Source organism: Thioalkalivibrio sp. ALE14, assembly GCF_000376845.1.
Lineage (GTDB): Bacteria > Pseudomonadota > Gammaproteobacteria > Ectothiorhodospirales > Ectothiorhodospiraceae > Thioalkalivibrio.
This window is the reverse complement of sequence record NZ_AQXY01000030.1, coordinates 168236-360554: the sequence shown is the minus strand read 5'-3', so window position 1 is coordinate 360554 and position 192319 is coordinate 168236. Positions and strand designations below refer to the sequence as shown.

167 protein-coding genes, 2 tRNA genes, 5 pseudogenes and 1 riboswitch (1 of these 175 only partly in view) are annotated in these 192319 nt (G+C 65.6%); of the genes and pseudogenes, 65 read left to right on the top strand and 109 right to left on the bottom strand.

Going from position 1 to position 192319, the window contains the following annotated elements; all coding sequences use genetic code 11:
• Positions 1-55 precede the first annotated feature (55 nt).
• Complete coding sequence (locus F572_RS0112800) at positions 56-1024, top strand: sensor domain-containing diguanylate cyclase (RefSeq protein ID WP_018158504.1); 969 nt, start codon at positions 56-58, stop codon at positions 1022-1024.
• Positions 1025-1054: 30 nt separating this feature from the next.
• Here the strand turns inward: F572_RS0112800 and F572_RS15955 are convergent.
• The 5 genes and pseudogenes from F572_RS15955 to F572_RS15950 form a co-directional block, all read right to left on the bottom strand.
• Positions 1055-1168, bottom strand: a pseudogene (locus F572_RS15955) (transposase); the annotation flags it as partial.
• A 197-nt stretch (positions 1169-1365) separates the two neighbouring features.
• Positions 1366-1707, bottom strand: a complete 342-nt coding sequence (locus F572_RS15460) for a hypothetical protein (protein WP_081611965.1) — start codon at positions 1705-1707, stop codon at positions 1366-1368.
• A gap of 136 nt (positions 1708-1843) precedes the next feature.
• Complete coding sequence (locus F572_RS15710) at positions 1844-2578, bottom strand: hypothetical protein (RefSeq protein WP_155984572.1); 735 nt, start codon at positions 2576-2578, stop codon at positions 1844-1846.
• On the bottom strand, positions 2569-3231 hold the full coding sequence (locus F572_RS15455) for a hypothetical protein (protein ID WP_081611963.1): 663 nt from the start codon (positions 3229-3231) through the stop codon (positions 2569-2571). The genes F572_RS15710 and F572_RS15455 overlap by 10 nt, the downstream gene beginning before the upstream one ends.
• 152 nt (positions 3232-3383) lie before the next feature.
• A pseudogene (locus tag F572_RS15950) lies at positions 3384-3630 on the bottom strand (hypothetical protein).
• Positions 3631-3866: 236 nt separating this feature from the next.
• On the opposite strand from F572_RS15950, the gene F572_RS0112790 reads away from it, so the two are divergent.
• Positions 3867-4103, top strand: a complete 237-nt coding sequence (locus tag F572_RS0112790; RefSeq protein ID WP_018158502.1) for a type II toxin-antitoxin system HicB family antitoxin — start codon at positions 3867-3869, stop codon at positions 4101-4103.
• Between the two features lie 15 nt (positions 4104-4118).
• On the opposite strand, the gene F572_RS0112785 is transcribed toward F572_RS0112790, so the two are convergent.
• From F572_RS0112785 to F572_RS0112775, 3 genes are read right to left on the bottom strand one after another with little or no spacing between them, the layout of a single operon-like run.
• Positions 4119-4514 carry a hypothetical protein gene (locus F572_RS0112785; protein WP_018158501.1) on the bottom strand — a complete coding sequence of 132 codons (396 nt, stop codon included), beginning with the start codon at positions 4512-4514 and terminating at the stop codon, positions 4119-4121.
• The gene (locus F572_RS0112780; RefSeq protein WP_018158500.1) at positions 4511-5107 is read right to left on the bottom strand and encodes a cyclin-dependent kinase inhibitor 3 family protein; all 597 of its coding nucleotides are present in this window, start codon (positions 5105-5107) and stop codon (positions 4511-4513) included. The genes F572_RS0112785 and F572_RS0112780 overlap by 4 nt, the downstream gene beginning before the upstream one ends.
• The gene (locus tag F572_RS0112775; protein WP_018158499.1) at positions 5104-6078 is read right to left on the bottom strand and encodes an ADP-ribosylglycohydrolase family protein; all 975 of its coding nucleotides are present in this window, start codon (positions 6076-6078) and stop codon (positions 5104-5106) included. The genes F572_RS0112780 and F572_RS0112775 overlap by 4 nt, the downstream gene beginning before the upstream one ends.
• A 307-nt stretch (positions 6079-6385) precedes the next feature.
• Here F572_RS0112775 and F572_RS15815 point away from each other — a divergent pair, with 307 nt between their 5' ends.
• The 3 genes from F572_RS15815 (at position 6386) to F572_RS0112760 (ending at position 8357) form a co-directional block, all read left to right on the top strand.
• Positions 6386-6559: a hypothetical protein gene (locus F572_RS15815; protein WP_018158498.1), complete on the top strand. Its 174-nt coding sequence runs from the start codon at positions 6386-6388 to the stop codon at positions 6557-6559.
• A gap of 77 nt (positions 6560-6636) precedes the next feature.
• Positions 6637-7632 (top strand): hypothetical protein, encoded by a 996-nt coding sequence (locus tag F572_RS0112765; protein WP_018158497.1) that lies wholly within the window; start codon positions 6637-6639, stop codon positions 7630-7632.
• Complete coding sequence (locus F572_RS0112760; protein ID WP_018158496.1) at positions 7629-8357, top strand: DUF3320 domain-containing protein; 729 nt, start codon at positions 7629-7631, stop codon at positions 8355-8357. Before F572_RS0112765 ends, F572_RS0112760 begins: the two co-directional genes overlap by 4 nt.
• Positions 8358-8623: 266 nt before the next feature.
• Here the strand turns inward: F572_RS0112760 and F572_RS0112755 are convergent, their stop codons facing one another.
• Entirely contained in the window at positions 8624-8878 is a 255-nt protein-coding gene (locus F572_RS0112755) for a type II toxin-antitoxin system RelE/ParE family toxin (RefSeq protein ID WP_018158495.1), read from the bottom strand.
• Between the two features lie 26 nt (positions 8879-8904).
• A complete protein-coding gene (locus tag F572_RS0112750) occupies positions 8905-9177 on the bottom strand; it encodes a CopG family ribbon-helix-helix protein (protein WP_019564015.1) in 273 nt (90 codons plus the stop codon).
• 182 nt (positions 9178-9359) lie between these two features.
• Between F572_RS0112750 and F572_RS0112745 the strand changes: the two genes are divergently transcribed.
• Together F572_RS0112745 and F572_RS0112740 are read left to right on the top strand one after the other, a co-directional pair.
• Positions 9360-9674, top strand: coding sequence for a helix-turn-helix transcriptional regulator (locus tag F572_RS0112745; protein WP_018158493.1), 315 nt, complete (start codon positions 9360-9362; stop codon positions 9672-9674).
• Between the two features lie 3 nt (positions 9675-9677).
• A complete protein-coding gene (locus F572_RS0112740; RefSeq protein ID WP_231410895.1) occupies positions 9678-10934 on the top strand; it encodes a type II toxin-antitoxin system HipA family toxin in 1257 nt (418 codons plus the stop codon).
• A gap of 226 nt (positions 10935-11160) precedes the next feature.
• On the opposite strand, the gene F572_RS0112735 is transcribed toward F572_RS0112740, so the two are convergent.
• From F572_RS0112735 to F572_RS0112725, 3 genes are all read right to left on the bottom strand, one after another.
• Complete coding sequence (locus F572_RS0112735) at positions 11161-11493, bottom strand: MbcA/ParS/Xre antitoxin family protein (RefSeq protein WP_026181397.1); 333 nt, start codon at positions 11491-11493, stop codon at positions 11161-11163.
• Between the two features lie 90 nt (positions 11494-11583).
• Positions 11584-11793, bottom strand: a complete 210-nt coding sequence (locus F572_RS0112730) for an MbcA/ParS/Xre antitoxin family protein (protein ID WP_018158490.1) — start codon at positions 11791-11793, stop codon at positions 11584-11586.
• 74 nt (positions 11794-11867) lie between these two features.
• On the bottom strand, positions 11868-12518 hold the full coding sequence (locus F572_RS0112725) for an SOS response-associated peptidase (RefSeq protein ID WP_018158489.1): 651 nt from the start codon (positions 12516-12518) through the stop codon (positions 11868-11870).
• Between the two features lie 273 nt (positions 12519-12791).
• On the opposite strand from F572_RS0112725, the gene F572_RS0112720 reads away from it, so the two are divergent.
• The 4 genes from F572_RS0112720 (at position 12792) to F572_RS0112705 (ending at position 23564) form a co-directional block, all read left to right on the top strand.
• Positions 12792-13457, top strand: coding sequence for a metallophosphoesterase (locus F572_RS0112720; protein WP_018158488.1), 666 nt, complete (start codon positions 12792-12794; stop codon positions 13455-13457).
• A gap of 1085 nt (positions 13458-14542) precedes the next feature.
• Positions 14543-16804, top strand: a complete 2262-nt coding sequence (locus tag F572_RS0112715; protein ID WP_231410894.1) for a site-specific integrase — start codon at positions 14543-14545, stop codon at positions 16802-16804.
• Positions 16801-20022 carry a hypothetical protein gene (locus F572_RS0112710; protein WP_018158486.1) on the top strand — a complete coding sequence of 1074 codons (3222 nt, stop codon included), beginning with the start codon at positions 16801-16803 and terminating at the stop codon, positions 20020-20022. The genes F572_RS0112715 and F572_RS0112710 overlap by 4 nt, the downstream gene beginning before the upstream one ends.
• Positions 20023-20156: 134 nt before the next feature.
• Positions 20157-23564, top strand: a complete 3408-nt coding sequence (locus F572_RS0112705; RefSeq protein WP_018158485.1) for a TM0106 family RecB-like putative nuclease — start codon at positions 20157-20159, stop codon at positions 23562-23564.
• A 112-nt stretch (positions 23565-23676) separates the two neighbouring features.
• On the opposite strand, the gene F572_RS0112700 is transcribed toward F572_RS0112705, so the two are convergent.
• The 8 genes from F572_RS0112700 to F572_RS0112665 all read right to left on the bottom strand — a co-directional run bounded on the left by F572_RS0112700 (position 23677) and on the right by F572_RS0112665 (position 44914).
• Complete coding sequence (locus tag F572_RS0112700; protein ID WP_018158484.1) at positions 23677-25743, bottom strand: UvrD-helicase domain-containing protein; 2067 nt, start codon at positions 25741-25743, stop codon at positions 23677-23679.
• On the bottom strand, positions 25743-32375 hold the full coding sequence (locus F572_RS0112695) for a DEAD/DEAH box helicase (protein ID WP_018158483.1): 6633 nt from the start codon (positions 32373-32375) through the stop codon (positions 25743-25745). The genes F572_RS0112700 and F572_RS0112695 overlap by 1 nt, the downstream gene beginning before the upstream one ends.
• A 36-nt stretch (positions 32376-32411) precedes the next feature.
• Complete coding sequence (locus F572_RS0112690; RefSeq protein WP_018158482.1) at positions 32412-34310, bottom strand: DUF262 domain-containing protein; 1899 nt, start codon at positions 34308-34310, stop codon at positions 32412-32414.
• Position 34311: 1 nt separating this feature from the next.
• Complete coding sequence (locus tag F572_RS0112685) at positions 34312-39285, bottom strand: hypothetical protein (RefSeq protein WP_018158481.1); 4974 nt, start codon at positions 39283-39285, stop codon at positions 34312-34314.
• A complete protein-coding gene (locus F572_RS0112680; protein ID WP_155984571.1) occupies positions 39285-42236 on the bottom strand; it encodes a DEAD/DEAH box helicase in 2952 nt (983 codons plus the stop codon). The genes F572_RS0112685 and F572_RS0112680 overlap by 1 nt, the downstream gene beginning before the upstream one ends.
• A gap of 380 nt (positions 42237-42616) precedes the next feature.
• Positions 42617-43498, bottom strand: a complete 882-nt coding sequence (locus tag F572_RS0112675; RefSeq protein WP_018158479.1) for an HD domain-containing protein — start codon at positions 43496-43498, stop codon at positions 42617-42619.
• Entirely contained in the window at positions 43495-44688 is a 1194-nt protein-coding gene (locus F572_RS0112670) for an Arm DNA-binding domain-containing protein (RefSeq protein WP_026181396.1), read from the bottom strand. The genes F572_RS0112675 and F572_RS0112670 overlap by 4 nt, the downstream gene beginning before the upstream one ends.
• Positions 44681-44914, bottom strand: coding sequence for a hypothetical protein (locus F572_RS0112665; protein WP_018158477.1), 234 nt, complete (start codon positions 44912-44914; stop codon positions 44681-44683). Before F572_RS0112665 ends, F572_RS0112670 begins: the two co-directional genes overlap by 8 nt.
• A gap of 124 nt (positions 44915-45038) precedes the next feature.
• Here F572_RS0112665 and F572_RS0112660 point away from each other — a divergent pair, with 124 nt between their 5' ends.
• Positions 45039-45296, top strand: a complete 258-nt coding sequence (locus F572_RS0112660; RefSeq protein WP_026181395.1) for a helix-turn-helix transcriptional regulator — start codon at positions 45039-45041, stop codon at positions 45294-45296.
• Positions 45297-45421: 125 nt separating this feature from the next.
• Here F572_RS0112660 and F572_RS0112655 read toward each other — a convergent pair.
• From F572_RS0112655 to F572_RS14815, 3 genes and pseudogenes are all read right to left on the bottom strand, one after another.
• A tRNA-Met gene (locus F572_RS0112655) sits at positions 45422-45498 on the bottom strand.
• A 65-nt stretch (positions 45499-45563) separates the two neighbouring features.
• The gene (locus tag F572_RS0112650) at positions 45564-45869 is read right to left on the bottom strand and encodes a ferredoxin (protein ID WP_017942839.1); all 306 of its coding nucleotides are present in this window, start codon (positions 45867-45869) and stop codon (positions 45564-45566) included.
• 82 nt (positions 45870-45951) lie between these two features.
• Positions 45952-46697: pseudogene (locus F572_RS14815) on the bottom strand (YdiY family protein).
• A 103-nt stretch (positions 46698-46800) separates the two neighbouring features.
• On the opposite strand from F572_RS14815, the gene F572_RS0112640 reads away from it, so the two are divergent.
• Positions 46801-47994, top strand: a complete 1194-nt coding sequence (locus F572_RS0112640; protein WP_231291129.1) for a (Fe-S)-binding protein — start codon at positions 46801-46803, stop codon at positions 47992-47994.
• 62 nt (positions 47995-48056) lie between these two features.
• On the top strand, positions 48057-48698 hold the full coding sequence (gene coq7, locus F572_RS0112635; protein ID WP_017942842.1) for a 2-polyprenyl-3-methyl-6-methoxy-1,4-benzoquinone monooxygenase: 642 nt from the start codon (positions 48057-48059) through the stop codon (positions 48696-48698).
• A gap of 57 nt (positions 48699-48755) precedes the next feature.
• On the opposite strand, the gene speD is transcribed toward coq7, so the two are convergent.
• On the bottom strand, positions 48756-49565 hold the full coding sequence (gene speD / locus F572_RS0112630; protein ID WP_017942843.1) for an adenosylmethionine decarboxylase: 810 nt from the start codon (positions 49563-49565) through the stop codon (positions 48756-48758).
• A 90-nt stretch (positions 49566-49655) separates the two neighbouring features.
• Positions 49656-50084 carry an OsmC family protein gene (locus F572_RS0112625; protein ID WP_017942844.1) on the bottom strand — a complete coding sequence of 143 codons (429 nt, stop codon included), beginning with the start codon at positions 50082-50084 and terminating at the stop codon, positions 49656-49658.
• Between the two features lie 235 nt (positions 50085-50319).
• Here F572_RS0112625 and crp point away from each other — a divergent pair, with 235 nt between their 5' ends.
• On the top strand, positions 50320-50967 hold the full coding sequence (crp, locus tag F572_RS0112620; protein WP_026143139.1) for a cAMP-activated global transcriptional regulator CRP: 648 nt from the start codon (positions 50320-50322) through the stop codon (positions 50965-50967).
• 83 nt (positions 50968-51050) lie between these two features.
• On the opposite strand, the gene trpC is transcribed toward crp, so the two are convergent.
• The 13 genes from trpC to purE form a co-directional block, all read right to left on the bottom strand.
• Positions 51051-51866 carry an indole-3-glycerol phosphate synthase TrpC gene (gene trpC / locus F572_RS0112615; RefSeq protein ID WP_017942846.1) on the bottom strand — a complete coding sequence of 272 codons (816 nt, stop codon included), beginning with the start codon at positions 51864-51866 and terminating at the stop codon, positions 51051-51053.
• Positions 51863-52897, bottom strand: a complete 1035-nt coding sequence (gene trpD / locus F572_RS0112610; RefSeq protein ID WP_017942847.1) for an anthranilate phosphoribosyltransferase — start codon at positions 52895-52897, stop codon at positions 51863-51865. Before trpD ends, trpC begins: the two co-directional genes overlap by 4 nt.
• A gap of 30 nt (positions 52898-52927) precedes the next feature.
• Complete coding sequence (locus tag F572_RS0112605; protein ID WP_017942848.1) at positions 52928-54106, bottom strand: multidrug effflux MFS transporter; 1179 nt, start codon at positions 54104-54106, stop codon at positions 52928-52930.
• 32 nt (positions 54107-54138) lie between these two features.
• The gene (locus tag F572_RS0112600) at positions 54139-54732 is read right to left on the bottom strand and encodes an aminodeoxychorismate/anthranilate synthase component II (protein ID WP_017942849.1); all 594 of its coding nucleotides are present in this window, start codon (positions 54730-54732) and stop codon (positions 54139-54141) included.
• Between the two features lie 142 nt (positions 54733-54874).
• The gene (locus tag F572_RS0112595) at positions 54875-55675 is read right to left on the bottom strand and encodes a triacylglycerol lipase (protein ID WP_017942850.1); all 801 of its coding nucleotides are present in this window, start codon (positions 55673-55675) and stop codon (positions 54875-54877) included.
• 10 nt (positions 55676-55685) lie between these two features.
• Positions 55686-57173, bottom strand: coding sequence for an anthranilate synthase component I (trpE, locus tag F572_RS0112590; RefSeq protein WP_017942851.1), 1488 nt, complete (start codon positions 57171-57173; stop codon positions 55686-55688).
• Between the two features lie 102 nt (positions 57174-57275).
• Entirely contained in the window at positions 57276-57959 is a 684-nt protein-coding gene (locus tag F572_RS0112585) for a phosphoglycolate phosphatase (RefSeq protein WP_017942852.1), read from the bottom strand.
• Positions 57960-57982: 23 nt separating this feature from the next.
• Complete coding sequence (gene rpe, locus F572_RS0112580) at positions 57983-58672, bottom strand: ribulose-phosphate 3-epimerase (protein ID WP_017942853.1); 690 nt, start codon at positions 58670-58672, stop codon at positions 57983-57985.
• A 188-nt stretch (positions 58673-58860) separates the two neighbouring features.
• Entirely contained in the window at positions 58861-59184 is a 324-nt protein-coding gene (locus F572_RS0112575) for a c-type cytochrome (RefSeq protein ID WP_017942854.1), read from the bottom strand.
• A 145-nt stretch (positions 59185-59329) separates the two neighbouring features.
• Positions 59330-59995: an energy-coupling factor ABC transporter permease gene (locus tag F572_RS0112570; RefSeq protein WP_017942855.1), complete on the bottom strand. Its 666-nt coding sequence runs from the start codon at positions 59993-59995 to the stop codon at positions 59330-59332.
• A gap of 2 nt (positions 59996-59997) precedes the next feature.
• Entirely contained in the window at positions 59998-60615 is a 618-nt protein-coding gene (locus F572_RS0112565; RefSeq protein WP_017942856.1) for a class I SAM-dependent methyltransferase, read from the bottom strand.
• Positions 60612-61781: a 5-(carboxyamino)imidazole ribonucleotide synthase gene (locus tag F572_RS0112560; protein ID WP_017942857.1), complete on the bottom strand. Its 1170-nt coding sequence runs from the start codon at positions 61779-61781 to the stop codon at positions 60612-60614. The genes F572_RS0112565 and F572_RS0112560 overlap by 4 nt, the downstream gene beginning before the upstream one ends.
• A complete protein-coding gene (purE, locus tag F572_RS0112555) occupies positions 61778-62293 on the bottom strand; it encodes a 5-(carboxyamino)imidazole ribonucleotide mutase (protein WP_026143140.1) in 516 nt (171 codons plus the stop codon). Before purE ends, F572_RS0112560 begins: the two co-directional genes overlap by 4 nt.
• Positions 62294-62570: 277 nt before the next feature.
• On the opposite strand from purE, the gene F572_RS0112550 reads away from it, so the two are divergent.
• Positions 62571-63467 (top strand): phosphoribosylaminoimidazolesuccinocarboxamide synthase, encoded by an 897-nt coding sequence (locus tag F572_RS0112550; RefSeq protein ID WP_017942859.1) that lies wholly within the window; start codon positions 62571-62573, stop codon positions 63465-63467.
• Entirely contained in the window at positions 63464-64183 is a 720-nt protein-coding gene (gene bioD / locus F572_RS0112545; protein WP_017942860.1) for a dethiobiotin synthase, read from the top strand. Before F572_RS0112550 ends, bioD begins: the two co-directional genes overlap by 4 nt.
• On the opposite strand, the gene F572_RS0112540 is transcribed toward bioD, so the two are convergent.
• The 6 genes from F572_RS0112540 to tkt all read right to left on the bottom strand — a co-directional run bounded on the left by F572_RS0112540 (position 64123) and on the right by tkt (position 71958).
• On the bottom strand, positions 64123-64911 hold the full coding sequence (locus tag F572_RS0112540) for a lipid-binding SYLF domain-containing protein (RefSeq protein ID WP_017942861.1): 789 nt from the start codon (positions 64909-64911) through the stop codon (positions 64123-64125). The genes bioD and F572_RS0112540 overlap by 61 nt on opposite strands.
• A 91-nt stretch (positions 64912-65002) precedes the next feature.
• Positions 65003-66067: a class II fructose-bisphosphate aldolase gene (gene fba, locus F572_RS0112535; protein WP_017942862.1), complete on the bottom strand. Its 1065-nt coding sequence runs from the start codon at positions 66065-66067 to the stop codon at positions 65003-65005.
• Between the two features lie 76 nt (positions 66068-66143).
• Positions 66144-67574 carry a pyruvate kinase gene (pyk, locus tag F572_RS0112530; RefSeq protein WP_017942863.1) on the bottom strand — a complete coding sequence of 477 codons (1431 nt, stop codon included), beginning with the start codon at positions 67572-67574 and terminating at the stop codon, positions 66144-66146.
• 37 nt (positions 67575-67611) lie between these two features.
• Positions 67612-68790, bottom strand: a complete 1179-nt coding sequence (locus F572_RS0112525; RefSeq protein WP_017942864.1) for a phosphoglycerate kinase — start codon at positions 68788-68790, stop codon at positions 67612-67614.
• 127 nt (positions 68791-68917) lie between these two features.
• Complete coding sequence (gap, locus tag F572_RS0112520) at positions 68918-69916, bottom strand: type I glyceraldehyde-3-phosphate dehydrogenase (protein WP_017942865.1); 999 nt, start codon at positions 69914-69916, stop codon at positions 68918-68920.
• Positions 69917-69957: 41 nt separating this feature from the next.
• Positions 69958-71958 carry a transketolase gene (gene tkt, locus F572_RS0112515; protein WP_017942866.1) on the bottom strand — a complete coding sequence of 667 codons (2001 nt, stop codon included), beginning with the start codon at positions 71956-71958 and terminating at the stop codon, positions 69958-69960.
• Positions 71959-72362: 404 nt separating this feature from the next.
• Between tkt and metK the strand changes: the two genes are divergently transcribed.
• The 4 genes from metK (at position 72363) to F572_RS0112495 (ending at position 76784) form a co-directional block, all read left to right on the top strand.
• Positions 72363-73535 carry a methionine adenosyltransferase gene (gene metK / locus F572_RS0112510; RefSeq protein ID WP_017942867.1) on the top strand — a complete coding sequence of 391 codons (1173 nt, stop codon included), beginning with the start codon at positions 72363-72365 and terminating at the stop codon, positions 73533-73535.
• A gap of 33 nt (positions 73536-73568) precedes the next feature.
• Positions 73569-73650, top strand: a riboswitch (S-adenosyl-L-homocysteine riboswitch).
• A 19-nt stretch (positions 73651-73669) separates the two neighbouring features.
• Positions 73670-75082, top strand: coding sequence for an adenosylhomocysteinase (gene ahcY, locus F572_RS0112505; RefSeq protein ID WP_024327607.1), 1413 nt, complete (start codon positions 73670-73672; stop codon positions 75080-75082).
• 95 nt (positions 75083-75177) lie between these two features.
• Positions 75178-76032 (top strand): methylenetetrahydrofolate reductase [NAD(P)H], encoded by an 855-nt coding sequence (metF, locus tag F572_RS0112500; RefSeq protein ID WP_017942869.1) that lies wholly within the window; start codon positions 75178-75180, stop codon positions 76030-76032.
• Positions 76033-76037: 5 nt separating this feature from the next.
• Positions 76038-76784 (top strand): 16S rRNA (uracil(1498)-N(3))-methyltransferase, encoded by a 747-nt coding sequence (locus F572_RS0112495; RefSeq protein ID WP_017942870.1) that lies wholly within the window; start codon positions 76038-76040, stop codon positions 76782-76784.
• 64 nt (positions 76785-76848) lie between these two features.
• Here the strand turns inward: F572_RS0112495 and F572_RS0112490 are convergent, their stop codons facing one another.
• From F572_RS0112490 to pilG, 7 genes and pseudogenes are all read right to left on the bottom strand, one after another.
• Positions 76849-77340, bottom strand: coding sequence for a hypothetical protein (locus F572_RS0112490; RefSeq protein WP_017942871.1), 492 nt, complete (start codon positions 77338-77340; stop codon positions 76849-76851).
• A pseudogene (locus F572_RS0112485) lies at positions 77337-81239 on the bottom strand (Hpt domain-containing protein); the annotation flags it as partial. The gene F572_RS0112490 and the pseudogene F572_RS0112485, both read right to left, overlap by 4 nt.
• 218 nt (positions 81240-81457) lie before the next feature.
• Positions 81458-83126 (bottom strand): annotated as a pseudogene (locus F572_RS16080) (hybrid sensor histidine kinase/response regulator); the annotation flags it as partial.
• A 15-nt stretch (positions 83127-83141) separates the two neighbouring features.
• Positions 83142-85232: a methyl-accepting chemotaxis protein gene (locus F572_RS0112480; RefSeq protein WP_026143141.1), complete on the bottom strand. Its 2091-nt coding sequence runs from the start codon at positions 85230-85232 to the stop codon at positions 83142-83144.
• A gap of 36 nt (positions 85233-85268) precedes the next feature.
• Positions 85269-85850, bottom strand: coding sequence for a chemotaxis protein CheW (locus F572_RS0112475; protein WP_017942874.1), 582 nt, complete (start codon positions 85848-85850; stop codon positions 85269-85271).
• Positions 85847-86212 (bottom strand): PleD family two-component system response regulator, encoded by a 366-nt coding sequence (locus F572_RS0112470; RefSeq protein WP_017942875.1) that lies wholly within the window; start codon positions 86210-86212, stop codon positions 85847-85849. The genes F572_RS0112475 and F572_RS0112470 overlap by 4 nt, the downstream gene beginning before the upstream one ends.
• Before the next feature lie 37 nt (positions 86213-86249).
• On the bottom strand, positions 86250-86666 hold the full coding sequence (pilG, locus tag F572_RS0112465; protein ID WP_017942876.1) for a twitching motility response regulator PilG: 417 nt from the start codon (positions 86664-86666) through the stop codon (positions 86250-86252).
• A gap of 144 nt (positions 86667-86810) precedes the next feature.
• Between pilG and gshB the strand changes: the two genes are divergently transcribed.
• The 11 genes from gshB (at position 86811) to F572_RS0112410 (ending at position 95562) form a co-directional block, all read left to right on the top strand.
• The gene (gene gshB / locus F572_RS0112460) at positions 86811-87800 is read left to right on the top strand and encodes a glutathione synthase (protein ID WP_017942877.1); all 990 of its coding nucleotides are present in this window, start codon (positions 86811-86813) and stop codon (positions 87798-87800) included.
• 5 nt (positions 87801-87805) lie between these two features.
• Positions 87806-88843: an FAD:protein FMN transferase gene (locus F572_RS0112455; protein WP_017942878.1), complete on the top strand. Its 1038-nt coding sequence runs from the start codon at positions 87806-87808 to the stop codon at positions 88841-88843.
• Positions 88840-89214 carry a NusG domain II-containing protein gene (locus F572_RS0112450; protein ID WP_017942879.1) on the top strand — a complete coding sequence of 125 codons (375 nt, stop codon included), beginning with the start codon at positions 88840-88842 and terminating at the stop codon, positions 89212-89214. The genes F572_RS0112455 and F572_RS0112450 overlap by 4 nt, the downstream gene beginning before the upstream one ends.
• A gap of 1 nt (position 89215) precedes the next feature.
• Positions 89216-89773: a Gx transporter family protein gene (locus tag F572_RS0112445; RefSeq protein WP_017942880.1), complete on the top strand. Its 558-nt coding sequence runs from the start codon at positions 89216-89218 to the stop codon at positions 89771-89773.
• A gap of 66 nt (positions 89774-89839) precedes the next feature.
• Positions 89840-90781 (top strand): energy transducer TonB, encoded by a 942-nt coding sequence (locus tag F572_RS0112440; RefSeq protein WP_017942881.1) that lies wholly within the window; start codon positions 89840-89842, stop codon positions 90779-90781.
• Positions 90782-90843: 62 nt separating this feature from the next.
• The gene (locus F572_RS0112435; RefSeq protein WP_017942882.1) at positions 90844-91422 is read left to right on the top strand and encodes a YqgE/AlgH family protein; all 579 of its coding nucleotides are present in this window, start codon (positions 90844-90846) and stop codon (positions 91420-91422) included.
• Positions 91423-91424: 2 nt separating this feature from the next.
• Positions 91425-91820, top strand: coding sequence for a Holliday junction resolvase RuvX (ruvX, locus tag F572_RS0112430; protein WP_026143143.1), 396 nt, complete (start codon positions 91425-91427; stop codon positions 91818-91820).
• Entirely contained in the window at positions 91817-92335 is a 519-nt protein-coding gene (pyrR, locus tag F572_RS0112425; RefSeq protein ID WP_017942884.1) for a bifunctional pyr operon transcriptional regulator/uracil phosphoribosyltransferase PyrR, read from the top strand. The genes ruvX and pyrR overlap by 4 nt, the downstream gene beginning before the upstream one ends.
• A 19-nt stretch (positions 92336-92354) precedes the next feature.
• Positions 92355-93368 (top strand): aspartate carbamoyltransferase catalytic subunit, encoded by a 1014-nt coding sequence (locus tag F572_RS0112420; RefSeq protein ID WP_017942885.1) that lies wholly within the window; start codon positions 92355-92357, stop codon positions 93366-93368.
• Positions 93365-94657, top strand: coding sequence for a dihydroorotase (locus F572_RS0112415; RefSeq protein ID WP_017942886.1), 1293 nt, complete (start codon positions 93365-93367; stop codon positions 94655-94657). Before F572_RS0112420 ends, F572_RS0112415 begins: the two co-directional genes overlap by 4 nt.
• Positions 94654-95562, top strand: a complete 909-nt coding sequence (locus F572_RS0112410; protein ID WP_017942887.1) for a dihydroorotate dehydrogenase electron transfer subunit — start codon at positions 94654-94656, stop codon at positions 95560-95562. Before F572_RS0112415 ends, F572_RS0112410 begins: the two co-directional genes overlap by 4 nt.
• Before the next feature lie 65 nt (positions 95563-95627).
• Here the strand turns inward: F572_RS0112410 and F572_RS0112405 are convergent, their stop codons facing one another.
• The 3 genes from F572_RS0112405 to F572_RS0112395 are packed head-to-tail and all read right to left on the bottom strand — an operon-like array spanning position 95628 to position 99031.
• Positions 95628-96746 carry a PilT/PilU family type 4a pilus ATPase gene (locus F572_RS0112405; RefSeq protein ID WP_017942888.1) on the bottom strand — a complete coding sequence of 373 codons (1119 nt, stop codon included), beginning with the start codon at positions 96744-96746 and terminating at the stop codon, positions 95628-95630.
• A gap of 24 nt (positions 96747-96770) precedes the next feature.
• Positions 96771-97943 (bottom strand): PilT/PilU family type 4a pilus ATPase, encoded by a 1173-nt coding sequence (locus tag F572_RS0112400; RefSeq protein WP_017942889.1) that lies wholly within the window; start codon positions 97941-97943, stop codon positions 96771-96773.
• Between the two features lie 53 nt (positions 97944-97996).
• Positions 97997-99031, bottom strand: coding sequence for a type IV pilus twitching motility protein PilT (locus tag F572_RS0112395; protein WP_017942890.1), 1035 nt, complete (start codon positions 99029-99031; stop codon positions 97997-97999).
• 141 nt (positions 99032-99172) lie between these two features.
• On the opposite strand from F572_RS0112395, the gene F572_RS0112390 reads away from it, so the two are divergent.
• Both F572_RS0112390 and proC read left to right on the top strand, forming a co-directional pair.
• A complete protein-coding gene (locus tag F572_RS0112390) occupies positions 99173-99874 on the top strand; it encodes a YggS family pyridoxal phosphate-dependent enzyme (RefSeq protein WP_017942891.1) in 702 nt (233 codons plus the stop codon).
• 9 nt (positions 99875-99883) lie between these two features.
• Positions 99884-100702, top strand: a complete 819-nt coding sequence (proC, locus tag F572_RS0112385; protein WP_017942892.1) for a pyrroline-5-carboxylate reductase — start codon at positions 99884-99886, stop codon at positions 100700-100702.
• 281 nt (positions 100703-100983) lie between these two features.
• Here proC and F572_RS0112380 read toward each other — a convergent pair whose 3' ends face one another.
• Positions 100984-101892, bottom strand: a complete 909-nt coding sequence (locus F572_RS0112380; RefSeq protein WP_017942893.1) for a fructosamine kinase family protein — start codon at positions 101890-101892, stop codon at positions 100984-100986.
• A gap of 68 nt (positions 101893-101960) precedes the next feature.
• Here F572_RS0112380 and F572_RS0112375 point away from each other — a divergent pair, with 68 nt between their 5' ends.
• Complete coding sequence (locus F572_RS0112375) at positions 101961-102344, top strand: group III truncated hemoglobin (protein ID WP_017942894.1); 384 nt, start codon at positions 101961-101963, stop codon at positions 102342-102344.
• Between the two features lie 286 nt (positions 102345-102630).
• On the opposite strand, the gene F572_RS0112370 is transcribed toward F572_RS0112375, so the two are convergent.
• The 14 genes from F572_RS0112370 to F572_RS0112305 form a co-directional block, all read right to left on the bottom strand.
• Positions 102631-104697, bottom strand: a complete 2067-nt coding sequence (locus F572_RS0112370; protein ID WP_017942895.1) for a transglycosylase SLT domain-containing protein — start codon at positions 104695-104697, stop codon at positions 102631-102633.
• 116 nt (positions 104698-104813) lie between these two features.
• Positions 104814-105353, bottom strand: a complete 540-nt coding sequence (locus tag F572_RS0112365; protein ID WP_017942896.1) for a pseudouridine synthase — start codon at positions 105351-105353, stop codon at positions 104814-104816.
• A 10-nt stretch (positions 105354-105363) separates the two neighbouring features.
• Positions 105364-106023, bottom strand: coding sequence for a DUF1007 family protein (locus F572_RS0112360; protein ID WP_026143145.1), 660 nt, complete (start codon positions 106021-106023; stop codon positions 105364-105366).
• The gene (locus F572_RS0112355) at positions 106020-106976 is read right to left on the bottom strand and encodes a 5'-3' exonuclease H3TH domain-containing protein (protein WP_026143146.1); all 957 of its coding nucleotides are present in this window, start codon (positions 106974-106976) and stop codon (positions 106020-106022) included. Before F572_RS0112355 ends, F572_RS0112360 begins: the two co-directional genes overlap by 4 nt.
• Positions 106960-107883, bottom strand: coding sequence for a malate dehydrogenase (gene mdh, locus F572_RS0112350; RefSeq protein ID WP_017942899.1), 924 nt, complete (start codon positions 107881-107883; stop codon positions 106960-106962). Before mdh ends, F572_RS0112355 begins: the two co-directional genes overlap by 17 nt.
• Before the next feature lie 30 nt (positions 107884-107913).
• Positions 107914-109134: a malic enzyme-like NAD(P)-binding protein gene (locus F572_RS0112345; RefSeq protein WP_017942900.1), complete on the bottom strand. Its 1221-nt coding sequence runs from the start codon at positions 109132-109134 to the stop codon at positions 107914-107916.
• A gap of 84 nt (positions 109135-109218) precedes the next feature.
• Positions 109219-110085 (bottom strand): M48 family metallopeptidase, encoded by an 867-nt coding sequence (locus F572_RS0112340; protein ID WP_017942901.1) that lies wholly within the window; start codon positions 110083-110085, stop codon positions 109219-109221.
• Positions 110086-110098: 13 nt separating this feature from the next.
• The gene (locus F572_RS0112335) at positions 110099-110929 is read right to left on the bottom strand and encodes a hypothetical protein (protein ID WP_017942902.1); all 831 of its coding nucleotides are present in this window, start codon (positions 110927-110929) and stop codon (positions 110099-110101) included.
• A 49-nt stretch (positions 110930-110978) separates the two neighbouring features.
• Positions 110979-111185, bottom strand: a complete 207-nt coding sequence (gene rpmE / locus F572_RS0112330) for a 50S ribosomal protein L31 (protein WP_017942903.1) — start codon at positions 111183-111185, stop codon at positions 110979-110981.
• A 369-nt stretch (positions 111186-111554) separates the two neighbouring features.
• Complete coding sequence (locus tag F572_RS0112325) at positions 111555-112436, bottom strand: NAD(P)-dependent oxidoreductase (protein WP_081602053.1); 882 nt, start codon at positions 112434-112436, stop codon at positions 111555-111557.
• Between the two features lie 9 nt (positions 112437-112445).
• A complete protein-coding gene (locus tag F572_RS0112320; protein WP_017942905.1) occupies positions 112446-114068 on the bottom strand; it encodes a BCCT family transporter in 1623 nt (540 codons plus the stop codon).
• Positions 114069-114247: 179 nt separating this feature from the next.
• Positions 114248-114859 carry a 16S rRNA (guanine(966)-N(2))-methyltransferase RsmD gene (rsmD, locus tag F572_RS0112315; protein ID WP_017942906.1) on the bottom strand — a complete coding sequence of 204 codons (612 nt, stop codon included), beginning with the start codon at positions 114857-114859 and terminating at the stop codon, positions 114248-114250.
• Positions 114846-116150, bottom strand: a complete 1305-nt coding sequence (locus tag F572_RS0112310) for a pitrilysin family protein (RefSeq protein ID WP_017942907.1) — start codon at positions 116148-116150, stop codon at positions 114846-114848. Before F572_RS0112310 ends, rsmD begins: the two co-directional genes overlap by 14 nt.
• Positions 116151-116164: 14 nt before the next feature.
• Entirely contained in the window at positions 116165-117574 is a 1410-nt protein-coding gene (locus F572_RS0112305) for a pitrilysin family protein (protein WP_026143147.1), read from the bottom strand.
• A gap of 55 nt (positions 117575-117629) precedes the next feature.
• Here F572_RS0112305 and ftsY point away from each other — a divergent pair, with 55 nt between their 5' ends.
• The 4 genes from ftsY (at position 117630) to rpoH (ending at position 121220) form a co-directional block, all read left to right on the top strand.
• The gene (gene ftsY, locus F572_RS0112300) at positions 117630-118637 is read left to right on the top strand and encodes a signal recognition particle-docking protein FtsY (RefSeq protein ID WP_017942909.1); all 1008 of its coding nucleotides are present in this window, start codon (positions 117630-117632) and stop codon (positions 118635-118637) included.
• 10 nt (positions 118638-118647) lie between these two features.
• The gene (ftsE, locus tag F572_RS0112295) at positions 118648-119325 is read left to right on the top strand and encodes a cell division ATP-binding protein FtsE (protein WP_017942910.1); all 678 of its coding nucleotides are present in this window, start codon (positions 118648-118650) and stop codon (positions 119323-119325) included.
• Positions 119322-120251, top strand: a complete 930-nt coding sequence (locus F572_RS0112290; RefSeq protein ID WP_017942911.1) for an ABC transporter permease — start codon at positions 119322-119324, stop codon at positions 120249-120251. The genes ftsE and F572_RS0112290 overlap by 4 nt, the downstream gene beginning before the upstream one ends.
• A 102-nt stretch (positions 120252-120353) precedes the next feature.
• The gene (rpoH, locus tag F572_RS0112285; protein ID WP_017942912.1) at positions 120354-121220 is read left to right on the top strand and encodes an RNA polymerase sigma factor RpoH; all 867 of its coding nucleotides are present in this window, start codon (positions 120354-120356) and stop codon (positions 121218-121220) included.
• A gap of 299 nt (positions 121221-121519) precedes the next feature.
• On the opposite strand, the gene ccoS is transcribed toward rpoH, so the two are convergent.
• The 10 genes from ccoS to F572_RS0112230 form a co-directional block, all read right to left on the bottom strand.
• Positions 121520-121741, bottom strand: coding sequence for a cbb3-type cytochrome oxidase assembly protein CcoS (gene ccoS / locus F572_RS0112275; RefSeq protein ID WP_017942914.1), 222 nt, complete (start codon positions 121739-121741; stop codon positions 121520-121522).
• Positions 121742-121771: 30 nt separating this feature from the next.
• Positions 121772-124318 carry a heavy metal translocating P-type ATPase gene (locus F572_RS0112270; RefSeq protein ID WP_018158473.1) on the bottom strand — a complete coding sequence of 849 codons (2547 nt, stop codon included), beginning with the start codon at positions 124316-124318 and terminating at the stop codon, positions 121772-121774.
• A 17-nt stretch (positions 124319-124335) separates the two neighbouring features.
• The gene (locus F572_RS0112265) at positions 124336-125169 is read right to left on the bottom strand and encodes a FixH family protein (protein WP_017942917.1); all 834 of its coding nucleotides are present in this window, start codon (positions 125167-125169) and stop codon (positions 124336-124338) included.
• Positions 125170-125283: 114 nt separating this feature from the next.
• A complete protein-coding gene (ccoG, locus tag F572_RS0112260; protein WP_017942918.1) occupies positions 125284-126684 on the bottom strand; it encodes a cytochrome c oxidase accessory protein CcoG in 1401 nt (466 codons plus the stop codon).
• Between the two features lie 184 nt (positions 126685-126868).
• Positions 126869-127798 carry a cytochrome-c oxidase, cbb3-type subunit III gene (gene ccoP / locus F572_RS0112255; RefSeq protein WP_017942919.1) on the bottom strand — a complete coding sequence of 310 codons (930 nt, stop codon included), beginning with the start codon at positions 127796-127798 and terminating at the stop codon, positions 126869-126871.
• On the bottom strand, positions 127795-128013 hold the full coding sequence (locus tag F572_RS0112250; RefSeq protein ID WP_017942920.1) for a cbb3-type cytochrome c oxidase subunit 3: 219 nt from the start codon (positions 128011-128013) through the stop codon (positions 127795-127797). Before F572_RS0112250 ends, ccoP begins: the two co-directional genes overlap by 4 nt.
• 18 nt (positions 128014-128031) lie before the next feature.
• Positions 128032-128766: a cytochrome-c oxidase, cbb3-type subunit II gene (gene ccoO, locus F572_RS0112245; RefSeq protein ID WP_017942921.1), complete on the bottom strand. Its 735-nt coding sequence runs from the start codon at positions 128764-128766 to the stop codon at positions 128032-128034.
• A 19-nt stretch (positions 128767-128785) separates the two neighbouring features.
• Positions 128786-130270 (bottom strand): cytochrome-c oxidase, cbb3-type subunit I, encoded by a 1485-nt coding sequence (gene ccoN, locus F572_RS0112240; protein ID WP_038034345.1) that lies wholly within the window; start codon positions 130268-130270, stop codon positions 128786-128788.
• Between the two features lie 205 nt (positions 130271-130475).
• Complete coding sequence (bioC, locus tag F572_RS0112235) at positions 130476-131348, bottom strand: malonyl-ACP O-methyltransferase BioC (RefSeq protein WP_017942923.1); 873 nt, start codon at positions 131346-131348, stop codon at positions 130476-130478.
• Complete coding sequence (locus F572_RS0112230; protein WP_026143148.1) at positions 131345-132169, bottom strand: alpha/beta fold hydrolase; 825 nt, start codon at positions 132167-132169, stop codon at positions 131345-131347. The genes bioC and F572_RS0112230 overlap by 4 nt, the downstream gene beginning before the upstream one ends.
• A 47-nt stretch (positions 132170-132216) precedes the next feature.
• On the opposite strand from F572_RS0112230, the gene plsY reads away from it, so the two are divergent.
• A complete protein-coding gene (plsY, locus tag F572_RS0112225; protein ID WP_017942925.1) occupies positions 132217-132834 on the top strand; it encodes a glycerol-3-phosphate 1-O-acyltransferase PlsY in 618 nt (205 codons plus the stop codon).
• Positions 132835-132881: 47 nt separating this feature from the next.
• Here plsY and tsaD read toward each other — a convergent pair whose 3' ends face one another.
• Entirely contained in the window at positions 132882-133904 is a 1023-nt protein-coding gene (tsaD, locus tag F572_RS0112220; RefSeq protein WP_017942926.1) for a tRNA (adenosine(37)-N6)-threonylcarbamoyltransferase complex transferase subunit TsaD, read from the bottom strand.
• 76 nt (positions 133905-133980) lie between these two features.
• The gene (locus F572_RS0112215) at positions 133981-135189 is read right to left on the bottom strand and encodes a class I SAM-dependent methyltransferase (protein WP_017942927.1); all 1209 of its coding nucleotides are present in this window, start codon (positions 135187-135189) and stop codon (positions 133981-133983) included.
• Between the two features lie 82 nt (positions 135190-135271).
• Between F572_RS0112215 and F572_RS0112210 the strand changes: the two genes are divergently transcribed.
• The 3 genes from F572_RS0112210 (at position 135272) to F572_RS0112200 (ending at position 137885) form a co-directional block, all read left to right on the top strand.
• Positions 135272-135994 (top strand): pteridine reductase, encoded by a 723-nt coding sequence (locus F572_RS0112210; protein WP_017942928.1) that lies wholly within the window; start codon positions 135272-135274, stop codon positions 135992-135994.
• Between the two features lie 64 nt (positions 135995-136058).
• Entirely contained in the window at positions 136059-136319 is a 261-nt protein-coding gene (locus tag F572_RS0112205; protein ID WP_017942929.1) for an accessory factor UbiK family protein, read from the top strand.
• A 60-nt stretch (positions 136320-136379) separates the two neighbouring features.
• On the top strand, positions 136380-137885 hold the full coding sequence (locus F572_RS0112200) for a YifB family Mg chelatase-like AAA ATPase (RefSeq protein WP_017942930.1): 1506 nt from the start codon (positions 136380-136382) through the stop codon (positions 137883-137885).
• Positions 137886-137952: 67 nt separating this feature from the next.
• Here the strand turns inward: F572_RS0112200 and F572_RS0112195 are convergent, their stop codons facing one another.
• Entirely contained in the window at positions 137953-138813 is an 861-nt protein-coding gene (locus tag F572_RS0112195) for a c-type cytochrome (RefSeq protein WP_018158472.1), read from the bottom strand.
• 184 nt (positions 138814-138997) lie between these two features.
• Here F572_RS0112195 and F572_RS0112190 point away from each other — a divergent pair.
• Positions 138998-139074: transfer RNA gene (locus F572_RS0112190), tRNA-Arg, on the top strand.
• Positions 139075-139310: 236 nt separating this feature from the next.
• Here the strand turns inward: F572_RS0112190 and rfaH are convergent.
• Complete coding sequence (gene rfaH / locus F572_RS0112185) at positions 139311-139817, bottom strand: transcription/translation regulatory transformer protein RfaH (RefSeq protein ID WP_017942932.1); 507 nt, start codon at positions 139815-139817, stop codon at positions 139311-139313.
• Between the two features lie 214 nt (positions 139818-140031).
• On the opposite strand from rfaH, the gene F572_RS16020 reads away from it, so the two are divergent.
• A complete protein-coding gene (locus F572_RS16020; protein WP_017942933.1) occupies positions 140032-140166 on the top strand; it encodes a hypothetical protein in 135 nt (44 codons plus the stop codon).
• Between the two features lie 140 nt (positions 140167-140306).
• Here F572_RS16020 and F572_RS0112175 read toward each other — a convergent pair whose 3' ends face one another.
• From F572_RS0112175 to F572_RS0112165, 3 genes are all read right to left on the bottom strand, one after another.
• A complete protein-coding gene (locus F572_RS0112175) occupies positions 140307-141356 on the bottom strand; it encodes a DmsC/YnfH family molybdoenzyme membrane anchor subunit (protein WP_017942934.1) in 1050 nt (349 codons plus the stop codon).
• A gap of 25 nt (positions 141357-141381) precedes the next feature.
• Positions 141382-142077, bottom strand: a complete 696-nt coding sequence (locus tag F572_RS0112170) for a 4Fe-4S dicluster domain-containing protein (RefSeq protein ID WP_026143149.1) — start codon at positions 142075-142077, stop codon at positions 141382-141384.
• Between the two features lie 67 nt (positions 142078-142144).
• On the bottom strand, positions 142145-145051 hold the full coding sequence (locus F572_RS0112165; protein ID WP_017942936.1) for a molybdopterin oxidoreductase family protein: 2907 nt from the start codon (positions 145049-145051) through the stop codon (positions 142145-142147).
• Positions 145052-145278: 227 nt separating this feature from the next.
• On the opposite strand from F572_RS0112165, the gene moaA reads away from it, so the two are divergent.
• Positions 145279-146283, top strand: a complete 1005-nt coding sequence (gene moaA / locus F572_RS0112160) for a GTP 3',8-cyclase MoaA (RefSeq protein WP_026143150.1) — start codon at positions 145279-145281, stop codon at positions 146281-146283.
• Between the two features lie 477 nt (positions 146284-146760).
• On the opposite strand, the gene F572_RS0112155 is transcribed toward moaA, so the two are convergent.
• Positions 146761-147249 carry a universal stress protein gene (locus tag F572_RS0112155; protein WP_017942938.1) on the bottom strand — a complete coding sequence of 163 codons (489 nt, stop codon included), beginning with the start codon at positions 147247-147249 and terminating at the stop codon, positions 146761-146763.
• A gap of 309 nt (positions 147250-147558) precedes the next feature.
• Between F572_RS0112155 and F572_RS0112150 the strand changes: the two genes are divergently transcribed.
• Both F572_RS0112150 and F572_RS0112145 read left to right on the top strand, forming a co-directional pair.
• Positions 147559-149064 carry a SulP family inorganic anion transporter gene (locus tag F572_RS0112150; RefSeq protein ID WP_017942939.1) on the top strand — a complete coding sequence of 502 codons (1506 nt, stop codon included), beginning with the start codon at positions 147559-147561 and terminating at the stop codon, positions 149062-149064.
• A 264-nt stretch (positions 149065-149328) separates the two neighbouring features.
• Entirely contained in the window at positions 149329-150057 is a 729-nt protein-coding gene (locus F572_RS0112145) for a rhomboid family intramembrane serine protease (RefSeq protein WP_017942940.1), read from the top strand.
• Positions 150058-150330: 273 nt separating this feature from the next.
• On the opposite strand, the gene F572_RS0112140 is transcribed toward F572_RS0112145, so the two are convergent.
• Entirely contained in the window at positions 150331-152409 is a 2079-nt protein-coding gene (locus F572_RS0112140) for a TonB-dependent receptor domain-containing protein (protein WP_155983931.1), read from the bottom strand.
• 67 nt (positions 152410-152476) lie between these two features.
• Positions 152477-153922, bottom strand: a complete 1446-nt coding sequence (locus F572_RS0112135) for a hypothetical protein (protein ID WP_017942942.1) — start codon at positions 153920-153922, stop codon at positions 152477-152479.
• A gap of 210 nt (positions 153923-154132) precedes the next feature.
• Between F572_RS0112135 and F572_RS0112130 the strand changes: the two genes are divergently transcribed.
• The gene (locus F572_RS0112130) at positions 154133-155152 is read left to right on the top strand and encodes a porin (RefSeq protein WP_017942943.1); all 1020 of its coding nucleotides are present in this window, start codon (positions 154133-154135) and stop codon (positions 155150-155152) included.
• Positions 155153-155439: 287 nt separating this feature from the next.
• On the opposite strand, the gene F572_RS15810 is transcribed toward F572_RS0112130, so the two are convergent.
• From F572_RS15810 to F572_RS0112100, 6 genes are all read right to left on the bottom strand, one after another.
• Complete coding sequence (locus F572_RS15810) at positions 155440-155604, bottom strand: hypothetical protein (RefSeq protein WP_017942944.1); 165 nt, start codon at positions 155602-155604, stop codon at positions 155440-155442.
• Between the two features lie 93 nt (positions 155605-155697).
• Positions 155698-156210, bottom strand: coding sequence for a peptidylprolyl isomerase (locus F572_RS0112120; protein ID WP_017942945.1), 513 nt, complete (start codon positions 156208-156210; stop codon positions 155698-155700).
• Positions 156211-156226: 16 nt separating this feature from the next.
• Positions 156227-156577 (bottom strand): hypothetical protein, encoded by a 351-nt coding sequence (locus F572_RS0112115; protein ID WP_017942946.1) that lies wholly within the window; start codon positions 156575-156577, stop codon positions 156227-156229.
• 155 nt (positions 156578-156732) lie between these two features.
• On the bottom strand, positions 156733-158634 hold the full coding sequence (aprA, locus tag F572_RS0112110) for an adenylyl-sulfate reductase subunit alpha (protein ID WP_017942947.1): 1902 nt from the start codon (positions 158632-158634) through the stop codon (positions 156733-156735).
• Positions 158634-159113 carry an adenylyl-sulfate reductase subunit beta gene (gene aprB / locus F572_RS0112105; RefSeq protein WP_038034341.1) on the bottom strand — a complete coding sequence of 160 codons (480 nt, stop codon included), beginning with the start codon at positions 159111-159113 and terminating at the stop codon, positions 158634-158636. Before aprB ends, aprA begins: the two co-directional genes overlap by 1 nt.
• Positions 159114-159151: 38 nt before the next feature.
• On the bottom strand, positions 159152-159928 hold the full coding sequence (locus F572_RS0112100; RefSeq protein WP_017942949.1) for a hypothetical protein: 777 nt from the start codon (positions 159926-159928) through the stop codon (positions 159152-159154).
• Positions 159929-160491: 563 nt separating this feature from the next.
• Between F572_RS0112100 and sat the strand changes: the two genes are divergently transcribed.
• On the top strand, positions 160492-161682 hold the full coding sequence (gene sat / locus F572_RS0112095; protein ID WP_017942950.1) for a sulfate adenylyltransferase: 1191 nt from the start codon (positions 160492-160494) through the stop codon (positions 161680-161682).
• Between the two features lie 99 nt (positions 161683-161781).
• Here the strand turns inward: sat and F572_RS0112090 are convergent, their stop codons facing one another.
• Positions 161782-162384 carry a CBS domain-containing protein gene (locus tag F572_RS0112090; RefSeq protein ID WP_017942951.1) on the bottom strand — a complete coding sequence of 201 codons (603 nt, stop codon included), beginning with the start codon at positions 162382-162384 and terminating at the stop codon, positions 161782-161784.
• Positions 162385-162487: 103 nt separating this feature from the next.
• Complete coding sequence (locus F572_RS0112085) at positions 162488-163015, bottom strand: metallophosphoesterase family protein (protein WP_017942952.1); 528 nt, start codon at positions 163013-163015, stop codon at positions 162488-162490.
• A gap of 227 nt (positions 163016-163242) precedes the next feature.
• On the opposite strand from F572_RS0112085, the gene F572_RS0112080 reads away from it, so the two are divergent.
• The 3 genes from F572_RS0112080 to F572_RS0112070 are packed head-to-tail and all read left to right on the top strand — an operon-like array spanning position 163243 to position 167839.
• On the top strand, positions 163243-166107 hold the full coding sequence (locus F572_RS0112080) for a molybdopterin oxidoreductase family protein (protein WP_017942953.1): 2865 nt from the start codon (positions 163243-163245) through the stop codon (positions 166105-166107).
• On the top strand, positions 166104-166835 hold the full coding sequence (locus F572_RS0112075; protein ID WP_017942954.1) for a 4Fe-4S dicluster domain-containing protein: 732 nt from the start codon (positions 166104-166106) through the stop codon (positions 166833-166835). The genes F572_RS0112080 and F572_RS0112075 overlap by 4 nt, the downstream gene beginning before the upstream one ends.
• Before the next feature lie 17 nt (positions 166836-166852).
• The gene (locus tag F572_RS0112070; protein WP_017942955.1) at positions 166853-167839 is read left to right on the top strand and encodes a DmsC/YnfH family molybdoenzyme membrane anchor subunit; all 987 of its coding nucleotides are present in this window, start codon (positions 166853-166855) and stop codon (positions 167837-167839) included.
• Positions 167840-167910: 71 nt separating this feature from the next.
• Here F572_RS0112070 and F572_RS0112065 read toward each other — a convergent pair whose 3' ends face one another.
• A complete protein-coding gene (locus tag F572_RS0112065) occupies positions 167911-169077 on the bottom strand; it encodes a hypothetical protein (protein WP_017942956.1) in 1167 nt (388 codons plus the stop codon).
• Positions 169078-169227: 150 nt separating this feature from the next.
• Here F572_RS0112065 and adk point away from each other — a divergent pair, with 150 nt between their 5' ends.
• Positions 169228-169884 carry an adenylate kinase gene (adk, locus tag F572_RS0112060; RefSeq protein WP_017942957.1) on the top strand — a complete coding sequence of 219 codons (657 nt, stop codon included), beginning with the start codon at positions 169228-169230 and terminating at the stop codon, positions 169882-169884.
• 126 nt (positions 169885-170010) lie between these two features.
• Here the strand turns inward: adk and F572_RS0112055 are convergent, their stop codons facing one another.
• The 3 genes from F572_RS0112055 to F572_RS0112045 all read right to left on the bottom strand — a co-directional run bounded on the left by F572_RS0112055 (position 170011) and on the right by F572_RS0112045 (position 172912).
• Positions 170011-171219 carry a 6-phosphofructokinase gene (locus F572_RS0112055; RefSeq protein WP_017942958.1) on the bottom strand — a complete coding sequence of 403 codons (1209 nt, stop codon included), beginning with the start codon at positions 171217-171219 and terminating at the stop codon, positions 170011-170013.
• A 239-nt stretch (positions 171220-171458) separates the two neighbouring features.
• Positions 171459-172331 carry a dienelactone hydrolase family protein gene (locus F572_RS0112050; protein WP_017942959.1) on the bottom strand — a complete coding sequence of 291 codons (873 nt, stop codon included), beginning with the start codon at positions 172329-172331 and terminating at the stop codon, positions 171459-171461.
• Between the two features lie 116 nt (positions 172332-172447).
• On the bottom strand, positions 172448-172912 hold the full coding sequence (locus F572_RS0112045) for a tRNA (cytidine(34)-2'-O)-methyltransferase (protein WP_017942960.1): 465 nt from the start codon (positions 172910-172912) through the stop codon (positions 172448-172450).
• Here F572_RS0112045 and F572_RS0112040 point away from each other — a divergent pair.
• Complete coding sequence (locus F572_RS0112040; protein WP_017942961.1) at positions 172911-173903, top strand: dihydroorotate dehydrogenase; 993 nt, start codon at positions 172911-172913, stop codon at positions 173901-173903. The genes F572_RS0112045 and F572_RS0112040 overlap by 2 nt on opposite strands.
• 257 nt (positions 173904-174160) lie before the next feature.
• Here F572_RS0112040 and ntrC read toward each other — a convergent pair whose 3' ends face one another.
• The 6 genes from ntrC to F572_RS0112010 all read right to left on the bottom strand — a co-directional run bounded on the left by ntrC (position 174161) and on the right by F572_RS0112010 (position 179622).
• A complete protein-coding gene (ntrC, locus tag F572_RS0112035; RefSeq protein WP_017942962.1) occupies positions 174161-175597 on the bottom strand; it encodes a nitrogen regulation protein NR(I) in 1437 nt (478 codons plus the stop codon).
• Positions 175597-176694, bottom strand: a complete 1098-nt coding sequence (glnL, locus tag F572_RS0112030; protein WP_017942963.1) for a nitrogen regulation protein NR(II) — start codon at positions 176692-176694, stop codon at positions 175597-175599. The genes ntrC and glnL overlap by 1 nt, the downstream gene beginning before the upstream one ends.
• Before the next feature lie 183 nt (positions 176695-176877).
• Positions 176878-177534: a DUF4124 domain-containing protein gene (locus F572_RS0112025; RefSeq protein ID WP_017942964.1), complete on the bottom strand. Its 657-nt coding sequence runs from the start codon at positions 177532-177534 to the stop codon at positions 176878-176880.
• A gap of 113 nt (positions 177535-177647) precedes the next feature.
• The gene (locus F572_RS0112020) at positions 177648-178502 is read right to left on the bottom strand and encodes a hypothetical protein (protein WP_017942965.1); all 855 of its coding nucleotides are present in this window, start codon (positions 178500-178502) and stop codon (positions 177648-177650) included.
• Entirely contained in the window at positions 178502-178894 is a 393-nt protein-coding gene (locus F572_RS0112015) for a DUF2782 domain-containing protein (RefSeq protein ID WP_017942966.1), read from the bottom strand. Before F572_RS0112015 ends, F572_RS0112020 begins: the two co-directional genes overlap by 1 nt.
• A 2-nt stretch (positions 178895-178896) precedes the next feature.
• On the bottom strand, positions 178897-179622 hold the full coding sequence (locus F572_RS0112010) for a TIGR00730 family Rossman fold protein (protein ID WP_017942967.1): 726 nt from the start codon (positions 179620-179622) through the stop codon (positions 178897-178899).
• Positions 179623-179741: 119 nt separating this feature from the next.
• Here F572_RS0112010 and polA point away from each other — a divergent pair, with 119 nt between their 5' ends.
• From polA to F572_RS0111995, 3 genes are read left to right on the top strand one after another with little or no spacing between them, the layout of a single operon-like run.
• The gene (gene polA / locus F572_RS0112005) at positions 179742-182444 is read left to right on the top strand and encodes a DNA polymerase I (protein ID WP_017942968.1); all 2703 of its coding nucleotides are present in this window, start codon (positions 179742-179744) and stop codon (positions 182442-182444) included.
• The gene (locus F572_RS0112000; RefSeq protein ID WP_017942969.1) at positions 182445-182963 is read left to right on the top strand and encodes a hypothetical protein; all 519 of its coding nucleotides are present in this window, start codon (positions 182445-182447) and stop codon (positions 182961-182963) included.
• Positions 182964-182974: 11 nt separating this feature from the next.
• Positions 182975-183622: an SCO family protein gene (locus F572_RS0111995; protein ID WP_017942970.1), complete on the top strand. Its 648-nt coding sequence runs from the start codon at positions 182975-182977 to the stop codon at positions 183620-183622.
• Between the two features lie 254 nt (positions 183623-183876).
• On the opposite strand, the gene yihA is transcribed toward F572_RS0111995, so the two are convergent.
• Positions 183877-184506 (bottom strand): ribosome biogenesis GTP-binding protein YihA/YsxC, encoded by a 630-nt coding sequence (gene yihA / locus F572_RS0111990; RefSeq protein ID WP_017942971.1) that lies wholly within the window; start codon positions 184504-184506, stop codon positions 183877-183879.
• 173 nt (positions 184507-184679) lie between these two features.
• Here yihA and F572_RS0111985 point away from each other — a divergent pair, with 173 nt between their 5' ends.
• From F572_RS0111985 to F572_RS0111955, 7 genes are all read left to right on the top strand, one after another.
• Positions 184680-185303, top strand: coding sequence for a cytochrome c (locus tag F572_RS0111985; protein WP_017942972.1), 624 nt, complete (start codon positions 184680-184682; stop codon positions 185301-185303).
• 263 nt (positions 185304-185566) lie between these two features.
• Complete coding sequence (locus F572_RS0111980; RefSeq protein WP_017942973.1) at positions 185567-187633, top strand: cytochrome c biogenesis protein ResB; 2067 nt, start codon at positions 185567-185569, stop codon at positions 187631-187633.
• A 26-nt stretch (positions 187634-187659) separates the two neighbouring features.
• Positions 187660-188832 carry a c-type cytochrome biogenesis protein CcsB gene (ccsB, locus tag F572_RS0111975; protein WP_017942974.1) on the top strand — a complete coding sequence of 391 codons (1173 nt, stop codon included), beginning with the start codon at positions 187660-187662 and terminating at the stop codon, positions 188830-188832.
• Complete coding sequence (locus F572_RS0111970; RefSeq protein ID WP_017942975.1) at positions 188833-189465, top strand: thiol:disulfide interchange protein DsbA/DsbL; 633 nt, start codon at positions 188833-188835, stop codon at positions 189463-189465. It abuts the gene before it with no gap.
• A gap of 27 nt (positions 189466-189492) precedes the next feature.
• A complete protein-coding gene (locus F572_RS0111965; RefSeq protein WP_017942976.1) occupies positions 189493-191133 on the top strand; it encodes an acetolactate synthase large subunit in 1641 nt (546 codons plus the stop codon).
• Between the two features lie 37 nt (positions 191134-191170).
• Positions 191171-192052: an endonuclease/exonuclease/phosphatase family protein gene (locus tag F572_RS0111960; protein ID WP_017942977.1), complete on the top strand. Its 882-nt coding sequence runs from the start codon at positions 191171-191173 to the stop codon at positions 192050-192052.
• A 90-nt stretch (positions 192053-192142) separates the two neighbouring features.
• Positions 192143-192319, top strand: partial view of a GGDEF domain-containing protein gene (locus F572_RS0111955; protein ID WP_017942978.1) — the start only. The gene runs 1110 nt beyond the window's last position; only the first 177 of its 1287 coding nucleotides appear in the window; the start codon lies at positions 192143-192145; its stop codon lies off the right edge, out of view.

Genomic DNA, 192319 nt, shown 5'->3' with positions numbered 1-192319 from the left:
GACCCAAAACCGCCAACACGTAGCAGCACGGATTAGAGAGGCCAAGGGACGCCACATGGATGACATCCAAGAGTCGACACAAGCTGGCACCATTGCCGCCCTGAAGGCGGAAAGGGATCAACTCCTCACGCTGCTGAAAGCCCTCCCCGACATTTCCTTCGTGCTGGACGCGGAAGGGCGGTACGTGAAGGTCATCGGCGGGGCCAATGAGGCCATGTATGCGAGCGGCAAGTCGCTGGAGGGCTATACGCTCGCGGATGCCCTTCCGCCCGCGGTCGCCGAGGCATGCTTGACCCACGTGCAGCAAGCCCTGCGCACCGGAGAGATGCAAACGCTGGAGTATCAACTATGCGTTGCCGATGTGACGCTGCTTCCTCCGTCCGTCCGGGACAACGATCACCACCAGGCCGAGCAGTGGTTTGAGGGGCGCGCCTTGCCGCTGCCCAGCTACGATCACCCGAAGCCGGTGGTCCTCTGGGTCGCCGTCAACGTCACGCCGCGCAAGCAACTCGAACAGTACTGGCGCGAGGCGGCCTACACGGACCCCCTTACCGGCATCGCCAACCGGCGGGCCCTCTTCGAGCAGGCCGAGCATGAAATCGAACGGGCTAACCGGCACCACCGCCCGCTTTCGCTGCTCGTACTCGACATCGATCACTTCAAGACGATCAACACCCGGTACGGTCACGCCCTAGGGGATGAGGCCTTGCGTCAATTCACACAGGGCTGTCTGAATCTGCTTCGCGATACCGATCTCATGGGACGAATCGGGGGCGAGGAATTCGTGATTCTCCTGCCCGAAACCGACCAGATGGGCGCCGAGCAGCTCGGTGCCCGCGTCGTCGAGGTGATACCGACCCTCGACGTGCCGGGAATGCATCCCGAGGACAGGATGACCGTATCGATCGGCGCCGCCACACTCGTAGAAGACGAGGGGTTCGAAGGCCTTCTGCAACGTGCCGACGACGCTCTCTCCACGGCCAAAACGGGCGGAAGAAACCGGCTAAGAATGGGTTACACATAGCCCGTAGCGCCGCCGCACCTGGTACCGCTAGTGCCGAAAAAGGCTGCGCTCCCGGGCACACTTCAACAGGAACTCCTGCATATGGAAGCGATGCGTGACATGCCACACATGCCCCGGCAAGTGATCGCGATTGGCTCGCGGCATGGCTTCCGTCCCTGGAATGGGCATTCGGCGACTGAAATTGCTGATTTAAGCCCGTATTTGGGTCTTAATCCAGCAATTCTTTTCGTCTTTTCAGTGCGTTAGCCTGATCCGGCCCCGCTATAGCTATTAGGCACCCTCTTCGGGTGCCTCAATATGCTTCGACCCCAAAGCCGCCTGGCCGTCAGGCCTTTTGGCCGTCAGGCCTTTTCCAGTTCTCCACTAAACGACCAACGATCAGGCCTCTCTATCCACTTCCCAGCGACACGACAGACCGTTCCGGCGTCCGAAACCTCCACTTCGTCAAGCAGAAGTGAGAATTCCGTCCGATCATCTTCCGGAGGAAAGCCCTCATACCTTGCGACTGCAACCGCCGAGAACCCCCCTCCAGAGAGCTTGGCTGCCGTACCATCCGCACGAAATTCACCGAACTCATCATACCCCTTCAACTCAAACGCAATTTCCGAAGGCCGTACGATTAGCTCCTTAAACTCAAGGTCGAATTCGGAATTTTCAACGTCGACGTGACCAGAAAATCTCATGCTACCCCACCCTCTTTTCAGCAATCCTCATAAAACTCCGAAACTCACTAATGTAGATAACAATACCCCCCCCAATAACCATCAAGCTTCAGAGTCGCCAAATCGGTTACGACTGCGCGAGCCCCCTCGCCTTATCTCACTGCGCACACAGCGGTCTCGGAAAAAACGCATATAGAAAATATTCGTAGCCAGTACACTTGTTAAAGATTTCAGACAAATCAAATTCCTCAACGCCACCTATGGACCCCTCGAGATTAGAAAGAGCATCGCCAAGCCGGGCCCAACTAGCCGCCCGCTTCCCATCGGGAATACGAGCAGGTGAGTCTTTTTTATCCAAATCGAAGTGATGCCCCCACCAGCTAGCCACTGCATCGTCGCAGGTCAAAGCCACAACTAGACCATAATTTCTATCGAGTTTCTCGAAGACACCTGCCCCGTGGTTGTTTTCTTCAATAAAACTAAACTCGTTTATTCGATGGATGTCTCGTATGAGTGAATCCGCCGTACTGGTATCGTGCAAGCGCTTGGCCTCCACGAGGAGCATACCCTCCAGATTTTCGTTGCACCCCCAAGTGACGACCAGATCCAATCGACGATGCGTCGCCGTAGGGCCTCCTTGGTCCTTCCCACATAAAAGCGGCGTGGACGGAACCTCTGTGTAAGCCTGGAAGGAAAAGCGGGAGTTTTCCGGGTGTCTATCAATGTCCTCGCAGATTGATCTTTTCTGGAGAACGCGAATCAGTGCCGCAACAGCGTTGCTCTCGCCTATCCCATTACCCCCGAATGCCGGCCAATACCAGCTCAGATCCTCCCACAACTGCTGCGCCGCAGCTTTCGCCAATTCATCCGCCGGCTGCCCCATCACTTCCATACTAGCTCCCCCTCTACAGTGTGAACGCCAAAAAAACACACCCTCATCCGTTCTCCGGTGGCAACCGACAGTGGTGCTGCCAGAACCAGATCGGATCCTTCAGAGAGGTATCGGGTTACCGACTGCGCAACCAAATCCACTGATACCGGGGTCACAGAGGCGTCGACCGGAAGCACTACCAGAGCCGACCATGCCGGACCATCACCGCTCACCCGTTCGGCGATGTCCTTTTGCATCACATGCACGTCACGCAGCTCCCTGGGTATCGAGTATTCCGCCAAAACGCCAATTCCACCGTTCTTCGGAAGAACTGAGTACACGTCGGCGACATCGACACCGATCATCCCCGGTGTAACCGCGCGCTGGAGAAGTCGTGCGACCTCCGAGGAATGGCTGTGCGGGAACCGAATGCGCTTGGCGCGCGGCTCATGCCCGCCAACATGAATCTCGGCAATGGAACCACCAAGACCTTCACGATCGTCCTCCAGTCGGAGACTCAAGGCGGCGGGTCCACATCGCGCTAAACCTCGCTCGCTTGCCGAGGTAGCGGGATGGCTCTCAAGAACAGCGAATGGGCCGCTTCCCGGTTGCTGGACCCATAGCGTCCAACCGCCATTGCCATGTTCTACAACGCGGCTCTCGAAATCTTCCACTTCATCCCCCTTGAATCCAATTCTAACCGCCCAGAAGTCATGCGAGAACAGGCTGCTCGGTTCATAGGCGCCCGCTCGCGCAGGAGCGCTACCCCCACTGCGAGATCAGGCATCGCTCGTGGATCCAGGCATCTGCCACCTGCCCACCCCAATCAGTCGATCTGGCGCAGGATTCGACCATCCGTTCCCCGAATATACGTAGGTGCCGAGCCCGGTCCCTCTTCGACCGCCCCCCAGGAACCGCCTGTCGGGGGCACGAATGCACGTCGGCCCGAACCGCTTCCGGTCGACGTATCCCGTAATCCGGCCATCCGGTTCACGGATCAGGGGCTGGCCCACGCGGTGGCTATTGCCCGAGGGGAGCGTCGGAGTCGTGCAGCCTGCAAGCAAGGCCAGCACAAGCGGGCAATACCCCGGTCTAGGCGCTTCGTCTTCATTGGCCTCTTGCTACGGCTGAATGCCTTCCCAGCATCTCACCCCAGTGCGTCGTTTTCTGTCGCCCAGGTTTCGTATCGTGTCGTATCGGGTGGAACGGAATTCCCCCCCCGGACCCGCGACCGCCCTTCAAAATCGGCTTCGTGGGTCACTGGAAAGACCGCCTTATCGACGGTTGACGCAAGACCAAGAGCATCGCCATGAACGCACAGCATTACCCTGTCCGCATCGAGCGCGACGCCGCTGGACGGTACCTCGCCACCTGCCGTGACGTACCGGAGGCGCTCACCGACGGCGCTGAACGTGATGAAGCCAAGACCGAGATGGCCGATACGCTGATGGTCGCGCTGGAGGGCTATCGGCTTGATGGGCGCCGGCTGCCCCCGGCTTCGCGCCCGGAACCGGGCGAAGTGCTGATCCGCGTGAAGGCGGATTGATTGCCCGAGCCCGGCCTAGTCGCGGATGGCCGTGATGACTCCGTCGTCGACCCATACGTACGCCGCGCCCTGTCCCTGCCGATACTCCCATCGCTCTTCGGCCCCGCGAACGGTCGTTAGCCGCCGCACCCTGCGTGGCGTACCACAAAGTTCGGCGAGGTCCGACGCCTTGTCCCCGGGCTCAAAGGATCGGGAGGGACGAAAGCAGGCGGCAAAGCGCTGCTGCTCGGCACGCCGTTGTTCTCGCTCGTCCTGATTCGGAAAGTCGCGGCGCTTGGCGTCACCGGTACAGGGGGCATCGGCGTACTCGACCCCCTGCGGCGTTTCGCACTTGAAGTAGCCGTCGGCGGGTGCGGGTGAGCTGGCCACCCACAGTGCGCACCCGAGCCAAACCACCCACGCACGGCTCATCCACCAAGCTCCCCTGGGAGTGTCTCGTCGATCCTGCTCGCGTACTGCCCCACCGCTACCCGCTCAAGATAGCGCTCCTGCGCATGGGACTCGATGGCACCCGGTCGCGCCTGGCGGACCTGTTCGATGGCAGCCACGGTCGGCATGCCCCGATCAATCAGGAGCCGGGCTGCCACGGTGCCGGCCCGGCCCAGACCGCCTTTGCAATGCACCACCACGCGTCCACCCACATACAGCGAGCGGTGGATTTCCGGCGCCAGGGCCTGCCACCGATCATCCCACCCCGCATCGGGAGCGGCCATGTCGGGGATGGGAAGGTGGTACCAGGTCAGCCCGGCGTCACTGACGCAATCGCCCAATCCCGGAACACTCAACTCGACCAATTCATCGATTGTGGTGAGGGTCACCACGGCGGCCGCACCCCAGGTCTTTATCCGCGTCACATCGGCCTGAAGATCCCGGGCCCAGGGGCCGGTCATCGCCTGCATTTGTTGCTTGCCGGGGCAGAAGGTGACGCCGATGACGCCACCCTCCGCAAGCGGGATCTCGGCAATTTGCAGCGGATGGCTAGCACTGGTCCGTTGGGTGGTCATTCAGTGCCCTCCGTAGATCGGGCATCGCTCACCCCCGCAGGGGCCGCATCCGCGAGCTGTAACAATGCATCTCCGAGTCCGGCCAGACGATCGTGCTGGCTGAGCCGGGCGCGCCACTCCTCGGGGATGCCCGCCTCCCCGTAGAAGACCCCGGCCAACTGGCCGAAGATCGCGGCGGTGGTGTCGGCGTCATCGCCCAGGTTGGCCGCCATCAGGGCCCCTTCCCGGAAATCGCGGCTTCGGTCAAAGGCCCATAGAGCGGCCTCCAGACTGTCGGCCACATAGCCCGTGCCGCGGATGCGGGGTGGATCGTGTTGCCGGAAGGATCCCTGCGCAATGGCCTCGATCCGCGGTGCCAGCGTGTCCTGCGCCTCGAATCCGGGCAGCTCGCGCCACGGACACTCCAGTATCTCCGTCCGGCTTGCCCCATCGAGCGCGGCCAGGAGATAGGCCGTCCACAACCGACAGGCATCCAGACACTCCCGTGCGCCATGCGTCGTTTTCGAACTGGCTTGCGCCCCCACATGCGCCTGGACCGGCGTACGCCAATAAGCCAGGGGTATCGGAACCAGGCGCATCAGGGAACCATTGCCGGCTGATTGCGGATCGTCCGACCCACTCATCGGATCACCAGAATCCTCATAGCGACGCAGTGCGGAGCACACGGTGTTGCCGATATCGAAGCAGCTTCCCGTACTGCTTGCGTATCCCTCCCGCCACCATCGAACGTACCGGTCCATCTGGTCGTGTGCATCTAACCCCTGACAGTGAACCAGGCTCTCGGCCAGGCAGATCGCCATTGAGGTATCGTCCGTCCATTGCCCCGGCTGCAGACCAAACGGTCCACCTCCGACCATATCGGTAATGGGTGTGAAACTGCCGGGACGCTGGAACTCCAGGGTGGTTCCCAATGCGTCGCCGCATGCCAGTCCCAGCATGGCGCCCCGGTAGCGGTCTTCGAGTGTTGGCATGCCCCGCCTTCTTCTTGTTGGCCTGATGAAACCCGGACGATACGCTCACGTGATTGCGGCCGGTCAACGGCGTCTTCGCTTCGTTGATAGCACACGCAGGCGTCATCCCCTGACGCGTCACCGTGCACTCGACCCTGTCAGTATCGTGGTCCGGCCACCGGACATCACTGCAGCGCAATCCGGCGTCCCATGACCCTCAAGGTCAAAGGCGCCCCCAATCGCCACATCCAACGACCGGCCGTTAGCATGCATGCCATGGGGTGAAGAACGTCCCCAAATACGAAACGCCACCGCCACGAATCAAAGCATGGAGCGCAACATGGACGATGAAGAGCAGGAGCGGGACAAGGAGCTGGAAGAGCAGGAACGCCAGCAGCGCCTGGAGAATATGCAGCGGCGCAGCGACGGCCAGATGGGCGTCGGGTTCGATGTGCTGTATGAACCGAACCAAGACGCAGGCGAAAAGAAGGACGGCGAGTGAAATCCGGATGCACGACTGAGCGCTTGAGGTATGCAAGCCTGCATGGTTTCCAGACCCCGAGCTGACGGGAGCCGACCATGACGATGCTCAAGGTTGGGGAAAAGGACCGCGATGGCCGGCAGAAGCGGATCGAGCACACCGGGCGCTATCTTCGGGCAAGTCGTACCGGCGGGCTGTCGCTGCGCGCGCAGACGCGGGCCGCCGGCATCAACCTGACCGGCAACACCAACCACGGCGTACGGGTGTCCACCCGCCTGGCGAAAAACACCCAGGTCGCCTTCCAGAACGGTCGCTTCATCCTGCGCGGACGCTATGGCTCGGATGCGGCCAAGTTCAACCTGTCGAAATCGGGCGTCACCGTCTCCACCAAAACCCCGATCGGCTCGTTCAACTGGATCCGGCCGGGGCGCTCGTCGGCCAAGATCGCAGGGGTACAACTGCGCGGGCATAATGCGGCCGCTATCCAGGGGATCTTCGCACTCTTCGCCAGCTTCTACTGGCTGTTCGGTGGGATACTGCGACTCTTCGCGGGGCTTATCGGCGGGATCGGACGACTCGCCACCGCGGCCCAGACCCGACGGCACCTTGCGGAGGAGGAAGCGGCCCGCCCTCAGTTTCAGTTGGACACGGTCCGGGCACTCGGCGAGCAGGCTCTGGCCGAGCACGGGGTGGACCCTTCGACCTGGTCCGGCCGGGATCAGCTTGCGGCCCTCGCCTTTGCGTTCCTGGCCCTCGGCCGCGGGGCGGCAACGTTGCCACAGCGCTCTACCGAAAATAGCTCGGCCCCAGCGGCTGAGGCGGCCTTGTTCGAGGACATGCAGACCGCCGCCGAGCACTGGCGCATCTGGGCGGGACCCCTGCCGCCCGAAGACATCGAACCGGCCATGGGGATCGTGACGATCCTCGCCCTGAGCCTCGCGCAGACGGCCGATTCGGAGTGGCGCGGCGAGGTCCTGCTGGCCCTGGATGACGCCTGCCTGCGCGATGGGCCCAAGACCCTGCTGCAGGAAGCGATGATCGACCTCACCGCCGAGTCCATGGGCGTGGAACTGGTCCTGGAGGGCGAGCGATGAGCGAGCCAGAACATGGCGCCCTGGATGCCCTGGTCCGAGTGCACCAGCATTTCATCCAGACCCCAGGCCCGAATGAGACCTGCGCGGCGTGGCGTTCGTATTGTCGTGACCGTGGTTGTGAGTGGGTGACGACGTGGGACACGCAGCCCTACCGGGAAACCGAGACGATTGATCTTGCTCTATCGGAGCACGACCGGTTCGACGACATCCCCCAGGAGGCACTCGACCGGGCTCTGTTGCAGATCGTCGACACCGAAGGGCCGGTTCACCTCGTCATCCTCACCCGGCGACTGCTGGAGGCGGCAGGGTTTTCCCGGGCCGGCTCGCGAATCCAGGCGCGCATCCATGAGCGTCGCGCGGCCCTGGGTGCGCAGGGCTTGATCCGCCTGAAGGGTGAATTCTCTGGCCGTGACGAACAGTTCGCGGTGCCTTGCCTGCGGGACTGGAGCAATCTCCCGGATGCACTGCGTCAGCTCGACCACGTCCCTGATACCGAACTGACGCTATCGCTGGTTCGCACGGTGGCTGAAGCCGGCACACTCGCCCGCGATACGGCCATGAACGACGCCCTCCACCGGATGGGCTTCATCCGCCTGACGGACAACGCGCGGGACCGGCTTCAGGCACCGCTGGAACGGGCACTTCAGGAAGGATTGCTGGTTCAGGGAAAAGAGGGGTTGGAGCCCGGCCGAAAAGCCTTTGAGAGGCCTCGACCAACTCCCTGATCAAGGTGCTGTGCGGGGCAGAGGAAGATGTTCGTAACGATGGGTTGCCACCGCGCTCCGGCCGGGTGCTGGAGGCGGTGCTGTACCGCGGCGCGCTACCACGCGGGGATGTGGCTGGATTGCTGGATCTCAGCGAGCGCCAGGCGCGTCGCATCACGTCGGCTCTGCTGTCGCAGGGGGTGGTGGAATCTCCCAGCTCCCGAGCGCGTTCGCAGGCCGCCCCGTACACGCCGCGCGGCGCAAGCTGTTAGAGTTCAGGGTCCACATCAGTAGCCCGCCTCTTTCTGGTGTCGGAAGGCCAGGACATACACCACGTCGTCGGCCGGGTCGTGACGGTAGAGGGCTACAAATCCGGAGTCGCCGAAGGCAATCAACAGCTCGCGCAGGTCGGGTATTTCAGGGTCCGGCCGGCCAATATCGGGTGCCGTTTCCAGCAGCAGGAATTGCCGCTCGATCGCCTGGCCCGCGCGCCTGGCGGCATCCGGGGCTTTGGTGGCAAGAAAGCCCCGGCATCGTTCCAATCCTTCTGCTGCGCCTGCGGTGACGATTACTCGTGGCACTCGGGCACGGCCTTTTCATCATCAGTGCCCCAGGTGTTCAACCAGGCGCGCGCTTCCTGTCCGGTCAGGTGCTGGCCGGTTTCCCGATAGGCCGACCAGGACGCCAGGGCTTCCTGCCTGAAGCTCTCGCGGGCTTCCTCGCGCTCGACGTATTGCCGGATGGCTTCGAGCATGATCCAGTGAGGCGTGCGTCGGCGTTGACCGGCAAGGTGCTGGACGCGACCTTTCAACGTGTCATCAATCTTCAGTGACGTTGCCATAGCGGGCCTCTTATTACTAAGTAATACCTTGTAATATTCTATCCCTTCTTCCCCTCTGCATCCACCCCCGATCGTTCGAGCCCGCCAAAGATATCCAGAGACGCCCGAGGCTATAATGCGTATTAACTTTTACCTAATTTCCATTTAATGCGCCTTATTCTCCCCATTACCGGAATGCACACATGAAGTTTCGCCCCCTCCCGCCCCTCGAGAACGCAATGAAAAGAGCGGGCGAAAACATCGAGATTGCTCGCAAGCGGCGGCAATGGACGGAAGCGATGATGGCGGAACGCATTGGGGTAAGTCGGAAAACGTATGCAAAGATCGAATCCGGCGATCCGTCCGTAAGCTGGGGTGCGGTCGCATTCGCCCTCTTTGTGCTGGGGATGACCGAACAAATCGAAAACCTTGGCGCGCCCGAGAAAGATCCCACCGGACTCCGGCTCAGCGAAGATCGGCTCCCTAAACGGGTCCGCAGGCCGCGCAGGCGAGATTGAGTCATGACGGAACATGCGCGCGGAACCGAAGTCTGGGTCAATCGCATGGGTACAGACACCCGCGCTGGCACACTGCGGTCTTCATTCCAACGCGGAGCAATTCGGACGAGCTTTGAATACCGCGCCGTTTGGCTGCACTCACCGCTTGCGTTTGCCATTGATCCATCGCTACCGATGCGTGAAGGGCCTCAATACCCAAGTGATGGACATTCGCTCTTTCCAGCCTTTGCCGATGCGGCCCCCAACCGATGGGGGCGGCATCTGATTGCGCGCGCAGAGTGGTACGCAGCCGCCCAGGAACATCGGCCCCCTCGCCCACTGTTCGACATCGATTACATCCTCGGCCTCACCGACCGGTATCGCATGGGCGCGCTGCGCTTTCGAGACCTCCGGGACGATCAGGCAGGAACGCCATTCCTTTCGCCATCTGATGAAAAAACACCTTCAGTAACCCGGATGCATGAAATCCAGGCAGCGGCCCAGCGCATGGAGTCCGGCACGGAAACCGCGCGGGATGTACAGATCCTGCTGGGTCCCGGCGCCTCGTTAGGCGGGGCGCGCCCCAAGGCCGTGGTGGCCGATGAGTTCGGCTCGGAATGGATCGCCAAGTTCGAGCGCGATCAGGATCCGCGGCCGGTACCGCGATGGGAAGCATTGACCCTGCGGCTGGCTCACGACGCGGGCATCGTGACGCCCCGTTTCCAGTCCATCGCGGTCGATGGCCGCAGCGTCTTCCTTGCTCGCCGCTTCGACCGAACGGAGGACGGCAATGGACGCGTTCCGTACGCAAGCGCGATGACGCTTTGCCGCAAGCGCGACGGGGATGACGCCAGCTACCTGGAGATCGCGGGAGCCATCCTGCAGCATGGCGGTAGCCCCCGGGAGGACCTGCGGCAACTATGGCGCCGCATGGTGTTCGGTGTCCTTGTCCGAAACACGGACGACCACCTCCGCAACCACGGATTCCTGTGGGATCCCGCCGCTGGGTGGCGCCTCTCGCCCGCATTCGATATCAACCCGACGCCGATCAAGGAAGGGGCAGCCGTGCATGCGCTGGCGCTCGATGATCGCGGAGATCGCACCGGCTCGCTGGATCTGGTCATGGGCGTCCACGACTACTTTGGTCTCTCGTCGCAGGAAGCCCAAACCATCATCCAGGAGGTGACCCGGGCGGTCTCGCAATGGCCACGACGGGCCCGGGACTTTGGTTTGACCGCGGCCGATTGTCGCCACATGGAGGGCACTCTTCCCGCCCACTAGGCCGCGATTCCTCCACGTTCACTCGCCTCAGGTAATCCAGTCGTTCATCGGCCCCGCTCCGCAGAGATTCAGTCTTTACGCGCCGGGCGCAGCCAATCCAGACGACACGGGCGTTGACGGGCCAGGGGCCCGCCCTCCCTACCATTCGACCGATTGAAAATACGTCGAACGCGCCTAGGGTCCCGCGGCCCCAACACGCCTTTGCAGCGTCATTGCGGCGAAACCGTCAGGCGACGGCGCGACCCAGATAGCCCCTGATGCGCAACAGGCCCTGCAAGCCCTCCGCGCTGACGACTTCGGCCGGTGTTCGACCATCGAACGCACGGTTGTGCGCCTTCATCCAGCGATAGGCGTTCTCCCGATCGTGCGGGAACAACAGGCGCAGGTCCTTGTGCATGCCCAGGATATGGCCGGCGCGGTCCAGCACCTCGGGATCATCGGCCAGCGGCGCCCCTTTGCGATACGAAACGAGCCGTTTCGCGTCTTCCCGCCCGAGACCCAGCATCGCGAGCGATTCGTGGGTTTCAAGGCCCCAGTTCTCGAAGGCCTGCATCACCATCCGCGCCAAGGCCCTGCGCTCGTCGACCGAGACCGATGGGGATGCTGCTTCCATCATGGATCCTTGCCCCTCTCTGTTTGCGTTCGTCCGCTACGAGAATACGCCGTGCTCGATGCGGTGCAGGACGGTCTCGACCCTATCGGCCCCTTCGTCAGTTTTCAGCAGATCGATGGGCGCAGCTTCGAGCACACGATTCCGCGTCTGCATCCATCGGTCTGCTTTTTCGGGATCCTCAAAGATCACCGCCGCCTTCTCGCGCATACGGGTGATGCGCACTTCCACTTCGCTCGGGTCGGCCATCGCTGCCATCCTTCCTGCGTGCCTATTTCAGGCTTGGTCATAAAGGTAGCAGTTTCCCGCGGCCTGATGCCCCTTCAGGCGATCGTTTCGATCAAACCGGGGTCGTCCTCGGTTGGGCGATTCACGCGAGTCGAAACGGGGTGATAGACCAAGGCGTCCGGGTTCAGACGGACGGTCCCGGCTCGGATCGCCTCCCGCTCCGTCCGTTCGGGATCGAGCCAGTCCCAGCGACACTCGGCATCCAGTACCAGCGGCTTGCGATCATGAATGTGCGCCAGACGCTCCGACGCGGGTTCGGTGATGATCGCGCAGCAGGCGCCGCCATCGGCCGTGGGTTCCCAGATGCCCGCCATCATCAGGATGTCCTGCGGCGCGTCCTCAGCCAGGGAGATGTAGTACGGCTGCTTGCCGTCATCGGTCTTGCGCCACTCGTACCAGCCATCGGCCAGCACAATGCATCGGCGATGGGCGAATGCGGACCGGAAGTACGGACTGGCGGCGACCTTTTCGGCCCGGGCATTAATCGGGCGAGGGCCGTCCTCCACTCGTTTCGGCCGAAAGCCCCAAAACATCGGCTGGAAGGCGGCCCGCTCCTCCTCGCCGGCGCGGAACGCTTCCAGGTCGGTGCCGGGCGCGACATTGTACCGAGGCGCATCGAAAACCTCGTCGACCGGCACGTGGAAGTACCGCATCGCCAGATCGCTGGTGGCGCTGTAGCGTGTCATCCGTCCGCACATGGCTACCCGTCCCGCCTGGAAATCTCTGCACGCACCCCGAGCAGCCGTTGCGCGCTCGGACAATACCCAGATCACATCAGCATTGTCGGTACGCTTCCCGGATGGTCACCGGAGGTGTAGCCGAGAGACTACCGCACCGAATCATTGACCCGTACGCACTCCTGGCCCATGTTCCGGACTCTAGACTGAACCACTGCGGCGATCCGGAATGAGGGCTCCCGGAAAACCGTTGACGAGCAACCCACACACGCCCCGACCGCCATGAAAATCGTATTCGTCGGGGATCCGCATGGTCGGGTCCCCAACATCATCGCCGAGATCGAAAAGCACCACACCGATGCGCATGCCGTGTGCATGGTAGGCGACTTCGACCTCCAGGCGCCGCTCGACGGCTACATCAAGCACCTGGCGATCCCCGTGCTGTATATCCCCGGCAACCACGACTATGACAGCGTCGAGTACCACGACCGCCTGCTGACGTCGCGGATCGCCACCAACATCGACGGCCAGGTCATCCAGATCGCAGGGCTGACCATCGCCGGTCTCGGCGGTCACTTCGTCGGTCGCGTCTGGCGGCCGCCGGACCCACCCCGGCACCCTTCGAAGGCGAGCTACGCGGCAGGCCTAAACACGGTCCGGAAATCCGGAACGCCGCCGAACTGGCGCAACGACATGCCCCTGCGCTCCGCGGCGGCGATCTGGCCGGAAGATCTCGAGCGCCTCGCCGGGCAAACGGCCGACGTGCTGGTTACTCACGAGGCCCCCACCACCCACCACCACGGCTTTGCCGAGCTGGACCGGTTGGCGCAGCAGATGGGCGTTCGCTTGATCGTCCACGGCCACCACCACGAGCACTACAGCAAGGCCCTCGGAGACATCCGCGTGATCGGCCTCGGTGCCGCCCGGATCCACGGCGAAGTTTTGTAGGCCCACCCCCTCATCGCCCGCCCAACCCACACCCAAGACCCGTCGATGGGACGGCCGTGAAAACTCAATATCACATTCGGAAAAACAAGCGGGCCCGGGCGCTACAGAAAAATCCATCGACGCCCAAAAAGGCCCCATATGAAATTAATATATCACTTATGCAATGCTTTTATTATCAGATATTTATAGACCCTCGATCGCGGTATTTTGACCGATATTGAAATTTACACAGAAAAGCATTGACGGCCCGTTAAAATCATGATCAGGTTAGGAGGGAGGGGAGCAAAACACAGGGGAAACCGACAAAATGCCGAAAGGACGATGGGAAGGTATAAAATTAAGGTCCGCAGTTTTGCGCGACATCGTACCGCTACACACTTCGTACCAAAATCAGCCGTATGCAATTCCCGATGATGCATTCACCGATGCAGCAATTCGTGCACTAATTAACTCGCATCCTATCCCCGTGGTTCGAGATGGCGAGGAGACCTGCGCGCTCGTCGGAGGCCGCATACTCATAGAGGCTCAAACACGGCTCGCACCGCAGACACGCATACCAGTCATCGACTACACCAGCTGCGCGGTAGATGCCGCCGAGGAGGCCCGTTGGGGCCACGCCGTGCTCGCCTCTCTCCTGACCGCACCTCACCCCGACGTCTTGCCGGCACAGATCGAATCCCTTCGCGCTGCGATCCCCACAGACCTGGCCGAAAAATGGATGCCGAGTATGCGATCGGCGCGAGCCCTCTCACGTCTGACGGGCATCCACCGGAGCAGGCTGCGGGTCCGGGAAGAATCCGCGCAGCCACTCCCCGCGCAGTCGGAGACCCCGTTGGATCGCATCCGTCGCAGGGCGCTGGGCCATGAGTGAGCAGCCGGTGCCCGGACAACCCGCGGGTGGGGTCGACCCGCGGATGGATCCACGATTCCAGGAGCGCCTCGACTGTATCCTTCGCCGCCCCCGATCGACCGAAGGGTCGCTCCCATATGTGGTTCGCGAGTGGCTCGCATGTACGGAGTGGCTAACTGGTTGCACTGGGGGGCACACACGAATGGCCACAATGCTCCGTGCGGCAGGTGATCAGATGCTGCCGGAAGTGGGGCGAATCGACTCACTGCCTCCCATCTCAGAGCGGGAAGCAAAGCGGCAGATCCATGGCGAAATGGGCGAAACACCCATCTACGGTATGCTGCTGCACCTTGCCGTAGCGGCTCCGACCGTGGCCCATCAGATTCGCCCGCTCGCATCACAGATCCTCCTCGCATATGCCACGCTTATCTACCACGATGGCGGACGGCGCATCGCCCTCTGCACCGAACATCGAGCGGGCAAGCCACCAGTCCCCAGCGCACCGGAGGCCTGCCGCCTTGTGCGACAACTCGCAGTCGGCAAACACCCCGAAATACTCGCCCACCTACCCGACAAGCAGGCCCATCTCTCCTACGCCTTCGATCACCTTAAGGCCGTACTGCCGGAGGGGGTTGATGAGTCAAGATACGCGTCGCAGGCGAGCGACATACGCGTCATGATCCGCGACGCCAGGAAACGCAGTAGTCGCAGGAACCGGAAGAGCTCCCAGCACCGGGCGCCTACACCCAGCACGACACCGCCGGACCTTGAAGGCGCAAGTGAGGCGGGGCTACGGGAACACCAAAGGCGGCAGCCGGCCGTCGAAGGCACCCGAGTCCTATCGATTGGCCCGCTCTCTCTCGACCAGGAAAATGAGTACCAGCACATCGGCCTGACCACCGCCGAGGTCCGCCCCAAAAGGGTGACCATGCGCTCCAGCATCATGCGCGGCGAGCACCCGGGCGACAGCCTGTCGATGCGGACCCGACGCCAGCAGGGCGTGGTGCGGGACCGGGCAAGGGCCAACCAGCGACTGCCGATCCACCGCAGCCTGCCACGTCAAGACGAAGTCCGAGCCCTGGTCACGGACCTCATGCCCTGGCTGCAAGGCACGGCGCCCGCATGCCGAGCAATCGAAGCCGAAGCGGCAGGCCTGCTGGCTCTAATGCTCGCCACCGGCGGAACCCTGGAGGAACTCCACAGGCTTCCAGTAGTGGAGGAGGCATCGTCGTTACCCGATGACCAGCGCCGCGCCATCCTGACCCGCGACGGCATCCAAATCTGGGTGCGGGTCCCCGCGCCCGAAATGGACCCCGCGCTGTACAGCGCGGTATCAGACCTCCTGGAGCCGACCGAAACGGGGCTCCTGCTCCCCCTCCCGGAACCGATCCTGACCCTTCTGCGGAGTGTCCGAAGAGCCTCCGGGACCCTGCATACGTCGAGCATGTTCGCCTCGGAGCTCAACGAACTGAAGCAGGCGGCCACAGCACAGTTGGCAAAGGTCAATGACCAGCACCACAGCCAACTGCGACTCGCGCGCATCCCGTCCGTGCTGCCACAGGTCATCGCGGATCAATGCGGCAACTGGTCCTACGCCTGGATCCTGTCGGGCGACGGGGACCCGCATGCGCACACTCCGCTCGTGTACCAGACGACCCCGAAATCCCGCCTGGTCTCTGCCTATCGTGATGCGATCCATCACATCTTCGGCACGCCCGGCCACGACGGCGTAGCGAACCATGCCCCCGTCTCCTCGGACGAGCGCTATTTCGGCAGTGCGCTCCAGCCGAAGCCCAAGGTATGGGAGGGCATCGCCCGGGAACTGCGCCAGATGACCCCCGAGACCCCATCCGCCCTGGCTAGTCGCGAAGAACATGTCAGGCATCACAATGCGTATACCCTCTACACGGCGTTGCTGGTCCTGGTCGGCACGGGGCTGAGAGTCGTACGCGATCCGATCGAGAGTGTGCTCGACATCGACTGGGATAACGCTCTGCTGTACGTGGTGGACAAGGAGGCGCGGGCAAGCGGAAACCAGCGGATCGTCCCCTTGGCCCCGACCGTTCTGGGACAACTCAAGGCCTATGGACGCCACCTGCTGGCACTCGCGTCCCGGTGGGACCATCGCCAGCCCGAACCGGCTGCCGAACTGCGGGCCGCCGCATTCGGCAACGACGAGTCGATCCCTTTCCTAGTTTTCCTGTCGAAGGATATGTCCGTCGAACCCGTTCGGCCCGGAACACTCTCGCCTCGTCTGAGCAACCTGTTCCCCGCCCCCGTAAACCTTGGCCGCCATCATATCCGCACGCATCTGACCGAGACGGGCTGCCCGGGCGAATGGATCGACGCCCTCCTCGGCCACGAGCCGATTGGTATGGAAGGCTACGGCCCCTATTCGGCTATGAGCATCAATGATCTGCGCGGCGCTGCCACCGATTGGATCGAGCCGATGCTGCAGCAACTAGGCTGGGCCAAGATGGAAGGAGTGCCCACATGACACTCCACCCCGTATGGACCCGTCCGGCGCCGCCCGCCTCCGAAAAATCTATCGGGCGCGAGGCCCGTGCGCGTCAGCGCGCACTCGAAGCCAGCGCGTCCCTCCGCCGGTTATTGCACATAGTGCGTCGCGAATCACCGGACATTGCCAAGGGGACACCGCCTCCCGACGGGCAAAAGGCCATCGAACACATCGCCCAATGCATCCGGGATGAGGCTAGGTCGGCGGTCGACTGGCGCAACCAGCACAATTTCTTCGCGGTCAGCATTGATCGCGGGAACCGCCAGGGTCTGTGGTCACTCACCGCACCCAACCTTTTTCTGGATTTACCTCGAGACCGTCTGCTGCGCGATGAGGAGCATTTCCGACGGGGTACGTGTTTCGTAACCATCCGCAAAGAGTTTGCATCCGCACTCGACGAGCTACACAAGCACGAAAAACGCTGGCATGAAGAGGGCACCACGACCCTCGCCACCCGACGCGCGGAACTGGTGTTGGCCAGCGCAGTGCTCTTTGGAGGCTTCTGTAACGCGCGGTACCTCGGCTTCCTGCCACATGCCCTGCGATCGAGCTCAATACAGCAGTGCGGTGAGCAACTGTGGATGGACATCCGCATTCCGAAGGCGGACGCGCCACGGCTGAATCTGGTAGGCGAGGACGAAGCTCTCCACCGGTGGTGCATCGACGATCTTACGGCCGCTCTGGTTGCGAATTATCTGCGACACCACCCAGCTGAGCCATTTCCCGTGCCATCCGGGAAGAACGCTGGCCAGCGAGCGAAGGAGGTCGTGAGCACGATCCGCGGGCTCATGACCGATCTGGGAATATCGACCCCGCCGGATCTGACGCCCGGCCAGTGGTGTCAGGGAGCCTGGGCCGCTCTGGAACGAGAACCCGACGCTTCCGTTCCTGCCTATCTCGCGGAATACGCGCTGGGGCGCATGCCCAGCTGCTCCCTGCCCCCAGACCGCTGGGTGGCGTTGCTGAATCAGCGGGTTTCGCGCAATACAAAGCTGAGCACTCAGCCGCCCAAGGCAGTCCCCGATGCGGTTTCGTTGCCCTATCCCATCAGGCCAGGCGGCACGCCCGACAAGGACACCAGTCGCGTCGCCCGGCGCCTGTTGAAGGCTTTCGATGACAAGCACTCGAAAAAACTTTCACGGACCGACTGCGTGCGCCGACTGGAAGATCTGATGAGCACCCAGGCCCTCGGCCATCATGTCGTCGCGGACCTACTGGCCCACTGGGCCATCGTGCTCCTGTCGTATGGATCCTCATGGCACCGAAAGCCGCTGGCACCCAGCACCGTCTACGGCAGCTATCTGGCGCCAGTCGCACGGCCCCTGATCAGCCTGCTGGCTAGCGCGGAAATCGACGATCTTCGGGACATGAACACCGACGATTTCGGAGAGCTGTATTCGGACGTGCTGCACCAGACCCGCTGGAAGGACAAGGATCTCCCGGCCTCTGCACTGGAGGAGTTCCACACATACCTTTGTGCCCAGCATGGGGTAGCACCACTCGAAACCACCCTGACCGGAACCAGTCGAGGGACCCCCCGCGTTCGCGCCCTCATTATTACGGAGTCGGAATACCAGGCCACGCGAAAGGCCATCCAGGCGCAGTACAAGAGCCACCCCACCCGAAAGGAAACGCTCGAGATGGCTTTGTTCCTCGGCTTTCGCGCCGGACTTCGCCCGGCCGAGTGCATGAAGCTGCGTCTCAGTGAAATCCTGGTGGGAGCATCCGACACCGTCATAACCGTCAGGACGAACCGCTACGGCACGAACAAGAGTCGACCGTCACTGCGTCGGATCGACCTGGCCGCACTGTGCCCGGACGATGAATTCCACTGGTTTTCCAGCCGTGTGGCACAACTGCAAGCCTTGTTCGGAAAAGTCCCCAGGGCCCTGCTGATGAGCGAGAGCCCGGATAGAGATCTGCGCATCGACGGCAATCTACTGCAGACACAGTTGCAGCCGATCCTTCGGCAGGTCACGAACAACCCCGACGTGGTCATGTACTCGCTACGCCACGCCGCCCTGAGCCGTTGGCACCTGCGCGCGGAGATACCCGAGCGCGATCACGAAATCCACGACCTGAAAGCCCAACGCCCCGTCGACACGACCTTCGTTTCCCGGCTCACCGGAGGGCGGCCGGACTCCGTGAAGAGGCTGCACGCGATCGGCGCCATCGCCGGGCACGTCTCACCGGAAATGACCCTCACCACCTATCTGCATGGCATGGATTTGGTGCTGTACGAGAAGGTCCGCCAGACGCTGCCTCGAATGCAGGCCACCGTCTGCGCGCAGCTGCTCGGGCAGTCGTATGAATCCACGAAACGCTTTCTGAAGGATCAGCGCCAACCCGATCCGGCTTCCGCCGCCAGCCTGCGTCCAAGAATCGTCAAGGCCCTCCCAACGACGAAACACGCCCCGCCTGTCGTTCAACCAGCGACGGCCCCCATTACCGTCAATGTCCCCAACCATGCGCCCGCCCCAATGGCCGCGCACGACCTTATCCGGATTCTGAAGGATCACGATGACGGCTACCCCCTGCCACTCATTGCCAAGCGCTCGGGATTCGGGGACCGCCGCTGCCAGGCCATCATTGATGCCGCCCAAGCAATCGCTTCAATCAAGTCGAAGAAGGGCCAACCGCGGTTCGTCACCAAAGTCCGGAAGCTCGGATTCCGCGGACCCGGGGTGCCGCTCACCCCGGCCCCACTGGAAAGCGACGCAGACTCGCGACTTGCAAACCGCATGATCGAACGCATGAGAGGCCTGCTTTCGCCAGCAGGCCCCCAAGGCGACATCGGCCCCACTATTGAGCACTGCCTCACCCACGTCGAAGCGAAGAACTCCGGAGTTCGGTTTTACACACCCCAGAAAGCCAAGCCGTTTGTGGAGCTTCTCCGCCACTTGGCCGACGACCCCGGGATGATTGTCGGTACACACGTGTATGCCGAGAAGAGCCGGATTGACGAGGAGACGCAGTTGAAACGATGGAGGGATCGACTCGGCATTTCCGTTCAAAGCAACCCTCATACCACGCTCAAGAGCAAAGACCGCCGGTACGGAAAGCTGACCGTTACCCTGCTCCTACCAACATCGAATGGCCGCCGCATGTCGGCGCATGCATACAAGTACGTTCTGCATCTCGCAGCAATCGCACTGATGAGTGCGAATCGGATCCAGCCTCCCCCAGTGAAGGACTGACAGTCCGGTCGGATGGGCGCGGAGTAGCGGGGGATACGACACAGAAGGAAACACTCCCACGGTGGCTCACAATATGAGCCACCCCTGTTGCTACCATCACCTGCAAACGCACCGATCGTGGAAAGGAATCCTGCATGCAAGTGAATGAGGGCAAAATCACACTCAGTGCCACGGATCTCGTCGCGCATGCCGCGTGTGATCACCTGACCGTGCTCGACTGGCAGCAGCAGACCGGCCAGCGAGCCAAGCCGGACTATTACGATCCCCTGGCCGAAATCCTTCGCGAGCGCGGCTTCCGACACGAAAGCGCGTTCATCCAGGCGCTGACCGACCACGGTTTGTCAGTTGTTCCCATTGATGGGGTCGGCATCACGGACGAGGTGGTACAGACAACACGCGAGGCGATGGAGGCCGGTGCCGAAGTAATCGTCCAGGCCGCATTGCGCGATGGTGTCTGGAGCGGACGGGCCGACGTCCTGCTTCGAGTCGACATTCCAAGCGCCCTCGGGGACTACAGCTACCGGATCGTGGACACGAAACTCTCGCGGGAAACCAAGGGGGCCACGATCCTTCAACTCTGCCTCTACGCCGACCTCCTCGCCTCCATGCAGGGCACCGAACCCGATCAGGTTGGAGTGGTCGTGCCCTGGAGTGGGTATGAGCCGCAGTGGTTTCGTGTTGCCGACTACGGTGCGTACTACCGACGCGTGAAACGTGCGGCCGAGCAGGCGGCGGGCACAGCGGATGAAGCCTGCACCTACCCGGATCCCAAACCCCACTGCGACATGTGCCGCTGGCAGCGCGAATGCGACGACCGCCGGCGCGCGGACGACCATCTGTCGCTGGTCGCCGGCATCACGAAGGGGCAAATCAACGAATGGCGCAAGCAGGGCGTCGACACGGTCGAAGCGCTCGCACAGGTCCCTGTGCCGCTCGGATTCCGTCCCGAGCGCGGTTCCGTGCAGGCTCTTGAGAAAACACGCCATCAGGCGGCTATCCAGCTCAAGTCACGCCAAAGCGGTTTACCCGAATACGAGTTGCTTGAGCCCGAGCCAGGCTTCGGCCTGACAGCCCTTCCGAAGCCCTCGAAGGGCGACATCTTCTTCGACATCGAGAGCGACGCCTTCGTCGGCGAGCACGGACTGGAGTATCTGTTCGGCTACGCCTACCAGGACGAACAAGGTGCATGGCACTACCAATCCCACTGGGCCCTTGACCGCGAGGAAGAGAAGGCCGCCTTCGAGGCCTTCATCGACTTCGTGACCGAGCGGAAGAATACCTACCCGGACCTGCACGTCTACCACTTCGCGCCCTACGAACCCGCGGCTCTCAAGCGTCTGATGGGCCGTTACGCGACGCGGGTGCTGGAACTCGACAACCTGCTCAGGGATGAGGTGTTCGTCGACCTGCTCAGCGTCACCCGGCATGCCCTGCGCGCAGGCGTCGAGAGTTACTCGATCAAAAAGCTCGAACCGTTCTTCGATTTCGAGCGCCAGGTGGCGATGCCCGAAGCCAACTCTGCCCTGACGCGCCTGTCATTCGCGCTGGAGCTGGACGACCTGGGCGCGATTGATGACGACACCCGGAAGACCGTCCAGCAGTACAACGCGGACGACTGCTTCGCCACCGCTGGCCTGCGGGACTGGTTGGAGAGGCTTCGGCAGGACCTGATCCATTCGGGTAAGGACGTGCCGCGGCCGGAGCCGCCTGAGCCCCGCGAACGCGAGGACCAGAGCGAGGCCGAGCGGCATATTCAGGAGTTGATCGCCCAGCTTACGCACGACGTCCCGGCGGATCCGGCCGAGCGGACGCCGGAGCAGCAAGCCCGATGGATCCTCGCGCACTCGCTCGAATGGCATCGCCGGGAGGACAAGGCCAATTGGTGGGAGTATTTCCGACTTTGCGATCTGTCCGCGGACGAACTGATCCATGAGAAATCCGCGATCGGGGACATGACGTTCATGGAAACGGTCGGGCGTTCGAAGACCGGCATCCCGCTCGATCAGTATGCGTTTGAGTCGCAGGATACCGATCTGCGCGCTGGCGATACTCTGAAAACGCTCGGCGGCGCGAAGATCGGTAAAGCGGCTGAAGTGGACACTTCCCACCAGACCATCACCATCCAGAAGATGAGAGATACGGCGGGCGAACATCCGACATGCGTGTTCAAGTTCGACCGCGTAGACACCAAGGTCCTCTCGGACTCCGTTCTCGCCCTCGGCGAATATGTCGCAGCGCATGGGATAGAGGGCGCCGGACCATACCAGAGCGCCCGCGCGTTGCTCCTTCGCGAGCCGCCGGACAACGGCGGCCAAGAGCTCCGACACCCGAATGAAACGCCCCTCGACGCCGCGCTACGGATCGCACCCGCAATGGATGGCGGCGTGCTGCCCATCCAGGGGCCGCCGGGGACGGGCAAGAGCTACACCGGTGCCCGGATGATCTGTGAGCGCGTGCGTCACGGCCGAAAGGTCGGGGTCACAGCCAACAGTCACAAGGTGATTCGCAACCTCCTCGACAGCGTCGCCGAGGCGGCGGAAGAAATGGGCGTCGAACTGCAGATGGGCCAGAAGCCGGACAAGGGAGACAAGGACGAACCGCATCACATCCGTTACTTCGACAAAGCCGATAAACTCCTGGATGCATTGAGCTCGGGAGACGTCCAGGTCGCCGGTGGGACGCAGTTTTTCTGGGCGAACCCCGCTGCCCGAGACGCGGTGGATACGCTCGTGATCGACGAGGCCGGACAGCTTTCCCTGGCCAACGCACTCGCCGTTGGTTATGCCGCCCCCAATATGGTCATGCTCGGAGACCCCCAACAGCTTGAGCAACCCAGCCAGGGCTCGCATCCCGATGGTGTCGACGTGTCCGCCCTTGAACACCTTCTCGGTGAAGAAGCGACCATCCCTTCCCATCGAGGCCTGTTCTTGGACAAAACCTGGCGCCTACACCCGGACATCTGTGCGTTCAACTCTGAGCTTTTCTACGACGGCAAACTGAACGCCGTCGATGGCTGCTCCCAACAGGCCATCCATTCGGACGCGACCATCAAGGGCAGCGGCCTTCGGTATCTGCCTATCGAACATTCCGGCAATACCAGCGCGGCAACCGAGGAGGCCAAGGCCATCGCCCAACTCTTCGATCAGCTCATGTGCTCACATACTTCGTGGACCAACCGCAAGGGCTCGCAGGCGGAGCTCACCCTGGATGACATCCTGATCATCGCGCCCTACAACGCCCAGGTCTTCGAGATCCAGAAACGACTTCCTGAGGGCGCACGCGTCGGGACCGTGGACAAGTTCCAGGGGCAGGAAGCACCGGTGGTGATCTACTCCCTCACGACATCCAGCCACCTGGATGCCCCACGCGGCATGGACTTCCTCTACAGCGCCAACCGGCTTAACGTTGCGGTGTCGCGAGCCAAGGCCCTCGCAATCCTCGTCGGGGCCCCAGCCATCTTCGAAGCCGAATGCCGAACGCCACATCAGATGCAGCTGGCCAACGCTTTCTGCTTTTATCAAGAGGTCAGCTCAACGCTCTAAGTCGCCAGGACGGGGCTTCACTAGCCTTTCGAACGGCCTCACAACAGACGCTTGTGCCCTGTCCATTCGAGGCGGGGAGGCGATGATAGCGGGCCTAATGCCTTACATAGCGTTAGCTTCCTTGACGGACCACAACCAGAAGCTGCTGCTGGGCACGGCTTGCCGCCACATAGTCCTCAAATCGCTCCGTTAGGCCCTTCTCATTGCCCCCCTGGTCCAGTATCGCTACCGCCTTGAACTCCAGGCCCTTGATCCTCTTCTTTGTGCCGAAGCGCACTCCGCTCTCCTCCTGTCCAGGGTCAGGCTGGCGTGCTTTGAGCTCGACCGTAGCAAAGCCATGCGAGCGCAAGGAACTGATTACCTTTGAGTTGGGCGGAGTCAAGCAGATCTCATGAGTCTTGAATCCATTGCTCTCGGTTAGTCCCTTAACCCACGAGACCACAGCACTGGCTACCTCATCATCGTCTTTACAACTGACGACCTGAGGCTTTGGACCATGAAAAATGGACCGATCCCCAAGGGTCACTGCCCGTTCGCCATCAAGATCATCTACGTCTAACCCTTCGAGCGCCGCGTGGGCCCAGTCACGAATCTCCTCGCTGGTACGGTAGTTGATCTTCAGGCGACGCGACCGACCCCGCACCTCGATGCCAGCCCGACCAAGCGGGACAGGGACCGGGTTATAGATACGCTGGTGGCCATCGCCAACCACACAGAGTGGGTTGTCTAGGCCCTCAGCGATGGGGCTTATGCTGGCGACCAACCGTAGCGCTTCCAAACTGAAGTCTTGGATCTCGTCGACCAATACATGGCGATAGCGTGGAAATTCGCCACGCTCCACCACCTCTCGAGCTTGGTGAATCAATCCATCGAAGGTCAGCAGGTTACGGCCGGAGAGCTGACGGCGTAATTCGACGAACACCTTCCACAAAGCTTTGCGCTGCTTCCGGCGAAGTGGTTTGCGTCCCGAGCGAACGACCGTGAGGTACTCTTCCTCCGTAGTAATACCCATCGGGTCGATAATCTGCTCAAATTCGTCGCGCAGGAACTCTTCCGAGAAATCCAGCTCGGTGGCCACAGGCATGGCCAAAACCTTCAGCCAGATAGACTGCAGGTCCTCCTTCTCTGCGATCTTTCCCTGCCACTGCGCGCGTGCACAAATCGTTCTCGCAAGCTGATGCAGGTTGGTCACCTCGATGCGATCGACCACGCCTGGGGCTAATTTCTTCATCAGCCCCATGATGGTGACTGATAGGTTAGTCGTGAACGTCGTGATCAGAACCTTTTCTTCATCGCTGCAGCGCTGAGCCAGCCAAGCAGCGCGGTGCATTAGCGCGACAGTTTTGCCGGTACCGGCAGCACCGAATATCTTCATCGGCCCTCGGGTATGCCACTCCACCAGCTTGCGCTGGTAGGGGTGTAGAAAAACCCGCCACTCCTCTATGTCCTCGCTAAGTATCTCGCGCAGGTGTTCTTCACCCTGCACAAGCACCAGATCCAGGTTGGTGATCTCGGCCAAATAGCTGAAGTCGCCGGGGCCCGTTGGCTTCTCGATCTCATCGAGCGCCCCCAACATCTCGTTGATCGCCTCCTCGAGAGGCATGCCCGATGCGACGCCGTAGAGGACCTGCTCCGCCTCCGGTGGCAGATACCCTGCCAAACGCTCGAAGTCATCATCGTTACGCACGGCTCGGACTGCGGGGATAAGCGCATCGGGCACGCCGGCTTGAAAGAGCTCATCGTCACTCAGATCCTGAAGGACATATTCGGGAACGCTCTCTTCGGTATCCCAACGTTCTTCTTCCGCCTCACCATTCTGGGACGTCTCCAGCGAGCGCTCGGCCTCCTCGACATCGAACACCTGCAGGGTGCCCAACGCCAAATGGGCTTCGAAACGCTTATTCAGACACCACTGATAAGCCTCATCATGGTGATCGATGTGCATCAGAAGGAAGGTGTCGCCCTTTTCCGGAGCAATCACGATGGCGCGATAATCGAGGCCAACGCGGGCACTGCGCACCTTGCTGTCCTTAGCCGCATTGATGGATTCCAAGTGGATGCTGGCCTGGGTGCTGTCCTCCTCGAATTTTTGGGTCAGCTCGACCACCTTCTTCTGCACCTTGGCCGGCAACTTGCCAAAGTTCTTCAACACGTCGCGGTGCAGCATCATCTTCGCCATCAATCGTCTCCTGAATTGCGTTTCGGCAGCTGCTCGACGCACCACGACTCGCCACGGGTCTGCATATCAGTGTCGGTAATTACTTTCCAGCCGGCTTGGTGCCATTTGGCGGAAAAGCTCGCCTGATCCCCGACCAATATTGCTACCGGCGGCGAGGCAGTCGGCCAGGCAAGCTCAGCAAAGGGCTCATCCCCCAGATCGTCGCTATAGTGTTCCACCTCAGGAAACTCGCATTCCCGGGCAGCCATCTGCCTTACCAGTTTCTCAAGCGACGAAAGCGTCTCCTCGACGATCTCCTGCCATCGGTCGTCCAGGCTCACCTCGGGCATCAACGAAGGCTCCGGAATCACTCCGCTCTCGAACTCGGAGGTGGTGTAAACCAGCATCCGCTCCAAAAATTGGAAGAGATTCGTCAGGGCGTGGAATCGCCGCCAGCGAAGCCGGAAGGTCTCCACCGCGCTGCGCTCCTGCTCGCTGTCATCTAGCCGCAGCTCGATCGTGAGGTTGGTGTAATCATTGAGCAACAATTCCTGCCCAAGCCCATACACCATCAGGTCCTCGGTCAGCGCAAGATTTTGACCGATCCAGGCCCAGTCCCCTCTATCTTCTCGGCCCAGCGGTGGGGTGGAATACCCTGCACGCCACATGCTCAGGACTCCGTTGAACTGACTGGCCTCCTGTCCAATACCGCTGCTGGCCAGGCGCATTAGCGCAAAGCCCCCTACCACTTGGCCGAAACGCTGCCACCCCTCGGCATGAGGCGAAACGAGGAACCCCTTGAATTGAGTGAAAGCATCACCAGCCACCGTACTCACCTGAGGAAAGGAAGCCCCCATCTTGTTGCGCCACTTGACCAGCACGTCATCCGTCATCCAGCTAGAGAGAAAGCGAAAACGGTCGCCCGCCGACTGATCCAGGTCATCCCAGCTCAATGACCAGACCCAGTAACGCTGGCTATCAAGAATGGCTCGCCGTTTGAGAAAGTCGTCGGCAAGACGCGACTCGGCCTCATGCGGCTTTACATGGAATTCGAACCCGTCCAGAAAAATGGCAATTGGTCGACATACATCGTCGTCAGCTCGAAGAAGGAAGTCGGGCTGACAGGCAATGGATACCCCCTGAGCAGCACCCAACAGCGGCTGGAGCTGCAAAGACCAAATACGACCATCCCCCAGAGTGAATTCGAAGCCTCTCGTGCCACCAATCAGCACGTCCCGCCAGTCATCTTCCCTGCCACGCTCCACCACCCAATCGCGCAAATGATTGACGAAACGCTTCTCTAGCACGCTGCCAAACATGGCCCGAGGTTTGATCTCATCCAATTCCTTCTTGGATTCGCGAGTCTCTCCCGCAGCGATTAATCGCCTCAGCAGACGAATACCCTGCTCTCGGCTGATCTGGTCGGCCCGATACTGGAGGTGGTAGGTACGCAAACAGCGGTAACAGCCATCGGTGTCGTCGTCCGTCTGATGCAGCTCACGACAGGGGCAGTGCTCCAGCGCGGCGAGTGCCCGACGTAACACATCCACCATGCCCTCACCCGCACGGCCCTCTTCATCAACCTCTTGGAACAGGGCTTTCAGAAATCCAGTACCGCCCGGCACCGCATCCATCAGTACCAGATAGTGTTGCGTCACCCCTAATTTCAGGTTGGGAATCAGTTGCTGTTGAACCAACAGGTGTCCGGGGTCGCCCTGGAAACGCAGACGCATGCCCAAGTAGATGGCGGCTTCTAGGGTGGCGACGTCCTCTGGCTCCACATCGGGGAGCAGTAACCGCACCGCCTCGGAACGTAGCTCGCGATAGAGATAAACATGCTCCCAACGGTAAGCGTCATCCTTACGACCTTCCCGGTGACGGCGCTGACTCTCTCGGTGGCCAGAACAACTCCGGCGATGGCGTACTTCGCTGGAGCCTTGCCCCGGGTCAGCGGCCATGCCGCAATCAGCACAGATTAGAAAGCCCTCCGATGAGACCTTCTCCTGGCCGAAAGCCAGATCGCGATATTGCCCCTGGTAGCCGGCATTGACCTGGCGCATCACCATGGCCGAACGATACTCGATACCAAATGGCTCGGTGTCATTACCTACCGCACCGCTGGCCTGCTCCACTGTCTGGTCGAAGGAGGTCACCAGCTGATAGCGCTCGTTCTCGCGTTCTTCGCCCTTGTCGGCAGACAGGCTGTCGTAGTACTCCATATAGGAAACCGCCTGAGAGCGAGCAAACTGGAGAAAATTCCTCTGCTGCCCTAGGTCGGTCTGGCTCTCGGGCCCATCATGGCCACACTGGGGACAGGCGGGTACCGCCTCAGGCCGCTGCACTTCGGCCGCATGGCGCATATGGCCGCACTGACCACAGATGGCCCACTCGGCCATAAGCGGCTGATTACGCGAGCCCAGCTCAATCTGCTGGATGGCGAAACGGTGGCTATGGGTATAGAACTGATTGCCGGGCGCCAGTTCACGGATAGCCTGCGGCCCCGAGCGCACCAGTTCGATAGGTGGCCGGGTCTCGATGACCTCACCGTCCTCGCCCTTGGAGCGACGATGGTAGATGGCCCCGGAAAAACGAACGCCACGCTCGGGGAAGGCGTAGTTGGGAAGGAGGCCGTGCTCGGTGAGCACCTCTAGCGCGCTGACTTCATTGAGCTTCCGCTGGCGAGCCCGCAAGATGCGCTCCTCCCGCTCGATCTCAGCATGATCGATCGCTTCGGTCGCAGGCTCCAGCTTGCTCTTCTGGTCTCTCAGGCGCTTGCGCGCATTGTCCAGCAGCTGGCGCTGCAGCTGGAATTCACTTGCCGCTCGCTCGATGGCCTCACGCAACCGTTCAGTTCGCGACTCGCCGAGAAAGCGCTCGCGGGTATCATCCATAGCATCTAGGGCGAAGCGGGCTATGAAACGCTGCTGTAGCGCCGCCTCGTGCTCCAGCACCCACGCAAGCAACCCCGGGATGTGGCCGGCCCGGTTCTGGATGACCTCGTCCACCAGCTGCTTGCCTGTCCCAGGAAGGTCAGCCAACACACCTTCACGCACCGCCTGATCGAAGCAAAATGCCAGGTACTGGCGTACTAACACCGCGCTGGCGTCCAACCAGCACCCTGGCGGCTCGATCTCTCCAGCAAGCAGCGCCTCCGGGCGGGCATAGAAGAACAGGTCATGAGGGCGTTGGTTGATCACGCTAAGGATCAAAGCGGTACCCGTCTTGCGTCCTGCTCGCCCGATGCGTTGGAGATAGCTCGCTGCACTAGGCGGTATCGAGCAGAGCATGGTGGTCGAGAGATCTCCGATGTCGATGCCCATTTCCAAAGTAGAAGTAGCGGTCAGGACATTAGGATCATCGGCGTGAGCACCATCGTTGAAACTGGCCTCTAACCCTTCACGCTCCGGAGTATCGAGCAACCCCGTGTGTTCATGAGCGAATACGCGACGCAGAGCCCCTTTCCGATAACGCGTGCGATAGTAGTTCTCTCGTTTGCTGAATGCAGCCCAGTCATACCGCCCGGCATCATCCTGGTAGGAGAGACTCGGCGCGTCGCGCCAAAGCGCTGCTTCCTGCGGTGGCCTGTAGAGGTAATACCCGCTGCTGTTGCAAAGCAGCTTCTCCCCTTCAGGGTAGAGCCGTGCCGCTACGTCACTGATCCCGTACCACGCTTTCTCGCCGTCTTGGTGAAGTTTACGGAGTAATCCGGCAGTTTCCCCAGCCTCCAGAAAAGCGGCCAGCAAGTCGACCAGCGTGGCGTCATCCACCCCTGGCAGGCCCAGTACCCGCCGCGCCCAGACCAGCTGCCAGGGTGGCATCTGGCCATCCCGGGGCGGCGCCAAAATGTGGTCGTGACGCTTGTCGGGATGTGTCGTCCACAGCCGCGGTTGATAACGCCCTTGGGGCGGGAACGTCTCACGACCTTTGACCACCTTTCCGAAGGGATACTTCCCCCAGTAATTCTGGCGAGCAAACGACATTAGGTAGGGATGGTGTAAACCACCACGCTCACGCTGACGGTGCAGCATCCCCAGCACCCAGAGCCTCAGCGCTTCGTCGGTCAGATCCTCAAGTCTGGGGGCAATGCGGGGAAACCGCTGGCGAAGGGCCGTCAGCGTCGCGTCAATACAGTGCGACTCCCATCCGAGGGCCGCGCTCGCATGGCGCTCCATGGTGCGGCCATGGGTCAGCATCAGGCTGAACTCGCTAGTGGCCTCCCAGGTCAACCGCTGCGCAACCTCCGCGAAGAGTCCGGTTGGTGGCATCCGGGCACCGCTGTTGCGGTAATCGAGATAGTCCGAGTACTCACGAAGATCCGGCGGAATCAGTGTCGCCATCGCCTCCTTCATATTTCCCGGTCGCCCCGTTTCGGGCTCGGCCCAGAACGCCAACAGGCGCTCACCCACGTCCGCCAGGGGAAGGCCCTCTTCGCCAACATCATCGATCAGGTGCTGGAGAGCGGTCCGCAGGGTGAAGTGATACGTACGTGCCGAGAAAAACCCTGCGCGGTGGCTGGCGTCCTGCACGCTATCGGTGAAGGCCAAGAGCTTGGGATCGCTATTGAGTACAGAGCCGAACACCTCATCGATGGCAACGCTGGCGATGGTGGCCGCCCGGCTACCGATGAACATCAGGCTATCTAGGGTCCGGCAGTGCGGGCAGCGGCGTACTCCAATCCGCTGCCCGTTGTCTCGATGGTCATGCTCATGGACGACCTTGACGGGAAAGGTGCGCTCCCCGGTGAGCGGACATGGGCCAGGACCCTCACGCAATACCAACGAGCTTGGCGACAGGTGCCAGCGGAGTCCCTCCAACTCTTGCTGACCACCGGAATGGATCGGATCATCTCCCTCACGCCACGGGCTCAGGATCACCAGGGTGGACCTGGGGTGTCCCTCGAAACCCCACGCGTCATAGATCGGGAGCACTTCATCGGCGAGCTGCAAGCCACGGACACCGTGTTGTTCGATAGAGGCGTCCGCATCCAAATCACGCAATCCGACCCAAGCCAGCTCGCCACACTCGGTACAGTGCACCACCGGCAGCTGGTGGCGCCCTTCTGGTACCGGATTATCGAGCCACGCAAAGGCCGGCTCTTCATGAACGAGAGCGCCGATCCGCCTGAGTTCTCGCAGCCACAGCTGAACCTGAGTAGGCACCAGGGGAAACGCTTTACCGCTGCGCAGCTCCCGGGCCTGGGCCACCAACGCCATGAAGCCCATCAGAACTTCGCCGCGCTGAGCCAAGTCGCCTACCGAACGGAAGGAATAGTCCTCGCGCGCCAGATCCCGCAGTAGCTCAAGCCAATGTGCCGGCGCGTCCTCGGTTGCTACTAGAAGGCGCTGGAAGAGAGGATGCCTGCGAATCCATTCGCCCAAGGCCACCCCCCAGCGCGTGTGATCATCCAACTCAGCAAGGGTCTCCCGGAGTGCGGAGTAATGTGGTGTCCAATTCGGCCAGCGGGGGTCATCGGCCTCGACCGGGTAGCTCGGGCCGCCGAACAGAGATGCCATGCGGTAGGCATAGCGAACAGAATCCTCGCGATGCTGCGGCTCGCATTCGCCTGCTGAGGGCAGCACATCGACCTCCAGCTCCGGCACGCGCACCACCTCATCGACGCGGTAACGATCCTCCTGAATCACCGCTTCGTCGGTAATGCTCTCCTCGAACAACGTGCTGGCGAATTGGCAGAGCTTGTGAAGCGGCCCAAGGTTGCTCTCGTCATCTCCCCCCGCAACGGTGGCACTGGTTCCCACCATGCACAGCTGGCCGCGCGGAATCGAAAAGCGCTCTTTCAAGCGCCTAATGAGGCAGGCGACATCGGCACCCTGGGCACCGTCGTAGGTATGCAGCTCATCAAGAACTAAGTAGCGAAGCAGACTGGGGTCAGCCTGATTGTGCTGCCAGATGCTGACATCCTTGGGCCGCAGCAGCAGGTAGTCGAGCATCTTGTAGTTGGTGAGCAGGATATCCGGCGGATCGGCCTGCATCGCCTCGCGGTTGGTGATCGCCTTGTAGGTCCACTCACCGCCGCCATCCTGGGCGGGCTCTCTTGTCAGCTCGGCATAGGTACCCGGCTCGGCGCCCTCCTCCTTGCTGGATGCTGACGACATGCGCCCGGTGTAGAGCCCCACCCGCACCCGGGCCCTGGGCTTGCCGGCTACCATGTCGCTGAGCAGGGGCGACTTGAGTATCTCCTCGGCGAAGCGCCCGGCCTGGTCCGCGGCCAGGGCATTCATGGGATAGAGGATGATCGCCTTGATGCCATCGCGCTTGCCCGCCTGGTGCATCCGCAGGCAGTGATCCAGCACCGGGTAGAGAAAACACTCCGTCTTGCCCGAACCGGTGCCGGTGGTGACCAGCGTATGCAGCGGCTGGTTGCCACCGCGGGTGGTCAGGCGGCGCCAGCTGGTCGCCTGGTGGCGGAACGGCACGTAGGGAATCTCGATATCGAACAGGCCCGAGATATCCCCCGAATCCAACCGGAAAGGCCGGCGGACCTGCACCCAGGGCCCCTTGAACAGCCCGTTCTCCGGGTCGTTGAAGAAGGCCTCCAGGGCCTTCTCGGTGGAACGGTCGCGCAGGCGGAAGGTGGCCTGCAGATAGTGCAGAACCTGCTTGCGGACTTCCTGGGCTAGCGTCGCTGGCAGCATTTCACCTCCTCATACGTCCTTGTGATATCGGAAAACTCAGCCGCCAGCGACCTGGTAGGGCCAGACCGATGCCGCCGTCTCAAAGAGGCTCTGCCCTCTACGCTTGATGGCGGCCTCGTCCCATACCCGCAGGGGGTCCGTCTCGGCATCCTTGGCCGGATGAAAGTAGCGATTGAGGTTCAGCTTGCTGTACTTGCACAGCTCCGGGCGCTTCTGGTCCCAGGAGGCATTAGAAAGCGAAGGGTTGAGGCTGCCGGTGATCAATGTCAGGTTGCCGAGCGTATGCAGCCGGCGGTTTCGCTCCTGGTTGAAGGCCAGGCGCTTCTCCGGGTCAGCCGCCATCTCCTCGGGCATCGGCCAGCTTGCCTGCCACTTGACCGGCATGATGTGCTCGATGGTGAGGTTATCTGGCAGGGGCAGCACCTCGCTCTTGCGGTCCTCCTGGGCGAGGTCAATCGCTCCCAGTACGGCGCGGATCTTGTACTGTGCCAGCCGGTCGTAAATCGGTGTGTTCAGGACGCTCCAGTGCAGCTCGTCATCGGTGGGGAAGCGCATGCTGTCACCCTCGTAGGCATGGAGCACTTCTTGCAGAATCTGGGCCGTGATCTTGCCCCGCTTATCCAGCGCCTTGATGACATCGATAAACAGTCGGTTATAGTTCTTGGACGTCATGCAGCAGATCATGCGCCGCACCAGGAACGACTCCAGCACCACCAGCACCCGGTTGAACTCTGCCTGATTGCCAGGCAGCAGCTGGTCACTGGCCAGCAGCAACAGCGGATAGACGGTTGCCGTATCCACCGCCTGCAGGCGATCCAGGAAGACGGCAAGGCGAGAGCCAGCCTCCGGCTCCGCGAATTTTCGAAAGGCGCGGGCATACCGAGACAGTGACTGCAGATGGGATTCGATGCTGTTGGGCTGAGCCGTCAGCTCAGAGCCCTTCTCGCCCTCCTCCAGGGCGACGACATACTCCTTGAAGGCCTCGAAGAGGTGGGCGCTGCGCACGTCTTCCCTGAGCATCAGCGCCAGGTAGTGCTGCAGGAACAGGTCGATGCGCGGGCGCTTGGTACGCCCCTGCTTGACCTCCTTGCGCCAGAACTTGGCATCGAAGGCCTTCCAGTGCTGCTCGTAGAGCGTCTCGATATCCTGCCCTTCGGACTGCGCCCGGCGAAACAGGTAGTTCTTGATCAGGTCCGCGGGCAACAGCTGAGTGCCCCTGGCATTCAAGGTCTCGAAGATCACCTGTGACTCATCGTCATCGCTCAGGTTGATCACCACCACCTGCAGCGCGTTGCTGACTACCTGCCACAGGGCATCGAGCCGTTCATCCAGGTCCGGCGCTGCTTCACCAGGCTCCTCATCCAGCTCACCGTGCAACCAGAGGGCCAGCTGCCGGTAGAAGTAGCGGTAACCATCGATGACCTGCTGATTCTGTTCATGCAGCTTGGGCTGTTCCTGGAGATGCTGCTCCAAAGCCTCCAGGCCACCCACGCTGTGCACCAGCTTGAAGGCCTCACGGTCGCTGGTGGTCGGCCACACCTTGTAGCGCTCGTGGTCGAAATCGACCTTGCTGGCCTTGTTGCCCACCAGGTCGGCAAAGCGTTCGTAGTACTTGCCGCTATCGAGCCGGTGGCAGATATCACGTGCGGCGATCATGAAGATCTGCAGGTTGGTGAAACGCTGCTGGCCATCGATCACCTGGTGAGTCTCGATTGAACCCGCCACATTGCGCATCTGCTCCAGCACCACCGCACCCAGGAAGTGGGTTCGCGGCTTCTGGGTGCGCAGCCGGTGATCCATCAGGCCTTGGATATCCTCCCAGAGCGGCGCCCAGTTATGCTCTTTCTTCCAGACGTACGGCCGCTGGAACAGGGCGATCTGGAAGGAAATGGTCGAGTCGAAGATCTGGTTCAGATCGCGTGCCTTGGCATCCATGTCAGGCGAGCTCCTCTTCGTTGATCTCTATCCCCAGCCGCTCGGCGAAGACGCGATACGCGGTGCGATAGTCCTCGATGCGGTCGACATGGCTGAAGGGCGGGTAAAAGGTACGGGTGACAGTTGAATTACCACTATCCGTTTCCCAAGTTACTGTTATTGGAAAAGTTGGTTGATGACTACTTGCGGCCTCTCTAAATTCAAACCTTCCCGGGCTCGTCCTGTGATATGAAGGACACAGCTGCCCACGGCAATCATACAAGTCTTTCTGATCGTACTTTCTGAATGTGCTAAAGTTTGCAGAATAAATCCCCACCAACTCTTCAAAGGAAATGCCAAAATAAATTGCCACCAATACGTCGATCTCAAGCAGTGCCTGCCTTCGACACTCATCGCTCACCAAGGCATTACCCTCAACCCACTCATTTGTCTTTAGCTTGCTCCAATCTAGATCGCTAAAATTGTCAGATCGAAGAGCGCCCTTCGTCCAAGAATCGTTTTTTATCTTCTCGCCTGCGACTGAAACCCACAAATCAGCATAGCATTTTGCGACACAATTCAGCCTTAGGGATCTATTCACAATCAGCTCAGAAAACTTCCCTTCAATAATTGGCATATTCCCGACTGCATCATAACCCCAATTTTCTTTGCCGACTGATCTCGCAAAAAAATCAAAAACTATAGAATGGGTACATCCGGCAAAAAGAACCATCTGCCGCTCATCTGAAAAGCAAACTGAAAGAATTGAATGAACATGAGTTACACCCTTAGGAAGTATCGCAGAAATCAGTGTCCGTGTATCATCTGGCTGACTCCTTGTACGATTTGCATACCGATAATAATCGGTCAACTTTCTTCCACTTTGGAACGTAGGCGCAATCTCAGAAATCAAGTCAACATCCGGAGAATATATTGAAGCAGGGAAATAATCTTTACCAAGCAGCGCGGCATCTACCATCTCATATTGAACTTGAGCAGAATCACCAGACAATGCCTGCTTTGAAAAGGCATTACCTATTCCTAGATGTCCCATAACCATGACAAGATCATCAGCTTTATTTGGCTTATAAGCCATACCCCTTTCATAAAAAATATATTTCCCCTGCGCCTGTGTCTCGTGAAAGAAGGTGCTCGGTGTTACTTTTATAAATTTAGAAAAGTCATGCAGTCTATTTTTTGCGCCACCAATTTTTTCGAGAACTTTAATTGAATCGACATCATGGATTGCGAGCAGACGCGTATTAAGCCAATGGCTGCTATCGCCCTCTACCAATTTCGCAACAATTTCCAACTCATTTTTAGAAAAAACCACAGATCTTCGAATGTGCCCCGACAACTCTGGCTTACCTTCAGAATCTCTCAACCCAGGGACAGCCCCAAAGTCTACATTATATATCTGACCAAGCGTCGAAGGATGATATAAATTTGCTATATTTCTAAAGCAAATTACACTCATATTTTTACCGTATAAGTTTATGCTAAATTTTCGATTAGCTTTTACATCCGAAAATAAACCCAATAGGTTTTGAAACTGCAAATGAGCTCTTAGCCTTTTATAGCAGCGCGCTCTAAACTCCCCGCCACTTTTCTCTTCGTAAACCCCCTCAGGATGCAACAGCCCAGAGACCCCTCTATCACCAATAAGGGACCAACTCTTCTCGATAAAATTTTTATATAGATTCGTTTGCACGCCTTCAAGAGCCGGGTAAAAAATCTTGCTGTTTAAGAATGCGCCGCCACCTTCCCCTTTCCTAAACTCATTACGATACCTCAGTCTATTTTCAAACTGCCCAAGCAACTTTGGGCGTTCACGTTTATACGTGGCAGATTTTGCTCCTCTGATCCCAAGAAACGGTTCAAATTCATTTAATAACGAGGAGTCTGACCAGGCTACTTTTAACCACGGAGGATTACCAAACACCAAGTCAAATCCCTTGGGCGCAACCTCCTCCTGCACTTCGGGCCCCAGCACCTCAGTAAAAATCAGCTCCCAGTGGTGGTAGTGCTGTTCGGCGGCGGTGGCGCGGCCGACGCCGAACCATGGCACCAGGTCGCTAAGATGGGCGGCGTCGGGCAGCCGAGCCTGGCTGGCCTTGAACAGCGCCTCCAGGTCGATATCCTCGCCGAGCTGGCTATCCAGCATGGCGCGGGTGGCCAGGTCATCGGTGCCGATGCCCAGCAGCACCTCGGCGGCAGCCAGCCAGGCCTCGCGGCTGGGCAGCGTCTCGGCCTGCTCAAGCGGCCAGAAGTAGAAGCTGCACCAGCTATCCATCAGCAGACGCAGGCGCTGGAAGGCGCCGGACTCGGCCTCCAGCTTCACCTTCAAGCGCTCCTGGTGGCGCAGGCTGGGGCCGGGCCGCAGGGCTTCGACGTCGTTCTGCGGGGTGGGCCAGACGCTGGCGGTGCAGGCGGAGTGGGCCAGCGCCTGGTGGCGCTCGGCGGCGTAGTCGGCCCATAGCGCGTCAATGCGCTCGCTCAGCGCCTCAAGGCGTGCCAGCTCCTCGGGCGAGAATTTCTGCTTCACCTGCTGGTTGCGCCACTGCTTGATCTGCTCGCACTGCGCCGGCCAGTGCTGCCTCATCAGCGCGTCGGTGGCGGCGGGGGCCATGTCTTCGTCCCACACCAGGAAGTGGTAGATCTCACCGGGCTTTCGCGCCTCGCCGGGCTTGAGCTGGCGGGGCACCTGGGCATTGTTGCCGTAGTGCTTGCCGGCCCCCAGCTGGCCCTTGCTCCATACGCTGCGCCGCGCACCGATCAGGCTATTGCCAGCGCGCAGGCGCAGGCCGAACCAAGGCGTGGCGGCCGGCCGGTGGGCAGGAGGCGTGTCTTCACTGCCCGGGTGCTCCATCAGGCGGTGAATGGTCGCCAGCCACAGCGAGAGCGCCCCCAGCTCCACCGCCACTGGGTTGAGGTCGACCCCATAGACATTGTGCACGGCGATGTAGTGGCGCACCCGCCGTAGCTCGTCCTCGTAGTCGCTGGGATCGATGTTCTGGCCGAGCTGCTGCTGCTTGAGCTCCAGGTAGCGGTGGGCCAACTGGTCGATGGCCTCTACCAGGAACGCCGCGGAGCCCATGGCCGGCTCGCAGATATTGAGCGACAGCACCTCGTCGGCCTGTTCGGGCGTGAAATCCTTGAGGCGCTCCTTGAGGGCCTCCTCCACCAGGGTGCGGGTCAGCACCTCCGGCGTGTAGTAGGAAGCGCTGTTGACCCGGTCGACCCCGTTAAGGTGGAGAATAAACTCGCCGGTGCGGTAGATCCGCGGTTTCTCGGTACGGTGTTCCAGCACCACCTCGCCGTGCTTGAACTCCTCCAGGCGGGTGGCGGGAACGAACCAGGTGGGCTGCTTGGGATCCACGGCATCGTCATACATGGGCTTTATTGTCTTGCCCTGCTTGACCTGCTGGTGCACCTGGATCAGATCTTCGATGGCGAAGAACCCCTTGTAGGAGAGCAGCCCCTCGTAGACCGAGCCGAGCTGCACGATGCCAAGCTCGGCGTAGTTGATGCGCCCGATGCGCCGGCTCTGGTGGGAGGTACCCACGCTTAGGCAGCGAATCACCCCATGAAGGACCCGGTTGGGCAGCTTCACGCGGCTGAGAAGCGGCGTGACGGCGGGATCGAACAGGGTAGCGGTGAGCGGCTGGATCTCGAACAGCTTGCCGGGAGTGTAGCCCTGACGGTTTCCGCTCTTACGGGGTACGGCGTCGTCGAACCTCAGCTGCTCCCCCCCGGGACTCCCGAACAGGCTCTCCTGTCTGGGCAAGCCGCCGAAGTCGGGCCCCGTGGTGTCTTCTTCCTGCTCCAGACCGTGCCGAGACGGGTCAAAGCCCTCGTAGATCAGGTGGAAGAGCCTTTCGAGGTGCTCGGCGATATACGTTCCGTGCTCGGTGCTAGTACCGGGCTCGTTGGCATCCACCAAGTCGCGCAGGGCCTCCAGGCTGTAGCCCAGGCGATAAACGTTATCGTTGATCGGCAAGATGCCTAGCTCGCCACCCCGGGCCTCGGCGTAGAAGCAGAACAGCAGGCGATAAACGTAAATCAGCGCATCATGACGCAGCTGCTCGGCGGTGATCTCCCGGCTGCCATCGGGCAGCGGCTCCTCCCGCTCGCCAAGCTGGCGATAGCCAAGGTTGCGCTGGCGCCGCGCTTCCACCCAGCCGTTGGCGATGTCCTGGATGGCGTCGCGCACCGCGCCCTGCAGCTTCTCCGATACGCCATGGGTGCTCTTCAGGCTGCCTTCGCGCAGGCGCTCATGCAGCACCTCATCGGTTTCCCCCTCAGGCGCCAGCGCATCAACGGAGAGCAAAGCACAAATCGCCTGGAAGGTCTCTGCCTGGCGGCGGCCGTAGGCCTCCTCCAGGTCAATCCAAAGGTAACGGCCCTGAGCGTAGGTTTGGGCATCGAACAGGTAGACCCGAGCACCCGCCAGCAACATCACCCAGCGCGGAGCGTCCTCCTGCTTAAATAGAATGGCAATGGCCTTCTCCCAGCTCTCCTGCAGGGTAGGGAGCCCCTCGACGAAATGGCTTGAGGGCTGCACCGGCTGCTCCAACGGCTCCTCGTCGCTGTCGCCGCCGGCCAAGCAGAACGGCGCCTGCAGGATGACCAGCCAAGGCCGATTGTGGCGGTTCAGCCGCAAGAGGGCCGGCAGCTGCTTCTTTTCGGTGTCCAGCTCCAGGGCGAAGGGCTCGGGCCGATACCCCAGGGCGTCGAGCAGCGCGGGGTGCCAGGCATCCAGCTCCTTGATACCAGCCCGACTTCGCAGATCGGGTTCTGAGAAATCGAGTGCCGCCGTCTTGGCCTTGAAATAGCTGTCACCCAGGGCCGCCAAGCGGCGAGGAGCGGACTGGCTGCCCTGCTCCTTCCAGACCTTGGCCTGGTCGCGGATATCCTTGGCAAAACCGTTTTTGTCGGCGAGGTAGTGGGCGGCGTAGTAGTCACCAACGTTCTTGATTGCGGTATCCAGCGCCATTAACTCGCTCCTTCCACTACCATCACCAGCCGGGTGGTGGGCTCTTCCGTTGCCCGGAAATGAGACCACATCCAGTGCTCTTTCCGGTCTTCCAGGTACTTCTCCATCTCTTCGCGCTTGTTGCGCAACTGGGTGGCGCGTTTGCCTTCCGCCGGCAGCCCAGCCAGCTGTTTGTCGATGCGCGACGCCCAGCGGAAAAACCAGTCGTCCAGTCGCCTGGTCTCCTGCTCCACCCGCGGCCAGATCTCGGCGCGTCGCTTGTCCTTGAGCTGTTTGAGGTGATAGAGACTCTGGTCCACCGCCGAGCCCAGAAGGCCTTTCATCAGATGTTCGGGCAGCCCGCCCTGCTTACCAGTGTTGGTCAACTGATCAAACCTGACTTCGGTCAGCGCTTCTTTCAGTGGTCGAATACGAAACTTTCCGCCCTTGCGGAAGGAAACGACATGGGGATCGACGATCAGCGGTGTGCCGGCCCGAGAGCTGACCTGTCCAATGAAGCAGAAGAGTAATTCTCCGGGCTCCAGCCAGGGGGAGCTGATCAAGGGTGCTTCGCCACGATCCTGGAGCATCATCAGCCGCTCGGATAGCCACTTCATCACTGGGTGCTGCTCGGTTAGCAACAGTTCACGAGACCATTGTCCCTTCTGGGCAAGGGCGGCCTGGATGGCCGCGTTGGCGCGCTTGGGGCTCTCGGTGAAGAAGAGTTGCTGTTCCGCCGGCCAGGCCTCCTCGGGCATCGCCGACGCCCCGTAGACCATCTCACAGTCCACCCAGGGGGCGCCCAGGCGGCGGGCCACCTCTTTGGGTGGAGTGAAGATCAGCTGTTCGGTGGTCTTATCCAGGCCTGGCCAGTCACGATTTTGGGCCTGCAAGGCACGGTAGCCCTGTTCCAAGAACTCGGCATTCCCGAGCAAGCGGATACGGGAGTTGTCCTGCAAACCGTTCGACTCCTGCTCTGCCGATCCGTCGGCTTCGCTGTCACCGAGCAGTAAGTCGAGATCGAAGTGGCTTGCATCATGTAACAGTGACTCCAGCTCGCCGGATTCACCATCGCGGGTCGACTCGATGCGCGCCTTCAATCCGCTGCGATCACGCACAAGCCCTTCGCCCACACACTCGGTTTCCTTGGTGGCGTCGTAGAGCTTGAGCACACTCTCACCAGTGCGGGTGGAGCGGTTGATCTCCTCGACCTTGCCAACCAGACGTTCGAATATCTCACTGTCGCCTTTCAACAAACCCTCGCGGGTTTCCACCATCAAATAGCGGATGATGGGCGATTGCTTCTGGCCGAACCGGTCGATACGGCCGTTGCGCTGAATCAGGGTGATGATCGACCAAGGCAAGTCATAGTGAATGACGTGGTGGCACTGGTGGTGAAGATTGACACCTTCCGAGGCGACATCGGTCGCCAAAAGCAGGCGAACATCGCTACGACCAGTGCCAAAGGACTCCACCGATGCCGCCAGCGCACTGTCGGACATGCCACCATGAATGGCGGCGATGGCCTGTCCAGCCTGGTCCTGCTCCTTGTCAGAGAACTTCAGTTTGAAGTGGCGAGCCAGCGCGGGCGCCAGAGCCTGCTGTGTCACACGGCTCTCGGTGAACATCAGTAGCCGCGGGCTGTTTGCGCCACCATCCCAGCCCATAACCTCCAGCGCACGAAGCAGCGTCTTGAAGCGAGCACTTCCATTGATGGTCAGTTGCTCCAGCTGACGCGTCAGTAATGCGAGCTCCTCGACCTCGGGCGAACCAGGATCCTGGCGCTTGATCTGTGCGAGGCGTTTATTAGCGGTAGATCGACAAGCCTCGGGGCTTGAGAGGAATGCCTTGTACATACCCCAACTAACAATGGCCTGGCTCTCGATCTCCTTATCTAGGACCCGCTGGCGTATGTGAGCCAGCTGATGGTAGATCCCCTCCTCTGCCTCGCTAGCGTGAGCCGTGGTCTCCTCGAGCGGTACCACCTTTCGTTCGGAGAAGTTGCTACCGGCCTCGGCCTTCACGTCCTCTTTGAAGCGCATCAGGAAGAAAGGAGCGATGTCCTTGGCTTCGTACGCCTGCAGATTGGGGTCCGGTACCGCGGAGGGGTCGAGCAGGCTTATCAGGCGACCAAAGGTCTCGCGTCGTCCGTTGTGGGGGGTGGCGGTGGTCAGCAGCATGCTGTTGGTGCGCCGCGACAGGCGCCGTGCCAGGCGGTAGCTGAGGTGGCGCTCCGGGTTGCTTCCGCCGGAGACATTATGCGCCTCGTCGATCACCACCACGTCCCAGCGGGTGTTCTCCAGGAAATGGGCGTAGCGGCCGATATCCTTGAGGGTATCGATGGAGATGATGATGCGCTGGTAGACCTCGAAAGGGTTCTTCGAGGCTGGGATCTTGAGCTGCAGCCGGGAGAGCGCGTCGGAATCCATACGCACCAGCGGCAGCGCGAAGCGGTTCCACAGCTCGGCCTGGAACTGGGAGAGCATCGACTTCTTGGCCAACACCAAGATGCGGTTGCCCTGCCCTCGTCGGATCAGCTCGCTCAAGATCATGCCGACTTCGATCGTCTTACCCAACCCCACCTGATCGGCCAGCAGCAAGCGCGGCCGGAGCTGGTGAAGGGCTCGGTGCACCACCTCCTTCTGATAGTCCATGGGCGTGAACGCACCCATGTCCTCGAAGTTGGGGGCCGGGTCGGTCAGCGGCATCTGGCGCAGTTGCGCTTCCAGGAACAGCTTCGAGCGCGAATAGCCGTTGGATTCATCGCGCACCAGCGCTGTCTCGCGGGGATTAACCTCTTTGATCTGATCCAGCTGGGTGAGGAAAGCGGCCTCATGCCCGCGGTTGAGATCATCGACCCCGGTGCAGAAGACGATCTGGTGCTGATAACTACCCGCAGCATCCACTCGCGAGACGAGCCACTCAGCATCGCGACACACGACGCGCATGCCAGGAGTAAAAACGGCTGTCATCAAGTCTTTCCCTTTGTGCCCGGTTTGTAAGAACTAAAGACGGTCTAGTCTAGCCAAGCGCACACCCCCCAAGGGACCTCACATCCAGCACTTGACCAGACGACGCCGCCGGCGCTCAGCCCTCCTTGCCCTGAACTCCGACCTCGGTAACGAAAGAGATCGAAATTTGAGCCCGCACCAAACAAGGAGACCCGAAGAGGACAGCCCATCACCACGAGTACGGGCAGATCCACTGAGAAGTCCCCGCTGAAGGGACTTCTCGGTCCGATATCTCGGCGAGAAGATGGGGTCTCGCAATTCCCTGTCCATCAGCCAGAACCATCCTGCTTGGCGGGTCGCGATATCGCAAACAGAGTCGCGACATTAACGTATGGGGTAGCTCACTCAGTGAGCCTGCTACCCGCCGACTGCGCACGCATCCAAAGGCCTGTGCTCAAGCGATCCGCCATACGGACCGCGTCGACCATGGGAAGTGGCGAGGCATACCCCTTGCCAAGGGCATCCTGTATCAGCAAATGCACGAAGAGTGCGTGCCCCGGCGCAGACAGCTGGAACAAACGCGGGAGGTGCCCTGCGAGAGCCACCAGAGACAGGTGTCGATGATCGGTTTTCCGGAGCAACCAGGCCGAGTCAGCCGAATGGCTGAGGGTCTTGCCGAAATCGTGGAACAAGGCTGCAAGGACCAGGGCGTCGCGAAGATTGTCGTCGATGGCCGTATTGCACGACTGTGGCGCAGTCTGAACGGCCTGCTCCGTAATCTCTGCGCATTCGAGCGAATGGCGAAGCAGTCCACCCGCGACGGAGTGGTGATGCTTGTAGCTCGCCTTAACCTGGAAGAAGCGCTTAAGCAGCACCAGGTCGTCCACGACGCCCTCCATTAAGTGTCGGAAAGGTGCCGTGCGCAGCCGCTCGATCAGCAGACGCAGCCGTTCCGGGTCGGCGCCGTCAACACACCATGAGGTCGGCATCACCTGACTGGGCCAGTACTCACCCGGCTCCAGAACGCGAATAAAGCAGATACTCGGCTGGGCTCCTGCAACGCTGGAGAACTGGACCTCCACGACTGAGCCGCTTCGGACGCCGGTCACGGATGTTGGATTGCTCACCGCAACCTGCCACCGTTGCCCCGCGCAGTGCAGAACGAGGTGCCCCACGCCACCGCGCACGAAATAGTCCCGGACCCGGTAGATGCCGAAAGTCCGAACATCGGCCGTTGCTTGTGCGGGCCGGGCGTGCCCGCTTTCCCAATCCGAGATCTTCACGACTCACCCCCGAAGCGTTCGTCGATCAGGTTCTCGAACGCCGAGCCATCCTGTCGCGTGGCATTCGGGATGTACCGCGAGTACGTCTTGAAGAGCATCTCCGTGGAGGTGTGTCCCAGCTGGCGGGCAATCCATTCCGGTGACTCGCCGGCCGCCAGCCACAAGGTCGCGGCGGTATGACGCATGGTGTAGGGGCGCCTGTAGGGAATATCGAGGTAACGCAGCAGCGGGGACCAGATACGCTTGGTCAGGTTTCGGTTATCGATCGGTTGACCTGCGGCATTGGTGAAGACGTAGGCGCCCTGCCCCGTCGCCTTGCGCTGATCGAGCAATGCTTCGCGAACCCGTCGCGACATATCCACCTCGCGCTGGGACCCATCGTTCTTGGTGTACTCGGTCCGACCATCCACGTAGGTCTCGCGAACCAGGATCTGGCTGCGGGGAAAGTCGACGTGCTTCCACTTGAGCCCGTGGGCTTCACCGGAGCGCAGTCCGGTGAAGAAACGCACGGTGAAGTAGTTGCGGAAGTCGGCCCGCACATGCTTCAGGATCAGACTCACCTCGTCCAGGCTGAACGGATCGACCTGGGTCTTGCGCTCCTTGAGGAGTTTCACGCCCACGAACGGTGACCTAAACTGGAAGCGGTCGGCGGCCTCATCGAACATCATCCGCAGGATTTTGAGTGTCCTGTTGATGGTGGAAGGCGAGAGCTCACGCTTGCGCACGGGGCTACCTTTGGCGAGATGGGCCCGGAATGCGTGAATGTCTTCCTTCCTGATGTCGCCGACCCCTCTATCTCCTCCGAAAAACGGGAAGACGTGCGTCTCGAACACCGTGGTGACACTCTCCCTGTACGTTTGCCGCCATGTAGGCGCCATCTCTTCGCTCCACTGGACATAGAAGCGCTTCAGGGACGGGGTATCAACGGGCGAGGGATACCCCGTGGCAACAGATTGCCGGGCAGGGATGCTGGTCCGCTGGGGATTCCCGTGGCGGGAAGCGCTCTCGGGAAAGTACTTCGCATAATCAAAGCGGCCTGCATTGATGTCCCGCTCGATGCTCTTGGCGAGCTTCCCGAGCCGCTTACGGTTGGGCTCCGTGTCTTCAAGGGCGGTGTATTCACGTCGGCGCCGCCCCTGCCAACGGAAGTCCACGTAAAGCCTTCCGTTCTTGCAGTTGATGCTAGCCATGGCAATACCCTCCCGAAGCCATCGGGATGGCCGCGGTGTCGAAGGCCGCGTCGAGCATGTCCTCTTCGACGTGCTCCCAGATGTAGAGAATTTTGCGACCGCCGAAGGGGCGGAAGTAGTGGCGGCCCTCAATCAGGACGGAGTCCTTCAACCGCTCGCGAATGGTTCGGGGCTCATATCCGATCCGCCTTGCCAGCTGCCGCGTCGTCAGATAGGTTTTGCTCATCTTGGCACCTTCCTGTGCTTTTGGGTTTGCGATTGATCATTCTGTTGATCAATCGTGTCACCAATTTAGCACGGATGACGCCTCTGTCAATGTTTTTGATCGTTTAAATTATCAGGTGATCCACGTGTTGCGACTCAAGATCAAGGAAAGAATCGCGGATTTGGAGTTCCAGACCGGACGCAGGATCACACTTGGGGAGGTCGCCAAAGCCACCGGCATCAACCGCATGACCCTGTCGAAAATGGTGAACCACCGGGGCTACAACACGCAGAGCGAGAATCTCGACAAGCTTTGCCGATACTTCGATTGCAGGATTGAGGAGCTGGTTGAATATGTCCCGGACGAACAGCTCACTGAAAGCGCTGAACAGAAAGACGACTGACGGGACAAGGGAAACCGGGCGGCTTCACCGAGAATGGGGACTTCGAGAAATGGTCCCCGCTTGGTCCCCATGTGGTCCCCGGGGACCAAGGGCACAACCAAGCGGGGCCTAAATAACTGAATTAGTGGTGGCTACGCCCTGATTCGAACAGGGGACCCCATCATTATGAGTGATGTGCTCTAACCAGCTGAGCTACGTAGCCACGCGGGATGCGGATTCTCCGGAGGCCGGCGCATAAAGTCAAGCCAGCGCGGCGCCCGGCGGGGTTCATATCTGCAGGCGCTCGACCACGCGGCCGTTCTTGAGGTGCTCTTCCAGGATTTCGTCGATGTCGCGTTCGTCCTGGTAGGTGTACCAGACGCCCTCCGGATAGACGACCGCGACCGGGCCCTCGTTGCAGCGGTCCAGGCAACCGGAGGTGTTCACCCGCACCTGGCCCTTGCCGTGGATCCCCATGGCCTTGGCCTGGTTCTTTGCGTAGGTGCGCATCTCGGTCGCCCCGTGGTCCTCGCAGCAATTGCCGTCCTCGCGGCAGTTGGTGCAGAAGAAGATATGGCGCTGGTAGTAGCCCATGAAAGTCTCCGATGATCCGTGCGGCTCATGATAACGCTGTCGCCCGCAAAACGACGGGTGGCAGCGCGCGCGGTCGGTGCATTCAGCGGAAGCGATAGACCAGGCTGACGTCGGTGATCGTGTCGGTGTTCTCCACGCCGGGCTCGACGTCGGTGTTGTGCTTCACGGTGAAGCTGGTGCGCAGGGACATCCGGCTGGTGACGTCCGCGGTCAGGGCGAGGATGTTCTCGATCTCGGTATTGTCGCTACCGGTCAGGATCAGCAGCTCGTCGGTGAGGCGAGCGCTTTCGCTGATCTCCCAGCGGAAGTTCCCGGCCAGCCGGCCAACCGGCCAACCGGCTCGTTATCGGTCTCCCCGGTGGTGCGGATGCGCACCTGACGCATACCGGCACCGATCTCGCCGTCCAGCCGCACGCGCTCGCCGTCGATCAGGCGGCGACCATAACCGGCCGTGGTCGAGCCCTGATAGTCGTAATTGCTGAAGCGGTCACGCTCGTAGCGCAGCGCCCCGAACAGATAATCGTGTTCGCCCAGCTTGCGGTCCGCCTGGTAACCGGCGACGTAGCGCTCTCCGGTGGTCTCGTCGTCCTCCTCGTGGAAGTACGCATCCAGGCGGAGGCGATTGCGCCAGTCGAGGGTCGTGTGCTCCGCACGAAAACGGCCGGTAGCTGTAGCGGACTCGGTATTTCCGGTGGTCTTGGAGGCCCCCAGCTCGATGGTCGACTGCCAGCCCTCGGCCTCCCAGGCCAGGCCCTGCGAGGCTGGTATGCTCAGCAGGATGAGCGAAGCAAACGCAGACCCGACGGGCCGGAACGAACGCACGAGCATGGGAGACCTCCCGGAACCGAATGAGGGCAAGACCCTAGCAAAGCCGCTAGGCGCATCGGACCAGCCCCTGAGATTCCGGGGGCTTTCCGCTGCCGACCAGTGCGTGCACTGCGGCCTGTGTTTGCCGCATTGCCCCACCTATGGCTGGCACCGCGTCGAGGGGGACTCGCCACGCGGGCGGCTGACCCTGATGCAGGGCCTGGCCCAGGGTCGGCTGGAGCCGGAATCCGAACGCCTGCGCAGCCACCTGGAAGGCTGCCTGGGCTGCCGCTCCTGCGAAGCGGTGTGCCCGGCTCGCGTGCCCTTCGGGGCGCTGATGGACCGCGCACGCGAGGTCCTCGACGAACACCCGGCCACCGCCTCGCGCATGGACCGCTGGCGGCAGGGCATCCAGCACCAGGCCCTGATGCACCCGACCCTGCGCGGCCTCGGCGCCCTGGCGGCGCGGGTGGGGGCCCGCCTGGGGCTGGAGCGCGTGCTGCCGCGCGGTGGCTGGGAACGCAGTCTCGCCCATACCCGGGACTCCCTGACGCCCGCGCCGCGCCTGCGAGCGAGCGCGACACCGGACACGGCCGACGTGCTGCTGTTCACCGGCTGCATGGATCGCTTCTTTACCGGGCCCGACCTGGAGGCCGCACTGGAGGTCCTCGACGCCCTCGGTGTGCGGGTCGCCATCCCGCCGGGCCAGGCCTGTTGCGGAGCGTTGGACCAGCACACCGGCCACCGCGCGGCGGCACAGGCTCTGCGGGCGCGCAACACCGAGGCCTTTGGCAACCGCGAAGTACCGGTGATCGTGCTCGACAGTGGCTGCGAGGCCACGCTGCGCGAATACCCCGAGGGCACGCTGGGGGCACGCAGCCTCAGCCTCACGCGATTCCTGGCGCAGCGAATGGACACGGACGCGCGCGAAGGCCTATGGGACGACAACCCGATCCGGATCGCGCTGCATCTGCCCTGCACCCAGCGCAACGTCACCCGCGAGACCCGTGAACTGCCCGCGTTGCTGGAGCGCCTGCCCGGTGTCTCGCTGGCGCCGGTGGCCGGCGCGCCGAACTGCTGCGGCGCGGGCGGCACCGCGATGCTGACCCAGCCGGCCATGGCGGACGGCCTGGGCCGGGCGACACTGGAGGCCCTGACCCGCGACGCCCCCGAGGTCGTGGTCAGCCCGAACGTGGGCTGCAGCGTGCATCTACGCGCCCTGGCCAGGGAGGACTCTGGCATACCGGAGATCCTGTCACCCGCCCGCTTCCTGGCCCGGCGCCTGAAAAACGGCCCGCACGACGACGCCGGGCGCTGATCCGCGCCCCTGCTTGCGGTACCCTTGAAGTCTCACCCCGACCCCTCGACCGGAGCGGAACCATGCGCCGACTTTCCCCGCTGGATCACCTGATCAACCAAGCCGACGCCTTCGTCAAGGTTGTCGCCGGCCAGGCCCGATCCACCGGCCGGCCATCCCCGGGCGGGGACGACATCGGGCCGCACCTGGAGGATCACGAGCGCGATCTGTCCGTGCGCCTGATGCGGGTCAACCATGCCGGCGAGGTCGCGGCGCAGGGGCTGTACCAGGGCCAGATGCTGACCGCCCGCACCCCGGCGATCCGCGACCACCTGGACCAGGCTTCGCGCGAGGAGGGCGACCACCTGCACTGGTGCGCGCGCCGGGTGCACGACCTGGGCGGGCGCACCAGCCTGCTGGGGCCGTTCTGGTATGTCGGCTCGTTCGGGATGGGGGCGCTCGCCGGCCTGACCGGCGACGCCTACAGCCTGGGCTTTATCGACGAGACCGAGCGCCAGGTGGAACGCCACCTGGACCGCCACCTGGAGCGGCTGCCGGCACAGGACGAGGTCTCGGCGCGCATCCTGGCGCAGATGAAGCAGGACGAGGTGGAACACGGCGCGCATGCCATGGCGCTGGGCGGCAAGGCGCCACCGTGGCCGGTGCGCAATCTGCTGATGCCCCTGACCTCCAGCGTGATGACGCGCACCGCTTACTGGATCTGACTCGCCAGGCGGAAAGACGGGAGTCGGCTGCCGCGCGCAACGCACGGCGCATGCCGCTCAGCTCGGGCGGCTCATGTTCTTGCCGTAGAAGATCTCCATCATCTCGTGCTTGAGCAGCTTGGAGATACGCTTGGCCTCCTTGGCCGAGTAGTCGTCCTTGCCCAGCCCGAACAGGTAGCTGTCCAGGTCAAAATCCTTCAGCACCATCTTGGTGTGGAACAGGTACTCCTGGTACACGTTCACGTCCACCATCTGGTACTTCTCCTTGGTGTCGCGCGAAAGGAAGTCCTGGATGGAGTTGATCTTGTGATCGATGAAGTGCTTCTTGCCGCGCACGTCACGGGTAAAGCCGCGCACGCGGTAATCCATGATCACGATGTCGGACTCGAAGCTGTGGATCAGGTAGTTCAGCGCGCGCAGCGGCGAGATGCGCCCACAGGTGGACACGTCGATATCGGCGCGGAAGGTCGCGATCCCGCCCTCCGGGTGCGCCTCCGGGTAGGTGTGCACCGTGATGTGGCTCTTGTCCAGGTGGCCGACCACGGTCTCCGGCAGCGGGCCGGGGCCCTCGGTATAGCCGATCTTCTCGGTGGCCACCGGCTCTTCCGAGATCAGCATGGTCACGGACGCGCCCTGCGGATCGTAGTCCTGGCGCGAGATATCGAGGATATTGGCCCCGATCAGGTGGGCCACGTCCGACAGGATCTGCGTCAGACGCTGGGCGTTGTACGCCTCGTCGATGTACGCGATGTATTCGTCGCGATGCCGGTCACCCGAGGCATAGCAGATATCGTAGATGTTGAAGCTCAGGCTCTTGGTCAGGTTGTTGAAACCGTGGAGCTTGATCTGCTTCTTGTGACGAGGCATGGCGTATCCTCTTGCCCGGGCCGCAGCGAGCGGCGAATTGTAGACGCCCCGGCCCGCGAGTCCAAGGACGGGGCATCGGTCGGCGCGGGTTCAGCGCGGCGCCGGCCCCTCGATGATCTCGAAGTCGTGGGTCACCTTCGCCGAGGCGCCCAGCATCAACGAGGCCGAGCAGTACTTCTCGGCCGACAGCCCGACCGCGCGCCCGACATGCTTCTCCGAGAGTTCATGGCCGTACACGCGAAAGTGCACGTGGATATCGGTGAAGACCTTGGGCACGGTCTCCGCCCGGGCACCCTCCACGGTCACCTCGCAGTCCAGCACCTGCTGGCGCGCCTTTTTCAGCATCGCAATCACGTCGAAGCTGGTACAACCGCCCATCCCCAGCAGCAGCATCTCCATGGGCCGCACCCCCAGGTTGCGCCCACCAGCGTCCGGCGCACCGTCCATCACCACCGCATGGCCGCTGTCGGTCTCGCCGACGAAGGCCACCTGGTCCAGCCATTTCACTTTCACCTGCATCACGCCCGTCCTTAAAGAGAGGCCGATCAATGTATCAGCGTCTCCTTGCTGCTGTTGGATGGAGGAATCCGTGCCTATACTTGAGGGGAACTCTACTCAGGGCGGACCTGCCGCACAAAATCGGAGGCCTGTCGCCGGATTTTGTGATCCGTTCCAGCCACCGCGGCCTGCGGGCATCGGACGCTGCATTACACTGGCGCACATCCACAGGAAGCTGATATCGGACGTGACCATGATGGAAGCCTTGAACAACCCGTTCGTCTATCGCCCGGCCCAGCCGTCGCCCGCGCTGGAGCGTTTTCTTGGCTACTGCCACCGCCGCCAGTACCGCAAACGCACCACGATCATCCACTCGGGCACGGTGCCCGACACGCTGTACTACGTGGTCAGCGGATCGGTCTCGGTGCTCGGCGAGAACAACGGCCACGAACTAGTGCTTGCCTACCTGAACAAGGGCGAGTTCTTCGGCGAGCTCGGCATGTTCGAGGATGACCCGCGCAGCGCGACCGTCACCACCCGCGAGGACACCGAGACCGCGGAGATCCCCTACACCCAGTTCCGCGAGATCGCCCAGCGCGACCCCGAGATCCTGATGCTGCTGACCAGTCAGATCGCGACCCGCCTGCGCCAGACCTCGCGCAAGGTGATGGACCTCGCGTTCGTGGATGTCACCGGCCGGATCGCCCATACCCTGCTGGACCTCGCCCAGCAGCCCGACGCCATGACCCACCCCGACGGCATGCAGCTGCGCATCACCCGTCAGGAGATCGCCCGCATCGTCGGCTGCTCGCGCGAAATGGCCGGGCGCGTGCTGAAGGATCTCGAGGAACGCGGCCTGATTACCGCCCACGGCAAGACCATCGTGGTGTTCGGCACGCGCTGACGCAGCGTCGCGGCCGGCCCGCCGGGCGCGGGGCAACACCTCCGGCCCGGACATCCGCTCTCACCGTCTCCTCCCGGAGTTGGTTACGACTCGCCGCGGAACAGCTGCCCCAGGGCCTTGCCCGGGTCCTCGGTGCGCATGAAGGCCTCGCCTACCAGGAACGCATTTACGCCGGCGGCCTGCATGCGTTCGACATCCTCGCGGGTATGGATGCCGCTCTCGGTGACCAGCAGGGCGTCCTCCGGTGCCTGGCCCTTCAGCTCCAGCGTGGTCTCCAGCCGGGTCTCGAAGCTGTGCAGGTCGCGGTTGTTGATTCCGATCAGATCGGCGCCGATCTTCTTCGCCCGCTCCAGTTCCTCGGCGTCGTGCACCTCCACCAGGGCATCCATGCCCAGCTCGCGGGCCAGGAAATACAGCTCGTACAGGGCCGTGTCATCCAGGGCGGCGGCGATCAGCAGCACGCAGTCCGCGCCCAGCACCCGCGCCTCGTAGACCTGGTAAAGGTCGATCACGAAGTCCTTGCGCAGGATCGGCAGGTTGCAGGCCACGCGGGCATCGCGCAGGTCGCCGTCGCGCCCCTTGAAGAAATCCACGTCGGTCAGGACCGACAGGCAGGTGGCACCGTGTTCCTCGTAGCTGCGGGCGAAGGCCTCCGGGTTGAAGTTCGGGCTGATCTGCCCCTGGCTCGGACTGGCCTTCTTGATCTCCGCGATCACCGCGGCGCGCCCGGCATCGATGTCGCGCTGGAGTGCTGCGCGAAAACCGCGCGGCGCGGGTGCCGAGCCCATCCAGCCGCGCAGTTCGCGCAGCGGCCAGAACGCCTCGCGCTCCTTCAGTTCCTCGCGCTTGCGCTCCAGGATGCGCTGCAGGATATCGGGTACTGCGTTGGCTTCGGTCATTCTGCTTCCTTGTTTGCCAGTCGTGCGCTGGTCGCCTGCAGGCGTTCCAGCCGTTCGCGTGCCGCACCGGCATCGATGGCCCGGGCGGCGGCCTCGATGCCCGCCGCCAGCGTGTCCGCGCCGCCCCCGGCGTAGATCGCCGCACCGGCATTCAGCAACACGATGTCGCGGGCCGCGCCCGCCTGACCGCCCAGCACGCCACGCAGCATATCGGCCGAAGCCTCCACGCTGTCGACGCGGACGGCATCCAGCGCCGTGGTGGTCAGGCCAAAGTCCTCCGGGCGGATGGTGTACTCACGGATCGCGCCGTCCTTGAGCTCGGCCACCCGGGTGGGGGATCCGATGCTGATCTCGTCCAGGCCGTCCTCGGCGTGGACCACCAGCACATGCTCGCTGCCCAGTCCCTTCAGTGCCTCGGCCAGCGGCCGCACCCAGGCCTCCGAGAACACGCCGAGCACCTGGTTCGGCGCACCGGCCGGATTGGTCAGCGGCCCCAGCACATTGAACAGCGTGCGCACACCAAGTTCCTTGCGCGGACCGATCGCGTGCTTCATCGCGCCATGGTGGGCGGGGGCGAACAAAAACCCGACCCCGACCTCGTCGATGCAGGCCCCGACCGCCTCCGGCGTCAGGTCGAGGCGAATCCCCAGGTGCTCCAGGACATCGGCGGAACCGGATTTCGACGACACCGACCGGTTGCCGTGCTTGGCCACCCGCACCCCGCCGGCCGCCGCCACCAGGCCGGAGGCGGTGGAGATGTTGAAGGTTCCGGAGGCGTCGCCGCCGGTCCCGCAGGTATCCACCAGCCCGGTGCGCGGCACGTCCACGCGGGTGGCCAGCGAACGCATCACCCCGGCCGCCGCACGGATCTCCTCGATGGTCTCGCCCTTCATCCGCAGGGCCACCAGGAATCCGCCGATCTGGGCATCGGTGGCCTCGCCGGTCATCACCGCCTGCATCACGGCGGTCATGGTGGCCGCATCCAGGTCCTGGCGCTCGATGAGGGCCGCTATCGCTTGTTGCACGGTCACGGGATCGCTCCTGCGGGAAAATCGAAGCGGCTAGTGTAACGCCCGCGCCGGGGTGCGACGACCGCGCGCCTCCGGCCCGGTCCACCACAACAGGGCCGCGGCCGCCCAGATCACCAGCGAACCGCCGATCAGCCACGGCAGATGGTCGTCCAGGCGATCCACCAGAAACAGTGCCAGCAGGGCGCTGAAGCCCAGTTGCAGGAAGGCCTGCATGGCCGAGGCCATGCCCCGGGCGCCCGGATAGCAGTCCAGGGCCAACAGATTCAGCGAGGGCACGGCCGTGGCCAGCGCAAAGCTGTACAGCGCGAACGGCAGGGTGACCGCGACCACGGGCCCGTCGGTCACGATCCCCAGCGCCACCAGCGCCAGGGAGATCCCGGCCAGCCCCACGCCGATACTGATCGCCAGCGGCGGGCTCAGCAGGCTGGCGGTGCGCCCCGCGATGAAACCGCCCACCACCAGACCGCCCACCAGCGGCAGGAACAGCCACCAGAAATCCTGTTCCTGCCCGCCCAGATGGACATAGATCACCGTCGGGGAGGCCGCGACGAACAGGAACATCGCCCCGAACAGACCGGCATGTACCAGGGCCGGGCGCAGAAACGGCGGATTGCCGAGGGTCCCGAGATACCCCCGCAGGATCAGGGCCGGCTTGCCGGAGGCCCGCCCGACCGGCGGCAGGGTCTCCGGCAGCCAGGTCCGGATCGCCAGCAACAGGATTGCGCCATACAGGGTCAGGAACAGGAACACCGACCGCCAGCCGAACCCCGCCTGCAGATACCCCCCCACAATCGGGGCAGCCGCCGGACCAATCGCGAACATCATGGTAATCAGCGCCAGCACGCGGCGGGCATCGATGGCCTCGAAGCGGTCGCGCACGACCGCGCGCCCGACCACAATCCCGGCCGCCGCGGACAGACCCTGTCCAACCCGCAACCCCATCACCTGCCAGTACTCGACCGCCAGCACCAGTAGCAGGGAGCTGATCACGTAGCCGACCAGCGCCCACAAAACCACCGGGCGCCGGCCAAAGGTATCCGACAGCGGGCCGGCCACCAGGGTCGCGAGCGCGAATGCGACCAGATAGGCCGACAGGGTCGCCTGCATCGCGCCGGAGTCCACCCGCAGGGCCTCCGCCATCGCCGGGAACGAAGGCAGATAGGTGTCCAGCGAGAATGGCGCCAGCATCGACAGCGGCGCCACCAGCAACGCAAAGCGCCACCGGGTGCGTCGAGTCTGGGTCACGCCGGCTGGGGCAGTCGGCGGAGGAAGTTGTCGAGGAGTTCGTGGCCCTGGCGGGTCAGGATGGATTCCGGGTGGAACTGCACGCCCTCGACATCCAGCTCGCGGTGGCGCAGGCCCATGATCTCGTCCCGCGAGCCATCCTCGCGCTCGGTCCAGGCGGTGACCTCCAGGCAATCCGGCAGGCTCGCGGCCTCGACCACCAGGGAGTGGTAACGCGTCGCCTCCAGCGGATTCTCGAGCCCGGCGAACACCCCGACGCCGGTGTGGTGCACCGGCGAGGTCTTGCCATGCATGATCTCGCGCGCCCGCACTACGCGACCGCCGAAGACCTGGCCGATCGCCTGGTGTCCGAGGCAGACGCCGAGGATCGGGATCTCGCCGGCAAAGCGCCGGATCACCTCCAGCGATACCCCGGCCTCGTTCGGCGTGCAGGGGCCGGGCGAGATCACGATCCCCTCGGGGGCCAGATCCGCGATCTGCTCCGGGGTGATGCAGTCGTTGCGGTGCACCACCACCTCTGCCCCCAGCTCGCCCAAGTACTGGACCAGGTTGAAGGTGAAGGAGTCGTAGTTGTCGAGCATCAGGATCATGACGAACGTCCCTGGAGAACAGAGGAAACAGGACCGCCGCGCGAATCGATGTTCACGCGCGTGGAGCGGACAGGGCCCAGCATAACCCGGCCCCGGGGCCGCCGACCCGCAACCGCATGGGCGCTGGCGAAACCGGGCACCCTCATCGCGGCAACAGCAGCGCCGCCAGCAGAGTGCCGTCGGCGGCCTCCAGCCGGTGCCCGCCGGGGCTCGGGAGGGTATGCGCCCGGCCGCGCAGGGCCGGGAGACGGTTCATATCCTGACTGGCAGCATCCACCCAGGGGTCGGCCAGGCGGACCACCGACACGTAGCGGATGGGCGGGTGTTCCCGCGTATTCAGCCACTCGAGGTGGGCCGCATCCGGCGAGGTGCCCTCCGGCCCCCAGAGGCCCTCGCGCCGGTGCATGCCCTCGAGCCCGATAAACGGGGCGTAAAGCCCCAGGGCCGAGTCGGCCAGCGCATCCGTCACCGAACGCGCCAGGGCGGACCAGCCGCCCCCCGCATGCGGAGCGGAAAACGTCACCAGGGTGGAGATGGCCGGGTGCGGCTGGCGCACCAGCAACTCGCGCGCCACGACGCCGCCACTGGAATGCCCGACCAGCACCAGTTCCTGCCCCGGATGGCGCCGCGTCAGGGCCTCGACGACCTGACCCAGCGCCCGCGCGCGTTCGGGGGGCACCCCGCCCGCCGGCAGGTCCACGGTGTAGAACTGGCGCGGCGCCGGATCCGGCGCACGATCGAACCAGGGGGCCTCCGGCCGGGCCCGGGCCCGGCCGCCATCGGCATATCCGGCGGCATTCAGGGCTGCGGTGACTCCGGCATGGCGAAAGCCGTCGCCGCGATCCCAGCCCCCGGGGACCAGCACCACGATCTGCGCCGCCGCCAGCCCCGGCAGCAGCCACACCACCAGCGCCAGCAACAGGATGCGAAGGCCGCCGCGCATGGCCACCCCCTCAGTCGCGGTGGCGGCGCGGCCCCAGGCCGCCCAGGGCGGTCTCGGCCGCGCGCACCACCGCCCGCCCCTTGTTCAGGGTCTCCTGCCATTCGCTTTCCGGGACCGAGTCGTGGACCACACCCGCCCCGGCCTGGATATGCAGCTCGCCGTCATGCAGCACGGCCGTTCGGATCGCGATCGCGGTATCCATGTTGCCCGACCAGGACAAATAGCCCACGGCACCGGAATACGGCCCACGCTTCACCGGCTCCAGCTCGTCAATGATCTCCAGCGCGCGGATCTTGGGCGCGCCGGAGACGGTCCCGGCGGGAAAGGTCGCCCGCAGCACGTCCATCGGCGAGTGCCCCGGGGCCAGCCGGCCCTCCACATTGGAGACGATGTGCATCACGTGCGAGTAGCGCTCGATGCTCATGGTGTCGGTCACCTCCACCGAGCCGATCTCGCAGACCCGGCCGACGTCGTTGCGGCCGAGATCGATCAGCATCAAGTGCTCGGCGCGCTCCTTCGGGTCCGCCAGCAGCTCGGCCTCCAGCGCACGGTCTTCCTCCTCGGTGCGCCCGCGCGGACGGGTGCCGGCGATCGGGCGCACGGTCACGCGGTCGTCCTCCAGACGCACCAGGATCTCCGGGGAGGCCCCGACCACGTGGTGATCGTCCAGATCGAGGTAGTACATGTACGGGGACGGATTCAGCGCCCGCAGGGCGCGGTAGAGATTCAGCGGCGGGGCGGAGAACGGGACGCTCATGCGCTGCGCCAGCACCACCTGCATCACGTCGCCGTCCATGATGTATTCCTGCGCCCGCGCGACCGCGGCCTGGAAGCCCTCGGCCGACCAGCCGGGGATGTATTCCGGCACCGCGTGCGGATGCGGCGGATCCTCCGGGGGCACCAGGGGCTCGCCCAGGCGGGTCTCCAGCTCATCCAGCCGCGCCGCAGCCACGGCCTGGCCATCGGCCTGCGTCGCATCGGCGTGCACCACCAGGTACAGCCGGCCGGAGAGGTTGTCGTAGACCACGACCTCCTCCGAGACCATCAGCAGGATATCCGGCAGTCCCAGGGCGTCGGGCTTCTCCGGGCCCTCCAGGCGCGGCTCGATCAGGCGCACGGTCTCGAACCCGAAATAGCCGACCAGGCCACCGGTGAAGCGCGGCAGGCCCGGCAGGTCGGCGGCCTTGAAGCGCGCCTGGTAGGCCTCGATCCAGGCCAGCGGGTCGGCCTCGGTGGCCTGCTCGACTACCTCGCCATCGGTCTCCACGGTGATGTCGTGGCCATGCACGCGCACCCGCGTACGCGCCGGCAGGCCAATGAAGGAATAGCGGCCCCAGCGCTCCCCGCCCTGGACGGACTCGAAGAGATAGGAATACGGGCGGTTGGCCAGCTTGAGGAAGATGGACAGCGGGGTCTCGAGATCCGCGAGGACCTCGCGCACCAGCGGGATGCGGTTATAGCCCTCTCGGGCCAGCTGATCGAACTGTTCGGGGGTCATCACAACGGTTCCTGACAAGGGGGATGGACGGCGCGGCGGGTCATTCGCCGTGTCGCCATCGCTCCGTTGTCCGGTCCGTTGCAATCATTGGTCAGTGTTTCCCTAGGCCGCCTGTGCGGGCAACAGATTGGGCAATTCATCCAACCGGTCGAGAACCGCGTCCGGGTTCTCGTCGCGGATGTCATTGCCGTGGTTGTAGCCGTAGGTCATGCAGACCACCTGGAAGCCGGCGGCACGCGCCGCCTTCACGTCGCTCTTCGAGTCCCCGACCATCAGCGACTCGGAGGGCTCCACGCCCAGTTCCCGCGCCGCGTGCAGCAGTGGCGCCGGGTCCGGCTTTTTCTGCGGCAGGGCGTCGCCGGCGACCACGATCTCGAAGGTGTCGAGGATCCCCTTTTCGCGCAGCAGCGGCACGGTGAAGCGTTCGGCCTTGTTGGTGACACAACCCAGCCGATAGCCTGCGGCCTTGAGCTGGTCCAGCCCCTCGCGCACGCCTGGATAAAGCGGCGAGCGCCCGGCGGTGTTCTCCTGGTAGATGCGCATAAACACCGGCAGCGCGCGCTCGAACGCCTCCGCATCCGGCTCGCCGTCAAGGTCGTTCACCAGCGCCCGCTTGACCAGCCGCTCCACACCGTTGCCGACCCAGTTGCGCACGGCCGGCTCGCCGCGCTCGGGCAGGCCCAGCTCGCGCATCATCGCATCCACACTAAAGGCCAGGTCCGGCACGCTGTCGATCAGCGTGCCGTCCAGGTCGATCAGGATCATGCGGGGGCGTTTCAGGGACATCCCGGTCTCCAGTCGCGGCCGGATCAGGCCTTGGCCAGCTCGTCGCGCATCTGCTGGATGATGCTGTCGTAGCGGTTCGGGTCGGCGTCGCTGCCGGCACCGAAGATCGCGGACCCGGCGACGAAGGTGTCAGCCCCGGCGGCCTTGATCTCGCGGATGTTGTCGGCCTTCACGCCGCCGTCGATCTCGAGGCGGATGTCACGCCCTGAGTCGTCGATCATCTTGCGCGCGGCGCGCAGCTTGTCGAGGGTGTTCGGGATGAACTTCTGGCCACCAAAACCCGGGTTCACCGACATCAGCAGGATCATGTCGACCTTGTCCATCACGTACTCGAGATAGGACAGCGGGGTCGCCGGGTTGAACACCAGCCCGGCCTTGCAGCCCTCGGAGTGGATCAGCTGCAGGGTGCGGTCGATGTGATCCGACGCCTCCGGGTGGAAGGTGATGTAGCTGGCCCCGGCCTGGGCGAAGTCCGGGATGATGCGGTCCACCGGCTTGACCATCAGGTGCACGTCGATCGGCGCGGTCACGCCATGCTTGCGCAGGGCATCGCAGACCAGCGGGCCGATGGTCAGGTTCGGCACGTAGTGATTGTCCATCACGTCGAAGTGGACGGTGTCGGCGCCGGCAGCCAGGACGTTGTCGACTTCCTCGCCCAGACGGGCGAAATCGGCGGACAGGATGGACGGGGCGATGAAATCGGGTTGTGCCATGGTGAAGCCTCGCAGGAATCTCGGGTGAAGCAGGACCGACCGTCGGCCGCGCTCTCGGAACCGCGAAACTTTACCGGATGCCGCCATGCCAGGCAAAAGACGGCGCATGTGACGCGCCCTCCAACGCAAGCGGGCCGGGGAGATCCCCGGCCCGCCGACGGCTTGTACTGTCTTTGCCTGGCCCCGAATCAGTTGAATTCGGTGGCGATATAGCTCGACAGATTGGCGATGTCGTCATCGCTGAGCGACTGCGCCTGCGGACGCATCAGGGCGGTGTTGTCGCCCACTTCCTCGCCGGCGCGATAGCGTTCCAGCAGGTCTGCCAGGTAGCCCGCGTCCTTGCCGGCCAGCGCCGGGAAGATCGCCTGGCCCTGAGCCTGCGCACCGTGGCAGCTGGCACACACCGCCTGGTACTTGGACTGACCCGCCTGGATATCGGCAGCCTGGGCAGCGGTGGACAGCATCAGGATGCTGCCGGCGATACCGGCCAGCACGAACAGCTTGGTTTTCATTGTTGTGGTCTCCTCGTTCTCGATCCTGGACGGAGCTCACGCCCCGTCTTGATGCGAACATTAGCAGGCGCTTCCTGAATGCTGCATTAACACAGAACCAACCATGGAAATGGCCGCAGACCGCTCCATGGCGCCAACGGAAGAGTCAACGCCCGTGGATGTAGCGTTCGTCCGACCAGGTCGCCAGCCACTCGGGACGCACCATTACCAGCCCGGTGATGACGATCCCGTTGATGACCGCCTCGGGCAGCACCAGCAACGCCAGGTAACGCAGGTAATCGCGGTAGATGTCGACCCAGGCCAGCTCGGTAAACAGCCCGTAGATCACCGCCGACGCCAGCACGGTGGCCACCACCGACAGCGCCCCGCCGAGGAAGCCAACCGCGTAGAGATAGATGAACATGTGCGCGGGCAGGTAGGCCTGGGACAGCCGCAGCAATCCCCAGGTAACCGCGACCGGAAGGATGCCGGCCAGCAGTACCGTCAACGGAAAGGCGGCCAGCGGCAGGGCGCCGAACAGACCGAGGGTCGCCACCACCAGAAAGACCATCAGGATCGCCAGCTGCCAGCCGAACATCAGGGTCACGGTGGTCATGCCAAGGAAATGCAGGGCCAGGCCATCCAGGGTCTGGGCCCGCAGGCTCCAGATCAGCAGCAGGCAGAGCGTGGCGATCACGAACAACTGCGCGCGCCCGGGCACGAAGAAGGCCTCCCAGGGCATGCGCCGAAGCATTACCACCATGCCAATGCCCAACAGCACGGCGGACAGCACGCGGAGCGCGACCGGGAGTTCGCCCGCCCCCTCGACCATGCTCAGTCGGGCTCGCGCACGGCGGCCGCGACGGTGTACTCGCGGCCCTGCTTGACCTTGTCGTAGTTGCCGAACACGTCCTTGAACCCCTTCTCGATGAACCGCCGTAGCCCGGTAATGGTTACGACATAGATGCGCCCGCCGGGGTTCATCTGCTCGTGGGCGTCCAGCAGGTAGGTCTGCAGCATCTCGCGCCCGACCTTGGCCGGCAGGTTGGAGGTAACCAGATCGAACCGCCGATCGCGGATGCGCGAGAAGCCGTTACTGGTCAGACACTCCACATTGGCGATGCCGTTGAGCTCGGCGTTGCGCTGGCTGTACTCCACCGCCAGATAGTTGGTATCGACCAGGGTGGTCAACCCCTGCGGGGCCTTGCGCGCAAGCGTCAGGCCGATCGGGCCGTAGCCGCAGCCAAGGTCCAGGCAGGCGTCCGCCGGATGCACCTCGATGCGCTCCAGCAGCATGCGGGTGCCGTCGTCGATTCGCCGCGGGGAGAACAGCCCCCAGGTGGTGCGAAACCGCAGATGCTCGCCCGCCAGGGTGTCCTCGAACTCAAGGTCGCGCTTGAGCTCTGTCTGCCGGGCGCGTCGCGCCTGGGCGCTGGGGAAGGCCTCACTCATGCCACGCCCTCCCCAACGGCGTCGGCCAGGCCCTGCCACAGGGTCTCGGCGGTGGAGGCTGCGGCGGCGGCATCGTCCTCGCCCGGGAGGCCCAGCACGTTGACATGGCCCATCTTGCGCCCCGGGCGCGCCTCGGCCTTGCCGTAGAGGTGCAACCGCGCCCGGCCGGCCGCCAGCACACCTTTCCAGTCGGGTGCGCCGCCCGCGGGCCACAGGTCGCCCAGCAGATTCACCATCGCCACCGGCGTGGTCAGCAGGGCCGGCGCCAGGCCTAGTCCGCAGACCGCGCGCACCTGCTGCTCGAACTGGCTGACGGTGCAGGCATCCAGGCTGTAATGCCCGGAATTGTGGGGACGCGGCGCGATCTCGTTGACCAGCAGTTCGCCGTCCGCCGTGAGGAAGAACTCGACCGCCAGCACCCCCTGATAATCGAGCCGCTCGGCGACGTGCCGGGCGATAGCCGTGGCGCGCTCGCGCACCTCGTCCCCGGCCCGTGCCGGGACACGCGTCAGGTGCAGGATGCCGTCGCGATGGGTGTTCTCCGCGACCGGAAAGGCCTCGGTGGCGCCATCGGCGGTACGCGCAACCAGCACCGACAGCTCGCGCTCCAGCTCCACCCGGGACTCCAGCACGCAGTCCACCTGGCCCAGCTCGGCATGCGCTGCCGGCAGTTCGCCGGCCGCGGCCAGCCGCACCTGCCCCTTGCCGTCATAACCCAAGCGCGCGGTCTTCAGGATCGCCGGGAAACCCGGGGCTCCGGCATCGGTTTGCACCTCGGACGTCAGGCCCGCCGGCACCGCCTGCCACGGGGCCACCGCCACGCCGATCTCGCCGAGAAAGGCCTTCTCCTCGAGGCGGTCCTGGGCAACCGTCAGGGCGCGTGGCCCGGGGCGCAGACAGGCGTGGGCATCCAGCCACTCCACCGCGGCGCGCGGGATGTTCTCGAACTCGGTAGTAATCACCTCGCAGGCCCCGGCCAGCGCCTGCAGGGCATCGGGGTCGTCAAAGGCCTGGCACAAGTGGCGCGCCGCCACCCGCCCGGCCGGGCTGGCCGGGTCCGGGTCGAGCACCCAGACGGCATAGCCCATGCCCTGCGCGGCCTCCACGAAATAGCGGCCGAGCTGCCCGCCACCGAGCAGCCCGAGGGTCGCGGGGGGCTGGATCATGACGGGTCCGGCGGCAGGGTCTGTACGAGCACAGCCTCGCACTGCGCCTGGCGAAAGGCATCCAGGCGCTCGCGCAGGTCGGAATCGCTATTGGCCAGCATCGCGGCGGCAAAGAGCGCCGCGTTGGCGGCGCCCGCCTCGCCGATCGCGAAGGTCGCGACCGGGATCCCCTTCGGCATCTGCACGATCGAGAGCAGCGAATCCTGGCCCTTGAGGTGGCGCGAGGCAACCGGCACACCCAGCACCGGCACCGGCGTCTTGGCCGCCAGCATGCCGGGCAGGTGCGCGGCCCCGCCCGCCCCGGCGATGATCGCCTGCAGGCCGCGTTCACGCGCATTCTCGGCGTACTCGAACAACAAGTCGGGGGTCCGGTGGGCCGAGACCACCCGGGCCTCGAACGGAACCTCGAGTTCGTCCAGCACATCCACCGCGCGCTCCATAGTCGCCCAGTCGGAGGTGCTCCCCATCACCACGCCCACGCGCGGCGCCCTATTGCCAGCCGTCTCAGTCATGGCCCGAACGATAGCGACCCCGGCCCCACCCGACAAGCCGTGTTCACCACGAAGCACGCGACGACACGCGGAAAAGCCAGGTCAAGGGCGATCTACAGGAAGACGCGAAGATTGGAGGAAAAATAATAAGGACGCTGTTCCTTAACCCGGCGGCGACTCACGTCGCGGCGGGCCCGCTTGGCTCCCACCATTAAAATCTTCCGACCTTCGCGTCTCCCTGTGAATCGCTTTTCTGTGCATCGTGGTGCGGTAGGCCCGTGGCCGGTAGAATCGCGGCATGACTGACACCCTGCTCGAAAGCCATATCCCCGACCTCGAACTCGTCCATCGCGGCAAGGTACGCGACCTCTACGCGGTGGATGCCGACCACTGGCTGATGGTGACCACCGACCGCCTGTCCGCGTTCGACGTGATCCTGCCGACCGGCGTGCCCGGCAAGGGCCGGGTGCTGACCGAGATCACCCGGTTCTGGATGGACAAGATCCAGCGCGAACTGGGCATCCCCAACCAGCTGACCGACATCCCGCTGGAGCAGCTCATCCCGGACCCGGCGATTCGTGCCCCACTGGAAGGACGCAGCCTGGTGATCCGCCGGCTGGAGGCCCTGCCGGTGGAGGCCGTGGTGCGCGGGTACCTGATCGGCTCCGGCTGGAAGGACTACCAGGCCAGCGGCGCGGTCTGCGGCATCCCGCTCCCGACCGGCCTGGAGCTCGCCTCGAAGCTCCCGGAGGCGATCTTCACCCCCAGCACCAAGGCCGACGTCGGCGACCACGATGCCAATATCGACTTCGATTCCGTGGTAGCGACCATCGGCGAAGAACGAGCGCGTCAGGTGCGTGATGCAGCACTCGCGATCTATGCGATGGCGCGCGACTACGCGGCCGAGCGCGGCATCATCATCGCCGACACCAAGTTCGAGTTCGGCGTCGATGCCGCCGGCACCCTGCATCTGATCGACGAGGTCCTGACCCCGGACTCCTCGCGCTTCTGGCCGGCCGACCGCTACGCGCCGGGTACCAGCCCCGAGTCCTTCGACAAGCAGTACGTACGCGACTACCTCGAGACCCTGGACTGGGACAAGCAGGCGCCCGGCCCCGAGCTGCCCGCCGAAGTGGTGGAACAGACCGCCGCGCGCTATCGCGAGGCCCTGGAGCGCCTGACCCGCGACGCATGAGCCCGGCACAGACAGGAGCGTCCCCAAAGGGCCTGTTCGTCACCGGCACCGATACCGGCGTCGGCAAAACCTTCGTCAGCTGCGCGCTGCTGGAACTCTGGCGGGAACAGGGCCTGACTCCGCAGCCACGCAAGCCGGTGGAATCCGGCTGCCCATGGAGTACCGACGGGCTGCTGCCCGAAGACGGGCTGAACCTCGCCCGCGCGGCGGGCCTGCCCGACGCTGCCATCGCGCAGGTCACGCCCTGGCGTTTCCCCGACGCCATCGCCCCGGACCAGGCCGCCGCGAACCAGGGCGTGCGCCTGACGGTCGCGGAGCTGGCCGCGGCCTGCGACGCCGACGGCACGGGGCCGCGACTGGTGGAAGGTGCGGGGGGCTTCTACTCGCCGCTGTGTGCCGACGGGCTGAACGCGGATCTCGCCGAGGCCCTGGGGCTGCCGGTCCTGCTGGTTGCGGAGGACCGCCTGGGCACACTGAACACCTGCCTGCTGACCCTGGAGGCCCTGGAACGACGTGGCCTGCAACTGGCCGGGATCGTGCTCAACCGGCGCCGGGCGGATACCGACCCGCGGCTCGACAACGCCGCGGCCCTGCGGGCGCGCACGAACGTCCCGGTGATCACGTCAGCGGAAGGCATCACCCGCGTGGCGCTGGCTCAGAAGCTTTCCACCTCGAAGTTGTCCGGGCGCACCCCACCGGAGGACTCGCGCTCCTGAGCTCGGGTTTCGGAGGCCGCCGGGGCGTCCTCTTCCGGCGCGGCATCGGCGCGGAAAGCGGCCAGGGTCTCGCGCAGCGCACGGGTGCCTTCGTGGTCGACCCGGCGGGTCTCGATGATGTGCACCGGACGCTGCGACTCGCCGTAATAGGCCTCGTTGAAGTCGTCGCGCACGGTCATGCGTGACCCGGAGAAGCTCATCCCCAGATAGGCCCCGCGTGCCCGTGAGTAGGACAGGAAGTCCGCCGTGGGCGTGGCGCTGCGGCCGGCGCCTACCGGGCCCGCGGCCACCGAGGCATCGCCACCGAGCCGGATCGCGGACCCGAACATCGAATCCACCGCATCCTGGGTGCGCGCCACCATCACCACCTCGGCGGCGTCCCCGCCGAATTGCATGCCGAAACTGACCGAGCCGAGCGAGTAGAAGGCCACCGGGGAATAGTCCCCGCGCTCGTCGTCCCAGGCGAGGAAGACGCCGATACCGCCGGAGCCTCCCACGAGGAAGGCGCCACGGGCGACGCGCGGAAAGATCACCACGCCACGGGCATCGCGCAGGTCCTCTTTCAGGGACTCGTATTCCGGGTGCGTGGCCATGTGCTCCACCGTCGCCTGGGCACGATCGATGATGTCCTGCGGGTCGATCTCGCGGCTGAACGGATTGGCATGGGCGGTACCGGCCATCGCGACCAGGACCAGTGCAGTCAGGCAGAAACGGATCAGTCGGGACATCGCTGAACCTCCATCAAGGCGTGCTAATCGCGTCATCATGGCACAAAAAAAGGGGGCCGAAGCCCCCTTTTTCGTGCTGCAATCCGCAGGATCAGTTGACCTTGGGATCCAGCTCGCCGGACAGGTAGCGCTTGACCATGTCGTCCAGGGCGATCGGCTTGATCTTGGACGCCATGCCGGCGCAACCGAAGGCCTCGTAACGGGCCTGGCAGAGATCCTTCATCGCGGCGGTCGAGGCCTTCAGGAACTTGCGCGGGTCAAACTCCTTCGGGTTCTCGGCCAGGAACTTGCGCACCGCACCGGTGGAGGCCATGCGCAGGTCGGTGTCGATGTTGACCTTGCGCACGCCGTGCTTGATGCCTTCCTGGATCTCTTCGACCGGCACGCCGTAGGTCTCGCCCATGTCGCCGCCGTACTTGTTGATGATGTCCAGCCACTCCTGCGGCACGGAGGAGGAGCCGTGCATGACCAGATGGGTATCCGGGATGCGGGCGTGGATCTCCTTCACGCGCTGGATAGCCAGGATGTCACCGGTCGGCGGACGGGTGAACTTGTAGGCGCCGTGGGAGGTACCGATGGCGATCGCCAGGGCGTCGCACTTGGTGTTCTTCACGAAGTCGGCCGCCTCGTCCGGGTCGGTCAGCAGCTGGTCGTGGGACAGGGTGCCCTCGGCGCCGGAACCGTCTTCCTCGCCGGCCTGGCCGGTTTCCAGGGAGCCCAGGCAGCCCAGCTCGCCTTCCACGGAGACACCGCAGGAGTGCGCCATCTCGGAGACCTTGGCGGTCACGTCACGGTTGTACTCGTAGGTGGCCGGGGTCTTCATGTCGGGCATCAGGGAGCCGTCCATCATCACCGAACTGAAGCCGGACTGGATGGAGCGCAGGCAGACCGCCGGCTCGGAGCCGTGGTCCTGGTGCAGCACAACCGGGATGTCCGGGTACTGCTCGATGGCGGCGATAATGTTGTGGCGCAGGAAGGGCTCGCCGGCGTACTTGCGGGCACCGGCGGACGCCTGAATGATCACCGGGGAGTCGACCGCGGCGGCCGCTTCCATGATCGAGTGGACCTGTTCCATGTTGTTGGCGTTGTACGCCGGCATGCCATACCCATGCTCGGCGGCATGGTCCAGAAGCTGGCGAAGTGAGATCAGTGCCATGGATTCCTCCTTACGGGATTCGGACTGAGGTAGTAGAAAAGTTGATTCTTGATTGCGCGGCCAGGCGGTGCGCGGGTCAGGCCAGTTCGCCGACGCGCACGATCTTCATGGCGTTGGTGCCGCCATGCTCGCCCTGCAGGTCGCCCTTCGTAATGATAACCAGCCCGCCATCCTGCACGACGCCCTCGGCCTTGAGCAAGTTCACCGCTTCACGGTTCACGCTTTCGTGGCTCTCGGGGATCGGGTTCAGGGTGACCGGATACACGCCGCGATAAAGGGTCATGCGACGGCTGGTGGACTCGTGCTGGGTGAGCGCATAGATCGGGATGCCCGAGCTGATGCGCGACATCCACAGCGCGGTGGAACCGGATTCGGTCAACGCGGCGATCGCGGCGACATCGAGATGGTTCGCGGTGTACATGGTCGCCATCGCGATGGCCTCGTCGACCCGGCCGAAAGTCGAATCCATGCGATGGTCGGACTGACGCGCGGCGCGCTGGCGCTCCGCGGCCTCGCAGATCCGGTCCATGCTGGTGACCACGCGCGCCGGATAGCGCCCGGTGGCGGTCTCGCCAGAGAGCATCACCGCGTCCGTGCCGTCCAGTACCGCATTCGCCACGTCGAACACCTCGGCGCGTGTGGGGATCGGGTTCTGGATCATGGTCTCCATCATCTGGGTCGCGGTAATGACCAGACGATTGAGGGTGCGTGCGCGGGTAATCAGGGTCTTCTGCACGCCCGGCAGTTCGGCATCGCCGATCTCCACGCCCAGATCGCCACGCGCAATCATGATGACCTCGGAGGCCGCGATGATCTCGTCGATGACCTCCAGGGCCTCGGAGCGCTCGATCTTGGCGCAGATCCCGGCCTCCCAGCCGGCGTCCTTCAGCAGGCTGCGGGCCAGGTGAAGGTCCTGGGCGGAACGCGGGAAGGATACCGCCAGGTAATCCACCTCCAGCTCGGCGGCCAGGCGGATGTCCTCGCGGTCCTTGTCGGTGATCGCCGGGGCGGACAAACCACCACCCTGGCGGTTGATCCCCTTGTTGTTGGAGAGCTCCCCGCCGACCTCGACCGCCGTCTCGATCCGGCTGCCCTTGACCGCCGTGACCTTGAGCACGATGCGGCCGTCATCCAGCAGCAGGATATCCCCCGGGACCACATCCGCCGGCAGCTCCTTGTAGGTCAGCCCCACCTGGGTGACATCCCCCGCGTCGCGATCCAGCTCGGCATCCAGGGCGAAAGGCGCGCCCTCTTCCAGATGCACCTTGCCCTGCTGGAAGCGGTCGATGCGGATCTTGGGGCCCTGCAGGTCGCCGAGGACGCCGACACAGCGGCCGGCACGCGCGGAGGCGGCCCGCAGCCGCGCCAGGCGCTGGCGATGGTCGTCCGGATCGCCATGCGAGAAGTTCAGCCGGACCACATCCACACCCGCCCGGATGATGGCCTCCATGGCCTCGTCGCTGTCCGTCGCCGGCCCCAGCGTGGCTACGATCTTGGTGCGTCTCATCCGTGCGTGTCTCCGTCAGCGGGAAGCGACAAGGGCTTCAACCCTTCGCCCGCTCTTCCAGGATGGCGACGGCCGGCAGGGTCTTGCCTTCGAGGAACTCGAGGAAGGCACCGCCGCCGGTGGAGATGTAGCTGATGCGATCGGCCAGGTTGTACTTGTCGATCGCGGCCAGGGTGTCACCACCGCCGGCGATGGAGAACGCGTTGCTCTCGGCGATCGCTTCGCCCAGGGCCTTGGTGCCACCGGCGAACTGGTCGAACTCGAACACGCCCACCGGGCCGTTCCAGACGATGGTGCCGGCGTTGCGCAGGGCCTCGGCGTAGGTCGCCGCGGTCTCGGGACCGACGTCGAAGATCATGTCGTCGTCGGCCACGGCGTCCACGGCCTTGGTCTCGGCCGGGGTGGATTCGGAGAATTCCTTGCCCACGGTCACATCGGTCGGGACCGGGATCTCGCCACCCTTGGCGCGGGCGGCCTCCATCAGGCGCTTGGACTCGTCAACCAGATCGGCCTCGTACAGCGACTTGCCCACGCTGTGGCCCTGGGCGGCGATAAAGGTGTTGGCGATGCCGCCGCCGACGATCAGCTGATCAACGACATTGGACAGCGACTCCAGCACGGTCAGCTTGGTCGACACCTTGGAGCCGCCGACGATCGCCACCAGCGGACGCTTCGGGGTCTCCAGGGCATGGCCGAGGGCCTCGAGCTCCTTGGCCAGCAGCGGGCCGGCGCAAGCCTGCGGGGCGAACCGGGCCACCCCGTGGGTGGAAGCCTGGGCGCGGTGCGCGGTGCCGAAGGCATCCATCACGAACACGTCGCACAGCGCGGCGTACTTCTTCGCCAGCGCCTCGTCGTCCTTCTTCTCGCCGGCGTTGAAACGCACGTTCTCGAGCAGGATGACCTCGCCCGGCTTCGCGTCCACGCCGTCGAGGTAGTCGCGTACCAGGCGCACTTCGCGCCCGAGCAGGCCGGCCATGTGCTCGGCCACCGGGGCCAGGGAGTCCTCCTCGGAGAACTCGCCTTCCGTCGGGCGTCCCAGGTGCGACATCAGCATCACGGCCGCGCCACCATCCAGGGCCTTCTGCACGGTCTCCAGGCTCGCACGGATGCGCGCGTCGGAGGTGACCTTGCCGTCCTTCACCGGGACGTTCAGATCCTGACGCACCAGCACGCGGCGACCCTGCAGGTCGAGATCGGTCATCTTGATGACAGACATGGGAGTACCTCTCGAAAAACGGTTGGAAAGAAAAAGGCTTCGGGCGAGCCCCCGACGGGACTGGCCCCAGGCCTCTGGACCCGGGAAGAGAAACGGCCGGACCCCGGAAGGGTCCGGCCGTCCGCCATTACTTGGCGACGTGCTCCACCATGCGCAGCATGTTGCAGGTGTAGCCGTACTCGTTGTCGTACCAGGCAACGACCTTCACGAAGGTCGGGTCCAGCTGGATGCCGGCGCCGGCGTCGAACACGGACGGGGCGGTGTAGCCACGGAAGTCGGTGGAGACCACCAGCTCGTCAGTGTACCCCAGCACGCCCTTCAGCTCGCCCTCGGAGGCCTTCTTCATGGCCGCGCAGACGTCGTCGTACTTGGCGTCGCCGTTGAGTTCCACGGTCAGGTCGACCACCGACACGTCGGAGGTCGGCACGCGGAAGGCCATACCGGTCAGCTTCCCGTTCAGTTCCGGCAGGACCTTGCCCACGGCCTTCGCGGCACCGGTGGAGGACGGGATGATGTTCTCCAGGATGCCACGACCACCGCGCCAGTCCTTCATGGACGGGCCGTCAACGGTCTTCTGGGTCGCGGTGGCGGCGTGCACGGTGGTCATCAGGCCACGCTTGATGCCCCAGGCGTCGTTCAGCACCTTGGCCACCGGGGCCAGGGCGTTGGTGGTGCAGGAAGCGGCGGAGACCATGGTCTGGCCCGCGTAGTCGCCGTGGTTCACACCGTAGACGAACATCGGGGTGTCGTCCTTGGACGGGGCGGACATCACGACCTTCTTGGCACCGGCGTCCAGGTGCTTCTGGGCGGTCTCGGCGGTCAGGAACAGGCCGGTGGACTCGATCACGATGTCGGCGTTGATGTCGCCCCACTTCAGCGCCGCCGGATCCTTCTCGGCGGTCAGGCGGATGCGGTTGCCGTTCACGACCAGGTGGTCACCGTCGACGCTGATATCACCCTCGAAGCGGCCATGCACGGAGTCGTAGCGCAGCATGTAGGCCAGGTATTCCGGATCCAGCAGGTCGTTAATGCCGACCACCTGAAGGTTCGGGAAGTCCTTGGCGATGGCGCGGAAGGCCATACGGCCGATACGACCGAAGCCGTTGATACCAACCTTGATAGACATGGGAGTCTCCTCTCTATTGCTTATACGAAATCGATTCGGGTTCAGCCGTTCAGCACGTCACGCGCGACCTGGGCGACATTCTCCGGCTTGAAGCCGAAGTAATCGAACAGGGCACCACCCGGGGCGGACTCGCCGAAGCGATCCAGGCCGAATACCGCGCCGTCGAGGCCGGTGAACTTGTGCCAGGTCGTGGTCGCGCCGGCCTCGATGGCGACACGGGCGCGCACGGCCTTCGGCAGCACGGCCTCGCGGTAGGCCGGGTCCTGCTGCTCGAACAGCTCGACACAAGGCATGGACACGACACGGACCTTCTTGCCCTCGCCGGCCAGTTCGTCGGCGGCCTGCACGGCGAGCTCGATCTCGGAGCCGGTGGCGATGAAGATCAGGTCCGGGGTGCCGTCGCAGTCCTTCAGCACATAACCGCCGCGAGCGATATTGGCGAGCTGCTCGCCGTCACGCTCCATGTGCGGCAGGCCCTGGCGCGACAGGATGAACGCGGACGGGCCGTCGGTGCGCTCGATGCCGGCCTTCCAGGCCACCGCGGTCTCGACCGCGTCGCAGGGGCGCCAGACATTCAGGTTCGGGATCAGGCGCAGGCTCGGGGTCTGCTCGACCGGCTGGTGGGTCGGGCCGTCTTCGCCCAGACCAATGGAGTCATGGGTCAGCACGTACATCACGCGCTGCTTCATCAGCGCGGACATGCGAATGCCGTTGCGGGCGTAGTCGGAGAAGATCAGGAAGGTGCCGCCGTACGGGATGAATCCGCCGTGCAGGGCGATGCCGTTCATGATCGCGGCCATGCCGAACTCGCGCACGCCGTAGAACACGTAGTTGCCCGCGGCGTCGTCACGGGTCACGCCCTTGGAGCCGCTGTACATGGTCAGGTTGGAGCCGGCCAGGTCGGCGGAGCCGCCCAGCAGTTCCGGGACGGCCGGGGCCATGCCGGCGATCGCGTTCTGCGAGGCCTTGCGCGAGGCGACCTTCTCGGCCTTCTCGATGGTTTCCTTGATGTAGGCGTTGGCTTTCTCGCTCCAGTCGGCCGGCAGATCACCGGCAATGCGGCGCTCGAACTCGGCGGCCAGTTCCGGGTGCGCGGCCTTGTAGGCGGCAAAGCGTTCCTTCCACTCGGTCTCAGCCTTGGCACCCTTGTCCTTGGCGCTCCAGCCCGCGTAGATGTCGTTCGGGATCTCGAACGGGCCGTGCTCCCAGCCCAGTTCCTTGCGGGTCAGGGCGACCTCGTCGTCGCCCAGGGCGGCGCCGTGGCACTCTTCCTTGCCGGACTTGTTCGGCGAGCCAAAGCCGATCACGGTGCGGCAGCAGATCAAGCTCGGCTTGTCGCTGTTCTTGCGGGCCTCCTCGATCGCGGCCTTGACCGCGTCGGCGTCGTGACCGTCCACGCCGCGCACCACGTGCCAGCCGTAGGCCTCGAAGCGCCCCGGGGTGTCGTCGGTGAACCAGCCCTCGACCTCGCCGTCGATGGAGATGCCGTTGTCATCCCAGAACGCGATCAGCTTGCCCAGACCCAGGGTGCCGGCCAGCGCGCAGGTCTCGTGGGAGATCCCTTCCATCATGCAGCCGTCGCCGAGGAAGGCGTAGGTGTTGTGGTCGACGATGTCGTGGCCCGGCTGGTTGAAGTGGGCGGCCATCATCTTCTCGGCCAGCGCCATGCCGACCGCGTTGGAGATGCCCTGGCCCAGCGGGCCGGTGGTGGTCTCGACGCCCGCGGTGTAGCCGTATTCCGGGTGGCCCGGGGTCTGCGAGTGCAGCTGACGGAACTGCTTGATCTCGTCCATCGGCAGGTCGTAGCCGGTCAGGTGCAGCAGGGAGTAGACCAGCATGGAGCCGTGGCCGTTGGACATCACGAAGCGGTCGCGATCCGGCCAGCTCGGGTTCGCCGGGTTGTGCTGCATATAGTCGTTCCACAGCACCTCGGCGATATCTGCCATCCCCATCGGCGCCCCCGGGTGACCGGAATTGGCCTTTTGAACCGCGTCCATCGACAGGGCGCGGATGGCGTTGGCAAGCTCTCTACGGGTCGGCATGCTGATCTCCTGCTCTAAGTAGTGTTGGGTTTGGCTGATGGCGGGCGGCGGCGCGAGGCGCCAGCGGCGGCCGACCCGGACGAGTCGGCCGAAACCAGGGGCTCACGGTTATATCGGCCGGCGTTGCAGCGCGCGGCGGCCCGAGCAGCCTGCGGGGCAGGCGCTACCCGACTGCGCGAACGCGCGGCGGGCGGCCCTCCCCATCAAACGCGGTGCATTTTGGCCACTTTCGCGCACCGGGGCAAGTCGGCCCCAGACCGCGCCACGCCGCGCCATCGCCACCGGCGCGGAGGCACATGCCCCTACCTTTGCCGGGGAGGGGCTTAGAAAAATGCCGCGAGTCGCGTTACACTAGCGGTCGTTTTGCGCAAAACTAAATCGACACGACCACAAAGGAACGCTTAATGTCCAACGATTACATCTTCACTTCGGAATCGGTCTCTGCGGGTCACCCCGACAAGATGGCCGACCTGGTCTCCGACACCATCGTCGACGCCATCATCGAACAGGATCCGCATGCGCGCATCGCCTGTGAGACCGCCACCAAGACCGGCATGGTCATGCTGCTGGGCGAGATCACCACCGGCGCGCAGATCGACTACGAGCGCCTGGTGCGCGAAACGGTCTGCGAGATCGGCTACGACGACTCCGACAAGGGCTTCGACGGCAAAACCTGCGCCGTACTGAACGTGCTCGGCGAACAGTCCCAGGATATCGCCATGGGCGTGGACCGCGACGTCTCCGACCGCGCCACCCAGGGCGCCGGTGACCAGGGCCTGATGTTCGGCTACGCCGCGCGCGAAACCGACACCCTGATGCCCGCCCCGATCTTCTACGCCCACAAGATGGTGCGCATCCAGTCCGAACTGATGAAGAGCGGCAAGCTGCCGTGGCTGCGTCCGGACGCCAAGAGCCAGGTCTCCCTGCGCTATGAAGACGGCAAGCCGGCCGGCCTGGACGCGGTGGTCCTGTCCACCCAGCACAGCCCGGACATCTCGCAGAAGGACCTGAAGGAAGCGGTCTACGAAGAGATCTTCAAGAAGGTCCTGCCCGCCGAGTGGCTGAGCCAGGTCGCCGACGACCAGATCCACATCAACCCGACCGGGAAGTTCGAGATCGGGGGCCCGGTGGGCGACGCCGGCCTGACCGGCCGCAAGATCATCGTCGACACCTACGGCGGCATGGCCCGTCACGGTGGTGGCGCGTTCTCCGGCAAGGACCCGTCCAAGGTGGACCGCTCCGCCGCCTACGCCGGCCGCTACGTGGCCAAGAACATCGTCGCCGCCGGCCTGGCCGACAAGTGCGAGATCCAGGTCTCCTACGCCATCGGCGTGGCCGAACCGACCTCGATCACCATCGACACCTTCGGCACCGGCAAACTGGACGATCGCAAGATCGAAGGCTTCGTCCGCGAAGCGTTTGACCTGCGTCCGTGGGGCCTGGTCCAGATGATGGATCTGCTGCGCCCGATCTACAAGGCGACCGCCGCGTACGGTCACTTCGGCCGCGAAGATGTCGACCTCCCCTGGGAGCGCACCGACAAGGCCGAGGAACTTAAGAAGATGGCGGGCCTCTAATAGCGCCCGACACTTTGTAAGCGAAATACCCATCCGGCTGAGGAGCGCTGCAGCGGTTCAACCGTCAGGCTCAGCCGGATGCTCCCCTGAAACGTGAACACGGCGCTCATCCAGATAGACGGAGAAGTTAATCCATGAATGCTGTGATGAACGACAAGAAAACGACCGATTACGTCGTCAAGGACATTAACCTTGCCGAATTCGGCCGCAAGGAAATCGCGATCGCCGAGACCGAGATGCCCGGCCTGGTCCAGACCCGCGAAGAATTCGCGGCCTCCAAGCCGCTGAAGGGCGCCAAGATCGCCGGCTCCCTGCACATGACCATCCAGACGGCTGTGCTGATCCAGACCCTGGAAGCCCTGGGTGCCGACGTGCGCTGGGCCTCCTGCAACATCTACTCCACCCAGGACCACGCCGCGGCCGCTATCGCCGACAACGGCACCCCGGTCTTCGCCGTGAAGGGCGAAACCCTGGAAGAGTACTGGGACTACTGCCACCGCATCTTCGAATTCGACGGCGGCGCCAACATGATCCTGGACGACGGTGGTGACGCCACGCTGCTGCTGCACCTGGGCGCCAAGGCCGAGAAGGACCAGTCGGTCATCTCCAAGCCGGAGAACGAGGAAGAAGAAGCCCTGTTCGCCAAGATCAAGGAACGCCTGGCCGAACAGCCGACCTGGTACTCCGACATGCTGTCGAAGATCCAGGGCGTGACCGAAGAGACCACCACCGGTGTCCATCGCCTGTACCAGATGGCGAAGGACGGCGAGCTGGCCTTCCCGGCGATCAACGTCAACGACTCGGTCACCAAGTCCAAGTTCGACAACCTGTACGGCTGCCGCGAGTCCACCGTGGACTCCATCAAGCGCGCCACCGACGTGATGATCGCGGGCAAGATCGCCGTGGTCGCCGGTTACGGTGACGTCGGCAAGGGTGCCGCCCAGTCGCTGGCCGGCCTGGGTGCCACCGTGTGGATCACCGAGATCGACCCGATCTGCGCCCTGCAGGCCTCGATGGAAGGCTTCCGCGTGGTCACGATGGAAGAAGCGGCCGACAAGGCCGAGATCTTCGTTACCGCCACCGGTAACAAGGACGTGATCACCGAAGATCACATGACCCGCATGAAGAACCAGGCCATCGTCTGCAACATCGGTCACTTCGACTCCGAGATCGCCGTGGCCGCGATGCGCAAGTACGAGTGGGAGAACATCAAGCCGCAGGTTGACCACATCATCCTGCCGAACGGCAACCGGATCATCATGCTGGCCGAAGGCCGCCTGGTGAACCTGGGCTGCGGCACCGGCCATCCGAGCTTCGTGATGTCCAACTCCTTCACCAACCAGACCCTGGCTCAGATCGAGCTGTGGACCAAGGGTGACCAGTACGACAAGAACGTCTACGTGCTGCCGAAGCACCTGGACGAGAAGGTCGCGCAGCTGCACCTGAAGAAGCTGGGTGCCAACCTGACCCGTCTGACCGACGAGCAGTCCAAGTACCTGGGTCTGCCGGTGGATGGCCCGTTCAAGCCGGAACACTACCGCTACTGATCGGCCAGCCTCACATTTCAATTCGTTGTTAATGTGAACGCCGGGGCGGGCCGCATGTTCGTGCGGTCCGCCTTCTTTTTGTCTGGAGGACAAACATGTCTGCACAAGAACGCGTCTACAGCGTTGAATTCTTTCCGCCCAAGGACGAGGCCGGAGCCGAACGCCTGGCCAAGGCCCGCAAGCGCCTGGGCGCCCTGAACCCCGAGTTCTATTCCGTCACCTTCGGCGCCGGGGGTTCCACCCGCGATCGCACACTGGAGACGGTCCGGGACATCATCGACAACGACGGCTTTCCCGCCGCCCCGCACGTCTCCTGCATCTCCTCCACCAAGGACGAGTTGCGCGAGCTGCTGTCGACCTACCGCGATATCGGCGTGAACCGCATCGTCGCACTGCGCGGCGACCTGCCGTCCGGCACCAAGAATTCCGGCGGCGATTTCCGCTACGCCTCGGAGCTGGTGGAGTTCGTGCGCGCCGAGTTCGGCAACCAGTTCAAGATCGAGGTGGCGGCCTACCCGGAATTCCATCCGCAGGCCCCGAACGCCGAGAAGGACCTCGAGAACTTCAAGACCAAGGTGGATGCCGGCGCCGACGCCGCGATCACCCAGTATTTCTATAACGTGGATGCCTACGTCGCGTTCATGGAACGGGTGGAAAAGATGGGCATTACCATCCCGATCATCGCCGGGATCATGCCGATCACCAACTACACCCAGATCGTGCGCTTCTCCGAGATGTGCGGCGCCGAGATCCCGCGCTACATCCGCAAGCGGATGGAGGCCTATGGCGACGACAAGGACTCGATCCGCAAATTCGGCATCGAGGTTGCCACGCGCCTGACCGACGACCTGCTCGACGCCGGCGCACCGGGAATCCACTTCTACTCGATGAACCAGGCCGGCCCGACCGAACAGATCTGGAAGGCCCTGGACCTCGACAACCGGAAGTAGACGACATGCGCTGCCCCCGGCTGCTGCTCGAATCCGAGGCACTGGCCGCGGGGCAGTCGCTACCCGCCCCGCAGGACCGGCTGCACTACGCCACCAACGTCCTGCGTCTGAAAAGCGGCGCCCCCTGCCGCGTGTTCGATGGCCTCGGCAACGAATTCGAGGCCACCCTCGAAGTCACCGACCGCCGCCACGGCACCTTCCACCTGGGCCAACGGGCCACCGCCCCGACCCATCCCGAATTCCCCATCCACCTGCTCCAGGGCATCGCGCGTGGCGACCACATGGACCTCGCCATTCAGAAGGCCGTGGAGCTGGGCGTGCAGTCCATCCAGCCCGTATTGTGCGAACGCTCGCGTTCGGCCGCCGCGCACAAGGGGCTGGAGAAGCGCCAGGGCCACTGGCAGGGCATCCTGCGGGCCGCTGCGGAACAATGCGGCCGCAACGAACTCCCGCAACTGCGGGAACCCGCGCCGCCGGAAAAGGCCCTCGCGGCCGGCCCCGGGCGTCTGGGGCTGCTGGCCGAAGAAGGGGCACCCGGCCTGGATGCACGGCTGGGCGGGCAGGCCCATACGCCAGCGGAAGTCGCGCTCTACGTGGGGCCGGAAGGCGGGCTTACACCCGAGGAAATCGAGCAGGCCCGGCGGGCCGGCTTTCTGGGGGTCGGGATGGGTCCGCGGACCCTGCGCACCGAGACCGCCGCGATGGCACTGATGACGCTGGTACAGGCACGCCTGGGCGACCTGAAGGGGTAAGGCGCACTCTCTCGCTGTGGCGAGGGGCGAAGCGGCGGGCACCCTGCCTGGATGCGAGATGGCCTCAGGCAGGCTCGGTCTCGGCGATCTCCAGGAGACGCTGTTCCAGTGCATCCAGGCGCAACAGGTGGGTGGTCACGCCGGAGGCCTTGACCCGCCAGGACCACGGCGTGGCATCCGAGTCCTCGAGCGCATAGATGTTCTGCGGGGTAATCTGCACCGGGTGCGGCGTACCGCGGACCTCGAGCGCGTAGAACGGCAGGTGATCGGGCTGCATCACCGCCTGCATGACCAGGAGCCGCGTAAAGCGCCGGCGGTCCTCGCCGGTGTCACGGCCCGGGTCCAGCAACTGGTTCACGTTGACCACTGGTACCTGCACGTCCTGCCAGACCAGGCTCGGCTCCAGCCACGGGATATCGGGATGCTCCGATGCCTGCTCCACCGCGCCCGCCCGCGTCGTGACTTCGAGAAAGGCACTGCGCGGCAGCAGGATGGACCCCGTATCCAGCTGGACGATGACGGCCTCGACCGCCTGGGCCTGTGCGTCCTCGCTCATACCGGCACCTCCTGCAGTTGCTCGCGGATCGCGTTCAGCAGATCGTTCTCCAGATACGGCTTGCCGAGATAGCCGTTAACCCCGAGACGGTCGGCCCGCTCGCGGTGCTTGGTCCCGCTGCGCGAGGTGATCATGATGATGGGCACCTGCCCGAAGTCCGGATGGTCGCGCACGTGCGCGGCAAATTCGAACCCATCCATACGCGGCATCTCGACGTCCAGCAGGATCAGCTGCGGACGACGCTCGTCGAGCAGGCCCACGGCATCCAGACCGTCGCGGGCGGTTACCACGTCGTAGCCGTGACGGGTCAGCAGCCGCGCAGTGACCTTGCGGATGGTGATCGAGTCGTCCACCACCATGATCCGCTTGGCACCCGCTGTCTCGCCCGCCGCCTGCGGAGCCTCCGGTAGCGACGCGGTCGCCTCGGCAAACCGCACCAGCATGCTGAGATCCAGGATCAGCATGACCGAACCGTCGCCCTGCAGGGTCGCGCCCGCCACGCCCGGGATGCGGCTCAACACCGGGCCCACCGACTTCACCACCACCTCCTGACTGCCCAGCAGGCCGTCGATGCGCAGGGCCACCCGCCGGTCATCGGCGCGCACCAGCAGCAACGGGAACGGGTGATCGGGGAACTGGTCCACTCCGGCCTGGCTCTCCACGCCCATGAGGTCACCCAGGCTCCGCACCTCGTAGTCCTGACCCACATAGTTGTAGATCGATTCGCCCTCGCGAGGGTCGATCTCCTCGGCACGCGCACGGACCACGCCCTCCACCGAAGCCATCGGGACGGCGAACGTCTCTTCGCCCACCTGGACCAGGAGGGCCTGGGAGATCGCCAGGGTAAACGGCAGGCGCATGGTGAAACGCGACCCCTTGCCCGGGGTCGACTGGATATCCAGCGTGCCCCCCAGCTGCTTGACGTCGCTGTTCACGACGTCCAGGCCGACCCCGCGGCCTGCGACCTGGGAGACCTCGGCGGCGGTGGAAAAGCCCGACTGCAGGATCAATTGCAATGCCTGGGCATCGCTCACTTCGGCGTCGGCCGCGATCAAGCCCCGCTCGATGGCGCGCGCTCGGATGGCGTCGGCATCGATCCCCTTGCCGTCGTCGGTCACCTGCAGGCGAATCTCGCTGCCGGACTGCTCGAGGCTGACGTCGATCTGGCCCTGTGCGGGCTTGCGCGCCTGTTCACGTTCTTCGGGAGACTCGATGCCGTGCGCGATCGCGTTGCGCAGCAAATGTTCCAGCGGCGAGACCAGACGCTCCAGCAGGGCGCGGTCGAGCTCGGCCCCCTGACCGGTGAACTCAACCCGTACGGGCTTGCCCAGATCCTCGCCGGCCTGGCGCACCACGCGCCGCAGGCGCGGCGCCATACGGGCAAAGCGCACCATGCGCTGGCGCATGAGCTGATCCTGCAGGTCGGTCCCGACCCGCCGCTGCTGCAGCAGGATCCCGCCGGCGTTCTGGAGCTCGTCGCCGACTTCCTGTTTCAGGGCCTCGAGGTCGCTGACACTCTCGGCTAGCGCCCGCGACAGCTGCTGGATACCGGAATAGCGGTCCATCTCCAATGGATCGAAGTCGAGGGCCTCCTCACCGCTCTCCTCCTCCACCCGGAACAGGATCTGCGCCTCGGTCTCGATCTCGAGTTTGCGCAACTGGTCGCGCAGGCGCGCGATGGTGCGCTCGAGCTCGTCGACCTGGCCCTCGACCCGCCCGACGGTCTGTTCGAAGCGACGATGGAAGGTCGCCAGCTCGCCGGCGTTGTTGACCAGGCTGTCCAGGACCTCGGCATCCATGCGCACCTGATCCTGGATGCGCCGGCCTTCGGTCTCGGGGGCATCGTGGGTGCGACGATCGGCCTCGGCCGTCTGGGCGGCCACCATCTCGGCACCGGAAGCACCTTCGTCGTCCGTCGCCGCGCCGGCCTCGGCGGCGTCCGCCTCGCTCTCCGTATCGGGCGCGGCGACATCCGTCTCGCCCGCCGACCAGGCGCGCAGAGCCGGCAACGATTCGCTTGCCGACTCGTCTGTCTGCCAGACCCCCACCCCTCGCTCGACCAGGTGCTGGACATCCGTCAAGGCCCGTTCCGCGAGCTGGAAGAAACCATCGCGCGGCTCGAGACCGGTCTCGGTCTCCACGCTCAAGGCGCTCTCCAGGGCGTGCGCCACCGCTCCGACCACGGTAAAGCCGGCCATACGGGCACTGCCCTTCAGGGTGTGCACCTCACGCTGGAAGGCATTCTGATCCGGTCCCGGACGGCCACCCGCTTCACGCCAGCCATTCAGTGCGGCGAACGCGGCCTCGAGGATGTCACGGGCCTCCTCGATGAAGACCTCGGCGAACTCCCAGTCGATTTCCAGCTCCGGCTCCTGCGCCGTATCGGGTGCGCCGGCCGTATCCGAGTCCGTCTCCACGCCAGGGGCAACGGCGGGCTCGAGTTCGTCGAATTCGGGCGACTCTTCCTCGCTCGCCTGCTCGTCGGCACGCAGCAGCTGTTCGGCGGTCGCATGATCGAGCAGGGCATAGACCTCGGGGGCCCAGGAGGGCGGATCCTGCACCTTGGCCGGATCGGGCTCCTCGTCCCCCACCGCATCGGCGACGTAGGTCTCCAGCTGATGCAGCAACGCAATGGCTTCGGCCGGCAACGCCCATTCCATGTCGCGATGGATGCGAATCAGGCGCTCGAACGGCCCGCAGACCGAGTAGATGCCGCGGATGTCGGCCGTGCGCGCGCTTCCGTTGAGGGTATGCAGCGCACGCTCGAGATCGTGGTTCGGTATCCGGTCCGGACGCCACTGGGCCTCGTCCAGCCAGCCACGCAGGGTGAGGAGGTGGACCTGGGCCTCGGCGGCAAACACCTGCCACAGCTGCGGGTCCGTATCCATACGCGCCGCCGCGGGTTCGGCGGGCGCCTCTGTGTGGTCCAGCGCCGGTTCGGCCGGCTCGTCGGGCGCGACGTCTTCCAGGGCATCCCCTTCAGGTTCCGCGCCTTCCTCCCCGAGCTCGATCCCGGCGTCGGCCGGCAGCGAATCGTCCTCGTTCTGGGCCTCTTGCGTCAGCTCGATGGCATCCGCCGGAAGCTCCAGTTCATCGAGGTCCAGCGGCCCGGCGGTCTCGTCGGATGCGGGCGACTCTTCCGGCTCGACCTCGCCGGCCGATTCCGCATCCGGGCCCAATTCCGGGGCCTCGCCGTCGGCGCTTTCCGGCTCGAGGGCCTCCGGAGGGAAGTCGGGGACGAAGGCACCCGACTCCTGCAGGAGGTCATTGGCAGATGCGTCCGGCTCGGCCCCGACCGTGTCCGCAGTGCCGTCGACCGCCGGGGCCTCGGGTGCATCCAGGTCATCGAGGGTTCGTGCCAGCGCCTCGAATTCCGCTTCCGCACCCGGAGGCGTGGCGGATTCGGCAGCCTCGTCGTCCTCCATCCCGGCCTCGGCTTCGGACTCACCGCCAGCCAGGGCGCGCAGACGCAGGGCAATGTCCAGCACGGGCGTATCGGGCCCGGTATCGTCACGAACCTCGGTTACCAGGCCCGGCAGGACACCAATCGCGTCCTCGATCACCTGCAAGGTCGCATGATCCGCCTCCTGGCCGGAATCCAGCAGGCGATTGAGGAACGACTCCACGGCCCAGGCGAACTCGCCCAGGCGCAGGGCGCCGGCCAGCCGACCCGATCCCTTCAGGGTATGGAAGGAACGCCGAATCACCGACAGGCTGTCGAGATCGGCCGGGTTGGTCTGCCAGAGGGGGAACTGCTGGCGCAGGCTCGCGACCTCTTCGTCCGCCTCCTCGAGGAAAATTTCCAGGATCTCCGGATCGACATCGGGGCCGCGCACCTGGTCGGCCAGGACGGCATCGTCGAAGGGCAGCGAATCGCGTCCGCCGGCGGGTACCGGTCTGCCCGGTGGTTCGGCGGGCACCTTGCCGGCAACGGCCCCATCTTCTTCGGTGTGCGCGTCCGGAGAGGCCTCGGCGGCCTCGTCGTCCGGCGCGTCCGCATCGAAGTCCACGACTTCGGCGAGGAACGGGGCTTCCAGATCGTCCTCGCGACCCGCGTCCTGCTCATCCGCCGCATCGGGCGCGGTGGACACGGCTGCCGCCACAGGCGGCTCGGCGGCGGCGTCATCACCGCCGGAGATCGCGCCAATGCGCTGCAATGCCGCGATACCGCGCTCATGGACACTGTCCAGTTCACGCCAGGGCTGGCCGGAGGACTCCAGCGCGACCTCGATGCTGCTGAGGACCTCGGCCAGGGCTTCCACCTCGCCCTCGTCCATGTCGGCGGCGGCCAGCCCGGCACGCGAGTCGAGGTGTCGGATCAGCGGCCCGAGCAGGGCGTGCAGCGCCTCGAAGCCGGACATCGACATGGCCCCCTCGATGCGCCGCAGGCCCTCGCGGGCCTCGTCGAGGCCGTCACCGCGAGCGTCCGGCCCGGCATCCAGAAAGCCCAGGAAGATATCGCGGACCCGGCGCACATCGACCAGGGCCTCCTTGTAGACCGCCGCCGCCAGGGCACGATCGAACTCCGCCTGCGGCGAGGGGCTGTGGCTGGTGCGCCGCAGGCCGGATTCGAGCAGCGATTCCAGCGCCAGCAAGTGCTCGGCCAGCACCATGTCGACCTGATCGTCGGCCTCGCCGGCACGCTCGGGGGTCAGGGAGGCCGCCAGGGCATCGGTATGCTCCTGCCCGGCATCCAGGCCCAGCAGGCTGAGCGTGGAACCGATGCGCTCGACCTGTTCGCGAAGGTTGGCGAGCTCTTCCGCGCCCCGCACAGGGGAGCGCATCAGCACATCCAGCCGCTCGCGCACATCGACGAGGTCGTCTTCCAGCGCCTGGCGCAGGTTGTCGTAGACCGAGCGCCCGACGCCACTGCCGCCTTCCTCGAGGCTCAGGCGGTCGAGGCCGAAGACCTCGCGAACGGCCAGGGTCTGCTCCCCTTCGGAAGTGGCGCAGGCCACGTGGAACAGCAGGGTCTTGATCAGTTCTGATGGCGTCTCGTAATCCGGCTCCGATGCCGCGCCACCGGTTTCCACATGGGCCGACAGCACGTTCAGATAGCGTCCGAGCTCACGGTCGACTCGCCCGACCAGGCGTCGTACATCCGTATCGGCCTCGATCCCGCCCTCGGCAACAGCCTCCAGCACGGCGCCGGCGACCCAGAAAAGACGCCGGGCCTCGCCCGCCGGGACGGCCTCCTCCACCGTGCGAGCGGTCGCCTGCAGGCGCGCGGCCGGGCCGGTCGCGTCCGCGCCGCGAACCAGCTCCAGCAGGTCACGCTGGAACCGGCGCCGGGCCTCCTGGAGCACCGGGATCCGTGCAGCCGGCTCCAGGACCTCACCGCCGGAACCGACCCGCGCGTCATCGACAGCCTGCGGGTCCGGCATCAATGCCGCCACATCAAGCAGTAACGAAGCCCCCCGACTGCTGCGCAACTCGTTCAGCAGGGGCACCAGGATCATCGGCGAGGGCAACTCGCCATCCCCCTCGTTCTCGAGGTAATCCGGGAGCTGCAGGGAAGCGCGCAGCAGGGGCTCGGTGGCCCCGACGTTCGGCTCGTCCGCCTGCTGCATCTCGTCCAGGACCTGCAGCATCTCGTCCAGGATCAGGACCACGCTCTCCACCTGGACCATGACGAGGGTATTGCGGATCTGTTCAACCCGGCTGCGGGCCTCGGCCAGGCAGTCACCGCAGTCGGGATCGTCGGAATATCGCCGCAATGCGTCCTGGACCTCGACAAACAGTTTGTCGAGTTCGTCGCGGACCCAGTTCAGTGCGCTGGATGCCATCGGCCGTGTCCGCCGTCAGGCCCGTTGTTCGTCGGTGGGCGTCGCGTCGGAGTCGGTGTCGGAATCCGCCTCTTCGGGTGCCGCGCCGATGGCATCGGTCGAACCGCCCGGCTCGGGCAGCTTGAAGTCCGCAACCGAGGACTGCAGCTGGGCCGAGAGCTGGGCGAGGTCGCCGATCGCCGCCGCGGTGGACTGGGTGCCCTGCGTGGTCTCGGAGGTGATCTCGCGGATCTGCGACATGATGGACGTCACGTCCTGCGCCATCTCGGACTGCTTGCGCGCCGAAGAGGAGATGCCGTCGATCAGGTCGGCCAGGTCGGCGGAGACCTGTTCGATCTCGGACAGCGCCTCACCCGCGGCCTGGGCCAGTTCGGCCCCCTGAACCACGTTCGCGGTACTCTGCTCCATCGAGCTCACGGCCTCGCTGGTATCGGCCTGGATGGCCTTGACCAGCCCCTCCACCTGACGGGTTGCACTGGAGGAACGCTCCGCGAGGCGCTGGACCTCGTCCGCCACCACCGCGAAGCCGCGACCGGCCTCGCCCGCCGCGGACGCCTGGATCGCCGCATTCAGCGCCAGCACGTTGGTCTGTTCGGCGATGTCGTTGATCAGACCGATGATGTCGCCGATCTCCTGCGAGGACTCACCCAGCCGCTTGATGCGTTTCGCGGTCTCCTGGATCTGCTCGCGGATGCTGTCCATGCCCTCGATGGAGCGGCGCACGGTACCCGCACCGCGGGATGCGATCTCCACCGAGTTACGCGCCACGGAGGCCGACTGCTCGGCGTCCTGGGCCACCTTGTCGACCGAGCGCGATACCTCGTCGATCGCGTCGTCCGCGCGCTGGATCTCGCGGGCCTGCTCTTCCGACTTCTCGGCCAGCCCCAGCACCTGGGAACGCGTGGTGGCGGAGGATTCGCTGATGTCGGCCGCCACCGTATTGATGGTCGCGACCAGGGTACGCAGGTTCTCGATCGCGTAGTTCATCGAGTCCGCGATGGCCCCGGTAAAGTCCTCGGTCACCGTCGCGTTCACGGTGAGGTCCCCGTCCGCCAGGTTCATCATTTCGTCGAGCAGGCGCAGGATCGCCTGCTGGTTGCGTTCGTTCTGGGCCTCGGTCTCGGCCAGCTCACGCTTGGTGTCGCGGTAGAGGAACAGCCCCATTGCGATCAGCAGGAGCAGCGCCACCCCGCCGAACCCAAACCCGATCAGGGCGATCACGCCCGCCCGTTCGGCCTCCCGGACAATCGCGTTCTCGAACTCGCCGGTGGTCTCGAGCATCGCGCCACTGCTGGCCTCGACACTGGATGCGGCGGCATTGACCTCGAACACCTGCGTGGAGGTATCCAGAACCCCTTCCACCGCCTCGCTGAAGGCGACGAACAGGGTCGCGATCTCCTGCAGCAGGGCGCGGGCCTGCGCGTCGTCGACGGGTTCCACGCCCAGCGGCGCGAAGCCCTCGATCAGACCGTCCAGCACACGGCCATACAGGGTTGCGTCGCGCTCGAAGCGCTCGATCGCGGTAGCCGCCTCGGCGCCACCCTGGAGCACGCGGCCCAGGCTGTTGGCGATGCGCTGGATGAGCATGGTCTGGCGCGCGGCCACATAGACCTGCTCGGGCGGTTCGCCGATCTGGGTCATGCGGCGCACGACGTCATCGGACAGCCGCGAGAGCTCCGGGGAAAACGCCGCCACGGCGTCGGAGAACTCGGTGATCAGCTGGATATCCGAACGTCCGAGGATGACGGTGTTGATATCTTCGCGATACGCCGCCCATTCGCGGTCGACCGTGGCGATATCTTCATGCAGCGGCTCGGGCAGCGGCTGCAGCCCTTCGCCCCCTTCGCGGATCCGCTCCAGACGCGCCTCGAAGTCATCGCGCAGGGTCTGCAGGTCGGAGAACGCCTGCGCGGAGCCCCCGGCCGCCTCCAGCGAGCTGGTGGCCAGGCGCTGCGACAGCAGGCGCAGGTCGTTGGCCAGCGCGATCCGGTCGCGGTACTGGCTTTGCTCGTACTCGTGGTAGGTAAAGGCCCCGCCAGTCGCGATCAGGGCCAGTACCAAAAGCCCCCCGAGGACAAAATTACGTGCGCGACGACTCGATCCCATCAGTTCATACCCCCTGTCGCAGCCCCGCGCCCCGCGTCATCCGACGGCGGCTGCGGACTGTTCGCTACTGGATGTACCGGCCAAGCCCGTGCCGGTAAAGCGATTATTGTCATTCAGCAGCAGATCCAGATCGAGCACCGGATGCAGCCGGTGCCCGAGATCGAATCCGCCAGTAATATAGGGCCGGACGGCCTCGGGGACCGAGACTTCCAGCCGACGCTGGGACGGGATGCAGCGACGCATCCCTTCCACCTGGCTGACCAGCAGCCCGGCCATGCCCTGGCCCTGGGGCGCCACCACGATCCGCTGTCCGGTCGCGTCGTCCGGCAACGGCCGGTCCAGCAACAGCTGGCCCATATCGAATACCGGCAGCACCAGCCCGCGCAGGTTGCCCACACCCAGCACGGCGGAATCCGCCAGCGGAACGCGGGTCAGCGTCATCGGGTCGGCAACCTCGGCGATCGCGTCCATGTCGACCAGAAAGCGGAAGTCGCCGACGCGCAGCAGCACGCCGCGCCAGCCGGTCCCGATGTCCCGCCGCAACTCGCGATTGACGCGGCGCCCTTCGCGATCAAGGCTCGCGATCAGCGCAAACGGCGAGGACAGGTCGGTCTTCATGCCGACAGGTACTTCCCGATGGTTTCCAGCAGGTTCTTCTCGACGACCGGCTTGGTGATGTAGTCGCGGGCGCCCTGGCGCATCGCCCAGACCCGGTCGGTCGCCTGATCCTTGGTGCTGACCACGACCACCGGCACGTGCGACGTCTCTTCGGCCTGGGACAGCTGGCGGGTCGCCTGGAAGCCGTTCAGCCCGGGCATCACGACATCCATCAGCACCAGATCCGGGACCTGCGACTTGGCGGCCGCGACCCCGTCCTCGCCGCTCTCGGCGGTAGTCACCGAATGCCCGTGTTTTTCGAGCATGGTGCGCAGCACGTGGATCTCGGTCGGCGAATCGTCAACGATCAGAATGCGGGCCATGGGGTTCGTCTTTCCTTGGTTGATGTAACAGGATGCGTCATGCCGCGGGGCTGGCGTACTGACGCATGGCGCCCAGGAGGTCGTCCCTGGTGAAGGGCTTGGTGAGGTAGTCCTCCGACCCCACAACGCGGCCTTTCGCCTTGTCGAACACGCTGTCCTTGCTCGACAGCATGATGATCGGCGTGGCGCGAAACTGCTTGTTGTTCTTGATCAGGGCACAGGTCTGGTAGCCATCCAGACGCGGCATCATCACGTCGATGAAGATGATATCCGGACGCGACTGTGCCACCTTGGACAGCGCCTCGAAGCCGTCCACGGCGGTGATGACCTCGGCCCCGTGCTTCTGCAGCAAGGACTCGGCGGTGCGCCGAATGGTCTTGCTGTCATCGATCACCATGACCTTGAGCCCCTGAAACTCGGTGGCCGAGTCCGCTTCGGCAAGCGCGTTAGACACCTTCTCCCCCTGAGGTCATTTCGCCCCGAATCTAGCGGAACCGGGGCCGTGTGACAAACAGCACGCCATGATATTGCATCGCGCCTGCCGCAATGCGCCCGACACCGCCCCCGGACACACAGGGCCGCGCCAGCCCCGATCGACATGGCATACTGCCCGGACACCCCGCACGTACGAGGCAACGTGGCCAAGAACATTGCCATCCTGATGGACCCGGTCGCGGGCATCAAACCCTGGAAGGACACCACCTTCGCGATGATGCTGGCGGCCCAGGCGCGCGGACACCGTCTGCACTACCTGGAGCCCGCCGACCTGTGGATCGAGGAGGGCCGCGCCACCGCGCGCAGCCGACCGATCGAGGTCCGCGACCAGCGCGAGAACTTCTTCACCCTCGGCGATCCCGAGACGGGTCCGGCGGCGCGCTTCGATGTCCTGCTGATGCGCAAGGATCCGCCGTTCGACCTGGAGTACGTCTACGCCACCTACGCCCTCGACCTCGCCGAGCGCGACGGCGTGCGCGTATCGAACCGCCCACAGGCGCTGCGCGACGTAAACGAAAAGGCCTTTACCGCGCACTTCCCCGAGTGCTGCCCGCCCACCCTGATCACCCGCGACCGTGGCCGCATCCGCGCCTTCCTCGAGGCGCAGGGCGATATCGTGGTCAAACCCCTGGACGGCATGGGCGGCGCCTCGGTGTTCCGCGTCCGCCAGGGCGACCCGAACACCTCGGTGATTCTCGAGACCATCACCGAATTCGACCAGCGCAGCGTGGTCGCCCAGCGCTTTCTGCCGGAGTACACCGCCGGCGACAAGCGCATCATCCTGATTGGCGGCGAGCCCTATCCGCACGCCCTCGCGCGCATCCCGGCCGCCGGCGAGAGCCGCGCCAACCTGGCCGCCGGCGGGCGAGGCGAGGCCCGGCCACTGACCGACCGCGACCGCTGGATCTGCGCCGAGATCGCCCCGGCACTGAAGGCCCGCGGCCTGGACTTTGTCGGTGTCGACGTGATCGGCGACTACCTGACCGAGATCAACGTCACCAGCCCGACCGGCGTGCGCGAGCTGGACGCCGCGGGCGGCCACGACCTGGCCGGGCAGTACATCGACTATCTCACCCGAGCGACTGAAGGATGACCGGCATGCGCTCCGTGATGACCCGCGCCCTGGCCCTGCTGCTCGCAACCGTCCTGCTGGCTGCCTGCGGCCGCGACGAGCCGGACACCGAGCAGCTGGGCTTCTACGCCTTCGGAACCCTCGTGGACCTGAGCCTCTATCCCGCCGGCCAGTATGACGTGGAGGCAATCGGCACCGCGGTCCAGGAAGAACTGGAGATCCTGCACCGGTCCTGGCATGCGTGGGAGCCCGGGTCGCTCGGCCGCACCAACGAGCTGCTGGCCCTGCAGGGCGAATTCAGCGCACCGCCGTCGGTGCTCCCGCTGATCGAGCGCGGCCGCGAGATGGAGGCCCTGAGTGACGGCCTGTTCAACCCCGCCCTGGGCAAACTGGTCGCCGCCTGGGGCTTCCACCAGGACGAGCCCGACGGCCCGCCGCCCGACGCGGCCACCCTGGCCGAACTGCTGGACGACCCGCCCGGCATGCAGGACATCGAGCGCAACGGCGTGCGCCTGCGCGGCACCCACCCGGACCTGCAGCTCGACTTCGGCGGACTGGCCAAGGGGCTCGCAGTGGAACGGGTGCTGGAGCTGCTGGCGGAACATGGCGTGGAGGCCGCGATCTTCAACGCCGGCGGCGACCTAATGACCCTGGGACGCCCCGAGGGTCGGCCGTGGCGGGTCGGCATCCGTCACCCGCATGGCGGCGTGCTCGGCAGCATCGAACTGGAGGGCGGCGAGGCCCTGTTCACCTCCGGCGACTACGAGCGCGGCTACGACTGGGACGACACACGCATCCACCACGTGATCGACCCGCGCACCGGCCGCCCGAGCCGGGGTATCGACAGCGCCACCGTGCTCCACCGCGACCCGGCCCTGGCCGACGCGGCCGCCACCACGCTGATGATTGCCGGACCGGACGCCTGGCCGGAATACGCCCGCAAAATGGGTATCGAGCACGCCCTGGTGGTGCTGGAAGACCGCATCGAGGCCACACCGGCGCTGGCCGAGCGGGTACAACCCGGCCGCGATCAGGAACCGTTCGTGGTGCGCGAACTGCCGTGAGCGTTGGCCTGCTGCGCTGGGGCGATGCCCTGATCGGCGTTCTGGCTGCGGGGATCGTGGCCACGGCCTTCGCACTGGCCTACACCCCGGCGGGGGAGGCCCGGGTGCTGGTCATCAGCCAGGCCGGGGCCGCGCCCCAGCACGAACCCCTGGACCGCGCCCGGGTCCTCGAGGTCGCCGGCCCGGCCGGCATCACCCGCATCGAGATCGAACCCGGCCGGGCGCGCTGCGCCGACTCCCCCGGGCGTCAGAACATCTGCGAGGCCAGCGGCTGGCTGCAGGCCCACGGCGAGGTGGCGGTCAGCCTGCCCAACCGGCTGACCCTGCAGGTACGGGGCCCGGAACCGGGCTTCGACAGCATGCATTACTGACATGGGGGCCTCGAGCGGCGACCCGCAGGCCGGCGGCGATGCCCGCGACCGCGCCATCGCCGCGCTGGCCGCCATCGCGATCGGCATCCAGATCCTCGAGGCCGCGATCCCCAGCCCGGTCCCGGGCATCAAGCCGGGGCTGGCCAATATCGTCACCCTGATCACCCTGCTCGTGCTCGGCTGGCGCGCGGCCGTGGCAGTCACGCTGATCCGGGTGGTCGGCAGCAGCCTGCTGCTGGGGACGCTGCTGAGCCCCGCCTTCTGGCTTTCGCTGGCCGGCGCCGTCGCAAGCCTGGTACTGCTGGCCGCGCTGCGTCCCTTTGCGCCGCGGCATGTCGGGCCCGTGGGGCTGGCCATCGCCGCCGCGATGGCCCACATCACCGGGCAGTTCCTGCTCGCCTGGGCCATCATCATCCCCCACCCCAACCTGCCGCTGGTGCTGCCGCCGCTGTTGCTCGCGGCCCTGATCACCGGCAGCCTGACCGGTATACTGACCGCCCAGGTCCTGGCCGATCCGCGAATCCAGCGTCATGTCCGCAAGCCCGCCTCCAGCCCGTAGCACCAGCGGACCCCGCCACCCGGCGGGGCGCGGGCTTGCGCACGCCGTTCGCGGGCCGGGGGCGACATGACGGTTCCCGCCACGCCGGGCGCCGCGCCGCCGGAATCGCCCCGGGTCCAGGACCACCTGGGGACCATGATCTTCCTCGCGGTGGTCGCGCACGCGCTGATCATTCTGGGGATCGGCTTCGCGGTCGACCCCATCGAAAGCCCCACCCGCGAACCCCTGGACATCACCTGGGTCACCGATCCCGACGCCCCGCCACCGGAGTTGGACGAAGAGATCGAGCACATCGCCACCCGGGATCAGGCCGCCAGCGGCGAGGGCGAGGAGATCCAGGAGGCCCGGGCCCCGGAGGCGGAGGACGCCGGCATCGGCGAGCCCGAGCCAGAGGGCCTCGACGCGCCGCTGCCAGACGCCGGCCCGCTGGTCATGGACCCGGCGCAGCCGGAGCCCGAACCGGAACCCGACCCGGTCACCGCCGAGACCCCGGACGAGCGTGCCGCGCCGCCCGAGATCGCCGACCCCGAGCCGCTGGAGGCCCCCGAAGCCGAAGACCGACCCTCCGCCGCGACGCTGATGAACCGCGGCCTGGAGAGCGCCCGCGCCGCCCCCGGCGAGGAGCGCCAGCAATTCTCGACCCGGGCCAGCCGCACCCGCTATCTCGACAGCCTCGCCGCACGCACCGCCCCCGAGGCCGCCTACCTGCAGGCCTGGATCAACAAGGTCGAGCGCCTGGGCAACCTGAACTATCCGGACGAGGCGCGGCGCCGCGGCCTGTCCGGGACGCTGGTCCTGTCGGTGCGCATCAATCCGGAGGGCGATCTGCTCGATATTCAGGTCGCCCGCAGCTCCGGGGAACCGGTCCTGGACCAGGCCGCCATCCGCATCGTGGAGCTGGCCGCCCCGTACGCGCCCTTCACCGAGGCGATGCGCGAGGAATACGACGAGCTGGTGATCACCCGCACCTGGGCCTTCCGCCGCGACCAGATGGAACAGATCCGCTGACGGAGCGGGCAAACCCGTCCGGCTTCCTTGCGACCGGCCGGGTCAGCATCGATACTGGGGCCATGAAGCCGACGACCGCCCGCCACGAGCCCGACAGCCTGCGCGATCACTTCCTGATCGCCATGCCGAGCCTGAACGATGGCTATTTCAGCCATGCGGTCACCTATATCTGCGATCACGACGAAGAGGGCGCCCTGGGCCTGATCATCAACCAGCCTACCGAGTTCTCGCTGCGCGAGCTGCTGGAGCACGTGGAACTGGAGCCCGGCGAGGACCTGCCGGAGACGCCGGTCTACCGCGGCGGACCGGTCCAGCCGGAGCACGGCTTCGTGCTGCATTCCGCCGAGCAGACCTGGCGCGGCAGCCAGCCCATTACCGACTCCATCGTACTGACCACGTCGCGCGACATCCTCGAGGCAATCAACGCCGGCCGCGGCCCGCGCCGGGTCCTGATCGCGCTGGGCCACGCCGGCTGGGGCCCCGGCCAGCTGGAGAGCGAGCTGGCCGAGAATGCCTGGCTCACCGCACGCGCCGACGCCGACATCCTCTTTGACCGGCCCAGCGCCGAGCGCTGGCGCGCCGCCGCCGAGCTGATCGGCATCGACGTCAACCTGATCAGTTCGGCCTCCGGCCACGCCTGATCGTGGGGTTGCTGGCGTTCGACTACGGGCGACGCCGGATCGGGGTCGCGGTCGGCGAGGAACTGACTGGTTCGGCCCGCGGCCTGCGCACGCTCGCCAGCGATGCGCCCGACCTGTGGTCCACCATCGACGCGCTGGTGGCAGAATGGGCCCCGGAGGGCTTCGTGGTCGGCTGGCCGACCCAGGCCGACGGCAAGCCCACCCCGCTGGCGCGGCGCATCCGGGGCTTCGCCCGGGGCCTCGAAGAGCGCTACGGGCAACCGGTATACTGGTGCGACGAGCACCTGACATCCCACCTGGCCCGCGAGCGCCGCCGGCCGGGACGCCACGACCCGGGGCTGGACGCCCATGCCGCTGCGGTCATCCTCGAAGGCTGGTTTCTGGAGAACGCATCATGACGCCGGACGTCCCGACCCTGCTCGACGACATGGCCGAACAGGCCCGTCACTACCTCACGACTCACGGGATCGAGCGACCCATCGTGGTCGGCATCCATTCCGGCGGGGTCTGGATCGCGGAGCATCTGCGCGAGCGCCTGGGAGTGGAACGCCCACTGGGCAGGCTCGACATCAGCTTCTACCGTGACGACTTCTCGCGCATCGGCATGCACCCGCAGGTGCGCCCGTCCGAGTTGCCGGAGGATCTCGACGGGGAACACGTCCTGCTGGTGGATGACGTCCTGTTTACCGGGCGCACCATCCGCGCGGCCCTGAACGAACTGTTCGACTACGGTCGCCCGGCCTCGGTGACGCTGGCGGTACTGGTCGAGCGCGATGGGCGCGAACTGCCCGTGGAGGCCGGAATCGTCGGCGCCCACATGGAGCTGGGCAAGACCGAACAGATCAAGCTGCGCGGCCCCGAACCCCTGCGGCTGGAACGGGTAGCCATCGACCCCGAGGACCTGAAGGCCTGAACCGCCGGAAGCACAACGGATGACCGAGACCCTGATCGCCCCCCCGGGCACGCGCCTGCCCGAGCCGGGCCCGCTGCCCAACCGCCTGCAACTGACCGACGACGGCCAGCTGCGCCACATGCTGACCATCGAGGGACTGAACCGGGACCTCCTGACCGAGATCCTGGATACCGCCGAGTCGTTCGCCAACATGAACGAGAAGGCGGTGAAGAAGGTCCCGCTGCTGCGCGGCAAGACCATCGTCAACCTGTTCTTCGAGGCCAGTACCCGCACCCGCACCACCTTCGAGCTGGCCGCCAAGCGCCTGTCCGCGGACGTGCTGAACGTGAACATCAACACCTCCTCGGCGGTGAAGGGCGAGAGCCTGCTGGACACCCTGCGCAACATCGAGGCGATGAACGTCGACATGTTCGTGGTCCGCCACGAGGAGAGCGGCACCGCGCACTTCATCGCCCGCCACGTGGCGCCGGGCATCAGCGTGCTGAACGCCGGCGACGGCCGCCACGCGCACCCGACCCAGGCGCTGCTGGACATGTTCACCATCCGCCGCCACAAGGGCGACTTCACCAAGCTGAAGGTCGCGATCGTCGGCGACATCCTGCACTCGCGCGTGGCGCGCTCGCAGATCCACGCGCTGAACATCCTGCAGACCGGCGAGGTCCGCGTGGTCGCGCCCTGCTCGCTGCTGCCGGCGGATGTCGACCAGCTCGGGGTGCATGTCTACAACGACCTCGACGCCGGGCTGCAGGATGTCGACGTGATCATCATGCTGCGCCTGCAGCGCGAGCGCATGGAGCACGCCCACCTGCCCTCCGAACACGAGTACTACCAGCTGTTCGGCCTGACCTCTCGGCGCCTGCAGCTGGCCCATCCGACCTGCCTGGTCATGCACCCCGGGCCCGCCAACCGCGGGGTGGAGATCGAGTCCGCAGTGGCCGACGGCCCGCACTCGGTGATCCTGGAACAGGTTACCTACGGGATCTCGGTCCGCATGGCGGTGATGTCCATGGTGATGGGGGCCCACCAGGCATGAGCGTGCTGATCGAAAACGCCCGTATCCTCGACCCGGTGGACGGCTACGACGCGGTCGGGGCGCTGTGCGTGCAGGGCAGCGAGATCCTCGCCCGCGGGCAGGCCCCGGACGGCTTCGAGCCGCGCCGGCGCATCGATGCCAGCGGGCTGTGGCTGATCCCCGGCCTGATCGACCTGGCGGCGCGCCTGCGCGAACCGGGCCAGGAGCACAAGGCCACCGTCGCCAGCGAGACCCTGGCGGCCGCCAGCGGCGGGATCACCAGCCTGGTCGTCCCGCCGGACACCGAACCGCCGATCGACTCGCCCGCCGAGATCGAACTCATCAATCGCCGTGCCCGCCAGGCCTGTGGCGTGCGGGTGTACGTGCTCGGTGCACTGACCCATCAGCTGGAGGGCCAGCAGCTCGCCGAAATGGCCGCGCTGATGCACGCAGGCGCGCGCGGGGTCAGCAACGCGAGCCAGCCGCTGGCCAGCCTGCTCGTGCTGCGTCGCGCACTGGAATACGCGACCACCTTCGGCCTGACCATCGTGCTCTCGGCCCAGGACCCGGCCCTGACCGGCTCCGGCTGCATGCACGAGGGCGCGGTCTCCACCCGCCTGGGGCTGGCTGGCATCCCCGAAGCCGCGGAAACCGCCGCGCTGGGCGCCATTCTCGCGCTGGTCGAGCAGACCGGGGCGCGGGTCCATGTGGCCCGGCTGTCGACCCGGCGTGGTGCGGAGATGATCGCCAAGGCGCGCGCCGAGGGCCTGCCGGTGAGCGCGGATGTCGCCGCCCACCAGCTGTTCCTGACCGAGGTGGACGTCGCAGAGTACGACCCGAACTGCCACGTGGTCCCGCCGCTGCGCGGCCAGCGCGACCGTGACGGGCTGCGCGCGGCGGTCGCCCGCGGCGAGATCAGCGCGATCTGCTCCGACCACCAGCCACACGAACCCGACAGCAAGCTGGGCCCGTTCGCCGGCACCGAGCCCGGTATCTCGGCGCTGGAGACCCTGCTGCCACTAACACTGCGCCTGGTCGAGGACGGGCTCCTGAGCCTGCACGAGGCACTGGCCCGGGTGACCACCGGTCCCGCGGAGATCCTCGGCTTTGCCCAGGGTCGCCTGACGCCGGGCGCCCGCGCCGACTTCGTTCTGTGGGACCCGGCCACGATGCAGGAGGTCCGCCGCGAGGACTGGCTGAGCGCCGGGCATAACACCCCCTTCTTCAACTGGACCTTCTCCGGACAGGTCCGCGAGACCTGGGTGGCCGGACGTCCGGTCTGGACCCGGCCCAGCGAGGACACCGCATGAGCGCGCCCGAGACCACTTCCCGCCCCCACCGCGGAACGATCTTCCAGGAAGAGGGACGCATCCTCGACCACCATGACGCCGGGGCGGACCAGTGGATCCTGCGCGTCGCCGCGCCCCAGTGCGCCCGCGCGGCCGAGCCCGGCCAGTTCGCCCATCTGCAGTGCGCCCCGCGCCTGCTGATGCGCCGCCCGCTGTCGATCCAGCGCGTCGACCGCGAGGCCGGCTGGGTGGAATTCCTCTACAAGGTGGTTGGGGACGGCACCCGCGCCCTGGCACAACAGGTCAAGGGCGACACACTCAGCGTGCTGGGCCCGATCGGCCAGCCCTTCCGCCTGCACCCGGAACGGCCGAAGCGGCTGCTGCTGGGCGGCGGGGTCGGTATCCCGCCGATGATCTTCCTGGCGCACCGGCTGCACCTGCAGGGCGAGGCGGGGCAGACCCACGCAGTGCTGGGCTCCGAGGTCCCGTTCCCGTTCCACGCGCGGCCGTCCGAGATCCTGTGGCCGGGACTTCCGCACGGCGCGATCGCGACCCTGCCGCTGCTGGAGGACTGGGGTGTGGCCTGCCGCCTGACCTCGAAGGCCGGCCTGCCGGGTGCCTTTGACGGCTTCGTGACCGATCTGGGCCGCGCGTGGCTGGCCGGACTCGCGCCGGAGGATCGTGCCCAGGTGGAGATCTTCGCCTGCGGCCCGCACCCGATGCTCGAGGCCTGCGCCGAACTGGCCGCGGAATTCGACCTGCCGTGTCAGGTGTCGCTGGAGGAGTTCATGGCCTGCGCGGTGGGCGGCTGCGCCGGCTGCACAGTGCCAGTACGGACCCCGGAGGGGGTCGCGATGAAACGGGTCTGCGTGGACGGCCCGGTATTTGCGGCCGAGGATGTCTTCCCCGAGCCGGCGCGCGCCTGAGGGGGAGACCCGGGCCGGAAGACCCTGGCCCGGCTTTGGCAGGGGCTTCGCCTGCGAGCCGGCTCCTACCGGTCCGGCATCTTCAGCTCTTCCTCGGTCTCGTCGGCCGAGGAGACGCCGCCCCCGAAGTTCAGGCGCCATTCGAGGTCGGCACGCGAGTCGGCCTTGTTCAGGGCCTCGTCCAGCATCACGTCCCCGGTCTTGAACAGCTTCACGATGGCCTGATCAAAGGTCTGCATGCCCACGGAGCCACCCTTGGCCATGACTTCCTTGATCTCGCTGATCTTCTCATCCCGGATCAGCTCCGCGATGTAGGACGTGTTGATCAGGATCTCCAGCGCGGCCACGCGGCGGCCATCCTTGGTCTGGAGCAGGCGCTGGGCCACGATCGCGCGCAGGTTCAGCGACAGGTCCGACAGGATCTGCGGGCGGTTGTCTTCCGGGAACAGGTTGATGACCCGGTCGAGGGCCTGGGTGGCATTGGTCGCATGCAGGGTGGTCAGCACCAGGTGGCCGGTATCGGCATAGGTCAGGGCCGCGCGCATGGTCTCGCGCGAGCGGACCTCGCCCACCATGATCACATCCGGGGCCTCGCGCATCCCCTCCTGCAGGGCATGGTCGTAGCTCGGGGTATCGATCCCCACCTCGCGCTGGCCCACGATGGAGCGCTTGTGGCTGAACAGGAATTCGATCGGATCCTCGACCGTGAGGATATGCCCGCTCTTGTTCGTACTGCGGTAGTCGATCATCGACGCCAGGGTGGTCGATTTCCCGGTACCCGTCGCCCCGACAATCAGCACCAGCCCGTCGTTGTGCGAGACGAACTCCTTGAGCACCGGCGGCAGGCCCAGCTGCTCGATGGTCGGGATCGCCACGCGGATGAAGCGAATGACCATCGCCACCTCGCCGCGCTGGCGATAGACGTTCACGCGGAAGCGTCCCAGGCCCTCGCGCGACAGGCCAAAGTTGACCGCGGTCTCGCGCTCGAAGATCTCCGCCTGGTGCTCGTTCATCATCTCGCGGGCGATGCTCTCGGCCTGCCCCGGGGCCAGTGCCTTGCGCGAGATGGGCTGGAGCTGGCCGTCGACCTTGATGCTGGCCGGCGCGCCGGTCAGAAAGAACAAGTCCGAGGCGGACTTCTGCGCCATCAATTTCAGGTAGGGCTCGATCTGCAGCTGGCTCATGGTCTGTTTCCCTGATCTGACGCGCTAGCGCAGGTTGAAGTCTTCGGCGCGCTCGTCCACCGACAGCCCCTCGCCCTCATCCTTCACCGCAGGCGCCCCGTCGTCCTGGGCGCGCTGGCTGTCGAGCTTGATGCGCAGGCGCAGGTCGTTGACCGAATCGGCGTTGCGCAGGGCCTCGTCGTAGCTAATCTGGCGATTCTCGTAGAGATCGAACAGGGCCTGGTCGAAGGTCTGCATACCCTGTTCGCGCGAGCGCGACATCAGCTCTTTCATGTTGTGGACCTCCCCCTTCAGGATCAGGTCGGCCATCAACGGGGTATTGATCAGGATCTCCACCGCGGGCACTCGCCCTTCACCGCTCTCCTTGCGCACCAGGCGCTGCGAGATCACTGACTTCAGGTTCAACGACAGGTCCATCAGCAACTGCTCGCGCCGGTCTTCGGGGAAGAAGTTGATGATGCGGTCCAGTGCCTGGTTGGTACTGTTCGCGTGCAGGGTCGACAGGCACAGGTGCCCGGTCTCGGCGAACGCGATGGCATAGTCCATCGTCTCGCGGTCGCGGATCTCGCCGATCAGGATCACGTCCGGCGCCTGGCGCAGGGTGTTCTTCAGCGCGATCTCGTAGTTCTCGGTATCCACCCCCACCTCGCGCTGGGTGATGATGCTCTTGTCGTGCTCGTGCACGAACTCGATCGGATCCTCGATGGTGACGATATGGTCGGCCGTGGTGCGGTTGCGATAGCCGATCATCGCCGCCAGCGAGGTCGACTTGCCCGACCCGGTGCCCCCAACGAAGATCACCAGCCCGCGACGCTCCTGGGTGATCTTCTCCAGCTGCGGTGGCATCTGGATGTCCTCGAACTTCGGGATCACCGAATTGATGGTACGCAGCACCATGCCGGGACTGCCGCGCTGGGTGAAGACGTTCACGCGAAAGCGCGAGACCCCCGACAGCCCGATCGCGAAATTGCACTCCTGGTGGCGCTCGAACTCGGCCGACTGCTTGTCGTTCATCAGCGAGCGCACCAGCGCCTGGGTATGCGAGGGCGACAGCTTCTGCTCCGTCATCGGCACCACCCGCCCGTCGATCTTCGCGGCCGGCGGCATGCCCACGGTAATGAACAGGTCGGAACCGTCGCGGTCCACCAGGGCCCGCAGCAGGTCGTGCATATACTTGATCGCCTTGTCACGATCCATGGCGTTCTCCCCTGATACCCGTTGCGACGATCAAGCCCAGCGGGCCGTGCTGATCAAATGGAATCCGGATTGGCGGCCTTGCGCCGCGCGTCCTCGCGGCTGATCACGCCCTGCGCGAGCATGTCCTTCAGGCACTGGTCGAGCGTCTGCATGCCGGTGCCGGCGCTGGTCTGGATGGTCGAGTACATCTGCGCGATCTTGTTCTCGCGGATCAGGTTCCGGATCGCCGGCGTGCCGAGCATGATCTCGTGCGCCGCGACGCGTCCGCCACCGATCTTCTTCATCAGGGTCTGGGCGATGACCGCGCGCAGCGACTCGGACAGCATCGCACGCACCATGTCCTTCTCCGCCGCCGGGAACACGTCCACGATACGGTCGATGGTCTTGGCCGCGGAACTGGTGTGCAGGGTCCCGAACACCAGGTGGCCAGTCTCGGCCGCGGTCAGCGCCAGGCGAATGGTCTCGAGATCACGCAGCTCGCCGACCAGGATGGTGTCGGGATCCTCGCGCAGTGCCGAACGCAGGGCCTCGGAAAAGCCGTGGGTGTCGCGATGCACCTCGCGCTGGTTGACCAGCGACTTCTTGGATTCGTGCACGAACTCGATCGGGTCCTCGATGGTGAGGATATGCCCGTAGTCGTTCTCGTTGCGGTGGTTGACCATGCCGGCCAGCGTGGTCGACTTCCCCGAACCGGTCGGGCCGGTCACCAGCACGATGCCGCGCGGATAGTTCGAGATCTCCTCGAAGATGCGCGGAGCGCCCAGTTCCTCGAGGGTCAGGACCTTGGAGGGGATGGTCCGGAAGACCGCGGCCGCGCCGCGATCCTGGTTGAAGGCATTGACACGGAAACGGGCCAGCCCCGAGACCTCGAACGAGAAGTCCGTCTCCAGGAACTCCTCGTAGTCCTTGCGCTGGCGGTCGTTCATGATGTCGTAGATCAGGCCCTGGACCTCTTTGTGGTCCATGACCGGCACGTTCACCCGGCGCATGTCGCCGTCGATGCGCACCATCGGCGGCATGCCGGCGGAGATGTGCAGGTCCGAGGCCCCGTTCTTGACCGAAAAGGCCAGCAACTGCGTGATATCCATGCATCCCCCTGTTGTCGGGTGTGACGCCGAGCCGCATCAGCACCCGCGTGGCGGCCTTGGCCACCACGCCCCGTCGCTTGATGAAGGGCCGCGCGAAAATCCGCGGTGACCTTGTGTTCTTCGGGACTATATCATAGGGAAATGACCGCACCAGACCATGCCCTCAGCACCGTTCGAGCCCGCATCGAAGCGGCCTGCCGCGAGGCGGAACGCGACCCGGATTCGGTCCGGCTGCTGGCCGTCAGCAAGACCCGCGACGCAGACGAAATCCGCGCCCTGCATGCCTGCGGCCAGACCGCGTTTGGCGAGAACTACGTCCCCGAGCTGGTGGACAAGTACGACACACTCGAGGCGCCGCCCGCGCCGCTCGGGCTCGAGTGGCACTTCATCGGTGCACTGCAGGGCAACAAGACCCGTGCGGTGGCCGAACGGGCCGCCTGGGTGCATACCATCGATCGCGAACGCATCGCGCGGCGCCTGGCGGACCAGCGCCCGGCAGGCATGCCGCCGCTACAGGTCTGCCTGCAGGTCAACATCAGCGAGGAACCGCAGAAGGCTGGCGTGGCGCCCGCCGAGGCCGCCGCCCTCGCCGATGCCCTGCGCGAACTGCCGGGCCTCGAACTGCGCGGGCTGATGGCCATCCCGGCCGCCGAGGACGACCCGCGGCGCCAGCGCGAACCGTTTGCGCGCCTGCGCGCCCTGCGCGATATCCTGAACACCCGGGGCCATACACTCGACACGCTGTCCATGGGCATGTCCGGCGATCTCGAGGCCGCGATCCTCGAGGGCGCCACCCTGGTGCGCGTCGGCACCGCCCTGTTCGGCCCGCGTCCACCGAAATAAGGAGTCTGCATGACGGAACACCGCTTCGAGGTCGGCTTTATCGGGGCCGGCAACATGGGCGAGGCCCTGATCCAGGGACTGGTCCAGTCCGGCCACACCGCCGAACGTATCGCCATCGCCGACAAGAGCACCGAACGCGTGCGCGACCTGCAGGCCCGCTACCCGGGTCTGGCCAGCGCCGACGCCACGGAACTGGCGGCCGAGACCGCGACCCTGGTCCTCGCGATCAAGCCGCAGACCCTGCCGGATCTGGCCCCGACCCTGCGCGAGGCGGTATCCCGCAGCCAGCCCCTGGTGATCTCCGTGGCCGCCGGCATCACCACGGCCCAGCTCGCGGGTTGGCTGGGCGATGCCACGCGCCTGGTGCGCGCGATGCCGAACACCCCGGCCCTAGTGGGCGCCGGGGTTACCGGGCTGTATGCCGCGCCCACCGCGGGCCCCGAGGACCGCGCCACCGCGACCCGGCTGCTGGAAGCGGTCGGGCGCGCGATCTGGGTGGAAGACGAGGAGCAGATGCATGCCGTCACCGCCACCTCCGGCAGCGGCCCGGCCTACGTGTTCCTGATGATCGAGGCGATGCAGGAGGCGGCGCAGTCGCTGGGCCTGCCGGCGGATACCGCGCTGGAGCTGACCTTGGGCACCCTGGCCGGCGCCACCCGCCTGGCCACGGAGAGCGACGAGAGCGCCGCCGAACTGCGCCACCGCGTCACCTCCCCGGGCGGCACCACCGAACGCGCTGTGCAGGTACTGGAGGACGGCGACCTGCGCGAGCTGATGCGCCGCGCGATGGCCGCAGCCGCCGAACGCTCGCGCGAACTCGGCCGCTAGGCCTGTTTGCCGCGCAGAAGATCAAGGGCGATTTACAGGAAGATGGGAAGACAAGAAGGATTTTGATGGGGCGGCGCTGGGGCGCTCGCTCTGATAGTGGCTGGGTCGCAGGCGCGGCTCCGGCCAGCCTGGAATTCTGGGCGAAGGGCATGTGCTGGGCGGCGGAATGACGTATCACGCCAGTACTCCCCGGGCCCAACCCATCTGTCTTCTTCCGATCTTCCAGTCTTCCTGTAGATCGCCCTTGACCTCGCCCACCCACATCCGTCTCGGGTGTCCGGTTAGCGCAGTTCGGCGAGGAGCTGGCGGATCATGCGCTCGGCCTGGGCACCGTAGCCGCCGCCGAACAGGTGGTCGTGGTTGAGGATGTGGTAGAGGTTGTAGAGCGTGCGCCGCACCCCATAGCCGGGGTCAATCGGCAGGATCTCCTCGTAGGCGACGACGAAGTCCTGGCCGGGGTGGCCGAACAGCTCCATCATCGCCAGATCGGCCTCGCGGTCGCCGTAGTACACCGCCGGATCGAAGATCGTCGCGCGGCCATCGGCGAGGAAGCCCCAGTTGCCGCTCCACAGATCCCCGTGCAGCAGCGACGGTTCGGGCCGGTAGTCGACAAAGAAGCCGCCCAGCGAGGCCTCCAGGTCCTCCAGCGCCCCCAGCAGCGAGCCCGCCGCCCCGCGTTCGCGCGCCAGCCGGCGCTGGAAGCCGAGGCGCTCGTCGCGATAGAACGACACCCAGTCGTCGTGTTCGGTATTCGACTGCGGGGTGCTGCCGATGAAGTTGTCATGATCCAGCCCGAAGCGCGGCCGGGTCTTCTGGTGCATATCGGCGATCCCGTGCCCCAGGGCCACGCCGTCGCGACGCCCGCCCAGCGCGAGGTCCTCCATGACCAGGAAGTGGGTGCCGCCGGCGGAGCCGGTGCCGACCACCTCGGGGATCTTCAGCCGCTCGCAGCGCGCGAGCTCTTCCAGACCGCGCGCCTCGGCGGCGAACATCGCGGCCCCGTCGCCACCACTCAGCTTGACGAAGAAGCTGCGCCCGTCGGCCCCGGTCAGGCGCTGCGCCTGGTTGATGGAGCCCCCGGAACAGGCCTGGCTTCCTGACGGCTGGAAGGCGGTTCCGGTATGGTCGCTAATGCACTGGGCCACCGCCGCCGTCACGGCGTCGGGGCCCGCTGAATCGAATCGGTTCATCCTCGGCATCCGGGTTGCTCTGCAACGTGCAGGGTACCGGCTGGCGCAGGATTCGTCAGGAGACCCCCATGGCCTTTCGCAAGCTCGAACCCCTGTGCGACAAGATCGGCGCCGAGCGCATCCGCGCGGTGATCGACGACTTCTACCGCCGCCTGTCGGCCGACCCCGAGATCGGTCACCACTTCGAGCGCATCCAGGACTTCCCGGATCACGTGAACCGGATCGCCGACTTCTGGTACCAGAACCTGGGCGGGCGCCTGGAACAGCCGCCGACCATCGACATGGTCGGCAAGCACGCGCCGCTGAACCTGACCGAGGCCGACCTGGCCGTCTGGATGCGTCACTTCAAGGCCACCACCGAAGAGCACCTGGAGGCGCCGCTGGCGGCCGAATGGCAGCAGCTGGCCGACGGCATCGCCAGCCGCATGCGCGAGGACATCATCCGCGGCTAGTTCCGACACCCTGTTCTTCACCACGAAGCGCACGAAGGCACGAAGAAGGTCAAGGGCGATTCACAGGAAGGACCGAAGGTCAGAAGGAAAATGGATGGATGGCCCGAGGCCGGGCGGTGATGGTCAGGGCCAGGCGGGCCCCGGGTGCGACACAATGGCCTTCACCGTGAGTGCCCTCCCCAGACGCCACCCACCAGGAACCCTTCTTCTCTTCCCGTCTTCCTGTGAATCGCTTTTGACCGGGCCCTTCTTCGTGCCTTCGTGAGCTTCGTGGTGAACAGACGCCCTAGCAGGCGTTTTCGGTGTAGCCCGGGGCGTCGCAGAAGGCACGGCTCAGGGTGATACCCGCGTCGCCCGGCAGGGCGGCCAGGTGGCGTTCGCGGCTCGCGGCCAGGCGGTCCTGCGGCGTGACCGGGTACAGCAGGGTGGACAGCGAAGGCGGCTCCTGCCCCAGGCGCACCGCGTACAGGATACGGTAGGCAAACACCCGGCGAATGTAATCGCGAGTCTCGGAGAACGGGATCAGTTCGGCCCAGATATCCGGGTCCATCGCGCGATCCTCCGGCAGCCAGGAGCGGACGCGGTGGGCGCCGGCGTTATAGGCCGCGGTGGAGAGCAGGCTGTGGCCGCCAAAGCGGTCGAGGTTGCGCCGCAGGTAGTAGGTCCCGAGCCGTGCGTTGGTCGCCGGGTCGAGGATGTCCCAGTCGGAGTTCACCCGCACCCCGGCCGCCGAGGCGATGGAGCGGCCGGTCGCCGGCATCACCTGCATAATCCCCAGCGCACCGGCCCCGGAGCGCACATCGTGCAGGAAGGCGCTCTCCTGGCGCGCGATGGCCATGGCCCAGGCCGGGTCGATGGCCTGTTCACGGGCGCCGGTCACGATCAGCTCGTCGAAGGCCAGCGGAAAGCGCAGCTCGATGTCGTCCCAGTTGCGCGCCCGCGCGGCGGTAAAGATCGCTCGGTCATGCCAGCCCCAGTCGGCGAACGTGCGCGCCGCCGACTCCAGCTCCGGCGCATCCCAACCCGCGACCGCATGGGTCCACTCGCGGCGGGCCTCGGCGTAGCGGTCCAGACGCACCAGTTCGCGCATGCGCTGCATGCCGGCGTGCTCGCGCATGGCCGCCCGCTGCCCGTCGTCCAGCACCAGGGGCTGGTGCCCGATGCGATAAGGCTGACCCAGTCGGTCGGCGGCCAGGAAGCCGTGGAAGTTGCGCTCGCGGGCCGCGCGCTCGTAGAACCGGCGCGCGGCCTCGAGTGACTCGGTCTGCTCCAGCGCGCGGCCGTACCAGTACTGCCAGGCCGCCTCGTCGCGCACGTCGCGATCCATCGCACGGATCGCGTCCATCACCGTCGCCCAGTCGCGCTCGTACAGGGCCGCACGCACCTGCCACTGGCGCAGCTGGGTATCGAACACCTCGGGCTCCAGACGGGCCATGAAGTCCAGGGCCTCGGGGCGGTAGCGCAGGGCCAGACGCAGGGCCAGTGCATGCTGCACGCGCCCGGCGGCCTCGGCCGACAACCCGAGCTCGTCCCCGGCCTGATCCCAGCCGTCCAGCGCCGCGTCCAGGTCCTGCCGGATCCAGCGGGTAAAGGCCCGCTCCAGCAGCGCCTCGGCCGAGCGGTGATCGTCGGCCTTGAAGTCGACCTCCACCACCCGCGCCGGGCGGCTGGCCAGGTCCAGCCAGCGTTCCGCCCAGCGGCGGTCGGCGTCGGCCAGATAGCGGCGCAGATAACGGGCCAGACCGGTCTGGCCCGCCTTCACGGAGAGCTCGAAGCGACCCCAGGCGAGCTCGCCGGTCAGGCCGCCGGCTTCGCGCCAGGCCTCCAGGGCAGGATCGCAGGCGGACGGGCGGGACTGCCCGTGCAGCCAGATGGATTCCATGTCCTCCAGGGCGGCCTCGCGCTCGCCGGCCTTCAGCAGCGCCTGACGCCGGTGGCAGTCCTGCTCGACCGAAAGCGATGGCTCCGCCCCGGTCGCCGCGACAAACTCGAGGTAGTCCTCCCACTGTTCCTCGCGCGCGAGGTGCGTGAGGTAGCTGCTGCGCAGACGCGCGGACAGCGGGGTGTCGTCATGTTCGTGCACGAAGTCGCGCACGGCTTCCGGTTCGGCGCGACCGAGATTGCGCGCGAGTTCGCGGTAATCCAGGTAGGGGGTCAGCGGGTAGCCGGTCAGGGTACTGCGCGCGGCCCGGTAGGCGGCCATATCACCCCGGTTCAGCGCCCGCTCCGCCAGCAGGAACAGGCTGCGCTCGAAGACGTAGCGGTCGTCCTCCGCGGCCACCGCCGGCAGCGACGCGGCCAGGGCCAGCAACAGGCCGGCCAGCCCGACGATTACGTTCCTGGAAAGGCGCATGCCCTGCCCTCGCATCAATGGTTCTTCATCATCGGCCAGCCCCGGTGCGCTTGCAACGCATTCCGGCCGGTTTCGCGGGGGTGTACCGGCAGTTCCGAAAAATGCGGCGATGCGGGTCAGGATTCCAGCATGCGCACATCGCCGCGGGCGAGGCCGTCGAGGGTCCAGGAGCCGACCCGGTAGCGCACCAGCCGCAGGGTCGGATGCCCCACCGCCGCGGTCATCCGGCGCACCTGGCGATTGCGGCCCTCGCGCAGGGTGATCGCCAGCCAACGGGTCGGAATGTGGCGGCGGAAACGCACCGGGGGGTCGCGCTCCGGGAGGTCCGGCGGATCCATGCGCTCCACCTTCGCCGGGCGCGTCGGCCCATCCTTCAGCTCGACACCTTCGCGCAGGGCGTCGAGCGCCGCGTCGTCGGGCTCGCCCTCGACCTGGACCCAGTAGGTCTTGCTGGTCTTGTGCTGCGGCTGGGTCAGGCGCGCGTTCAGGCGGCCGTCGTCAGTCAGGACCAACAGGCCCTCGCTGTCGCGGTCGAGGCGTCCGGCCGGATAAACGCCGGGGATCTTGATGTAGTCGGCCAGCGTCGGTCGCCCCTCGGGGTCGGTGAACTGCGGCAGTACGCCCCAGGGCTTGTTGAACAGAACGATCCGGGCCATGGGCGGCGTGTCAGTCGCAGCGCAGGGTGACGCGCTCGGCAAAGTACTGGCCGAGGTCATAATCGACACTGGCACCGTAGTCCAGCGCCATCGCGCGAGCCACCAGGGCCGGATCGGGGCGCGGGCGCTCGAGCTGCGCCCGGCAGGTCGCGTCCACCAGCCCGGCGGCATCGACGATGCGCGTGCCGTGGGGCTCCTGGTGCAGGATCTCGATGAAATACGTCGGGTCGTAGACCTGATACTCCAGCGGCGTGGCGACGGGATCCACCGGGGTCTCCAGCTCCAGCCGGAAACGGAACTGCAACAAGCCGTCCTCCATCGCCATGCGCGGCGCCCCGGCGGCGGCGATTGCGATCGCCTCGCCTTCCACCTTCAGGTGGCTGTACCAGCGGTACTCGTCGAGGTTGTCGAGGATTTCGGTCGCCAGCCCCTGCAGGCGCGCCTCCGGGGTGTCACCGGACTGGTGTTCCTGGGCGTCGTCATAGAGGTATTGCCCGTAGGTCGGGTCGAAGCGCCAGTGGTGGAGCATGTGGGTGATCTGCCCGTCGGCATCGCGCTCGAAACTAATGCGCAGGTCGATCCAGGCGTGCGGGTGGGCCTGTACGGCGACCGGCAGTAGTACCAGCGCCATCAGGATCAAGATCGCGGGGAATATCCGGTTTCGGTTCATGCGCTCTGTCTCGTATCGGCCCGGAGCCAGGCATTGGCGGCGGCCAGCAGCGACGCGTGATAGGCCGGGGCCACCCCCAGCTCCCGCAGCCAGGCGGGCGTATCCGGGTCCGGGCCCCGGGGCCGCAAGTGTCGGACCGCCGGCAGGCCCGGGATACGGTCCGCGAGTCCGGTCAGGCGACGCGCCCGGCGCAGGCTTTCGGCATTCGCGGCGACTGCGGCCGCCACTGCGGGCGCGCGACGGATATTGCAGCGGGCCACCGCCGCCGGGTCCGCCAGCACGGTGTCCAGGTCATGCAGCCGGCGCAGGATGCGCGCGGCAGTCTTCGGGCCCACGCCGTCGATGCCGGGGATGTTGTCGCTGGCATCGCCGGCCAGAGCCAGCATGTCGGCGACCTGCTCCGGGCGGATGCGGAAGCGCTTCTCGATCGCGCGGCGATCGAGGTCGGCCCCGCGTTCCGGGTCGTGCAACCGGTCCGCACCCCCCAGGATGACCTGGGTCAGGTCCTTGTCGGCACTCTTCACGTCGATGCGATACCCGGCCGTGCGCCCGGACCGGGCCAGGCTCGCGATCAGGTCGTCGGCCTCGTATTCGGGGTCGGCCAGGGTCGCGAAGCCGAGCCGCTCCAGCAGCTCGCGGATGCGCGCGAACTGCTCGCGCAACTCCGGTGGCGCCGGCGGGCGGTGCGCCTTGTACGTCGGGTCGATGCGGTGGCGAAAGCCCTGACGCAGCCCGGTATCGAAGCAGAACGCCACCGGGCCCGGCGCGCAGGTCGGAAGCCACTGGCAAAGCGAATGCACCAGTCCGTGCAGCGCGCCGCCCGGGCGGCCCTGCGGGTCGGGGTCCAGGCCGCGCGCGAACCAGGCACGAAACACGAAGATGCTGCTGTCGACCAGGGTCAGGGTCGACAGTGGCGCGCCCGACAAGGGGCCGGATTCAGGCGAGGCGCTCAAGGTCCTTCCGCACCCCGGCGATGGACTGGTCGAACGCGGCGCGCTCCTCGGCATTCAGGTCCAGTTCGATCGCCCGCTCCATACCGCCCTGCCCCAGGATGCAGGGTACCCCCATGGCCACATCGCGCTCGCCGTATTCGCCGTCCAGTAGAGCCACCGTGGGCAGCACGCGACGACGGTCCAGCGCGATCGCCTCGACCATCTCGGCGATCGCCGCGGCCGGGGCGCCGTAGGCGCTGGAGGTCTGCTTCAGCGCGAGGATCTCGGCCCCGCCGTGGCGGGTACGCTCGACGATGTTGTCCAGCGTGGCCTGGCCCATGAAGTGGTGCAGGGGCACCCCGTTGACCGAGGAATAGCGCAGCAGCGGGACCATCGCGTCGCCGTGACCGCCCAGCACCAGCGCCTGGATGTCGTGGGTGGACAGGCCGGTCTCCAGTGCGATGAAGGCGGCCATGCGCGAGGTGTCCAGCACCCCGGCCTGACCGAAGATCCGGTCGCGACTCCAGCCGGTCTTCTGCCAGGCGCGGTAGGTCAGCACGTCCACCGGGTTGGAGACCACGAGGATGCGGCTCTGCGGGGCATGGACCAGGATGTCCTGCAGGATCTGGTCGAGGATCTCGACGTTCTTGTCCAGCACATCGGAACGTGACATGCCGGGCTTGCGCGGCAGGCCGGCGGTGATGATCACCAACTCCGCACCCGCGATCACCGAGGGCTCGTGGCTGCCGGTCAGCCGGGTGTCGAAGCGCAGCAGGGGCGCGGTCTCCTGGATATCCAGGGCGGCCCCGGCGGCCGCGCCCTCGCGCACGTCCAGTAGCGCGATCTCGCGGGCGACGTCGCGGCGGGCGAGGAACTGGGCGGTGGATTCACCGACGCGTCCGGCGCCGATGATGGCGATCTTCTGCATGCGCTGTTCCTCCTCGGGTTGTGCGGTTGGCTACAGGCGGGCGACCCCGCTGTCGCGGGCGGCCTGGCTGATCGCCTGCGGCACGGTGTCGATCAGTCGGGGGTCGAACGGGGTCGGCAGGATATAGTTCGGGCCAAATGCCAGTGCCTCCAGGCCGTAGGCATCGAGCACGATCTGCGGCACTGGCTCGCGGGCCAGCCCGGCGAGGGCATGCACCGCGGCGACCAGCATTTCATCGTTGATGGTCCGTGCACGCACGTCCAGTGCCCCGCGGAAGATGAACGGGAAGCCCAGCACGTTGTTCACCTGGTTCGGGTAATCCGAACGCCCGGTCGCCATGATGAGATCATCGCGCGTCTCGTGCGCCAGCTCCGGACGGATCTCCGGATCCGGATTGGACAGCGCAAACACGATGGGTTTCGGCGCCATGGACCGCAGCATCCCCGGCGTCAGCAGGTCCGGGCCGGAGAGTCCGATGAACACATCGGCATCCTGGCAGGCGTCGGCCAGGCTGCGCGCCTCGGTATCTACCGCGAAGATCTGCTTGTATTCGTTCAGGTCGTCGCGCTGGCTGTGGATCACGCCCTTGCGGTCCACCATGAACAGGTTCTTCTTGGCCGCACCCAGACGCACCAGCAACTGCATGGACGCGATCCCGGCGGCACCGGCCCCGACGCAGACGATCTTTGCCTCGCTGAGCTTCTTGCCCTGGATCTCCAGCGCATTGACCAGACCGGCCGCAGTGATGATCGCGGTGCCGTGCTGGTCGTCATGAAAGACCGGGATATCCAGGCGCTCGGAGAGGCGGCGCTCGATCTCGAAGCAGTGCGGCGCGGCGATGTCCTCGAGGTTGATACCCCCGAAACCGCCGGCAATGCGTGCGACGGTGTTGATGAAATCCTCCGGCTGCGGGGCATCCACCTCGATGTCGAAGACGTCGATATTGGCAAAGGCCTTGAACAGCACGCCCTTGCCCTCCATCACCGGCTTGGAGGCCAGCGCGCCGACATTCCCCAGCCCCAGCACGGCGGTGCCGTCGGTGATCACCGCGACCAGGTTGCCCTTGCCGGTATAGCGATACGCCAGCTCCGGATCTTCAGCGATCGCGCGCACCGGTGCGGCAACACCCGGCGAGTAGGCCAGGGACAGGTCATCCTGGGTGGCGGTGGGCTTGGTGACATGGATCGCCAGCTTCCCGGCCGGCTGCTGCTCGTGGTACTCCAGCGCGCGCTGATTGAAATCCTTGGACATGGTGTAGCGGGGCCTTTTGTCAGACGGTTGCATTGGGGAAGCCGATACGGGCCCGATGCGCCGGGCCCGTACGGAGAGCTGAAATCAGTTGACCGGATGCGTCGGAACGGAGCCGCGACGGGCCTCGTCATACAGCGGTCGGTACTGGTCGGCCAGTCGGGTCAGTTCGCGCTGGCGCGAGTCCGGGGCCGGATGGGTGCTGAGAAACTCCGGCTGCCCGCCGCTGGACTGGGCGGCCATCTTGCGCCACAGGCTGGCCGCGGCGTCCGGGTTGTAGCCGGCGCGGGCCGCCAGTTCGATGCCGATGCGATCGGCCTCGGACTCCATGCTGCGGCTGTGCGGGAGCTGGACGGCGAGCACGGCGCCCAGGGCGGCCCCGGTCAGGGCCAGATCCGAGCGATCGCCGGTGAGGGCGTATCCGGTGAGGGCCAGGTTGCTGGCCAGCGCCACCGACATCTTCTCGGCCGTGTGCGCCGACAGCGCATGCGCAATCTCGTGCCCGATGATCTGCGCCAGCTCGTCATCGGTCAGGTCCAGCTGCTCGATGATGCCCGAGTAGATCGCCATCTTGCCGCCCGCCATCGCGAAGGCATTGACGGTGTCCGGGGCCTCGATCACGGCAATTTCCCAGTCCCACTCCGCGGTCTCGGGCCGATACCGGACCGCCTGCGCGACGACCTTCTCCGTGATGCCCTGCACCCGCGCGGCCATCGCGGGGTCGGCGTTGACGCGACCCTCCTCGCGCGCTGGCGCCAGCATCTCGACGTAGGCGCTGCGCGAGGCATCGATCGCCTGGTTCTCGGAGACCAGCATCAACTGCGAGCGTCCGGTCACCGGGTTGGTGGTGCACCCCGGGATCGCCACGGCGAGGCCGCCGGCGATCAGCACCGTCAGGAGCAGGGAGATCAGGCGACCGCGGGCGGTCCGCCAGGGCTTGGGAAACGCACGCATTACAGCACCTCGGTTATTCCACTACTTCGAGATCAAGCGGATGCCGCATGCGCATCCGGAGTCGGTCTCTCCAAGGATACACCTGACCGCGGGCAATCACCGCCTCGCCGTTCAAGGATTCGGGGGCCAGGTTGGGCCAATGATCGCGGTCATCGTTATGGATCAGCAAATCCAGCGGCCCGTCCAACTCCAGCACCCAGTGACGCGGCGTCTCGCGCACCGCGATCACCTCTCCCTGTACCCGCAGCCGTCCCTGACGCAGTGTGCCGTCCAGTGGGTCCAGCGTTCGAGCAGGCAGGGCCTCCGGGCGCTCCAGCCACAGCCCCTGTTTTGCGGCGCGCGCCTCGGCCTCGGCGGCGAAGAGGCAGGCATCCAACGGTTCCGGCTGCGGCCCCGGACGCGGCATCGCCGCACCCGCAGCGATCAGACCGGCCGCCAGCAGGACGCCATCGTCACTCCAGGCATGCACGCGCGGCCGCCCCTGCGCATCCCGGGCAGGGCGCCCCGGGCGCAGGATCAGGCGATAGCCGGTCTCGTCCAGGCGGGCTTCGAGGGCGGCGCGCAACCCTTCATGCAGGCGCAGGTCGCGCAGCGGGGCCATGACCTCCCGCAACGGGGCAGCCGGGGCCAGGCCGATCAGGCGAACGCCGCGTCCGTCGGTCAGTCGCAGTTCGTCGAAGCCCAGAACGCGCTCGACCGTCACCTCCTGCAGACCACGCGGATCCTGATTTTCCAGCCGGCACTCGGCCGCGCCCGCCCCCGCCAGCAACAGGAGCACCAGGCCCACAACGCAGACGAGGGCGCCCCGCAGGACGCCCTCGTCGCGTCGAACACGGCCCGCCATCGCGGTCCCGCGTCCGGTCACGTTGCGCGCCAGGCGGCGCGCCGCAGCTTCAGAATGCGAAGCGGCGGTTGAACTTGTCGACCTGGCCGGCGGTATCAACGATCTTCTGCTTGCCGGTGTAGAACGGGTGGCACTGCGAGCACACGTCCACATGCATCTCGTCGCCGGACGAGAGGGTGGAACGGGTCTCGAACTGCGTACCGCAGCTGCAGATAACCTTGACGTTGTGATAGTTCGGATGGATGTCGGCTTTCATGGTCGGCTCACGCAGGTTCTGGCGAAAAGTCCGTTAGGGTAGCCGAGCCCGGTGCTCGAGCGCAAGACCGGGTTACGCGACCTTCTGGGGAGGCCATTTGAAATCCGGGCGACAAACCCCTGAATAAGAAAGCGGTTTTAGTGGCCCGGACAACCTGTGGATAACTTTGTGGACGAATTGTCTCGCCCGGAACAGGGCGCGCCCCAATGGTCAAGGGGCGAACGCCAATATCCCGCGGGAACCCTGCTCAAGTAATTGTTTTTTAAAGGCCGAAAAGCCCGAAAATCCGAAACCACGAGGGCGCAGCCGGGGCGGCTACGCCTTGCGGAGCATCGGCGTGCGCTGTGCATAAGGGCCGCCGTATGTGCCTCATGAACTCCGGGTTTCCGGGGCAATCACCGAATAGATGGCCGAGTAATCGGCGTCGGCCAGGCCCTGCTCGCGGACCCGGTCCAGGAGATCCGCCAGCAATGGCAGCCACGGCCCCACCAGCTGGGCATCCTCCACCGCCTGCTCGGTCAGGCGCACATCCTTCAGCAGGTGCTTGACCGGAAAATTTGCGGTCCCGAAGTCCCCGGAGACCATCTTGTCCAGCTTCTTGTCGAAGGTCGGGGCATACAGGGCGCTGTCGCGCAGGATACCCATGAAGGTATCCAGCTCCACCCCCTCGCGGCGAACCAGCCCCAGACTCAGAGAAAACGCGGCGGTCAGGCTGGCGATCAGCTGGTTGAAGGCGAGCTTCAGGGCCGCGCCCTGACCCACGGTTCCGACATGCCGGGGCGTGTCGCCCAGGGCCGCCAGCACCGGCCGGGCCCGGGCAAAATCGGCCTCGCTGTCGGCTCCCGCCATGATCAGCAGCCGGCCGTCGCGCGCCTCCGGGATGGAGCCCAGCACCGGCGCCTCGAGATAGCACGCCCCCGCGGCCCGCACCCGCTGTGCCAGGGCGCGGCTCTCAGCCGGCAGAATGGTCGCCATCTGGATCACGCAGCGCCCATCCAGCGCCCCGTCCGGCAGGTCGTCGAGCACGCTGCCGATGGCGGCGGCGTCGCTGAGCATCAGCACCAGCACGTCCGCCTCCGCGACGGCCGCGGCGGGGTCACTATGGACGGTGACCCCGTCGGCCGCCAGATCGCTCGCGCGCGCGAGCGTGCGGTTGTAGGCCACAACGGGAAATCCGGCCTGCAAAAGACGCAGGCCCATGGGTTGCCCCATGAGCCCGCATCCCAGCAGCGCCACTCGGGACGCAGCCATAGTTACCCCCTACTTGATCTTGTCATCCAGATCGTCCGTATACCCGAACAGGGTATGCGGCGGCGGGGCCTCTTTCTGGTACTTGCTCGGCGTGACCGCCTCGGTCTGGTGCAGGCTTCGCCACAGGCCGAACACCATGATCAGCATGATGACCGAGAAGGGCAGCCCGACACTGATCGCGGCCGCCTGAAGCGCGGCAAGACCGCCCGCCAGCAGCAGAATGGAGGCGACCACCCCCTCGATGATGGCCCAGTACACGCGCTGGGTGACGGTCGGGTTGCGCACGTCACCGGAGGCCAGGGTGTCGATCACCAGCGAGCCGGAGTCCGAGGAGGTCACGAAGAAGGTGACGATCAGCACTGTCGCTGCCGCCATTACCACCACGGACAGCCAGTCAAAGAGCGGCAGGGCCTGAAGGGTCACGAACAGCGCGGTGGACACGTTCTCCGACACCGCGCTGGACAGGTCCGCCACGCCGTCGAGCTCGTAGCTCATCGCGGTACCGCCGAACACGGCCAGCCAGACGAAGGCCGCGGCGGTCGGGGCCAGCAGCACCCCGGCGACGAACTCGCGAATGGTCCGCCCGCGCGAGACGCGCGCGATGAACATGCCGACGTACGGGGCCCAGGAGATCCACCAGCCCCAGTAGAAGATGGTCCAGGAGGTCGCCCAGCCGGAATCCTCGATGGTGTCGGCCCACAGGCTCATCTCGGGCAGGAACTGCACGTAGACGCCGGTGCTTTCCACCAGGATGCGCAGGATGAACAGGGTCGGACCCATCACCAGCATCAGGGCGATCAGGATCGCGGCCAGTCCGATATTGAAGTTCGACAGGCGCTTGATGCCCTTGTCGACGCCGAGGGCGACCGAGACCACGGCGATCATGGTGATGATCGCCACCAGGATGATCTGCATGGCGGTGGATTCCTCGATCCCGAACACGAAGTTCAGGCCCGAGTTGATCTGCATGACGCCGAGGCCCAGCGAGGTCGCCACGCCGAACATGGTGCCGAACAGCGCCACCACGTCGACCAGATGCCCCCACGGGCCGTAGATCCGGTCACCGATGAACGGGTACAGCGACGAGCGGATCAGCAGCGGCAGGTTGTGACGATAGGCGTAGTAGGCCAGCGACAGGCCGACGACGATATAGATCGCCCAGGCATGCAGGCCCCAGTGGAAGAACGTGTAGCGCATGGCCTCGGTGGCCGCTTCGACACTTTCTCCCTCCGCATGCGGCGGGCTCAGGTAGTGGAACATCGGCTCGGCAATGCTCCAGAACAGCAGCCCGATGCCCATGCCCGCGGAGAACAGCATCGCAAACCACGCCGCGTAGCTGAAACGCGGGGTCTCGAACTGATCGCCCAGGCGCACGCCGCCGTAGCGGCTGAACATCAGGTACAGGGAAAAGACCAGGAACACCGTCACGACCAGCATGTAATACCAGCCGAGATACTCCCCGATGCCGCTTTGCAACTGATTGAAGATCGTCTCCGCGCGCTCCGGGAAGATCGCCCCGAACAGCACGAAAGCGGCAATTACGAGGCTGGCGGTATAGAAGACCGGGCTGCAGATCACGCCAAAGCCGCCGAGGCGGGTTTGCGTCAGACCGGGGGTGGACTGCTCATCCATTCGGTTTCCCCTTGTGTTCTTGTGGCGAGCGCAGCCCGGGCGGCACGTCTCCGGAAGGGCTCCGGAGGCCGCACGGGATCACGCCCGATAGGCGTTGCCGCGACAGGTGGGACAAAACCACCGTAACGAAAGACCAATCTGACTGCAAAAGCGAGACACGGTTCATGGCCGAGGCGAATTCACGCCCCGGTGGCCTCTGGCCCGCGGTGCAACAACAACGCCCGAGCCTGCCCGCCCTGGCGCTCGCGCTCGATCTGCCACCCCCCCGCCGCGAGGAAGGCGAGATCCGCCTCGGACTCGATCTCCACATAGACTCGACTGTCGGCGTGCAGCCATCCCTGCGCGAGAAGGGCCTCCAGCACTGGCGGCACATACCCCTGCCCGAACGGTGGATCCACCAGCACGAGATCGTAGGCAAGGTCCTCGGGAGGCGGGCCGGCCAGAAAGCGTCGAGCGTCATCCCGGCGCACGCTGACCTGCCCGGCGCCCAGGGTCTCGCAGTTGGCCTGGAGCTGCGCCGCGGCGCGCGCATCGCGCTCGACCAGCAGCACCGCGCCGGCCCCGCGCGAGGCCGCCTCCAGCCCCAGGGCCCCGGTGCCGGCGAACAGGTCCAGCACCCGCGCCCCCGGCAAGCGGGGTTGCAACCAGTTGAACAGCGTCTCGCGCAGGGCATCCGCGGTCGGTCGCAGCCCGCCCACCGCGGGGACCGGCAGCCAGCGCCGCCGCCAGGCCCCGCCGATGATGCGGATGCGCGCCGGACGCCCGGCGGGGGCGCGCCTACTCCTGCCCACCCACGATCACCGTGACCATCGCATCCGGGTTGATGCGCTCGCGCAGCCGGGCATTCAGGTCATCCAGCTCCACCGCCTCCATGCGCTCGATATAGCGTTCCAGATAGTCCAGCGACAGATCGTAGAAGGCGATCATGCTCAGCAGCCCGACGATATCGCTGTTCGAGGCCAGCGACAGCGGGAAGCTGTTGACCACGTTCTCGCGCGAGGCCTCGAGCTCGTCGGCATCGATCCCCTCGGCGTGCCAGCGCGCCAGCTCCTCGCGCAGCGCGGCGACCGCGTCGTCCGCCTGATCCACCGCGGTCTGCATCCCGATCCGGAACGGACCCTCGACCGCCATCGGCTGCAGGCGGCTGCTCACCGAATAGGCCAGGCCGCGCGCACTGCGGATCTCCTGGAACAGCCGCGAGGTAAAGCCGCCGCCCCCGAAGGCGTGATTGGCAAGCGTCAGGGCGTAATGATCCGCGTCGCCGCGCCGCAGGGTCGGGGCCCCCATATGGATATGCGCCTGCTCGGAGGGAAAGTCGACGCGCTCCTCCACCAGCTCCCCGGGCAGCTCGACCGCGGGCAGCGGCTCCGCCGCCGGACCCTGTGGCAGGGCCGCGGAGATGCGCGCGGCAACCGCCTCGGCCTCCTCGCGGCTCAGCCCGCCCGTGATCGCCAGGGCACCGTTGCCGGTGGTGTAGAAGCGCTCGTAGAACGCACGGGCATTCGCGGGTTCCAGGGCCTCCAGGGTCTCCCGCTCGCCCCCTGGCCAGTTGCCGTAGGGGTGATCGCCATACATCAGCTCGTAGAAGCGCCGGGTGGCGACGCTGCCCGGGTCCTGGCGCTCGCGCTGCAGGCCCTGCAGGGCCTGGCGCCGGGCCCGGTCGAAGTCGGCCTCCGGGAAGGCGGGCGCTCCCAGGACCGTGGTCAGGGTCTCCAGCGCCGCGTCCATCCAGTCCGGTTCGGTCAGGCTGCGCAGGCTCACGATCGCCATGTCGCGCAACGAGTTGGTGCTGAACTGGGCCCCCACCGACTCGAAGCGCTCGGCGAGTTGGTCCGAATCCATCTCCGCCGTGCCGTGGCGCAGGGCGCTGCTGGTCAGCGAGGCCAGGCCACCCTGGTCGCCGTCGCGCGAGGCACCGCCATCAAACGTGAGACGCAGATCGAACATCGGCAGGTCCGGCGCCGCCACGTACAGCACCCGCAGGCCCTCGTCGGTCTCCCATTCCTCGATCTCGACCGCCTGGGCCGGCAGCGCCAGCGCCAGCAGCCACACCAGGGCCGTCAACCATCCCGCACGCATCATTTTGCCTCCCGTCATCACACGCCCCCCGCGGTGTCGCCATAGGGTTGAACCGCGCCCGGATCGGGCGGGGCTTCGCTATCCAGGGGCTGGGGATCGAGGATGCCGACCGTGCGCCGCTGCGGCACCAGGTATTCGCGGACCACGCGCTGCACGTCCTCGGCGGTGACCGCCCGCACGCGCTCTACGAAACGCTCGCCTTCCTGCCAGCCGACCCCGATGGTCTGCAGCATGCCCAGCTGGAAGGCCTGCGAGCGCACCGAATCGCGCTGGTACACCTCGGAGGCGATCACCCGTGCCTGCACCCGCTCCAGCTCGCGGTCGCTGACCGGCTCGTCCTTCAGGCGCTCCACCTGCTCCAGCAGCGCTGCCTCCAGCGTGCCCACGTCGGTATCCGCCGTGGGCACGGCCGCGATCAGGAACAGGTCGTCCAGGCGGCTGAACGGGCTGTAGCGAGCCGACGTCGCGCCGGCCAGCTCCTCGCCGCGCACGATCTCTCGGGCGAAGCGCGAGGCCTCGCCGGAATCGAGAATCCCGGCGGCCACCATCAGGGCATAGGCATCCACCGGATCGGCCACGCTGTTCAGCACCGGCGCCTTCCAGCCCATCATCAGGTAGGGCAGTTCCGCCGGCGCCTCCACGGTAATGCGGCGCTCGCCCTTCTGCGGGGTCTCGGCTCGCGGCTTGGCGTCTGCTAGTTCTCCGGCGGGGATGTCGCCGAAGTGCTCGCGGGCCGCGTCGATCACCCGCTCGGCATCGACATCGCCCACCACCACCACGACCGCATTATTGGGGTGGTAGTAGCGGTCGTACCACGCCTGGTTGTCCTCCAGGGTGTAGGCCTCGATGTCGCTCATCCAGCCGATCACCGGGTTGCCATAGGGGTGGTTGAAGAAGGCCGTGGCCATCACGTGCTCGCGCAGCAGGGAGTTCGGCTGATCCTCGACCCGCAGGCGGCGCTCCTCCTTGACCACGTTCAGCTCCGGGCGGAACTCGTCTTCCTGCAACCTGAGGTGCTGCATGCGTTCCGCCTCCATCGCCATCACCGTCTCCCAGTGATCACGGCCGATGACCTGGAAGTAGCCGGTGTAGTCACGACCGGTAAAGGCGTTCTCGCGCCCGCCCAGGCGCGAGACGATGCGCGAGAATTCGCCGGGCTCGTACTGCTCGGAGCCGCGGAACATCATGTGCTCCAGCATGTGCGAGATGCCGGTGACGCCGCTGTGCTCGTCGGCCGAACCCACCCGGTACCAGACCATGTTGGCCACCACGGGGGCGCGCCGGTCCTCCAGCACCAGCACCGTCAGGCCATTGTCGAGCGTCGCCTCGACCACGTCCGATTCGATCTCCGGCGCCGCCGGGACCGCAACGGGCCAGGCGAACGCAAGCGCCGTGACGAGCACTGCTACCAGGTTTTTACCGCGCATGATTCATGAATCCTCGTGCTAGCATTGGCGAACTCTCTACTTGACCACATCGAGCATGTTCGGTTTCCGCAAGAAGAAGTCCGAAGAGCCTGCCGGCCCCGCCCCGGAGTCCACCGGCCAGGAGCCGGAGAAGCCCGCCCGCGGGGGCTGGTTCCAGCGCCTGCGCCAGGGCCTGTCCAAGACCGGGCAGGCCCTGGGTGGCGACCTGGGGTCGCTGTTCCGGCGCAAGATCGACGACGAGCTGTTCGAGGAGCTGGAGGAACGCCTGCTCCTCGCGGACGTGGGCCTCGATGCGACCCAGCGGATCATGGATCGTATCACCCGCGAGGTAAAACGCGGACAGCTGAGCGACGCCGAGGCCCTGATGGATGCCCTGGAGGCGGCCATGACCGAAATCCTCGAACCGGTCTCGCGCCCGCTGGAGATCCCGGAGTCCGAGCGCCCGTTCTCCATCCTCGTGGTCGGCATCAACGGCGCCGGCAAGACCACCACCATCGGCAAGCTGGCCCATCACCTGCAGGCGGACGGGCGCTCGGTCCTGCTGGCCGCCGGCGACACCTTCCGCGCCGCGGCCGTGGAACAGCTGCAGACCTGGGGCGAGCGCAACGGCGCCCCGGTGATCGCCCAGGGCACCGGGGCCGATTCCGCGTCGGTCGTCTACGACGGCCTGCAGGCGGCAAAGGCGCGCGGGATCGACGTGATGATCGCCGACACTGCCGGGCGCCTGCACACCCAGACCAACCTGATGGACGAGGTGCGCAAGGTAAAGCGCGTGATGGGCCGGCTGGACGAGCAGGCCCCGGACGAGGTCCTGCTGGTGGTGGATGGCGGCACCGGGCAGAACGCCCTGAACCAGGCGCGCCAGTTCCACGAGGCTCTGGGCCTAACCGGGATCGTGGTGACCAAGCTGGACGGCACCGCCAAGGGCGGGGTGCTGTTCGCGCTGGCCGAACAGCTGGGGGTGCCGGTGCGCTTCATCGGGGTCGGGGAAAAGGCCGAAGACCTGCAGGCCTTCGACGCCCGCGCCTTCGTGCGCGCCCTGCTCGGCCGCGACAGCGACTGACGCATCCCGAATGATCCACCTGCAACGCGTCACCAAGCGGTTCGGCAGCGCGGCAGAGGCGCTCAGCAACGTGAGCCTGCGCGTGGACCCCGGAGCGATGGCCTTCATCACCGGTCCCTCGGGGGCCGGCAAGAGCACCCTGCTGCGCCTGATCGCCGGGCTGGAACGTCCCACCCGCGGCCGCATCCGCGTGAACGGCCACGATCTCGATCGGCTCTCCAACCGCGCCATCCCCGGCTTTCGTCGCAGCATTGGCCTGGTGTTCCAGGACCACCGCCTGCTGTTCGACCGCCCGGTGTTCGACAACGTCGCCCTGCCCCTGGAGATCCTCGCCTACCGCCGCCCGGAGATGCGCAAGCGCGTACGCGCCGCGCTGGACAAGGTCGGCCTGCTGCACAAGGAGACCGTGAACCCGCGCACGCTGTCCGCGGGCGAGCAGCAGCGCGTCGGGATTGCCCGCGCGATCGTCCACCGCCCGGTCCTGCTGCTGGCGGACGAGCCCACCGGCAACCTCGACCCGGCGCTGTCGCGCGAGATCCTGCAGCTGTTCGACGACTTCAACCGGGTCGGCATGACCGCACTGATCGCCAGCCACGACCTCGGACTGGTCGAGCGGATGGGCAAGCCCATTCTGCACCTGGAGGACGGGCGCATTGAGGCGCGGGCGGCCGGGGCGCCTTCGGCATGAAGTCGGCGCGCCGCCTGCAGGATGTCGTCCCGGCCTGGCTGGAGGCCCACCGGGATGCCGCCCGGCGCAGCCTCCAGCGCCGCCTGCAGGCCCCGGTCCTGAGCCTGATCAGTATCGCCGTGCTGGGCTTCATCCTCGCCCTCCCGGCCTACCTGTGGGTCCTGCTGGACAATGCCCGGGCGTTGTCCGCGCATGTCGACCACGACCCGCGCATCGCCCTCTACCTCGACGAGGTCGAGGCGGGCGCGGTCGCGGATCTCGAACGCCATCTGGAGACCGATGCGCGGGTAGAGCGCTGGACCTGGATCGATGCCGACGAGGCCCTGGCCACCTACCGCGACGGCCTCCGTGACCCGGGCCTGCTGGACTGGCTGGACGACAACCCGCTGCCGGACGTGGTGGACGTAGTGCCCGCCACGGCCGACCCGGAGACGGTGGCGGCGCTGCGCGAGGCGCTCGCGGCCAGTGCGCCCGGAGCAACCGTTGTCAGCGACGATGAATGGGTGCGCCAACTGAACAGCCTGCATCAGCTGGGGCTGCGCATTCTGGCGGTGGTCGGCGGGCTGCTGGGCCTGGGCGCACTGCTGATCCTGGCCCTGGCAACCGCCTCGGAACTGCGCGAGCGACGCGAGGAGATCGCCATCTCGCGGATCAGCGGTGCGACCCACGGCTTTCTGCGCCGCCCGTCGCTTTATGGCGGCCTGATCACCGGCCTGGGCGGGGGGATCTTCGCCGGCATCCTGCTCCTGATCGGGATCGGGCTCAGTCGGGCGCCCCTGGAACAGGCGGCCGCCGCATTCGACCTCGAATTCGGGCTGGCGCTACCCGGGGGCGCCCACCTCCTGACCCTGCTGCTGGCCGGGCTCCTCCTCGGCTGGCTGGGGGCCCGCCTGGGCAGCGGCCATGCCCTGCGCGATGCGCCGTAAAGAGGCACGGGTTGGCAAAAACGGCCGGAACTTTTACAGGGTTTAGCACTCCTATCAATAGACTGCTAACCTAGAGTAATGAATCCGGAGGTATCACCACGCATGACCCAGGCCCTGACCACCCCGCGCGTCGACATGCCCGTACCGGTGGGCGACCTCGATCACTACATGCAGGCCGTTGGCCGCATCGAGGTACTCGACGTCGAACAGGAACGCGAACTGGCCGTGGCGCTGCACGAGCGCCAGGACCTGGACGCCGCGCGCCAGCTGATCCTGCATAACCTGCGCTTCGTGATCCACGTCGCGCGTGGCTATCAGGGCTATGGCCTGCCGCTGGGCGACCTGATCCAGGAGGGCAACGTGGGCCTGATGAAGGCCGTGCGTCGCTTTGACCCGAATCAGGGCGTGCGCCTGGTGTCCTTCGCGGTGCACTGGATCCGCGCCGAGATCCACGAATTCATCCTGCGCAACTGGCGCATCGTGAAGGTCGCGACCACGAAGGCCCAGCGCAAGCTGTTCTTCAACCTGCGCAGCGCCAAGCAGCGCCTGGGCTGGCTGTCGAACGCCGAGGTCTCCGCCGTCGCGCAGGACCTGGGCGTCTCGGAGAAGGACGTCTGGGAGATGGAGCGTCGCCTGTCGAGCCAGGACGCGAGCTTCGATCCGGGCCCGGAGGCCGACGACGAGCAGGGCTATCAGGCCCCGTCCGAGCGCCTGAGCCTGGAGGACCTGAGCGACGACCCGGCGCACGTGACCGAGGACGAGGACTGGGACCGCCACTACCAGGAACGCCTGAGCCAGACCCTGGGCGAGCTCGACGAGCGCGCCCGGACCATCCTGATGCGCCGCTACATGGCGGACCAGAAGGCGACGCTGCACGAGCTGGCCGCGGAATACGGCGTCTCGGCCGAACGCATCCGCCAGATCGAGAACAACGCGATCAAGCGCATCCGCGCCGCCTTCGAGGACTGATCGTCCGGTTCCCCCGGCGGGATACCCCGAACGAAAAAGGCCCCGGCACGAGCCGGGGCCTTTTTGTTGCCGGGAGCAGCCGGAGCCCTGCCCCGCCCACCCGGCCGCTGTCACTTACGATCAGCCGAACAGGATCACCGAAAAGAAGCTGATCCAGGACCAGATGATCAGGCCGGCCGTGAAGGTCAGCGGAAAGTTGTCAAAGGTAAACCAGTCGCGCATGTCGCAATCCTCGAAATGTTCCAACCAGATGAGCGAAGGGTAAGCGGCGCCGCAGCGCGGCGCAAGTTCGCCCGACGTCAGCGCTCGGGATTGTCCCGCTCGCGCGGGGCTTCATCCTGCTCCGGCCGATCGTCGCCCGAGCCGGTGGGGATGCGCGGGTCGTCGTCGTCCATGAGGATGCGGTGGGCCGGCCCCTGAAGATCGTCGTACTGCCCCGAACGGATAGCCCAGAAGAGCACCAGCCCCACCACCAGGGCAAACAGCATCGCCAGGGGGATCAGGAGGTAGAGGATGGTCATGACTTCAGTGTACCCCGCCCCGCGGCAGGCTTAAACCGGCGGCGCCCCCGACGGCCGCCGGTGCGTGGCGGCCTCGCCGACGGGTTCGCCCACGCGCTCGTCGTCACGCGTGGGCCGCAGCCGCAGCGCGTTCCCGACCACCAGCAGGGAGCTGAGCGACATGCCCAGGGCCGCCAGCCAGGGGGTCAGCAAGCCGGCGGCCGCCACCGGCAGGGCGACCACGTTGTAGCCGATCGCCCAGGCAATGTTCTGGCGAATCACGCGCCGGGTATGGCGAGCTTGGTCCAGTGCCCGCGGCAAATGCTCCAGCCGGTCCGAGAGCAGGACCAAATCCGCCTGGGTCTGGGCCAGCCGAGTGCCGCCACCCATCGCCAGCGAGACATCGGCCCCCGCCAGCACCGGGGCATCGTTGATCCCCTCGCCCGCCATCAGGACCACGTGACCCTCGGCCTGGCGCGCCCGCACGTAGGCCAGCTTGTCCTCGGGGCTCAGGCCACCCTCGGCGCTGGCGATGTCCATTTGAGCCGCGAACGCCCGCGCCGCCTCGGGCCGGTCGCCGGTGAGCAGCACGACCTGCAGTCCCCGCGCGCGCAGGTCCTGGATGACGTCGCGCGCCTCCGGACGCGGGGTATCCGCCAGCCAGAACAAGGCGACGGGCTGATCATCGACGACCAGCCAGACGGGCGTGGCCAGGGGATGTCCGGCCGGGGCCTCCGGGGTCATGTCCCCGCCCGCCGGGAGCATGGAGGCCCCGCCGATGGCGACGCGATGTCCCTCGATATGCCCCTGGAGACCCTGGCCCGGGCGATTGCGGATCCCGGTCGCGCGGAGGGGAGAAGGCCCGGCCGGTTCGACCAGGGCGCGCGCCAGCGGGTGTTCGGAGTGGGCCTCCAGGGCGGCTGCCCAGGCCAGCCAGTCGCCGCCCTCGGGCGCGGGCTGAAGGTCCGTCCGGTCGACCAGGCGCGGCAGTCCGACGGTCAACGTACCGGTCTTGTCGAGGCAGACCATGTCGACCCGGGGCAGGGTCTCCAGGGCGCTGCCACGGGTCACCAGCAGGCCGAGACGGGACAGGGCGCCGGTGGTCGCGGTCAGCGCGACCGGCGTGGCGAGCGCCAAGGCGCAGGGGCAGGTGGCGACCAGCATCGCAACCATGACCCACAACGCCCGCGCCGGATCGATCCAGGCATACCAGACCAGGCCGGCCAGGGCTGTGAGAATCAGGACGGCGCCTACGAACCAGCCAGTGCCGGCCTCCGCGATTCGGGCCATACGCGGCTTCTCGGTCTGGGCGCGGTCCAGCAGGCGCTGGATCGCCGCCAGGGTCGTCTCGGCGCCGACACGCCGGACCTCGATCACCAGGGGCCCGTCCACATTCACGGTGCCGCCGGTGACCGCATCGCCGGCCCGCGCCGGGTGGGGCTCGGGCTCGCCGGTCAGCAGGGCCCGGTTGACCGTGGATTCGCCCGCGTACACCACGCCGTCCGTGGGAATGGCCTCGCCGGGGCGCACGCGCACGCGATCGCCCGGCACCAGCTCGCCGACCGGGACGGCTTCTAACTGACCGTTGGCATCCTCGCGGTTGGCGATGGCGGGGACCAGGCGGTCCAGGCGGTCGATGGCATGGCTGGCGCGCTGGCGTGCGATCAGCTCCAGGTAGCGGCTAGTGAGCAGGAAGAAGACGAACATCACCACCGATTCGAAATAAACGTGCTCGCCGGTCCCGAGGATCACGGCGTAGAGGCTGGCCAGGTAGGTGACGATGATGGCCAGGCTGACGGGGACATCCATGCCGAGCTGCCAGTGGCGCAGGTCGCGCCAGGCGCTCTGGTAGAACGGGATCGCGGAATACAGCACGACCGGGGTCGTAAGGGCTGCCGCCACCCAGCGCATGAACTGGAGGAGGTCCTCGTGTTCGGTGTCCTCCGCGCCCAGCCACAGGGCCACGGCCAGCATCATGACCTGCATCATCCCCAGGGCGGCCACGGCGATGCGTCGCAGCGCCAGGCCACGCTCGCGTGCGATCGCCTGCTCCCGGGTACCGGGATCGTAGGGATGGGCGTGATAGCCGATGTCGCGGATGGCCTTGAGGATATCCGACAGGACGATTCGCTCGGGGTCCCACACCACCTGAGCGCGGCGGGTGGAATAGTTCACGCGGAAGCTCACCACGCCCGGGAGGGCCTGGACATGGCGTTCGTTCAGCCAGACACAGGCGGCACAGGTGATGCCCTCGAGCATCAGGGCGGCTTCCCGGCGCTCACCGCCATCACCTGCGGCCACGACGAACTGCTGCTGCACGCCGGGGTGATCAAACAACTCGAGCTCGCGGAGCTCCTCGGGTATCAGGGGACTGCCGCTTTCCGCCGGCGGGGCATCACGGTGATGGTAGTAGGCCCCCAGGCCGCGCTCGATGATCGCACCGGCTACGGCCTGGCAGCCGGGACAGCAGGTGGGTTCTTCTCGCCCTTCAAAGGTGACGGGGTAATGCGCACCCGCAGGGACATCCAGCCCGCAGTGGAAGCAGCGGGTCGGACCCTCGGGCGCTGCCGGGGCCTGCGAGTCGGACGCGAGCGCCACGGCGAAGAAGGAGGGGGCTAGCCGGACTGGGCGCTACGCACGCGGGTCCGCGCCTGCTGCTCCAGCAACTGGCCATCGCGCTGGATCTGGAAACGCAGATCCCAGCGTCCCGGGGCCGGAAGCGCAACCTCGACCTGGTAGAGGCCATCCCCCATGTGCTGCATTTCGAAGCCCTGGTCGCGGCGCTCGTCGGCAAGCCACATGAACAGGCCGCGGATGCTGGCATCGTCGATCGGTGCGCCGTCGGCATCCCGCACCTCGACCTGCAGCGTGGCGGTCTCGCCTTCCGTGGGGCGCTCGACCCAGCCCTGGCGAACCTGCCAGCCCTTCTCGCGCTGGGCCTGGAGCTCCGAGACGCGATGGACGGCGAGCGCCTGTTTGCGGCTCTCCATGCCAGCCACGGTGCCCGGGAAGGCCGAGGTTACCTGCTCCGCCCGGTTCTCGGGTTCGGGCAGGATCGAGCCGATGAACTGCTGCGGCATCCCGTTATGGGCCAGCGTGATCAGGACGGCTTGAACGGACGCGACGATGGTGAAGAACCCGACGAGCACCAGCGGCGCCCAGTGCAAGCGGCCCATCTTGGCCTTGCCACCGTTCTCGGCCTCGGCCTCTTTCTGGGTGAAGACGATCCCCAGGCCATAGGGCACGATGATGTACAGCGCAAGATGGATGGCGAATACATCCGCCCCCTGCCAGGTGAGGATCGAATAGGGGATAAACAGGAACAGCATGATCGCGACCACCACCGCTGCGGTGCTGTAGGCCTTCAACCGCGTGAAGCGATAGATCAGGGCGAACAGGATGGCCAGGGCCGCACTGCCGATGCCGAGGGTAATGACGAGATTGCTCATGACGGTTTCTTCGTTTCCTGCGTTGTCGCAAGCTAGGCGCTTGCGTTGAGCTGCGCGATTTCCGGCAGCCGGATTACTGTTTCTCGCCCGTCCGCCGCTCGCGGCGGAGGGCGGCTAGCGATGACTGAACTGCGAGGTCACCTCGAGCGGCTCGATATGGCCCTCACGGTCCGTGATGACAAACCGGAAAGGCTGTGGCGACGGCGCCCCCGCGGGTACCTCGTGGCGCACCCGCGCGACCACGGTCAGTCGCTCCCCGGGCTCCAGGCGGATGCGTTCCACCTGGCCGAGATCGAGCTCGGCGCCCTCGAGTCCCGCGAGCCCGATCTCGAAGTCCAGTTCGCGGTCGGCGGTGTTGTTCAGGCGGATCTCGTAGCCGTTCTGGATCCGCCCATCGGACATCTGAACGTACAGGGGCTGACGCACCTGGTTGACGTTGGCGTCGACCGGGGGGCGGCCGAGGATGCTGGCTGCCAGCGCCACGATCACGATGACGACCGCGGCCCCGTAGCCAAGGGTCTTGCCCCTCAGGACACGGGTCTTCCCCCCCTCCTGCTCGCGTTCCGAGGTGTAGCCAATCAACCCGCGCGGCCAGCCCTGCTTGTCCATGATGGTATTGCAGGCATCGATGCAAAGCGCACAGTGGATGCACTGGAACTGCAGCCCGTCGCGGATATCGATCCCGGTCGGACAGACCTGGACGCAGTACCCGCAGTCAATGCAGTCGCCCACGCCGGCCGCCTGGCGCTCCTCGCGGGTCTTCAGGCCGGCCGTGACTTTCGCCCGGCCAGCCGTGCCTTCGCCCCGCGCCTCGTCGTATGACACGATCATCGTGTCGCGGTCGAACATCACGCTCTGGAAGCGCGCATAGGGGCACATGAAGGTGCAGACCTGCTCGCGCGCCAGGCCCGCGAAGGTATAGGTGGTGGCCGTGAGGATTCCGGCAGTGACATAGGCGGCGTAGACCGCCTGCCCGGTAAAGAAGTCGGCCACGATGGACGGCGCGTTACCCCAGTAGAGGACGAAACCCAGCCCGGTCGCGAACGCAACCACCAGCCAGGAAGCGTGGGTCAGCCCGTACTTGAAGAGCTTATCGCCGGTCCACGGCTGCTTGGCCAGGCGCAGCCGCGCGGGCCGCTCGCCCTGGATCTTGCGCTCCAGCCACATGAAGACATCGGTCCACAGCGTCTGGAAGCAGAAGTAGCCACAAAACACACGCCCCGCCACACCGGTGACGAAGAACAGGAGCAAGGCGGCCAGCACCAGGAACCCCGCCAGCCAGAAGATATCCTGGGGATAGACCACCAGGTCGAAGATGTGAAACTGGCGGCCCGGAATATCGAAGAGCACAGCCTGGTTGGGCCCGTACTCCCGCTCCCAGCGCAGCCACGGCAGTCCGAAGAACACACCGTAGGCCACCAGGAGGATCCCGGTCTTGAGGTTACGGAAACGGCCCTTGACCGATCGCGGATGGATCGGGATACGCGCTTCGTACAACGGCTGGGCCTGGGACATCGAAACCTCCCGGAGGCTATCCGGCAGAGGGGCGCCGGCGGCATCGCCGGGCTACCCGCGGGTACTCTTCAAGCCAAACAAACAGGGGTGCCCTCGGGCGTCAAGAAACCCGGCGGGCACCCCTGTGGAAAAGCGGTTCTGTCGACCGCCAGCCCCGGCGGTCGACAGATGATGCAGTGCCAGGCTACTGACCCCCGCCGAGGGAGTGGACGTAGGCGGTAAGCATCTTGATCTCCGCGTCCGACAAACGATCCGCGAAACCGGGCATCTCGCGCTGGGCGCCATCCCGAATGAAGTTCGCGACCAGGCGCTGGCGCTCGCTGTCGCTTTCTGCGCCGCGCACGTCGATCAGACCCCAGAGATCATTGGTCAGATTGGGCGCCCCCTGCGAGGTCAGCCCCTGTGCATCCATGCCGTGGCACTGGAAGCAGCCGCCGTCCGAGCCAGTGAAGATTCGGGCGCCGGCATCGGCGGCGTCCTGGTCAACGCTGTAGTCGTTCAGCGACAGCACGTAGGCAGCGACCTGGTTCAGCTGTTCGCCGCTCAGGGTGTCGCGGTAGCCAGGCATGTAGCCCAGGCGACCCTGGTGCAGGGTTTCCTCAATCTGCTCCACGGTACCGCCCCACTTCCAGTGGTCATTGCGCAGGTTCGGGTACTGACCGACCACCCCCGCGCCTCCGACCTGATGGCACGCGGCACACCAGGTGCCGAAAGAGCCCTGGGCGTAGGCGTTGACGAAGCTCATGCTCTCGGCGTCGGCCAGGATCGTTTCATAGTCCTGAGCGGCAACCTGCTCGAGCATTTCACGCTGACGCACCGCGTAGGTGCCGGTCTGCATGTCCTTGGCGAGCAACGCACGGGTATTCCAGTGCATCGTCCGCTCTTCGCCGCCCTGCTCGAAGGTGATGGTATTGAAGCCCTTGGTGAAGCTGTCGCCGATCGGCCACGCCGGGTAGATCAGCCAGTACACCACCGCGAACACGATCGTCGCGTAGAAGCCCCACAGCCACCAGCGCGGGAGCGGGTTGTTGTATTCCTGAAGGTTACCGTCCCAGACGTGCCCAGTGGTCTCGACCTGGTTCGGGTCCTTTTCACGGTTGTCCTGTGTGCTCATTGCTCGTCACTCTTGGTTTTGTCACGCCGGGCCACGGGCTCCCGGTGTGAATCATCGTCGTCCAGAGGAATGTAGCGATACGTCTCGAACTTCTGGGCGCGCCGACGATTGGAAAACAGGAAGATCACGACCCCGATAAAGGTGCCCATGAACAGCAACAGCGCGACGATCTTGCTGTTGCCCATGTCGGTGATCCACTCCCACAGTCCCATCATGCTGGCGCCCGCTCCTCCTTACCGGAATTCGGCAAAGTGCCCGTCGTCGTATTCACTGAAGTCGACCATCGTCCCGAGGACCTGGAGATAGGCCACGAGGGCATCCATCTCGGTGATCGTCCCGGGGTTGCCGTCGAAGTTCTCAGCCTGCGCCTGGGCCACCAGGTTGTCCTCGGCGTCACGGATATCGAACATCCGGGCGTGTTCTTCACCGAACTTCTCGACGTTGGCCTGATATTCCTCGTCGGTGAGCGAGTACGGCACACCCACACGCTTCAGCGCGACCATCCGGCGATCGATGTCGGAATAGTCGAGCGGGGTCGTCGCCAGCCAGGGGTAGCCCGGCATAATCGACTCCGGCACCAGCGACTGCGGATCGATCAGGTGCTGAACCTGCCATTCGTTGGAGTACTTGCCCCCCACGCGGGCCAGGTCCGGACCGGTACGCTTGGAGCCCCACTGGAACGGATGGTCGTACTGCGACTCGGCCGCCAGCGAGTAGTGGCCGTAGCGCAGCATCTCGTCACGGAACGGACGCACCATCTGCGAGTGGCAGGTGTAGCAGCCCTCGCGGACGTAGATGTCACGCCCGCGCTGTTCCAGGGGCGTGTACGGGCGCACGCCGTCCACTTCCTCGATCGTGTCGTCGATGTAGAACAGCGGCACAATCTCGACCAGGCCTCCGACGCTGATCACCGCCAGGGTGAGGATGATCAGCAGGCCGGCATTGGTTTCAACGCTTTCATGCTTCATGGATCTATTCTCTCCCTAATCAGGCCGTGCGGGCTTCAGCGGACGCGGCCTGGGCCTCGCGGGCCTCGGCCTTGATGCCCGAGCGAACGGTCATCGCGATATTGAATGCCATGATCAGCATGCCGGCGAGGAAGAACCCGCCACCGATGGCGCGCACCACGTACGGCTTGTGCAGGAACACCACCGACTCGGTGAAGGTGTAGGCCAGGTTCCCGTACTGGTCAAAGGCACGCAGCATCAGGCCCTGACCGATACCGGCCACCCACATCGCGGTGATGTACAGCACGATCCCGATGGTCGCCAGGAAGAAGTGCACATACACCAGCTTCAGGCTGTACAGGTTGACGTTCCACAGCCGCGGGATCAGGTGATACAGCGAGCCGAAGGAGATCATCGCCACCCAGCCGAGGGCGCCGGAGTGCACGTGGCCCACGGTCCAGTCGGTGTAGTGCGACAGCGCGTTCACGCTCTTCAGGGACATCATCGGGCCCTCGAAGGTCGACATGCCGTAGAACGCCAGCGCGGTGATCAGGAACAGCATGATCGGGTCGGTGCGCAGCTTATCCCAGGCGCCCGACAGGGTCATGATGCCGTTGATCATACCGCCCCAGGAGGGCAGCAGCAGCAGGATGGAGAAGGTCGCCGCCAGGGTGGAGACCCAGTCCGGCAGGGCGGTCCAGTGCAGGTGGTGCGCACCCACCCACATGTACAGGAAGACCAGCGCCCAGAAGTGGATGATGGACAGCTTGTACGAGTAGATCGGACGGCCGGCCTGCTTCGGTACGAAGTAGTACATCATCCCGAGGAAGGCCGCGGTCAGGAAGAAGCCCACCGCGTTATGACCGTACCACCACTGGGTCATCGCATCCTGCACCCCGGAGAAGATGGAGTAGGAATGCGGGTGGAACAGCCCCACCGGGACCTGGATGTTGTTGAAGATGTGCAGCAGCGCGGTGGCCAAAATGAAGGCCATAAAGAACCAGTTCGCGACGTAGATGTGCGGCTGGTTACGGCGCAGCAGGGTCATCAGGTAGACCATGAAGTAGGCCACCCAGACGACCAGGATGATCAGGTCGATCTGCCAGTTGAACTCGGCGTATTCGCGACCCTGAGTAATCCCCATCATGTAGGTGATCACGCCCAGGATCAGCGCCAGGTTCCACCCGTAGAAGGTGAAGCTCGCCATGGAGTCGCTCCACAGCCGCGCCTGACAGGTCCGCTGCACCACGTAATACGAGGTGGCGAACAGCGCGTTACCCCCGAAACCGAAGATCACGGCCGTGGTGTGGACCGGGCGGAAGCGCCCGAAGGTAATCTGCGCGATATCGAAGTTCAGGAACGGAAACGCCAGCTGCGAGGCGATCCAGACGCCCGCGGCCATCCCGAACACGCCCCAGAGGACGGCGGCAACGGCGAACCGTTTGATAATCGCGTAGTTGTACTGCTCGGAAGTCGCGACTGACGCTGCGGGTGCGGCACCCGCCGTAGTGGCTGCTTGTGACATGACTTTTCCACCTTGCTGCGGGGAACACGGATGTCCCGATGGTTCGGGGGCGTGAACTCTACCCCATTCCGGGCCCACAAAAAACCAATACCGCCTGTGTCACTCGGATATTGAGCGCGATCGGCGAAACTTTTGTACCTCACAAGAATACATCCTCGACTCACTCGCCCGCGAGGGGCGCAAGGCGCGAATTCGTTGATCCAAATCAACGAACCGGCTGGACGGGGATTACACGTCCCTCTGGCCGCGACGGGGGTGGGGCATCCGGCACCCACGCATGGCCGTACACCACCTCCCAGGTCGCGGGCAGGCGTCCCTCCACGCCAAATTCGCGCGCATAGGCCTCGGCTACCGCGATCAGGCGGCGCGGCCCGAACAGGCCCGACGACCGGCCCGACAGGGCATTGCGCACCCCGACCCCGCGCAGATCGCGGATCAGTCCGGTCAGATCCGGGTAGGTGAGAGTCAGGGCCTCCTGGTCCATGACCGGATCCGCGAAACCGGCCCGGACCAGGGCATCGCCGATATCGTGCATATCCATGAACGCGTTGACGTGCGCCCCGGCACCGCCATCCACCGCCGCGAAGGCGGCGCGCAGCTCGCGCAGGGTATCCGGACCGAAGGTGGTGAACATCCACAGCCCCTCGGGTCGCAGGATGCGTCGGACCTCGGCAAACGCCTGGTCGAGGTCGCTGCACCACTGCAGGGCCGAGCTGGAGACCGCCAGGTCGAAGGACTGCTCCGCCAGCGGCAGGGCCTCGAGATCGCCACATACCACTTGCGGCCGGCGCAGCCAGCGGCCGCGGCGGCGCGCCCGGGCCACCATCTCCGGGGCAAAGTCCACGCCGGTCAGGCGTGCCCCGCGGTAGCGGCGGCTCAGGTGGTCCAGAGCCTCGCCGATGCCGCAGCCCAGGTCGACGACCCGTTCCGGCTCCATCCGGATCCAGTCCAGCCGCCCCAGCATCCGCTCCTGCACCTCGCGCTGCAGGACCGCATGTTCCTCGTAGGTGGCCGCCGCCCGCGCGAAGGCCTCACGGACCTGCGCCTTGTCGAGATCGAAGCTGTCGGGTCGGCTCATGCGGACTCCCCTGCACTGCAGTGATCCAGGAACTCGGAAACAAAAAGGGCCAGTGGCTCCGGCCGCGCAAACCACTCCGCGTGGCCGCCCGCACCCTGCCCCACCCGGCAGTCGGGCCGCAGGGTTCGCAACTCGGCCTCCACTGCGGCGGGCACCAGCGCGTCCTCCGGCTCCAGCCAGAACGCCGCCGGCGCCCGCAGTCCGGCCCACGCGGCGCGCAGGTCCGCGCCCTGCAACAGGTCAAGACCGGCCGCAAGGCCTTCCGGCGAGGCCGGAGCCGCCTGCATCTCTGCGACCAGTTCACGCGCCAGCGAGGCCGCGTCGGGACTGCCGCGGGCACAGAGCATGGCCAGGCGCCGCCCCAGCCGGCGACGGTCGCCCCCCAGGGCGGCACGGAAATCCTCCAGCTCGGCCGGTGGCAGGGCGGCCGGCCAATCGTCGCCACGGACAAAGCGTGGCGTCGCACCGATCAGCATGAGCCCCTGGGGCCCGGACCATTGCCGTGCGGCCGCGAGCGCGACCAGCCCGCCCAGGGACCATCCAGCCCATACTGGGTACTCGACATCGGCGGGCAGCGCGGCGATCAGCGCCGCGGCGGCGTCCTCGGCATCCGCCAGCCGTCCGCCCTCGCCCGCGGCCCCGTGCCCGGGCAGATCCGGCGCCAGCACCCGCGTCGCCGCCGGCAATTCGGCCCGCAGCGGCGCCCAGACCGCGCCAGAGAAGCCCCAGCCATGCAGCAGCACCAGCGTCGGGGCACGCGCCCGCGAATCCGCGCCCCCCATGTCAGCGCCCTGAACGGCAGCCATCGGCTTGCGTATCATGTGCGCTCGCATTCACTCGCCCATCCGCGCAGGCAGGCTGACCGTACATGGCAATTACAATCGGCATCATCATCGCGTATCTGCTGGGATCGCTTTCCACGGCCATTCTGGTCAGCAAACTGCTGCGCCTGCCGGACCCGCGTACCACCGGCTCGAAGAACCCCGGCGCCACGAATGTCCTGCGCTCGGGCGGCAAGAAGGCGGCCATCATCACGCTCATCGGGGACGTCGGCAAGGGCTGGCTGCCCGTGTTCGTCGCCCTGCAGCTGGACCTGTTCCCCGGCTGGGCGATCGGCCTGATCGGTCTGGCGGCCTTCCTCGGACACGTGTTCCCGGTCTACTACCGCTTCCAGGGCGGCAAGGGCGTGGCCACCGCGCTCGGCGTGATTCTGGGAATCAGCCCCCTGGCCGGCGGGCTGGTCCTGCTCACCTGGCTGGTGGTCGCCGCCATCTGGCGCTATTCGTCCCTGGCCGCGCTGGTGGCCGCCGGCATGGCCCCGGTCTACACCGTGCTCCTGGGCATGGACCACTGGATCAGTGCCGCGGTGGCGCTGATGAGCGTGATCCTGTTCATCCGCCACGACAGCAACATCCGCCGCCTGATGCGCGGCGAGGAATCGCGGATCGGCCAGAAGAAAGACCGTACTGCCGGCTCCGGGGACTGAACGCCGACGATTCGGGCGACCGCCCGGGCAACCCGGCTCCGGACCGGTCAGGCCGGAACCGGGGCCCCCAGTTCCGCCAGGGGCCAGCGCGCCCGCGCCGCCACAACCGGCGCCCCGGTATCCCCCAGGGCGCCGGCCTGCAGCCGGCGCAGGCCGGCCAGCGCGATCATCGCCCCGTTGTCGGTACAGAACTCCGGACGCGGGAAGTACACGGGCACCCCCTGACGTTGCGCCATGGCCTTCAGCCCGGCGCGCAGCGTGGTGTTGGCGGCTACTCCACCCGCCACCACCAGTCCAGGGGCCCCGCTTTGCTCCAGGCCACGCCGGGTCTTTTCCACCAGGGTGTCGGTGACCGCCTCCTCGAAGGCGCGGGCGACATCCTCCGGGCGCCAGGCCTGCTTCTTCAACGCGGTCAGGACTGCGGTCTTCAGCCCGGAGAAGCTCATGTCCAGGCCCGGTCGATCCAGCATCGGGCGCGGCAGCCGCAGGGCGCCCGGCGCCCCGCGTTCGGCCAGGCGTGCCAGCGCCGGACCGCCCGGATAGCCCAGCCCCAGCAGCTTGGCCGTCTTGTCGAAGGCCTCGCCGGCGGCGTCGTCGATGCTCTCGCCGATCAGGTCATAGTCGCCCAGGGCCCGTGCATGGATCAGCTGGGTATGTCCGCCAGAGACCTGCAGCACCAGAAACGGGAAATCGAGCCCGGTGTCCTCCAGGAACGGCGCCAGCAGGTGCCCCTCCAGATGGTGCACCGCCAGCGCGGGGATGCCCCAGCCCCAGGCCAGGGAGCGCGCGACCGAGGCCCCGGTCAGCAGCGCCCCCAACAGCCCGGGCCCGCCGGTGTAGGCAACCGCATCCAGGTCGCGCCCATCCACGCCCGCCTCCTCCAGTACCGTGCGCACCAGCGGCAGGAGCCGCCGGATGTGGTCGCGCGAGGCCAGCTCGGGCACCACGCCACCGTAGACCGCGTGCAGGTCTGTCTGGCTGTACAGCCGGTGCGCGAGCAGGCCTTTTTCGGCATCGATCAGGGCCACGCCCGTCTCGTCGCAGGAGGTCTCGATCCCCAGTACTTTCATGATGGCAGCATGCCCGGTTTCGAGGACCGTACCAAACAGCCCCTGAACGGCCGCGCCATTGGGTGGAAGCCGGTTCTCACAGGCGCCCCCGCCGATCCGGAAACCCCTGGAGCGGCAGATGCGTACAGCCTCGCCCCAGGGCCATGACCTGAAAGCGCTCGCCCATCTCGCCCGGCAGCGTCAGCATACGCACGGCCTGCGCCGCCTGCATGGTCACACGGGCGTCCTCGCCGCTCCCCACGCGCGCCTCGAAGCGTTCCGGCAGCCCCGCCCCCAGCAGGAACTCGCCCTGGCCGGCATAGGCCAGGACGTCCAGGCCCGCGGCGTCCGCAGCCTCGGCTACCCCGGTAAAATCGACGCTCGCGGTCAAGTCCATCAGCCCCGGGTGAGCCAGCGGATCCTGGATCAGCTGCTGACGGTAATAGCCAACCAGCGTCCCCTGGTGACGCTCCGGGGCGTAGTAGGCGGCCCGCGGGAAGCCGTAGTCGACGAGCACGGCCACCCCCTGCTCCAGCACCCCGGCCAGCGCGCTCACCCACGCCGCCTGCGCCGGGCGCCACTCGGACAGATAACCTTCGGGCCACGGGCCATGCTCGGCCTGCAGATGCGCGACCGGTTCGGCCAGGGCGGACGGTGCCTCGCGTTCGGCCAGGGTCAGGGCCCCTCCCGCGTCGCTCGTGACCCCGACCTGCCACACCCGGCCCTCGCGCCAGCGGAACAGCTCCACCGGCAGGGCATCGAGTACCTCGTTGGCGAGCACCACGCCGCGAACGGGGGTGCCGGGCAAGGCGTCCAGCCAGGCCACCCGGGCGTACTCCTCGGGCGCAAGCACCGACTCCAGGTGCGCCTGCTGCCGGGCCCGCAGGTCCGGGCTCACCTCGATGATCCAGTAGCGGGCCCAGGCGACCCCCAGCTCACGCAGGGTCGTGATCACGTCCGCCGCCAGGCGGCCACTGCCGGCACCGAACTCGAGCAGCGTGCCGCTGCCATCGAGGTCGTCCCGCAGAACCGGGGCCAGCCAGGTGGCCAGGGTCTCGCCGAACAGCGGCGAGAGCTCGGGCGCCGTAACGAAGTCCCCGCCCTCGCCCAGCTTGTGCGCGCCGTTGACGTAATACCCCAGGCGCGGCGCATACAGCGCGGCCTGCATGTAATCGACGAACGGAAGGAACCCCTCGCCCGCGGCAATACTCTGTTGCAGGTAGGTGCGCAGGCGCGCGGCGATCTCCCGGGCAACCCGATCGTCCGTGGCGTCCGTGGTATTTGTGCTAGGTTTCGGCGGCATCATGGCAGCGAATGGTACCAACCCGGGGACAGACGTGGCGCAGGGGCAAGCCGACAGCATGAACCGGACATCCGGCCCGGCACGGGTGGTGCTGATTACCGGTGCCGCGCGGCGGGTGGGCGCGACCATTGCCCGCACGCTGCACGCGGCCGGGCTGCGGGTGCTGATTCATTACCGCGGTTCGGAAGCGGATGCCGAGGCCCTCGCCACCGAACTGAATGCGCAACGCCCCGACAGCGCCCTCACCCTGCAGGCCGATCTGCTCGACCCGGGCGGCATCGAACGCCTGGCCCGCGAGGCCGAGGATGCGTGGGGCCGCCTGGATTTTCTGGTCAACAACGCCTCGACCTTCTACCCGACTGCGGTGGGCGAGATCACGCAGCAGGACTGGGATGACCTGGTCGGCTCCAACCTGAAGGCCCCGACCTTTCTGACCCAGGCCTGCAATCCGGCGCTACAGCGGGCGCAGGGCGCGGTCGTGAACATCGTCGACATCCACGCCCTGCGGCCGCTGAAGGGCTACCCGGTGTATTCGGCGGCCAAGGCCGGCCTCTGGGCCCTGACCCAGGCCTACGCCCGCGAACTGGGACCGGGCGTGCGGGTCAACGGCGTGGCCCCCGGGGCGATCCTCGCCCCCGAGGACGCGGAGAACACCGGGACCCACGAGGCCATGATCGAACGCACCGCCCTCAAGCGAGAGGGCAGCCCCGAGGATATCGCGCGCACCGTGCGCTTCCTGTTGCTGGACGCGCCCTACATTACCGGACAGGTGATCCCGGTGGACGGCGGGCGTTCGGCATCGCAGTAGCCGCGGCCCCGGGCAGCCGCGCTACACTGGGAGCAACCCACTACACGCGTCAGGAGACCACCGCATGATCGATTCCAAACGCTTCGACGACCTTGCCCGCCGGATCACGGAGAGCCTGCCGGAGTCGGTGCGCCACGTGCAGGAGGACGTGCAGCGTCAGGTCCGCTCGTCGCTGCAAAGCGGCTTCGAACGCATGGACCTGGTGACCCGCGAGGACTTCGACATCCAGGTTGCCCTGCTGGAACGCACCCGCGAGCGCCTGGCCGAGCTGGAGGCACGCGTGGCCGCGCTGGAAGGCCGCCCGAGCGACGAATCCGGGCAGTAACGACTCGATAAAACCACCTGCCGGGCACGGACGTCCGGCGACCGAACGGAGGGGGCACGGATGCCCGTCACCATTGCCTACGCCCGCGCCATCGACGGCATTCATGGCCCGCTGGTGACCATCGAGACCCACCTGGCCAACGGGCTGCCCGCCTTCCACATCGTCGGCCTCCCCGAGGCGGCCGTGCGCGAAAGCCGCGACCGCGTGCGCGCGGCGATCCAGACCAGCGGCTTCGAATTCCCGCGCCGCCGCATCACCGTCAACCTGGCCCCGGCGGACCTGCCCAAGGACGGCGGCCGCTTCGATCTCGGGATTGCCCTGGGGATCCTGGCCGCCAGCCAGCAGATTCCCGCGGAGGCACTGGAACGCCACGAATTTCTCGGCGAACTCGGGCTGGACGGGCAACTTCGACCGGTGGGCGGCACCCTCGCGGCCGGGATCGCGGCGGCGCAGGCAGAACGGGCCCTGGTGGTCAATCCGGAGGATGGCGCGGAGGCCGCCCTCGCCAGTCGCGCCCGGGTCCTCACCGGCTCCCACCTGACCGCCGTATGCGCCGCCCTGTCGGGACGCGACGGGCTGACGCCCGCCCAGCCGCCCGAACCCGCGCCACCCACGCACCCGGACCTCGCGGACGTGCGCGGCCAGCACCAGGCCCGGCGCGCCCTGGAGATCGCTGCGGCCGGCGGCCACCACCTGCTGATGGTCGGCCCACCCGGCAGCGGGAAGTCCATGCTCGCCGCCCGCATTCCCGGCATCCTGCCGCCCATGGAGGAGGCGGAGGCACTGGAGACCGCAGCCATCCACAGTCTGCGCGGCAGTACTCACCTGCGCGGCGACTGGCGGGCTCGCCCCTTCCGCTCGCCGCATCACACCGCTTCGGGCGTCGCCCTGGTGGGCGGCGGCAGCACGCCCCGCCCCGGCGAGATCTCGCTGGCGCACCAGGGCGTGCTGTTCCTGGACGAACTGACGGAGTTCGACCGTTCGGTGCTGGACGTGCTGCGCGAGCCGCTGGAGACCGGCGTCATCCACATCTCGCGCGCTGCCCGTCAGGCCGAGTTCCCGGCGCGGTTCCAGCTGGTCGGGGCGATGAACCCCTGCCCGCAGGGCTTCGACTGCGACCTGGCCGAGCGTTGCGAATGCACCCCGGAACAACGGGCGCGGCACCGCAAGCGCCTGTCCGCCCCCCTGCTGGACCGCATCGACCTCGCCATCGAGGTCCCGCGCATCCCGCCGGCCGAACTGACCGACACCCGCGAGCCTGCGGAGACCTCGGCCTGCGTCGCCGAGCGGGTGGCACGAGCACGCGCAGTGCAGAAGGCCCGCCAGGACGGACTGAACAGCGGACTGGATGGCGCGGGGCTCAAGCGCCACGCCGCCCTGGCGGAAGGGGATCGGCGACTGCTGGACAAGGCGGCCGAGCGCTTCCGGTTATCCGCGCGGGCCTATCACCGCATCTTGCGGGTGGCACGCAGCATCGCGGATCTGGGCGGCGTGGAACAGATCGCAACGCCGCACCTGACCGAGGCGCTCAGCTATCGTGCCCTTGACCACTGGCGCACCCAGTAGCCCGGCAACAAAAAGGCCCCGCCGGGAAGCCCGGGCGGGGCCTTGAGGTCGCAGTGCGACCGCGCGATCAGTCTTCGAAAGTCGCGACGTACACGGCCAGATCGGCGATGTCCTGATCGGACAGGTTCGCGGCGTTCGGCGCCATCAGGGCCGTCTGGTCACCAACGGTCTCGCCGGCGCGGTAGCGCACCAGCTTGTCGGCGATGTACTCGGCATCACGGCCGGCCAGCTTCGGGAACACCGGGGTGCCCTGACCCTGCGCGCCGTGGCAGGCAACACAGGTGTTGTAGCGGGACTGGCCGCGCTCCGCGTCACCCTCTTCGAGCGCGATGGCCGCAACGGCGTCGGCTTCTTCCTCGGCCGCCGCTTCACCGGTCTCGGTGGTCGCCACCGGGTCTTCGCCCGCGGCGTCGCCGTTACCATTGCCGTTACCGCTGCCCTCGTAGTCGTGATCGACGCCGGCCTGGTCCAGCATGTAGGCCACGACATCCCGCATCTGTTCGTCGGTCAGGCTGGAGTCACCGCCGCGTGCCGGCATGGCGCCGATGCCGTTGATGGAGTTGTCGAACAGCGTGTCCAGACCCTTGTCGTTCAGGCGGTTCGCCCACGCATCGGTGTCATCCTTGATGGGGGCACCGGAAACACCGGCGTCGTGGCAGGCGGCACAGACGTTGGAATAGATATCGCCTGCGCTGAGGTCGGCCGGCTCGGCCGCCGTATCCACCTCGCCGGAGACCACCTGACCGATGGGGGCGATCCGCTGGGCAATACGCTCCTCACTCACGGCCTCGGCCTGGGACCCCGTCATCCCCGCAATCCAGCCCGCAAGCTGCGACACCAGAAACAGGACCGTGGCCAGCAGCGCCAGCGACGCGATAAACAGCAACACCTTGTTCCCGGTGTCCATCTTGATCGGTTGATTTCCCACTTCTCTCCCTCCGAGATCCTGGCCGTGCGTGGCCTTGTGGTGTGCTCTTTCGAAAGCGCTCGCGCGGTACGCGCAAATCGGGCGCAGAGTATAGGGCATCATGCCGGGCGCGACCACAAACCAAGCAGGGCGGTCAAATATGGCTGGACGCAATAGAGGCCCCGCCCGTATGATTATGGGTCTTGCGCCCGTAGCTCAGCTGGATAGAGCGCTGCCCTCCGGAGGCAGAGGTCAGAGGTTCGAATCCTCTCGGGCGCGCCATCATAAAGAAGAAGGGCCCTCAGGGGCCCTTCTTCTTTATGGGGGTGTGCCCCGAGGGCCCGATTCGAACCTCCGTTCGAGCCGAGGCCCGCGCAGCGGGCCGACATCGCGGTACAGCCAGCGGCTGCGCCGGCCCGAAGGGCCGAGCCGCCAAAGGCGGCGCAGCTATCCTCTCGGGCGCACCGCCCGAACACGCCGGAGTCCGACCGCGCCCCCCCGGGACCTCCGCGCTCGCCTCAGGCCGCGGGCCCCACTGCCGCGGCCGGCAGTTCGACCTCCTGACTCTGGTTCATGATCTGCATGAGAACCATGACGCGCTCGTCGCCGGTTCGGGCGAGGAATAGCCCCTCATGACCCTGGAAGGGACCGTCGGTTATCGTGACCGGCTGGCGGGCGGCGAAATCACCGGCACGCGTCAGGTCCAGGCAGCCGCTCTCCGGATCGAGCCGCAGGCGGATTGCCTCGATCACGGGTCCGGGTACCGGGACCGGGGCCTGACCAAAGCGGACAAGGCCAAGGACGCCGCGGGTAGAGCGGATCGGCGCCCAGTTTTCGTGGCTGTCGCACAGTTCCGTGAAGAGATACCGCGGAAACAGGGATTCGGTCACCGTGGTACGCCGTCCACCACGACGCGCGGCACGGCGGATCAGCGGTCGGAACGTGTGATAGCCCTGCCGGGCCAGATTGGCCTCTGCGCGGGCCTCCTCGCGGGGTTTGCAGTGGACGGTGTACCAGTGTTTCAAGCGGACCTCGTGCGCCTTCGGCCGTTCGCCGGCGCGACATCAACCATGTGATGCCCCGAATGATATGCGCGCGCAAGGGGCGGTGGCCAGACGGCCGTTACAGGGCCGCATTGAATTCTTCGCCGGATCGAATGCGAGCGTGATCTGGATCAATTCCGAAGCCGGGCTCGGGCGCTAGCGTCGAGAGTGCATGGACCCAACTGGAGGAAAGATCATGCTGATGGAAATCATGTTTCAGTCGCCCATCGGGATCCTGACGATTCTGACCCTGGCCGGCATCGTGGCCTTCTTCGCTTACGTCGGGTATTTCATCGTTCACGGCATGCACGAGAACGACAAGGGCCGGTAACACGCCTCCAGCTGCTGCCGGGGCCCGCCCATACATAAAAAGGCCAGGGTATCGGATGACCTCCGCCCTGGCCTGTTCTTTTGTGTCGCTCGAAGCCCCCGCGGGCGGCCGGACAAGCCGGACAGCCCGCGGGGCCTGCATCAGGAGCCGGACCCCCCGGGCGTATCGCCCAGCTCGCCGCGGGGCGCGTCGCCGCGGCGGGTATCCGCGGCCACTTCCGGGCCGACACGGCTCGGCTCGGCCAGGGAGTCGGTGCAGGTCTGGGCACCGTGGTAGAGACGCACCACATGCTTGGCCTCGGCGAAGAACAGCCAGCGCTCCATGCCGATCCCGACCAGACTCGAGACCGCCGCCAGCCAGGCGATGCCAGCGGGTGCACCGGAGAGGATCGAAGCGAAGACCAGTACCGGGGCGATAAAGCCGAGCAGGAAGACGCCCATCTTGATGTTGTCGATGGTGTCCTTGCGCGGGTCGTAGCCGAATTCGTCGGTCAGGAAGGTGCCGGCGGTGTGGCCGGTATCCAGCAGCCGGACGGTGGCCCGGTTGAAGGTGGTCGCGGTGTTGATGGTCGGGCCGTTGACCCGCGAAATCCAGAAGTAGTAGATGCCTTTCAGCACCGCCGCCGCGACCAGCGCGACCATCGCCACGCCGGCATGCATCGTGGTGGCATTGCCGAACGCCGCGGCAATGGCGGCAAACAGTGCGGAACCGGTGGCAATGCCCAGCATGATGTAGTTCGCCGGGGTCAGCGCGGTGTTCCACTGACGGATGGTCTTCAGACAGCCGTAGATCATGCCCGTGGAGAACAGGGTCACCACGGCCAGTACCGCGGCGATCGAGCCGGCCACCGCCGGCAGCGGCCCGATGGCCGAACCCTGCAGCAGCACGCCCAGGCCATAGATCCCGGCGAACGGATAGAACAGCACTGCGAACACGGCCTCGCGGGACAGCCAGGAGGTCTTGAAGCGCATGAAGGAACGCCAGGCGTTCTTCTTGTTTGCCAGGTGCCCGGTGGAGAGGATCAGCCCCAGGGTGATCATGCCCAGCGATGCGAAGCCGTGCGCGAGCAGCTCGCCATGACTCATCGCCGGGCCGATGCCCGCGAGGTGGAAGGCCGCCAGCAGGATGAACAGGCCGTAGCCCGCACCCGAGATGACGGTAAACAGGATGACGGAAAATGCCGGATGCATATGAATTCTCCCGTTCGGGCCGCGCTTAGCGCGCGACCATCTTGTTGACCCAGTCCTTCACCGAGCTGACCAGCTTGTTGGCCCGCACGTCGTCGGTGGGAATGGGGCGGGTGATACGCGGGGGCAGATAGGTGTTCACCGGCTTGTAGCCCAGCTCCGGCATCTGCTTCACACCGCCGCGTTCGCGCACCAGGCGGCTGACTTCGGAGTCGGCATCGTCGAAATCACCGAAGAACCGGGCATGCGCCGGGCAGGTGATCACGCAGGCGGGCTGGCGCTCTTCCGGCGGCAGCTGCTCGTCGTAGATGCGGTCCACGCACAACGTGCACTTCTTCATCACGCCGTCTTCGCGGTCCAGCTCGCGCGCGCCGTAGGGGCAGGCCCAGGCGCAGTAGTTGCAGCCCATGCACTTGTCCTGGTCGACCAGCACGATGCCGTCTTCCGGACGCTTGTAGGAGGCACCGGTCGGGCAGACATTCACGCAGTCGGCATGCTGGCAGTGCATGCAGGACATCGGGATGTTCACGGTCTTGTTGTTGGGGTAATCCCCGACTTCGTAGTGGCGAATGCGGTTGAACCACACGCCGCTGGGGTCCTCGCCGTACGGGCGATAGTCGGTCAGCGCGCCGGTGGTGCCGCTGGTGTTCCACTGCTTGCAGGCCACCGCGCAGGCGTGGCAGCCCACGCAGGTGTCCATATCGATTACGAGTCCAAGTCGCATACAGCTACTCCTCAAATTCTCTCGAGCCGCCGGTCGCTGCCGGCGGCATGTCCCGGGTTCGTGGCGTTTACTTGTCTTCGTCCAGCGAACCGCGGGTCAGCACGTCGCGGATGGAGCGATTCAGGTGCACCGGCTTGTGCGCCGCGTAGCGCAGCTGGTCCGGGGCCTCGGACATGCCGGGGGCCGGCTTGATCGTGTCGAAATCGGGCCAGGTGCTGGCCTCGTCCGGATCCGCCGGCGTGATCCTGACCTTCAGGTCGTACCACGCGGCCTGGCCGGTCACCGGGTCGGAGTTGGTGATGTTGTCCACCGGATCGCCCTTCTTCGGCAGCAGTTCGCTGATCAGGTGGTTCATCAGGAAGCCCTTGTTGGACTCGTTCGCCTCCGGCTTCAGGCCCCAGGCGCCCTTCTGCTTGCCGATCGCATTCCAGGTCCAGACGGTATTCGGCTCGCAACCCTCGATCAGCTTGACCTGCACACGGATCTTGCCGTTGTGCGACTCGAGCCAGACCCAGGACATGTCCTCGATGCCCATCGACTGCGCCTTGCCACGGTTCATGTACAGGTAGTTCTGGGCGCAGATCTGGCGCAGCCAGGCGTTCTGCGAATCCCAGGAGTGGTACATGAACATCGGACGCTGGTTGACCGCGTAGAACGGGTACTCGTCCTCGTCGATACGGGTCTGCTCCAGTGGCTTGTGCCAAATCGGCAGCGGATCGAAGAACTGCGTCAGACGATCCTTGTGTTCCTGCTTGGTCGGCTGCGGGCCGTCGTAAAGCCCCTGGCCGGCCAGCTTGAAGCGCTGCTGGGTCTCGGAGTAGAGCTCGATCGTGATCGGATCGGTCTTGCCCACCCAGCCGGCGTGCTTGGCCAGCTCCAGGTAGTCCTTGTTGGCGAAGCGGTAGAACTGCTGGTTCGGCGCCAGGTGATGGACGAAGAACCCCTGGTTCTCGATGTACGCCTCCCACTGCTTCGGGTTCGGCTCGCCACGCAGATGGGTCTTGCCATCCTTGCCGCGGTAACCGGACAGGAAGCCGATGCCCGGCTCCTTCTCGTAATTGACGATGAAGTCCTTGTAGTCGGCGAACTTGCGGCTGCCGTCGTCCTTGGTGAACGCCGGGAACTTCAGACGCCCGGCCAGCTCGACCATAACCTCCTGCCACGGACGCACGTTGCGGTCGACTTCGAGGATCGGGTGACGGATGGAATCCGCCGCCGCGGCCGGCTCGGAGATCGGGCGGTCCAGCATGGAGATGGTGTCGTAGCGCTCCAGATAGGTGGTATCCGGCAGCACCAGGTCGGCGAAGTTGACCGTCTCCGAGTGGAACGCATCCGAGACGACGAGGAACGGGATCTTGTACTCGCCGTTCTCGTCCTTCGCCCGCAGCATGTCCATCACTTCGGCGGTGTTCATGGAGGAGTTCCACGACATGTTCGCCATGAAGAAGATGAGCGTGTCGATCGGATAGGGATCGCCGTTGACCGCGTTGGTCACCACCATGTGCATCAGGCCATGGTTGGAGATCGGCGCATCCCAGGAGAAGGCCTTGTCGATGCGCAGCGGGTTGCCGTCGTCATCGATGACCAGGTCCTCCGGCGCGGTCGGGAAACCGAGCGGCGGGCTCTTCAGCGGGGTGTTCGGCGCGCATTCCTTGGCCGGCTTGATGCCCGGCGGGACATGCTTCGGATACGGCGGCTTGGCCAGGTGGCCACCGGGGCAGTCCACCGAGCCGAGCATGATCTGCAGCAGGTGGATCGCGCGGCAGGTCTGGAAGCCGTTGGAGTGCGCGGAGATGCCGCGCATCGCATGCATGGACACCGGACGCCCGAACACCTTGTCGTGCTTGCGGCCCCAGGAGTCGGTCCACTCGATATCGAGCTCGATGGTCTCCTTGAAGGCGACGTGGGCCATCTCCAGCGCCAGGCGCTCGGTCTGCTTGGCCGGCACACCGGTGACTTCTTCGGTGTTCTCCGGGGAATACTCGTCCGACAGGTAGCGCTCGGCCAGCAGGGTCATGACGGTCTTGACCGGGCGGCCGTCCGGGGCGGTGTATTCGCCGAACAAAGCCGGCTTGATATCCACCTGGCTGCCGTCGACGAAGGCCTCCTGCTCCAGTTCCCACACCAGCGGGTTGCCATCGTCGTCACGCAGGATCAGGCCGTCGCCCTTCTGCCCCGGGGTCTGCACCACGAGCTGGGTGGCGTTGGTGTAGCGCACCAGGAAGTCCCAGTCGAACTGGTCGTTCTTCAGCAGCACGTGCAGCATCGACAGCGCGAACAGGCCGTCGGTACCGGGCTTGATGCCCACCCACTCGTCGGCGATCGCCTGGTAGCCGGTGCGCACCGGGTTGATGGCCACGAACTTGCCGCCACTGCGCTTGAGCTTTTCCAGACCGATCTTGATCGGGTTGGAGGCATGGTCTTCCGCCACGCCCCAGAGCATGTGGTACTTGGTGCGGTCCCAGTCGGGGTCGCCGAATTCCCAGAAGGCGAAGCCGGTGGTATACAGGCCACCGGTCGCCATGTTCACCGAGCAGAAGCCGCCATGGGCTGCCCAGTTGTAGGTGCCGAACTGGGTCGCCCACAGGCCGGTCAGGGCCTGCATCTGGTCACGGCCGGTAAAGAACGCCAGCTTGCGCGGGTCGGTCTCGCGGATCTTCTGCAGACGTTCGGACAGGGTGTCGATGGCCTCGTCCCAGGAGATCGGCTCGAACTCGCCGGCACCGCGCTCGGTGCCCGGCTTGCGGCGCATCGGCTGCTGCAGGCGCGCGGGGGACTGCTGCTTCATGATCCCCGCGTTACCCTTGGCACAGAGCACACCCTTGTTGATCGGGTGGTGCCGGTTCCCCTGGATATAGCGGACCTTGTTGTTCTGGACGGTAACCTTGATGCCGCAGCGGCAGGCACACATATAGCAGGTGGTGTACTTGATTTCCTGCTCGCTGTGGTTCTCGAATTCGGGCAACGCACTCATTCAGACGACCCCATAGATCACGGTTTGCTTATTCAGGCGACATACTGGCCATTAACAGGGCTTTTGACCAACGAAAAGTTCTTATCTTGAAATAAGCAAACTCTATCTGTGAGAGATTTTGTTTATTGCCACATCCGGCCTGGGGCATTGTTGTTGCGTTCCCGGAAAAGTGGTCTACGATGTGTGTGATGAAACATATCGCCCCCATCGACAGCACGGATCGCCCCATGGAACGCCCCTTCAAGGACGAGAACGCCCTGGTAGACGCCTTCGGACGCCGAATCGAGTACGTCCGGCTGTCGGTCACGGACCGCTGCGACCTGCGCTGCTTCTACTGCATGCCCAAGGGCTTTCGCGACTTCGAGGAGCCGGATCACTGGCTCAGTTTCGAGGAGATCGAACGCGTGATGGGGGCCTTCGGTCGCCTGGGCACCCGGCGCGTGCGCCTGACCGGCGGCGAGCCGCTCGTACGCAAGAACCTCCCGGACCTGGCCGCACGCCTGCACGCCCTGCCCGGCATCGACGACATCTCGCTGTCCACCAACGCCACGCGCATGGCACGCCACGCGCAGGAGCTCAAGGACGCCGGCGTGGGCCGCATCAATGTCAGTCTCGACTCGCTCAAGCCCGAGGTCTTCAAGGAGATCACCGGCGGCAAGCTGGAGAAGGTGCTGAACGGGCTGATGGCCTCCAAGGCCGCGGGGCTCGACCCGATCAAGATCAACATGGTCGTGATGGGTGGTATCAACGAGCCGGAGGTCGAGGACATGGTCGACTTCTGCATCGAACACGGGTTCACCCTGCGCTTCATCGAGACCATGCCGATGGGCGACACCGGGCGTGAGGCGAAAGAAGGCCATTACGTGAACCTCCAGGACGTACGCGCCCGCCTGGAGGAACGCTACAACCTGGTGCCCGGGGTGATGCCCGGGGGTGGCCCGGCACGCTACATGCAGATCCCGGATACCGACGTGCGCATCGGCTTCATCACCCCGATCTCGCAGCACTTCTGCGACACCTGCAACCGCGTGCGCCTGTCGGTGGACGGCACCATCTACACCTGCCTGGGCAACGACCACAGCCTGAACCTGCGCCCCTACCTGCGCGAGGGCTGCACCGATTCCGAGCTGGAGGACCTGGTGGTCCAGGCCATCAACCTGAAACCGGAACGCCACGAATTCTCCGAGCGCCCGGAAAAAGTCATGCGCTTCATGTCCATGACCGGCGGCTGACGTCACGGCGAGGCCCGCCCACCGGCTCGTCATCGCAAGGCGCGAAGCGCCGTGGCGATCTCGAGCTCCTGCCCGTTACCCGTCGGAGCCAGCGCCCCGGGCTGCATCCAGAGATGGCCACGGCCCTCGCGGGCCTCGCCATGACGGGGATCGAAAGCGACGTCATGGCGAGGAAGCCTGTACCCCCCTGACGTTTGCACACCTGGTCGGGGCGACGGTTGCGTCAGAAGATCGCCACGACGCTGCGCGCCTCGCGATGACGGTGCCCCGCACAACACCGGTGACTCGCCCCTCCCTGTGGGCGGGGCCTCGAACCCGTAGGAGCTCAGCCCTCTGAGCGATGGGGCTTGATCAACGCCCCATCGGCCAGAGGCTGGCCTCCTGCATGTCCGGATCCTCGACACCGCAAAGGGCCGCGCAAAGCAGAAGGCCCGCTGGAAAGCGGGCCTTCTGCGTGTCGGAGAACTGCGAGCCGGCTCAGTCGACGGCGCCTTCTGGAGGCAGCTTTTCCTTCATCGAGTCGGACAGCGGCACGTCGTGCACCACCAGCACCGGCAGGCGCGCATTGCGAACCAGCCACTCAGTCGCGGAGCCGGAGAGCATGTTGGCGATCTGACTGCGCCCGCGGGTCCCCATCACGATCATGTCCGCGCCCCACTCCTCGGCGTGGCGCGAGATCTCTTCCGGCGCGCTGCCCACGGCGATGGCGACATCGTCGTCTGCCTCCGCCCATTCCTGCAGCTGCGCACGCACCTTCTCTTCCGCCGAGTTGCGCATTGCCTTCGCGTTCAGCGGCGAAGACCCCGCACCACTGAACGCACCGGCGGAGCTGGGACCGGCCACTTCCGATGGCTTCATCACGTAGAGCAACCGCTTCTTCGCCCCTGTGCAGTGCTGGCGGGCGACCGCCAGGGCCGCGGCCGAGGCGGGCGAGAAGTCGATGGCGATGATGACGCGCTGCAGCATGGGGATACCCTTTGTGATCGCATGAAACCGACCCGGCGCATCCGCTCGGGGTCATGAAAATTTCAGAACCGACTAATGGAGTGGTACAATTTCGCGCCTTTCCTGAGCGGTTCTCAGTCTGTACTGGCAACGAACCGCTTGCAACCGCGCCATCCACTGGTGGCAACCGGGCCCGGCTACTTCCCGGGGAAGCACCGATCCAACCCTTCGCGTGGATCGGCGTCTCCCAAAGTCTCTGGTACCTGTTCGTTCACCCGTTGATCCCGACCCTGGTCGGCTTCGGCGCGCACCGGTATTGGGGAACGCAACGTGCAGCAGACCATACAAGACTTCCTGTCCCGCCAGCGCAAGGTCTGGTTCTTCAACGTCCGCGGCGACCTGATCGCCGGGATCGTGGTCGCACTGGCCCTGATCCCGGAAGCGATCGCCTTCTCCATCATTGCCGGCGTGGATCCGAGCGTGGGCCTGTACGCCTCGTTCACGATGGCCGTGGTGATCGCCTTCGCCGGCGGGCGCCCCGGAATGATCTCGGCGGCAACCGGGGCGATGGCCCTGCTCACGGTCACGCTGGTGGCCGAGCACGGGCTGCAGTACCTACTGGCGGCCACGATCCTGACCGGGATCATCCAGCTCCTGTTCTCGTGGGCCAAGCTCGCGCGCTACATGATGTTCATCCCCCGAACGGTGCTGGTCGGCTTCGTCAACGCGCTGGCCATCCTGATCTTCCTGTCCCAGGTGCCGTACCTGGTGGATGGCGACACCACCATGTGGGCACTGGTCGCGGCCGGCCTGATCATCCTCTACGGCCTGCCGATGATCCCCGGCTACCCGAAGCTCCTGCCGCCACCGCTGGTCGCGATCATCGCGCTAACCGCCGTCGTCTACTACATGGGCATGCCCACGCTGGAAGTCGGCGACATGGGCGACCTGCCCTCCGGTCTGCCGGTGTTCCTGTTCCCCGACATCCCGTGGAACTTGGAGACCCTGCAGATCATCTTCCCGACCGCGTTCGCGCTGGCGATCGTTGGTCTGCTGGAGTCGCTGCTGACAGCCTCGATCCTCGATGACCTGACCGACACCCCCTCCGGCAAGAACCGCGAGGCCCAGGGACAGGGTATCGCCAATATCGTCACCGGCTTCTTCGGCGGCATGGCCGGCTGCGCGATGATTGGCCAGTCGGTCATCAACATCAAGTCCGGCGGTCTCGGTCGGCTGTCGACCCTGTCAGCCGGCCTGTTCCTGCTGTTCTTCATCCTGGTGCTGGGCGATCTGGTCTCCATCATCCCGATGGCCGCACTGGTCGCGGTGATGATCATGGTCTCCATCGCCACCTTCGACTGGGGCTCCCTGACCACCCTGCACAAGCTGCCGCGCACCGACGCCGTGGTGCTGATCGTGACCGTAGCGGTCACCGTGATCACCCACGACCTGTCGATGGGCGTGTTCGCCGGCGTGCTGCTCTCGGCGATCTTCTTCGCACGCAAGATGGTCAAGGCGGTGGAAGTGAAAAGCGACCTGTCGGAGGACGGCAAGACCCGCATCTATACCGTTCGCGGCCAGCTTTTCTTCGTCGCCGTGGACAAGTTCATCGACAGCTTCGACTACCGCGAACGCATCCACAACGTCGAGATCGACCTGACCCGCGCCTCGCTGTGGGACAGCTCGGCGGTAGCCGCGATCGACAAGGTCGTCGGCAAGTTCCGCCGCAACGGCATGGAGGTCGAGGTAAAGGCGCCGCGCGGCGAAAGCGGCGAACTCCACGACAAGCTCGCGCAGCACGACAAGGGCGCCGACCTGGGACCGGGCGGGCACTGACCCCCGCGCGACTTCTGACTCGCACAGTCATTGCGAGGCCCCGCAGGGGCCGCGGCACAAAAGCGCGAAGCGCGTTGAACAGCCGCAGGCCGGCCCGAAGGGCGAGCGCAGCGAGTAACCTCCTGAAGCTGGCGCAGCGTCGGGGTCCGAGGGTCCCGGAAGGAGGTTGCTTCGTCGCTGCACTCCTCGCAACGACGTCCCCCGTGGCAGCCCCGGGGTATCGGAGAAATTGGACCGCGCGCCGGGGCGTGGCAGGCTAGGCGCATGATGAACCTTCGCCGGCCGGCAGCCCCGGCCGACCCCCGGGCCGAGCGCGAGCGAATTCGGCGCGCGCTGCTCTGGCCCATGCTGGGGGCTGCCATCCTGATCGTGATCCACGCCCTGCACGACCTGCTGGGCGGGGACTGGTCGCGGCTGGGCATCCTGCCGCGCGACGCGGTCGGGGCGCTGGGCATCATCACCTCGCCGCTGATCCATGGCTCCTGGGGTCACCTGCTCGCCAATGTACCGACCCTGTGGGTGCTCGGCATGCTCACGCTCTACGGCTTCCCGCGGGCCACGCGCGTTGCGGTCCCGCTGATCTGGCTGATGGGCGGGCTGGGGGTCTGGCTGTTCGCCCGCGAGGGGCTGCACATCGGCGCCTCGGGCCTGACCCACGGGCTGATGTTCTTTGCCGTGGTGATCGGGATCCGCCGGCGCGATGCGCTGTCCATCGCGGTGGCCATCATCATCCTGTTCCTCTATGGCAGCATGCTCTGGGGCGTCTTTCCCAGCGGCCCCAAGGTCTCGTTCGAGGCGCACCTGTTCGGCGCGGTCGTGGGTGCGGTCTGCGGCTGGGTGCTCTATCGCCGAGATCCATTCCCGGTCTACCGCCGGCATGACTGGGAGGACGACGACCCCACCGACCCCGAGACCCTGCGCAAGATCGAGCAGGGCCGGCTCGACGAGATCGAGCCGAAAGAACCGCCGGAGGGGCCCGGGCGGCGCGACTAGTCGGACACCCTTCCTGGATGCAGTTCGCGGCGATCGGTGCATCCCGCGACGTAGCGGCGACGGCCCCTCTTCCTGGCACCGTCATTGCGAGGAGGCGAAGCCGACGAAGCAACCTCCTTCCGGAAGCACCGCGTTGCCAGAGTTCGGAGATTACTCGCTGCGCTCGCCCTTCGGGCCGGCCTGCGGCCGTTCAACGCGCTTCGCGCCTTTGTGCCACGTCGGCTTCGCCTCCTCGCAATGACGCCGCCCGGTGCTGCGACGCCGCGGGCCAACCTAACGACCGAAAGTCATGCGCACCCCCGCCATCAGCGTAAGGCCGGGCGCGGGCTCGTAGTAGCGGCCGCCCGCCGCATTGATACGGATGTTGTCGACGTTATCGGCGTCTAGCAGGTTGCTGGCGGCAACGAAGGCCTCGGCGCGGGTGCCGCCCTGCTGCCAGAATCGGCCAGCGCGCAGGTTCAGCGTCGTCTGCGGCCCCACCTTTTCCGTGTTCGCGTTGTCCGCGTAACGCGATCCCACATGCAGCGCATCCACGGTTACGAACCAGGGCCCGTCGCGCCAGTCGGCCTCGACGAACAACTGTTCGCGCGGCAATCCCGGCATGCGGTTGCCGTCAAAGCGGTCGCCCCCGGCATCGGCATACTCCCGAAACTGAAATCGGCTCAGACTCAGCGCACTACTCAAGGTCCAGGCCTCCGACGCCCTCCATTCGGCGCCAAACTCCACCCCTTCTCGTGCCGTACGCCCCGCATTCTCGTAGAAATCGCGGAAATCCCCCTCGTCATCCACGACGATCTCGTCTCGAACCCGCGTGGCATAGACCGAGGCCTCCCAGGAGAGCTGCGGATTCTCGCGCCGGATACCGACCTCGATACTGCGCGCCCGTTGTGGGTCGACCTCGGGATTGAAGCCGCCTCCGCCCTCCGGATTGGCAAACTCGGTGAAGGTCGGGGTCTCGAAGTTGGTCGCCACATTCACGTAGGCGCGATATTCGGGTCGAAAATGCCAGATCAAGCCGGCCATGCCGCTGGTCTCGTCAAAGGTCCGTCGACCCGATCGGTCCGTGACGTCATTACCGTCGTCAAACCGCTCGACGAAGTGATCGTCGATGGACATGCGAATACGATCGTGACGGGCGCCGGCCACCAGGTTCCAGTCCGACCCGAGTGCGGTATCGGTCTGCACGAACACACCGCGCGAGCGGGCACGCTCCCGCTGGTCGAGCGCCAAGTCGCTCATGGGATCAACCGGGTCCGCGGAACACTCGCCGCCGTCGCGATCGAAAAGCCGGCCAGCAGAACAGCGCCGTGTGCGGTCATCGCGCTGTTCTTCCAGGTCGATGCCGGTGAGCACACGGGTCGCCCCAACGTCGCGCTCGTACTGGGCATTAACTCCAAAGAAATCGCGCTCGTAGGCAACACGGGAATCACCGGGGAACGGCAGCTGCTGCGCATAATCGCGCTGGGTCCAGAATCCGCCCAGGCGCAGCTCGCCCCCGGCCAGGGGCTGCTCCCATTGCAGGCCCGTGGTCAGCTGTTCGGCGGACTGGGTACTGTCCAGCGCCGTGGCCAGCGGCGCGGCGGCACGCCGATCCTCGCGCATCTCCTCGCGGGTCAACCCGCCGGGATCGTCAGTGCGTGGCGCATCCAGGTAGCGCAGGTGAAAGTTGAGCGTGCCGGCATCCAGTTGCGAGGCAGTATGCAGGCGCAGATAGCGCTTCTCGGCAGTGGACTGTTCGCGGTAGCCGTCGATGGCGAAATCATGTGCGGTCAGGGAATAGCGGTGGGTCCCATGGTCCTGCTCCGCCACCGCTTCGGCGCGACGATAACCGTAGCTGCCCATCAGCACGCCGCCACCGAAGCCGCGCGGATCCCGCCCGTCGCGGGTGCGCGCAGCGATCACGCCGCCGGAGGCATTGCCGTACAACGCCGCGCTGGGCCCGCGCAGGACCTCGATGTCGCGCAGATTCAGCAGATCGATGGCATCCACCTGCGACTGCCCGTCCGGCGTGGTCTCGGGGATCCCGTCCTGGAGGATGCGCAGTCCACGCACCCCGAACGGGGCGCGTGAACCGAAACCGCGGATCGAGATTCGCGCATCCTGGGCAAAGTTGTAGCGGTTCTGCGCGAACAGTCCAGGCACACGGTTGAGCGCCTCGTCCAGCTGCAGGCCCTGGCGCCCCTCGGTGGCCTGGCGCTCGTCGACCCGGCTGACCGCCGCCGGCAGATCCGCCAACGGGGTCGCCAGGCGCGGCGCGGTCACCGTGACTTCTACCGGGTCGAGGACCGGGGGCGGCGCGTCTTCCGCCCAGACCGAGCTTGCCGGCACCCAGAGAAGCGGCAGGCCAAGCACGAGGAGACCGCGGACGGCGGTTGCCGCCGCGGTCTCCGGCACCGATACCGCCCGCACCACGGCGCCCTTACTCCCGCAGGATCAGGCGCTCGGTCAACAGCTCGCCATGGGCGAGAAAGGCGTCGTACAGGGTGCGGCTGCGTTCGGCCAGTCGCGAGCCCTCTTCCCAGGCGCCGGGACGGTCGAACGCCTCGCCAACCCGGTACCCATTTCCGACGGCCTGGACGAAGGCCGCGACCGAGCGCGTAGTCACACGCGGATCAATCACGCGGCCGTCAGAGTAACTCAGGGCGGCAGGGATCATCCCGTCGCCCAGCTGGTAATCCAGCGCACCGAGGAGCAGGCGGTCGACCGCGCGCCCCACCAGGCCTTCCAGTTCCGGCGCGCGCTCACCGATTAGCCCGGAGGTCCCCTCGCGCTCCCGGAACAGGGAGAAGCCGCCGGTCAACTGGTGCACGAAGCGCCACTGCGCCGCGGTATCGACGCGATCGGAGGCGGCCCGGGCCTTGCCCCCCTCGAACGTCAGTCGAGCCGGCAATCCCCAGTCACGCATCGCACCATGCCCGGCCACGACCGCTTCGGTAATGGCGGCAGCGCGATCCGCCAGGGTTTCAGCGCGCGCTGCATCGTCGGAGTCCCCGTACAAATACAGCATCTCGTAGAGCGCCTTGTGGCCGCGCAGCATCGCGCCGAGCTGGTCCAGCGACCATTCCGCGCCCTGGTCGAACACGTAAATGCCGGCGTCCGCATCCCAGGCGGCCTCGGCACGTTCGGCAAGCGCTCGAGCGATGACCACCAGATCCTCGCGGGAATGGCCCAGCCAACCCGACAGCGCGGCCCGGTCCATCTGGCCCATATCCTCCGCACCGCCGGGCTTGTCCTGCCGCACCCATGCATAGACCGCCGCATGCAGCGCATCCAGGCCATACGCGAAGCCATCGGCCTGGGAATCGTTCGCGGCATGCACCGCACCATCGGCATAGCGCTCATTGACGAGATGGCTGGTCAGGATGGAAATCAGCGGCGAGGGTGTATGGGTCAGTTCGTCGTAGAGCCCGAGGTGTTCGAACCGTCCGGCACTGTGATGCATGTGATAGAGATACGCGGCATCCGCGTAGGCCGCCGGTGACGCCTCGACATCACCGCCGGCGTGCGCACGGATGCGGCCATCGTCCACCAGCCGGCCGTGCACCACGTTCAGCAGTTCCAGCCAGGTCTCGCCGACCGCCCGCATCGGGTCCCCGGTTAGCTCGGGCCGGTAACCCTCGTGACCCAGCTCGCTGTCGCGCATCAACCGGCCCTTCACGGTCAGCGCCCCCAGCGCCATGAAGGCATCCTCGGCGGCCATGTCCTCGACATGCACCAGGACCCGCTCTTCCGCATCCAGCCCCTGCGCCACAGCCACCGGGGTGGCCTGGACGTTCGCCATACCCGCCACTGTGAACGCCATGACCGCGGTCAGCGCCTTTACGGATGTCGTCATGCTCTTCTTCCCCTGATGTGTGTTCGACATTCGGGCAGATCGTGTCGCCCATGTCTGAGCAGACCGGGCACGCTTCGACCGGTTCCCCCGGATAGCCGTTGCGTCTACACAACAGTGTTGCCTTTTAACGCGATCTTCATCGCAGCTTAACCGGGGCGTCACCCGGCCTCCTCATGCTTGCGCCCTGTCGAGAGGCACTCGCGTCTCGCCAATGTTCAAACGCAAAGAGGGGAGAATCCCATGAATCGCAAACACCTGCTGACCAGCCTGATCGCGGCCGGTCTGGTCGTACCAGCCCTGGCCACTGCCGACTGGACGCTGTACGGACGCGCCCACCTGTCCGCCGATGTCCTCGACGACGGCGCCGACTACAACGAGTTCAATGTCTCGAGCAATTCCAGCCGCCTGGGCTTCAAGGGCGAGCGCGAGTTCCGCGAACAGCTGGTCGGCATGTTCCAGATCGAACAACAGATCGACTTCGACACCAACGGCACAAACTTCGCCACCCGCGACACCTTTGTGGGCCTGAAGGGTTCCGAGTGGGGCATGCTCCGCATCGGCAAGTTCGACACCCCGTTCAAGCGCGCCCGTGGCCCGGCCAACTTCTTCGGCGACCAGGTCGGCGACATGCGCAACCTGACCCGTTCCGCCGCGCAGACCGGCCGCTTCGACGAGCGCTTCAACAACAGTATCCACTACCAGACGCCGAGCTTCGGCGGCCTGACCTGGAACATCCAGTACTCGAACGAGACGGACGGCGCCACCACCGGTGACGGGGCCCCCAACAAGGCCTATTCCACATCTCTGATCCTGAGCATGGGCGACCTGACCGGCGCGCTGGCCTACGAGAAGCAGGAAGACGGCGACGTGAACCCGGACGCCTGGCGTCTTGCCGTCGGCTATCGCATCACGCCGGCCTTCCGCATGGGCGCCTTCTACCAGAACTCCGAAACCACCAGTGGCGACGAGGCGGATGTGTACGGCCTTGGCGGGCAGTTCCGCCTGACCCCGAGCATGTACCTGAACGGTCACGTCTTCCAGCTGGATTCCGACCTGGACGATGCCGACGCCACCATGTATGCCCTGGGTCTCGAATACCGCCTGGATAGCGATCTGCGCTTCTACGGCAACATCGCCATGGTCGACAACGACGACAACTCGGCCCTGGCGCCGTGGAATGCCGCCAAGAGTGTCAGCCAGCCGGGCGTGGGTGGCGAGAACGCTACCGCCCTCTCGATCGGCATGCGTTACGACTTCTGACCGAGCAATGCCGGGGCCGGCGGCCAGGACCGCCGTCCCCGTTTTCCGAGCCCCGCCGGACTACGCCCCGGCGGGGCTTTTTTCTGTGATTCGCGAAGCGCCGGCGGCGCACTTACGTTGTGACACCGGGACTCTCGAGAAGTGGGGCATACAGGTAGAGGCTGGTCACAGTGCGACAGGTGCAGGCCGAGATCCCGTTACCGACCGATCGGAAGGGGTTGGTCGTCACCGATTAGGGGCCGACACGGCCGCGCGCCTGCGCAGCAGATGCGCGGCCGGCGATAGCCTCAGGGACGCTTGGGGGTCTGGTATTCCGCCTCTTTCTGGAAGGGTTCCCAGATGGTCTCGTAGCCGACGAAGCCCTTTTCGTTCGGCTTCATCTGACGGGTCACCAGAAAGCGTGACTTGCCGTCCGGAACTTCCGGGTGCTTCTTGTCGGATTGCTGACTCATGGTGCATTCACCTCGCTTCGATGAAAAAAGAGGGGACGGAAGAAACGCCGTCTCGCCCCCGACTCACTGACAAAACCGGGCGAAGGTGCTCTATCACTCGATGGGGACCGCTCTCCCGCTGTCGATCTCCGGCCCCGTCTCCACCTTGCCGCCATGCTCGATTTCTTCTGCGCTGGCATCCCGCACCAGCAGGATGTTCAGCTTGAAGACCACCTGCCGACCACACAGCGGGTTGTTGCCGTCGATGGTGATGGTCTGGTCGTCCATCCGGGTCACCAGGAAGCTCTTGGTCTGGCCGCGGTCGTTTTCCATCAGGATGGCGGTGCCCACCTCGCGGTACTCCTCGGGCACGTTCTCGATCGCTTCGGTGATCACGAGGGACTCGTCACGCGGCCCGTACAGGGCGTTGCAGTCGATCGGAACCTCGATGGTCTCGCCCTGGGCCTTGCCTTCCAGCTCGCCCATCACCTGGGGTGAAAGGACCTCGTTCACGCCGTGCACATAACCCAGCGGGAACTCGACCTCGGTCAGGACCTGGCCGGATTTCTCGTCGATCACCTGGTAGTTCAGTTCGACGTACTTGTTGTCCTGGATTACATCTGTCATTCAAAGTCCCGCAGTCTCAGAAAATGGACGCACCGAAGATACGCACCTCGCCTTCCTCGTACCCGAGGACCATGCGACCGAGCCATTCGCCCTCTTTCTTCGTGCTGCGCACCCGGTAGAGGACCGTGACGTGCTCGCCCCGACGGATAATGCCGAGGAAGTCCCAGTCCGCGCTCAGGTTGCGGGTCAATTCGCTCTGGGCGAACTGCTTGCCGACTTCGACCTCGTTGAGCCCGAACAGCAGGTGATACGAGAAGCGACGGACAAACTTGCCGTACTGACCCTTGTTCGAATACTTGACCAGATCGGCCCACATGGGGTGGGCGATCTCCACGATCTCCTCGTCGGAGTGATCGATGATATTCATCGAAGTCTCCGGCAAGCTTTGTGCTTCAGCTGCGCTGGTCATGTTGAAACCCTCAGGTGTAGCGGTTGAAAGAGAGGGCCTGCGCGTGAACGCGCCGGCCGTCGGGCTTCCGTGCGAGGCAGCGGGGTCGTGACCGACCCCGCCACGTTAGCACCCTAGGCTTCCTCTTTCTCGGCTTCCTTCGCCGGGGCCTCGTCCTTGTCGACCAGGTGATAGCACGGCGCCTTTTCCATGGTGTACTCGCCCGTCTTCGGGTCACGACGGGATACGGTCAGGTGATGCCAGTTCTGATCGTCGAGTTTCATGTAGTCGCCGCGGTAGTAGTAACCCGGCCAGCGGGTTTCCTTGCGGAACAGGGTGTGGTGGAAGACGCTTTCGGCCGTGCGCACGCGGTGCTTCAGCTCCCAGGCGCGCAGCAGCTCGTGGATGTCCTCCGCGGCCAGCTTCTCCAAGTCCTCTTCGAGGATCTTCATCTTCTTCAGGCCGATATTGAGCAGCTTCTCGTTGGTCATGTAGCTGACCGTCACGCCACCGCAGTATTCGTCCATCAGCTTCTGCAGGCGGTCGAGACCCTGGCGCGGGTTGATGAAGTTCGGATTGACCGAACCGGCCACCACCTCGTTGCTGTAGACCTTGTAGTGCTCCAGCGGCTTGTAGATCTCCTCTTTCAGCTTGTTGATCTGCTTATCGGAGACACGAATGCCGTCGGCCTTGCCGTCGTCGATGTACTTGCAGGCGGCCTTCGCGGCCAGGCGGCCCTCGGTGAACGAACCGGAGGAGAATGCATGCGGCGTTCCGCCCACGGCGTCGCCCGCACCAAACAGACCCTCGACGCTGGTCATGCGGTTGTAGCCCCAGAAATACTCGGGCGGGGAGACATCCTCCGGCCCAGAGCACCAGGCGCCACAGCCCGTGGCGTGCGAGCCCATCACGTAGGGCTCCGAGGTGGTCAGTTCGGGGTTCTCGTTCTTGGGGTCGACGTCGGTCGCGGCCCACAACACCGCCTGACCGACGGTCATGCCGAGGAAGTTTTCCCAGCCCACCTCTTCAAGATGCGGGTCCTGGAAGGCCTCCATGGTGACCATGTGGATCGGGCCACGGCCGGCATTCACTTCGTTCAGGAATGCATGGTTGCGCAGGCAGGTCGGGATCGGCCGATGGGTTCGGTGGGAGACCTCCGGGTCCAGGTATTCCTTGCCGACCATCTCCTGCAGCTGCGGCCACCACTTGGACTCGTACTCTTCGCCGTTGCAGTTCTGCGTGCGGGTCTTCAGGTGCAGGAAGTACGCACCGACCGGACCGTAGCCATCCTTGAAGCGGGCCAGCACGATGCGGTTTTCCATCTGCGTCATCTTGGCCCCGGCGTTGATCAGCAGGCCATAGGCCGAGCCGGACGACCACGGGGCGTACCAGACGCGACCCGCGCCTTCGCCCACGGAACGCGGCTTGAAGATCATGGAGGCGCCGCCGGCGGCGACGACCACCGACTTCGACTTGAAGACGTGGTAGTTGCCGGTGCGCACGTTGAAGCCCACCGCGCCGGCCACCCGGTTCTCCTTGGACTCGTCCATCAGGAGGTGGGTGACACAAATGCGGTTGTAGATGGTGTCGGCGGACTTCTTGGCGGCCTCGGCCACGATCGGCTTGTAAGACTCGCCGTGGATCATGATCTGCCAGCGGCCTTCACGCTGGTATGCACCCGTCTTCGGGTCACGCATCAGCGGCAGCCCCCACTCCTCGAACTGGTGCACGGTGGAGTCCACGTGGCGGGCCATGTCGAACAGCAGGTCCTCGCGCACCATGCCCATCAGGTCGATACGGGCGTAGCGCACGTGGTCTTCGGGATTGTTCTCGCCCCAGCGGGTCCCCATGTAGCAGTTGATCGCATACAGGCCCTGGGCGACCGCGCCGGAACGGTCGATGTTGGCCTTTTCGGCAATCACGACCTTCTTGTCCTGGCCCCAGAAGCGGGCTTCCCAGGCGGCACCCGTGCCACCAAGCCCCGCGCCACAGACCAGGATGTCGATGTTGTCTTCGACGATTGTCTTGTAGGCCATCAGTAGTACACCCCTTCTTTCAGTTTGAGACCGGCGGCCTCAAGCGTGTGCAGATCCCCCTCATCCATGCGGATGTACTTGGGCTCGTTGAACAGCAGCTGGCTGTCGCGCATGGACTTGTCCGGTGCGGGGACGTCGGCCAGCTGCGGGATGTGCTTGCCCCAGGGCTTGGTAGTAATCGGTGACAGGAAATCCTTTTCGCGGCCATCGCGGAACTTGATCTTCCAGGCGATGGTGCCCCGTTCCTCGTCACGGTCAACGCGCACGCTGTGCCCCAGCGGCGCGAAGTCCGCGTAGCCACGCACATCAATGGCGTGGTGCGGGCAGGCCTTCACGCAGGAGAAACACTCCCAGCACATGTTGGGTTCGATGTTGTAGGCGCGACGCGTGGTGGGGTCGATATGCATGATGTCTGACGGGCAGATATCCACGCAGTATCCACAGCCATCGCAACGGGTCATGTATACAAAAGTTGGCATGGTAGTCCTCGATCGATGCTGGTGTTTGGATAAGGGGCTCAGTAGTGGTGGGGGGCTTCACGCTGGATGCCCTTCCCCATCTCCATCGGCGCGTCGCGCAGCAGTTCCATCGAATGGCGCTGCTGTTGCTCGGGGTCGTCGCGCGTAAGCGTCGGAAGGTTCTCGGCGGAGCCGTCGGCACGTGTCATCCGCTTCTGGTAGGCCGCGGCCGGCTTGAAGAACATGTGCGCGAACTTGGACCAGTAGACCGTCGCGAACAGGGTCGTGGTGGCCGCGAGGAAGAGCGCGAAGAACAGCCAGCCAAGGGCGCCGGTGCCCTGGGTCAGCGACCAGAGGATGGCGAACGTCGACATCGCCAGCAGCGACACGATGAAGATGTCGGCACGGACGAGCTGGTACCAGCGACGCCCCTCGGAGTAGACATCCACGCGGATAAAGAACCAGAACCAGTAGCCACCGAAGGCAAGCGACAGGGCGCCCAGGTGCCACAGCACCGGCCATACACCGGCGGCCGGCTCGGTCGCGTAGCCAAAGATCAGCACGGCAGAGGAGACCACGAATAGGACGAAGCCCCACATCGTGAACAGGTGCGAGGCGCGACGCTTCGGGTTCTTGAATTCGCCGGAGGTGATGACCTCTTTCCCCAGGGTCTGCACTGCCTGGGAGAATTTCTCGCCGCCGCTCACGCTGCGGGTCGCACTCTTTTCGGCTTTCTTGGCGTTCTCGAAGAAGTACTGGGCACTCCTCTTGTGCATCATGTCGAGGATCGTGCCGGCGGCCACCAGGATGACCATGAGCACGACATACGCCTGCATAGCGGCTGGTGGGATAAACGCAGCCAGTTCGGCAAAGGGATTGCTAGTGATCACGGCGTCAGGCCTCCTCAGAGTGTCCAATTGGCACACCGAGTCTGTGCCAACTCGATCTTGCGCTTCAAATCAAACTTGCTTCCCCGCGCATCAGTCGATTCTATTAGGTCATATGCTTATTTATGGAAACGCTAATCTAGGGCTGCGCGAAGTACGGCTGTATCAACGCAGTCCCCGATGGTTTCGCAGGCCAGGATCGTCGCCCGGACGCGCACAGGGCGGCGGTCTTGCGGCGACCGTGGAGCCAATCCCGATGGGCTTCGGACCAATCGGACAGCCACCGCACACAACCTGATCCGGCAGCCACCGGGGCGATACCAGCCATTCGAGCTCGGATCTACGGTCAAGAAACCCGGCGCTTTATGCACTATCTTGTGCTACGTTCAGGGCCGATGCCGCCACCCGCCGCCCGCGTGGACGGCGGCCGAATGCGGTCCGGACTCCGCGTGGCGGCCCAGGCCGCCCCATTCAAGCAGCCCACATCCAGCGTCGGCAGGAGAAAAAGCCCCATGATCAAACCGCACGGTGCAGACACCCTGAAGCCCCTGTTCGTATACGACCCCGATCAACATCACGCCTTGCTGCAGGAGGCCGAGACCCTCCCCTCCGTCGTGATCAGCTCCGCGGCAGCCGGGAACGCTGTAATGATGGGGGGCGGTTACTTCACGCCGCTGACCGGCTTCATGAATATGGCGGACGCCATGAGCTGCGCCGAGAACATGAGGACCACCAGCGGCCTCTTTTTCCCGGTCCCGGTCGTCAACCTGCTGGAAGACGCCGACGCGATTCGCGGAGTCGGGCGGATTGCCCTGCGCGACCCCAACATGGAAGGCAACCCGGTGATCGCCATTCAGGAGGTCGAGGCGATCGAGGAATTCACGCCCGAGCAGATGGAGACCATGACCCAGCAGGTCTACGGAACGACCGACATGGAACACCCCGGGGTTGCCGCGTTCAACAGCGTCGGCCGCGTCTGCGTCTCCGGGCCCATCCAGGTCCTGCACTTCTCCTACTTCCAGGACGACTTCCCCGACACCTTCCGCACTGCAGTCGAGATTCGCAACGAGATAGCCGAACGAGGCTGGAACCGCGTGGTCGCGTTCCAGACCCGCAACCCGATGCACCGCGCGCACGAGGAACTGTGCCGCATGGCGATGGAACAACTGAATGCGGACGGCATCGTGATCCACATGCTGCTGGGCAAACTCAAGCCCGGCGATATCCCGGCGCCGGTGCGGGACGCTGCCATCCGCAAGATGGCCGAGATCTACTTCCCTCCGAACACTGTGATGATCACCGGGTATGGCTTCGACATGCTGTATGCGGGTCCGCGCGAGGCGGTCCTGCATGCGCTGTTCCGGCAGAACATGGGCGCGACACACTTCATCATCGGGCGCGACCATGCCGGGGTCGGGGATTACTACGGACCGTTCGACGCCCAGACGATCTTCGATACCGAGGTGCCGGACGATGCCCTGGAGATCGAGATCTTCCGCGCCGACCACACGGCCTACTCGAAGAAGCTGGACCGCGTCGTGATGATGTGCGATGCACCCGACCACACGAAGGAGGACTTCGTGCTGCTGTCCGGCACCAAGGTGCGCGAGATGCTGGGCCGCGGCGAGGCACCCCCGGTCGAGTTCTCCCGCCCGGAAGTGGCGAAGATCCTGATGGAGTATTATCAGGGGTTAAACAAGTAGCAGGGCGCTCGCCGCTCAAGGCTCAGGCTTAGGGCGAGCGTGGATCCATGCTGCCGCGGCACTCCGCGGCCGCGGCAGCAACCCCATCCTGATCCGCGACTAATAGGCCTTGGACAGGGTCGCCTGGATCTGCGCGAAGGTCCGCGCGACATCGAACGTCTGAACCTGAATCCCCAGCTGGCGACCAATCTGGGTGGCCGAGAACATGCCCCGGATGCGGGTTTCCCCGGTCTCCGGATCGCGCTGTCCAACCAGTGCATGCTGGCGCCCCCAGTCCTTCAGGGTCGCGACGATGTCGGCCACGTCGGCCTGCATGACCCGCTGCATGTCCAGCAGGTCAATGTCATCTACCGGAACCATCAGGTCACGGACCATCAAGTCCTCGTGCCGCATCCCGCGTTCGTTCACCATCTGGATCGGACGCTCACCCTGGGTGTCACGCGCGGTGATCAGCCCGAGCACGCGCTCCGAGTCGACCACGATCAACAGCCGCACACCCTTGGCAATCATCTGCTCCGTCGCCTGGTTCAGCGTCGCCTCCGGCCCGATGGTCGCGACCGGAACCCGGCGAAAGTCCGTCATCACACACAGCGCGGACGAGGCCAGCGTGACCTGGGGATCCTCCTCCGAGACCTGCTGGAGACCGGTTCCGGGCGCCGCCTTGTTCGACGGAAGGGGCTTGTGCGGGAATTCTGCTGTCATCGCGTTCTCTCCATCCAGGGTGGGAACCTAGACGATGCCCTGAGACGCACTCGCTGACAAGCCGGTCCGTTGATCCGCCGCTCCCCCGCAGGGAAACGCTGACTCAGGCCGCAGTTTCCTCCGGCGTCGACCGGATCTGGAAGTCCATGCTGCGCAGGTCACCCAGCGCCCAGGTCGCCTCGGGTGCGCCAAGACCGGCCACGGTGCCGGGATTCACGAGCCAGGTGGAGCCACCCTTCACATGGGGCTGCTGGCGGATCTCGGTTTCGTGACTGTGCCCGCAACAGACGAGGTCGTAGTCGCCCGTACAGGCCATCGCATGGGCGTAGTGGGGATAGTGCGTAACGAAGATACGCCGGTCGCCGAGGGTGATGGTGGCATCCAGCCCGTGGTAATGGAGCAGGCCGTTGGACTGATGGGCAATGCGCGAAATCGCGACGGGGTCCCCGAGGTTATTGCCATGTACCGCGTGGATCGGCACCCCGAGTTTCAGCGAAGCGCGCAGGGTATTCCCGCCAATCACGTCGCCACAGTGAATAACCGCCTCGGCGCCCTCGGCAATGCCGGCCTCGATCGCACGGGCCAGCATCGGGCCGCGGTCGTGACTGTCGGAAACAATGCATACCTTCATCGGATTCACAGGCCTCTGTTGTCATGCTCCTGGCCCGGAACCATAACACTGCGGCGCCCGTCCCCGCGCCCCGGTCGTGTCCGGGCCGGCAAAACCCGGGCGCAAAGATCGCTCTCGAAACGCCTTGTGGTGGGCACCCCGGAACTGCATAGTGGGGGTAACCCCGATCGCAGTAAGGGGTATTGCAGTATATCGCGATTGTCTAACTTACAAGGCGTTGACGATTTATGGCACAGACCCCCTCGCAGGAAATCAAGAACACCACCTGTTACATGTGCGCCTGCCGTTGCGGCATTCGGGTGCACCTGCGTGACGGGGAGGTGCGCTATATCGACGGCAACCCCGAGCACCCTATCAACGAGGGGGTCATCTGTGCCAAGGGTGCCTCCGGGATCATGAAACAGCACTCGCCGGCGCGGCTGACCCAGCCCCTGCGGCGCAAGGCCGGCGCCGAGCGGGGCGACGGAGAGTTCGAACCGATCTCCTGGGAAGAGACCTTCGAGATCCTTGCCGAACGGCTCGGACACATTCGCGAGACCGACCCGAAGCGCTTTGCCCTGTTTACCGGGCGCGACCAGATGCAGGCCCTGACCGGGCTGTTCGCCAAGCAGTTCGGCACGCCCAACTACGCGGCCCACGGCGGCTTCTGCTCGGTCAACATGGCCGCCGGCATGATCTACACCATCGGTGGCTCGTTCTGGGAATTCGGCGGGCCCGATCTCGAGCGCTCCAAGCTGTTCGTGATGATCGGCACCGCCGAGGACCACCACTCCAATCCGCTCAAGGTCGCGATCTCCAAGTTCAAGCGCCAGGGCGGGCGGTTCATCTCCATCAACCCTGTGCGCACGGGCTATTCCGCGATCGCCGACGAATGGGTGCCGATCCGCCCGGGCACCGACGGTGCCCTGCTGCTCGCCCTGATCCACGAGATCATGAGCAAGGGCCTGTACGACCGCGACTTCCTGGTGCGCTACAGCAACGCCGGCCAGCTGGTGAACATGGACGAGGACAGCGACGCCTTCGGGATGTTCCTGCGCTCTGACGCACCCCCGGCAGAGGGGTGTTACGACGCACAGGACCAGCTCTGGTGGGATCGCAAGACGGGCCGCCCGGTGCAGACCCACACCCCGGGCGCGGACCCGTATCTGCTGGGTGAATTCACCCTGAAAGACGGCACCCGTACCAAGCCCGCATTCCAGCTGCTGCAGGACCGGGTCGCGGAATACACGCCCGAGTGGGCGGAACGGATCACCGGCATCTCGGCCGAGGACATCCGCCGCCTGGCCCACGAGATGGGGGTGACCGCCCGCGACCAGCGGATCGAGCTCCCCATCGCCTGGACCGACTCCTGGGGCGAAGAACACGAGTCGGTCACCGGCAATCCGGTCTCCTTCCACGCCATGCGCGGCCTGGCGGCGCATTCGAACGGGTTCCACACGATCCGCTCCCTGTCGATCCTGATGTCGCTGCTGGGCACCATCGATCGGCCCGGCGGCTTCCGCCACAAGGCGCCATTCCCGCGTCCCATTCCGCCCTGCGCCCGCACCCCGAAGGGGCCGGAAGGCGTGCAGGCCGGAAAGCCGCTGGACGGCATGGTGCTCGGCTGGCCGGCGGACCCGGACGACCTGTTCGTGGACGACAAGGGAGAGCCGGTACGACTCGACAAGGCCTTCTCCTGGGAATACCCGCTGGCCGTGCACGGCATGATGCACAACGCCATCACCAACGCCTGGCGGGGCGATCCCTACCCGATCGACACCCTGCTGATCTTCATGGCCAACATGGCGTGGAACTCGACCATGAACACGGAAGAGGTCCGCAAGATGCTGAACGACAAGGACGACAACGGGGAGTACAAGATCCCGTTCCTGGTCGTGGCGGACGCCTTCCAGTCCGAGATGACGGCATTTGCGGACCTGATCCTGCCGGACACCACCTACCTCGAGCGCCACGACGTGATGTCCATGCTCGACCGCCCGATCTCCGAATTCGACGGCCCGGTGGACTCCGTGCGCATCCCGGTGGTCCCGCCCAAGGGCGAGTGCAAGCCGTTCCAGGAGGTGCTGATCGAACTCGGGTCGCGCCTGAAGCTGCCGGCATTCGTGAACGACAAGGGCGAGCGCAAGTACCGCGACTACCCGGACTTCGTGGTCAACTACGAAACCGAGCCCGGCTCGGGCATCGGCTTCCTGGCCGGCTGGCGCGGCAAGGGCGGCGAGAAATCGCTGCGCGGCGAACCCAACCCCAACCAGTGGGAGATGTACGCCCAGAACAACTGCGTGTTCCAGTACGAACTGCCACGCAGCTACCAGTACATGCGCAACTGGAACAAAGGTTATCTCGAGTGGTCGCAGCGCAACCGCATTACGCGCTTTGGCGAACCGATCCTGATTCACCTCTACTCCGAGGTGCTGATGAAGTTCCGCGCGGCGGCCCAGGGCAAGGGCCCGTCGCGCAAGGCACCTGCACACCTGGCCAAGCGTGTCGAGACCTTTTTCGATCCGCTGCCGTTCTACTACGACCCACTGGAATACCAGTCCACCAACAAGCACACCTACCCGCTGGCCGCCATCACCCAGCGTCCGATGGCGATGTACCACTCCTGGGACTCCCAGAACGCCTGGCTGCGTCAGATCCACGCGCACAACCTGCTGTACGTGAACGCGCGTACCGCGCATGCCGCCGGGATACAGGACGAGGACTGGATCTGGGTGGAGAGCCAGTGGGGCCGGGTGCGCTGCATGGCCAAGTACTCCGAGGCGGTGGAACCCGGTACGGTCTGGACCTGGAATGCCATCGGCAAGGCCTCGGGTGCCTGGAACCTGACCCCGCGCGCCAACGAGTCGCGCAAGGGCTTCCTGCTCAACCACCTGATCTCCGAGGAGCTGCCGAGTGACGACGGCCCGATCTCCAACTCCGACCCGGTGACCGGTCAGGCGGCCTGGTATGACGTCCGCGTACGTATCTACAAGGCCGAAGAAGGGGAGCCGCAGGAGACTTCACCCCAGTTCAAGCCCCTCAAACCGTACCCCGGCCAGTCCACGCGGGCACGTGTTTTGAACTTCTTTGCGGGCCTAGGAGGCAAGAAATGACCCAACTCGCCCTCGTCATCGATCTCAACGTATGCGTGGGCTGCCACGCCTGCGTGACCAGCTGCAAGGAATGGAACACCTCCGGCGATGCCGGCCCACTGGTCGACCAGAACCCCTACGACGCGGACCCCACCGGTACCTTCTTCAACCGCGTACAGAGTTTCGAGGTCGGCGAGTATCCGAACACCGAGACGGTGCACTTTCCCAAGTCCTGTCTGCATTGCGAGGAACCCCCGTGCGTACCGGTTTGCCCGACCGGGGCTTCCTACAAGCGCGAGTCCGACGGCATCGTGCTGGTCGACTACGACAAGTGCATCGGCTGCAAGTACTGCTCCTGGGCCTGTCCCTACGGCGTGCGCGAGGTGGATGCCGAACGCAAGGTGATGACCAAGTGCACCCTGTGCGTGGACCGCATCTACAACGAGGAACTGCCCGAGTGGGATCGCAAGCCGGCCTGCGTGCGGGCCTGTCCGACCAATGCCCGCCTGTACGGTGACATTCATGATCCGGAATCGGTGGTCTCGAAGGCGATCCGCGAGGCCGGGGGCTATCAGCTGATGCCCGAGTGGGGGACCAAACCGGCGAACCACTACCTGCCGCGCCGCAAGACGCAAGTCACCATCCGCGAGGACGAGGTGGAACGCGCCGACAACCCGCTGAAGATCGACAGCCAGTTGCCCAAGCCCGGGCAGGAAGAACCCTCCCTCGACGATGTCACCAGCTGGTAAACAGGGACGAACAGACTATGCATCCAGCCTTCTCGGTCATCTTCCTCACCACCCTCATCGGCGCCGGCCAGGGCCTTTTCCTGGCCCTGTTCGGTGCCGAGTCACTGGGCCTGCTAGGCGTGCTCCCGGCACCCGGCTCCGAGTTCCTGGCGCTAGGGTCGCTGATCGCGCTGATATTCCTGGTGCTCGGCCTGGTGGCATCGTTCTTTCATCTGGGGCGCCCGGAGCGTGCCTGGCGCACGGCCACCAAGTGGCGCACCTCGTGGCTCTCGCGCGAGGTGATCGTGCTTCCGGCATTCATGGGGGTGGTGTTCCTCTACGGTGTCGCCCACTGGTTCGGTTTCAACCCGCCACTGGGCACGCTGGCCGGCGGCTATCCGGTCCTCCCGACCGTATTGCTCGGGGCGCTCGGAGCGTTGCTCGCGATCGTGCTGTATATAACGACCGCAATGATCTACGCCTGCATCAAGTTCCTGCAGGAATGGCACTCGCCACTGACCGTGGTCAACTACACCGTGCTGGGAGCCGCCTCCGGCTTTACCCTGGCGGCGGCCTATGCCGCCTGGGCCGGCGCCGCGGGGCTGGTGAACTTCCTGGTAACGGTGGCCATCGTGCTGACCGTCCTGGGGCTGGCCACCCGGGCCGCCTCGCTGGTTCGCAATTCGCGCATCAAGGCCAAGTCCACGCTGCAGACCGCGATCGGGGTCAAGCACCCGAAGATCCAGCAGAAGTCCCAGGGCTTCATGGGGGGCTCATTCAACACGCGGGAGTTTTTCCACCACGTGTCGGCGGCGTTCCTGCGCGGGATGAAGTGGGTGTTCCTGCTGGCGGCCTTCGTGATTCCGGCGATCCTGCTGCTGGTCGTTCTGGCCACGCGCGTGGATCCGACCGGCGTCCTGATTGCCGCCTTCGTGACCCAGTACCTGGGGCTGATCGCGGAGCGGTGGTTCTTCTTCGCCCAGGCCAACCACCCGCAGAACATCTATTACCAGTCAGTCGCCTGAGCACACCGAGGGGGTGGGACCACCACCCCTTCGGCCCCTCCGCACCCAGGGCGGGGATCGAACCCTCCGCGTCAGGCGGCGGGCCATCCCTCGGTCGCGATGCCCTGCCCCAGATCCACCTCCACCAGACGGCGGCGCACCTCCAGCAGTTTCTCGATCAGCGCCGGCTCGTGGCACTCGTAAGCCTCCGCGTCCGGCACCCGGTTTACCACCACGCCCAGTAACTCGGTGATCGCGTTGCCGATCGAGTTCTGGCTGATCGTGACAATCAGCCGGCCCTCGTCATTGCGATAGATCAACTGCTTGAATGCCGGCTGCCAGCGGATTGCGTGGGCGTACTTGGCGTCGGTGAAGCAGCGGTCGCGAACCTTCTTCGCGGTCTTCAGGAAGTCGTTGTTGAACAAAAGAACCTCTTCCACCGCATCCGGGAAATGCACGCCAGCGGGCATCGGCGCATTGCGGGTGGAGACCTGCGAGAAGAAGGTGCGGTAGAAATCCAGGAACCCCTGCAGGACGGCGTCGTATTCACGCCAGAAGCGGATGTCCTTCAGCGCCTCGACGCCGCCCTGGATCTCCCAGCTCGGGAGGCCATGCGGGTAGCCGGTCAATTCCAGGCGGGCTTCGTGATCCGGCGCCGGACGGAGGATCTGCAGATCCAGCGCCCGGGTAAAGAAGGCTCGGTATACCTCGCGCATGTAGGCCTGGAAGAGGCTGTGCTGCCCCCCGTCGGTCAGATTGGGATTACCCGGGTCCGCCAGCGGCGCATCGGCCAGTTTCGACTTCGGGAAGACGATGAAATGGTTGTGCAGCATGCGGATGCTGGGCACCCCCGGGGCGGTCAGCGGCCAGGTCGCATCCAGACTCGCCTCCCCCGCCAGCACCAGGGCCTCGGCCGGGTCCGGGTACTGCTCCAGCATGTACTCGATGATCACCCCGTTCATCCGGTTCCAGACATGCCGCACCGGCTCCGGGACCTGAGTGCGGCGCACCGGCCGCCCCATCGGGTCCAGGATCGTCTGCGAGGTGTTGTAGATGATGGAGCAATCGAATTCGTTGCTGTGTCCCAGCGCCTTGCGATAGAGCAGGAGATTCTCCGGGTTGACCAGCAGGCCGTTGTTGTTGACCAGATCGGCCAGGTTCTCGGTGCTGTTGAAGAACTCGTTGGGTTTCATGCCCTCCGGGATATCGAGAGGGATGGGGCGAAACGGCGTGGTGATCTCGCGGGGGCCGGCTTGCATGACGGTCGATGACTCCTTGCCAGGGGGCGATCCAGGACGGCGCGGGTGCGCTTGTACCGACAACCACAATCACTGTACTGTAACTTGCGCGGCACGGAAGCGTCTGTCGCGACCATAGCACAACCACCCACTCCTCATAGGAGGGAGAGCATGCGACTGATTCTGTTGGGGGCGCCCGGCGCCGGCAAGGGCACACAGGCCCAGTACATCTGCGAGAAATACAACATCCCGCAGATCTCCACCGGCGACATGCTGCGCGCGGCCGTCAAGGCCGGCACCCCGCTGGGCCTCAAGGCCAAGGAGGTCATGGATGCAGGCGGCCTGGTGTCCGACGACATCATCCTCGGACTGGTCAAGGAACGCGTCGACCAGCCCGACTGCTGCGATAACGGCTTCCTGTTCGACGGCTTCCCGCGCACCATCCCGCAGGCCCAGGCATTGAAGGATCAGGGTGTGCCGCTCGACTTCGTCGTGGAGGTGGATGTGCCGGACGAGGAGGTGATCCGCCGGATGAGCGGGCGCCGGGTACACCCGGGCTCCGGTCGCACCTACCACGTCGAGTTCAACCCGCCGAAGGTCGAAGGCAAGGATGACGTCACGGGCGAGGACCTGATCCAGCGCGAGGACGACAACGAAGAGACGGTCCGCAAGCGCCTCGAGGCCTATCACAGTCAGACCCAGCCGCTGGTCGACTTCTACGCCAAGTGGGAGGAAAGCGGCGAGCCCGACGCCCCGAAGTGTGTCCACATCAAGGGGACAGGGTCGGTGGAAGATATCCGCGACCAGATCTTCAAGGCCCTGGGCTGACGATCTCGCGGAAGGCCCGGAAACTGCCTCCCACGAGGTAAAAAGGCCCGCCCGGAACACCGGGCGGGCCTTTTCGATTCGGGGACCCGCCAACCGGCCAGCCCCCTCCTGCCGACCTGGCCGCGACTAGCGCCCCAGGACCTTGGTCACCTTGTTCTGCCGCAGCCGGTAGGCATCCGGCATGCGCGAACCCAGCAGGGGACGCAGGTACATGCGGAAGGCATCGGTGACATCGGTGCCCGAGGCATCGATGAACTCGTCCGGCATGACCTTGGTCTTGCCCGCGACGGCCTCCAGCGGGACGTACTCGTAATCCACCGAGTAAAAGCCGGTGCGCTTGATCGCGACCGAACCGTCGCGACCTTCCCACATCGCGAACTGCACCGCCTTCTCGCCCACCTCGCGCGCCTCGCGCTGGTCGACGTCGGAGACACAGCCAATGAACGCCCGCTGGAGGTAACCGAAGGTGTCGCCGCGTACGCGCTTCACGCCCAGCTTGTCGCGGATCTCGCCGCACAGCATATCGGCCAGCGCGCCGGTACCGGAGAGCTGGACGTTGCCGTGCGCATCCTTTTCCACGTCCTTGGCCAGCTTGGTGGCGATCGGTTCGCCCTCCGCATCATGGATGCCTTCGCTGACGGCAATCACGCAGCGGCCATAGCGATCCATCGTCGCCTTCACGTCCTGCAGGAAACGATCAACCTCGAACACCCGCTCCGGGACGTAGATGAGATGCGGCCCGTCGTCCGGGAACTTCTTGCCCAGCGCGGAGGCGGCCGTGAGGAAACCGGCATGACGCCCCATGACCACAGCCAGATAAATACCCGGCAGGGCGTAGTTATCGAGGTTGGCACCGATAAAGGCCTGCGCCACAAAGCGCGCCGCCGACGGGAAGCCCGGCGTGTGGTCGTTCTCCACGAGGTCATTGTCGATCGTCTTGGGGATGTGCACGCAGCGCATCGGGTAGTTCGCCTTGCGCGCCTCCTCGCTGACGATGCGCACGGTGTCGGAGGAGTCGTTGCCCCCGATATAGAAGAAGTAGGTGATCTCGTGGGCCTTCAGGACCTTGAAGATCTCCTTGCAATAGTCGAGATCCGGTTTGTCACGCGTGGAACCCAGAGCCGACGAGGGCGTCTGCGCGACCATTTCCAGGTTGTGGGTGGTCTCCTGGGTCAGGTCCAGGAATTCCTCGTCGATGATCCCGCGGACCCCGTGGAAGGCTCCGTAGACGAGTTCGACGTCGGTAAATTTCCGGGCCTCGAGTACCGCGCCCACCATGGATTGATTGATTACCGCCGTGGGGCCTCCACCCTGGGCGATCAGAACCTTGGCCATCTTCATCCTCCTTTTGCGACTTGAGTGCGTACAAACCGGGTACCGACCGCACAACGGCCGGGGCATCTCGATGACGTAAAGCCCGAAGATAGCAAATTCCGCACTCTGCGCACGGAAACGTTTAATTGTATTATCAAAGACTTATTTATAGGCGCAGGCACAAGGAAGCAGCGACGCCACCAACCCGGGGGCTGCTGGCGTCGGCCTGTAGCCAGGAGGGAGGGGGACCGAGGAAGAACTCAGTCGCGCAGGTGCCGGTTGACGAAGCGGGTGACGCGGATCATCGCGTCGCGCGAGGCGAGGTCGTCGGCAAAGGTGCGGTTGTTGCCATTGCGAAAGTCGAAGCCACGGCCCACGCCCGGATATTCGATCCAGGTGACATCGCCGCCGCGGCTTTCGAGGCCATCGGCCGCCATGCGCGCGGTCCGGTGGCGCTGGTACTGCTCCTCGTCGCCGATCAGGATCATCATCGGGATCCGGAGCTCGTTGACCTCGCTGGCGTAACGATACACCTGGTGCGGCTCGCCCAGGTTCGGGTCCTGCAGGTGGGGGTAATAACCGGCCCAGCAGGCGACGTCCTCGACCTGGCGTTCGAAGGTGACGGCCACCTTGAGCGTCTTGTACCCCCCGCGGGTGATCGAGAGCAGGCAGGCGCGATTCCCGATGATGTCGTCGCGCTCCAGCAGGACGTCCAGGCCCTTGTTCAGATCGCCCTCCAGCTCGTAATCATGGTCCAGCGGGTGGCTCTCCATGAAACGGCCGGTATACATGTCCGGGGCGAGCACGACGAAGCCACGCGCTGCCAGACGCTTCACGTGGAGCTCGGCGAGATCATCCAGCCCGCGCCGGCCATGCGCCCAGAGGATCGCCGGATAGGACTCGCCATCGGCGGGACGGGCGACCATCGCCGGGATGTCGATGCCATCCCGCTGATACTCGATGCGCTCGACCGCGACCTCGTGGTTTTCCAGATCGGCGTACATCACGCCGTCCTCCCACCAGTCGTCGTCCCACCACCAGTTGTCGGAACCGGTGGGTTCATCGGCCGTCAGCGGGGCGGAGATCAGGGCCGTGGCGGCCAGCAGACAGAAGGAGCGCAGCACGGGAAGCATCGGGAACCTCTCATAGTGGACGAACGGGTGCGACGTCCTCGAAAGACGGACGGCGCGGTTGCTTTCTTCCGAGGGTAGTGCAATCCCGCAGGCCGTGCCTGCCCGCCAGTCCGGGATCATGTGCCGCCGGGGAACCCCAGTTGGCGCCAGGCCTCGTAGATCACCACGGCCACGGCATTGGAGAGGTTGAGGCTGCGGCTGCCCGCGCGCATCGGGAGGCGCAGGCACTGCTCCGGCGGGAGGGCGTCCATCATCGGCTGCGGCAGACCGCGGGTCTCGGGACCAAACACCAGGGCATCGCCGTCGCGGAATGCCGGCGCATCGTAACGGGCTTGCCCGCGCGTGGTGATGGCGAAGACTCGGCCGGGTTGGACCGATTCCCGCCACTGGTCGAGGCTGTCATACTCTTGCACCCGGGCCAGCTCGTGATAGTCGAGCCCGGCGCGGCGCGCCCGCGCACTGTCCAGCTCGAAGCCGAGCGGATGGATCAGGTGCAGCGCTGCCCCGGTATTGGCCGCCAGACGAATGATATTGCCCGTGTTCGGCGGGATCTCCGGTTCATAGAGGACGATGTGAAGCATGAGTGATTCGCGCACCGATCCGCGGCTGGCCCTGGACTTCTGCGGGCTGCATTTGAACACGCCGCTGGTGCTGCTGTCCGGCTGCGTCGGCTTCGGCGAGGAGTACACCCGCGTATCCGGGTTCTCCAACCGCGATGCCGGCGCGATCTGCCTGAAAGGCACCACCGGGAACGCGCGCCTGGGCAACGCGCCCCACCGCGTCTACGAGACGCCGGACGGCATGCTGAACGCCATCGGCCTGCAGAACCCCGGGGTCGACCACGTGGTGGACCACACCCTGCCGCAGCTGGACTTCGACGAGACGCGCTTCTTCGCCAACGTCTCGGGCTCCACCATCGAGGAATACATCGAGGTCACCCGGCGCTTCGACGACTCGCCGATCGACGCCATCGAGATCAACATCTCCTGCCCCAACGTGAAGGAGGGCGGCGTCGCCTTCGGCAATGACCCGGACATGTCCGCCCGGGTGGTCGAGGCCTGCCGCCAGGTCACCTCCAAGCCACTGATCACCAAGCTCTCACCCAACCAGACCGACATCGCCGAGAACGCCCGGCGCTGCATCGAGGCCGGTACCGACGCCTTTGCGGTCATCAATACGCTGATGGGCATGGCGGTGGACGTGGAAAACCGGCGCGCGGTGATCGGCAACAACCAGGGCGGGCTTTCCGGCCCGGCGATCAAGCCGATCGCGCTTCTGAAGGTGCAGCAGGTCTACCAGGTGGCCGCTCCGCACAACGTGCCGATCATTGGCCAGGGCGGCGTGATGAACGCCACCGACGCGCTGGAGTTCCTGATCGCCGGCGCCAGCACGGTCGGCGTAGGCACTGGGCTGTTCTACGACCCGCTGTGCCTGCCCAAGATCCTGCACGGCATCAGCGACTACATGGACCGCCACGGCTACACCCACGTGCGCGACCTGACCGGCACCCTGCAACTGAACGGCGCCGTCTCCGCCTGCGCCCCGCCCGCCCCTCAAGATCCAACCACCTGAAGCGCCTGTTCACCACAGAGTTCACAGAGGACACGGAGAAGGGCCAGATCAAAAGCGGTTCACAGGAAGAAGGGAAGATGGGAAGGGTTTTTGGGTAAAGACCTCTGGCCCCGTGTCCTGAGGCCTGCCCGGAGGGTTGATCAGTCCCGGGTCAACATTCCCGTGTTCTTCCGTCCTCCCCATCTTCCTGTTAATGCTTTATCGCTTTTGACCTGGCCCTTCTCCGTGTCCTCTGTGAACTCTGTGGTAGGTCAGCCCTAGTCGTCGTCGAGGCCGAGTTCGTGGATCTTGCGGGTGAGGGTGTTGCGGCCCCATCCAAGCAGGGCGGCCGCCTGCTGGCGATGGCCGCCGGTGGCGTTGAGGGCCTCGCGGATCACCGTGCGCTCCAGCTGCGGCAGGACCGAACCCAGCAGGTCGTGATCGCCGCGCTGCCAGTGCTGGCGGGCGACCTGGGCCAGCTCGGCGGTCCAGTCCCGCGGGCCGGCGACCACACTGGCCGGGGTACCGTCCGGCGCGACGCGGGTCTCGGTGGGCTGGTGCAGCTCGGCCGGCAGATCATCCAGGTGCACCTCGCGGCCCGAGGCCATCACCGTGAGCCAGCGACAGGTGTTCTCCAGCTGGCGGACGTTGCCCGGCCACGGTAGGCGCTGCAGCTCTGCAACCACCTCGGGGCGCATGGTCTTGGCCTCCACCCCCAGCTCCTGGGCCACCTCGGCCATAAAATGCTGAACCAGCAGCGGGATGTCCTCCGGGCGCTCGCGCAACGACGGCACATGAATGCGGATCACGTTCAGGCGATGGAACAGGTCCTCGCGGAACAGCCCCGCGCGCACGCGCTCCTCCAGGTCCTGGTGGGTCGCGGCGATGATGCGCACATCCACCCGGATCGGGGTATGCCCGCCGACGCGATAGAACGTGCCGTCGGAAAGCACGCGCAGCAGCCGGGTCTGCAGGTCGAACGGCATGTCGCCGATCTCGTCGAGGAACAGGGTACCGCCGTCGGCCTGCTCGAAGCGCCCCTTGCGGCTCTGGTTCGCGCCAGTGAACGCGCCGCGTTCGTGCCCGAACAGCTCGCTCTCCAGCAGATCCTTGGGGATGGCCGCGGTATTCAGCGCGATCAGCGGCTGATCGGCGCGCGGGCTGTGCTGGTGCAGCGCACGCGCCACCAACTCCTTGCCGGTACCCGACTCGCCGTTGATCAGCACGGTAATGTTGCTGCGCGAGAGCCGGCCGATGGCGCGGAACATCTCCTGCATCGCCGGGGCCTCGCCGATGATCGGGGTCTCCTCGATCTCGGGCCCGGCGGGGCCATTCTCCTGCCCGGCCCGGCGCGCCTCCAGCGCGCGCTGCACCAGGGCCACGGCCTCGTCCACATCGAACGGCTTGGGCAGGTACTCGAAGGCCCCGGTCTGGTAGGCACCCACGGCACTCTCCAGGTCGGAGAAGGCGGTCATGATGATGACCGGCGGCGGATCCGGTCGGGTCTGCATACGGGCAAGGAAATCCAGGCCGTTCAGCCCGGGCATGCGGATGTCGGCGACGATGGTGTCCGGGACCGGGTCCTGGTCCAGCGCCGCCCAGGCGGCGTCCGCCGTCTCGAAGCCGCGCACGGCGATCGCCTGACGCTGCAGGGCGCGCTCCAGCACCCAGCGAATCGAGTCGTCGTCGTCAATGATCCAGACGATGGGCTCCATCAGTGCATGGCCTCCCGGGCCTTCGGGGGTTCAATCGGAAGCAGGATGTCGAACGAGGTCGCCCCCGGGCGTGAATGGCATTCGATCAGTCCGTCGTGCAGCTGGATCAGGCTCTGGGCAATGGGCAGCCCGAGCCCCGTCCCTGCGGCGCGCCCGGTCACCATCGGAAAGAAGATGCGCTCGCGGATCTCTTCCGGGATGCCGGGCCCGTTGTCGCGCACGCTCAGCTTGGCCACCAGGCGGTGGCGGTGACCGGAGATGGTGTACTGGCGCAGAATGCGCGAACTCAGGGTGATCTCGCCCCCGTCTTCCAGGGCATGCACCGCGTTCTGCACCAGATTCAGGATCGCCTGCACCAGCATGTCGCGGTCCGCCTGCACATCCGGGATACTGGGGTCGTAGTCGCCCCGAATCTTCAGCCCCAGCGGTAGCTGGACGCTGACCAGGCCCCGGACGTGCTCCAGCACCTCGTGCAGGTTGACGGCCTCGCGCCGCGGCAGGTTGTTCGGCCCCAACATGCGGTCGACCAGACTGCGCAGGCGATCGGCCTCGCGGATGATGATCTGGGTGTATTCCTTCAGGCCCGACTCGTCCAGCTCGCTGGCGAGCAACTGGGCCGCACCGCGCAGCCCGCCCAGCGGGTTCTTGATCTCGTGGGCAAGCCCGCGGGTCACGGCGCGGGTGATCGCCTGCTGCTTCTGCAGCTGCTCCTCGCGGCTGATGCGCTCGTGGCGGTCGATCGCATTGAGTTCAAACAGCAGCTGACCCGGCCGGTCGCCCTCGCCGTGCAACGGCGTGATCACGATGTCGGCAAGGAAGCTGTCGGCGCGCAGCGGCTCCAGCTGGCGCGCGCGCAGGGTAATCGGCTGATCCAGCGTCAACGCCGAGCGCAGGCGATTGGCGAGGTTCCGGTCCAGCTTGAGCCACTGCCCCAGTCCGTGCCCGACGATACGTTCACGGCTCAGTCCCAGCAGCACCTCGGCCGCACTGTTCATGCTCAACAGGCACAGCTCGGCATCGGTCACCAGCACGGCCGTGGAGAGGTCGTCCCACCAGGGCGGGGTGGCCGGACCGGAATTGGAAGGGGACGTGGGCATCAAGAGGCCTCAAGCAGGAATCGAGCCAAGCAAGCATTGCCTGACAGGACGCCGAAGCCTTGGGCTGTGTCACGGATCGAAGCGGCACCGCGACACCCCTGAAGCAAAAACGCCCCAGCATGGTGCAACTATAGCACCATGCTGGGGCTCGTAGCGCACCAACACGGTGCGATAGTGGGGCTTTCAGTTCGGGGCAGGCGTGATCGGTTGCGGCGCCCGGGGGGCCTGCGGGGCCCGGGGCGCCTGCGGCGCGCCACCGGACGGGAACTGCTGGGGCCGCTGCTGCTGTTGCTGGTCGCGCGGAATGGCCATCCGCAACACGTTGAACTCGATGGTCTCGCTAACCCCCAGCTCCTGGCCGGATTCGTCCACGATCCGGGCCTGCAGGGTGTGGGCGCCACGGTTCAGCCCCTGGAAGGTGGCGCTGGGCCCGGCACCTTCACCGGCGGCCTCGCCGTTCAGCAGCCAGACCACGCGGTGGCCGGCCTCGGCATCCAGTGCCGGTTCCAGGTCCAGCTCGGCGGTCACGTTGCCGTCGTTGGCGCGCACGCCCGAGCCATCTTCCGGGCGGGCAATCGCAACCCGCTGGTACGCGACTGCCGCCTCCGGCTGGCCGCGCGGGCGTACCGGACGTTCGAGGATCTCCCGCGCGCCCTCCAGCGGCACCCCGCGCATCGGCTCGCGCACATCCACGGATTCGCTGGCGTGTCCCTCGGGCGGCCGGTCACCAAAATGGATATTCCCCTGATCATCGGTCCAGCGATAGACCTCTGCGCTTGCCAGCGCCGGGGCGAGAAGGACGGCCAGCGGCAGGGCCAGCCAGAGCGTGGTTCGGAACATGGGCCTTCCTCCTTGGATGGGGCGGGATGGCACCAGCCAGCCCTGCCCCCGTGTACGTTCGGGCCGCAACAAGCCTGGAACGTCCCGCACGCGCCGGCGCAGATGTACCGGGATCAGGCCGCCGCGCGCACCCAGACGCCTTGCAGGCGTGCCGCTTCGGCCTGCAGGGCCGCGAGTCGATCCCGCCACTCGCTGCCATCATTGCCCGCTTCCAGCTCCCCGAGCCAGTCGTCCAACGCGGCCAGGCGGATCATCGTGGGCGCCGCCCCGCGCTCGATGGCGGCCAGCGGCCGACGGCTGTTGAACCCGGACAGCAAGGCCCGATACCGCTCGGCATCCGGCTGTCCGGCCGCGTCCACAGCGACGGCGAGGGCAATGCGCGCGAGTTGCCAGAAGGCCGGCACGGGGGCCGGCGGGACGACCAGGTCCGCCAGCCCGGCGCCCTCCGGATACACGCGTACGGATTGCCAGTAGCTCCCCGCCAGGGGCAGGTCTTCGAAGCGGTAAAGCCCCTGGTGGTGAAGCTCGGCATCCAGGATGGCCCGCGACTCGGCATCCAGCGAGGCCGCGACGGCGTCCGCCCGCTCGCGCATCTGCTGTTGCAGCACGCCGCGCCGGTAGCCCTCGCCCGCCGGCAGGGCGCCAGCCGTGTGGCGGCCCTGCCAGTCGGCTGCGCGCTCGCCGAGCGCTTCCAGGCTGCCCGGCCCCTCGGCCGCGATCGCGCCCTGCAGGGCCTGGCCGCGCTCCAGCACCAGCAGCGCCTGCCCGGAATCGGCATCCGTGCCGCGACCCATCACGCGACCGCAACCGGCAGGGGCCTCGCCGAGGGCCTGCTCAAGGGCCGGCGCTGCCGCGGGCGCAACCCGCAGGCATTGCACCGGACGACCTTCCAGTTCGGCACCGTCAGGCCCCGCGCTCAGTGCGAGGCCGGCAGCCTCGCCGCAGGCACGGATTTCGGAATCAGTCATTACCATCGGAAAATCACCCAGGAAGGGGGTACAAAGTCAGGGTCCAGCTCGTTGCGACGGCCGTCCAGCGTGCCGTCGCCGGTGGTGTCGATCAGGTAGTAGGTCGGGCCCACCGCGGGCGTCACCTCGACCATCACCAGCTCGCCACCCACACGGTATTCGCGCCGCGTCTCGCCGTCGCGCTCGATGATGACGATGTCGGCATCCTCCAGCGAACGCTGCTCGCGGGCGCGCTCGTCCAGCACCGGGGGCGGCGGGTCGGCGCCCTCCTCGAGCTCCGGCGGTGGCGGGGCATCGCCCCATTCGCGGTCTTCCTGCGCTAGCGCCGTACCGGAGACCAGCAGCAGGGCCGCCAGCAGCGACAGGGACAGGCTCGGGCGGATCGAGGTCATCGTCACAGCTCCATCAGTCGTTTCTTTTCTTCCGCGGACGGTTCGAAGCTGCGTGCCTCGTAGTACTCGAAGATCACGTCCACCACGTCCTCCGGTGAATCTACCAGCGAGTATAGCTGGAGGTCCTCCTGGTCGATGGTGCCCTGTTCCACCAGGGTATCCTGGAACCAGTCGAGGAGGCCCCTCCAGAACTCGCTGCCCACCAGCACCACGGGAATACGCCGGGTCTTGCCGGTCTGCACCAGGGTCAGGATCTCGGCCAGTTCGTCCAGCGTCCCGAAGCCCCCGGGCAGGACCACGTAGGCCGAGGCGTACTTCACGAACATCACCTTGCGCGAGAAGAAGTGGCGAAAGCCCAGGCCCACATCCTGGTAGTCGTTCGCGCTCTGCTCGTGCGGCAGCTGGATGTTGAGCCCGATGCTGGGCGAGCGGCCTGCGAACGCCCCCTTGTTGGCCGCCTCCATGATGCCCGGGCCACCCCCGCTGACCACCGCGAAACCGGCATCCGACAGCTGCCGCGCGGTCGCCTCGCCCAGCTGGTAGTAGCGATGCTCCGGCGGGAAGCGCGCGGAGCCGAAGATGCTCACCGAGGGCTTGATATGCGCCAGGCGCTCGAAGCCCTCCACGAACTCCGCCATGATCTGGAAGATCTTCCAGCTTTCCCGGGTCAGGGCGGAGTCGTCGATCGGGCGCAGGCCCGGGTGTTCAGCACGTTCGCGGTTGTTCATGCAGCGGGTTCCCAAGGATGAAGGCATCAGCGTACCGGCGCCCCCGGGTGGGCACAAATGGTCGCGGCACGGGCCGGGCCTGTAGAATGGCGCGCGTTCCCTGTCCGGATTCCGCCTTCATGTCGCAAGCGCCCCTTGTCCTGGTCGACGGCTCGTCGTATCTGTTTCGCGCCTTCCATGCGCTGCCGCCGCTGACCGCGCCCGACGGCGCCCCGACCGGCGCGATGATTGGCGTGGCCAACATGCTGCGCAAGCTGCGCGCGGACTACGGCCCCGAGAACATGGCGGTAGTCTTTGACGCCAAGGGCAAGACCTTCCGCGACGACATCTACCCCGAATACAAGGCCACGCGCCCGCCGATGCCGGACGAGCTGGCGGCGCAGATCGAGCCCCTGCACGAGCTGGTCCGGGCGATGGGCCTGCCGCTTCTGTGCGTCGAGGGCGTGGAGGCCGACGACGTGATCGCGACCCTGGCCGACCAGGCCGCGCGCGCCGGGCACGACGTGGTGATCTCCACCGGCGACAAGGACCTCGCCCAGCTGGTGGATGACCGCATCACGCTGGTCAACACCATGAGCGGCGTCACGCTGGACCCCGATGGTGTGCAGGAGAAGTTCGGCGTCGCCCCGGGGCAGATTGTCGACTACCTCGCGCTGATGGGCGACAGCGTCGACAACATCCCGGGCGTGGACAAGGTCGGGCCCAAGACCGCGGCCAAGTGGATCGCGAAGTACGGCGATCTCGACACCATCCTCGAACAGGCCGACGACATCGGCGGCAAGATCGGCGAGAACCTGCGCGCGGCCGCCGACCGGCTCCCCACCTCGCGCGAGCTGATCACGGTCAAGCGCGATGTCGAGCTGGAGGTCGGCCCCGACGACCTCACCATCCAGGAACCGGACCACGAGCGTCTGCTGGAAATGGTGCGCCGCTACGGCTTCACCCGCTGGCGCGCGGAGCTGGAGAACGGCAACGGCGAGACCGCCGGCGACAACCCGGGGCGAACGCAGGGAAAAGGGGACTACCGGACGATTCGCGAAGAGGCCGCGCTTGCGCCGCTGCTGGAGCGCCTGGAGAAGGCCGCCCGGGTCGCCTTCGATACCGAGACCACCAGCCTGGATGCCATGCGGGCCGAACTGGTCGGCATGTCCTTCGCGTTCGAGCCGGGTACCGCGTACTACCTGCCACTGGCCCACACCGGACCAGACGCCGATCCACAGCTGCCCTTCGACGACACACTTAAGCGGCTGAAGCCGTGGCTGGAGTCCGACACCCACGGCAAGCTGGGCCACCACCTGAAGTACGACCGCAACGTGCTCGGCAATCATGGCATCACCCTGCGCGGCATCGTCGACGACACGCTGCTGGAGTCGTTCTGCCTGGACGCCGGGGCCAACCGCCACGACCTCGACTCGCTGGCCGAGCGCCATCTGGACTACAAGACCACGCACTACGAAGACGTCGCCGGCAAGGGCGCCAAGCAGATCCCGTTTGCCGAGGTGGATATCGGCATCGCCACCGACTACGCCGGCGAGGACGCCGATATCTGTCTGCAACTGGACGCCGTGTTCCAGCCGCGTCTGAACGAGGCGGAAGGCCCGGCCTTCGTCTACCGCGAAATCGAGATGCCGCTGGTGCCCGTGCTGGCGGATATCGAGCGCGTCGGCGTGAAGGTGGACCCGGACCTGCTGGGCGAGCAGAGCCAGGAACTGCTGAGCGAGATGGAGCGCATCGAGCGCGAGGCCTTCACGGAGGCCGGCGGCGAGTTCAACCTCGGCTCGCCCAAGCAGATCCAGGAGATCCTGTTCGAGCGCCTGGGCCTGCCGGTGCTGCGACGCACCCCCAAGGGCCAGCCCTCCACCGCCGAGGACGTGCTGGAGCAGATGGCCGACGACTACGCCCTGCCGCGCCTGATCCTCGAGCACCGCGGCCTGTCCAAGCTGCGCAGCACCTACACCGAGACCCTGCCCCGGCGCATCCACCCCGAAACCGGGCGCGTGCACACCTCCTACCACCAGGCCGGCGCGGCCACCGGGCGTCTGTCATCGTCGGAGCCCAACCTGCAGAACATCCCGGTGCGCACCGAGGCCGGCCGGCGCATTCGCCGCGCGTTCATCGCCGAGAAGGGCCACCAGCTGCTGGCGGCCGACTATTCGCAGATCGAGCTGCGCATCATGGCCCACCTGTCTCAGGACGCGGGCCTGCTGAAAGCCTTCGCGGAGGGTCAGGACATCCACCGCGCAACCGCTGCCGAGGTCTTCGGGCTGGAGCCGGACCAGGTCTCCAGTGACCAGCGCCGCGCGGCCAAGGCGATCAACTTCGGCCTGATCTATGGCATGTCCGCCTGGGGGCTGGCGCGCAACCTCGGCATCGAGCAGGGCGAGGCGCGCGACTACATCGACCGCTATTTCAACCGCTATCCCGGCGTGCACGACTACATGGAGCGGGCACGTGCCAGCGGGCGCGAGAACGGCTATGTCGAGACGCTGTTCGGCCGCCGCCTGTACCTGCCGGAGATCAACAGCCGCAACGGCGCCCGGCGCCAGCAGTCCGAGCGCGTCGCGATCAATGCCCCGATGCAGGGTTCGGCCGCCGACATCATCAAGCGCGCAATGGTGCGCGTCGCCAACGATCTCGCGGACTCGAATATCGACGCCCGCATGATCATGCAGGTCCACGACGAACTGGTGTTCGAGGTGGCCGATGCGGCCGTGGAAGACCTGACCACGCTCGTGCGCAAGGCGATGAGCGGCGCCGCCGAGCTCGATGTGGAGCTGGTGGTGGATGTCGGCACCGGCGCCAACTGGGACGACGCGCACTAGATGGCCGGCTCGCTTGCGAAGGGTTTCAACCGGGTCGCCCCCTGGCTGGTCGCGGTCCTGCTGCTGGCGACGGCCTGGGTGCTGGCCGATCGCTATCTGGACACCGGCGGTTCCGGAGGTATCACTATCGTCCAGCCGGACGACTGCGACCTGAACGCGGCCCCCTGCAGCGCCCCCCATCCGGCGGGGGGCACGCTGACCCTGGCGATCACGCCGCGCCCGGTGCCGATGCTGCAACCGCTGGGCCTGACCCTGGAGCTGGATGCGGCGGCCCGCGCCAGCCTCGGCGAGCCCGAGGCCCTGGAGCTGGACCTGGCCGGGGTGGAGATGTACATGGGCTTCCAGCGCCCGCGACTGGAACATACCGGCGACGGCCGCTACACCGGCGAGACGACGCTGCCCATCTGCACCACCGAGGCCATGACCTGGGCCGCCACCGTAATGCCTGCGGGCGACCCCGATGCGGCCCGGGTCCAGTTCCGCTTCGTCACCCGCCGCAGCCACGGCGAGACACCCTGAGGGAGACCGACATGCAGCGTATTCCGCTGAGCAGCCTGTTATGGGGCCTGGCCGTGCTGGCGGCCGGTGCCCTGCTCGTCTTTGTGATGCTCCGCCCGGCACCGCCGCCCGTGTCCCAGGGGGCCGACCACGAACGCCTGCCGGTGGCCGATGCGGTATCCGGCGGGCCGATCGAACTGCCGGTATCCACCGAGGGCGACCGGTTCCGGCTCGCGGACCTGGAAGGGCAATACGTCTGGGTGTACTTCGGCTACACCGCCTGTCCGGATGCCTGCCCAACCAGCCTGGGCTGGATCAGCGCCGCGCTGGATCGCCTGCCCCCGGAACTGGAAGACAAGGTGGCCGCGGTACTGGTGAGCGTCGACCCGGAACGCGACGACGCCCAGCGCCTGGAGACCTATGTCGGGCATTTCCACCCGGCCATCCAGGCGGCTACGGGATCCCACGAGGAGCTGCAGCCGATCACGCAGCGCTACGGAGTGTTTTACGAACGCACCGAAATCGACTCGGCCATGGGTTACGTGGTGGATCACAGCTCGTCCACATACCTGGTCGGACCGCAAGGCGAGCTGCTGGAGATCTACCCGCACGGAACGCCGGCCGGCGAGCTGGTGCACGGTCTGCAGCAGCACATGGAAGTGGGCAGGGATCAGGAATAAGCCTTGCGGCGCGGGGGCCCGCCCGCAAAGATGGATTCTGTGAAAAATTTCGCAATCCTGATGCATCCGGCCGGAACTTTGGCCGCGCACCGCTTTCTCATTCAATGAGCGCTCTAGCCCAGCGCGGCCCGCTTCTCTCCCTGAGCGGGCAATAGGCCTCTCTCCCCCCTGTAGAGGCCGAAATTAGCCCCGGTCCCACCCCAAGGCCGGGGCTTCTTTTTGTCTGGGTTTCGCGAGACGCGGGGACGCGGGCCTCACTCGGCCGCAAGGCCGCCCGCATCGTGCTCGGCCAGCCAGTCGCCCAGGAGGCCGCGCAGGTCATCGACGCCCTGGTTCTTCAGCGAGGAAAACGTCTGCAGGGTCGCTTCCACGCCCATGGCCTCCAGCTCGCCGTGCGCCTTGCGCAACTGGCGATCGGCCTCCTGGCGCGAGAGCTTGTCCGCCTTGGTCAGCAGGCAGTGCAGCCGGCAGCGCTCCAGCGGGACCCAATCCAGCAGCTGGCGATCCAGCTCGGTCAGCGGGCGGCGAATATCCATGATCAGGACCAGACCGATCAGGCACTGGCGCTTTTGCAGGTAGCCGCCCAAAAGCTGGTCCCATTCGGCGCGCTTGCCGGCCGAGACCTTCGCGTAGCCATAGCCCGGCAAATCCACCAGCCGCCAGCGCTCGGCGGGCGGCAGGCCGAAGAGGTTGATCTCCTGGGTGCGACCGGGCGTGCGGCCGACCCGCGCCAGCGCCTTGCGACCGCACAAGGCATTCAGCGCGCTGGACTTGCCGGCATTGGAACGTCCGGCGAAGGCGATCTCGACGCCCTGGTCCATCGGCAACTGGTTCAGCTGGGCTACGCCCTGCAGGAAGGTGGTCTCGCGAAATTGGGGCTGCATAAGAGGGGGGGCTCGCCGGAGTCCTTTTGGCCGAGTACAGGGCTCGGTATATTTTTGAGCACAAATTAGCATTGTGCTATAAACTGCGCCCCTTATGTTGATCGCCCTGCCACGGGGCACAAGGAACGCGGGTCCGACCCGGCACGCATTTACATGCAGGAGAATCTTCGATCATGAACCACAAGCTTTCCGCTCTCTTTGCTGCCCTGTCCGTATCCCTGCTGCTTCCGCTGTCGGCGGCCCAGGCGGGCGATCCCCAGCGCGGCCAGGGACTCTCCCAAGCCTGCGCGGCCTGCCACCAGGCGGACGGTAACAGCGTCAACCCGGAATGGCCCAAGCTCGCTGGCCAGCATCCGAAATACACCACCAAGCAGCTGCAGGACTACAAGTCCGGTCGCCGCGAGAACGCGCTGATGTCCGGCCAGGTCGCCAACCTGGACGAGCAGGACATGCGCGACCTGGCGGCCTACTTCGCCGAACAGGACATCAGCGCCGGCACCGCCGACGAATCGGTCGTCGAACGCGGCGAGCAGATTTACCGTGGCGGCATCCCGTCGCAGAACGTCGCCGCCTGCATCGCCTGCCACGGCCCGAACGGCAACGGCAACCCGGAAGCGATGTTCCCGGCCGTCGCCAGCCAGCATGCGCAGTACAGCGCCGACCAGCTGCGCTACTTCCGCAGCGGTGACCGCGCCAACGACAATGGCCGCATGATGCGCAACATCGCGCGCAACATGTCCGACGAAGACATCGAGGCCGTGTCGCAGTACATGGCCGGGCTGCAGCCGAGCAACTGAGCCGGCTGCGGGTACGCCGCGCGGGATCGGCGGCGAAGCGACCCAGGGAAGGGGCGGCCTCGGCCGCCCCTTTTTATTGCGCGAAAGAAAAATGCGCTACGCGGGAATGCCGCCGCGAACCGATACGTCATGGTGGGGCGGCGAACTCACGGACCTGTCGCCGGTCCATCCTCTGGTTGCGAAACGCCCGCGCGGTTTGTCTTGGAAATTGAACGCCCGTCGCATTGCTTCGCATAGTCTTTGAGGCTAAAGCAGGTTTAAGAATGTCGAATAACGATCAGGCCGCAACCGCCGGCCCGGCCCCCGCATCCCGCCAGAAGGCCGCCCGCAAGCCCCGGCGCAGCCGGATCCTCGTCGATTTCATGGGCTCGATGAGCCTGGCGATCACCCTGCTGGTCGCGCTGGCCATCGCATCCGTCATCGGCACCGTCCTGGTCCAGAACGAGCCCTACACCGAATACCTGATCGACTTCGGGCCGTTCTGGCACGAGATCTTCGCCGGGATGGGCCTGTACCAGGTGTATTCCGCCACCTGGTTCCTGCTGGTCGTGGCCTTCCTGGTGATCTCCACATCGTTCTGCGTGTACCGCCAGTCGCCCGGGCTGCTGAAGGATCTGCGCCGCTACAACCTGCAGGTCAAGGAAAAGTCCCTGCGTTCGTTCCATTCGAGCGCCACCGGTGACCTCGACCAGCCGCAGGACGCGTTCGTCCAGCATGCCCACCAGGTACTGAAGGCCCAGGGCTTCAGGGCCCGCGAAAAGACCAGCGAAGGGCAAACCGTGATCGCCGCCATGCGGGGTCGCTGGAACCGTATGGGTTACCTGTTGACCCACGTCGGCATCGTCGTCATCTGCGTGGGTGCGCTGGCCGACGGAACGACCCTCCTCAAGCTCAACGAGTGGCTGGGGAACCTGGAGATCGAGACCCGCAGCGTGCCGATCTCCGAGGTCCCGCGATCGGCGTGGGTGCCGGAGTGGAATCCCTCCTTCCGCGGCTCGGTGGAGATTCCCGAAGGGGCCTCGGCCAACGTAGTCTTCCTGCCCATGCGCGAGGGCTACTACGTGCAGGAACTGCCCTTCCGCATCGAGCTGGAGGAGTTCCGCATCGAACGTTTCTCCACCGGGGCGGAACAGTCATATGAATCCGATCTGGTGATCCACGATCCGAACCGCGACGAACCGCTGCGGCATACCATCTCGGTCAACCACCCGCTGATCTACAACGGCTACGCGATCTACCAGGCCAGCTTCGCCGACGGTGGCACCCGACTGGATATCGACGCCATCCCGCTGGGCGCCGAAGCCCTGCAGGAACTGGAAGTGCCGGGGCGCGTGTTCCAGGAGATCGAGGTCCCCACTCCGGCCGGCGATACCCGGACCATCGAGTTCACCAATTTCCAGTCGGAGAATGTGGTGCCGCTCCTGAACGAGGAAGGCGTCCGCGAGAACCGGCAGATGGGTCCGAGCTTCGACTTCCGCCTGATGGACCGCACCGGCCACGGACTCTATTACCGCAACTACCAGCGCCCGGCCCTGCAGGAAGGCGCGATGTACTTCCTCAGCGGCGTGCGCGAGAGCCCGGCCGACGAGTTCCACTACCTGTTCCTGCCGGCCGACGCCGACGACTCGCTGGAGCGCTTCCGCACCTACCTGGCCATGCTGCACAACACCGAGGTGCGCAACGAAATTGCCCGCCAGGTCGCGCGTGACGACGACTCGGTGCCCAACGAGCAGAGCCAGGCCATCGCTCGGACCACGGCCGAGCTGATGGGCCTGTTCGCCGAGGGCGGCTATATGGCCGTGCACGAAGAGATCGAGCGCCGCGTGCCGGCCGACCGCATCGACGAGGTGCGCGACCTGATGATCCGCATCCTCCACGCCGGCCTCCAGGGGCTGTACATGGAGGTCCTGCAGGACGAGGGTGTGGTCTCGATCCAGGAAGAGGAACAGCGCTTCCTGGAAGACACGATCTCGGCGATCAACGCGATCAGCCTGTATCAGTCACCGTTCTTCTTCCACCTGAAGGACTTCGAGCACCGCGAGGCCTCGGGCCTGCAGATCGCCCGCGCACCGGGCCAGAGCACGGTCTACGCCGGCAGCACCATGCTGATCATCGGGATCTTCCTGCTGTTCTACGTGTCGTACCAGCGTCTGTGGATCATGGCGCGGCGGCGCGATGATGGCGAGGGCACCCACGTGGTGATGGCCGGCACCAGCAACCGCCATCAGGTGGAATTCGAGGAACGTTTCGCGCATCTTAAGCGGTGGATCATCGACCAGAAGCCGGTCGGTTCGGACCCGCAACGCGAAGACCAAAACAAGAACGCATGACCCGCAAGTAGTCGGAGGAGCACACCATGTCAGTACCCCACGAGGCCCTGGATTTCGAACGGCCCGGTTTCTTCCGGCAACTTCAGTTGCGCGACTGGGCCTACTTTGCCCTGATGGCCGCCGTGGCGGTGATCTCGCTGACGTTCTACGGCGAGAACATGGACCGCTACGACATCGGCGGGTTGATCCTCGCCGTCGGCACCAGCGCCTGGATGGGCTGGTTCTGGCGTCCGTGGCAGGCCTTCTCGATCATCGTCGGGGTGCTGGCCCTGTTTGGCATCTGGCTCTACGGCGACAACCTGGCCGCCAACGAGACCAACTTCTGGCTGAACTACATCGGCTCCGGCCAGGCCGGCGTGATGTGGATGAGCGTGTTCCTCTACCTCTCCACCGTCGCCTATCTGATGGGGCTTTTCTCCAGCTCCGATTTCCCGTCCCGCGTAGGCGCCGCCTTCGCCTGGGTAGGCGCGGGTGCCGGCGCGATGGCACTACTGGTGCGCTGGCGCGAGATCTACCTGACCGACCCGACCTGGGGCTACATCCCCGTTGCCAACCTCTACGAGGTCTTCATCCTGTTCGCAGCGCTGACCACGCTGATGTACCTGTATTACGAACAGCGCACCGGCTCGCGCAACATGGGTGCCTTCGTCATGCTGGTCATCGCGGCCTCTGTGACCTTCCTGCTGTGGTACATGTTCGACCGTGAAGCGCATGTGGTCGAGCCCCTGGTGCCGGCGCTGAACAGCTGGTGGATGAAGATCCACGTGCCCACGAACTTCGTCGGCTACGGCGGCTTCGCCATCGCCGCGATGCTGGGCGTGGCCTTCCTGATCCGGAACCGGCTGGACCGGACCCGGCCCGACGCGGCCATCACCCGGCGCATCCCGAGCACGGATACGCTGGACAGCGTGATGTACAAGGCCATTGCCATCGGCTTCGCGTTCTTCACCATCGCCACCGTACTGGGCGCGATGTGGGCCGCCGAGGCCTGGGGCGGCTACTGGTCCTGGGATCCGAAGGAGACCTGGGCCCTGATCGTCTGGCTGAACTACGCGGCCTGGCTGCACATGCGCTTTACCAAGGGCTGGCGCGGCCCGACTATGGCCTGGTGGGCGATCGTGGGGCTGTTCATCACCACCTTCGCGTTCCTGGGCGTGAACATGTTCCTGTCCGGCCTGCACTCCTACGGAGAACTCTAAATGAAGCGTCGTGAATTCATGGGCGCCCTGGGCGGCGCCGGCCTGCTCCTCGCCACCGGCACCAGCCTCGCGGCCGACTTCCGCGAGGGCCAGCACTACCGGGCCATCCAGCCGCCGCTGGACACCGGCCTGGAGGATGGGAAGATCCAGGTGGTCGAGATCTTCTGGTACGGCTGCCCGCACTGCTACCAGTTCGAGCCCAAGGTCCAGGCGTGGAAGCCGAATCTGGCGGACGACGTGCAGTTCGAATACCTGCCGGCACCGATGAACGATGTCTGGGCGCTGCATGCCCGGGTGTACTACACCGCCGAGAAGCTGGGCGTGCTGGACGAGGTCCACCAGGCGTTCTACGACGCGATCCACGACCAGGGCCGTCAGCTGCGTTCGGAAAGCGCGATCCTGCGCTTCATCGACCAGCGCGGTCTGGACGCGGACGAGTTCCGCGAAACCATGCGCTCGGACGCAATCCGGCGCCGGATCGTCGAGGCCACCGAGGCCGTGCAGGACTACGGCGTCGGCGGTGTACCCACGCTGGTCATCAATGGCGAGGCCATCGTGTCCGCCAGCATGGCCGGCGGGCACGACGAGATGCTGGAGGTTGCCGACTACCTGATCGAACGTGCTCGCGGCTAGCCCGGGCTCGTTCGTGCGGGCGTGTCCATGAGCGACCCGACCACCGCCCAGCGCCTGGTCGAGTGCCTCGAGCAGGAAGGCGTCGAACGCATCTTCGGCCTCCCGGGCGAGGAGAACATGGCCGTTCTCGACGCCCTGGCCGACTCCTCCATCGAGTTCGTGACCACGCGCCACGAACAGGGCGCGGCCTTCATGGCCGATGTCCATGGCCGACTTTCCGGCAAGGCAGGCGTCTGCCTGGCCACCCTGGGGCCCGGGGCCACCAACCTGATCACCGGCGTCGCCGACGCCAACATGGATCATGCCCCGCTCGTGGCGATCGCCGGTCAGGCGAGCACCCATCGCCTGCACAAGGAGTCCCACCAGGTCCTGGACCTGAAGGGGCTGTTCCAGCCGATCACCAAGTACAGCTCCAGCGTCGTCGAGCCCGAAATCCTCCCGGAGATCGTACGCAAAGCCTTCAAGTGGGCCGAGGGGGGCAAGCCCGGTGCCAGCTTCCTGGAACTACCGGAAAACATCGCCTCGATGCCCTGCCCGAATCCACCGCTGCCGGTCCATTCGGGTCCTGCCGCCGTTCCCGCCGAGGCCTCCCTGGAGGCCGCCGCACGGCTGTTGAACGAGGCCCGCCACCCGTTGATTCTCGCCGGCAACGGCGTGATCCGTTCCGGTGCCAGCGGCGCCCTGGCCACGCTGGCCAGCGCCCTGAATATACCGGTAGCCAACACCTTCATGGCCAAGGGCGTGCTCCCGTTCCGCCACCCGCTGGCGCTGGGCTCGGTCGGCCTGCAAAGCCAGGATTTCGTGAACTTCGGCTTCCACAAGGCCGACGTGATCGTCTGCATCGGCTACGACCTGGTGGAATACCCCCCCAGCTTCTGGCACCCGGATGGCGACCGCACCCTGATCCACGTCGACTCGGCCCCGGCCGAGATCGACGGGCACTACAACGTCACCGCCGAGGTCCTCGGGGACCTGACGACCTGTCTGCACCGCCTGTCCGAACAGGTGAGCCCGCGCGAGGAGACCATCCTGCGCCCACTGCGCCAGAGCCTGATCGCGGACATGAACGAGCACCGTGACGACACCCAGGTACCGCTCAAGCCGCAAAAGCTGATCTGGGACCTGCGCACGGCCGCCGACCTCGACGCGATCATGATCACCGACGTGGGCGCCCACAAGCTCTGGATGGCGCGCATGTTCCGCTGCGAACTGCCCAATACCTGCCTGATCTCCAACGGGTTCGCCAGCATGGGGATCGCACTGCCGGGCGCCATTGCCGCCGCGAAGCTGCATCCCGAACGCCAGGTGGTCGCCGTGACCGGCGATGCCGGCTTCCTGATGAACGTACAGGAGCTCGAAACCGCCGTGCGCCTGGGGCTGAACTTCGTCGTCCTGATCTGGAACGACAATGCCTACGGCCTGATCGAGTGGAAACAGGTGCGCGAGTACGGGCGCAAGGCCTTCGTCGAGTTCGGCAATCCGGATTTCGTGCAGCTGGCCCGGTCGTTCGGCGCCCATGGCGTACGCATCGAGCCGGGCGACAGCCTGGAGATGGCCCTGCGCGAGGCCCTGGTGAAGCCGGGCGTGACCGTGATCGACTGTCCGGTCGACTACAGCGAGAACATGAAGCTGACGGAACGTTTGGGCGAACTGGTTTGTCCATTCTGACAATACGGACTTCCCCGCCAGCAGGAGAACGCCCGCGATGACCCCGATCGCGACCGCCCCCGAACGGACTCCCCCCCCCGAGGACCAGGGTACGGCACAACCGGGCTCATCGGCCCCGGAACAACTGGGCTACCAGCACGAACCGGACAGTCAGCGCCTGCGGCTTCTCAGCTTCAATGCCCAGGTGGGCATCCACTCCTCCCGGCTGCACCACTACGTCACCAATAGCTGGAAACACGTGCTTCCCTACGGCGGGCGAATGGACAACCTGGACCGGGTCGCCCGGTTCATATCGGAGTTCGACATCGTCGGCGTGCAGGAACTGGACGGCGGCAGCATCCGCAGCAACTTCGTCGACCTGGCGTCCTATCTTTCCGAACGGGCCCAGTTCCCGTACACCTACAACCGCATCAACCGCGACCTCGGCCAGTTCGCCAAGCACTCGCTTGCCCTGTTCTCGCGCCTGGAGCCCGATCGCGTCGAGATGCACCGCCTGCCCGGCGCGCTGCCCGGCCGCGGCGCGATCGAGGCGCACTATGCGATGGGCGATGGCGAGGAGCTGGTGCTGTTCCTGTTGCACCTCGCGCTCGGCAAACGCACCCGCAAGTCCCAGCTGGCCTACGTCGCCGAGCACATCCAGAACCTCCCGCACGCCGTGGTGATGGGCGACCTCAACTGCCAGCAGGACAGCGACGAATTGCGCCAGCTGGTCGCGCGGACCGGACTGATGGAGCCGATGGCCTGCCCCGCGACCTACCCCGCCTGGGACCCGCGCCTGGTGTTCGACCACATCCTGCTGACCCCCGACCTGCATGTCAGCGACGTGCGCGTCTACAACGTCGCCCTGTCCGACCATCTTCCGGTCGGGATCGAGATCGAACTGCCGCAACGCCAGGCCCTTCATGATCCAGCGCATTAAACCGATGCCGATAAAGGGATACGATTCCGGCGGTAGCTTCCGCTTCACTTCCGCGTTTAAATAGGCGCACCCACTTTCCGGGATTTCCCGATGTCCGACAGCGATCTGCGCAAAACCATCATCGATCTCGAACGATCGCTGGAACAGGAACGAACCGTGCAGGACGCTACGCGCCGGGTGGCATTGCGCGCGCTCGCGGTCGTTTCCGCGAAGGTCCCGGCGCTGGAGGGGGCCGTACGCGACCTGACCCGCGCCATTGAATCCGAC

What these genes read in the sequence shown, in the direction of transcription:
- F572_RS0112800 (WP_018158504.1), top strand. Translation starts at nt 56, where the DNA reads ATGGATGACATCCAAGAGTCGACACAAGCTGGCACCATTGCCGCCCTG.
- F572_RS15460 (WP_081611965.1), bottom strand. Translation starts at nt 1,707, where the DNA reads ATGAGATTTTCTGGTCACGTCGACGTTGAAAATTCCGAATTCGACCTT.
- F572_RS15710 (WP_155984572.1), bottom strand. Translation starts at nt 2,578, where the DNA reads ATGGAAGTGATGGGGCAGCCGGCGGATGAATTGGCGAAAGCTGCGGCG.
- F572_RS0112790 (WP_018158502.1), top strand. Translation starts at nt 3,867, where the DNA reads ATGAACGCACAGCATTACCCTGTCCGCATCGAGCGCGACGCCGCTGGA.
- F572_RS0112785 (WP_018158501.1), bottom strand. Translation starts at nt 4,514, where the DNA reads ATGAGCCGTGCGTGGGTGGTTTGGCTCGGGTGCGCACTGTGGGTGGCC.
- F572_RS0112780 (WP_018158500.1), bottom strand. Translation starts at nt 5,107, where the DNA reads ATGACCACCCAACGGACCAGTGCTAGCCATCCGCTGCAAATTGCCGAG.
- F572_RS0112775 (WP_018158499.1), bottom strand. Translation starts at nt 6,078, where the DNA reads ATGCCAACACTCGAAGACCGCTACCGGGGCGCCATGCTGGGACTGGCA.
- F572_RS15815 (WP_018158498.1), top strand. Translation starts at nt 6,386, where the DNA reads ATGGAGCGCAACATGGACGATGAAGAGCAGGAGCGGGACAAGGAGCTG.
- F572_RS0112765 (WP_018158497.1), top strand. Translation starts at nt 6,637, where the DNA reads ATGACGATGCTCAAGGTTGGGGAAAAGGACCGCGATGGCCGGCAGAAG.
- F572_RS0112760 (WP_018158496.1), top strand. Translation starts at nt 7,629, where the DNA reads ATGAGCGAGCCAGAACATGGCGCCCTGGATGCCCTGGTCCGAGTGCAC.
- F572_RS0112750 (WP_019564015.1), bottom strand. Translation starts at nt 9,177, where the DNA reads ATGGCAACGTCACTGAAGATTGATGACACGTTGAAAGGTCGCGTCCAG.
- F572_RS0112745 (WP_018158493.1), top strand. Translation starts at nt 9,360, where the DNA reads ATGAAGTTTCGCCCCCTCCCGCCCCTCGAGAACGCAATGAAAAGAGCG.
- F572_RS0112740 (WP_231410895.1), top strand. Translation starts at nt 9,678, where the DNA reads ATGACGGAACATGCGCGCGGAACCGAAGTCTGGGTCAATCGCATGGGT.
- F572_RS0112735 (WP_026181397.1), bottom strand. Translation starts at nt 11,493, where the DNA reads ATGGTGATGCAGGCCTTCGAGAACTGGGGCCTTGAAACCCACGAATCG.
- F572_RS0112730 (WP_018158490.1), bottom strand. Translation starts at nt 11,793, where the DNA reads ATGGCCGACCCGAGCGAAGTGGAAGTGCGCATCACCCGTATGCGCGAG.
- F572_RS0112725 (WP_018158489.1), bottom strand. Translation starts at nt 12,518, where the DNA reads ATGACACGCTACAGCGCCACCAGCGATCTGGCGATGCGGTACTTCCAC.
- F572_RS0112720 (WP_018158488.1), top strand. Translation starts at nt 12,792, where the DNA reads ATGAAAATCGTATTCGTCGGGGATCCGCATGGTCGGGTCCCCAACATC.
- F572_RS0112715 (WP_231410894.1), top strand. Translation starts at nt 14,543, where the DNA reads ATGCTGCCGGAAGTGGGGCGAATCGACTCACTGCCTCCCATCTCAGAG.
- F572_RS0112710 (WP_018158486.1), top strand. Translation starts at nt 16,801, where the DNA reads ATGACACTCCACCCCGTATGGACCCGTCCGGCGCCGCCCGCCTCCGAA.
- F572_RS0112705 (WP_018158485.1), top strand. Translation starts at nt 20,157, where the DNA reads ATGCAAGTGAATGAGGGCAAAATCACACTCAGTGCCACGGATCTCGTC.
- F572_RS0112700 (WP_018158484.1), bottom strand. Translation starts at nt 25,743, where the DNA reads ATGGCGAAGATGATGCTGCACCGCGACGTGTTGAAGAACTTTGGCAAG.
- F572_RS0112695 (WP_018158483.1), bottom strand. Translation starts at nt 32,375, where the DNA reads ATGCTGCCAGCGACGCTAGCCCAGGAAGTCCGCAAGCAGGTTCTGCAC.
- F572_RS0112690 (WP_018158482.1), bottom strand. Translation starts at nt 34,310, where the DNA reads ATGGATGCCAAGGCACGCGATCTGAACCAGATCTTCGACTCGACCATT.
- F572_RS0112685 (WP_018158481.1), bottom strand. Translation starts at nt 39,285, where the DNA reads ATGGCGCTGGATACCGCAATCAAGAACGTTGGTGACTACTACGCCGCC.
- F572_RS0112680 (WP_155984571.1), bottom strand. Translation starts at nt 42,236, where the DNA reads ATGACAGCCGTTTTTACTCCTGGCATGCGCGTCGTGTGTCGCGATGCT.
- F572_RS0112670 (WP_026181396.1), bottom strand. Translation starts at nt 44,688, where the DNA reads ATGGCTAGCATCAACTGCAAGAACGGAAGGCTTTACGTGGACTTCCGT.
- F572_RS0112665 (WP_018158477.1), bottom strand. Translation starts at nt 44,914, where the DNA reads ATGAGCAAAACCTATCTGACGACGCGGCAGCTGGCAAGGCGGATCGGA.
- F572_RS0112650 (WP_017942839.1), bottom strand. Translation starts at nt 45,869, where the DNA reads ATGGGCTACTACCAGCGCCATATCTTCTTCTGCACCAACTGCCGCGAG.
- coq7 (WP_017942842.1), top strand. Translation starts at nt 48,057, where the DNA reads ATGCGCCGACTTTCCCCGCTGGATCACCTGATCAACCAAGCCGACGCC.
- speD (WP_017942843.1), bottom strand. Translation starts at nt 49,565, where the DNA reads ATGCCTCGTCACAAGAAGCAGATCAAGCTCCACGGTTTCAACAACCTG.
- F572_RS0112625 (WP_017942844.1), bottom strand. Translation starts at nt 50,084, where the DNA reads ATGCAGGTGAAAGTGAAATGGCTGGACCAGGTGGCCTTCGTCGGCGAG.
- crp (WP_026143139.1), top strand. Translation starts at nt 50,320, where the DNA reads ATGGAAGCCTTGAACAACCCGTTCGTCTATCGCCCGGCCCAGCCGTCG.
- trpC (WP_017942846.1), bottom strand. Translation starts at nt 51,866, where the DNA reads ATGACCGAAGCCAACGCAGTACCCGATATCCTGCAGCGCATCCTGGAG.
- F572_RS0112600 (WP_017942849.1), bottom strand. Translation starts at nt 54,732, where the DNA reads ATGATCCTGATGCTCGACAACTACGACTCCTTCACCTTCAACCTGGTC.
- F572_RS0112595 (WP_017942850.1), bottom strand. Translation starts at nt 55,675, where the DNA reads ATGCGCGGCGGCCTTCGCATCCTGTTGCTGGCGCTGGTGGTGTGGCTG.
- trpE (WP_017942851.1), bottom strand. Translation starts at nt 57,173, where the DNA reads ATGACCCCCGAACAGTTCGATCAGCTGGCCCGAGAGGGCTATAACCGC.
- F572_RS0112585 (WP_017942852.1), bottom strand. Translation starts at nt 57,959, where the DNA reads ATGTCCCTGAAACGCCCCCGCATGATCCTGATCGACCTGGACGGCACG.
- rpe (WP_017942853.1), bottom strand. Translation starts at nt 58,672, where the DNA reads ATGGCACAACCCGATTTCATCGCCCCGTCCATCCTGTCCGCCGATTTC.
- F572_RS0112575 (WP_017942854.1), bottom strand. Translation starts at nt 59,184, where the DNA reads ATGAAAACCAAGCTGTTCGTGCTGGCCGGTATCGCCGGCAGCATCCTG.
- F572_RS0112570 (WP_017942855.1), bottom strand. Translation starts at nt 59,995, where the DNA reads ATGGTCGAGGGGGCGGGCGAACTCCCGGTCGCGCTCCGCGTGCTGTCC.
- F572_RS0112565 (WP_017942856.1), bottom strand. Translation starts at nt 60,615, where the DNA reads ATGAGTGAGGCCTTCCCCAGCGCCCAGGCGCGACGCGCCCGGCAGACA.
- F572_RS0112560 (WP_017942857.1), bottom strand. Translation starts at nt 61,781, where the DNA reads ATGATCCAGCCCCCCGCGACCCTCGGGCTGCTCGGTGGCGGGCAGCTC.
- purE (WP_026143140.1), bottom strand. Translation starts at nt 62,293, where the DNA reads ATGACTGAGACGGCTGGCAATAGGGCGCCGCGCGTGGGCGTGGTGATG.
- F572_RS0112550 (WP_017942859.1), top strand. Translation starts at nt 62,571, where the DNA reads ATGACTGACACCCTGCTCGAAAGCCATATCCCCGACCTCGAACTCGTC.
- bioD (WP_017942860.1), top strand. Translation starts at nt 63,464, where the DNA reads ATGAGCCCGGCACAGACAGGAGCGTCCCCAAAGGGCCTGTTCGTCACC.
- F572_RS0112540 (WP_017942861.1), bottom strand. Translation starts at nt 64,911, where the DNA reads ATGTCCCGACTGATCCGTTTCTGCCTGACTGCACTGGTCCTGGTCGCG.
- fba (WP_017942862.1), bottom strand. Translation starts at nt 66,067, where the DNA reads ATGGCACTGATCTCACTTCGCCAGCTTCTGGACCATGCCGCCGAGCAT.
- pyk (WP_017942863.1), bottom strand. Translation starts at nt 67,574, where the DNA reads ATGAGACGCACCAAGATCGTAGCCACGCTGGGGCCGGCGACGGACAGC.
- F572_RS0112525 (WP_017942864.1), bottom strand. Translation starts at nt 68,790, where the DNA reads ATGTCTGTCATCAAGATGACCGATCTCGACCTGCAGGGTCGCCGCGTG.
- gap (WP_017942865.1), bottom strand. Translation starts at nt 69,916, where the DNA reads ATGTCTATCAAGGTTGGTATCAACGGCTTCGGTCGTATCGGCCGTATG.
- tkt (WP_017942866.1), bottom strand. Translation starts at nt 71,958, where the DNA reads ATGCCGACCCGTAGAGAGCTTGCCAACGCCATCCGCGCCCTGTCGATG.
- metK (WP_017942867.1), top strand. Translation starts at nt 72,363, where the DNA reads ATGTCCAACGATTACATCTTCACTTCGGAATCGGTCTCTGCGGGTCAC.
- ahcY (WP_024327607.1), top strand. Translation starts at nt 73,670, where the DNA reads ATGAATGCTGTGATGAACGACAAGAAAACGACCGATTACGTCGTCAAG.
- metF (WP_017942869.1), top strand. Translation starts at nt 75,178, where the DNA reads ATGTCTGCACAAGAACGCGTCTACAGCGTTGAATTCTTTCCGCCCAAG.
- F572_RS0112495 (WP_017942870.1), top strand. Translation starts at nt 76,038, where the DNA reads ATGCGCTGCCCCCGGCTGCTGCTCGAATCCGAGGCACTGGCCGCGGGG.
- F572_RS0112490 (WP_017942871.1), bottom strand. Translation starts at nt 77,340, where the DNA reads ATGAGCGAGGACGCACAGGCCCAGGCGGTCGAGGCCGTCATCGTCCAG.
- F572_RS0112480 (WP_026143141.1), bottom strand. Translation starts at nt 85,232, where the DNA reads ATGGGATCGAGTCGTCGCGCACGTAATTTTGTCCTCGGGGGGCTTTTG.
- F572_RS0112475 (WP_017942874.1), bottom strand. Translation starts at nt 85,850, where the DNA reads ATGAAGACCGACCTGTCCTCGCCGTTTGCGCTGATCGCGAGCCTTGAT.
- F572_RS0112470 (WP_017942875.1), bottom strand. Translation starts at nt 86,212, where the DNA reads ATGGCCCGCATTCTGATCGTTGACGATTCGCCGACCGAGATCCACGTG.
- gshB (WP_017942877.1), top strand. Translation starts at nt 86,811, where the DNA reads ATGGCATACTGCCCGGACACCCCGCACGTACGAGGCAACGTGGCCAAG.
- F572_RS0112455 (WP_017942878.1), top strand. Translation starts at nt 87,806, where the DNA reads ATGCGCTCCGTGATGACCCGCGCCCTGGCCCTGCTGCTCGCAACCGTC.
- F572_RS0112445 (WP_017942880.1), top strand. Translation starts at nt 89,216, where the DNA reads ATGGGGGCCTCGAGCGGCGACCCGCAGGCCGGCGGCGATGCCCGCGAC.
- F572_RS0112440 (WP_017942881.1), top strand. Translation starts at nt 89,840, where the DNA reads ATGACGGTTCCCGCCACGCCGGGCGCCGCGCCGCCGGAATCGCCCCGG.
- F572_RS0112435 (WP_017942882.1), top strand. Translation starts at nt 90,844, where the DNA reads ATGAAGCCGACGACCGCCCGCCACGAGCCCGACAGCCTGCGCGATCAC.
- pyrR (WP_017942884.1), top strand. Translation starts at nt 91,817, where the DNA reads ATGACGCCGGACGTCCCGACCCTGCTCGACGACATGGCCGAACAGGCC.
- F572_RS0112420 (WP_017942885.1), top strand. Translation starts at nt 92,355, where the DNA reads ATGACCGAGACCCTGATCGCCCCCCCGGGCACGCGCCTGCCCGAGCCG.
- F572_RS0112415 (WP_017942886.1), top strand. Translation starts at nt 93,365, where the DNA reads ATGAGCGTGCTGATCGAAAACGCCCGTATCCTCGACCCGGTGGACGGC.
- F572_RS0112410 (WP_017942887.1), top strand. Translation starts at nt 94,654, where the DNA reads ATGAGCGCGCCCGAGACCACTTCCCGCCCCCACCGCGGAACGATCTTC.
- F572_RS0112405 (WP_017942888.1), bottom strand. Translation starts at nt 96,746, where the DNA reads ATGAGCCAGCTGCAGATCGAGCCCTACCTGAAATTGATGGCGCAGAAG.
- F572_RS0112400 (WP_017942889.1), bottom strand. Translation starts at nt 97,943, where the DNA reads ATGGATCGTGACAAGGCGATCAAGTATATGCACGACCTGCTGCGGGCC.
- F572_RS0112395 (WP_017942890.1), bottom strand. Translation starts at nt 99,031, where the DNA reads ATGGATATCACGCAGTTGCTGGCCTTTTCGGTCAAGAACGGGGCCTCG.
- F572_RS0112390 (WP_017942891.1), top strand. Translation starts at nt 99,173, where the DNA reads ATGACCGCACCAGACCATGCCCTCAGCACCGTTCGAGCCCGCATCGAA.
- proC (WP_017942892.1), top strand. Translation starts at nt 99,884, where the DNA reads ATGACGGAACACCGCTTCGAGGTCGGCTTTATCGGGGCCGGCAACATG.
- F572_RS0112380 (WP_017942893.1), bottom strand. Translation starts at nt 101,892, where the DNA reads ATGAACCGATTCGATTCAGCGGGCCCCGACGCCGTGACGGCGGCGGTG.
- F572_RS0112375 (WP_017942894.1), top strand. Translation starts at nt 101,961, where the DNA reads ATGGCCTTTCGCAAGCTCGAACCCCTGTGCGACAAGATCGGCGCCGAG.
- F572_RS0112370 (WP_017942895.1), bottom strand. Translation starts at nt 104,697, where the DNA reads ATGCGCCTTTCCAGGAACGTAATCGTCGGGCTGGCCGGCCTGTTGCTG.
- F572_RS0112365 (WP_017942896.1), bottom strand. Translation starts at nt 105,353, where the DNA reads ATGGCCCGGATCGTTCTGTTCAACAAGCCCTGGGGCGTACTGCCGCAG.
- F572_RS0112360 (WP_026143145.1), bottom strand. Translation starts at nt 106,023, where the DNA reads ATGAACCGAAACCGGATATTCCCCGCGATCTTGATCCTGATGGCGCTG.
- mdh (WP_017942899.1), bottom strand. Translation starts at nt 107,883, where the DNA reads ATGCAGAAGATCGCCATCATCGGCGCCGGACGCGTCGGTGAATCCACC.
- F572_RS0112345 (WP_017942900.1), bottom strand. Translation starts at nt 109,134, where the DNA reads ATGTCCAAGGATTTCAATCAGCGCGCGCTGGAGTACCACGAGCAGCAG.
- F572_RS0112340 (WP_017942901.1), bottom strand. Translation starts at nt 110,085, where the DNA reads ATGCGTGCGTTTCCCAAGCCCTGGCGGACCGCCCGCGGTCGCCTGATC.
- F572_RS0112335 (WP_017942902.1), bottom strand. Translation starts at nt 110,929, where the DNA reads ATGGCGGGCCGTGTTCGACGCGACGAGGGCGTCCTGCGGGGCGCCCTC.
- rpmE (WP_017942903.1), bottom strand. Translation starts at nt 111,185, where the DNA reads ATGAAAGCCGACATCCATCCGAACTATCACAACGTCAAGGTTATCTGC.
- F572_RS0112325 (WP_081602053.1), bottom strand. Translation starts at nt 112,436, where the DNA reads ATGGCTGCGTCCCGAGTGGCGCTGCTGGGATGCGGGCTCATGGGGCAA.
- F572_RS0112320 (WP_017942905.1), bottom strand. Translation starts at nt 114,068, where the DNA reads ATGGATGAGCAGTCCACCCCCGGTCTGACGCAAACCCGCCTCGGCGGC.
- F572_RS0112310 (WP_017942907.1), bottom strand. Translation starts at nt 116,150, where the DNA reads ATGATGCGTGCGGGATGGTTGACGGCCCTGGTGTGGCTGCTGGCGCTG.
- F572_RS0112305 (WP_026143147.1), bottom strand. Translation starts at nt 117,574, where the DNA reads ATGCGCGGTAAAAACCTGGTAGCAGTGCTCGTCACGGCGCTTGCGTTC.
- ftsY (WP_017942909.1), top strand. Translation starts at nt 117,630, where the DNA reads ATGTTCGGTTTCCGCAAGAAGAAGTCCGAAGAGCCTGCCGGCCCCGCC.
- ftsE (WP_017942910.1), top strand. Translation starts at nt 118,648, where the DNA reads ATGATCCACCTGCAACGCGTCACCAAGCGGTTCGGCAGCGCGGCAGAG.
- F572_RS0112290 (WP_017942911.1), top strand. Translation starts at nt 119,322, where the DNA reads ATGAAGTCGGCGCGCCGCCTGCAGGATGTCGTCCCGGCCTGGCTGGAG.
- rpoH (WP_017942912.1), top strand. Translation starts at nt 120,354, where the DNA reads ATGACCCAGGCCCTGACCACCCCGCGCGTCGACATGCCCGTACCGGTG.
- ccoS (WP_017942914.1), bottom strand. Translation starts at nt 121,741, where the DNA reads ATGACCATCCTCTACCTCCTGATCCCCCTGGCGATGCTGTTTGCCCTG.
- F572_RS0112265 (WP_017942917.1), bottom strand. Translation starts at nt 125,169, where the DNA reads ATGAGCAATCTCGTCATTACCCTCGGCATCGGCAGTGCGGCCCTGGCC.
- ccoG (WP_017942918.1), bottom strand. Translation starts at nt 126,684, where the DNA reads ATGTCCCAGGCCCAGCCGTTGTACGAAGCGCGTATCCCGATCCATCCG.
- ccoP (WP_017942919.1), bottom strand. Translation starts at nt 127,798, where the DNA reads ATGAGCACACAGGACAACCGTGAAAAGGACCCGAACCAGGTCGAGACC.
- F572_RS0112250 (WP_017942920.1), bottom strand. Translation starts at nt 128,013, where the DNA reads ATGATGGGACTGTGGGAGTGGATCACCGACATGGGCAACAGCAAGATC.
- ccoO (WP_017942921.1), bottom strand. Translation starts at nt 128,766, where the DNA reads ATGAAGCATGAAAGCGTTGAAACCAATGCCGGCCTGCTGATCATCCTC.
- ccoN (WP_038034345.1), bottom strand. Translation starts at nt 130,270, where the DNA reads ATGTCACAAGCAGCCACTACGGCGGGTGCCGCACCCGCAGCGTCAGTC.
- bioC (WP_017942923.1), bottom strand. Translation starts at nt 131,348, where the DNA reads ATGAGCCGACCCGACAGCTTCGATCTCGACAAGGCGCAGGTCCGTGAG.
- F572_RS0112230 (WP_026143148.1), bottom strand. Translation starts at nt 132,169, where the DNA reads ATGATACGCAAGCCGATGGCTGCCGTTCAGGGCGCTGACATGGGGGGC.
- plsY (WP_017942925.1), top strand. Translation starts at nt 132,217, where the DNA reads ATGGCAATTACAATCGGCATCATCATCGCGTATCTGCTGGGATCGCTT.
- tsaD (WP_017942926.1), bottom strand. Translation starts at nt 133,904, where the DNA reads ATGAAAGTACTGGGGATCGAGACCTCCTGCGACGAGACGGGCGTGGCC.
- F572_RS0112215 (WP_017942927.1), bottom strand. Translation starts at nt 135,189, where the DNA reads ATGATGCCGCCGAAACCTAGCACAAATACCACGGACGCCACGGACGAT.
- F572_RS0112205 (WP_017942929.1), top strand. Translation starts at nt 136,059, where the DNA reads ATGATCGATTCCAAACGCTTCGACGACCTTGCCCGCCGGATCACGGAG.
- F572_RS0112200 (WP_017942930.1), top strand. Translation starts at nt 136,380, where the DNA reads ATGCCCGTCACCATTGCCTACGCCCGCGCCATCGACGGCATTCATGGC.
- F572_RS16020 (WP_017942933.1), top strand. Translation starts at nt 140,032, where the DNA reads ATGCTGATGGAAATCATGTTTCAGTCGCCCATCGGGATCCTGACGATT.
- F572_RS0112175 (WP_017942934.1), bottom strand. Translation starts at nt 141,356, where the DNA reads ATGCATCCGGCATTTTCCGTCATCCTGTTTACCGTCATCTCGGGTGCG.
- F572_RS0112170 (WP_026143149.1), bottom strand. Translation starts at nt 142,077, where the DNA reads ATGCGACTTGGACTCGTAATCGATATGGACACCTGCGTGGGCTGCCAC.
- F572_RS0112165 (WP_017942936.1), bottom strand. Translation starts at nt 145,051, where the DNA reads ATGAGTGCGTTGCCCGAATTCGAGAACCACAGCGAGCAGGAAATCAAG.
- moaA (WP_026143150.1), top strand. Translation starts at nt 145,279, where the DNA reads ATGGAACGCCCCTTCAAGGACGAGAACGCCCTGGTAGACGCCTTCGGA.
- F572_RS0112155 (WP_017942938.1), bottom strand. Translation starts at nt 147,249, where the DNA reads ATGCTGCAGCGCGTCATCATCGCCATCGACTTCTCGCCCGCCTCGGCC.
- F572_RS0112145 (WP_017942940.1), top strand. Translation starts at nt 149,329, where the DNA reads ATGATGAACCTTCGCCGGCCGGCAGCCCCGGCCGACCCCCGGGCCGAG.
- F572_RS0112135 (WP_017942942.1), bottom strand. Translation starts at nt 153,922, where the DNA reads ATGTCGAACACACATCAGGGGAAGAAGAGCATGACGACATCCGTAAAG.
- F572_RS0112130 (WP_017942943.1), top strand. Translation starts at nt 154,133, where the DNA reads ATGAATCGCAAACACCTGCTGACCAGCCTGATCGCGGCCGGTCTGGTC.
- F572_RS15810 (WP_017942944.1), bottom strand. Translation starts at nt 155,604, where the DNA reads ATGAGTCAGCAATCCGACAAGAAGCACCCGGAAGTTCCGGACGGCAAG.
- F572_RS0112120 (WP_017942945.1), bottom strand. Translation starts at nt 156,210, where the DNA reads ATGACAGATGTAATCCAGGACAACAAGTACGTCGAACTGAACTACCAG.
- F572_RS0112115 (WP_017942946.1), bottom strand. Translation starts at nt 156,577, where the DNA reads ATGAATATCATCGATCACTCCGACGAGGAGATCGTGGAGATCGCCCAC.
- aprA (WP_017942947.1), bottom strand. Translation starts at nt 158,634, where the DNA reads ATGGCCTACAAGACAATCGTCGAAGACAACATCGACATCCTGGTCTGT.
- aprB (WP_038034341.1), bottom strand. Translation starts at nt 159,113, where the DNA reads ATGCCAACTTTTGTATACATGACCCGTTGCGATGGCTGTGGATACTGC.
- F572_RS0112100 (WP_017942949.1), bottom strand. Translation starts at nt 159,928, where the DNA reads ATGCAGGCGTATGTCGTGCTCATGGTCATCCTGGTGGCCGCCGGCACG.
- sat (WP_017942950.1), top strand. Translation starts at nt 160,492, where the DNA reads ATGATCAAACCGCACGGTGCAGACACCCTGAAGCCCCTGTTCGTATAC.
- F572_RS0112090 (WP_017942951.1), bottom strand. Translation starts at nt 162,384, where the DNA reads ATGACAGCAGAATTCCCGCACAAGCCCCTTCCGTCGAACAAGGCGGCG.
- F572_RS0112085 (WP_017942952.1), bottom strand. Translation starts at nt 163,015, where the DNA reads ATGAAGGTATGCATTGTTTCCGACAGTCACGACCGCGGCCCGATGCTG.
- F572_RS0112080 (WP_017942953.1), top strand. Translation starts at nt 163,243, where the DNA reads ATGGCACAGACCCCCTCGCAGGAAATCAAGAACACCACCTGTTACATG.
- F572_RS0112075 (WP_017942954.1), top strand. Translation starts at nt 166,104, where the DNA reads ATGACCCAACTCGCCCTCGTCATCGATCTCAACGTATGCGTGGGCTGC.
- F572_RS0112070 (WP_017942955.1), top strand. Translation starts at nt 166,853, where the DNA reads ATGCATCCAGCCTTCTCGGTCATCTTCCTCACCACCCTCATCGGCGCC.
- F572_RS0112065 (WP_017942956.1), bottom strand. Translation starts at nt 169,077, where the DNA reads ATGCAAGCCGGCCCCCGCGAGATCACCACGCCGTTTCGCCCCATCCCT.
- adk (WP_017942957.1), top strand. Translation starts at nt 169,228, where the DNA reads ATGCGACTGATTCTGTTGGGGGCGCCCGGCGCCGGCAAGGGCACACAG.
- F572_RS0112055 (WP_017942958.1), bottom strand. Translation starts at nt 171,219, where the DNA reads ATGGCCAAGGTTCTGATCGCCCAGGGTGGAGGCCCCACGGCGGTAATC.
- F572_RS0112050 (WP_017942959.1), bottom strand. Translation starts at nt 172,331, where the DNA reads ATGCTTCCCGTGCTGCGCTCCTTCTGTCTGCTGGCCGCCACGGCCCTG.
- F572_RS0112040 (WP_017942961.1), top strand. Translation starts at nt 172,911, where the DNA reads ATGAGTGATTCGCGCACCGATCCGCGGCTGGCCCTGGACTTCTGCGGG.
- F572_RS0112045 (WP_017942960.1), bottom strand. Translation starts at nt 172,912, where the DNA reads ATGCTTCACATCGTCCTCTATGAACCGGAGATCCCGCCGAACACGGGC.
- ntrC (WP_017942962.1), bottom strand. Translation starts at nt 175,597, where the DNA reads ATGGAGCCCATCGTCTGGATCATTGACGACGACGACTCGATTCGCTGG.
- glnL (WP_017942963.1), bottom strand. Translation starts at nt 176,694, where the DNA reads ATGCCCACGTCCCCTTCCAATTCCGGTCCGGCCACCCCGCCCTGGTGG.
- F572_RS0112025 (WP_017942964.1), bottom strand. Translation starts at nt 177,534, where the DNA reads ATGTTCCGAACCACGCTCTGGCTGGCCCTGCCGCTGGCCGTCCTTCTC.
- F572_RS0112020 (WP_017942965.1), bottom strand. Translation starts at nt 178,502, where the DNA reads ATGACTGATTCCGAAATCCGTGCCTGCGGCGAGGCTGCCGGCCTCGCA.
- F572_RS0112015 (WP_017942966.1), bottom strand. Translation starts at nt 178,894, where the DNA reads ATGACCTCGATCCGCCCGAGCCTGTCCCTGTCGCTGCTGGCGGCCCTG.
- F572_RS0112010 (WP_017942967.1), bottom strand. Translation starts at nt 179,622, where the DNA reads ATGAACAACCGCGAACGTGCTGAACACCCGGGCCTGCGCCCGATCGAC.
- polA (WP_017942968.1), top strand. Translation starts at nt 179,742, where the DNA reads ATGTCGCAAGCGCCCCTTGTCCTGGTCGACGGCTCGTCGTATCTGTTT.
- F572_RS0112000 (WP_017942969.1), top strand. Translation starts at nt 182,445, where the DNA reads ATGGCCGGCTCGCTTGCGAAGGGTTTCAACCGGGTCGCCCCCTGGCTG.
- F572_RS0111995 (WP_017942970.1), top strand. Translation starts at nt 182,975, where the DNA reads ATGCAGCGTATTCCGCTGAGCAGCCTGTTATGGGGCCTGGCCGTGCTG.
- yihA (WP_017942971.1), bottom strand. Translation starts at nt 184,506, where the DNA reads ATGCAGCCCCAATTTCGCGAGACCACCTTCCTGCAGGGCGTAGCCCAG.
- F572_RS0111985 (WP_017942972.1), top strand. Translation starts at nt 184,680, where the DNA reads ATGAACCACAAGCTTTCCGCTCTCTTTGCTGCCCTGTCCGTATCCCTG.
- F572_RS0111980 (WP_017942973.1), top strand. Translation starts at nt 185,567, where the DNA reads ATGTCGAATAACGATCAGGCCGCAACCGCCGGCCCGGCCCCCGCATCC.
- ccsB (WP_017942974.1), top strand. Translation starts at nt 187,660, where the DNA reads ATGTCAGTACCCCACGAGGCCCTGGATTTCGAACGGCCCGGTTTCTTC.
- F572_RS0111970 (WP_017942975.1), top strand. Translation starts at nt 188,833, where the DNA reads ATGAAGCGTCGTGAATTCATGGGCGCCCTGGGCGGCGCCGGCCTGCTC.
- F572_RS0111965 (WP_017942976.1), top strand. Translation starts at nt 189,493, where the DNA reads ATGAGCGACCCGACCACCGCCCAGCGCCTGGTCGAGTGCCTCGAGCAG.
- F572_RS0111960 (WP_017942977.1), top strand. Translation starts at nt 191,171, where the DNA reads ATGACCCCGATCGCGACCGCCCCCGAACGGACTCCCCCCCCCGAGGAC.